General features: G+C 51.3%; 209 protein-coding genes and 2 tRNA genes (2 of these 211 cut by a window edge). 98 read left to right on the forward strand and 113 right to left on the reverse strand.

Annotation, left to right across the window (positions count from 1 at the left end):
• Window positions 1–330 carry the 5' end (the start) of an ISL3 family transposase gene (locus F608_RS0119705; protein ID WP_027362664.1) on the reverse strand. The gene continues 885 nt to the left of window position 1, outside the view, so 330 of the gene's 1,215 nt are visible here — the first part of the coding sequence; the start codon lies at window positions 328–330; the stop codon falls past the left edge of the window.
• Between the two features lie 142 nt (window positions 331–472).
• On the opposite strand from F608_RS0119705, the gene F608_RS32695 reads away from it, so the two are divergent.
• The gene (locus tag F608_RS32695) at window positions 473–979 is read left to right on the forward strand and encodes a LysE family translocator (RefSeq protein WP_022667407.1); all 507 of its coding nucleotides are present in this window, start codon (window positions 473–475) and stop codon (window positions 977–979) included.
• A gap of 257 nt (window positions 980–1,236) precedes the next feature.
• Window positions 1,237–2,127, forward strand: coding sequence for a metallophosphoesterase family protein (locus F608_RS0119715; protein WP_022667408.1), 891 nt, complete (start codon window positions 1,237–1,239; stop codon window positions 2,125–2,127).
• Here F608_RS0119715 and F608_RS36280 read toward each other — a convergent pair.
• On the reverse strand, window positions 2,084–2,308 hold the full coding sequence (locus F608_RS36280; RefSeq protein WP_153307552.1) for a hypothetical protein: 225 nt from the start codon (window positions 2,306–2,308) through the stop codon (window positions 2,084–2,086). The two genes, F608_RS0119715 and F608_RS36280, sit on opposite strands and share 44 nt — an antisense overlap.
• A gap of 176 nt (window positions 2,309–2,484) precedes the next feature.
• Here F608_RS36280 and F608_RS32700 point away from each other — a divergent pair, with 176 nt between their 5' ends.
• Window positions 2,485–3,396 carry an AraC family transcriptional regulator gene (locus F608_RS32700; RefSeq protein ID WP_022667409.1) on the forward strand — a complete coding sequence of 304 codons (912 nt, stop codon included), beginning with the start codon at window positions 2,485–2,487 and terminating at the stop codon, window positions 3,394–3,396.
• Between the two features lie 183 nt (window positions 3,397–3,579).
• On the opposite strand, the gene F608_RS0119725 is transcribed toward F608_RS32700, so the two are convergent.
• The 3 genes from F608_RS0119725 to F608_RS0119740 all read right to left on the reverse strand — a co-directional run bounded on the left by F608_RS0119725 (window position 3,580) and on the right by F608_RS0119740 (window position 7,232).
• Window positions 3,580–4,365: an alpha/beta hydrolase gene (locus F608_RS0119725; RefSeq protein ID WP_022667410.1), complete on the reverse strand. Its 786-nt coding sequence runs from the start codon at window positions 4,363–4,365 to the stop codon at window positions 3,580–3,582.
• 801 nt (window positions 4,366–5,166) lie between these two features.
• Window positions 5,167–6,666: a hypothetical protein gene (locus tag F608_RS0119735; RefSeq protein ID WP_022663626.1), complete on the reverse strand. Its 1,500-nt coding sequence runs from the start codon at window positions 6,664–6,666 to the stop codon at window positions 5,167–5,169.
• 74 nt (window positions 6,667–6,740) lie between these two features.
• The gene (locus tag F608_RS0119740; RefSeq protein WP_022667412.1) at window positions 6,741–7,232 is read right to left on the reverse strand and encodes a hypothetical protein; all 492 of its coding nucleotides are present in this window, start codon (window positions 7,230–7,232) and stop codon (window positions 6,741–6,743) included.
• A 154-nt stretch (window positions 7,233–7,386) separates the two neighbouring features.
• On the opposite strand from F608_RS0119740, the gene F608_RS35100 reads away from it, so the two are divergent.
• Entirely contained in the window at window positions 7,387–7,974 is a 588-nt protein-coding gene (locus tag F608_RS35100) for a LuxR C-terminal-related transcriptional regulator (RefSeq protein ID WP_022667413.1), read from the forward strand.
• A 267-nt stretch (window positions 7,975–8,241) separates the two neighbouring features.
• Here F608_RS35100 and F608_RS0119750 read toward each other — a convergent pair.
• Window positions 8,242–8,328 (reverse strand) — tRNA-Leu (locus tag F608_RS0119750).
• A gap of 97 nt (window positions 8,329–8,425) precedes the next feature.
• Here F608_RS0119750 and F608_RS36505 point away from each other — a divergent pair.
• Complete coding sequence (locus tag F608_RS36505) at window positions 8,426–8,650, forward strand: hypothetical protein (protein WP_161626879.1); 225 nt, start codon at window positions 8,426–8,428, stop codon at window positions 8,648–8,650.
• A 25-nt stretch (window positions 8,651–8,675) separates the two neighbouring features.
• Here F608_RS36505 and F608_RS0119760 read toward each other — a convergent pair whose 3' ends face one another.
• The 5 genes from F608_RS0119760 to F608_RS0119780 form a co-directional block, all read right to left on the reverse strand.
• A complete protein-coding gene (locus F608_RS0119760) occupies window positions 8,676–9,338 on the reverse strand; it encodes an L-threonylcarbamoyladenylate synthase (RefSeq protein WP_027362938.1) in 663 nt (220 codons plus the stop codon).
• Window positions 9,325–11,088 (reverse strand): phosphoribosylamine--glycine ligase, encoded by a 1,764-nt coding sequence (gene purD / locus F608_RS0119765; protein ID WP_022667416.1) that lies wholly within the window; start codon window positions 11,086–11,088, stop codon window positions 9,325–9,327. Before purD ends, F608_RS0119760 begins: the two co-directional genes overlap by 14 nt.
• A complete protein-coding gene (locus F608_RS0119770; RefSeq protein ID WP_022667417.1) occupies window positions 11,085–12,044 on the reverse strand; it encodes a D-alanine--D-alanine ligase family protein in 960 nt (319 codons plus the stop codon). Before F608_RS0119770 ends, purD begins: the two co-directional genes overlap by 4 nt.
• 85 nt (window positions 12,045–12,129) lie before the next feature.
• Window positions 12,130–12,618: a hypothetical protein gene (locus F608_RS0119775; protein ID WP_022667418.1), complete on the reverse strand. Its 489-nt coding sequence runs from the start codon at window positions 12,616–12,618 to the stop codon at window positions 12,130–12,132.
• Entirely contained in the window at window positions 12,615–12,986 is a 372-nt protein-coding gene (locus F608_RS0119780; protein ID WP_022667419.1) for a DnaJ family domain-containing protein, read from the reverse strand. The genes F608_RS0119775 and F608_RS0119780 overlap by 4 nt, the downstream gene beginning before the upstream one ends.
• Window positions 12,987–13,178: 192 nt before the next feature.
• Here F608_RS0119780 and F608_RS0119785 point away from each other — a divergent pair, with 192 nt between their 5' ends.
• Both F608_RS0119785 and fusA read left to right on the forward strand, forming a co-directional pair.
• Window positions 13,179–13,724, forward strand: coding sequence for a GerMN domain-containing protein (locus tag F608_RS0119785; RefSeq protein ID WP_022667420.1), 546 nt, complete (start codon window positions 13,179–13,181; stop codon window positions 13,722–13,724).
• Window positions 13,721–15,772, forward strand: a complete 2,052-nt coding sequence (gene fusA, locus F608_RS0119790; protein ID WP_022667421.1) for an elongation factor G — start codon at window positions 13,721–13,723, stop codon at window positions 15,770–15,772. The genes F608_RS0119785 and fusA overlap by 4 nt, the downstream gene beginning before the upstream one ends.
• A 39-nt stretch (window positions 15,773–15,811) precedes the next feature.
• Here fusA and F608_RS0119795 read toward each other — a convergent pair whose 3' ends face one another.
• The 6 genes from F608_RS0119795 to F608_RS0119825 form a co-directional block, all read right to left on the reverse strand.
• Window positions 15,812–17,212: a M48 family metallopeptidase gene (locus F608_RS0119795; protein ID WP_022667422.1), complete on the reverse strand. Its 1,401-nt coding sequence runs from the start codon at window positions 17,210–17,212 to the stop codon at window positions 15,812–15,814.
• A gap of 22 nt (window positions 17,213–17,234) precedes the next feature.
• Complete coding sequence (locus tag F608_RS0119800; protein WP_022667423.1) at window positions 17,235–17,801, reverse strand: DUF3334 family protein; 567 nt, start codon at window positions 17,799–17,801, stop codon at window positions 17,235–17,237.
• A 175-nt stretch (window positions 17,802–17,976) separates the two neighbouring features.
• The gene (locus tag F608_RS0119805; protein WP_022667424.1) at window positions 17,977–18,897 is read right to left on the reverse strand and encodes an ABC transporter permease; all 921 of its coding nucleotides are present in this window, start codon (window positions 18,895–18,897) and stop codon (window positions 17,977–17,979) included.
• A 10-nt stretch (window positions 18,898–18,907) separates the two neighbouring features.
• Window positions 18,908–19,987, reverse strand: a complete 1,080-nt coding sequence (locus F608_RS0119810) for an ABC transporter permease (RefSeq protein WP_022667425.1) — start codon at window positions 19,985–19,987, stop codon at window positions 18,908–18,910.
• Window positions 19,984–21,519, reverse strand: a complete 1,536-nt coding sequence (locus F608_RS0119815; RefSeq protein WP_022667426.1) for an ABC transporter ATP-binding protein — start codon at window positions 21,517–21,519, stop codon at window positions 19,984–19,986. Before F608_RS0119815 ends, F608_RS0119810 begins: the two co-directional genes overlap by 4 nt.
• Window positions 21,520–21,711: 192 nt before the next feature.
• Window positions 21,712–22,872 carry a BMP family ABC transporter substrate-binding protein gene (locus tag F608_RS0119825; RefSeq protein ID WP_027362941.1) on the reverse strand — a complete coding sequence of 387 codons (1,161 nt, stop codon included), beginning with the start codon at window positions 22,870–22,872 and terminating at the stop codon, window positions 21,712–21,714.
• Window positions 22,873–23,125: 253 nt separating this feature from the next.
• Here F608_RS0119825 and F608_RS32710 point away from each other — a divergent pair, with 253 nt between their 5' ends.
• From F608_RS32710 to F608_RS0119940, 19 genes are all read left to right on the forward strand, one after another.
• Window positions 23,126–23,575, forward strand: coding sequence for a cyclic nucleotide-binding domain-containing protein (locus tag F608_RS32710; protein WP_022667429.1), 450 nt, complete (start codon window positions 23,126–23,128; stop codon window positions 23,573–23,575).
• Window positions 23,576–23,593: 18 nt separating this feature from the next.
• The gene (locus F608_RS0119835) at window positions 23,594–24,034 is read left to right on the forward strand and encodes an OadG family protein (protein WP_022667430.1); all 441 of its coding nucleotides are present in this window, start codon (window positions 23,594–23,596) and stop codon (window positions 24,032–24,034) included.
• A 61-nt stretch (window positions 24,035–24,095) separates the two neighbouring features.
• Complete coding sequence (locus F608_RS0119840) at window positions 24,096–25,223, forward strand: sodium ion-translocating decarboxylase subunit beta (RefSeq protein ID WP_022667431.1); 1,128 nt, start codon at window positions 24,096–24,098, stop codon at window positions 25,221–25,223.
• Window positions 25,224–25,432: 209 nt separating this feature from the next.
• Window positions 25,433–26,302, forward strand: coding sequence for an AraC family transcriptional regulator (locus tag F608_RS0119845; RefSeq protein WP_022667432.1), 870 nt, complete (start codon window positions 25,433–25,435; stop codon window positions 26,300–26,302).
• Window positions 26,303–26,380: 78 nt separating this feature from the next.
• Complete coding sequence (locus F608_RS0119850; protein ID WP_022667433.1) at window positions 26,381–28,201, forward strand: thiamine pyrophosphate-dependent enzyme; 1,821 nt, start codon at window positions 26,381–26,383, stop codon at window positions 28,199–28,201.
• A complete protein-coding gene (locus F608_RS0119855) occupies window positions 28,194–28,748 on the forward strand; it encodes a 2-oxoacid:acceptor oxidoreductase family protein (protein WP_022667434.1) in 555 nt (184 codons plus the stop codon). The genes F608_RS0119850 and F608_RS0119855 overlap by 8 nt, the downstream gene beginning before the upstream one ends.
• The gene (locus F608_RS0119860; protein WP_027362943.1) at window positions 28,745–30,034 is read left to right on the forward strand and encodes a phenylacetate--CoA ligase family protein; all 1,290 of its coding nucleotides are present in this window, start codon (window positions 28,745–28,747) and stop codon (window positions 30,032–30,034) included. Before F608_RS0119855 ends, F608_RS0119860 begins: the two co-directional genes overlap by 4 nt.
• A 37-nt stretch (window positions 30,035–30,071) precedes the next feature.
• Window positions 30,072–31,094, forward strand: coding sequence for a TRAP transporter substrate-binding protein (locus F608_RS0119865; protein ID WP_022667435.1), 1,023 nt, complete (start codon window positions 30,072–30,074; stop codon window positions 31,092–31,094).
• A gap of 6 nt (window positions 31,095–31,100) precedes the next feature.
• Complete coding sequence (locus F608_RS0119870) at window positions 31,101–31,595, forward strand: TRAP transporter small permease (protein ID WP_022667436.1); 495 nt, start codon at window positions 31,101–31,103, stop codon at window positions 31,593–31,595.
• Window positions 31,592–32,893, forward strand: a complete 1,302-nt coding sequence (locus tag F608_RS0119875; protein WP_022667437.1) for a TRAP transporter large permease — start codon at window positions 31,592–31,594, stop codon at window positions 32,891–32,893. The genes F608_RS0119870 and F608_RS0119875 overlap by 4 nt, the downstream gene beginning before the upstream one ends.
• 344 nt (window positions 32,894–33,237) lie before the next feature.
• Window positions 33,238–34,506: a PAS domain-containing sensor histidine kinase gene (locus F608_RS35105; RefSeq protein WP_022667439.1), complete on the forward strand. Its 1,269-nt coding sequence runs from the start codon at window positions 33,238–33,240 to the stop codon at window positions 34,504–34,506.
• A gap of 92 nt (window positions 34,507–34,598) precedes the next feature.
• Window positions 34,599–35,723 carry a response regulator gene (locus F608_RS0119890; protein WP_084681202.1) on the forward strand — a complete coding sequence of 375 codons (1,125 nt, stop codon included), beginning with the start codon at window positions 34,599–34,601 and terminating at the stop codon, window positions 35,721–35,723.
• Between the two features lie 276 nt (window positions 35,724–35,999).
• On the forward strand, window positions 36,000–36,392 hold the full coding sequence (locus F608_RS32720; protein ID WP_022667441.1) for a hypothetical protein: 393 nt from the start codon (window positions 36,000–36,002) through the stop codon (window positions 36,390–36,392).
• Entirely contained in the window at window positions 36,393–36,734 is a 342-nt protein-coding gene (locus tag F608_RS0119905) for a hypothetical protein (RefSeq protein ID WP_022667442.1), read from the forward strand.
• A gap of 44 nt (window positions 36,735–36,778) precedes the next feature.
• Window positions 36,779–37,318: a type III secretion system chaperone family protein gene (locus tag F608_RS0119910; protein WP_022667443.1), complete on the forward strand. Its 540-nt coding sequence runs from the start codon at window positions 36,779–36,781 to the stop codon at window positions 37,316–37,318.
• A gap of 14 nt (window positions 37,319–37,332) precedes the next feature.
• The gene (locus F608_RS0119915) at window positions 37,333–38,064 is read left to right on the forward strand and encodes a hypothetical protein (protein ID WP_027362945.1); all 732 of its coding nucleotides are present in this window, start codon (window positions 37,333–37,335) and stop codon (window positions 38,062–38,064) included.
• Window positions 38,065–38,204: 140 nt separating this feature from the next.
• Window positions 38,205–39,332 carry a peptidoglycan-binding domain-containing protein gene (locus tag F608_RS0119925; protein ID WP_161626880.1) on the forward strand — a complete coding sequence of 376 codons (1,128 nt, stop codon included), beginning with the start codon at window positions 38,205–38,207 and terminating at the stop codon, window positions 39,330–39,332.
• Window positions 39,333–39,489: 157 nt separating this feature from the next.
• On the forward strand, window positions 39,490–41,520 hold the full coding sequence (locus tag F608_RS0119930; protein ID WP_022667448.1) for an autotransporter outer membrane beta-barrel domain-containing protein: 2,031 nt from the start codon (window positions 39,490–39,492) through the stop codon (window positions 41,518–41,520).
• Between the two features lie 406 nt (window positions 41,521–41,926).
• Complete coding sequence (locus F608_RS0119940; protein ID WP_022667450.1) at window positions 41,927–42,391, forward strand: PaaI family thioesterase; 465 nt, start codon at window positions 41,927–41,929, stop codon at window positions 42,389–42,391.
• An 83-nt stretch (window positions 42,392–42,474) separates the two neighbouring features.
• Here the strand turns inward: F608_RS0119940 and F608_RS0119945 are convergent, their stop codons facing one another.
• Window positions 42,475–43,599: an acyltransferase family protein gene (locus tag F608_RS0119945; protein WP_022667451.1), complete on the reverse strand. Its 1,125-nt coding sequence runs from the start codon at window positions 43,597–43,599 to the stop codon at window positions 42,475–42,477.
• A gap of 158 nt (window positions 43,600–43,757) precedes the next feature.
• The gene (locus F608_RS0119950; protein WP_022667452.1) at window positions 43,758–45,464 is read right to left on the reverse strand and encodes an FAD-dependent oxidoreductase; all 1,707 of its coding nucleotides are present in this window, start codon (window positions 45,462–45,464) and stop codon (window positions 43,758–43,760) included.
• A gap of 248 nt (window positions 45,465–45,712) precedes the next feature.
• Here F608_RS0119950 and F608_RS0119955 point away from each other — a divergent pair, with 248 nt between their 5' ends.
• Window positions 45,713–46,615 carry a DMT family transporter gene (locus F608_RS0119955; protein ID WP_033398887.1) on the forward strand — a complete coding sequence of 301 codons (903 nt, stop codon included), beginning with the start codon at window positions 45,713–45,715 and terminating at the stop codon, window positions 46,613–46,615.
• A 2-nt stretch (window positions 46,616–46,617) separates the two neighbouring features.
• Here F608_RS0119955 and F608_RS0119960 read toward each other — a convergent pair whose 3' ends face one another.
• From F608_RS0119960 to F608_RS36985, 4 genes are all read right to left on the reverse strand, one after another.
• Window positions 46,618–47,604 carry a J domain-containing protein gene (locus tag F608_RS0119960; RefSeq protein ID WP_022667454.1) on the reverse strand — a complete coding sequence of 329 codons (987 nt, stop codon included), beginning with the start codon at window positions 47,602–47,604 and terminating at the stop codon, window positions 46,618–46,620.
• A gap of 6 nt (window positions 47,605–47,610) precedes the next feature.
• Window positions 47,611–48,744 (reverse strand): DUF362 domain-containing protein, encoded by a 1,134-nt coding sequence (locus F608_RS0119965; protein WP_027362949.1) that lies wholly within the window; start codon window positions 48,742–48,744, stop codon window positions 47,611–47,613.
• 392 nt (window positions 48,745–49,136) lie between these two features.
• Window positions 49,137–51,623, reverse strand: a complete 2,487-nt coding sequence (locus tag F608_RS0119975; protein ID WP_022667457.1) for an SIR2 family protein — start codon at window positions 51,621–51,623, stop codon at window positions 49,137–49,139.
• Window positions 51,624–51,953: 330 nt separating this feature from the next.
• Window positions 51,954–52,301 carry a CBS domain-containing protein gene (locus tag F608_RS36985; protein ID WP_022667458.1) on the reverse strand — a complete coding sequence of 116 codons (348 nt, stop codon included), beginning with the start codon at window positions 52,299–52,301 and terminating at the stop codon, window positions 51,954–51,956.
• A 116-nt stretch (window positions 52,302–52,417) separates the two neighbouring features.
• On the opposite strand from F608_RS36985, the gene F608_RS0119985 reads away from it, so the two are divergent.
• The 3 genes from F608_RS0119985 (at window position 52,418) to F608_RS0119995 (ending at window position 55,193) form a co-directional block, all read left to right on the forward strand.
• Window positions 52,418–53,119 carry a YkgJ family cysteine cluster protein gene (locus F608_RS0119985; protein ID WP_033398889.1) on the forward strand — a complete coding sequence of 234 codons (702 nt, stop codon included), beginning with the start codon at window positions 52,418–52,420 and terminating at the stop codon, window positions 53,117–53,119.
• A 129-nt stretch (window positions 53,120–53,248) separates the two neighbouring features.
• Window positions 53,249–53,923 (forward strand): IMP cyclohydrolase, encoded by a 675-nt coding sequence (locus tag F608_RS0119990; RefSeq protein ID WP_022667460.1) that lies wholly within the window; start codon window positions 53,249–53,251, stop codon window positions 53,921–53,923.
• 19 nt (window positions 53,924–53,942) lie between these two features.
• Entirely contained in the window at window positions 53,943–55,193 is a 1,251-nt protein-coding gene (locus F608_RS0119995) for an AICARFT/IMPCHase bienzyme formylation region (RefSeq protein ID WP_022667461.1), read from the forward strand.
• Between the two features lie 247 nt (window positions 55,194–55,440).
• On the opposite strand, the gene F608_RS0120000 is transcribed toward F608_RS0119995, so the two are convergent.
• From F608_RS0120000 to F608_RS0120010, 3 genes are all read right to left on the reverse strand, one after another.
• Complete coding sequence (locus F608_RS0120000) at window positions 55,441–57,036, reverse strand: ABC transporter substrate-binding protein (RefSeq protein WP_022667462.1); 1,596 nt, start codon at window positions 57,034–57,036, stop codon at window positions 55,441–55,443.
• 64 nt (window positions 57,037–57,100) lie between these two features.
• The gene (locus F608_RS0120005; protein WP_022667463.1) at window positions 57,101–57,979 is read right to left on the reverse strand and encodes an alpha/beta fold hydrolase; all 879 of its coding nucleotides are present in this window, start codon (window positions 57,977–57,979) and stop codon (window positions 57,101–57,103) included.
• Between the two features lie 198 nt (window positions 57,980–58,177).
• The gene (locus F608_RS0120010; RefSeq protein WP_022667464.1) at window positions 58,178–60,157 is read right to left on the reverse strand and encodes a ribonuclease catalytic domain-containing protein; all 1,980 of its coding nucleotides are present in this window, start codon (window positions 60,155–60,157) and stop codon (window positions 58,178–58,180) included.
• A 116-nt stretch (window positions 60,158–60,273) separates the two neighbouring features.
• On the opposite strand from F608_RS0120010, the gene F608_RS0120015 reads away from it, so the two are divergent.
• Entirely contained in the window at window positions 60,274–60,876 is a 603-nt protein-coding gene (locus F608_RS0120015; RefSeq protein ID WP_022667465.1) for a Smr/MutS family protein, read from the forward strand.
• Between the two features lie 61 nt (window positions 60,877–60,937).
• On the opposite strand, the gene mltG is transcribed toward F608_RS0120015, so the two are convergent.
• The 10 genes from mltG to F608_RS0120065 form a co-directional block, all read right to left on the reverse strand.
• Window positions 60,938–61,966 (reverse strand): endolytic transglycosylase MltG, encoded by a 1,029-nt coding sequence (mltG, locus tag F608_RS0120020; protein WP_022667466.1) that lies wholly within the window; start codon window positions 61,964–61,966, stop codon window positions 60,938–60,940.
• A 99-nt stretch (window positions 61,967–62,065) separates the two neighbouring features.
• On the reverse strand, window positions 62,066–64,150 hold the full coding sequence (locus tag F608_RS0120025) for an RnfABCDGE type electron transport complex subunit B (RefSeq protein WP_022667467.1): 2,085 nt from the start codon (window positions 64,148–64,150) through the stop codon (window positions 62,066–62,068).
• Window positions 64,151–64,217: 67 nt separating this feature from the next.
• Complete coding sequence (rsxA, locus tag F608_RS0120030; RefSeq protein WP_022667468.1) at window positions 64,218–64,793, reverse strand: electron transport complex subunit RsxA; 576 nt, start codon at window positions 64,791–64,793, stop codon at window positions 64,218–64,220.
• Between the two features lie 15 nt (window positions 64,794–64,808).
• Window positions 64,809–65,417 carry an electron transport complex subunit RsxE gene (gene rsxE / locus F608_RS0120035; RefSeq protein ID WP_022667469.1) on the reverse strand — a complete coding sequence of 203 codons (609 nt, stop codon included), beginning with the start codon at window positions 65,415–65,417 and terminating at the stop codon, window positions 64,809–64,811.
• A 26-nt stretch (window positions 65,418–65,443) separates the two neighbouring features.
• The gene (gene rnfG / locus F608_RS0120040; protein WP_022667470.1) at window positions 65,444–66,025 is read right to left on the reverse strand and encodes an RnfABCDGE type electron transport complex subunit G; all 582 of its coding nucleotides are present in this window, start codon (window positions 66,023–66,025) and stop codon (window positions 65,444–65,446) included.
• Window positions 66,018–66,986, reverse strand: coding sequence for an RnfABCDGE type electron transport complex subunit D (locus F608_RS0120045; RefSeq protein WP_022667471.1), 969 nt, complete (start codon window positions 66,984–66,986; stop codon window positions 66,018–66,020). Before F608_RS0120045 ends, rnfG begins: the two co-directional genes overlap by 8 nt.
• 21 nt (window positions 66,987–67,007) lie before the next feature.
• Window positions 67,008–68,267: a 4Fe-4S dicluster domain-containing protein gene (locus F608_RS0120050; protein ID WP_022667472.1), complete on the reverse strand. Its 1,260-nt coding sequence runs from the start codon at window positions 68,265–68,267 to the stop codon at window positions 67,008–67,010.
• 75 nt (window positions 68,268–68,342) lie between these two features.
• Window positions 68,343–68,708, reverse strand: a complete 366-nt coding sequence (locus tag F608_RS0120055; RefSeq protein WP_022667473.1) for a cytochrome c3 family protein — start codon at window positions 68,706–68,708, stop codon at window positions 68,343–68,345.
• Between the two features lie 203 nt (window positions 68,709–68,911).
• Window positions 68,912–69,367 carry a SoxR reducing system RseC family protein gene (locus F608_RS0120060; RefSeq protein ID WP_022667474.1) on the reverse strand — a complete coding sequence of 152 codons (456 nt, stop codon included), beginning with the start codon at window positions 69,365–69,367 and terminating at the stop codon, window positions 68,912–68,914.
• A gap of 72 nt (window positions 69,368–69,439) precedes the next feature.
• A complete protein-coding gene (locus F608_RS0120065; protein WP_022667475.1) occupies window positions 69,440–69,778 on the reverse strand; it encodes a hypothetical protein in 339 nt (112 codons plus the stop codon).
• Window positions 69,779–69,935: 157 nt separating this feature from the next.
• Here F608_RS0120065 and F608_RS0120070 point away from each other — a divergent pair.
• Both F608_RS0120070 and F608_RS0120080 read left to right on the forward strand, forming a co-directional pair.
• Window positions 69,936–70,011, forward strand: a tRNA-Asn gene (locus tag F608_RS0120070).
• Window positions 70,012–70,276: 265 nt separating this feature from the next.
• Window positions 70,277–71,143, forward strand: coding sequence for a substrate-binding periplasmic protein (locus F608_RS0120080; RefSeq protein ID WP_022667476.1), 867 nt, complete (start codon window positions 70,277–70,279; stop codon window positions 71,141–71,143).
• Here F608_RS0120080 and F608_RS0120085 read toward each other — a convergent pair.
• From F608_RS0120085 to F608_RS0120105, 5 genes are all read right to left on the reverse strand, one after another.
• A complete protein-coding gene (locus F608_RS0120085) occupies window positions 71,070–72,239 on the reverse strand; it encodes a YgeY family selenium metabolism-linked hydrolase (RefSeq protein WP_022667477.1) in 1,170 nt (389 codons plus the stop codon). The genes F608_RS0120080 and F608_RS0120085 overlap by 74 nt on opposite strands.
• 47 nt (window positions 72,240–72,286) lie before the next feature.
• A complete protein-coding gene (locus tag F608_RS0120090) occupies window positions 72,287–73,747 on the reverse strand; it encodes a pyridoxal-phosphate dependent enzyme (RefSeq protein WP_022667478.1) in 1,461 nt (486 codons plus the stop codon).
• Window positions 73,740–74,204 carry a GntR family transcriptional regulator gene (locus F608_RS0120095; protein WP_022667479.1) on the reverse strand — a complete coding sequence of 155 codons (465 nt, stop codon included), beginning with the start codon at window positions 74,202–74,204 and terminating at the stop codon, window positions 73,740–73,742. The genes F608_RS0120090 and F608_RS0120095 overlap by 8 nt, the downstream gene beginning before the upstream one ends.
• Window positions 74,176–74,463 carry a GntR family transcriptional regulator gene (locus F608_RS0120100; protein WP_022667480.1) on the reverse strand — a complete coding sequence of 96 codons (288 nt, stop codon included), beginning with the start codon at window positions 74,461–74,463 and terminating at the stop codon, window positions 74,176–74,178. Before F608_RS0120100 ends, F608_RS0120095 begins: the two co-directional genes overlap by 29 nt.
• 154 nt (window positions 74,464–74,617) lie before the next feature.
• On the reverse strand, window positions 74,618–75,607 hold the full coding sequence (locus F608_RS0120105) for a DMT family transporter (protein WP_022667481.1): 990 nt from the start codon (window positions 75,605–75,607) through the stop codon (window positions 74,618–74,620).
• A 195-nt stretch (window positions 75,608–75,802) separates the two neighbouring features.
• On the opposite strand from F608_RS0120105, the gene F608_RS0120110 reads away from it, so the two are divergent.
• Both F608_RS0120110 and F608_RS32725 read left to right on the forward strand, forming a co-directional pair.
• Complete coding sequence (locus tag F608_RS0120110; RefSeq protein WP_022667482.1) at window positions 75,803–76,648, forward strand: bifunctional helix-turn-helix domain-containing protein/methylated-DNA--[protein]-cysteine S-methyltransferase; 846 nt, start codon at window positions 75,803–75,805, stop codon at window positions 76,646–76,648.
• 2 nt (window positions 76,649–76,650) lie between these two features.
• A complete protein-coding gene (locus F608_RS32725) occupies window positions 76,651–77,547 on the forward strand; it encodes a DNA-3-methyladenine glycosylase family protein (protein ID WP_022667483.1) in 897 nt (298 codons plus the stop codon).
• Between the two features lie 21 nt (window positions 77,548–77,568).
• On the opposite strand, the gene F608_RS0120120 is transcribed toward F608_RS32725, so the two are convergent.
• Window positions 77,569–78,123 carry a helix-turn-helix domain-containing protein gene (locus F608_RS0120120; RefSeq protein ID WP_022667484.1) on the reverse strand — a complete coding sequence of 185 codons (555 nt, stop codon included), beginning with the start codon at window positions 78,121–78,123 and terminating at the stop codon, window positions 77,569–77,571.
• A gap of 99 nt (window positions 78,124–78,222) precedes the next feature.
• On the opposite strand from F608_RS0120120, the gene F608_RS0120125 reads away from it, so the two are divergent.
• The 7 genes from F608_RS0120125 (at window position 78,223) to F608_RS0120160 (ending at window position 84,423) form a co-directional block, all read left to right on the forward strand.
• Entirely contained in the window at window positions 78,223–78,831 is a 609-nt protein-coding gene (locus F608_RS0120125; protein ID WP_022667485.1) for a LysE family translocator, read from the forward strand.
• A 19-nt stretch (window positions 78,832–78,850) separates the two neighbouring features.
• Window positions 78,851–79,189 (forward strand): tRNA-binding protein, encoded by a 339-nt coding sequence (locus tag F608_RS0120130; protein WP_022667486.1) that lies wholly within the window; start codon window positions 78,851–78,853, stop codon window positions 79,187–79,189.
• A gap of 278 nt (window positions 79,190–79,467) precedes the next feature.
• Entirely contained in the window at window positions 79,468–80,931 is a 1,464-nt protein-coding gene (locus F608_RS0120140) for a hypothetical protein (protein WP_022667488.1), read from the forward strand.
• 139 nt (window positions 80,932–81,070) lie between these two features.
• Window positions 81,071–81,445 carry a response regulator gene (locus F608_RS0120145; protein ID WP_027362955.1) on the forward strand — a complete coding sequence of 125 codons (375 nt, stop codon included), beginning with the start codon at window positions 81,071–81,073 and terminating at the stop codon, window positions 81,443–81,445.
• Between the two features lie 33 nt (window positions 81,446–81,478).
• Window positions 81,479–82,708, forward strand: a complete 1,230-nt coding sequence (locus F608_RS0120150; protein ID WP_022667490.1) for a response regulator — start codon at window positions 81,479–81,481, stop codon at window positions 82,706–82,708.
• A 3-nt stretch (window positions 82,709–82,711) separates the two neighbouring features.
• Window positions 82,712–83,728, forward strand: a complete 1,017-nt coding sequence (locus F608_RS0120155; RefSeq protein ID WP_022667491.1) for a sensor histidine kinase — start codon at window positions 82,712–82,714, stop codon at window positions 83,726–83,728.
• On the forward strand, window positions 83,692–84,423 hold the full coding sequence (locus tag F608_RS0120160) for a response regulator transcription factor (RefSeq protein WP_027363082.1): 732 nt from the start codon (window positions 83,692–83,694) through the stop codon (window positions 84,421–84,423). The genes F608_RS0120155 and F608_RS0120160 overlap by 37 nt, the downstream gene beginning before the upstream one ends.
• 79 nt (window positions 84,424–84,502) lie before the next feature.
• Here the strand turns inward: F608_RS0120160 and F608_RS0120165 are convergent, their stop codons facing one another.
• From F608_RS0120165 to F608_RS0120180, 4 genes are read right to left on the reverse strand one after another with little or no spacing between them, the layout of a single operon-like run.
• Window positions 84,503–85,306 carry an energy-coupling factor transporter transmembrane component T family protein gene (locus tag F608_RS0120165; RefSeq protein ID WP_022667492.1) on the reverse strand — a complete coding sequence of 268 codons (804 nt, stop codon included), beginning with the start codon at window positions 85,304–85,306 and terminating at the stop codon, window positions 84,503–84,505.
• Window positions 85,303–86,826, reverse strand: coding sequence for an ABC transporter ATP-binding protein (locus F608_RS0120170; RefSeq protein WP_022667493.1), 1,524 nt, complete (start codon window positions 86,824–86,826; stop codon window positions 85,303–85,305). The genes F608_RS0120165 and F608_RS0120170 overlap by 4 nt, the downstream gene beginning before the upstream one ends.
• An 8-nt stretch (window positions 86,827–86,834) precedes the next feature.
• A complete protein-coding gene (locus F608_RS32730) occupies window positions 86,835–87,350 on the reverse strand; it encodes an alpha-ribazole transporter (RefSeq protein ID WP_022667494.1) in 516 nt (171 codons plus the stop codon).
• Window positions 87,351–87,383: 33 nt separating this feature from the next.
• Window positions 87,384–88,118, reverse strand: a complete 735-nt coding sequence (locus F608_RS0120180) for an AIR synthase family protein (RefSeq protein ID WP_022667495.1) — start codon at window positions 88,116–88,118, stop codon at window positions 87,384–87,386.
• A gap of 908 nt (window positions 88,119–89,026) precedes the next feature.
• On the opposite strand from F608_RS0120180, the gene F608_RS0120190 reads away from it, so the two are divergent.
• From F608_RS0120190 to F608_RS35115, 6 genes are all read left to right on the forward strand, one after another.
• Window positions 89,027–89,341: an STAS domain-containing protein gene (locus F608_RS0120190; RefSeq protein ID WP_022667497.1), complete on the forward strand. Its 315-nt coding sequence runs from the start codon at window positions 89,027–89,029 to the stop codon at window positions 89,339–89,341.
• Between the two features lie 2 nt (window positions 89,342–89,343).
• On the forward strand, window positions 89,344–89,709 hold the full coding sequence (locus tag F608_RS0120195; protein WP_022667498.1) for a response regulator: 366 nt from the start codon (window positions 89,344–89,346) through the stop codon (window positions 89,707–89,709).
• A 53-nt stretch (window positions 89,710–89,762) separates the two neighbouring features.
• Window positions 89,763–91,865, forward strand: coding sequence for a chemotaxis protein CheA (locus tag F608_RS0120200; protein WP_022667499.1), 2,103 nt, complete (start codon window positions 89,763–89,765; stop codon window positions 91,863–91,865).
• A 67-nt stretch (window positions 91,866–91,932) separates the two neighbouring features.
• Window positions 91,933–92,484 carry a chemotaxis protein CheW gene (locus F608_RS0120205; protein ID WP_022667500.1) on the forward strand — a complete coding sequence of 184 codons (552 nt, stop codon included), beginning with the start codon at window positions 91,933–91,935 and terminating at the stop codon, window positions 92,482–92,484.
• A gap of 54 nt (window positions 92,485–92,538) precedes the next feature.
• Complete coding sequence (locus tag F608_RS35110) at window positions 92,539–95,253, forward strand: methyl-accepting chemotaxis protein (protein ID WP_022667501.1); 2,715 nt, start codon at window positions 92,539–92,541, stop codon at window positions 95,251–95,253.
• Window positions 95,254–95,275: 22 nt separating this feature from the next.
• Window positions 95,276–97,600 (forward strand): methyl-accepting chemotaxis protein, encoded by a 2,325-nt coding sequence (locus F608_RS35115; protein ID WP_022667502.1) that lies wholly within the window; start codon window positions 95,276–95,278, stop codon window positions 97,598–97,600.
• Between the two features lie 143 nt (window positions 97,601–97,743).
• Here F608_RS35115 and F608_RS0120220 read toward each other — a convergent pair whose 3' ends face one another.
• Both F608_RS0120220 and F608_RS0120225 read right to left on the reverse strand, forming a co-directional pair.
• On the reverse strand, window positions 97,744–99,678 hold the full coding sequence (locus F608_RS0120220; RefSeq protein WP_161626881.1) for an endonuclease/exonuclease/phosphatase family protein: 1,935 nt from the start codon (window positions 99,676–99,678) through the stop codon (window positions 97,744–97,746).
• Window positions 99,668–100,309: a cysteine hydrolase family protein gene (locus tag F608_RS0120225; protein WP_022667504.1), complete on the reverse strand. Its 642-nt coding sequence runs from the start codon at window positions 100,307–100,309 to the stop codon at window positions 99,668–99,670. Before F608_RS0120225 ends, F608_RS0120220 begins: the two co-directional genes overlap by 11 nt.
• Before the next feature lie 510 nt (window positions 100,310–100,819).
• On the opposite strand from F608_RS0120225, the gene F608_RS35120 reads away from it, so the two are divergent.
• Window positions 100,820–102,841, forward strand: coding sequence for a methyl-accepting chemotaxis protein (locus tag F608_RS35120; RefSeq protein ID WP_022667505.1), 2,022 nt, complete (start codon window positions 100,820–100,822; stop codon window positions 102,839–102,841).
• Between the two features lie 116 nt (window positions 102,842–102,957).
• Here F608_RS35120 and F608_RS0120240 read toward each other — a convergent pair whose 3' ends face one another.
• The 16 genes from F608_RS0120240 to F608_RS0120325 form a co-directional block, all read right to left on the reverse strand.
• Window positions 102,958–103,701 carry a hypothetical protein gene (locus tag F608_RS0120240; protein WP_022667506.1) on the reverse strand — a complete coding sequence of 248 codons (744 nt, stop codon included), beginning with the start codon at window positions 103,699–103,701 and terminating at the stop codon, window positions 102,958–102,960.
• A 621-nt stretch (window positions 103,702–104,322) separates the two neighbouring features.
• Window positions 104,323–105,663 carry a coproporphyrinogen-III oxidase family protein gene (locus F608_RS0120250; protein ID WP_022667508.1) on the reverse strand — a complete coding sequence of 447 codons (1,341 nt, stop codon included), beginning with the start codon at window positions 105,661–105,663 and terminating at the stop codon, window positions 104,323–104,325.
• 86 nt (window positions 105,664–105,749) lie between these two features.
• Window positions 105,750–106,142: a cupin domain-containing protein gene (locus tag F608_RS0120255; RefSeq protein ID WP_022667509.1), complete on the reverse strand. Its 393-nt coding sequence runs from the start codon at window positions 106,140–106,142 to the stop codon at window positions 105,750–105,752.
• A 69-nt stretch (window positions 106,143–106,211) separates the two neighbouring features.
• A complete protein-coding gene (locus F608_RS0120265; protein ID WP_022667510.1) occupies window positions 106,212–106,985 on the reverse strand; it encodes an ABC transporter ATP-binding protein in 774 nt (257 codons plus the stop codon).
• A complete protein-coding gene (locus tag F608_RS0120270; RefSeq protein ID WP_022667511.1) occupies window positions 106,982–108,046 on the reverse strand; it encodes a FecCD family ABC transporter permease in 1,065 nt (354 codons plus the stop codon). Before F608_RS0120270 ends, F608_RS0120265 begins: the two co-directional genes overlap by 4 nt.
• A gap of 2 nt (window positions 108,047–108,048) precedes the next feature.
• A complete protein-coding gene (locus tag F608_RS0120275; protein WP_022667512.1) occupies window positions 108,049–109,311 on the reverse strand; it encodes an ABC transporter substrate-binding protein in 1,263 nt (420 codons plus the stop codon).
• Between the two features lie 18 nt (window positions 109,312–109,329).
• Window positions 109,330–110,625: an ABC transporter substrate-binding protein gene (locus F608_RS0120280; RefSeq protein ID WP_022667513.1), complete on the reverse strand. Its 1,296-nt coding sequence runs from the start codon at window positions 110,623–110,625 to the stop codon at window positions 109,330–109,332.
• 1 nt (window position 110,626) lies between these two features.
• Window positions 110,627–111,328, reverse strand: coding sequence for a cohesin domain-containing protein (locus F608_RS0120285; protein ID WP_022667514.1), 702 nt, complete (start codon window positions 111,326–111,328; stop codon window positions 110,627–110,629).
• Window positions 111,325–112,179 carry a class I SAM-dependent methyltransferase gene (locus tag F608_RS0120290; protein WP_022667515.1) on the reverse strand — a complete coding sequence of 285 codons (855 nt, stop codon included), beginning with the start codon at window positions 112,177–112,179 and terminating at the stop codon, window positions 111,325–111,327. The genes F608_RS0120285 and F608_RS0120290 overlap by 4 nt, the downstream gene beginning before the upstream one ends.
• A gap of 14 nt (window positions 112,180–112,193) precedes the next feature.
• Entirely contained in the window at window positions 112,194–114,209 is a 2,016-nt protein-coding gene (locus F608_RS32750; protein ID WP_022667516.1) for a TonB-dependent receptor plug domain-containing protein, read from the reverse strand.
• A 224-nt stretch (window positions 114,210–114,433) separates the two neighbouring features.
• Window positions 114,434–115,774, reverse strand: a complete 1,341-nt coding sequence (locus tag F608_RS0120300) for a tetratricopeptide repeat protein (RefSeq protein WP_022667518.1) — start codon at window positions 115,772–115,774, stop codon at window positions 114,434–114,436.
• Between the two features lie 13 nt (window positions 115,775–115,787).
• Window positions 115,788–116,483 carry an energy transducer TonB gene (locus F608_RS32755; protein ID WP_022667519.1) on the reverse strand — a complete coding sequence of 232 codons (696 nt, stop codon included), beginning with the start codon at window positions 116,481–116,483 and terminating at the stop codon, window positions 115,788–115,790.
• On the reverse strand, window positions 116,480–116,899 hold the full coding sequence (locus tag F608_RS0120310; protein WP_022667520.1) for an ExbD/TolR family protein: 420 nt from the start codon (window positions 116,897–116,899) through the stop codon (window positions 116,480–116,482). Before F608_RS0120310 ends, F608_RS32755 begins: the two co-directional genes overlap by 4 nt.
• Window positions 116,900–116,922: 23 nt before the next feature.
• Window positions 116,923–117,534: a MotA/TolQ/ExbB proton channel family protein gene (locus F608_RS0120315; RefSeq protein WP_022667521.1), complete on the reverse strand. Its 612-nt coding sequence runs from the start codon at window positions 117,532–117,534 to the stop codon at window positions 116,923–116,925.
• A complete protein-coding gene (locus tag F608_RS0120320; protein ID WP_022667522.1) occupies window positions 117,534–118,979 on the reverse strand; it encodes a MotA/TolQ/ExbB proton channel family protein in 1,446 nt (481 codons plus the stop codon). Before F608_RS0120320 ends, F608_RS0120315 begins: the two co-directional genes overlap by 1 nt.
• Window positions 118,979–119,752, reverse strand: a complete 774-nt coding sequence (locus tag F608_RS0120325) for a DUF3450 domain-containing protein (RefSeq protein ID WP_022667523.1) — start codon at window positions 119,750–119,752, stop codon at window positions 118,979–118,981. Before F608_RS0120325 ends, F608_RS0120320 begins: the two co-directional genes overlap by 1 nt.
• 446 nt (window positions 119,753–120,198) lie before the next feature.
• On the opposite strand from F608_RS0120325, the gene F608_RS0120330 reads away from it, so the two are divergent.
• Window positions 120,199–120,711: a cache domain-containing protein gene (locus tag F608_RS0120330; RefSeq protein ID WP_022667524.1), complete on the forward strand. Its 513-nt coding sequence runs from the start codon at window positions 120,199–120,201 to the stop codon at window positions 120,709–120,711.
• Between the two features lie 33 nt (window positions 120,712–120,744).
• Here F608_RS0120330 and glpK read toward each other — a convergent pair whose 3' ends face one another.
• The 4 genes from glpK to F608_RS0120350 all read right to left on the reverse strand — a co-directional run bounded on the left by glpK (window position 120,745) and on the right by F608_RS0120350 (window position 126,040).
• Complete coding sequence (gene glpK, locus F608_RS0120335) at window positions 120,745–122,238, reverse strand: glycerol kinase GlpK (RefSeq protein WP_022667525.1); 1,494 nt, start codon at window positions 122,236–122,238, stop codon at window positions 120,745–120,747.
• A 32-nt stretch (window positions 122,239–122,270) separates the two neighbouring features.
• A complete protein-coding gene (glpB, locus tag F608_RS0120340; protein ID WP_022667526.1) occupies window positions 122,271–123,560 on the reverse strand; it encodes a glycerol-3-phosphate dehydrogenase subunit GlpB in 1,290 nt (429 codons plus the stop codon).
• Window positions 123,547–125,151: an anaerobic glycerol-3-phosphate dehydrogenase subunit GlpA gene (gene glpA, locus F608_RS32760; RefSeq protein WP_022667527.1), complete on the reverse strand. Its 1,605-nt coding sequence runs from the start codon at window positions 125,149–125,151 to the stop codon at window positions 123,547–123,549. Before glpA ends, glpB begins: the two co-directional genes overlap by 14 nt.
• A 172-nt stretch (window positions 125,152–125,323) precedes the next feature.
• Window positions 125,324–126,040, reverse strand: a complete 717-nt coding sequence (locus F608_RS0120350; protein ID WP_084681209.1) for a 4'-phosphopantetheinyl transferase family protein — start codon at window positions 126,038–126,040, stop codon at window positions 125,324–125,326.
• A 288-nt stretch (window positions 126,041–126,328) separates the two neighbouring features.
• Here F608_RS0120350 and F608_RS0120360 point away from each other — a divergent pair, with 288 nt between their 5' ends.
• Window positions 126,329–128,254, forward strand: coding sequence for a hybrid sensor histidine kinase/response regulator (locus tag F608_RS0120360; protein ID WP_022667530.1), 1,926 nt, complete (start codon window positions 126,329–126,331; stop codon window positions 128,252–128,254).
• Between the two features lie 2 nt (window positions 128,255–128,256).
• Here the strand turns inward: F608_RS0120360 and F608_RS0120365 are convergent, their stop codons facing one another.
• From F608_RS0120365 to F608_RS32765, 4 genes are read right to left on the reverse strand one after another with little or no spacing between them, the layout of a single operon-like run.
• Complete coding sequence (locus tag F608_RS0120365) at window positions 128,257–130,050, reverse strand: DUF6178 family protein (protein ID WP_022667531.1); 1,794 nt, start codon at window positions 130,048–130,050, stop codon at window positions 128,257–128,259.
• A gap of 4 nt (window positions 130,051–130,054) precedes the next feature.
• Window positions 130,055–131,761 (reverse strand): B12-binding domain-containing radical SAM protein, encoded by a 1,707-nt coding sequence (locus F608_RS0120370; RefSeq protein WP_022667532.1) that lies wholly within the window; start codon window positions 131,759–131,761, stop codon window positions 130,055–130,057.
• A 24-nt stretch (window positions 131,762–131,785) separates the two neighbouring features.
• Window positions 131,786–132,367 carry a nitroreductase family protein gene (locus tag F608_RS0120375; RefSeq protein WP_022667533.1) on the reverse strand — a complete coding sequence of 194 codons (582 nt, stop codon included), beginning with the start codon at window positions 132,365–132,367 and terminating at the stop codon, window positions 131,786–131,788.
• Window positions 132,368–132,369: 2 nt separating this feature from the next.
• Window positions 132,370–133,014, reverse strand: coding sequence for an XTP/dITP diphosphatase (locus tag F608_RS32765; RefSeq protein ID WP_022667534.1), 645 nt, complete (start codon window positions 133,012–133,014; stop codon window positions 132,370–132,372).
• 538 nt (window positions 133,015–133,552) lie between these two features.
• Between F608_RS32765 and F608_RS0120385 the strand changes: the two genes are divergently transcribed.
• The 6 genes from F608_RS0120385 to F608_RS0120415 all read left to right on the forward strand — a co-directional run bounded on the left by F608_RS0120385 (window position 133,553) and on the right by F608_RS0120415 (window position 138,182).
• Window positions 133,553–133,984 carry a hypothetical protein gene (locus F608_RS0120385; RefSeq protein ID WP_022667535.1) on the forward strand — a complete coding sequence of 144 codons (432 nt, stop codon included), beginning with the start codon at window positions 133,553–133,555 and terminating at the stop codon, window positions 133,982–133,984.
• A 189-nt stretch (window positions 133,985–134,173) separates the two neighbouring features.
• Window positions 134,174–134,428: an AbrB/MazE/SpoVT family DNA-binding domain-containing protein gene (locus tag F608_RS35880; RefSeq protein ID WP_022667536.1), complete on the forward strand. Its 255-nt coding sequence runs from the start codon at window positions 134,174–134,176 to the stop codon at window positions 134,426–134,428.
• Window positions 134,422–134,751 carry a type II toxin-antitoxin system PemK/MazF family toxin gene (locus F608_RS0120395; RefSeq protein ID WP_022667537.1) on the forward strand — a complete coding sequence of 110 codons (330 nt, stop codon included), beginning with the start codon at window positions 134,422–134,424 and terminating at the stop codon, window positions 134,749–134,751. Before F608_RS35880 ends, F608_RS0120395 begins: the two co-directional genes overlap by 7 nt.
• Before the next feature lie 15 nt (window positions 134,752–134,766).
• Window positions 134,767–135,675 (forward strand): LuxR C-terminal-related transcriptional regulator, encoded by a 909-nt coding sequence (locus F608_RS36990; protein ID WP_022667538.1) that lies wholly within the window; start codon window positions 134,767–134,769, stop codon window positions 135,673–135,675.
• 104 nt (window positions 135,676–135,779) lie between these two features.
• The gene (locus F608_RS0120410) at window positions 135,780–136,598 is read left to right on the forward strand and encodes a DUF3786 domain-containing protein (protein ID WP_022667540.1); all 819 of its coding nucleotides are present in this window, start codon (window positions 135,780–135,782) and stop codon (window positions 136,596–136,598) included.
• A 30-nt stretch (window positions 136,599–136,628) separates the two neighbouring features.
• Window positions 136,629–138,182, forward strand: coding sequence for an FGGY-family carbohydrate kinase (locus tag F608_RS0120415; RefSeq protein ID WP_022667541.1), 1,554 nt, complete (start codon window positions 136,629–136,631; stop codon window positions 138,180–138,182).
• An 85-nt stretch (window positions 138,183–138,267) separates the two neighbouring features.
• Here F608_RS0120415 and F608_RS0120420 read toward each other — a convergent pair whose 3' ends face one another.
• Window positions 138,268–138,696 (reverse strand): secondary thiamine-phosphate synthase enzyme YjbQ, encoded by a 429-nt coding sequence (locus F608_RS0120420; RefSeq protein ID WP_022667542.1) that lies wholly within the window; start codon window positions 138,694–138,696, stop codon window positions 138,268–138,270.
• A gap of 73 nt (window positions 138,697–138,769) precedes the next feature.
• Complete coding sequence (locus F608_RS0120425; RefSeq protein WP_153307553.1) at window positions 138,770–139,411, reverse strand: PAS domain S-box protein; 642 nt, start codon at window positions 139,409–139,411, stop codon at window positions 138,770–138,772.
• A gap of 356 nt (window positions 139,412–139,767) precedes the next feature.
• On the opposite strand from F608_RS0120425, the gene F608_RS0120435 reads away from it, so the two are divergent.
• The gene (locus F608_RS0120435) at window positions 139,768–140,535 is read left to right on the forward strand and encodes an MBL fold metallo-hydrolase (protein WP_027362961.1); all 768 of its coding nucleotides are present in this window, start codon (window positions 139,768–139,770) and stop codon (window positions 140,533–140,535) included.
• 46 nt (window positions 140,536–140,581) lie between these two features.
• Window positions 140,582–141,325: a DUF429 domain-containing protein gene (locus F608_RS0120440; RefSeq protein ID WP_022667546.1), complete on the forward strand. Its 744-nt coding sequence runs from the start codon at window positions 140,582–140,584 to the stop codon at window positions 141,323–141,325.
• Between the two features lie 127 nt (window positions 141,326–141,452).
• Here F608_RS0120440 and F608_RS0120445 read toward each other — a convergent pair whose 3' ends face one another.
• Window positions 141,453–141,764: an AzlD family protein gene (locus F608_RS0120445; protein ID WP_022667547.1), complete on the reverse strand. Its 312-nt coding sequence runs from the start codon at window positions 141,762–141,764 to the stop codon at window positions 141,453–141,455.
• Window positions 141,748–142,440, reverse strand: coding sequence for an AzlC family ABC transporter permease (locus F608_RS32770; RefSeq protein WP_022667548.1), 693 nt, complete (start codon window positions 142,438–142,440; stop codon window positions 141,748–141,750). Before F608_RS32770 ends, F608_RS0120445 begins: the two co-directional genes overlap by 17 nt.
• A gap of 233 nt (window positions 142,441–142,673) precedes the next feature.
• Between F608_RS32770 and F608_RS0120460 the strand changes: the two genes are divergently transcribed.
• On the forward strand, window positions 142,674–144,806 hold the full coding sequence (locus tag F608_RS0120460) for an LOG family protein (RefSeq protein ID WP_022667550.1): 2,133 nt from the start codon (window positions 142,674–142,676) through the stop codon (window positions 144,804–144,806).
• A gap of 61 nt (window positions 144,807–144,867) precedes the next feature.
• Here the strand turns inward: F608_RS0120460 and F608_RS36590 are convergent, their stop codons facing one another.
• On the reverse strand, window positions 144,868–145,038 hold the full coding sequence (locus F608_RS36590) for a ribbon-helix-helix domain-containing protein (RefSeq protein WP_022667551.1): 171 nt from the start codon (window positions 145,036–145,038) through the stop codon (window positions 144,868–144,870).
• Between the two features lie 197 nt (window positions 145,039–145,235).
• Here F608_RS36590 and F608_RS0120475 point away from each other — a divergent pair, with 197 nt between their 5' ends.
• Window positions 145,236–146,117 (forward strand): SAM-dependent methyltransferase, encoded by an 882-nt coding sequence (locus F608_RS0120475; protein WP_022667553.1) that lies wholly within the window; start codon window positions 145,236–145,238, stop codon window positions 146,115–146,117.
• A 63-nt stretch (window positions 146,118–146,180) separates the two neighbouring features.
• Here the strand turns inward: F608_RS0120475 and F608_RS35130 are convergent, their stop codons facing one another.
• The 3 genes from F608_RS35130 to F608_RS0120490 all read right to left on the reverse strand — a co-directional run bounded on the left by F608_RS35130 (window position 146,181) and on the right by F608_RS0120490 (window position 148,514).
• The gene (locus F608_RS35130; RefSeq protein WP_022667554.1) at window positions 146,181–146,756 is read right to left on the reverse strand and encodes a TetR/AcrR family transcriptional regulator; all 576 of its coding nucleotides are present in this window, start codon (window positions 146,754–146,756) and stop codon (window positions 146,181–146,183) included.
• Between the two features lie 101 nt (window positions 146,757–146,857).
• Window positions 146,858–147,946: a Coenzyme F420 hydrogenase/dehydrogenase, beta subunit C-terminal domain gene (locus F608_RS0120485; protein WP_022667555.1), complete on the reverse strand. Its 1,089-nt coding sequence runs from the start codon at window positions 147,944–147,946 to the stop codon at window positions 146,858–146,860.
• Between the two features lie 70 nt (window positions 147,947–148,016).
• Complete coding sequence (locus F608_RS0120490; RefSeq protein ID WP_022667556.1) at window positions 148,017–148,514, reverse strand: cyclic nucleotide-binding domain-containing protein; 498 nt, start codon at window positions 148,512–148,514, stop codon at window positions 148,017–148,019.
• 506 nt (window positions 148,515–149,020) lie between these two features.
• Between F608_RS0120490 and F608_RS0120500 the strand changes: the two genes are divergently transcribed.
• The 4 genes from F608_RS0120500 to F608_RS0120515 are packed head-to-tail and all read left to right on the forward strand — an operon-like array spanning window position 149,021 to window position 159,468.
• On the forward strand, window positions 149,021–153,355 hold the full coding sequence (locus F608_RS0120500; RefSeq protein ID WP_022667558.1) for an amylo-alpha-1,6-glucosidase: 4,335 nt from the start codon (window positions 149,021–149,023) through the stop codon (window positions 153,353–153,355).
• Window positions 153,356–153,360: 5 nt separating this feature from the next.
• Complete coding sequence (glgP, locus tag F608_RS0120505) at window positions 153,361–155,922, forward strand: alpha-glucan family phosphorylase (protein WP_022667559.1); 2,562 nt, start codon at window positions 153,361–153,363, stop codon at window positions 155,920–155,922.
• A gap of 44 nt (window positions 155,923–155,966) precedes the next feature.
• Window positions 155,967–157,466, forward strand: a complete 1,500-nt coding sequence (locus F608_RS0120510) for a glycogen synthase (protein WP_022667560.1) — start codon at window positions 155,967–155,969, stop codon at window positions 157,464–157,466.
• Complete coding sequence (locus tag F608_RS0120515; protein ID WP_022667561.1) at window positions 157,432–159,468, forward strand: alpha amylase C-terminal domain-containing protein; 2,037 nt, start codon at window positions 157,432–157,434, stop codon at window positions 159,466–159,468. Before F608_RS0120510 ends, F608_RS0120515 begins: the two co-directional genes overlap by 35 nt.
• Window positions 159,469–159,478: 10 nt before the next feature.
• Here the strand turns inward: F608_RS0120515 and F608_RS0120520 are convergent, their stop codons facing one another.
• The 7 genes from F608_RS0120520 to hyi all read right to left on the reverse strand — a co-directional run bounded on the left by F608_RS0120520 (window position 159,479) and on the right by hyi (window position 169,096).
• Window positions 159,479–161,935: a glycogen/starch/alpha-glucan phosphorylase gene (locus F608_RS0120520; RefSeq protein WP_022667562.1), complete on the reverse strand. Its 2,457-nt coding sequence runs from the start codon at window positions 161,933–161,935 to the stop codon at window positions 159,479–159,481.
• Window positions 161,936–162,145: 210 nt separating this feature from the next.
• Window positions 162,146–163,594, reverse strand: a complete 1,449-nt coding sequence (gtfA, locus tag F608_RS0120525; protein WP_022667563.1) for a sucrose phosphorylase — start codon at window positions 163,592–163,594, stop codon at window positions 162,146–162,148.
• Complete coding sequence (locus F608_RS0120530; RefSeq protein ID WP_022667565.1) at window positions 163,584–165,785, reverse strand: HAD-IIB family hydrolase; 2,202 nt, start codon at window positions 165,783–165,785, stop codon at window positions 163,584–163,586. The genes gtfA and F608_RS0120530 overlap by 11 nt, the downstream gene beginning before the upstream one ends.
• The gene (locus F608_RS32780) at window positions 165,782–166,678 is read right to left on the reverse strand and encodes a carbohydrate kinase family protein (protein ID WP_022667566.1); all 897 of its coding nucleotides are present in this window, start codon (window positions 166,676–166,678) and stop codon (window positions 165,782–165,784) included. Before F608_RS32780 ends, F608_RS0120530 begins: the two co-directional genes overlap by 4 nt.
• A gap of 156 nt (window positions 166,679–166,834) precedes the next feature.
• On the reverse strand, window positions 166,835–167,164 hold the full coding sequence (locus F608_RS0120545; RefSeq protein ID WP_022667567.1) for an antibiotic biosynthesis monooxygenase family protein: 330 nt from the start codon (window positions 167,162–167,164) through the stop codon (window positions 166,835–166,837).
• A gap of 260 nt (window positions 167,165–167,424) precedes the next feature.
• Window positions 167,425–168,306 (reverse strand): 2-hydroxy-3-oxopropionate reductase, encoded by an 882-nt coding sequence (locus tag F608_RS0120555; protein ID WP_022667569.1) that lies wholly within the window; start codon window positions 168,304–168,306, stop codon window positions 167,425–167,427.
• Window positions 168,307–168,319: 13 nt separating this feature from the next.
• Complete coding sequence (gene hyi / locus F608_RS36995) at window positions 168,320–169,096, reverse strand: hydroxypyruvate isomerase (RefSeq protein WP_027362965.1); 777 nt, start codon at window positions 169,094–169,096, stop codon at window positions 168,320–168,322.
• Between the two features lie 197 nt (window positions 169,097–169,293).
• On the opposite strand from hyi, the gene F608_RS0120565 reads away from it, so the two are divergent.
• Window positions 169,294–170,013 carry a FadR/GntR family transcriptional regulator gene (locus F608_RS0120565; RefSeq protein ID WP_022667571.1) on the forward strand — a complete coding sequence of 240 codons (720 nt, stop codon included), beginning with the start codon at window positions 169,294–169,296 and terminating at the stop codon, window positions 170,011–170,013.
• A gap of 26 nt (window positions 170,014–170,039) precedes the next feature.
• Here F608_RS0120565 and panP read toward each other — a convergent pair whose 3' ends face one another.
• Both panP and F608_RS0120575 read right to left on the reverse strand, forming a co-directional pair.
• A complete protein-coding gene (panP, locus tag F608_RS0120570; protein ID WP_022667572.1) occupies window positions 170,040–171,686 on the reverse strand; it encodes a pyridoxal-dependent aspartate 1-decarboxylase PanP in 1,647 nt (548 codons plus the stop codon).
• A 39-nt stretch (window positions 171,687–171,725) separates the two neighbouring features.
• Entirely contained in the window at window positions 171,726–172,916 is a 1,191-nt protein-coding gene (locus F608_RS0120575) for a cystathionine gamma-synthase family protein (RefSeq protein ID WP_027362967.1), read from the reverse strand.
• 253 nt (window positions 172,917–173,169) lie between these two features.
• Here F608_RS0120575 and F608_RS0120580 point away from each other — a divergent pair, with 253 nt between their 5' ends.
• Window positions 173,170–173,460 carry a hypothetical protein gene (locus tag F608_RS0120580; protein WP_022667574.1) on the forward strand — a complete coding sequence of 97 codons (291 nt, stop codon included), beginning with the start codon at window positions 173,170–173,172 and terminating at the stop codon, window positions 173,458–173,460.
• A gap of 71 nt (window positions 173,461–173,531) precedes the next feature.
• Window positions 173,532–174,044 (forward strand): hypothetical protein, encoded by a 513-nt coding sequence (locus tag F608_RS0120585; RefSeq protein ID WP_022667575.1) that lies wholly within the window; start codon window positions 173,532–173,534, stop codon window positions 174,042–174,044.
• 136 nt (window positions 174,045–174,180) lie between these two features.
• On the opposite strand, the gene F608_RS0120590 is transcribed toward F608_RS0120585, so the two are convergent.
• The 5 genes from F608_RS0120590 to F608_RS0120610 form a co-directional block, all read right to left on the reverse strand.
• A complete protein-coding gene (locus tag F608_RS0120590; protein WP_022667576.1) occupies window positions 174,181–174,717 on the reverse strand; it encodes a ferritin-like domain-containing protein in 537 nt (178 codons plus the stop codon).
• 148 nt (window positions 174,718–174,865) lie between these two features.
• On the reverse strand, window positions 174,866–175,405 hold the full coding sequence (locus F608_RS0120595) for a 2-oxoacid:acceptor oxidoreductase family protein (protein WP_022667578.1): 540 nt from the start codon (window positions 175,403–175,405) through the stop codon (window positions 174,866–174,868).
• Window positions 175,405–176,229, reverse strand: a complete 825-nt coding sequence (locus tag F608_RS0120600) for a 2-oxoacid:ferredoxin oxidoreductase subunit beta (protein WP_022667579.1) — start codon at window positions 176,227–176,229, stop codon at window positions 175,405–175,407. Before F608_RS0120600 ends, F608_RS0120595 begins: the two co-directional genes overlap by 1 nt.
• A 1-nt stretch (window position 176,230) precedes the next feature.
• Window positions 176,231–177,379, reverse strand: a complete 1,149-nt coding sequence (locus tag F608_RS0120605) for a 2-oxoacid:acceptor oxidoreductase subunit alpha (protein ID WP_022667580.1) — start codon at window positions 177,377–177,379, stop codon at window positions 176,231–176,233.
• Window positions 177,369–177,593, reverse strand: coding sequence for a 4Fe-4S dicluster domain-containing protein (locus tag F608_RS0120610; RefSeq protein WP_022667581.1), 225 nt, complete (start codon window positions 177,591–177,593; stop codon window positions 177,369–177,371). The genes F608_RS0120605 and F608_RS0120610 overlap by 11 nt, the downstream gene beginning before the upstream one ends.
• Window positions 177,594–177,883: 290 nt before the next feature.
• Between F608_RS0120610 and F608_RS32785 the strand changes: the two genes are divergently transcribed.
• A complete protein-coding gene (locus F608_RS32785; RefSeq protein ID WP_022667583.1) occupies window positions 177,884–178,795 on the forward strand; it encodes a glycosyltransferase in 912 nt (303 codons plus the stop codon).
• On the opposite strand, the gene F608_RS0120620 is transcribed toward F608_RS32785, so the two are convergent.
• Together F608_RS0120620 and F608_RS0120625 are read right to left on the reverse strand one after the other, a co-directional pair.
• Complete coding sequence (locus F608_RS0120620; RefSeq protein WP_022667584.1) at window positions 178,698–181,190, reverse strand: flagellar assembly protein A; 2,493 nt, start codon at window positions 181,188–181,190, stop codon at window positions 178,698–178,700. The two genes, F608_RS32785 and F608_RS0120620, sit on opposite strands and share 98 nt — an antisense overlap.
• Window positions 181,183–182,031 carry a response regulator gene (locus F608_RS0120625; protein WP_022667585.1) on the reverse strand — a complete coding sequence of 283 codons (849 nt, stop codon included), beginning with the start codon at window positions 182,029–182,031 and terminating at the stop codon, window positions 181,183–181,185. Before F608_RS0120625 ends, F608_RS0120620 begins: the two co-directional genes overlap by 8 nt.
• Before the next feature lie 382 nt (window positions 182,032–182,413).
• Here F608_RS0120625 and F608_RS0120630 point away from each other — a divergent pair, with 382 nt between their 5' ends.
• The 5 genes from F608_RS0120630 to F608_RS0120650 all read left to right on the forward strand — a co-directional run bounded on the left by F608_RS0120630 (window position 182,414) and on the right by F608_RS0120650 (window position 187,959).
• Window positions 182,414–183,151, forward strand: coding sequence for a DUF6125 family protein (locus F608_RS0120630; RefSeq protein WP_022667586.1), 738 nt, complete (start codon window positions 182,414–182,416; stop codon window positions 183,149–183,151).
• A 46-nt stretch (window positions 183,152–183,197) separates the two neighbouring features.
• The gene (locus F608_RS0120635; protein ID WP_022667587.1) at window positions 183,198–184,751 is read left to right on the forward strand and encodes an acyl-CoA carboxylase subunit beta; all 1,554 of its coding nucleotides are present in this window, start codon (window positions 183,198–183,200) and stop codon (window positions 184,749–184,751) included.
• A gap of 9 nt (window positions 184,752–184,760) precedes the next feature.
• A complete protein-coding gene (locus F608_RS0120640) occupies window positions 184,761–184,994 on the forward strand; it encodes a hypothetical protein (RefSeq protein ID WP_022667588.1) in 234 nt (77 codons plus the stop codon).
• Between the two features lie 23 nt (window positions 184,995–185,017).
• The gene (locus tag F608_RS0120645; RefSeq protein ID WP_022667589.1) at window positions 185,018–187,030 is read left to right on the forward strand and encodes a pyruvate carboxylase subunit B; all 2,013 of its coding nucleotides are present in this window, start codon (window positions 185,018–185,020) and stop codon (window positions 187,028–187,030) included.
• A 251-nt stretch (window positions 187,031–187,281) separates the two neighbouring features.
• The gene (locus F608_RS0120650; protein ID WP_022667590.1) at window positions 187,282–187,959 is read left to right on the forward strand and encodes a zinc ribbon domain-containing protein; all 678 of its coding nucleotides are present in this window, start codon (window positions 187,282–187,284) and stop codon (window positions 187,957–187,959) included.
• Window positions 187,960–188,152: 193 nt separating this feature from the next.
• Here the strand turns inward: F608_RS0120650 and F608_RS0120655 are convergent, their stop codons facing one another.
• Genes F608_RS0120655 through rplU form a run of 7 tightly spaced genes read right to left on the reverse strand, consistent with a single transcriptional unit; the run spans window position 188,153 to window position 192,819 of the window.
• Window positions 188,153–188,659 (reverse strand): type I restriction enzyme HsdR N-terminal domain-containing protein, encoded by a 507-nt coding sequence (locus tag F608_RS0120655; RefSeq protein WP_022667591.1) that lies wholly within the window; start codon window positions 188,657–188,659, stop codon window positions 188,153–188,155.
• Window positions 188,660–188,685: 26 nt separating this feature from the next.
• Window positions 188,686–190,224, reverse strand: a complete 1,539-nt coding sequence (gpmI, locus tag F608_RS0120660; RefSeq protein ID WP_022667592.1) for a 2,3-bisphosphoglycerate-independent phosphoglycerate mutase — start codon at window positions 190,222–190,224, stop codon at window positions 188,686–188,688.
• Between the two features lies 1 nt (window position 190,225).
• Window positions 190,226–190,612, reverse strand: coding sequence for a ribosome silencing factor (rsfS, locus tag F608_RS0120665; protein WP_022667593.1), 387 nt, complete (start codon window positions 190,610–190,612; stop codon window positions 190,226–190,228).
• Complete coding sequence (gene nadD / locus F608_RS0120670; RefSeq protein ID WP_022667595.1) at window positions 190,609–191,244, reverse strand: nicotinate-nucleotide adenylyltransferase; 636 nt, start codon at window positions 191,242–191,244, stop codon at window positions 190,609–190,611. Before nadD ends, rsfS begins: the two co-directional genes overlap by 4 nt.
• Before the next feature lie 3 nt (window positions 191,245–191,247).
• A complete protein-coding gene (gene obgE / locus F608_RS0120675) occupies window positions 191,248–192,243 on the reverse strand; it encodes a GTPase ObgE (protein WP_022667596.1) in 996 nt (331 codons plus the stop codon).
• A complete protein-coding gene (gene rpmA / locus F608_RS0120680; RefSeq protein WP_022667597.1) occupies window positions 192,240–192,494 on the reverse strand; it encodes a 50S ribosomal protein L27 in 255 nt (84 codons plus the stop codon). Before rpmA ends, obgE begins: the two co-directional genes overlap by 4 nt.
• A 13-nt stretch (window positions 192,495–192,507) precedes the next feature.
• Window positions 192,508–192,819, reverse strand: a complete 312-nt coding sequence (gene rplU, locus F608_RS0120685) for a 50S ribosomal protein L21 (protein WP_022667599.1) — start codon at window positions 192,817–192,819, stop codon at window positions 192,508–192,510.
• Window positions 192,820–193,164: 345 nt separating this feature from the next.
• Here rplU and F608_RS0120695 point away from each other — a divergent pair, with 345 nt between their 5' ends.
• The 3 genes from F608_RS0120695 (at window position 193,165) to F608_RS0120705 (ending at window position 195,051) form a co-directional block, all read left to right on the forward strand.
• Complete coding sequence (locus tag F608_RS0120695; protein ID WP_022667601.1) at window positions 193,165–193,758, forward strand: DUF3786 domain-containing protein; 594 nt, start codon at window positions 193,165–193,167, stop codon at window positions 193,756–193,758.
• Between the two features lie 2 nt (window positions 193,759–193,760).
• Entirely contained in the window at window positions 193,761–194,117 is a 357-nt protein-coding gene (locus F608_RS32790) for an enoyl-CoA hydratase/isomerase family protein (RefSeq protein ID WP_022667602.1), read from the forward strand.
• A gap of 61 nt (window positions 194,118–194,178) precedes the next feature.
• Window positions 194,179–195,051 (forward strand): chemotaxis protein CheX, encoded by an 873-nt coding sequence (locus F608_RS0120705; protein WP_022667604.1) that lies wholly within the window; start codon window positions 194,179–194,181, stop codon window positions 195,049–195,051.
• Between the two features lie 428 nt (window positions 195,052–195,479).
• On the opposite strand, the gene F608_RS0120715 is transcribed toward F608_RS0120705, so the two are convergent.
• Both F608_RS0120715 and F608_RS0120730 read right to left on the reverse strand, forming a co-directional pair.
• Window positions 195,480–196,615 (reverse strand): IS3 family transposase gene (locus tag F608_RS0120715; protein ID WP_208599521.1). Its coding sequence is split into 2 segments (ribosomal slippage): window positions 195,480–196,336 and window positions 196,336–196,615, totalling 1,137 coding nucleotides; the frame shifts between segments, so codons are not numbered across the junction.
• 1,023 nt (window positions 196,616–197,638) lie between these two features.
• Complete coding sequence (locus F608_RS0120730) at window positions 197,639–198,391, reverse strand: helix-turn-helix domain-containing protein (protein ID WP_027362968.1); 753 nt, start codon at window positions 198,389–198,391, stop codon at window positions 197,639–197,641.
• A gap of 317 nt (window positions 198,392–198,708) precedes the next feature.
• Here F608_RS0120730 and F608_RS0120735 point away from each other — a divergent pair, with 317 nt between their 5' ends.
• Window positions 198,709–198,954, forward strand: coding sequence for a hypothetical protein (locus F608_RS0120735; RefSeq protein WP_022667609.1), 246 nt, complete (start codon window positions 198,709–198,711; stop codon window positions 198,952–198,954).
• Window positions 198,955–199,283: 329 nt separating this feature from the next.
• Window positions 199,284–199,481: a hypothetical protein gene (locus tag F608_RS35135; protein ID WP_022667610.1), complete on the forward strand. Its 198-nt coding sequence runs from the start codon at window positions 199,284–199,286 to the stop codon at window positions 199,479–199,481.
• Between the two features lie 145 nt (window positions 199,482–199,626).
• On the opposite strand, the gene F608_RS0120750 is transcribed toward F608_RS35135, so the two are convergent.
• Window positions 199,627–199,848, reverse strand: coding sequence for a hypothetical protein (locus F608_RS0120750; RefSeq protein ID WP_022667613.1), 222 nt, complete (start codon window positions 199,846–199,848; stop codon window positions 199,627–199,629).
• A gap of 401 nt (window positions 199,849–200,249) precedes the next feature.
• Here F608_RS0120750 and F608_RS36595 point away from each other — a divergent pair, with 401 nt between their 5' ends.
• From F608_RS36595 to F608_RS0120780, 5 genes are all read left to right on the forward strand, one after another.
• A complete protein-coding gene (locus F608_RS36595) occupies window positions 200,250–200,393 on the forward strand; it encodes a hypothetical protein (protein WP_022667614.1) in 144 nt (47 codons plus the stop codon).
• A 602-nt stretch (window positions 200,394–200,995) separates the two neighbouring features.
• Window positions 200,996–201,298, forward strand: coding sequence for a hypothetical protein (locus tag F608_RS0120760; RefSeq protein ID WP_022667615.1), 303 nt, complete (start codon window positions 200,996–200,998; stop codon window positions 201,296–201,298).
• Window positions 201,299–201,497: 199 nt separating this feature from the next.
• Complete coding sequence (locus F608_RS0120765) at window positions 201,498–201,863, forward strand: pyridoxamine 5'-phosphate oxidase (protein WP_022667616.1); 366 nt, start codon at window positions 201,498–201,500, stop codon at window positions 201,861–201,863.
• Window positions 201,864–201,888: 25 nt separating this feature from the next.
• Complete coding sequence (locus F608_RS37185; protein WP_279615090.1) at window positions 201,889–202,434, forward strand: peroxiredoxin-like family protein; 546 nt, start codon at window positions 201,889–201,891, stop codon at window positions 202,432–202,434.
• Window positions 202,431–203,858 carry an SDR family NAD(P)-dependent oxidoreductase gene (locus tag F608_RS0120780; RefSeq protein WP_022667620.1) on the forward strand — a complete coding sequence of 476 codons (1,428 nt, stop codon included), beginning with the start codon at window positions 202,431–202,433 and terminating at the stop codon, window positions 203,856–203,858. The genes F608_RS37185 and F608_RS0120780 overlap by 4 nt, the downstream gene beginning before the upstream one ends.
• 13 nt (window positions 203,859–203,871) lie before the next feature.
• On the opposite strand, the gene F608_RS0120785 is transcribed toward F608_RS0120780, so the two are convergent.
• Window positions 203,872–205,833 (reverse strand): DUF1365 family protein, encoded by a 1,962-nt coding sequence (locus tag F608_RS0120785; RefSeq protein WP_022667621.1) that lies wholly within the window; start codon window positions 205,831–205,833, stop codon window positions 203,872–203,874.
• A complete protein-coding gene (locus tag F608_RS0120790) occupies window positions 205,830–207,110 on the reverse strand; it encodes an NAD(P)/FAD-dependent oxidoreductase (protein ID WP_022667622.1) in 1,281 nt (426 codons plus the stop codon). The genes F608_RS0120785 and F608_RS0120790 overlap by 4 nt, the downstream gene beginning before the upstream one ends.
• 325 nt (window positions 207,111–207,435) lie before the next feature.
• Here F608_RS0120790 and F608_RS0120795 point away from each other — a divergent pair, with 325 nt between their 5' ends.
• From F608_RS0120795 to F608_RS0120825, 5 genes are all read left to right on the forward strand, one after another.
• Window positions 207,436–208,179: a 4Fe-4S double cluster binding domain-containing protein gene (locus tag F608_RS0120795; protein WP_022667623.1), complete on the forward strand. Its 744-nt coding sequence runs from the start codon at window positions 207,436–207,438 to the stop codon at window positions 208,177–208,179.
• A gap of 111 nt (window positions 208,180–208,290) precedes the next feature.
• Window positions 208,291–209,310: an endonuclease/exonuclease/phosphatase family protein gene (locus tag F608_RS34200; protein ID WP_244154310.1), complete on the forward strand. Its 1,020-nt coding sequence runs from the start codon at window positions 208,291–208,293 to the stop codon at window positions 209,308–209,310.
• Between the two features lie 234 nt (window positions 209,311–209,544).
• Entirely contained in the window at window positions 209,545–210,672 is a 1,128-nt protein-coding gene (locus tag F608_RS0120815; protein WP_022667625.1) for an oxidoreductase, read from the forward strand.
• Between the two features lie 122 nt (window positions 210,673–210,794).
• Complete coding sequence (locus F608_RS37190; RefSeq protein ID WP_022667626.1) at window positions 210,795–210,923, forward strand: hypothetical protein; 129 nt, start codon at window positions 210,795–210,797, stop codon at window positions 210,921–210,923.
• On the forward strand, window positions 210,923–211,513 hold the full coding sequence (locus F608_RS0120825; protein ID WP_022667627.1) for a DJ-1/PfpI family protein: 591 nt from the start codon (window positions 210,923–210,925) through the stop codon (window positions 211,511–211,513). The genes F608_RS37190 and F608_RS0120825 overlap by 1 nt, the downstream gene beginning before the upstream one ends.
• 90 nt (window positions 211,514–211,603) lie before the next feature.
• On the opposite strand, the gene F608_RS0120830 is transcribed toward F608_RS0120825, so the two are convergent.
• Both F608_RS0120830 and F608_RS0120835 read right to left on the reverse strand, forming a co-directional pair.
• Window positions 211,604–213,583, reverse strand: coding sequence for a DUF342 domain-containing protein (locus F608_RS0120830; protein ID WP_022667628.1), 1,980 nt, complete (start codon window positions 213,581–213,583; stop codon window positions 211,604–211,606).
• 122 nt (window positions 213,584–213,705) lie between these two features.
• Entirely contained in the window at window positions 213,706–213,936 is a 231-nt protein-coding gene (locus F608_RS0120835) for a hypothetical protein (RefSeq protein ID WP_153307556.1), read from the reverse strand.
• Between the two features lie 443 nt (window positions 213,937–214,379).
• On the opposite strand from F608_RS0120835, the gene F608_RS0120845 reads away from it, so the two are divergent.
• From F608_RS0120845 to F608_RS0120890, 9 genes are all read left to right on the forward strand, one after another.
• Window positions 214,380–215,816, forward strand: coding sequence for a hypothetical protein (locus F608_RS0120845; RefSeq protein WP_027362971.1), 1,437 nt, complete (start codon window positions 214,380–214,382; stop codon window positions 215,814–215,816).
• Window positions 215,817–216,120: 304 nt separating this feature from the next.
• The gene (locus tag F608_RS35140; RefSeq protein WP_051148612.1) at window positions 216,121–218,070 is read left to right on the forward strand and encodes a sigma-54-dependent Fis family transcriptional regulator; all 1,950 of its coding nucleotides are present in this window, start codon (window positions 216,121–216,123) and stop codon (window positions 218,068–218,070) included.
• 403 nt (window positions 218,071–218,473) lie between these two features.
• The gene (gcvPA, locus tag F608_RS0120860; protein WP_022667634.1) at window positions 218,474–219,874 is read left to right on the forward strand and encodes an aminomethyl-transferring glycine dehydrogenase subunit GcvPA; all 1,401 of its coding nucleotides are present in this window, start codon (window positions 218,474–218,476) and stop codon (window positions 219,872–219,874) included.
• Window positions 219,875–219,924: 50 nt separating this feature from the next.
• A complete protein-coding gene (gene gcvPB / locus F608_RS0120865) occupies window positions 219,925–221,487 on the forward strand; it encodes an aminomethyl-transferring glycine dehydrogenase subunit GcvPB (RefSeq protein WP_022667635.1) in 1,563 nt (520 codons plus the stop codon).
• Between the two features lie 78 nt (window positions 221,488–221,565).
• Window positions 221,566–222,684 (forward strand): ATP-NAD kinase family protein, encoded by a 1,119-nt coding sequence (locus F608_RS0120870; RefSeq protein WP_022667636.1) that lies wholly within the window; start codon window positions 221,566–221,568, stop codon window positions 222,682–222,684.
• A gap of 46 nt (window positions 222,685–222,730) precedes the next feature.
• The gene (locus tag F608_RS0120875) at window positions 222,731–223,285 is read left to right on the forward strand and encodes a TIGR01440 family protein (RefSeq protein WP_033398537.1); all 555 of its coding nucleotides are present in this window, start codon (window positions 222,731–222,733) and stop codon (window positions 223,283–223,285) included.
• Between the two features lie 26 nt (window positions 223,286–223,311).
• Entirely contained in the window at window positions 223,312–224,748 is a 1,437-nt protein-coding gene (locus tag F608_RS0120880) for an APC family permease (protein WP_022667639.1), read from the forward strand.
• Window positions 224,749–224,929: 181 nt separating this feature from the next.
• On the forward strand, window positions 224,930–225,721 hold the full coding sequence (gene ucpA / locus F608_RS0120885) for an SDR family oxidoreductase UcpA (protein WP_022667640.1): 792 nt from the start codon (window positions 224,930–224,932) through the stop codon (window positions 225,719–225,721).
• A gap of 534 nt (window positions 225,722–226,255) precedes the next feature.
• A complete protein-coding gene (locus F608_RS0120890) occupies window positions 226,256–226,690 on the forward strand; it encodes an MOSC domain-containing protein (RefSeq protein ID WP_027362973.1) in 435 nt (144 codons plus the stop codon).
• 104 nt (window positions 226,691–226,794) lie between these two features.
• Here the strand turns inward: F608_RS0120890 and F608_RS0120895 are convergent, their stop codons facing one another.
• From F608_RS0120895 to F608_RS0120905, 3 genes are all read right to left on the reverse strand, one after another.
• A complete protein-coding gene (locus tag F608_RS0120895) occupies window positions 226,795–227,589 on the reverse strand; it encodes a YdcF family protein (protein ID WP_022667644.1) in 795 nt (264 codons plus the stop codon).
• An 89-nt stretch (window positions 227,590–227,678) separates the two neighbouring features.
• On the reverse strand, window positions 227,679–230,345 hold the full coding sequence (gcvT, locus tag F608_RS35145; protein WP_022667645.1) for a glycine cleavage system aminomethyltransferase GcvT: 2,667 nt from the start codon (window positions 230,343–230,345) through the stop codon (window positions 227,679–227,681).
• A 190-nt stretch (window positions 230,346–230,535) separates the two neighbouring features.
• On the reverse strand, window positions 230,536–230,686 hold the end of the coding sequence (locus F608_RS0120905; protein ID WP_022667646.1) for an MFS transporter. 1,034 nt of this gene lie beyond the right edge of the window; the window shows 151 of its 1,185 coding nt (coding positions 1,035–1,185); its start codon lies off the right edge, out of view — the gene reads right to left on this strand; the stop codon is at window positions 230,536–230,538.

Here is a 230,686-nt window from a genome sequence, read left to right on the forward strand (position 1 = left end):
TAATTCCAGGACATAACGTTCAAAGGCACGGGTATAACTCTTCCCCTCTTTGGAAAAAGACAGTTTGATTTGCCGGACAAATTTGCATATGGGGCACCAGACTCTCTGAATGGCCGTCTTGAGGATTACGGGTCTCGAACCTACGGGTATTGTTCTCAGAGTTCGTTTGATAACTCCTCTTTTCACGACAGATCTTGAGTTACATTCAGGACACTTTATTGCCTCGGGTTTAGGAAATATTTCAAAGGTGAGCACCCCGCCGATAAAGCGGGTTGTTTTATAAAAGTAGTCACGAAGACCAAAAGCGTGGTAAATAAGACTGGTGGACATGATTCTATTCTCCGGTTTTGTGCGGCTAACACAAAAAAATTGGAAAATGATCATGTCCACACCTTCATTTCAAGCATAAAATCATTTTTTGTTTCAGAATCCTATATCGGCCTGCTTCTCATTCCAAGTACGCGATTTTCTGATGAACCATATTCATGGACTATTTTCAATACTTGGGTTGTCCGCTTTGATTCTCAAAACATCTCAAGCGTTTTTTGCAGCAAAACTCCTGGGAGCTTTTTATCTTTCATACTTGGGTATTATGTCTCTTTGGCAGGCTTTTTTTGCAAAACAATCTTCTGAAAAAACAATAAAACGCGAAAATAATAAAAATGTGATTCGCAAAAGTAAGAGATTTTTTCTGGAAGGATTTCTCACCAATCTTTTGAACCCAAAGGCTTCTATGTTTTATCTTGCGGTCTTTCCACAATTTATTTGCTTGGAGGGAAGTCCCATTTTAGAATTCCTTATATTAGTAGTGATTAATTCTATTGTCGTTGTAATATGGTTTTCCTTTATAATTAATGCTCTTGGTAAGATAACACGGGCATTATCATCCATGAAATTTAAAAAAATAGTGCAAGGCGCAACTGGCTCGATAATGTTGTGGTTTGGGTATCGTTTGCTTACATATCAACAAAAAAGTTAATCTGATCAACATATAGCAGGACGGTTACACGATATCGCAGGTACTGAACCGGCTTAAAAATTTTTTAGCATGCATATGATCTTGGTGTTGAAAAGTCTTGTGGAAGCCCCCCGCGCCAGGTGAACCGAGATGTTAGCCAGGGGCACGACCCATGATATGTCATTCTTTGGAATCGTATGTTTTTTGGGCAAGTATGTCCATCGTTATAATGGTAAAGGAGAGAGAATGAGGAGGACACAAGACCGAAAGGACAAAAAATGAAAATTCTCTACGTAGTCGATTTGCATGGATATTCAAAGCGTTTCGAACGGGTATTTCAGTCAGCTATAGATCATGGTGTCGAAGCCGTCATTAGTGGCGGAGATAATTTCTCAGATTTATTTGTTGCACCTTGGGATAAAGCAATTGAATCTCAAAACAACTTATTTACAAAATTCCTTCCAAGCCACCTCAAAAAGTATGAAAATGCAAAAATCCATTGGGCCTGCATTCTTAGTATGCATGACTTAGAGATTTTTGATCAGCAGTTCATCTCATTGTGTAAGAAGAGTAACTATTTTCATAATTGTCAGAACCAAATCGCCAGAATCGGTGGATATGAGTTTGTTGGGACCGGAAACGTAGTCGATATCCCTTTCCCACCTAAGAATCGATGCCGACGTGACACCAAAAGATGCAAAATGGACAAGCAGTTTGGTCAACCCATTGGAATTACAAAACAAGGGTGGGTCCCAATCAAAGATTGGGAGAAACAGCTTAGGTCTTTCCCAACACTATTAGAAGATCTGCTTGCCCTCCCGGAAACCAAGGAACTACAGAAATCTGTGTACATTATCCACCATCCACCAAAGGGGTTGGGCCTCGGTTCGATTTTCTTAGACGCCGATAAGGCACCCATTATTGGAGATCTGCCAAAGAGCCCAGAAAAAGACATTGGATCAGAAGCAGTGTACTCATTTCTGGAAGACCGCCAACCGCTTCTGGCATTGCACGGGCATGTTCATGAAAGCCCCATGGTGACTGGCAAGTGGCGAGGGAAAATTGGGAATACGGTCTGTATTCAGCCAGGGCAAAATGAAAACAAAGATAAGACGCATTTTATGATTATAGATCTACCATCCTTAAAAATGGAACGCTTCCTTGAATAGAAGTCAGGATCTGACACAGAATTGATTTTAGGGATTTTAATTCATGGAATTCAGGGGGCACAGCACCGTTTTTTTCAAAAGAATCGAATTCCGCACGTAAGGCCGGATAGTAATACCACATCTGCTCCTTTGCTGCCTTATCTTTTAAACAATACCTTTTTATAATTTTTTTGGTTTCCATAAAAATGCTCCTCAAGTCTGATGTCAATTCGCACGCAATATAATACCCGATCTGCTTGTTTTGAATACATAATACTTTCAAGTTCATGCCTATTCCTACTTTTTTAGCAAGAAAGTCTTTGACTCATACAATAGGCCATGTTAGTATCCGCCATTAAAATGAAAGGTGTTTTTTTTATGAGTACGATTGCTGACTTGATGGGCCAAATTGCAGAAAAAGAAGGGCACAATAACACCAATATTCCAGGTGTTCGAATTTATAAAGCATCAGAATACCGTCCCAGGCATCCACTTTGTTATGGGAAAGGAATAATTATTGTTGGCCAAGGGAACAAGCGGGTTTTTCTCGGAGATAAGGTATACGAATACAACTCTGATAACTATCTTGTATTATCGGTGCCTTTACCAGCAGAATGTGAGACTGAAGCAACTGAATATGAGCCGCTGCTTTCTCTTATGGTGGACATTGATATGGGAATGCTTAACCGTATTGTTGAACAAATGGGCAATGACATTAACGCGTCACTGTGGGGACAAAAGGATAAATACCCCGGATTGTTTGTTGCTCATACAAACCAGGATATAAAGGATACAGTAGTACGGTTGTTACGTTCTCTTTTAAACCCTGTGGAGAGCAAGGTGATAGGTCCCGGTATTATTCATGAACTAATTTTCAGGATTATGAATGGTGAAAATGCTGCACCTTTGTATGCCCTTACCATGATACATACCAATTTGTCCAGAATTGACAAGGCCCTGAAACACATTCACGAAGAGTACCGTCATCCAATCGATATTGACAAGCTTTCAAATCTGGTCAACATGAGCCCATCCGCTTTTTTCCGAGCATTCAAAGAAGTAACTTCATCTTCTCCTATCCAATATTTGAAAAAGGTCAGGCTCAATATTGCAATGGGATTATTAATGGCAAATCAAGTTCGGGTAAATGAAGCTGCGACAGAAGTCGGGTATGAAAGTACAACTCAATTCAGCAGGGAATTTAAGCGGTACTTTGGCAATAGCCCGGTTAGTTTTATCCCTGCCGGTAAAATTAAATTGCCTTTAAAATTTCCTTTGTTTAAAGTCTGATTTCCATCTTCAAGAAAGTGAATTGGCCGCCTCTTGAATTGTGAATTAGGATTATTAAGAAATAAAATATATTTCAACAACCCAAATGCACTCGGGCAAGCCGGTGATTTGGAATTGTTCACTCGGACACACGTGGACGGGCCGTTGAACAAACCCGCTACATACGGCCAAAGGCCGGTGAACTCAATGTTGAAAACAATTCAAAGTTTTATGGATCACTTCTTCATTTTTTAAAATCCTTTTATGGCCAAGTCCTTTAACTATCATCAGTTCTATTTCCGGAAGCATTTTTATAATATGCTTTGAATCAGAAAACGGTATAACAGGATCGGATTGATCATGAATGATACAATAATTTTTTGCATTCCAGGAAATCAGATTGATCGGGTCATCCCCTGAAAAAGAATACTTATATTTATCTTCATATTCGCTAATTATTTTTAAGTAGATTTTTTTGGGGATCTGGTATTGGTTAAACGCATGATCAATCGTTTTGTTGAGTTGGATTGCAGGGGATATCAAAACAGCGGGTAGATTCAATTGCTCTTTTTCCAAACTGCATACAATGGCTGCAGCCCCAAAGGAATGTCCGATTAGCCCGGCAATATTATCGGAAAAATCAGAAGATATAAATGACCGTAAGATATCTGTCATCTGGAAATAGCTGCAGCTGTCGCCAGGGGATAATCCATGCCCGGGTCCATCAAAGATAAGGACAGAAAACCCTTTATTTAAGAAGGGTTTAATGAACGGGTAAAATTGAAGTCCGATTCCGTTCCAGCCATGAATGAAAATGATCATGGGACCCTCCCCCCATTTCCAGCATTTTATGGTGTCATCATTTACAGTCATCTCAAAGGCAAATCCTGTTTTGAGATATTCGAGCTGCTTTTGAGTATACTGATGGCGCTGGGGCGTAAAAAATTGTTTTTCATAAATGAGCCGAGAATGCCCGGAATCAGCTGCCATAGGATAATAATCAGCCTCTGGAGCAGGGTTTTTAATAAAAAGGTCCTTTTTAAAGTGTCTGGAGCTGTTTTTGTAAATCGATACGAGTGCGCCACGATACCCTCCCCCCTAAAATTATTTAAAAGACGGATTCAATTTTTTTCCAACAAAATATTCAGGAGCAATTGGGTTGGAATGATCATTGGGACCTGGGTCTGGTAACTGCCGTATTCATTGGGATATGCATTTAATATGTCCCTGTCTTCCAGCCAGGTTCCAACAATGATCCAGATGGACCAAAGAAGGTTGAATACAATCCGGTCAGGAGTAAAGCTGGTTGTGCTCCAGATAAAAATAAATGAAAACAGGTAAAGCGGGTGGCGGACCCATCTGTATGGTCCCTTTTGCTGGAAAAAGACTTTTTGGGGCTGCGGTTTTGGAGTCCTCAACCCAAAGGGATCAAATCCTCCCAGGGTTGTAACACTCCGGTACAGGCCATAGGCACATAAAACGGAGATTACGCCGAATATAATTTCCAACCAGCCCGGTGAATCAAAAACCGCCATGGTTTGCCCCTGCCAGAAAAAGATCACAATTAAGAAAGGGTGTTGAAACCGTTCAAATTTCTGTTTCGTTATAGGTGCCCCACGCGTTTGTAATTCTTTTTTCCAATGTCAGATTGTCCGGCTTTTACCGTAGCAATATCTGGTTTTGTTTTTTACCGCATAAAATCTATTTCAGACGGCGGCCTTTGTTGTATTCAGATATACCAATAGCGACCGATCAATCGGCTCAGAAAAAATCCCGCATTGAACGTTCAATTCATCCTGTGGCAGCAAACAACTCCTTTTGCCCATCTTCTTTTTTCATTGGTTTATGCCTTGTTCCGGCCATTTCAATCAACAATGTTACGATAGTCGTCAGAGTTGATCGGACAATCACACCATGCTGGCTTCTTACCCGTGTTTGTTCGAGGCCTTCTCTTTTTTTCATCAGATTAAAGGGCCTTTCACAGTTTTTCCGGATCTCGATTGCGTCTTGAGATCCGCTATGAAAAATCGGCATTGGTTGAAAATAGCCGCTGTCAAAATCAACGATCCTTGATTTTGAACAATTTGATTCAAACGCACACTCACCCGGAACGGCATCACATCCAAATTCGTGGCCTTCCGGTGTCGATCCCAAAAACTGCATTGGAATCTCACAAGAATCATTACAGGCAACCCTTAATGGCGATTCCAAAACGTTGTCAGGAAGTTTGGCTTTCTCCGATGCAGGGGTGACGACATAGACACCGGTTTCGTTGAGAACCGAACCATCACTATCGTGATAAGCCTGGTCGGCGGTTATCAATTTGATATCAATACCCAATGTTTGAGCAAGCTTGATCAACGGTTTTAAAAACAGGCTGTCATGATGATTTGCCGCCCCGATTAGGGATACCAATGGAAAACTATGGCCTGTCGATGGGTTGATGGCTGTTAGGGTGTGAAGCCGGTAGCCAATGACGTAATACGATTTATCCCTTTTATTCCGGCGTTTTCCACAATCACAGTCCGGATCGGAATACATTCGTATTTTTTTGCCTTTGACCTGAATTGTGCAAAGGGGGTAATTGATTTCAGACGGCAGTTCACTGGAATCAACACCATGGATAACGGCACTCTCCAGACAGCCTGATTTATAAAAATGATGGAGGAAATATACCAGGACATTCATCAATTGTTTGAAATTCAGGCCACGCCGGAAGTGACACAATTCAGTATGATCTGCCTGGTGTTTGGTATTTAAAGGCAGTCTCACAAAACGCCTGTTTTGCTTTCGTTCCCTGCCAAAATATTCATCGCTGCAAAATTTCCTGTAACTGATTTCAGGGTATTTGATTATTTTTAAAAGCTCCATCCGAAATAACTGGTAGGGTTGAATATCCCTGTGCACAGCGGAATATCCGTCAGGCGCAATCAAGCTGTTGATAATCTGGTTGTCTATAAGTTGGTCAACAAACTGCAATTCCGGGTCTACAATTTCAGGGTATGGCTTTTTCAGGGTGTCAAAATGAAACAGGTTGTCGGAATGAAAATTTTCAATGTAGGACGCCATCTCAGGAAGGCTACGAATCTCTGCTGAGGGGGCCTGATCTTCAACTCCTATGAGTTCTTCGATGGGGATGTCCAAGGTTTGAGAATAATCATAATTATCCAAAACTTCCATCATGATTTGCTTTGTCAGCTCTTTTTTGGACTTCCTTGTCATCTTTTTCCAGTTCGGAAAACTCTTTTTCAATTGCTTTGTGATGATTCGCCTGATATTTTTTGTATGCATAAAGCCTCTGTGGTGTTGTTTCCTTTTTGTTTAGGCGCTTGAAAGATACAACTAAACAGAGGCTTTTTCAATTACTAACATACTGAAAATTTGTCGGATAACGTTAAAATTGCGTCATCGATTTCAACACCCTTTAAGAGTGTGACACCTGACATAAAAGAGAACAGCAACGGATAGAAGAATTTTGGAATGACGGTATACAGGATTGATTTAAACCAGGGCCGGGTCATTAAGCTGTGCTGGAGAAAAAACAGCATACAAAGAAAAATATCAAACAGGATTTCAAACCCTGGACTTAGATTGAGCGGTATGGAAAACCGCGGGCCAATAACCATAAAAATTACAAACATAATGAGTGAAGAGATTGCAATGGCTGCAGATCCTATCTTTAATACAGGATGAGGATTTATTCGTGCTGAGGGTTGTGATGTTCGTAATTGGGGGCTATTGTTCATCTCAAACCGAATGAAATTATCCCTAAGACCGGGATATTTGAGAAACAGAGTAAGCCTTGATTGCCAGTCCGCAGATATATAAGTTTCCAGTGTTGTTAATTTCTTTTTCATATGCTCTCCTCCTCATATTTGTAACCTGTTAAGCGTTAATACTATGGAAGAAAACAAAAAACCTCACCCGATCGGGTGAGGGAGATCATTTTTTTGTTGATTGAATCAGGCTCTCGGAATAAAAGTGAGGGATAAATTTAAAAAAGGAATGAAGATGTTTATTCATGACACACCCTTTTTAAAAAGTATTCGCGATCCTTTGATCATTGTGGATTCAAACCGGATTATTCTTTATATCAATAAATCCGGTGCAGCTGTTTTTGGTAAAAACGATGGGAATGTAATTGGGCAAAAATGCCATAGAGCGTTTCATAAAACCGATTCCCCTTGTGTGATCTGTCCGATCGAACCGGTCCTGGTTAAGGAAAGAACCTATATCACCGAAAAATGGATGACCATGCCTGACGGCAGCAGAAAGTGCGGTGAAATACGGTCTTATCCGGTATTTGACGATCATAGGAAATTGATTGCAGTGACCACGATCGTTGTCGACATTACGCAGAATAAAAACAGGCAATCCAATACTGATAATGATTTTCATTCCATACAGTTTAAACTTTCAAAACGGGAAACACAGATCCTTGGACTGATCGCAGAAGGATATTCCAACCTTGAAATTGCTGAAAATTTAAATATTACGATTAATACAGTTAAGTCTCATATCGTTAGTATTTTTAACAAAATAGGCGTTTGTGACAGGACACAGGCTGCCATTATTGCGCTGAAATCCAATCTGATTTAGCAACAGCACAGAGTTTGTGATCGAACAGGCGAATCCATCACTCGACGGGACCGAGAGAAGTTCAGCCGTCTTTTTCAAATGCTGTGTCGGGCCCGTCAGTTCAACCATAATCAACTTTATAGAACCGAATTTAAATTTCAAAGATTCCGTGCTGAATTACAGCAGCCGTATCAGAATATCAAAAAAAGAGACTGCATGCAGGTCGCACGTGGAATAAAAAAGGGTTTTGGCTGAAGATAGCAGATCAGCCAAAACCCTTGAAATTTCTGGTACCGGAGGTCGGACTTGAACCGACAAGGCCCGAAGGCCGGAGGATTTTGAGTCCTCTGCGTCTACCAATTCCACCACTCCGGCGTGGGCATGATTATTAATGGAAAATCACGGATTTGTCAAATTATTTGTGAGCAGGGACAGTCGGTTACCGGCTCACACCTACCAGATTTTTAGGGCTGTGGCGACTGGTATATGGTTATTCTGTGCGGCAGGCAGGCGGTGGGGCGGGGTCTGGAGCGGGATATGCCGGCAGGGCGGCCCCATGGACGGGGGCCGGACGCCGGCATCCTCGGAACCCGGCCAGGACCGGCCGGAGAGAATGCAGCGGAAGACCCTGCCCGCTGCCTGCCGGGGAAACAGCCATCCATTTGGGGGATATCCCTTTCCCCGGAAAAAAGCATAAATATTGCTAAAAAGAGTCTGGAAAATCAGCCGGGCAAGGGCATTTTCAATGCATTAAAAATATCCCGGCCGGGCAGGGCGCCTTCCCGAAGAAGGGCAGGGGGATCCGCCGTGACATCCAGGACGGTGGAGCCGGAACCTCCCTGTAAGGGGCCGGCGTCCAGGGTAAGGTCTGCATCCCGGATCATGGATTCGGGAAGCCGGCCTGGATCGGTGCAGCCCGGTTCACCGGATGGGTTGGCGCTGGTGCCGGTGATGGGTCTTCCGGCTGCCTTGACCAGGGCTTGGGCCACGGGGCGGGCCGGGATACGGATGCCGATTTTGCCGGTGCCCGCAGTCAGGATCCGCGGCAGGGAAGGGGAGGCTTCAAAGACCAGGGTGAGGCTCCCGGGCCAGAACCGGTCCATGAGGATCTTGGCTGCCCGGGGAACGGATCTGACCAGGCCGGATATCTCCTCCTGGTTCCGGACCAGGATCAGGATGGGCTTGGAGGACGGCCGCTGCTTGAGATCAAAGATCTTCTGGATTGCTTCCGGGTTCAGGGCGTCAACGGCAAGGCCGTAAAGATACTGGGCCGGGAAGATCACCACCCCTTGGGAGTGGATGATCTTCCCGGCCGATTGGATGATTTTTGGGTCCGGATGATCCGGATCGACCCGGACCCATTTTCCCGGATCAGGCAAAGGCACGGGCCTTCTGGTTGACCTTGTCGGCCATGGACTTCTTAAAAGCGACCAGTTTTTGGGCCACATCGGGATCGGACAGACCGATGATCTGGGCTGCGGTAATGCCGGCATTGTGGGCTCCGGATTTTCCGATGGCCATGGTGGATACAGGGATGCCGGGGGGCATCTGCACGGTGGCCAGAAGCGCGTCCATTCCCTGGAGAGCCGAGGAATCAATGGGCACGCCGATCACCGGCAGGGTGGTGTGGGCGGCAATGACCCCGGCCAGATGGGCGGCATGGCCGGCTCCGCAGATCAGGACCTGGATTCCTTTTTCTTTGGCTTCCATGGCCAGGCCGGCGGCCCGGTCCGGGGTCCGGTGGGCCGAGGACACGGTGACGTAATAGGGGATGTCAAACTGCCTCAGGATGGCCAGGGCCTTTTCCATGACCGGAAAGTCTGAGTCGCTGCCCATGATCACTCCCACCCGGGGCGGGACAGCCATCCGCTTCAGGGCTTTGGCCCCGATATCCTTTCTCATGAAATGATCTTTAAAGGAGATCTTGGAGCAGGCCTCATAGGCCTTTTTGATGGCCGCATCCACAGTGTCCCCCAGGGCGGTAACCCCCAGGACCCGGCCGCCTGAGGTGACCACCTTGTCTTTGTCCATGGCCGTGCCTGCATGGAAGACCATGGTGTCCTTGACCTGGCCGGCCGGGTCAAGTCCCTTGATCTCGTGGCCCTTGTCATAGGATTGGGGATATCCTCCGGCGGAAATGACCACACAGACGGCCGCCCTGGGATCGATCTGGATGGAGTGATGGCTCAGGGTTCCGTCGCAGCAGGCTTCCATCAGGGGAACCAGATCATTTTCCAGGCGCATGAGAATGGGCTGGGTTTCCGGATCGCCCAGGCGGGTGTTGAACTCCAGGACCTTGATCTTGTCCTTGTCCACCATGAGTCCGGCATAGAGGACCCCTTTAAAGGGGGTGCCTTCCTTTGCCATACCCTGGATGGCCGGGATCATGACCTCCTTCATGGCCTTTTGTCTCATCATGTGATCCAGGACCGGTGCCGGGGAATAGGCGCCCATGCCCCCGGTGTTGGGGCCCTTGTCATCGTCGAAAATTCGCTTGTGATCCTGGGATTCGGGCAGGGGGAGCACGGTTTTGCCGTCGGTGAAGACGATAAAGGAGGCTTCTTCGCCCTGGAGGCATTCCTCCACCACCACGGTGAGTCCGGCTTCGCCGAATACCTTGTCCTCCAGCATGGTGTCAATGGCAAGATCAGCCTGCTCCAGGGTGCTGCAGACCACCACGCCCTTGCCGGCGGCCAGGCCGTCGGCCTTGACCACGCAGGGAGCGCCCAGGGCCCGGGCATAGGCCTTGGCCTTGTCAGGATCGGTAAAGGCGCGTCCCATGGCGCAGGGAATATTGTTCTTGATCATGTGGTTTTTGGAAAAGACCTTGGAGCCTTCCAGACGGGCGCCTGCCCGGTCCGGGCCGAATACCTTGAGGCCTTTTTCCTGGAACAGGTCGGTGATGCCCTTGACCAGGGGGACTTCCGGGCCCACGACGGTGAGGTCGATGCTGTTTTCCAGGGCAAAGGAGGCCAGGCCTTCTATATCATCTGCGTCAATGGGGACGGATTGGGCAAGGGATTGGGTTCCGGCGTTGCCGGGGGCGCAATAGATCTTTTCCACCAAAGGACTTTTTGAGATTTTCCAGGTCAGGGTGTGTTCACGGCCGCCGCCGCCAACAACGAGAATTTTCATCTTGTTCTCCTTAAATTGGTTCGTTTGTTTTCTTCAATGGCCAGATCGATGAGCCTGTCCAGAAGTTCCGGAAAAGAGTATCCTGCCTCCCGGGCCGACTGGGGATAGAGGCTGGTGGCCGTCATCCCGGGGATGGTATTGGTCTCCAGGACGGTGAGCTCCCCGTCCCTGAGGATCATGTCCGTTCGGGAATATCCCTTGAGGAACAGGGCCCTGTGGGCCATGACGGCCAGCTCCTGAACCCTTTGGGTGGTTTTTTCATCAATGCGGGCCGGACAGATTTCCTCGGTCTCTCCGGCCACGTATTTGGCCTCATAATCAAAAAATTCATGGTCGCTGCCGGGGATGATTTCAATGACCGGCAGGGCCTCCGGTTCTTCGTTGCCCAGAACCCCGCAGGTCAGTTCAATTCCCCTGACATAGGATTCCACGATGACGGTGTCATCATGCTCAAACCCGAGTTTGACGGCCGCATCCAGGCCGGATTTTTCCCTGACAAGGGTCATGCCCACGCTGGAACCGGCATTGGCCGGCTTCACCACCAGGGGCAGGCCCAGGGCCCCGGTCACGCTCTGGGAGTCCACTTTATCCCGGGCGGTAAAGGAAAGGTAGGAGGGGGTGGGAACCTTGGCCCCTTCATAGAGCCGCTTGGCCACAAGCTTGTTCATGGCCATGGACGAGCCCAGAACACCGGCGCCCTGGTAAGGGATGTCCAGAAGGTCCAAAAGCCCCTGGACCGTGCCGTCCTCTCCAAAGGGACCGTGGAGGATGATCAGGGCCGCATCTATCTTGCCGGCATCATTGACCAGTCTGCCGAGATCGGTTTTGGGGTCGTACCGGGTGATCTCGTATTTTTCCTTGTCCAGGGCCTCAAAAACCTGGGCTCCGCTGTTCAGGGAAACTTCCCGTTCAGAGGAGATCCCGCCGGATAAAAGGGCAAGTCTGATTTTTCCCATAATATTCTCCTTGTATCTTGGGTTTGCCTGGGGGGTTCGGGTCTGGTTTCATATGGGTTTGCCCCCCGGAAGGGGGCTTAAGGGCTCATCCCTGGATGAGGTTCTGTTTTGCCTTTTCAAACTCATGCCTGGATATGAGATTTTTTTCAAACAGGGTATTGAGTTCCAGCATTTTCCGCTCGGTCCGGGCCACGCCATCTTCAATCATCCGGGTATCGGGATGGACAGCACCATGGTCCGGGAGCAGGGGGCGCTCTTCCCTGGCCTTGACCGTAAAGGAGGCCAGGCCCCCCAAGAGTCTGACTTCAACGGTCCGGTCCCTGAATTCCGGGACCGAAAGAATGTCCCGAAGCTGGGAGGAGCTTTCCCGCATTCTCCGGTAGAATATCCAGGCAATGGAGAGGACCAGGATGCCGATGCCGGCCATGATCCAGGGCAGGTAATGGTATACGCCCTTGAAAAGCACCACGGTCAGTCCCACCCCGGCCAGGAGGAAAACATGGAGGAGCAGGATGAAATAGGCCGTAAAAATGCTCTTGAAAAGGCCGTCTTTATCTCTTCGTCTGAAATTCATGATATCTTTTTGATCAAATTATCCCTGTAGTCGTCCATGGCGGTCAAAGGGATGTTCCGGTCTCCCCTCAGGGTATTGAGCTTGGTTAAAAGAAAGTTGAGTTTTTTCTGGATCTTCAGCCCTTCCGGGGAATCCAGCCCGCAGTTTTCCAGCAGATCTTCGGCCTGGGTGATCTTCTTTCTCAATTCCAGTTCCGGCGGCAGAAAACCCGCGTTCTTCAGGATCTTATGGGCCAGGCGCCACTCTTCCGGCAGGTTCTGGTCTTCCAGGTCCAGGGGTTTGTTGGCCCCTTCCAGATTCTCAAACGCCCCTTCTCTCTGGGCTTTTTTGATTCTTTCTTCCACGATGGCTTCAAAACCGGGAATCATGTTCTGGCCTGTCTCCTGAAGGGAAAAGGGATTTATAAAAAACTCAAGATAATACAATGTTTCAGACTGTCAATTTTATTCGATCACAAAGGCTTTTGCAAGGGTTATTCTTGACAGTCTTCAGGCAATACTGTATCAAATATCATTTTAAATTAAAGAGGATATAACGGCTTGCGGCCCATGGCGCGCCCCTTGAAAAAATGGATGGTTATCCTCCTGGCGGCCTGTCTGTCTGGATTTTTTCCAGCCCATCCGGTCCGGGTCCTGGCAGAAGATCCCCCTGGGGCCGAAGATGACGGCCGGCAGTTATTTGAGGGGTTTTTATATTTCACCGACCGGGAAGGATCCCATTTAAAGGCCTGGCCCCGGCAGTTCCCGGCAGGCCTGGAATCCCACGACCTGGGGATGAAGATCCTCGGCTCTCTTATGGCAGGGCCCATGGATCCGGATTTGGAATCTGCCTGGCCCGAGGATACGGCCATAAGGGCTTTTTTCATTGCCGATGACGGCAGGGCCTGGGTGGACCTGGCCATGGAAGACCAAAGGTCAGGGAAAATGGAAAATACAGATACCCTGTCCGAGCTTCTGGCGGTTTATTCGGTGGTCAACTCCCTGACCCTGAATATCCCCCGGGTCCGGCAGGTCAAAATACTTGTGAACGGATCTGATGTGGCAAGCCTCGGCGGCCACGTCAGTCTTGAATATTTTTTTAAAACCAATATGCTGATAGTGAAATGAGTCAAAAAAAAGAAGCTCCTGTAAAGAAGAACATCTCCTCCTATAGAAATATCGGAATCATGGCCCATATTGATGCGGGCAAGACCACGGTCACCGAAAGGATCCTCTACTACACAGGCAAGTCCCACAAGATCGGGGAGGTCCATGACGGAGAGGCGGTCATGGACTGGATGCAGGATGAGCAGGACCGGGGCATCACAATTACCTCGGCCGTAACCACCTGCCAATGGAATCAGTCCGTCATCCAGATCATCGATACCCCGGGCCACGTGGATTTTACCGTGGAAGTGGAACGGGCATTGCGGGTCCTGGACGGGGCCATCGGCGTATTCTGCGCCGTGGGCGGGGTGGAACCCCAGTCGGAAACCGTATGGCGCCAGGCAGACCGGTATGCCGTCCCCAGGATGGCCTTTATCAATAAAATGGACCGGACCGGGGCCGACTTTTTCAAGGCCGTGGATTCCATCATCAAAAAGCTCGGGGCCAATCCCGTGATGATCCAGATCCCGGTGGGTGCCGAGGACAATTTCACCGGGGTCATTGATCTGATCAACATGATGCAGATCCGATGGGACGATGAATCCCTGGGGGCGGAGTACACCCGATCCGAAATTGATGAGACACTCCTGGACAAGGCGTTGGAGTTTCGGGAAAAACTTCTGGAGGCAGTCTCGGAACTGGATGACGAGATCATGGAAAAATACCTTTCCGAGGAGGAGATCAGTTCCCAGGAACTTACGGCCGCCATCAGAAAGGCCACCATTGCCCGGAAAATGGTTCCGGTACTCTGCGGATCCGCCTTGAAAAACAAGGGAATCCAGCCCCTTTTGGACGCCATCGGACTTTTTCTTCCCAGTCCCCTGGATGTCCCGCCGGTAAAGGGAATTCATCCTGAAACCGGTGAGGAGATGGAGTTTCTTCCCCGGAAAAACGATCCCCTGGCCGCCCTGATATTCAAGGTGTCCATGATTGAGGGCAGAAAGCTTTCCTTTGCCAGGATATATTCCGGGAAGCTTGTGGCCGGTTCCGAGGTATTCAATCCCCTTTTAAACAAAAAGGAAAAATTGTCCAGAATCCTGCTCATGCACGCCAATAAAAAGGAGAGGCTCCAGGAGGCTTCGGCCGGGGATATCATCGGCATTGTGGGGCTCAAGGAATCAGGTACGGGGGAGACCCTGTGCTCCCAGGAACATCCCGTGTTTCTGGAAAAAATGGATGTCCAGGATCCGGTGATCTCCATTGCCATTGAGCCCAAAACCCATGCCGACCAGGAAAAATTGGACGATGTCCTGGAAAAGTTCACCATAGAGGACCCCACCCTGCGGTTTTCCAAGGACGAGGAAACCGGCCAGACCATCCTCTCGGGCATGGGAGAGCTTCATCTGGAGATCATCATTTCAAGGATGCTCAAGGAATTCAAAACCAACGTCAACGTGGGCAATCCCCAGGTGGTCTACCGGGAGGTCATCACGGCCCCGGCCCGGGGACAGGCCGTGTTTGAAAGGGAGATTACGGGCAAATCCCATTTTGCCGAGGTCAGGATCCGGCTGGAGCCCCTTGACAGGGGGGCAGGGGTCAGTTTTATTTCCAAGGCCCCCGGGGAAGATATCCCGGAACAATATATTCCCGCCGTTGAACAGGGAATCCGGGAAAGCCTGGAAGGGGGATTCTTAAAAGGATATCCCCTGGTCGACCTGGGCATTGTCCTGGAGGGGGGGCGGTTCGAAGAGGGATCCGGTTCGGAGCTGGCCTTTTCCGTGTGCGGTGCCATGGCATGTAAGAATGCTCTGGAATCCGCATCCATTGCCCTTCTTGAACCCATCATGGATGTCGAGGTCTTTGTGCCGGACGCCTATATGGGGGAGGCCATTTCAGATCTGAATTCCAGGGGGGGCAAGGTGGAGTCCATCAGTCCCAATGCCGATATCCAGGTCATCAAGGCCGTGGTTCCCCTGGCAAAGATGTTCGGCTATTCCACGGCCCTGCGGTCAGCCACCCAGGGCAGGGGCACCTTTACCATGCAGTTTTCCGCCTTTGACAGAGTGTAGGGAGGGATATCTTCCGGGCTTGTCCGTTCGGGCAGGGGTTTATCTTTTCCGGGATTCCGATGTCTTTTCCAGACGTTTTTCCGCCTCTTTTTTCAGTTTGGGATCCTCCAGGGTTTCCAGGGCCTTTTTCAGGTGGCGGGAGGCGTTCCTGCCGTCCTTTTCTTCGGAGTAAAAGATCCCGAGATAGTAATGGGAGAGGCCGTCCAGTTTTTTGGCGGCCATGATCTTTGCCATGTAATAGTAGGCCCTGGGAAAGGTTTCAGGCAGTTCTGCAATCACCCTTTCCAGGTTTTTCTCAGCGCCGGCTAGGTTCCCCGATTCAAGCTGGGCAACGGAGTAATAATATTTTGCCTGGAGCCCGATGACCGGGTCTTCCTGGACATCGGTCAGCACATCCATGGCCAGGCTGAATTTTCCGTCAATGATGTGGACCCGTCCCAGTTCCAGGAGGATCATGGGATCAAACAACCTTTGGGACAATGCCTTTTCAAGGTATTCAACGGCCTTCTCCCGGCGGTGTTTTCTAAGATATAAAAGTCCCATCCCGTAATTCATGGCCGGATTTTCCGGATTTTTTTCCAGTTTCAGCCCTATTCGGGCAATGCTTTTATCCAGATCTTCGTACAGCCCGATGAGCCTGTACTTGACCATATCAAAATCATAGTCCGGGGTGCAGGCCTTGTGGGTCGGTGACGGCTTGTAATCGGCAAGAAGAGAGGAAACATGGGCGATTCTTTTACCGGTTCCCGGATGGGTTTTAAAATAATCGGGAATTCCTTCGATTCCCTGGTAATCGGATTCCCTGATTTTGATCAGGCTGGACAGCAGCCCCTTGGGGGAGTAGCAGGTTTTTTTCAGGAAAAGCAGGGCTTTCTGGTCTGCCTCGGTTTCATTTTCCCGGGTATAGGCCAGCATGGCGGACTGTCCGGCGGCCATGGAACCGATGGATAGGGCCTGGACCGCTTCTCCCCCCCCTCCGGTGGCACCGACAAGGGCGCCGGCCAGGACACCGGCCATGGTGCCGATACTGACCAGTTTGGACCGGTCAACGGACTGGGAAACATGGCGGCTGACCGCATGGGCGATTTCATGGCCCATGATGCCGGCAAGTTCGTCTGTGCTGGAAAGGGCGGTGATCAGTCCCCGGTTAAAAAAGATATTGGCTGCCGGGCTGGCAAAGGCATTGAACCTGTTATCGTTGAGGATATAAAAAGAGTAATGAAAGGGCTGGGGCGGCAGGGTGGAAATGATATTTCCGCCCACCTCATTGATCATGTGATTGGCCACCGGGTCCTTGAGGATGACATTGCGCTCTTCTATCATCTTCATGAACTTTTCGGCCAGTTTCATCTCGTCGGGGATGGAGATGGCCGAAGCAGCGGCCGGGGCAAGGATAAACAGGAATGCGAACAGGGTCAGAAAAAAACGTTGGGGCCTCATTGGATATCCTCGGGCGTTGAATCTAAATATGAATAAATTCCGTGTGTTCCATGGCAATCTCAATGCGGAAGCTGTAGTTGCCTATTTTCATGGAAAGCCGTCTGTTTTCTGCGTAGTGGGCGTCAATGACCAGGGTAATGGCCGAGTTAAGGGTCAGGGCCTTGGGCTGGCCGAAACTGGCATTTAGTTCGAATTTTTCTTCCACATCCTTGATGAGCTGGCCCATGAGCTGGTTGGAGATCTCGCCGATGGAGTCCGTGACTTCAGGGGAGGTAATGCTCGTCCCCAGCTCATCTTCGGGCATACCCATGGCGGTCATATAGCTTTTATAGATGGCAAAGGCGGCATCAGCGGAAAAATTGAGGATCACCAGTCCTGAGTAATCCCCCTCAAACTGAACAAAACAGGTCAGGTCAGGCCTCATGGCGACCTTGGGGATGGCCTGGATGGTGGATGAATATGTGATTTCCTGAAGGGTACTGGTTTCAAGGGTTTTCTGGGCGGTACGAAGAAATATCTTGGAAATTTCATCAATGGAGATGATTAAGGGTCTGTCTGAAGCGATATTGGATGACGGGGTGCTTGCCATGGAAACTCCTTAGGTGTTGACACGGAAAAGCTGACTTGGCAGGTCGACTGTTTTCCTTTATCGGTTGATTCATCTTTGCCTGTCTGCCGCTGTCGGTCAGGGCAGGTGGACTGGATATGATTTCCCCCTATTTATCAATGAATTCGGGCCAAAAGTCAAAGAAAAACTTCCCGGATCACCTTTCTCCCCGCTTATAGGGCGCCGCCAGCATGGCCGGAGCATTCAGTTTCCTGGGGTCCCTGAAGCTGATCACCAGAAGAATGAGCAGGGTGGCGATATAGGGGAGCATGGACAAAAAATTGGGAGATATCCCCAGGGGCTGCATGAGGTACTGGGCCACGAAGATGCCCCCGAACAGAAAGGAAGCCCAGATGGCCCGGCCCGGGTTCCAAAGGGCAAAAATGGTCAGGGCAATGGCGATCCATCCCCGGCCCGCAGTCATGCCCTCGATCCAGGATTTTGAATAGGAGATGGAGAGATGGGCCCCGGCAAGGGCTGAAAACCCCCCGCCGATGAGCACGGACAGATACCGGATGGCAAAGATATTGACACCCTGGGTTTCCGTGGCCCTGGGGTTTTCTCCCGTGGACCTGACCTGGATGCCCAGCCGGGTCCGTTCCAGGAAAAACCAGGAGACCAGGGCCAGTACAATGGCCAGGTAGAAAAACGGGCTCTGGCTGAACAGGATCTTTCCCGCATAGGGGATATCCGAGAGAAGAGGAATGGAAATATCGTTCATTTTAACGGTCAGGGGTTTTCCCACATAGGGCTTGCCCAGCATGCCGGACAGCCCCAGCCCCAGCATGGTCAGGGCCAGACCCGATACCACCTGGTTGGCCTGGAGGGTGATGGAGGCAAAGGCATGGATCACGGAGATGGCCATGCCCGCGGCAAGGGCTGCCAATACCCCCAGCCAAGGGCTTCCTGTGGTCATGGTGGTGACAAATGCAACAAGGGCTCCAATGGCCATGACGCCCTCCACCCCCAGGTTGAGGATGCCGCTTCGTTCACAGATCACCTCCCCTGTTGTGGCCAGAAGAAGGGGGGTTCCCGCAATCATGGTTCGCTGCAGGGTGGATATAATCATGTCTTCCATAGTCTGCTTCCTAATTTTTAGAAAAACGGATGCTGATCTTGTTGTTGAGAAAATACTCCCCCATGATCAGAAAAAACAGAATGATGCCGTTGACAATCTCCACGGTTGCCGCAGGCAGTCCCAGGGAGATCTGGATGGCGTCGCCCCCCACCAGGATGCCGGCAAAGAAGATCCCGGAACCAATGGCGTAAAGGGGGTTGAGCTTGGCCAGCCAGGCCACGATAATGGCCGTGAATCCGTACCCTGAAGAGACCGATGCCGGGTGTCCCAGGTATTGGTGGATCCCGGCCACCTCACCTGTGCCGGCAAACCCGGCCAGTCCCCCGGAAACGGCCATGAGAATGAGGCTGGTTTTCATGAAGTTGATTCCGGCATATTTGCCGGCATCTGGATTCTCTCCCACCACCCGGGCCTCGTAGCCGAACCGGGTTTTGTAGATGAGCACCCAGAGAACCAGGGCGGACAGGATGGCCAGGGCCAGGGTTGCATAGTGAATCCTGGATCCGGGGATCACCCCCAGAATGGCCGAATCGGGCAGGTTGTCGGTGCCCGGGAACCCGAACCGGGTCTTGCCCTTCCAGGGGCCCACGATGAGCATGGTCATGATTTCCGCACAGATATAGTTGAGCATCAGGGTGGAGATCACCTCATTGATGGCATACCGGATCTTTAAAAAAGCGGGAATGATTCCCCAGAGGGCTCCCCCGACAAACCCGGCCGCGAACATGAGAGGGATAATGGCGTAAGAGGGCAGGGCTTCTCCAAAGGTCAGCCCGGTCCAGGTGGAGAGCATGGCGCCGGCCAGGAGCTGGCCTTCGGCTCCGATGTTCCAGAATTTGGCCCGAAAGGCCAGGGTAAGCCCGGTGCCGATGAGGATCAGGGGGATGGCCTTGGTGATGGTCTCCTTGAACCCGTAGGCCGATCCAAAGGATCCCATGAAGATCTCCTTGATGGCGAAGACCGGGTTGACCCCGGCTGCCAGAAAGATCATGCTGATGACCAGGACCCCGGCCGTGAGACTTGCCACATTGGTCAGCAGGGACCTTATGCCCGTGATGTTGTACCGGTCGCTGGTATGGATTTTTATCATGATGCCCTGTCTTTTGGTTCAAGTCTTTTGGAACCGGCCATCATCAGGCCGATGTCACAGAGTCCCGGGTCATCGGAATTGAGGATGCCCATGAATTCCCCGTCAAAGATTACCGCCACCCGGTCGCACAGCTCAAATATCTCCTCAAGGTCCTCGGAAAACAAAAGCACGGTGGACCCTTTTTTCCTCAACTCCAGAAGATGCTGCCGTAAGAATTCCGTGGCCCCCACATCCAGGCCGTAGGTGGGGTGGGAGGCCACCAGGAGCTGGGGCTGTTCACTGATCTCCCGGCCCAGGATCAGTTTCTGGATATTGCCCCCTGAAAGATTCCGGATCTGATTGTCAATGGAGTGGGTGGATACCTTGAAATCACGGATAATGGTTTTGGCGTGATTTTTTACCTGGCCGTATTTCAGGAAGTAGCGTCGGGAAAATTTTTTGAGATGATGCTGTTTTAAAATGGCGTTGTCATAGAGAAACAGCCCCGGGGCGATACCGAACCGGATCCTTTCCTCGGGCACGTGGGAGACCCCGTTGTCATAGATCTTCCGGGGGGATAGATTGGTGATCTCCCTGCCCCGGACATGAACTTTTCCGGAATCGATCTTCCGGATTCCCGTGATGGCCTCGGCCAGTTCCCTCTGGCCGTTTCCGGCCACCCCGGCAATGCCGAAGATCTCATTTTCATATAGATCAAAACTCACCCCCCGGACCGCGGGCATTCCCTTGTCTCCGGTCACATGGATATTGTCCACATTAAGGACCTGACCTCCCGGAGCCAGCTTCTCCCGGGAGATGTTGAACACCACATCCCGGCCCACCATCATCCTTGCCAGGGATTTTTTATCCGTGTCCCGGGTATGGGCATGGCCCACGATCTCTCCCTTCCGGAGCACGGTCACCCGGTCACAGATGTCCATGATCTCATCCAGCTTGTGGGAGATGAAGATGATCATATGGCCCTGGGCCTTCATCTTCCTTAAAATATCTATCAGTTCTTTGATTTCCTGGGGGGTCAGGACCGAGGTGGGCTCGTCCAGGATGAGAAGATCGGCCCCGTTCAAAAGGGCCTTGATGATTTCTATGCGCTGCTGCTCCCCGGCGGAGAGCTGCCAGACCTTCTGGTTCAGATCCACCTTGAAATCAAATTGCCGGGAAAATTCCTTTACCCGCTCCCGGATCTTGATCTTTGGGAAAAAAAACGGGGTGTCCTTGTACCCCAGGGCAATGTTTTCAATGACCGAATGGTTCTGGATGAGCATAAAATGCTGGTGGACCATGCCGATGCCGTGGCGGATGGATTCCATGGGGCTTTTGATGTTGATGGGCCTGCCGTTGATTTCAATGGAGCCTGCCTCGGGCTGGTAAAGTCCGTATAGGATATTCATCAACGTGGTCTTTCCGGCCCCGTTTTCTCCCAAAAGCCCCAGGATCTCCCCGGACTCCACGTGGAGGTTGATGTCCCGGTTGGCATGAATGCCGTGAAATGACTTGGATATCCCCTTCATTTCAAGGCGTTGTATTTTTTTCATAAGGAAGCTGAAAGTCTAAAGTCGAAAGTCAAAAGCCGATACCGCCGGCAGAATAATTTAAAAAAAGCGGGATCCGCCTTCAAAGGAACCCCGTGATATGGGAAACCGCTTTTTTTTATGATTATATCCAAAAGCATAGGATTTCAGACATGGCCGGGAAAATTCCCGGCCATGTGATCGTGGCTCAAACATCTATTGGGGAATGGAGCCTTCTACGTTGTCCACGTAGTACATAATGCTCAAAAGATCGCCCTTGGAGGCCTTTTCCCCGGCCTTGATCTGAAGCTTTCCTTTGTTGTCCTTGATGGGGCCGGTATAAGGATCAAACACGTCTACCCCCTGCTTCATCTGCTCATACCGTTTCATGACCAGATCATAGGCGGAGATCTTGCCGAATTCCCGGGTATCCACCATGGCCTGTTTCAGCTCGGGAATAAACTTGGGATTGATCATGTCGGCGTGGCTGCCGCCCAGAAGAGCCGCCTTTTCCTTGGCCAGCCACCACATGTCCTCGTTGGTCCATTTGCCGTTGTGGATGTCTTCCAGGATCTTTACATACATGCCGCCCCAGTTCATGATCTGGCCTGAAACAACGGAATCCTTTCCATAGGACTGCATGGGGGAATAATGGCTGTAGGTATAGATCATGTCTCCTTTTTCCGCATGATCCTGGCCCACTTCGATAACGGCCGGGGTGTCTTCGGTAAAGGCAAGGTTGTCACACCCTTCGGAGATGAGGGCTTCGGCCGCTTCTTTGGCCTTGTCCGGACCGACCCATGCGTAGATCCATTTGACATGGACTTTGGCTTTCGGGTTGACCGCCTTGATTCCCAAGGCATAGGCATTGATATGGCGGATCAGCTCGGGAATGGGAAAAGCGGCCACATAACCGATCTTATCGGTCTTTGTCAGGGCTCCGGCCATGATTCCGTTGAGGTAGTACATCTGGTAAAGATCACCGAAATAGGTGCCCACGTTTTTTGATCTTTTAAACCCGGAGCAATGCATGAAGATCTTGTCCGGATACCTTTTTCCCGCCTTTACAGTGTCGTCCATATAGCCGAAGCTGGTGGTAAAGACCACATCGCATTTCTGCTGCTGGACCAGGCGGTCAATGATCCTGGCGCTGTCGGATTCTGCAACGGATTCAACGATAACGGTTTCAAGCCAGGGCAGCTGGCTTTCGGCATATTTCTTTCCCTGATCATGGGCATAGGTAAAACCGTAATCGCCCGCAGGTCCGACGTAAATAAAACCGGCTTTTAGTTTTTTATCCTCTTTTGCAACGGCATTTGCTGAGAAGCCCAGAAAAAATACCGAGCAGATTAAGACGAGAAGGGTCCATTTTTTCATCCCTTGTTTCTCCTTTTGATTTTCGGGGTTAAAATATCCGGGGATCATACGATATTTACCTGTTTCCAGTCAAGATTATCCTCGGCCCTGAACGGAAAATAAAAGGGGGGATTTCAGAAACAGGGGAGATAAAAGGTTGACCCGTTTGATAGGGCCCCATTCTCTGGACGGCTATTTTTTTATCGACAGATGAATTAAAATATGATTGTATTAAAAATTTCACCAAATGAGCTAAAGATTCTTCAGAGGACCCATGTCGAATTTAACAGATATTTTAAGACGTTCAGATGTTTTTAAGAGCCTGGACGACCCGGACATTGAAAGGCTGAGCCTGCTGTTTGACTCCCGGGAACTGCACACCGGGGACGTGCTGACCAGTGAGGGAGATCCGGCCCAGTATTTTTTCCTTCTGGAAAAGGGGACCCTTCTTCTGGCATATGAAGATGAAAAGGCGGTTGTCTTAAAGGATTGCGGGGATTTTGCCGGAATGGAGCTTTTATCTGCCAAGGGGATCTGCAAGGCCACGGCCACGGTTCTGGAACCGGGCCGGGCCCATGCCGTTTCCAGGGAAGAATTTCTGGCGTTTATCCAGGAAGACACGCCCGGGGCAGCTTCTGCCATGGCATCCTGGCAGGAGGTTCTGGACGGGATCGGTGATTTTGTCAAAAACCGGGAAAAGGATAATGTCCCCATCAGTTTCTAGCAGGGAGGAGATAGAGTCGTGTACGGATTAGAAGCCATCAACGCCAATAACGGATGGGCTATTTCAGTGGTGGGAATTACCATCGTGTTTTCCGGTCTTGTCATGCTTTCCCTGGTGATTTCCCAGCTTCACAAGCTTATTGCCCTTTATGAGCACCCTGAAAAATTAAAAAAGATCTTCACCCGGGCCGGGACCAAGGAAAAGGCCGCCCAGAGCCAAGAGGAGACCATCCCTCTCGATCTGACCCCGGGGCAAAAGGAGATCTTCAGGCAGTTTGCCCTCCTGGTCCGAACCATGGAGGATCATTTTTCCCTTTCCCGGCTTCTTTTTCTTGCCCAGATCAGCGGGTTGAAAGATCCCCATTCCAACCTGAATCTCCTGCTCAAGTCCGGGATCATTTTTGCGGATAAAAAAGGATTGTTCTGCTGGAACCAGGATCTGTTTGACCAGAGCCTTTAGATTCCGGCCCCAGGGCCGTTCAGACCAGACTGTTTAGATCAGACCTGAAAAGAGGAATACAATGGACGCACTATTTCTTGATTTTTTTCATAACACGGGGTTTTACCTGTGTGATTACCGGAACATCATCATGATCATCATCGGCATGGTGTTTATCTACCTGGGCATTGCCAAGGATTATGAACCCCTGCTGCTGGTGCCCATCGGATTCGGCATGCTCGTGGGCAATATCCCCATTTTCAAGGGCCTGGGCCTGGGGATCTATGAGAACAACTCCGTTCTCCATTATCTCTATTTCGGGGTGACCCAGGGCATCTATCCCCCCCTGATATTTCTGGGGATCGGGGCCATGACCGATTTTTCCACCCTGCTGGCCAGGCCGGTGCTCATGCTTCTGGGGGCTGCAGCCCAGGCCGGGATTTTCATCACCTTTCTGGGAGCCCTGGCCCTGGGGTTTGCTCCCAATGAGGCCTCTGCCATCGGGATTATCGGCGGGGCGGACGGCCCCACGGCCATCTTCCTGACAGCCAAGCTGGCGCCCAAACTCATCGGTCCCATTGCCGTGGCGGCCTACTCCTATATGGCCCTGGTCCCGGTGATCCAGCCGCCCATCATGAGACTGCTGACCACCCGTAAGGAAAGGCTTATCCGAATGGAAGAACCCAGGGTGGTCTCCAAACAGGAAAAGATGATTTTCCCCATTGTGGCCTTTCTGCTCTGCTGCTTTCTGGCCCCGGCGGCCCTTCCCCTGCTGGGCATGCTCTGCTTTGGGAACGTCATCAAAGAGGCCGTGGTCACCGAGCGCCTGGCTGTCACGGCAAGGAATGCCATCATCGATACGGCCACCATTCTTTTGGGGATCACCGTGGGGGCCTCCACCCAGGGAGATGTGTTTCTGACCTCAAAATCCGTGGGTATCTTTATCCTGGGGGCCACCTCCTTCTGCGTGGCCACTGCCTGCGGACTTCTGTTTGCCAAGTTCATGAACCTGTTTTTAAAGTCCAAGATCAATCCCCTGCTGGGTGCGGCCGGGGTTTCTGCGGTACCGGATTCCGCCCGGGTGGTCCAGGTCGTGGGACAGAAGGAAGACCCGACCAATTTTCTGCTCATGCATGCCATGGCCCCCAACGTGTCCGGGGTCATCGGATCGGCCATTGCCGCCGGGGTGCTGTGGAGCCTCATGGCATAACAATCAACAATTGAGGGTTGATAAGGCTTTGTACCCGTTTTTAATTATTCCGGAGCGCCGGATGAGGCCGGTGATGGGCAGGCGCAGATAAAAATTTTAAAAAGGGGTGGCCCCCGGGCCGTCCTTATTTTTTGCAAAGAGATTTTGGGCAAGGGCAATTTTGTCCAAGATTTGCTTTTAAGATCCAGGTATCTGATTTATGATAAATCATGGATACCGACTCAAGACAAAACCCCGGCAGCACTTCGGAGGATCAGACCCTGTTTTCCAGGTTTCCCGAACTGGGGAATCTTGAGATTCTCCACGCCTCCTACAGGAAACAGGAATTCCAGCCCCATTTCCATGAGGGCCACGTCATCGGAGTCATTGAAAAGGGATGCCTGGGATTTGACTATAGGGGAGAGAAGGTCGCGGCCGGACCCGGGGAGATCAACATTGCCGATCCCGGAGAGGTGCACAACGGGTTTGCCCTTTCAGACCGGGGCTGGCAGTACCGGATGTTTTACCTGGCCCCCGGGCAGCTCCATACCGCCTATGAAGAGATCTGTGAAAAATCCTGTTCCATGCCCTTTTTTAAAAAAGGGGTGATCCGGGACCCCGGGCTTGCCAGGGAGATCCACAGCCTTCACCGGGCGGTCCAGGATCCCAGGGTATCTATCCTGGAGAAGGAATCCAGGCTGATCACCCTTGTCCTGAACCTGGTCCGCCGCCATGCCCCGGAAAGCCCCGGTCCCATAAAACCGGGAAAGGAAAAACGATCCGTGGCCAGGCTGCGGTCCTATATCAACGACCGGTTTCATGCCGGTCTTACCCTGGATGATTTGGGCCGTGAAGCCGGGTTAAGCAAGTATTATCTGCTCAGGTCCTTTAAAGCCCACACCGGAATGACCCCCCATGCCTATCTCAGCTTTGTCCGGGCCGGAAAGGCCAGGGAGATGATGGACAGAGGGCTGGCCATCGCAGAAACCGCCCAGGAAGCCGGTTTCTTTGACCAGAGCCATCTGAACAGGATCTTTAAAAAAGTCTTTGGCATTACCCCGGGTCAGTATGCAGCCTCTGCCGGAAAACCCAAAAAATAAATTGATTTTTCCCTGATTCTCTGCGATGTTACTCCCCGCAGAAACAGATAACCCAATGAATGGATGCGGATAAGGATTATGACCGAACAAAGACTGATGCTGGGGAACGAGGCACTGGCATACGGACTGCTCAAAAGCGGCTGCCAGATGGCAATAGCATACCCCGGAACCCCGTCTTCGGAGATTCTCTCCTCTTTTGTCTCCCTGAAAAAAGAGATGGATATACCGGTCCATGCCCAATGGGCCGTGAATGAGAAGGTGGCCTTTGAAACCGCCTATGCCGGGGCCCAGGCCGGCCTGAGAACCGCCGTGGCCATGAAGCAGGTGGGACTGAATGTGGCGGCAGACCCTTTGATGAGTGCCGTCTACCTGGGGGTAAAAGGGGGATTCATCGTCATCAGTGCTGATGACCCCGGACCCCACTCCTCCCAGACCGAGCAGGATTCCAGGCTCATGGCCCTCATGGCAAAGATGCCGGTCCTGGATCCGGACTCTCCGGTCCAGGCCGGAGAAATGGCCGGCCTGGCCTATGAACTTTCCGAAACCTTTGAGATTCCGGTCATGGTCCGGCCCACCACCCGGGTCTGCCATTCCCGGCAGAGCCTGGACCTTCCCGGGATCCGGTTCGAGCCCAGGGAGGCGGCTTTTGAAAAGAATCCGGCCCGATGGGCGGCCACGCCCAAGTTCCGGCTCAAGCTCCACAAAGATCTGGAAGAGAAACTGGCCGGGATCGCAGAGTATGAGCCGACAGCCCCGGTTCTTGTGGCCGGGGATCCGGCCCGTTCCGGAAAAGCCATCGTGGTCTCTGGGGTGGCTGCGGCCAATGCCAGGGATGTAGTCAAGGATATGGGTCTTGATATCCCTGTCTTTCAGGTGATTCAGCCCTATCCCCTTCACACCAAATTTATCGAGAAAATGGAAGCCTACAAGCAGATCCTGATCCTGGAGGAAACCACCGGGGTCCTGGAAATGCAGTTCAGGGACCGGTCCCGGGTCCAGGGAAAAGAGTCCGGGTATGTCTCCCGCACCGGAGAACTGCTGCCCGAGGACATTGAAGACCTGATCTCCCGGTTTAGCGGGAAAGAATATACCCGGCCCCAACTGCCCGACATCCCGGGCAGAAGACCCACCCTCTGTGCCGGCTGTCCCCACAGGGCCAGTTTTTTTGCCATTAAAAAGGCGGCCCCGAAAGGGATCTATACCAGCGACATCGGCTGCTATACCCTGGGAATGAACCTGGGGGCCGTGGACACGGTGCTCTGCATGGGAGCCGGAATCAGCCAGGCCGCGGGTTTCACCCTGGCCTATGCCAACAATAAGAAGAAGCCGCCGGTGGTCTCCACCATCGGAGATTCCACCTTTTTCCATTCCGGTATCCCGGCACTTGTGGAAACCGTGGTCCGCAAGATCCCCTTTGTGCTGGTGATTCTGGACAACCGGACCACGGCCATGACCGGCCACCAGCCCACTCCGGCCTCCGGGTTTGATGCTTCAGGAGAGCCGGGCGCATCGGTGAGCATTGAAAAGATCGTTGAAGGCTGCGGGGTGGGGTTCTGTAAAGAGGGAAATCCCAATGATCTTCCCCGGTTTATCTCCCTTCTCAAAGAAGCTCTGGCCTTCTGCAAGGAGAAGGGGCCTGCCGTGGTCATCTCCCGGTATCCCTGTCTGCTCAACATGGACCGGGCCGCTCTCAAAGAAACCTATACAAAGGTGAGGGTGGACCCGGATTCCTGTGACGGGTGCGGCTATTGCGTCAACCACTTTGAATGCCCGGCCCTGTCCCTGGATCCGGAAGGGGAGAGGGTCATCCTCGACCCGGGACTGTGCAGCGGCTGCGGGGTCTGCAGCTTTGTCTGCCCCAAGGGATCACTGGTACGGGAGGAGCAGGAAGATGTCTAATAACCAGCAGATTATCATTTCGGGCCTGGGAGGACAGGGGGTCCTTTTTATTACCAAGCTTCTGGCCGGGGCTGCCATGGCCGGGAATTACCGGGTGATGACATCGGAAACCCACGGCATGGCCCAGAGGGGCGGAAACGTGATCTCCTATCTCAAGATCGGAGATTTTTCCGGTCCCCTGATCCGGCCGGGAAAGGCAGACGGTCTCATTGCCCTGAAAGAGGAGAGTTTTCACCACCATAGTTATTTCCTCAAACCCCGGGGAGTGGGTGTGGTGAACAGCCCGGCCATGCCAGAAGCACCGGGTTTCCAAGTCTATTCCGGGGATGCCGAGTCCCTGGCCTTGGAAGCCGGCAGCCCCCAGTCCGTGAACGTGGTCATGCTCGGATTTTTTACGGCAGCCATGGAAAAAAGAACAGATATCATCTCCATGGATTGCCTGGCCGAAGTCATCCAAGAGAAGTTCAGGGGAAAAGAGAAAATTACAACCGGGATTCTGGATTTGCTGGAATCCGGCTATAGATTGTACAAAAAGGGAAGATCATGAGTTTCATACCCTATGAAATGACCGGGGAAAAGATCAGACAGATCCAGTCCCAGGGGCTGAAGTGGACCGTGGCCCATGCCTTTGAGAACGCTTCCTATTATCGGAAAAAATTTAAGGATGCAGGGTGCGAGCCAGGGGATATCTCCGGTCTCGACGATCTTCAAAAGCTCCCCTTTACCGATAAACAGGATTTTGCCGAGGATTATCCCTTTCCTTTGCGGGCGGCGCCCATGGAAGATATCGTGAGGATCCACGGCTCCTCCGGAACCACGGGAAAACGAAAGATCCTCTGCTACACAGCCAAGGACATTGACAATTGGGCCAATATTTTTGCCCGGTGTTATGAGCTGGCCGGGGTGACCCGGGAAGACCGGGTCCAGATCGCCGTGGGGTACGGCCTGTGGACGGCCGGGGTGGGGTTCCAGAACGGGTGCGAGCGCCTGGGCGCCATGGCCCTTCCCCTGGGACCGGCCAATGTGGAGATGCACCTGGACATGTTCATGGATCTCCAGCCCACGGTGTTCTGCGCCACGGCATCCATGGCCCTGCTCATGGCCGAGGAGATCGAGAAGAGGAACCTGTCCTCAAAGATCAATTTAAAGACCATCATCCTGGGCGCGGAACGCCACAGCCTGTCCATGCGCCGGAGAATCCAGGAGATCACCGGGGTTGAGCATATCCACGACATCTACGGCATGACCGAGCTCTATGGTCCGGGCACGGGTCTGGACTGCGCCGAGCATACCGGAATTCATTACTGGGCCGATCATTTTATCTTTGAGATCGTGGATCCGGTGAGTCTCAAACCCCTTCCCATGGGAGAGGAGGGGGAGCTGGTGGTCACCACCCTGAAAAAAGAGGGCACCCCTTTGATCCGCTATCGGACCCATGATGTGACCCGGCTCATTTCCGAATCCTGTGAATGCGGGGTTCCTTTTCCCAAGCATGCCGGCATTTCCGGCCGGACAGACGACATGTTCATCTTCAGGGCCGTGAATATCTACCCCAGCCAGATCGACGATATCCTGGGCAAGGTAGATGAGGTGGGAAGCGAATACCAGATCCATCTGGCCCAGAACCAGGACGGCAGGGATTATATGACCGTCCGGGTGGAGAGAAAATCAGATGCATCCAACTGGGAGGACCAGGCGATCAGTGACCGAATTTCGAGAAACATCCGGGAAAAACTGATGGTCAGAAGCCGGGTGGACATCGTGGACTACGGCAGCCTGCCCCGCACGGAACGGAAAAGCCGGCGGGTATTTGATAAAAGAATCGAAAAATAAATCAGCGGCAAATCACAATCAAAGGGAGGACTTTGAAATGAAATTAAGAACCTTATCCATGGCCGTGATCAGTCTGGGTTTCACCCTGGCGATCTTTCTGGGCACAGCCATACCTTCGGCCTGGGCCAAGGGCGTCAGCCTCAACTATGCCAATTTCCCGCCGGCGCCAACCTTTCCCTGCGTACAGATGGAAAGATGGAAGACTGAAGTGGAAAAAAGAACCGATGGCGCAGTCAGTGTCAATACCTTTCCCGGCGGCACCCTGCTGGGGGCCAAGGATATGATGGACGGGGTCATCAACGGCCAGGCCGATATCGGATGTATCTGCATGGCTTACCAGCCCGGCCGCTTCATGGTCACCAATGCAACCAGCCTTCCCTTGAACATCCCCGATGCAAAGACGGGAAGCCTGGTTCTTTTGGATCTCTACAATCAGTATCAGCCTGAATCCTTTAAAAAGGTCAAGGTATTGACCATGTTCGTGTCTGCCCCGGCCAATATCATGTCCAAGGAGCCGGTAAAGAGCCTGGCCGATCTCAAGGGCCTGGATCTGAGGGCCTCGGGCGGAGCCGCCCAGATCCTAAAGTCCTGGGGTGCCAACCAGGTGGGCATGCCCATGTCTGCCACGCCCGAAGCCCTGCAGAAAGGTGTGGTCAAGGGGCTGTTCTCCTCCCTGGAAGTCATGAAAGACCTCAAGTTTGCCGAGATCTGCAAGAACGTCACCAATACCGATACCGTGATCTATCCCTTTGCCGTGATCATGAACAAGTCCAAATGGGATGGTCTTCCCGACAAGGTAAAAAAGGTCATGGACGATCTTTCTGTGGAACAGGCCGCATGGACAGGGGAGTACATGGACAATCATGTAAAGGAATCCATGGCCTGGTCAAAGGAAAAGCACCAGGTCAAGGTGATCACCCTGACCCCGGAGCAGAAAAAGGAATGGGACGATAAACTGGCCCCCATTACGGCCAAGTGGATCGAATCTGCCAAGGCAAAGAATCTGCCCGGCGAAAAAATAGTGGATGACATCAAGAGTCTCATTAAAAAGCATATGTAAAACCCAATGAAATATCTGGAAAAAATCAACGACCGCCTCAACCGGTGGGCAGCGGCCGGGGCCGGGGTGATCCTGGTTTCCATGATCCTGCTCACCTTTGCCAATATCGTTTTAAGAAAGGTCTGGATGCCGGTCCGGGGAACCTATGAGATCATGGGGTTTGCCGGGGCCGTGCTCACGGCCCTGGCCATGGGAATCACCCAGAAGAAGAAAGAGCATATCCATGTGGATATCCTGTTCAACCGGTTTCCCGGTCCGGTGAAACAGGCTCTCGGCGCTGTGAACACAGGGATCTGTGCCGCTTTTTTTTCCGTTGCCGGGTGGTTTGTGGCCAAAAAGGGCCATACCCTTTACGAGACCGGGGAGGTGTCCGAAACCCTGCGGATCGTCTATTACCCCTTTGCCTATGTGGTGGCGGCCGGCTGTTTTCTTCTGGCCGTCATCCTGTTTACCGATATGCTCCTTTGCTTTGGCAGGGACAAAAAGGATAAAACCGGATGAGTCTGACCCTGATCGGGATTCTGGGCATTGGAATCCTGCTGCTGCTGCTGTTCGTATTCGGGATGCCCGTAAGCTTTGCCATGGCCCTGGTGGGCTTCTGCGGATTCTCCTATATCCTCAATTTCAACGCCGGGGCCAACATGGTCTCCTCGGAGCTCTGGTCGGTTTTTTCCAAGTACGGGCTCACCGTGATTCCCATGTTCGTGTTCATGGGGCAGATCGCCTTTTATTCAGGGGTCAATGAAAAGCTCTACCAGGCCGCCTATAAATGGGTGGGCCATATAAGGGGCGGGATTGCCATGGCCACCATCCTGGCCTGCTCGGCCTTTGCCGCCATCTGCGGATCCAATACAGCCACCGCCGCCACCATGACCACGGTGGCCTTTCCCCAGATGTCAAAGTTCAAGTATAAACCTTTGCTTTCCACCGGAGCCATTGCCTGTGGCTCCACCCTGGGGGTGGTCATCCCCCCTTCGGTGGTGCTGATCATCATCGGGCTCTCCACGGAGCAGTCCATTGCCCGGCTTTTTTACGGGGGCATCGGTGCCGGAATTCTTCTCAGTCTTCTTCTGATGGCCACGGTCTATGTCCTTTGCCGGCTCAATCCTAGCTGGGGACCGGCCGGTCCGAAATCGAGTTTTGACGAGAAGATCCGTTCCCTTTCCGGGGCTGTGGAGATGATGATCCTGTTTTTCTTGATCATGACCGGGCTTTACGTGGGCTATTTCACCCCCAGCGAGGCGGGGGGAGCCGGGGCCTTTTTCGCCGTGGTCATCAGCCTGGTCCGGCGGTCCCTGTCCTGGGAAAATTTCCTTAAAGCGGTTCAGGATACCCTGCGGATCTCCTGCATGGTCATCCTGCTCATTGCCGGGGCCATGATCCTGGGCAAGTTCCTGACCCTGACCCGGATTCCCTTTAACATGGCCTCCTGGGTGGCCTCTCTGCCGGTGCCCGGCACCATGGTCCTGGGCGTGATCTTTTTGATGTACGCCGTGGGCGGGGCCATCATGGACGCCCTGGCCCTGCTGCTCATCACCATTCCCATCTTCTTTCCCGTGGCCAGTGAACTGGGATGCGATCCGGTCTGGTTTGCCGTTCTCATCACCGTGGTCACCACCCTGGGGGCAGTGACCCCGCCCGTGGGCGCCACCACCTATGTGGTGGCCGGCATGGCCAGGGAAACAGGACTCAAGGAAGTTTTCAAGGGGGTCTCTTTTTTCCTCCCCGCCTATGTGGTCTGTATTGTCCTGCTCATGGTTTTCCCCTGGATTATCACTTTTCTGCCCGGGCTCTTGTAAAATCGCAAAACCGTCCGGTTATGAAATAAAAAAAGGTATTGTTCCCGGATCTGAAGAAGGCCGGGCAGGGCATTGCCTTAGAATCCATCCTGTCCGGTTTGACGGTTTTGAAGAAAGTTTAAAGAATTTTCTTTAAATCCTTTGAAGTTTATTATAACAGAGATGGAGATATGCGGCCCGTAACCGGAAAAGGCCTGTTCATTTTAACCGGGAAGGGCTTGCCCCGGCTGAAAAAGGCAGCCTAACGCGGCTTTTGGCCTTTGGGGGAAGAATAGCTGAGAATCCTGATCCGCTCCACAGGATTTGGTTTTTGAAATATAAATGAATGAGGCGGGTGATCGGATATGAATTCTAAGAAGAGAACAAAAGACCAGCTTTTAGAGGAGGTGACCCGGTTAAGAACTGAAATTAAGGAATTAAAAAAAGCAGAGCTGGATTTTAAACAGACCAAAAAAGAATTGACGGAACAACGCCGATTATATCTGGATTTTACAAATTCATTGCCCGGCGGAATCTATCGCATACGGGTTTTCCCAAGCGGGAAATCAGATGAAACATGGCAGGATACAGAGGACGCACCCTATGAATTTGAATTTGTTAATGACGGGTTTTGTGAAATTCTCAAGGTGAGCCGGCAGGTGGCTGAAAACAATCCGGCACTCCTGGTCAGCCGGGTTGTTGACGAGGACAGGCCGGGATTTGCCAGAATGAACAGTAAGGCCAACCAGGAGATGTCTCCCTTCCTGTGGGAGGGGCGTTTATTGATTGAAGGGGAGATCACCTGGATCCATTTTGAATCCATACCCATGCCATTGGAAAACGGAGAGATCATCTGGACCGGTATGCTGTACGACATCACCGAGCATAAAAAAACAGAGCAGGCCCTGAAAATCAAAACCAAAGCCCTATCCAAGGCCAATGCCGAAAAAGATAAATTTTTCTCCATCGTTGCCCATGATTTGAGAAGCCCTTTAAGCTCCATCTCCGGCCTGAGCAGGATCCTTTGCCAAGAGATTCAAAATAAAAATTTTGAAAAAGTGGAAGCGTATTCCGAGATGATCCATCAGACATCCCAAAATTCGGTTGACCTGCTGATGAACCTTATGGAATGGTCGCAATCACAGACCGGCATGATGAAGTACAATCCCGGACATATGGAATTGAAAGATATCATGGAAGAAAATATCTTTATATTTACCGACATTGCAGAACAAAAATCCATCATTCTTACAAGCGATTTATCTTCTGAAATTCCAATTTATGCGGATAAAGACATGATGAGTACCATCGTGAGAAACCTGGTATCAAACGCCGTTAAATTTACCGAGCCCGGAGGAGAAATCAATATTTCAGCCCGGATCGATAAAGACAAGGTCATTGTTTCAATAAAGGATACAGGAATCGGAATGTCGGAATCCTTTATTGAAAAGATCTTCACTATCGGTGAAAACTGTTCCACTCCCGGAACCCAGAATGAAACAGGAACCGGTCTGGGACTGGTCCTCTGCAGGGAATTCATCGAAAAACACCAAGGGGAAATATGGGTTGAAAGCATGCCTGGAAAGGGCTCTGCTTTTTATTTTACCATCCCCGGTCATCCGGATATGGATTGAATCACAGCACATCACAGGTTTTCAGATTCCGGTTCAAAAAAAGAGTAAAAAATTGTATATACCCATAGCAGAATGTATAGATAGAGGGGAATATGGGTATAAGAGCGATATTGATTGATGATGATCAGCTTGCACTCAAGATATTGGCCCACGAGCTGGACAGATATCCTGATATTGAGGTGGAAGGGCTTTTTACAGACCCTTTGGAAGCCCTGGAAAGGATAAAAAAAATCAAGCCGGATGTGGTCTTCCTTGATATCAATATGCCGCAGTTAATCGGACTGGATGCAGCCTCCCAGATTAAGGACATAAACCCGAATACCGAGATTGTGTTTGTCACATCCCATAATCAATATGCGGTGGACGCGTTTGCGGTGGACGCCCTGGATTATCTTGTAAAACCGATATCAGAAAATCGCCTGGCAAAGACCATTCAGAAAATATCAGGTAAAACCCAGACATTGGACCGCCGCCGGAACCCGCTGTCTCAACCGGGAGAAATCCTTGAAATCAGATGTTTCGGCCATTTTCAGATACAATGGAAGGGAAAGCCGCCCATCACCTGGCGCTCGGCATTGACCCGGGAGCTGGCCGCCTTCCTGATACAGAACAGGGGCAAAAAGATGTCAAAGGAACGCATACTGGAAGAACTCTGGCCGGAAGACAATCCAAAGACATCCGTGGCAAGGCTCTACAGCGGGATGCACTATATCCGCAAGGCCCTTGAGAGCTATAATATAAAACGGGACATGGTTGAGCTCAGTGGAAAATATTTTATCAAACTGGGCCCCGGGATCAAACCGGATACTGCCTTATTCGAAGAAGCGGTTTCAAAGATCGACGATCATACAGACATCTTAACCCTTGAGGCCATGGAAAACCTTTATACCGGAGAGTACCTGGAAGAAGAGTCGTGGCTTTGGGCCTATCCGGAAAGGGAAAGAATCAACAATCTTTACACCCGGTTTGCCATCAGACTCGTTGAAAAATACCTGGATCTTTTGTCATATGAAAAAGCCGAGATCCTGTTATTAAAGGCCTTTGAAAAAAATCCCTATGAGGAGCAGATCACCTCTTTGCTCCTGCAGATTTACAAAAAGACGAACAAAAAAGCCAAAGCAGCCAAACATTTTGCAGCCTATGAAGATGTATTAAAAAATGAACTTGGCATCAATGCCGAGGAAAACATCCGGCGCCTCTATGCCAGCATAAATTAAGGCTGCGATTCTTCTCTTTCTCCCTTTTGTCCTCCCCTGTAAATATTTTTTAAAATTGTAAAATCCTTGCCCTGCAAGGGATCCGAGCATATTCAGCTTGATTTTGGAAGTTTTTTGGAAGATTCCTGGAAGCTTTCTGGAAAACCGGTCCAGTATGCTCCGGATGTAGACAAGCAATAGAAAGATGAAAAAGGAGATTTCTGATGTGTGACGGGTTGTCTATCCGTGCATCGGACGATCCACTCAAAAAAGGGAATAAAAAAACGGAGGTTGGGTATGAGAATTAAAAAGCTGGTTTGTGCGCTGGTTCTGACTTGTAGTGTTGTAACGACTGCGAATGCCGGGAATGGCAGGGATTTGGGTGATACGATTGTCGATGTTGCCAAGGTCTTGATGAAAACCCATGAACCGCCTGTGGTCGGAGGGAATGCCACGGCCAAGGCGACCATCAACGGTGTCGGCGGAATTGTAAATGTGGGTGTGAGCGTAGGCGGAGCTCTTGAATGCAAACAGACCGTGGCGGGAATTTTAAGCGGCAATATCTCCGGGAATGCCAAGGCTGAAGTTACGATAAATGGTGTTGGCGGTGTTGTGAATGTGGGTGTGGCCGTGGGCAGCGCAAATGTAACCTGCCAGTCCGTCGGAACCATCGGGGGATCCGGGTGCTGAATGTCATATCCTCTGTGGTTTAAAAAGATTCTGGTGGTTTCCGGCCTGCTCTTGTTTGCGGTTTCCGGTTTTGCCCAGGACGATGTCATGGATAATGATGTTCATGCGGTACTGATGCTGAACAAAGCCGCAAGCAAGCACCGCTTTCAATCCAGTTCCGTGGCCGGACCGGACACCCACACGGCAAAGCTTCGTTCATACCGCAACAGCAATATTGCCGCACACCATCAGACAGACGGCAGCGGTGTTTCCCTGGGAAATATATATCCGGCAAATGACATGAACCGGCCGCACAGCACAACAGTCATTGTTCAGGGGCATATCATCAATTCAGGAAAGTAAATCAGGTAAATTTTGTAAATAAGTTTTCGATAAGGGGCAGAAAAATGAAAGTATGGAATAAGAGTTGGGTGGTAAGCATCATGGCAGTCAGTCTGGCCAGTGTTTTTATTCTCAGTGCCCATGCGGGAGAACTGGTCATGGGCGGAGATTCCCCCCGTGTTTCAGTGACGGCAGAGGCCGTCAAGACAGCCGTTACAAGACTTGGGCACAAGGTAACGGAATTTAAGGATGCCAAAGGGAATCCCCATTTTGTATTTGATAAGACCGTGGAAAATGTAAAAGATATTGCCGTATTTATGGCGGACTGCGGTGATGCCGGCTGCTCGGATGTGGTTTTATACGCGGATTTCGGGGTGGTAAAAAAAATAAAACCCGAGCAGTTAAACAATTGGAACCATATCAGCAATATGCAGAGAAGCAAGGCATTTAGGTCCGGCAATGTTGATGGTGAGGGTCCGGTGGGATTATCCCTGGCCATCAGTTTCTTAGGCGACAGTGAACTGGACCAGGACAGACTTGCCATGCAGATCGGGCTCTTTCTGGTGGAGGTCGGAATTTTCAGCAGTGAAATCGATCACTTATAACAGGTAACCCCAGCATGAGTGTTTCACATCGTTCAAGTTTCCTGACAGCCATTCTTTTCTGCCTTCTGCTGGTACAGGCCGGATGTGTCCGTGTGGGCCCCCAGCCGGAGCACGCTATTGTTACTCCACACATCGGCGATCAGGGAATCTCCGGAATTCAAAGGGATTCAAGGAACAGTATCTTTGTTCCTGCGGGATTGTCAAAATCGGCGGTATCCCAGGGCAGTGTCTTTGTTTATGATAACCCTGCAGAGCGTTGGGAAGCAACCGCCCTGGACGATCAGAACATCACCTGGCGCAACAGCAAATCAGATACGAAGCTGACCAGCCTGTCCATGATTCTGCCGGCATTGCGGTGGGAGGGGGAACGAAAATCGGGCAGGCGGATGATAACCGCCATGTCCGGAAATCTTCATCCACTCAAAAAAGGCAACAAGATTCGTTTCCGCGAAGAGGTTTTCAATACCCGGCCGCCGGGGGAGTATTCCGGAGTCTGGGAGTGCGAGGTGCAGGGACGGGTTGAGGTGGTTGTACCGGCAGGGAAGTTCAATACCTGGCAGATTCTGTGCAAGCGGAACAGGCGGGAGCATATCTTACTCAACTATGCAGAAGAGCTTGGTAACAATGTTCGTACGATCCGGGTGCCTGAAAATAATAGCACACCGGTTGTTCGCCGGTTGATTGCGGTTTCGCCCATGCCTGCCGGTAGGAATCGGGCAGACGGGTCCGGGAAAAATAAAAAATAAGGTGGAAGGACCTCTATTCCATCCAATAGACAATGGGGTGTTGTTTTATCATGCCATCAATAAATTCTTTGAACCGGATGTTTTGTTTTCTTGTTTTACTTTTCATGTCCCTTGTTCTTGCCAGTTGTTCGGCAGTCAAAATGCCCATGGTGCCTGACGAAGTCAAGGCCCAGCATCCTTCAAACATGCCCAACCCGGTTGTCACGAATTTCAATGAAGCCTGTGCCTGCATGGATGATTTGATGCTGATCAATAAAGTGGCGCCCATATATATCGCCTCGGACGGACTTTTGAATTACACCTCCTCCCGCTCCATTTCTTCGGGCGGGAAAGAGATGCTGATTACGGCCCTGTCACGCATGGCGGTTCGCAGCAAAGGCGTGAAATTTGTGGCCTACGGGTCAGATATTCAGAATATCGTGAATCTGAACGGCGCCCACCCGGACAATAAAAGCTTTTATGTGCCTGACTACTTTATACGGGGAGGGGTAACCCAGCATATAAAAAACATCTGGTCCGGTCAGGAAGGGGACGGCACTTCCGTATCCATAGACAACGGAGACCTGATCAACCATAACACATTCTACTCCATCATCGGGGCCGAGGATGTAAGCGGCAGCAATTCAAACAGTGCATCTTACGGAACGGTGACATTGGATATGAGTGCGGGCTTTGTATCCAATTTACAGATTATTCCCGGGGCCAGTTCCGCCAATACCTTGGCCATGAGCGGCGGTGCGAGCAATTCACGCTCCATTGATTTAACCCTTGGCGATCTCGGCTATAGCTACCATCTGTCCAATCACCGCACCCTGGACTTTAACCAGGCTTTCCGTTCTTTGATTCAGGTGGGCGCCATTGAAATCATCGGTAAAATCCAAGGGGTTCCCTATTGGCGGTGTCTGGCCAATGCCGGTACGGTTGAGGCCAAAAACGAGCAGTTGCGCCGGCAATTTGTGGAACTGCACAAAACAGACAGTCAATCCATTGTCAGGTTTGCCCAGAAAGCACTCAGGGATCTTCACTATTACGACGGAGAGATAAACGGGAATCTTGATCTTTTGACCCGGGAGGGGCTGCAAAAATATCAGCAGCATATGGGGCTTATGGCCTCCGGCATCCTGGGGTATGATACATTTCGAATGATGAATATATTCACCCCGGCCAGGGATACGGCATATGTGCCCTGGTGGGAGAATCATACGCTTATTCCTTCTCCCGTTACCGCCGGTAAAGAGGGTAAAAATGCCGCCGCTAAGGCCAAATAGCCCTTTGGGGGTGAGACAGGCCTTGATGAAAGCAATGGGCTCCTGTTCATTGCAAAAGGGATTGGTTCTCTTTCTGTTCTGTTTTTCAGGTGTTATTGGGTATTGTGAACCCGTCTCAACAGTTACCGGAACAAATATCTCGGTAAAGGATGACCAGTTGATCCTGAATGTCGGGACAGCCGCGGCTGCCCTTGCCAAGGCGGCACAAAATATCGCGTCTGCATCCCATTCCCAGCTCCATATCGATCAACTGGATATTGACGCATCCCTGCACGGGGTGCTGAATGTGGCCGCCGGCCTCGCATCCTATGCCAAAGCCACCCAGGATCTCGGGGTGGCAGACAGCCGGGATCTTGCCCGGGATGTCTTATCCCTGGATTTGAAGCACCGGGTTACCAATGCGGCCGGTTCTTTGGCCGCCTCTGCCCGGGCGAGTCAGGACATCGGTGTGTTTACCGGGCAGACAACGGAAAACAGCAGGATCGAAATTTCCTCCGGCGGATCGCTGACCAATGTGGGGGCCGGCCTGGCCGCCCGTGCCCAGGCATCACAGACAATCGGAAAGACAGAGGCCAATGGCAAAACAGGGATCGCCTTTGGCAACGTCCTTGAACTGACCCTTGAGAAAGGAGGCGTCAATACGGGAGTCGGCATCCTTGGTGCCGGTTCAGCCACCCAGACCATCGGACAGATGGAGGGAAGCGATCTGATTTATAATTCAATCGCCATGGATGCAAAAGAAAAGATCACCAATGCGGGATCCGGAACCATTGGCTCGGGCAGGGCGGTTCAGGAGATCGGCGGGATTGAGGGAACCGGCAGGACATCGGGCAACCGGGTTGAACTGACCTTTGAAAAAGAGGTCAAAAATGCCGGGCACGGAATCATCGGGGTCGGTAAAGCCACCCAGGAAATCGGATGGCTGAAGGGAAATCTTTCCGGCAACAAGGTCTCTGTCGGTGCAAAAGGGGAGATCGCCAATGCAGGGTCCGGGAGCATTGGCTCGGGGAGAGCCGTCCAGAAAATCGGAGGGATTGACGGAACCGGTCAGACATCGGGCAACCGGATCGAACTGACCCTTGAAAAAGAGGTGAAAAATGCAGGGAAGGGAATCATTGGCTCCGGCAAGGCCACCCAGGAAATCGGATGGGAAAAAGGGGATGTCAGGGACAACTCCATCGCCGTTGATGCCAAGGGGCAGATCACCAATGTGGCCTCCGGAGACCTTGGTTTCGGCAAATCCACCCAGCTCATCGGTGAAATCGATGGATCAACAGAAACCGCCTCAAGGAACAGCATCAACCTCACAGTGGGAGAGGTCACCGGCGCCGGAAAAGGCCTGGCAGGCTCCGGCCGTGTCCAGCAGACCATCGGGGCCTTGACAAACGGAGGTCATGACAATTCAATCACCATCACCACGGGCAATATTACCGCTTCAGGTACCGGGGTTCTGGGACAGGGGAAGTCCATTGAGAACATAGGAAGGATCGATACCGACGATGCCGAGAATATCAACCTCAATATTACCACAGGAAACATCAGCACTTCGGCTGTCGGTTTGAACTCAACCGCCGAGATTGACATCGGATGGATCTCCGGCTCTCCGGAAGGCGGGGTCGACTCGAAGATAAAGGTGGGAAATATTGACAATAAAATTCTGGGGGCCAACTCTTCGGTTGCCATCAAAGTCGGCGATGTGACCGGCAAGATAGACGGATCCACCAAAATCAGAATCACCACGGGGGACCTGTCCGTGGATGTGGAGGCGGATTTCAATTCCAAGGACAATGATCTGGGAATGTGGATCGGAAACGTACAGGGTCCTGTTCACGGCAATGCCAATGTTTGCGTTGAGGCGGGGGATATCAAGCATTCTTCGGTTTACGCCGCCGGTTGTGTCGGCAGTGCCTGTCTCAGCAATCTGGTCGGATATTCAAAAATCAAGGTGGGAAATATTGGAATGGGGGATGATGAATATGTCGGGAATTATGCCCAAAAATTTGAAGAGTGTATTGAAAATCCCAGCCGGACCTGCCTGAAATATATAGAGTCGGATCTGGAGTCGGCAGCAAAAGCCATTTGTGACAATCTGTCCCTGTGCAAGGAAGCCAGGAGTGCCTGGAAAGAGTGTCCATTCTGTCCGGGGGAATTCGATCCACTGTATTGGCTGAAGAATATCTATTTATAAGACCGGCAGGGCGATGGCAGGTAAAAAGGATTGGTTTTGGCACCGGCCATTGGCAGGGCGGACCGGAAAACCAGAATCCTATTTACCATCTTAAAGATTTTCCCTTCCCCTATAGAGGCAGTTGAGGCTTCATCTCCGCAGCAGGAACAATTTTTACATGCTCTAAACGGCTTTCCACGAAAGGGTGACAACTCGTTTCACTCAAACAGGTCACCCTTTTGCCGCTTCAACCCGTTAAGAGCATGTACGAAATTACCCGGATGTCTCCGCTGAAGTCTCAACTGCCCGACCTGAATGTTTGAGTGTGTTCGTCCTGATAAGACCCGGCACAAAAGTTGAAATATATCCTGCCATATGGCATGATACCGGGCGGTTTGAATATTTTAAAGGATGAAAGATCAAAGGAATGAAATCCAAATCAGAAAAAACCGCCGAGTTCCCGTCTCTATCTACCGGTCCCCATGATGTGCGGCTGGAAAAGTGGATCAGTTGCTCCCCGTTTGAGCGGCTTCTGGGTATCGAGATCCTGGAGGCCCGGAACGGGCATTCCCTTCTGACCATGCCTTTTGTCCGCCGGCTGTCCCAGGGCGCAGGACTGGTCCATGGCGGCGCCATGGTTACCCTGGCAGATACGGCCGTGGCCATGGCTGTCAAGAGCCTGGTTTCTCCGGGGAGCCGGTTCGGGACCATTTCACTCACATCTGAATTTCTGGCCCCGGTAACCCAGGGGGTGCTCACGGCAAAGGCCGATGTTACCCTGGTGGACGACCGCCTGCTCCGGGGAGACTGCAGTCTAACGGATGCAGAGGACAGGGAGGTGATGAAGTTCACGTCCCGGTTCAAACTGGCAAGGGACGTGAAACTGCTGTAAGGTTTTTTTGAAGGGCAGATCTGGATTTTCTGGCCGGTTCTCATCCGGAGGCCGGGAGATCCAGAAAAATTCGGCAAGTTAGGTCAGGACCGGATCAGGGGGCCGAAAATGGGCCCCTTTTTTGCGGGCTTTCCCATGAACTGGGGCAGAAAGGTCGTGAGCAGGTAAACCAGGGGTACACAGAGAGCCAGGCTGATCAAGGTCATGGCCGATGAATAGGCGAAAACCGTTCCATGGGTCAAATCAAAGGTCCCGGCAAACCACTTGGCTGCCCCGGGATTGATGAAATGGTAAAACAGCCCGTTGAGGCAGAACAGGGACAGGGAATTCTTTCCCATATATAAAAGCCATGTCCATGCCGGGCCGGTGCGGGCGGCCAGGAGGATGAAGAGCGAGCCGGCAAAGGCCGTAAACGGGAAGAAGAAGAGATTGCCGTGGCCGGACAGAACAATTACCACCGCCTGGATGATCCGGAAAGGCCCCTGATTCAGGTCAAAGGTGAGGAAGACCAGGAGCAGGCAAAGGATCGAACCGATCCCGGTTTTCAGTTTTGAGAAATCGCGTCCCAGCCAGCCGAACCTCTGGATCAGGATACCTGCCGCGTAAAAACAATAGACCACCGGGACTTCATTGATGAACCAGAAGGCCTGGCCCTGGGCCACGAAATTATAGGCTTCATTGAGAACATACCCGCCGCAATAAAGGATGGCTGCGGAACATGCCAGCATCAACGGCCTGGTTACGATTTTTATAAGAAGATAATGAAAAATCTCCACACTGATGAGCAGGGCCATGAACCAGAGGGGAATGCAGAAGGCGGGAAAGCCGGTGAGGGTTTTGGCGATCCCCTTGAGGTAGGCCGCGGCGTCGGTCAGGGCTCCCAGGGGGAACCATCCCGGGATGAAGAAAGAGAGAACGCCCACAAGAATACTGAATAGCAGATAGGGAACCAGCCTTGCCCCCAGAATCAATTTGAGAAACCGGCCCAGGGGCAGGGCCAGTTTCCTGTCCGCAACAACAGTTCCGGACAGAAAAAAGAACAAAGGCATGTGAAAGGAATAGATAAACTTATACTGGACTGCAGCCGGGCCGCTGCCCAGGTACATGACCTGCTCCACAATATGGCCGTAATAGACCAGGACCATGGCATAGAACCTGGCAATATCAATTGCCGGAATCCGTTCCCGGGAGGTTTGGATGTGGTTCATCTTAGTATCCTTAAGATTTTTTCAACTCCTCCCGGCTGATATAGTACAATATGGAAAAGAAAAAAAGGCATGGGAACTTATTTGCGCCCCTAAAAATTTCAGGGCTTCAAAGATCACCATGCCTTTTGGCTGACTTTCTCAAGTAAGCGGATCAGGTCTTATACGAATTTTGGAGCCGTTGCCAACAGCATGGCATGTCCCCCCTGAACATTGCAGATATTGTCAAAGCCGTTTTGGGAGAGAAGAACCTGGCATTCATAGGATCTGGCCCCGGTACCGCAGACCAGGCAGACCGGCCGGTCCCCGGGCACTTCATCCAGCCGGTCCCTGAGCTCGGCCTGGGGAATGTTCATCCAGCGCTTTCCGTATTTTTTGATAAAGGGCTCAATCTCATTTTGATCCCTCACATCCAGGACCTGGATCTCGTTCTTTTCAAATGCCCGGATAAAGTCAACAGGATCCATGGTAATGTTTTTGCCTTCCAGGATATTGTCCAGGACATTGCCCGCATTGTTGATGATGTCCATGGCAGAGGCAAAGGGCGGGGCATATCCGGTTTCCAGGACGCAGACCTCATCCACGTCAATGCCGGCCTGGAGCAGGGGGGCAACCGAATCCACCCGGGACTTGACGGCATCCCCCTGGGAGCCGATGGCTTCAATTCCCAGGATCTTACGGGTCTTGCGGTCGGCAATGAGATGGATGTACATGAGCTTTGAAGCGGGATAAAAATGGGCCCTGTCCGGCTGGGCCACCAGGCTGTGGACCGGGTCGTATCCGATGTCCCGGGCCTGGGCAAAGGTCAGGCCTGCTTTGGCCGCGGCCATGTCAAAGACCTTGATGCAGAAGGTGCCCACGGTGCCCTTGAATTTGGATGCCCGTCCGTAAATGTTGTTGGCAATGATCCTGCCCTGGCGGTTGGCCAGGGATCCCAGGGGCATGGTCATGTTTTCCCCGTTGACCAGGTTTCGAAGCTCCACGCAGTCTCCACCGGCGTAAATATGGGGATCCGTGGTCCTCATGCCCCGGTCCACCAGCAGGGCACCTGACCTGCCGCAGGCAAGACCGGATTCCTTTGCAAACAAGGTGTTGGGCCTGACCCCGGCGGACATGACCACCATGTCGCAGTCCAGGGTTCCGGAGCCGGTCCGGACGGCGGTTACCCCGGATTCGGGGTCGCCAACGATCTCTTCCACCTTTTCGGAAAGCATGACTTTGACATCGTTCTTTTCCAGCTGGTTTTCAATGATCCGGGACATGTTTTTCCCCAGGGCCGCCGGCAGTACCTGGTCTGCCATTTCAACCACAGTGGTCTCGATTCCCCAGAGATCGGTCAGGGCCTCTGCCATTTCAATGCCGATGGCTCCGGCACCGATGACCACGGCTTTTTCCACCTGGCCCTTGGAGATCTTCTCCTTGATGTCCCGGGCCGAGTGAAGGTTGGACACGGTAAAGACCATGGGAAAATCCGCCCCCGGGATGGGCGGTTTGAACGGGGTGGCTCCGGTGGCAATGACCAGTTTATCATAGTCAAGGGATTCTTCTTTCCCGGTGTCCAGGTGACGGACCTGGAGTTTTTTTGCCTGACGGTCTATTCCCAGGGCCTCCACCCGGGGCAGGATATCCACCCCCTTGCTTCTCCGGAAGAACTCCGGATCCCTCAGGGCATGGGAAGAGGTGGAACAGAGTCCTTCTATATCCGGGATATCGCCTCCCACATAATAGGGGATTCCGCATCCCCCGTATGAGATGAGGGAGTCCCGGTCCACCACCGTAATTTCAGCTTCAGGGTCGAGCCTTCTCAGCCGGCAGGCCACCTTGGGCCCCAGGGCAACGGCTCCTACAATAACAATACGTTTTCCCATTTTATCTCCTCTGGCCGCGGGGGCTTTCGACCGCCCGTGTCCTGTTTTCTGGTTCTATAAAATCAGATCACCCAAAATAAGGGCAAAATGACCTCACACAATATAGCTATGGACAGGAGAATTTCAACCGGTAAAAAGGGAAAACTATTGCCGGGAAAGGCCGGAAAAGAATGGAAAGGGCAATTTCATCCAAGAAAATGAAAACCCGGGCGTGTAAGAATCTCCTCAAACCGACGGGGAGAAGAGAAGTGAAAACCAGACTCTATGCATATCTGAATTTGACATTGGCCATGGTCATCGTGGGCAGTTCAATGGTGTTCGGCAAGGTCATCACCCATGCCTTTCCTGTTTTCCTGGCATCGGGTCTGCGTTTCCTCATCGCCTTTGCCGTGATTATGCCCATCTTGATCTTCAAGGAAAGAGGTCTTTCCCGCATATCGGGAAGGGATGCACTCCGGCTCATCTTCATGGCATTCTGCGGCCAGTTCGTGTTTACGGTTTTCGTACTCTGGGGGCTTAGGTATACCTCTGCCATTGAAGGCGGAATCATCACCTCCACCTCACCGGCCATGATGGCGGTTGTGACCTTTCTGCTGTTCCGGGAAAGGCCCGGTCTGGTCCAGGGCCTGGCCATCGTTCTGGTGGTGGCCGGTGTTATCATGGTAAACGGGTTGTCCGGTTTTGCCGGGTTTGATATGGAGGCAGACCACCTGTTCGGGAACCTGCTCATGGTGGGGGCCGTGGCCGGGGAGGCCTTTTTCCTCCTCATGAGAAAACAGATTTCATCCAGGATTTCCAACCTGGCCCTGACCGGTTATCTCTGCCTGGCCGGAGGGGTCATGTTTTTCCCCTTTGCCCTTTTCCAGGCGATCTCATTTGATTTTTCCGGGGTGTCTCCCCTGGCCTGGGGGGCAATATTCTATTTTGGGGCGGTCTTTACCGTGCTGGCCTATCTATTCTGGTTCAACGGGGTGTCCAGGGTTACCGGAAGTACGGCAGGGGTGTTCACGGCAATCATGCCGGTGAGCGCCGTGGTCTTGTCCTGCATTTTTCTAGAAGAGAGACTCACCCTTTCCCAGGCCGGGGGCAGCCTCCTTGTTGTCATGGCCATCCTTATCCTGGCCCTGGCACCGGAAAGGAAGAATCCCTAAGATCACTTGAGTTTTGCCAGGAGGGCTTCAAAGGCGTTGTTCAGTTTGATGAAATCCTCATGGGAGCCCCCCCGGTCCGGATGGGCTTTCCCGGCCAGCTTTCTGTACCGCCGGGTCAGGCCCCGTTTGCTCAGGGTTTTCAACTCACTCTTATCCATTTCAAATATTGCACAGGCTTTTTGGGTCTGCATGGAGGGTTTGGGTGGGGCGGAAAAAGATCTGTGCCTGAATTTGAAATCCCGTTCCATCTCCTCCAGAAGGGTGGTGTGGGCATATTCATGGTCAAAGAACATGATCAGATACCGGATCATATAAGTGTCCAGGCGGGAGTCAAGGCCGAAGAGATCCTTGTTCAGCCGGCAGAGTTCCTTGAGAAAATGGGCCTCCACCTTATTCTGGTCCATGGCCTGGGGCATCTTTTTTGCCAGGAATCCGGAAAAAAAGCTCTGGATATCAAAGATCGCATATACATAGGATTTGACTTCCCTGGCCCTGAGCACGGCTTCCCGGGCCATGAAGCCCTGTTCGATTTCATCCCTGGACTTATGGATCAGGTCTTTAAACAGGGCCGGGGGCATGTTTTCCAGGGGACCCTGGTCCATGTTCCCAAACTTGAGGTAATGGGCCCGCCTCTTGTCAAAGGCATGGGTGGATTTGAGGAGGCCTTCTTTTTCAGAGTCGGTGAGCCTGGCCCGGCCGGAAAAGGACCGGTTCCTAAAGGTTTCCACGGCCCGGCGGATATCCGGCCTCACCCAGGGCCAGAACAGGTCTTCCAGCAGGTCCATGTCAAAGTTTTGGGCCAGATCCATGACAGAGTCCACCATGTCTTCATCCAGGTAAAAGGCGTTCCGGCCCGGATACCGGACCCATTGGCCGGGGCAGGGGCCCAGGTCAAAGAGATCCTGGAAGACAAAACCGGCATCCTTTTTCCTGGATTCCCTCAGGAAGAAGTTGAAGCCCCTGGGGTTTTTGATCCTGGCAATGTACATGGGTGTTTATCCCTTTTTATAGGACAGGGTCTTCATCTTTTTCAGACTATACTTCCGGGTGCCCAGGCCGATCTTTTCGGCATATTCCAGCTGATGTTCCCAGTCCACGTCAGGATAAAGTCCCCTGAATTTGTCCTGCCCCGGGCCTAAATTGTCTGTGAGAACCGTATGGGGAAGGCCCTGTTGCCCGTTGACCAGGTCGGCGCTGGCCTGATCAATGGCCACCGGGTCCCTGGAAATCACCACCCCGATATCATTGACAATGGGGGATTCGCTGTAGGGCAGGCAGTCGCATTTGGGAGCAACCCGGGTGATGAAGTTGATAAACAGGGTCTTGTCTGTCTTGTCTTTCAGCACCCCCAGGCTGTACTCCATCATCTTCTCCAGGAACACGGGCACGGTCTGGTTCCAGTTGATCTTTACGGATTCCGTGGGACAGCGCACAATGCATTCCCCGCATCCGATGCAGAGTTCCTTATTGATAAAGGCTTTTTTCTCTTCCAGATAGATGGCGGATCCCGGGCAGTGGGCCGCGCATTCCCCGCATCCGATACAGGTTTTGCGTTTTATTTTCGGGCTGACATTGGAGTGCTGGTCCAATTTTCCCCGCCGGGAGGCCGATCCCATGCCCACATTTTTCAGGGTCCCGCCGAATCCGGCCAGTTCATGTCCCTTGAAATGGGCCACGGAAATCAGGGCGTCGGCATCTACGATTTCAGATCCGATATAGACCTCTTTGCAGTTTTTCTGGTCCACCGGAACAGCGGTTTCGGATTTGCCCCGGATGCCGTCGGCAATGATCACCGGGGCCCCGTCCATGGATGAATAGGAAAACCCGTTTTCTATAGCGGTTTTAATATGGGAGAGGGCATCGGACCGGGTGCCCACGTAGAGGGTGTTGGCGTCGGTGAGAAAGGGGTTTGCCCCCAGATCCCGGGCAGACCGGATCACCTCCCGGATATAGATTGGCCGGATATAGGAGGTATTGCCCTGCTCACCGAAATGGATCTTGACTGCGGTAAGGTCTTTTTCGGATAAAACATCCTTGATCCCGGCCTTGATCATCAGTCTTGCAAGCTTTTGAATCAGGTTCTCCCTGGATGTGGCTGTCAGGTCCATGAAAAATACGTCTGCCGTCATGATGGTCCTCCCCAGAATAGGTAAATGAACCTTCATGATAGAGCATCCCGGGATAAAACTCAACCGCTGGGATGGGGTTTCAGGGGGAGTATATCAAAGTTTTTAAGTCCGGCTGTTGGGGATTCAGCTCCGCAGAGGGAAGGATTTTCACAGGTTCTAATCGGCTTTCCACGAAAGGGTGAAACTCGTTGCACTCAAACAGATCACCCTTTTTCCGTTCCAAGCCGTTAAAAGTCTGTAGAAAATCCCCCTCCATGTCTCCGCTGAAACCCCAACAGCCTCCATGCCCGTGCGGACAGCTACTATAACAGAGCCTTATAAATACTATTGTTCTGGTTTGAGTTGAAGATTCGCCGGTGGATTAATAGACATAGGTTGTGGTTTGAAATTCCTTATTTATTTCTTTGTTCAACTATTTGATTTATTATATTTTTAAATTCATAGAGATGTTTCCTATGATATGGTGGCACAGTACCATAATGATAAAGTTTCAACATGAAATCTTCATATTGTCTAATAATAAGTTTTAAAGAATGTTCAAATTTAACTCTATCCCCTATTGATAGATCATTATAACGAATTTCATAATAGTCAATGTATAATTTAGCTTGCCTAAATTTGTATTTATCACTTTCCTCATTTTTTAAAATACTATGAGCCTTTAAGAATAATTGAAAACTCTCATCGGGTACTTTTTCTTGAATAGCTTTCAAAAGATTTAACCGGGCAAATTGATTATCAATATAAGTAGTGTTATAGCCTGGGATATTTTCTGCTTTACTATATGCAAAAGTAAAAAGTCTTTCGGCATCTGATAGATGATCAGTGTGATCAGCGCTTAAAACAGCCATCCCGAATTGTAGCCAGAAGTGCGGATTCCCCATAACGTCAGGAACTTCTTGCTTCAATTTTTCATAAAATTCAATATATGAAGACGGTTTGTCAACATCAGGCAGTATTGCTGAAATAGTCGCAAATTTCATAATATTACTGCTTAGTGTTTTTTGTTCTTTTGTCTGAGATTTTCTGTTTCGTCTGATTTTTTCTACAATTCTAACTATTTGGTCAATTGAATACGATGAATTATAGAGATTTTTTAAAATAAAAACACCCAATATGGCTGAGCGTGTTATAATTTCATTACCACGAATTTCAAATACGCTTGATGCTTTTAGCCTTTCTTCGAATTCCTGGCTATAGATATGATTAGATTCCGAAATATCAGATATGAAACTTTTATTACATTCCGATGGATAAACAAGTTGCATAAGACAGATTGCATAGACTGTTTTTTTTGTATCAGGATACTCTATAATTGGGTATATTGCATCTTTGAACAAAGAAATTACATACGGTGCTTTGAGTATTTCTAACAAAATAAATGAAATTTGCGATTCACATTCATCGGATATATACAAGATTCTTTTTTCTGGATTTAGCGATGCAAGATTACCCCACAAACCAGCTTCATAGACCAATTTATCGATAGCTTTTATTTCTTCAGAATAAAGGTAATCAACGTTCAATGTATAAGGTTCTATTTCAAATTCTTGAAGAGCCTTAAGCGCTCGTCTATATCTCTGAGGGCGCTCTGTGAGAACCAACTTACCGTTATCACCTAAAGATGTTGAAAAGTACCTTATAATATCAAGATGATCATCGAAATTATCTACCACAAGATATACAGTTTCAGACATTTCTGCCAATTTCTCTATATCTTTTTCGAAATCGGCTTCTTTATCTTTTACCGTATATACTTGTTTCCCTTCAATAATTAGATTCGCCATTACCTGTTGAACAATGACACTTTTACCATTTGCAATGGCACCATGAAAAATAACTATATTTTGGGATTTAAGGATATTTAAGGCTTCTCCAACTTGCACTCGTTCTATAGCGTATGGCGATTTTTTTGATGTCAAAGAGGATGCAACATAGTTAATGTTACATTTACCCCTCAATAAAAAATCACGGATCTCAGTGTCTCTGTAATATTCTTCTAAATTTAAAGTTTCTTTTTTCAAAGCAGATAAATAACGCATGCTTTTGGGGTACTGTTTGGGTTTAGTTTTTTTCAAAAGCTCCCCAAAACTTTGAACTCCTATTGGAAACACCTCTCCAAATGCGGATAATCTATGATGCGATTTTATAGAAACATCTTCTCTTGTTATAAAAAAAGTTTTCCTTATAATGTCATCATTTTCGACTAATAAACGCTTTATTTCCATGTCGTAAAGAGAATAACCCACAAAAATTATTTGGCTACACAGTTCTAAATCTTTCTTAAATCTATACGCCCAAGGAGAATTGGCGAAGGCATCCGATTTAGTATACGATGATTCAGATAATTTAAATGAATTTTCTAAGGTTTCGTTGTCGAGGGTTTGAATTGCCCCATTTATATGAACGCAAATAGATCTATTTCCAAAATATAGTGTAGGACTCTCTTCGAGAGTAATGGGAATAATCGAGCGACCGACCTTTCCCGCCGCAACCTCATATGCATTATCATAATTAGTTGTATAAACTCGCCGCCAGTTTACACTTGCAATATTTTCATGAAATCCGGCAACTTTTTCTACGGCAAAGGATTTTTTTAGCAAACCTATTAATTTTGCAGGATCGTAATACTTAAGATAATAGTCAGCTGAAAATGTTAAATCATCATCTTCCTCAAATCCACCAAGCTGACAGATTTTACGAGACAATCGTTTTGCGAGTAACAATTCATTCCCGGACTTGTTGTAACAGCCTAAAGAGAAACCTGCTCCCAAGAATAGTATAGTATTTTTCGCATGTGCCTTTGATAAAGCGATATTTAAAGAGTCTTCGTTATAGCTTTCTTTGATATCTAATTTACTGAAATCAGGATTTACCATTTTAGCACTCCATAAAACTCTATAAAAAATGGAAGAATCATTTTTTATAATTAGAATTTGGCAGGAAAAATGAATACAATGATATTGAGCCTTATTCTAACTATTTGAATATGTAATACAAAATTGTTTATCAATTATCAAATAAATTGTAAAGTTAACATATGAAATTGAGTAATTTCAGTGCGAGCACTAATGGTATAAAAGTTCAGTATCCAATAAAAAACATCACTGAGCACTATAGTGTGCAAAGCTCACTCAAATCCTTTAAAATATCCCCGTCTCGTATCCGGAGGGGGGACAGGGTTGGAAGTTCAAGTTTTTTTTTATATTTTAGACCTCATGCTGATCCGCAGAAGGCCCAGATGAAAGCAGATAAAAATGGTGAAAATAATCTGTTCCATCTGCGGGTAAAGAGACGCCCTCTAATCCATGGTCTGCAGCAAACGGAAAAGGGTCTGCCGGGCCAAAATATCCCCGGAGATGCCCCCCCCCCAGTACCTTTTCGTCTTCCACCACGGGCATGGCCGAGATTTCATGGTTTTCCAGCATTCGGATGGAAACGATGATAAAGGCGTCCGGGCCGATGGTGACCACATCCGCAGTCATGACCCGGGTCAGGGGGGCGTCCATGGGCAGGCTGTCCGCATCCCGGCAAAGCTCGTCCACCAGGTCTTCCACTCTATTCCGGCCGGACAGGTTGATCAGACCGGAAGGGATTATATTTGACTCTTTGTCCCAGGAGGGGTAAGTGTTTATCCCGTATGGACAACCAAAGAGTCATCAGGGAAGATCGCATGGATTTCAGGTATGAGGGAAAGGAACTGGAAAGGCTGGAGGCCTTGTACCGGCTCTACTCCCGGATCATGGAGGAGACGGCCTGGGCGAAAAAAGCGGCCTGTTCAAAGGGATGTTCCCATTGCTGTACCTGCAACGTGACCCTGACCGGTCTGGAGACGGCCTTTCTCAATGACCGTCTGGGCAGGGAGGGGCAGGAGCGGGCGGCAAAGAATCTGTCGGAAAAATTTCCCCGGAAACGGTATATCCCTCTCCTGACAACCAATGGATTTGCCCGGGCCTGTATGTCCGGCCGGGAAGTCCCGGAAGAGGAAAACGATCCGGGATGGGGCAGATGCCCCCTGCTGGATAAAGATCTTTGCACGGTATACGAGTACCGGCCCTTTGGGTGCCGGGCCATGATCTCGGACATCTTGTGCGGAAAGGAGGGATTCGCCCAAATGCCTCCCCTGGTCCTTACCCTGAACAATATCTTCCTCCAATATATCGAACACCTGGATTCCAGGGGAGTCACGGGAAATCTTTCCGATATGATGGGACTGGTTCTGCTTTCCGGAAATCCGGAACAGGGTTCAGGTTCAGGTCATGAAAAATCAGAGGGGAAGGTTATTAGAAATTCCAGAATTCCGGCCCTCATGGTTCCCCCGGAACACCGGGAAATCATGGGGGCTGTTATCGAGAAGATTACGGCCTTGACCTGATCTGCAAATCATACTAACATTTAGCTTTTAACAAAAGGCGGAAGGGGGAAATCCCTCCATTGGATGTTCCCCCCTTCCGGCTTTTCTCTGTTTTTAACCTCTATCAAACCGATAATAAAAGGATAGATCATGGGAAAAAATGTGGTGAATCAAATCGATGACCAGGTTAGAATCGACACCATGCTGGTGAGCGTGTCGGACAAGACCGGTCTGGATGAGTTTATTCCCGGGGTTGTGGCTTTGAACCCGAAAATTCTGATTCTTTCCACGGGCGGAACATATGCCAGGATAAGCGAGATCCTGGATGAGCGTGCGGAGGATCATCTCCGGCAGGTCTCCGACTATACAGGTCAGCCCGAAACCCAGGGGGGGCTGGTCAAAACCCTTGATTTCAAGATTTACCTGGGCCTTCTCACGGAAACGTACAATGAAGCCCACCAGGGGGATCTGAAGCGGACCCGGGCCCGGGCCATTGACATGGTGGTGGTCAATCTCTATCCCTTCAGCCAGACCATCGCCAAAGTAGATGCCACCCCTGAAAATGCAAGGGGCAATATCGACATCGGTGGTCCCACCATGATCCGGGCATCGGCCAAGAACTTCATCCGGGTGGCCTCGGTGGTGGATCCGGGATCCTATCCCCGGCTTCTGGAAAAACTGGAAAAGGGTAAAGGAGCCCTCTCCCTTTCGGACCGGTTTGAACTGGCCCGGAAAGCCTTTGAACATACAGCCCAATACGACCGGGCCATAGCCGACTACCTGGCCGGCCAATCATTTGATAAAATACAATCCTGCTATGCCTGATTGTTAAGGAGAACACGCCATGTCCAAAGATCTCAAAGAGATGTACAAAACCATAATGGATGACAGTTTCACCCCTGGGATGGAGATTGCTTTTGTGGACGGGGACAAGAGGCAGACCCTTTTCTATGAAAAGGTTTCCTGGGTCATTGACGGGGTGAACAAGGGGCTGCGCTACGGTGAAAATCCCGGCCAGGAGGCGGCCTTGTACCGGCTGGTCAACGGAAACCTTGCCCTGGGGGATGCCCGGACCATTGCACCGGGAAAATATCTGGTTTCAGACATTGAACTGCTTCAGTCGGGAAAACACCCCGGGAAAACCAATCTCACCGATGCGGATAATTCCTTGAATATCCTGAGGTATTTTACGGACACCCCCTGTGCCGTGATCGTCAAGCATAACAATCCCTGCGGAGCGGCAAGGGCCAAAAGCCTTGAACAGGCCTACCACAAAGCCTATATGGCAGACCGGGTGGCGGCATTCGGCGGCTGTATCGCCTTAAACCGGGCCGTGGATAAGGTTACGGCAGAGGCCATTGCCGATCAGTACGCAGAAGTGGTGGTCGCCCCGGATTTTGAAGACGGGGTCATCGATATCCTGGGGCGGAGGAAAAATTTAAGGGTGATCCGCATCAACGCCATTGAGCGGCTCCAGGGGTTTATCGGGGATCGGGTGGTGGACTTTAAGAGCCTCATGGACGGCGGGCTTGTGGCCCAGTGGTCCTTTGTCCCTGAAACCCTCAAAAAAGAGGGGTTGATCCTCGCCTCCACCGAGTATAAGGGGGAAACCTTTACGGTGGACCGGGAGCCCACGGAACAGGAATATGAGGACATGCTTTTCGGCTGGCTGGTGGAGTCGGGCATCACCTCCAATTCCGTGATCTATGTAAAAGACAATTGCACGGTGGGCATCGGAACCGGGGAGCAGGACCGGGTGGGCGTGGCCGAGATCGCCGTGGACAAGGCCTATCGAAAACTGGCCGACAGATACTGCTTTGAGGAGAACCAGATCTCCTTTGCCGATCTGACCGATCCGGACAAGCGGGCAGACATCGAGTCAAGGGTGGCAGAGGTCAAGGGCGGCCTGATCGGTTCCGCCATGGTTTCCGACGCATTCTTTCCCTTTCGGGATGGTATAGATGTGGGACTTAGGCAGGGGGTCAAGGCCGTGATTCAGCCCGGAGGCTCTCTGAATGATTTTCAGTCTATCCAGGCCTGCAACGAGAACGGGGCCACCATGGTCTACACGGGGCAGAGAAGCTTCAAGCATTAATAAGGACACAAACAGCTCCAGAATATCGCCCTGCGGATACAAGGTCTTTGTATCCGCAGGGCGGTTTTTATGAAAAGGGAGCCATGTTTTTTTCAATCTTTCTTTAGTGTCAGACATCCTGTCTGAAAAGAGCCATCTCCCTGAACAGGTTCAAATTTACTTTTTTGGCACATGGAATCATTCCCATTCGGGGGAACCCATGAAAAGCCCCGCTGTCTTAGTGTCGGTTTGAACCGTCCGTGCTGTATCAGGATTTAAACCACCAGCGTTCCGGAGACTTCCAGCCGTCCAGGTCGCGATTTCCGGAAAGGGGGCCGTGGGCCAGTTTGTCTCTGGCAGCAAAAATGTATTGCGCAAAAACCGGGATAATGGTCCCGCCGTCCCGGCTGATGATTTCCTGCATCTCCCAGTACATGTCCCGCCGTTTGTCTGAGTTGAGTTCGGTGCGGGCCGTTGTCAGCAGTTCGTTAAACCGCTTGTTCTTCCAGTGGGTGTCATTCCAGGGGGAATCCGCTGAATAGGTGGTTGAGAACATCAGGTCTTCTGTGGGCCGTCCGCTCCAAAAACAGGCGCAGAACGGTTTTTTCATCCAGACATTTGACCAGTAGCCATCGTTGGGTTCGCGGACCACTTTCATCCTGATCCCGGCCTTGGAAGCGGTTTCTTTGAAAAGTACAGCAGAATCCACGGCTTTGGAAAATGCGGCATCTGCGGCATGCAGGGTTACGGACAGGCTGTCCAGTCCGGCTTTTTTCAGATAAAACCGGGCCTTGTCCGGATCATAGGGCCGGGGCTTGAGCTGGGTATTGAAATACCGGTTGGCCGGTGTGATGGGGCTGTCGTTGCCGGCCTGGCCGTACCCGCGCAGCAGAATTTTCACCAGCTGCTCCCGGTCAACCGCATATTTCAGGGCGAGACGCACATTGATATCGTCAAAGGGCGGGGTATCCGTGAACATGGGAAAGGTATAATGCTGGGTTCCGGTTACCGTATTAACATGGATGCCCGGTTTTTTTTTCAACAGGTGCAATGTATTGACATCCACCCCTGCAATGCAGTCGACTTCACCTGACACCAGCGCAGTTGTACGGGCCATTTGATCGTTGATCGGAATGAATTCAACCTGGTCGAAATGGGCGCGCCCTTTTTTAAAATAACCGGGATAACGCTCTGCCTTATATCGGGCTCCGGGTTCAAACTCCACCAGTTTATACCCGCCGGTGGCGATGCCGGACCGCCAGTCAGGACGACCGTCTTTTTCCGGGAAAATGATGAAAAAATATTCCGAGACCACATATGGAAAATCTGCATTTCCGCTTTCCAGCTCAAAGACCACAGTCTGGTTGTCAATTTTTCGTATATCTGTTACCGATTTTAAGAGCGGCTTGCCTGCGGATTTACTTTTTTCGCCCCTGTGATGGTTGATGGACGCAATTACATCGTCTGCTGTCAGGGTTTTACCGTTATGGAAGGTGACCCCACGGCGCAGCCGGAAGGTCCATTTCGTGGCCTTGGAATTGGGTTCAAACGACTCTGCCAGTTCCGGGATGATCTCTCCTTTTTCATTGATTTCCGTGAGACAGTTGCCCACCGCGCCGATCATAAAGGCATTGATCAGTCCTGTCCCGTATGTTGCCGGGTCAAGGGATTCCGATGTGCTGGCACCGGGCTGGCCGATTCGAAAATGACCGCCCCTGTTCGGAGTTGCCGCATGGGCGGTTGAACCCGGAAATCCGGGTATTGCAGCTGCCGTCAGCCCGAGTATGGAAAGCCGATACAGGAATTGACGCCGGGTCAGTTGACCGTTGAGAAATTGTTTTTCCAGTGATGATAGTTCCGGCATGTGTAAAACTCCTTTCAATATATGGGTTACAGGGTGTCCCCTGGTTAAAATTGTTTGAAACTAGTTAAAAGGCGGGATTTTGAATCGATGAGATGCCTGAGCAGACCATCCGGGCCAGCGGCCGGCCCAGGCGGGGGGGGATATCGTGGCCCATACCGTCCACAACCTGGAATTTGGAACCGGAAATCAGATCGGCCGTTTCTTTTCCCCTTTCCGGAGAGATGAGTCGATCCACAGCGCCGTGAATTACAAAAGTCGGAACGGAAATCTTTTTTACCTGCTCTTTCATGTTTTGCTTACAGATAATTGCCAATAGCTGACGATTGGCGCCTTCCGGAGAATAGCTGCGGTCAAAGGCTGCCGCCGCCATTTTCCGGGAATGATCGTCTCCTTCAAAATAACCGGGGCTGCCGTATTCTTGAACATGTGCCACCCAGTCTTCAATAAAGGACTCACGGGACTGGGGTTCAGACCACAGGTGATCCAGGGTCTTGATACCCAAACTGCTGCTGGCTGACATGATGGATGTCAGTGAAAGCACCCGGGAAGGATGTTCCGCCGCCAGCACCTGGCCGATGTAGCCGCCCATTGAAATTCCGACCAGGTGGGCGGCCTGGATATCCATCGCATCCATGAGTCCGAGGACATCCCCTGCCATATCATCCAGGGTATAGGGAGGATCGATCTGTTTACCGGCCGTAATCTGCTGCCTCATGATTTCCAGGGCCTGCCCCGGGATATGGTCAAGTTTTGTGGAAAATCCTGTGTCCCGGTTATCAAACCGTATGGTTCGGTATCCTTTGCCGGCAAAGGTTTCATAAAAGGATTCCGGCCAGTGGATGAGTTGTGTCCCCTGTCCCCGGATCAGAATCACCACTCCGTTTTCCTGAATTCCTGATTCTTCATACGCGATGTCAACGCTACCAGTATTTACAATGGGCATATTCCGCCTTTTTGTTCTCGGATGAATGTCACAACCAGACCAGACCCTATCAAAGACATCCGCAAAAGGCAAATGACGGGCGGTAAGGTTTCAGGCCCGCCACAAACCAGGGTTTGTGGTTCAACTACCCATGGCAAGACTCGTTTTTTTCCAGAGTCTGGTATAAGGGTTCGAAGGGGGCTGGGTTTTGTACCCGGATCAAGCCGGGAAAAGGGAGAGCTGATTGCGCCGGGCATCGGCGTGCTGGATGGCGACCTGGATAAGATCCCCGCTTTTGAGCTGATATCCGGATGCAGGCATCCTGGCCTCCAGCATGAACTCCTTGATCAGGATATTGTAATAATCCCTGTGGCGTTCCAGAACCAAGGCTTCAAAATCCTGGCCTTTTACAGACTCCAGATATTTGATCAGCCAGTACCGTTTCCTGGATCCCTGGATGCGGCCGGCATTGACCATGGGAATGGAAATGGTCTGGAGGATTTCGTCCAGTTCCTGTTTGGAGTAGGGCTGTCCAAAACCCAGGATGGCCTTGATCTGTCTCTGGGTGAGCAAATCGTGGTAGCGCCGGATCGGGGATGTGGCCGTGACATAGGCCTTGACCCCCAGCCCGGAATGGGATTCCGGCGTGGTGCCGATCACAGCCCGGCTCAGCTGTTTCCTCTGCATGAAATTGGGCATCAGGGCGAGTTCGATCCCGCTGAACAGCCTCTGTTTAGGGGGGGCCTGGGACCGGAATACAGCAGGGACCTCATTGTCGGCCAGGAATTTGGCCATGAGGGAGTTGGCAAAGATCATCATCTCCGATACCAGCATCCTGGAGGGGTTTTCCCGGTCCACCTTGGAATACCGGATTTCCCGGTTTTCTTCCAGCCATACGTTGACCTCGGGCAGGGTGATCTGGATGGCCCCGGCCTTGAGTCTCTTTTCCCTGAGCAGGGTGGCGATTTTATACAGACTGGTGATGGGGTCGTTTTTTCCGTTGAGAAGATTGGCCTCTGTATAGCTCATCTGCTGATGAACCTTGATAATGCTGGGGACGATCTTATAATCCCGGACCTCAAAAAACCGGTTCATCTGAATCAGGGTGGAAATCCCCGGCCTGAGTTCATCCTGTCTTAAACTGCAGAGATCTTCGGACAGGGAGGAGGGAATCATGGGCAGTTTGTCGTCGGGCATGTAAATGGAGCTGCCCCTCTGTCTGGCGGCCATGTCAATGGGATCCCCGGATTTGATATAGGCGCCCACGTCAATGATGTGGATACCCAGGCAGTATCCTCCTTCGGTGCTTTCCAGGCTGATGGCATCGTCGTAGTCCAAAGTGGACTGGCCGTCAATGGTGACCAGGGGCAGATGGGTCAGGTCTTTTCTGCAGGGATCCTTATAAACGGCTGCATGGGTCCTGGACAGTTTTTTGGCGGTCTGCATGACCGGGTCTGAGAATCGTGTGGGGACCTGGAGGGTCAAAAGATCCAGGTTTTCATCCGTGTCCCAGATTCCGCACCGGACAAAGTAGTTAAACAGAGGATCCGGGGTGGTCAGGCCGGACTTCTTGATCATCTGTCTGGCCATGGCAGATGTGTTTGAATCGCTGCCGAAGAGATAATAGGATTTTAGGATTTCAAGGACAGCGCCGTCCGGCCGGGCAGACTCATTCCCGGATTTGGACATGGCTGTCAGCCATTGGATCCCTTTCTGGATAATATGCTCTTTTTTTTCGGTTTCTTCGATCTGGCGTTTTTTTGCCTTGACCTGGTCCGGCGTATACGGGGCAAACAAAAGCTTATTGAATTTAAAGTAGAGCCGGTCCTTGAAAAAGGCCCGGATCACTGCGGCCTCATGGTCAGGGGTCAGGGGAGGATCAAAGCAGAACAAGGTCATGGCAGAAATATCAATGTCCCCGGATTCTTCATGGAGAATTTCCCAGAGTTCCCGGATGTCGATGGCTTCGGAGAGTTTTTTCCTGTTTTCGGTGATCTCTTTCAGCGAATTGACCAGGGTGGTTCTGGGCTGGGCCGTGTCCAGGCGCAGGGGGGCTATATGGGAGAGTCTGTTTTCCGAAAAATTGACTTCCCTGCTGTTTTCATTGAGTAATCTGAGCTTGCCTTTTTGCTGGCTTAATATTACTGCTGAAATAATTTTCTGTTGATCAATATATTCTACGACGGCCCCGATATTCATGAGTCAGACAATAACAGGAAGGGGGGTCAAAGTCAAACCCGGGAACTCACCGGATAAGGCCGTTTTGCCGGGGAATCGCCTTGAAAATTGGGCCTGGATGACATAGAATATTTTTCATGGGCAAGCGGGAAAAAAACAGAAAGAAAAAAAGAGTACCGGTTATTGAATCCGACCATGATCTTTACCGGGCATTCATCGGAAAAGAGAAACAGGGGGACGAAAAAACCTTTCCTGAACCGGATCAAAAGAGAACCGATCTCAACAAACACGGCCTGCCCGTCATCCGGGAACTTCCAGAGGAATTTTCACGGTTCGTTCCAGAGGAGGCGGAAGAGGATTTTCAGACCCTTTTGGATGAATCCTTGAAAACCCCTGTAAAAAAAGAGAAAAAATCTTCCCGGCCCATTCCCCTGAAAAAAAGGCTCAAGCGGTATCCCGGGCCTGAAAAGGAGCTGGACCTTCACGGATATACCGCATTGGGGGCCCAGGTCAGGGCAAGGTCTTTTATTCTCTCCTGCAAGCACCGGGGATTCTTTACCCTGAGGATCATCGTGGGAAAGGGGCTTCATTCGGACCTGGGACCGGTTCTCCCCGACGTTGTCGAGGATTTGCTCAAGGAGATGAAAAAAGAGGATATTGTCTTAAGCTTCCAATGGGACGGGAAAAAGAAATCCAGGAGCGGGGCCGTAATTATTTATTTAAAGCAGTTCAGGGATTAAGGCCAATTCTAATCATTGCCTTTGGGCCCGATTTCCTGCGCCTTGAACTCAAACCAAAATTCTAATGATTGGAGCTCCCCTTCAGCTGGTATTTCCGGACCGCCCGGTTGTGTTCGGCCAGGGTTTTTGAAAAATAATGGGTCCTATCGTTTTTGGATACAAAAAAGAAAAAGGAGCTCGGTTCAGGAAAAAGGGCGGCTTTCAGGGCCAGGGCACCGGGGTTGGCAATGGGGCCCAGGGGGAGGCCAAAGATCCTGTAGGTATTATAGGGGGTGCTCCTGCGCAGATGTTTTGTCCGGATCCTTCCCTTGAAATCCTTGTCCCCGTAGATCACGGTCGGATCGCTTTCCAGGCGCATCCGTTTTTTCAAGCGGTTGTGAAATACCGATGAGATCAAAGGACGTTCAGACGGATCTGCGGTTTCCTTTTCAATCATGGAGGCCAGGGTGACGATCTCCTGTACGGAAAAACCCATTTCTTTGGCCCTTGCCCTCCATTCCGGGGTAAATACGGAGTGAAAGGTGGCTGTCATTTTCCGGATGATCTTTTGGCAGCCGGTATGGTTGGGGAAAAAATAGGTGTCCGGGAACAGGTATCCTTCCAGGGTGTGGGACTCAATATCCAGGGATCGGATAAATTCGGGATCCCGGCAGAGCTTGAGAAAGTTCTCCCGGGTGCAGAATCCGGTCTCTGCAATCCGCTGGGCAATCTCATCCATGTTCAGCCCCTCGGGAATGGTGATGGGAAAGAGCCTCTCTTTTCCCTGGACAAAAATATCCAGGATCCGGGCCGGCGCCTGGGAAGCTGCGATCATGTATTCTCCGGCCTTGAGCCGGGAAGCGGCTTTTTTGTAGCGGGCATAGAGCTTGAAGCAGGTCTTGTGGGCGATCAGACCCCTGGCTTCAAGATGGGCCGCAATTGTATTGAGACCCTGGCCCGGAGAAATGGTAAACAGAATTTTTTCGGGATCCGGATCAAGGGGGGTGGTCATGCAGTGCGAAATCCGAAAAACAGTATACGCGGCAGCCAGGGCGACCATGATCAGGAGGATACAGGATCCCCATATAATCGGTTTGACTCTTTTCTTCACAACAGACTCAAATGTTTTTCATGTCCTGGTTCTGGGCCTGATATAAAAAGGGTATCTTTTCAGATACCCTTTTCAATCCTGTTTCTATTAAATCAGAGCCTATTTGGCAATGGGAAAATCAACATCCGGGTTATAACAGATCCGGCAGCAGTTCAGGCAGCGGCTCGCCTCTTCATGGGCCTTGTCTTCGGGAAGGACAAGATCCACCTCAACAAAGGAATCCAGCCTATCACCCACATGGAGCTCCGGCATCTTGGCCCGGGGGATGGGTGTGATCCCGTCCACCTTGGAGAAGATGGATTCATGGATCCTCTTCTGCTGTAATGAATCTTTTGGAGGCTCAACCGGTTCCCCTTTGAGGAACAGGTCGATGGACCGGGCCGCTCTTCGTCCGCCGCCGATGGCATCCACCACCAGGGAGGGACCGGTGGCTGCATCCCCTGCCGTAAAGATATAGGGGATAGAGGCCTGAAGTGTGGCCGGATCATTGTCAACCGTGTTCCACCGGGTCAGCTCCAGCTCTTTCATCCGGGGATGGGGATCCTGATCCCTGTAGGACCCGTCCGGGGACTGGCCGATGGCTGAAATGACCATGTCCACATCCAGCTGGGTTTCAGAGCCTTCAATGGGTTCGGGCCTGCGCCGGCCGGATGCATCGGGCTCACCCAGCTGCATTTTCAGGTATTCCAGGGCCTTGCATCGGCCTTCTTCATCGGGAACCACCCGGGTGGGGGCGGCCAGGAAGACAAACTCAATGCCCTCTTCTTCCGAGGCCACGATTTCCACCTCATTGGCCGGCATCTCCTTCCGGGTTCTTCTGTAAACCATATAGACTTTTTCCAGGCCGAGTCTCAGCAGGGTTCTGGCGCAGTCCACGGCAGTATTTCCCCCGCCGACCACGGCCGCGGTCCGGCCGAGGGGAATTTTTTCTCCCGAAGAAATCCTCTGCAGAAAATCAATCCCGGTAAAGCAGCCGGGCAAATCTTCGCCTTCGATCCCCAGGGAATAATCCTTCCAGGCACCCACCCCCAAGAATACGGCGTTATAGCCCGAGGCCATAAGAGAGCCCAGGCCGAAATCCACACCAAACTTGACATGGCAGAAATCTTTGATCCCGAGATCCAGGATGGTCTGGATTTCCCAGTCCAGGACCTTTTTGGGGAGCCGGTATTCCGGGATGCCGTACCTGAGCATACCGCCCAGTTTGGGCATGGCCTCGAATATGGTTACCTCGTGACCGATCCGCCTCAGGAAATAGGCACAGGACAATCCGGAAGGACCTCCACCGATCACGGCAATTTTCTTTCCCGTATCCGGTGCGCAGGGGATGGGGATTTTTGTGCCGGAATTCATCTCATAGTCTGCCACGAACCGCTTGAGCTGGTTGATGGAAACCGGATCATCCTCTATGCCCCGGCGGCATTCATCCTCACAGGGATGGGGGCAGACCCGGCCGCAGGCCAGGGGCAGGGGGTTTCTCATGCGGATGGTCTGGACGGCTTCGGCATATTTGCCCTCTCTGAGCTGGTTGATATACCTGGGAATATTGATCTCAGCCGGACAGGTCTGGGCACAAGGCGCCAGGGGGTCATGCTTCTGGTTGAACTTCATGAGTTTTTCAGACAGGGTCTTGACTTCGATGATATCCTTGGGACAGGCCTTTTGGCAGGCTCCGCAGCCCACGCATTTTTCCTCGTTCACCACGGGATGTCCGTCGGACCCGATCCTCACCGCATCGAACTTGCAGGCCCTGACACAGTCACCCAGGCCGATGCAGCCCACGGTGCAGACCCGCTTGCCGCCGAACACGACGGCCATGGCCTTGCAGGAGGAAATTCCCATATAATGGTACTTGTCCGCAGCCCGGTTTCCCCCTTCACACATATTGTAGGACATGGGACTTTCAGCTGCACCTGCGTCCACGCCCATGATCTTTGAAACGGCTTCCACGCCCTCCTTGGAGTTGATGACACATACGCTGGGAGGTTCTTTACCGGAGACAATGGCCTCGGCAGCCGCTGAACAGCCTGCATAACCGCAGCCTCCACAGTTGGCACCGGCCAGGTTCCCCTCCACCCGGGCGATCCTCGGATCTTCATATACATAGAAGATCTTGGAGGACAGACCTAAAATGATACCGCAAAGGGCGCCGATACCTAACATGAACAATAACGCTGAGATCATAAAATCACCTTACTTAAATTGTATCCTTTCTTTAAAGGAGTCATTTCCTTGAATCCTTGAATGTTTTTTAAACCATTCCTCTGAAAGACATGAATGTTAATGCAATGATCCCGGCGGTTACCAGACCGATGGAAGTATCCTGAAGGGGTTTGGGCACCCGGGCCAGGCTGATTCTCTCCCGGACACCGGCAAAGAGGATCAGGGCAAGACCAAAGCCGACGGCATAGGCAAAAGAAGAGACCGTGGCTTCGATAAAGGTGTATTCTTCCTTGATATTGATCAGGCAGACACCCATGACCGCGCAGTTGGTCGTAATCAAGGGAAGAAAGATGCCCAGTCCCGCGTACAGGGCGGGAATGCTTTTTTTCAGGAACATCTCCACGAACTGGACCAGTGATGCAATGACCAGGATAAAAGAGACCGTGCGCAGATATTCCAGGTTGAGGCCCTTGAGCAGATAGGCATCAACGACCCAGGTGATGATGCCGGCCATGACCAGTACGAAGACAACGGCCATTGACATGCCCACGGCAGTCTCCATTTTTTTGGAAGTCCCCAGAAAGGGGCAGTTGCCTAAGAATTGGGCAAGGAGGATATTGTTGATGAATATACAGCTGATAGCCAGGACGAATAGATCACCCATGTTGATATCTCCTTTTTATTTTTTCCCGATCAGATTCATCAGGCAAAGCATCAGTCCCAGTCCGACAAATGCACCCGGGGCTTCGATCATAAACTGGAAGGGCATGAATCCGGCTCCGATTTCAAAGGCCGGGGTTCCTCCCCATATGGTCAGGGTTCCTGCTCCCAGCAATTCCCTGACCGCACCCAGGGCCGCCAGGGACAGGGTAAAGCCGATACCGATGCCAAGGCCGTCGGCTGCCGAGGGAAGGACCGTGTTCTTGCCGGCAAAGGCCTCAGCCCGGCCCAGAACGATACAATTGACCACGATCAGGGGGATGAAGATACCCAGCTTGAGAAACAACTCGTAGGTATAGGCCTGCATGACCAGTTCCACGATGGTGACAAAGGTGGCGATAATAACAATATAACAAGCAATTCTGACCTTTGCCGGAATGATGTTTCGAAGCATGGAAATCAGAATGTTTGAAAAAACCAGAACAAAGGTTGTGGCAATGCCCATTCCAATACCGTTTTCAACGGTCTTGGTCACCGCAAGGGTGGGGCATAATCCCAATACCAGCCGGAACGGAGGTATCTCAGCCCATAGTCCTTTTGTAAATTCTTTTACCAGGGATTGTGCCATAATTTTATCTCCCGAATAGCTGTTGGCTATTTAATCTGCTTGATGATTTCAGGCTTCAGGGTTTCATATAGTTTCTGGGCCTGGGATGCTGCCTGGCTCACGCCCCCGGAGGTAACCGTTGCGCCGGACATGGCATCAATGGCGCCCCCACTGCCTTTAAGGGCAAAGTTGCTGGACATGCCCATGCCGGCAAATTGGCTGACAAAGGAGAGGTCGTCCTTGGCCCGGGCCCCGATACCGGGGGTTTCCGAATGGGTGGTTACCCGGACGCCCACAATTTCATCCGTATCCAGGTTGATGCCCACCATGAGACCCACAGGGCCGCCGAATCCGGTGCCTTTGGCCTCAAAGGCCACGGCTTTGGAACCGTCGGACAGAGTTCCCGGGAAAATCTGGAGTTCCATATCACCCTTGGTCACGTTGAATCGTTCACTTAGAGGATCGTTGGTTGCCTCGGGAAAGATCTCCGCGATGGCCGGGGCTTTCTGGAATTTGAGCACCTGGTTTTCAATCTGGACTTCGGTTCCGGATTTAACGGCTGCCAGAAGTCCGCCTGACAGGGCTGTCAAAACCGTTAAAACCACGATCATATTTATCATTTCACGCATTGCTTACCCCCTTTCCCAGGGCTTTGGGTCGAATCGCATCCACCAGGGGATTGATGAGATTGAGCAGCAGGACGGCAAGGATGGTCCCGTCATGGTATACGCCGATATTCCGCATGAGGATGATCATTATTCCTGCCCCTGCTCCGTAGATCAGCATGGGGATGGTATAGACCGGTGATGAAGAGTTTTCCGTGGCCAGGAAAAAAGCTCCCAGCAGGGTATATCCTGTGAAGAGATGGAAAAACGGTCCTCCGTAGACCTCTGGATTTGCCATGTTGAAACAAAAGGCGGTAACCAGGATGCCTGCGATGAATGAAACCGGGATTTCCCACCGGATGTATCCCCTCAGAATCAGGTAGATCCCGCCCAGGATCAGTCCCAGGCCAAAGGTGGAACCGATTCCTCCCACCTGCTTGCCCATGATCAGGTCCCCCAGGGGGAAAAGACCGGAAATCTCGGCAGCACCCTTGGTCTTTAGAGCAGCCAGGGGGGCCAGGGCCGTGAAGTCAAAGTCGTAGCTGACATAGGCAGAGTCAAAATCAAACATGACTTTCCAGGAAAGCATGAGGAAGGCCATTCCGATCAGGGCCGGATTAAAGGGGTTTCCCCCGGCCCCGCCGAAGATGACTTTCCCGAGGACTACAGCCACAAAGGTGCCGGTAACCACCAGCCACCAGGGGGCTGTCGCCGGCAGCATCAATCCGAAGAGCAATCCGATGAGGGCGGATTCCAGATCCCCGATGGATGGCTTCTGTTTTGAGAGTATGTTCATGACCAGTTCCCAGACCATGGCGCTGCCCATGGAGAGGGTCACCACGCCAAGGGCCACGGCGCCGAACTGAACAATCCCGAACAGGGCTGCGGGCAGCAGGGCCAGGATAATATTCAGGTTCATTTGAAACATGCTGTCTCCGTCATGCCAGAACGGGGCATGGGAAACGATGAGTTTATTGTCGTTCATTTGCAGCCTCCATATTAAGCTTTATGCCCTAAGGCTCATCAGTTCATGTTTCCCCAGGCGGATATACTGATACAAGGGGATCCGCGCCGTACAGACATAGGCGCATAAGCCGCATTCAATGCAGGACTCAAGATCATATTTGTCGGCTGCCTCCTCATACTGATCGGCTTCCAGATACCGGACCAGTATGTTGACAGGCACATTGGCCGGGCAGATCCGGACACACTTTCCGCAGTTGATGCAGGGGTAGTCGGAAAGTTCCGGAACAATATCCCTGTCCTGGACGATCACCATGTCCATGTCTCCTACAACGGGATGGTGGGGGGTGAAGGTGGCAAACCCCGTCATAGGACCGCCGATGATGATCCTGTCCATTTCATTGACGTGGATATTGAAGGTATTGAGGATCTTGCTTAAAGGGGTGCCGATCACGGCTTTTACCCGGCGCTGACTCCCGGTTTTGTCCATGACAGTGATGATTTTTTCAAAAACCGGTTTCCGGGATTCATAGACCCGGGACAGGGAGACCAGAGCTTCGGGCCGGATAAAACAGACCCCCTGTTCCTCCGGCGTCTTCCCGGGAACAGGTACCATGTTCAGATGGTCTTTCATGACCATGGCCGGCAAGGCTGAAGGATAGTCCGGAGAGGTTTTGAACACCAGAAAATTAGTAAACTCCGATTCCAGGTCCAGGTTTTCAGGGAGGGTCAAACAGAGCTTGGTTACCCCCGTTATTTTTTTAAGGAGCAAGGCCCCTTTTTTAATTTCCTCTGCGTATTTGCAGGCGATGAACTGATTGGAAGTTGAGAGAATATCCGTATCCGAACAGGTAACCACGATGGTATCGATTTTGAGATCCTTCCGGGCCAGGGTTTCAAAGGGAAGGTCTCCTGGGAGGGTCCGTAAAAAATCATCGGCGAATTCCAGGGTCTCTTCCGGTGTGAAAGAAGAAGGTTCCGTAGGCTTGGCCGGATCGTGGGTGATGATGACATAGGTGGCGGTATTGCCGAAATCATCGGAATAGGTGTCGAATAGCTTTATGGTTCCTGAAACCGGAGAAATGGCATAAACCGTACTGTCCTCGTACAGCTTTATCTTTTCTCCCTGCTGAACCGGGTCTCCTTTTTGGATGAGGGCCTGCTTCCCGCTGTCGATCTCCTCGTGGATCAACAAGGTCAGGCTGGCCGGGACAGGTATGGATTCCGGCTCTTTTGGATCAGGTTCAAGCAGATCATAGTGAAGCCTGGGCTGGCTTAGAGCAAAAAAAGATCGTTTAATCATAATAAGTCCTTGTTGTGTAAAAAACTAGAAATCATGAATTATGTCTGGAAAATATAAGGATCGGGAAACCAGAACCTATAATGCATGACATGAATTACATTCTACCGGACCTGCGCCAGAATCTTCATGGCATCCCTTGCATTGGGCGTGAAAAGCGTCCGCCCTGGACGGCATGTCTTCATCACCGGTTTCCTCGTGGCACTCACTGCAGTTGTAGGTCTCATCATCTTCAATGTTATGATGGCAGTCCAGACATTCCAAAGAATAATCGTCTGTGTGAGAAAGGTGGGTGAAAAGAACTTTTCCGGCCTTGTTTTGAAACATCAGTCTGAGCGGATGTTCAGGAACAGGGGATGTAAAAGATGCATAGCAGACAATTCCCGTGATCAAAAGAACGATCATGATGCAGACAGCTGCTTTAAGGTTGCGTTGTGATGTCATATTTTCTCTCTCAATTTTAAGGTTTGGAGTTAAGCGACAAACCCACAACTGGCAGCGTATATATTATATTATGGTTAGATTGGCAAGGGAAAAATCTTCCTCTTGGGCAGGGATTCGGGAAGGGGCCGGAGTCCGTTTGTTTACAGGGAAGCATGGCCGAAACCGGAGCGGTCCGGTGCTTTTTGGGGCGGGTGCTTAGACCCTTAGGGGATCTGGCAGGGCTGTGAAAGGGCAGGGGCCTTTTTTACTAGAAATGGCTTGTATTCATCGTTGTTGTTTAACCTTGAATGATTTGCTCTGATAATGAGAAAGGCTGCGGCAAATCCGGTGCCTCCCAGGATCAGAGCTCCCAGGGAAGCATCCATGGAGATAAGGGGGGCAAGGGCGTCCCCTGCTAGGGCGCCGATGAGAAGGCAGATGATGGGAAAGACATAGAGCAGAAAAGCCAGAAAAAGCATGGGTTTGGTTTCAAGACCGATGACCACCTGGTCCCCCTGTTCAACACCCAGGGTATTTTTCACCTTCAGGGTCATCTCCTTTCCGCCGTGTCCTCCGCAGCTTTCCCTGGAGGAGCATCCCTCACAGGCCGTGGATCGGGTGGTTTTGATCCATGCCGAGGATTGATCTGCCTGGGTAACGATTCCATATTCTTTGATCATGATTCTGTTCCGTCCGGTCTCTGCTCCACACTGACGCTCAACGTAATATTCGGATGTCCAGGGTGCCTAAAATCAGGCAACAATATTCATTATTCGGCTGGCCTCGGGGCCGGATGTCCCGTATCGGCCTGCCTGGGCGGCTTGATCTGTCTGGGCTGCCTGGGCCGATTGCTGGGAGGCCTGGGTCTCAAGGGTCGACGTCTCTGTTTCCCCTGCCGCTTCAACCGCCTGCATGTCCCTGGCTTCCTGGGTGATATTCACTTCAAACGCTTCCCTGGCCGCCCTGGCGTCTTCCTGGTTCAGCCGGGCTCTGGCCGCCTCCTGGTTCTGGGCCTGCAGCTGGGTGTTGTCGGTGGGAGCTGCCTGGTTCGCAGCATATGGGTTTTGGCTCTGTACACTGTTGATGTCCATGGAAAAATCCCTCCTTATACCATTGGATCCTTAGGTTTGAGGATAACCATATATATAAATGATGTCAAATTTTTTATTCTTTTTGCTTGACAAAAAAAAGGACCTGATATATAAACTCCAGGTCTTGATTCGGGGGGATCTCAATTCAAGACACTGCTCCCCAGTAGCTCAGTTGGCAGAGCAATTGGCTGTTAACCAATGGGTCCGCGGTTCAAGTCCGTGCTGGGGAGCCACTTTAAATTTAGACTTTCATTGATTTAGGTGAAGGTCTTTTTTTATTTTTGCCTGCCTTCCAAAAGCACCCGCCTGCCCGGAATTTTTTGAACATCTGCCCAAAGGGGAATTGGATTTTGGATTTGAACTTTGTCTACAAGCCTGCGGCTTTATCCGGTTAAGCTATTTGACACCAAGGTTCTTTCCGTATAATCTGAAATTATACAGGAGACATCCACAGACAGACGTCTTTTCTTAAAATGGATGGCCTGGAGGGTCTGAAGTGTGAAAAAAATCGTTTTATATTCTGTTCTCATTTTCTTCAGTTCGGGATTGCCGGTTCGGAATTCCAGGGCAGAAATCATCAGAATTGCCTATTTTGAAGTTGCTCCGCACATGTATTATTCCAAAGAAGAGGGCAGGCCCAGGGGGGCGACCATAGCCTATTTTGAAAAGGTGGTGGAAGAAATGGGAAAAAGGGTTGAGTGGGTGGGGCCGCTCCCCTTCAGCAGGATGGTTTCTTTATTGAAAGAGGGGAAAGAGGTAGACGGCACCCCTTTGATGTCCAAAACTTCTGAGCGGCGACAGTTTTTATACTATCCTCAATATTTTTATTATCTTGCCCGGCCCAATTTTGTTGTCAGAAAAAACAACCCACTCAACGCCGTTCATTCCATTGAGGATGTAAAGGGATTTGTCATCAGCCAGTTTAACAAGGCTGCCAATTCCAGATTTGTTACGGAACACCTTCCATACTTCCGCTTCGATAAGCTATCAACCGGAGATAAGCTTTTTGAGCAGCAGTTGAAAAAATTGATACTGGGAAGGGTGGATGCCATTCATACCCTGGATGAGTATACGATTCTGTTTGAGGCAGAGCGCCTGAAACTTGAGGGGGAGGTCAAACTTTTGGTTCTGCCCGAATCCCCCTGGCCTTTTTATTCTGTTTTTGTCAGGAACGAGAGAGGCAAAAGATTAACTAAAGAGTTTGATGCCGCCTTTGAAAAAAGCGGATATAGACCTGGGCACTACCGCGATATGGTTCAACTGGAGTTTGACAGGATATCTAAAAAAGAGATCACAGGCGCTCCATCACCGCGGAATAGAATTTACAGGCATCCGAAATCTGGCGGGTCTCGCAGTTCTCATTGACCATGTGGGCCAGTTTGTACTCCCCGGGACCAAAGCCGATGGTGGGAATGCCCATGGCCACCGGGGTCACCGCGTTGGTGCTGAAGTCCCAGTAATCCGGTTCAGGGTCTTTCCGGAAAATCGTCTGAAATGTTTTGATACAGGCTTTTGTCAGGTCGTGGCCGGGATCAATCTCCCAGGCTGTGTGAAAGGGCTCATAGGTGACGTCCATTCCGGTCCAGGATTTCCGTTTAAGGGTGCCGATCTTCCAGGATGCGTTCCTGCCTCGGACAATGGCATCCATCTCTTTTTCCAGGGTTTCCAGGGTTTCCCCGGTGACCATTCTCCGGTCCAGGTAGATTTCACATTCAAAGGGGACGGCGTTGAGTGATTCGCTCAGGCTGGATATCCTGGAGGCCACCAGGGTCCCTCTGGGTTCCCGGGATTTCATGAGCCGGTTCCCGGTCTGTTCAATCCGGGTGATGATTTCAGCCATTTCATAGATGGCGTTCAGTCCTTTTTCCGGGGCAGACCCGTGGGCGGAAATGCCCCGGGTCTTGACAGCGACCTGGGCCTTTCCCTTGTGGCCGGTCACCAGTTGATTCCCCGAAGGTTCACAGATGATCATATAGTCGGGAAGAATACAACACTCCTGAAACAGGTGTTTGAGATTCTCCCCGTCGCAGTCCTCTTCCATGACCGTGCAGGATACATAAAGGGTTTTATCCTCTAACAGGTATAGCTTTTTGGCTAGGGCCCCGGCATAGACCGAGGCGGCTGCCGCGGATTTCATATCCACGGATCCCCTGCCGCAAAGCCTGCCGTCCTCAATCACCCCGGAAAAAGGATCATGGATCCATTGGGTCAGATCTTCGGCCTGGACAGTATCGATGTGGGAGTCGAACATGATGATCTTTTCTCCCTTACCCATCCTCCCCACCAGGTTTCCCATGGCATCAATGATGACCTCGTCATAGGCCAGTTCCTTCATCTTCCCTTCAATGAACCGGATGATCTCTTCCTCATCCCCGGAATAGCTCTTGATTCTCACCAGATCCCGGGCAAATTCGATGAGTTCCGACTGGATTTCCATTACGGCCGATTGAATATCCTTCATGTGTTTTTCCCTCTATTTTCAATTATCCATTTTTAAAGGCAAGGTCCTTATAAAATTCCGACCCGGTGGTTGAAGTCCATAATTAAATCATCGATATCCTTTTCACGTTCAAAAATGCTTCCCCAGTATTGATCGTGGTCGATCCATTGCCGGTCAAGCTCATGGACATCCCGGCCCTGCTGTTCGACCCAGGTATAGTATTTTAAATTGTGGATGGCCTTTTTATCGTAATAGGACAGCTCTTTCATCTGGTCCATGGCCACGGAATCCAGCAACTGCATATCCTGGTGGGCATGGATTTCTAAGTAGGGCCCTTTTTCTTTGGCAAGTTCCAGAAGGCGGGACCCGTAAAGTGCCATGGAATCGGTGGCAATGCTTATGATGAGGTCATCTTCTGTCAGCTCGTTGTACTTGGCGAATTTGACGGCCCCTACCATGTTGGCAATACCGGATATCCCGAGCAGCCCCAGGTCACTGATCAGATCCGGATCAACCCCCCGGTCGACCAGAATCTTTTTTCCCGTTTCCTCATTGAACAGCCGGATCAGTCTCATGGGAAGTTCATCATCCACGGCAATGATGAAATCCGTGTCCTTGCAGTCATGGATCCATGGGACATGCTTGTCTCCGATTCCTTCGATCCGATGGCCGCCGAAACCGTTGTTCAGAAGTGTGGGGCATTGAAGGGCCTCGGCAACGGCCAGTTTTGAGCCGGGATATTTTTTTTTAAGATAATAGCCTGCGCCCAGGGTTCCGCCGGAGCCTGAGGCGGCGATAAAACCGGCAAAGCGTTTCCCCGGCGTTAGACAGGTGTCCAGGATCTCCCGGGCGGCACTGCCGGTGACAGAATAATGCCAGAGGGGGTTGCCCGGTTCATCAAACTGGTTGAAGATCTTGAGATCCTGACCTGAATCCTTCAGTTCCCGGCATTTGTCAAAGATCTCTTTGACATTGGATTCACACCCGGGCGTGGCAATGACCTCCCCGGCCACCCGGCTGAGCCATTCAAATCTTTCCCTGGACATCTCCTCCGGGAGGATGGCAATGGCCCTGCAGGCCAGGAGGGCTGAGATATAGGCGCCTCCCCGGCAGTAATTTCCCGTGGACGGCCAGACCGCCCGGGTGCTGCCGGGATCAAACTGCCCGGTCACCAGGCCCGGGGCCAGACAGCTGTATGCAGCCCCCACCTTATGGGCCCCCGTGGGAAACCACTTCCCGCACATCATGATGATCCCGGCCCGGCACCCGGTCAGCTCCGGGGGAAGGAGAATATAATTGGGGGAATCGAAAAGACCGCCCGATTCCCTGGGTTCATTTTTCCAGGTGATCCGGAACAGGTTGGCCGGATCCAGGTCCCAGAGACCTATGGTTTCCAGCCGTTTTTTCATGGATCCCGGTATGGTTTGCGGATCTTTCATCATGGAAAAAGTGGGCAGGACAATCCCTTTGTCCCGGCAAAAGGCAATATTCTTTTCCTGTGCTTCAGGATGGACCGTTAAATCAATCATTGGAATTCCTTTTTTTTTCTGAGTCATTGTCGGGACTTTTGGCAGTGGCCCTGAATCGTTTCAGGCTCTTTTCCCAGTTGGAATGGAGGATCTGTTTTGCCTGGGGAAGGTCATGGGTTTTGAGTGCCGAGACCAAGGAAATATGCTCCTCAATTGAAGATCGGGCCGGAGAAAACAGGTTGCCGTCCTCTTCCTTGAAATAACAGACCTCCAGGCGCCGGCTTCTGATTTTCAGGCTGTCCAGGATATGAATCAGATGAATATTTTCGGACCGCCGGATAAACACGTCGTGAAATTCATCATCTGCTCTGGATGCCTCCAGGGGATCATGATTCTCCAGGGCTTTTTTAAACCGGTCATTGGCCCGGGTCATCTGATTGAAATCCTGTTCAATAAGGAAAGGTGCGGCACTGGACAGGGCTACTATCTCAAGGGCCTGAATAACCGGATAAATCATTTCCGGCTCCCGGGGGGGGGATTTTGGATATCCGGGTCCACCGGTTGGCTGCAGATTCAACCAGATCCTGGTCTTCCAGGCGTCGGATGGCCTCTCTCACCGGGGTTCGGCTCACGCCCATGTGGAGGGCCAGTTCCTTGTCGACTATTTTTTCCCCGGGCTTGAGAACGCCTTCCATGATCCAGGTCAAAAGCTTTTTGTAGACTTCTTCCCGGATCGAAGGCCTTTCTATGGGATTGTTATTCGCTGGCAGGGGCATGGTGGTTCTCTTTGGTAAAAAGTTTGAATATTGGATGTGATATATCAGTTATGATAAGAAGTCAATGGATGAGAAAAAAGTGAGGACATGGCTCAGCGGAACAGCAATGGGCGCAATTGAGAATTCAGGATTGAGGGTGCCCGGCGCCGATTATTTATGAATCTTTTTTGCGGGGAACCTGAAATGAGGATCCTTTAATTTTATGTAAAACTCTCCCGTCCATGGCCAGGAGACCGGTGAAGATCAGCCCCATGCCTGCAAAGGCTCCCCAGGAAAGACGTTCACCCAGGAACACGCTCCCCAGGGTGATGGCGCTGACCGGGATCAGAAAGGTCACCAGCAGGATATTGGTGGGGCCGGATGTGGCCAGAACTTTGAAATAGATAATATAGGCCAGGGCCGTGGACAGGGCGGCCAGGGCGAAAACAGCGGACAGGGTTACCGGGCCGGCCGATAAATTCCATGGCCGTTCCAGGATCAGGGCCGGGGGGAGCATCATGATTGTTGAAGAGCAGACCATGCCCGTGGCCACCACAAGGGGACTGATGTCCTTGAAGCGGCGTCCGTAAATAGCAGCACAGGCATAGGAGAATGCCGCTCCCAGCACGGCTATCTGCCCCAGAATCTCAATGCCGAATCCCCGGAGGGACTCAATTCCGATCAGGGTTGTGACTCCGATCCAGCCCAGGAGAACGCCTGTGACCCTATTGGACGTCAGCCGCTCTTCCCGGGTCAGAAAATGGGTGAGTACAACACTGAAGATGGGTGTGGTCGCATTTAAGATACTGGCCAGCCCGCTTTCGATATGGGTCTGGCCCCAGACGATGAGACAGAAGGGAATTGAATTGTTCAGCGCTCCCACGGTGAAAAAGGCCCCCCACATCCGTGGGGATGCGGGAAAATTCTCTCCTTTTAACCAACAGACCGCCAGGAGGATAATTGAGGCCAGCCCGACCCTTGACATCACAATGGTCAGGGGTGGCAGCTGTTTCAGGGCCACCTCGATAAAGAAAAATGATCCTCCCCAGATGATGGATAAAAAAAGAATCAACCCCCAGTTCTTCAGCCCCATAACCCGGTTGACCGGGGACTCTTTTGCCTGATTTTTTAGGGTGTTTCCCTTAAGCGCCGCTTGTTTTTTCATAATCCCTTTCCATATCATCTGTTTTGACTTTTTAAAATAAATCTGTACGCTCGGCTTTCCTGATGTAAAGATAAAGCATGATAAATTGAATATGCGACCCGAATCTTGCTCAAATAATTGAGCAAGATTCGGGTCGCCGGATCAGGGGTGTCCGGCTATACTGGTTCCATGAAAAATTTATGGAGGATAAATCATATGAACAATTGTTCACGACAGGCAGAGGATTATGAGCGCATTGAAAAGGCCATTCAATTTATCGAGGCCAATTTCAGATCCCAGCCCGGCCTGGAGGAAATTGCCGCCAGTGTTTATATGAGCAAGTACCATTTTGAGCGGATCTTTAAAAAATGGGCCGGAATCAGTCCCATTCAGTTTAAACAATTTCTTACCCTGGACTATACCAAACAAAAATTGTCCGAATCGAGAAGCCTGCTTGAAACCTCCCTGGAAGCGGGGCTGTCGGGTCCTGCGCGGCTCCATGATCTTTTCGTTACTTTTGAAGCCTTCACACCGGGGGAGTTCAAGCGTCAGGGCAGGGGGATAAAAATCGATTACGGATTTTGTCCGTCTCCTTTTGGAGAGTGTCTCCTGGCCATGACCGCCCGGGGGATCTGTCACCTGGGGTTTGTACAGGACAGCCGGGAACAAAGTCTGAAACGGTTTTTTGACGCCTGGCCCGGGGCTCATTTTTCAGAGGACTCCGGTCTGGTTTTTCCGGTGGCGGAAAAGATATTCACCCCCGGACCGGAGGGTTCGGGCCCCTTTAATCTGGTTCTCAAAGGAACCAATTTCCAGATCAATGTATGGAAGGCCCTCTTGGCTATTCCGGCAGGATGGGTGACAAGCTACCAGGACATCGCGGGCCTGATCGGCCGGGCCATGGCTTCCCGGGCAGTGGCCGGCGCCATAGCCGTCAACCCGGTGGCATATCTGATTCCCTGTCACCGGGTGATTGCCAAATCCGGAAAAATTCACGGGTTTAGGTGGGGGGTGACAAGAAAAAAGGCCATGATCGGGTGGGAAGCTGCCAGGAGGGCTTAATCTTGAAAGGGCATGATCATTCAAAAGACCAATCCGAAGAAACGACATTTTTTCTGAAATATGACGGGTCCTTTGACTTCAACCAGATCCTTTCCTTTATGGAACCCAGAATATTGACAGGCCTGGAAATCGTAAGGGACAACAGCTATGTTAGAACCTTCAGAATTTCCGGTGCCAAAGGGTTTCTCAAGGTGAGGGACAATCCGGAAATCTCTGCCCTGGAACTTCAGATCCGTTCCACCGGGGAATCATCCGGTATGGAGATTCAGAAGAGGGTACGGAAGATGTTTGACCTGGACAGGGATTTTACCCGGATAAACCAAAAATTTTCCTCGGACGGACTTTTATCCGGGGGAATGGTAAACGGGCATGTCCCCCGCCTGCCCGTTGCCTTTGATCCCTTTGAATTTATGATTCGGGCGGTCCTGGGCCAGCAGATCTCTGTTAAAGCTGCGACCACCCTGGCTGCCAGGCTCGCCCAGAAGGCGGGAGTCAGAACCGGCAGAGGGTTCCCCCGGGGCCTGGATTATTTTTTCCCCCTTCCCCGGGAACTGGTTAAACTGGAGATTGACGGCCTCGGCATCACCCAAACCCGCCAGGCCACCATTAAAGCCGTCTGTGAGGGACTGCTCAGGGGGCAGTTTGAACTCAAGGCCGGCCAGGATTTGGAACGGTTTCAAAGGCAGTTTTCCGCATTAAAGGGAATCGGGGATTGGACGGTGAACTACGTTGCCATGAGGGGGCTGGGCCTGGCAGACGCTTTCCCCGGTTCTGACCTGGGCATTATCAAGTCACTGGCAAAAGACGGGGTCCGTCCTTCAAAGAGAGATATCATGGAATTGTCTGAAAAATGGAGGCCTTACAGGGCCTATGCTGCGTTGTGTCTGTGGAACTCCTGACCCGGGTCTTTGGGGAGTGTATCACCCCAGATAACTGATCTGCATGATGGCCCGGGCCGTACTCTCTCCCAGGCATCTGTATTTATGGGGGCGGTCCGCCCGGAATTGAAGAAATTCATTTTCTTTGATCTTGAAGGCTTTTTCGTCCACCAGGATCTCCATCCGGCCTTTCACTACAAATACATACTCGTAAACATTTCCTTCATGGGGTTCTCCAAAGAAAATCGTGCCGGGATCAATCTCAATATAATAGGTTTCAAAAGATTGTTCCGGCTCAAAGGGAATCAAGGGAAAGAGTCGATAATGCGCGGATTCAGAGGTCAGGGGAGTACCGCCTGTAAATGAGCTCACCTTTGCCTCTACCGCAGGTCTTCTGAGCAGACTAGTGAAGGAGACTTTTAAACCATTGGCAATTTTCCATATGGTGGCAATGGTCGGGTTTGATTTTCCGGTTTCGATCTGGCGGAGCATGCTTTTGCTGACCCCGCTCAGCTCGGAAAGGCCTTCCAGGCTGAGGTTCCTTGCCTCTCTGATGCGTTTCAGGTTGTTGGAAATCGAATCTATGGGTTGTTCCATATCGCAAATTCCTTGACAATATATTGCACGGTAATTAATATAACAATCATTTAGACGTTATATTGTATATCCTTTGCAGAACAGAATCAAGAAGTGAATATGGATATAGAAATTATACCGCTGGTTTCCTTTGTTTTCGCAACCACCTTTTCTCCCGGGCCGAATAATATTTCCAGTGCGTCCATGGGCGTTACCTATGGATACCGGAAAACCGTCAGCTATCTCATTGGAGTGGCTTCCGGCTTTTTTCTGGTGATGATGGCCTGTGCCTTTCTTTCCAGCAGCCTTCTGACCCTTCTCCCGGCTTCGGAAAAATACCTGCGAGGGGTGGGTGCCGCCTATATTGTCTGGCTTGCCCTGGGAACCTTGAGATCTAAAAGTTCTTTCAGCGAAACCAGGGGAGCACCCAAAGCGTTTACAAAGGGATTTGTACTCCAATTGTTTAATCCCAAGGTGGCGGTGTACGGACTGACCCTGTTCTCCACCTTTCTGTCTTCGATTTCCGGGGATCTGTATGGCCTGTCTCTGTTTGCTCTTTGTTTTGCCCTGACGGCATTTATATCGATATCCACCTGGGCATTGTGCGGTGCGATGATAAAAAACAAACTTAAGAATGAACGATTCAGAAGGGGAGTGAATCTTTTTTTATTTTTACTGCTCCTGTATACTGCTGCGGATCTTTCGGGGATACTGAATATCGGATCTTAACGACTAGAGGAGATAAAAAGTGGAAACCATAGATTTTAAAGATTTTTTAAAAGTGGAATTGAGGGTGGGAAAAATCATCTCGGCCGAAGACTTTCCCCAGGCCAGAAAACCCGCCTATATCCTGAAAGTTGATTTCGGCCCGGACCTGGGAATTAAAAAATCAAGCGCCCAGATTACAGACCTTTATCAGCCCTCGGACCTGGTCGGCCGGCTGGTGGTCGCTGTGGTGAACTTTCCAAAGAAACAGATCGGCCCCATCATGTCGGAGTGCCTGGTGACCGGATTCAACAACGATAACAATGAAATCGTCCTGTGCGCTCCGGACCGGGATGTGCCCCTGGGGTCCAAGCTGATCTGAAAAGGAGGTCGGGTTGAAGAAGGAGACCCGATAATGATAAACCGATCAATAGATATCTGCGTAATCTGCTGAAAAATAAGGGGTATAACCGGATTCCATGCCCTGTCCCGGAATCCGTTTGTTTTGAATCACTATATAATGTATGGTTATCGTTCAGGTATAAAAGATATCAGTGCCGGAGCCGTCTTCATTGAGTATGTACAGAACCATATTCCCGCAATACGCTTTTGAGAAAGGAATGAAGCTCAATCCCTTTTCCTTTTCCCGGGATCATAAAAATGGCTGAGGAGAGAAAACAGGAGTACAATCCCGTTATCCTTGGGTTTTCAGACCTGAAGGGCCCCATTGACATTCCCCTGAAAGAGGCCAGGGAAAAATACGGCCGGCTGCCCAGCTCCTACGGGTTTGTCCCCCTGAAAAAAGGGAGAGAACCCAAAAAAGGGCTCAACCTTGAACTGGGTAAATTTATCCGGGAAATTCTGGAAAACAGACAGTATAATTTTAAAGGAGAGGTCCTCCAATACTTTAAATCCTGGCACAGGGAGTACGGGTCTGAGTTCGGGTTTGACGTGAATCCCTTTTTAAATATGAATGATCCCGGGACCCTGGTGAAAATCGTCCAGGATAATCAGCCCCTGTTCCAGGATCTTCTAGACATGGATCTGAAGGCCTATCTCATTGAGAATCTCCTGATCCGCAAGGAGATCGTCAATTCAATCAAAAAAAAGGACCTGTACCCATCCGTTCAAAGGATTCTCAGGAAAAAAACAGCAAAATTTGAAAGGGGCGCAAAAAGAAAACAGGCAGAGACGGCAGTGAACCGGATCTCCGCTATCCGGATTCTCAGGAAGATCGAAACCCTGATCTCCTCCTCCATTATTTCACCGGATCGGGACAAGCTGACCGTCTATGCAGACGAGGTTGCCGGCCTGCTTCTGGGGCTGCCCCGGGAGATTGAACTGAGGGGTAGACAGGACCTTCAGGGGATCCGGGGAAAGGGGATCGAGTTTGAATATGCCGCCCGGGACGGGTCTTACCTGAGTCTTGGGAAAAGCACAGGGGACTGCACGGCCGATAAAAGGAATTTCCAGGCCGATACCAGCATAGAAAATATATTCTGGACCATTTTTTCCTGGATCCTGGATCAGAATTATCAGATTCTCAAGGTCTATTACAACGGAGAGTTCATCATGAAGGTCCACATGCTCCCCCTTTATGTCAGTGACATGGGCACCTCTTCTTCAGGAGCAAGCAATTTCCGCCTCCAAAAAGGCGGTCACACCATCCTGGCCCTGGATGCCGTTGAAACCATCCGGGCTTTTAGGGACGATCTGCCCGAATTTAGCAAAGCCCCTCTTCTGGAAAAAAGGGAGAAGATCTTTAGCTCGACCATGAAAAAGATCCTGGAACTCGCCGGAAAAATGGGAATAGAGAGAATATACGCAGAAAAGTTTTCCAATACGGCCTGGGTCAGGGAGATGTATGAGAATTATCCCGAGATCTTTCTCCATGTGGACCATATTCAGAAAATCGACCAGCTTGAGGATGTCTTTTCTCTGGCCCGGACGCTCTGTGAGGACAGAGGCCAGAAGCTTCCCGGGGAGGTGTTTATGGAAATTCAGATGAAAAACATCTACCTGTCTTCCCAAACCGGATCCCGGGCCCCGGGAGTGAAGTCCTTTGCTGTGATAAAGGGGGATCCGGGCCAGGGAATTCCCATGAACAAGGTCATCGGAGTGTGAATCCGCGGGTTTTCTCCCTGGTTTATTCGAATATCCCTTGACATATGCGGGTTTAGAAGAATAATGTTCTGCAAAAGAGCAAAAATGTGCGTGAATGCAGAAAAGGGCCTGGCAGCCCCGGTTTAAAAAAAGGAACCCCATGTCCCAAAATCCCAAACAATTTTTGATTCTTGACGATGAAGAAACCATCCGTCAGAGCATTGCCGCTTTTATGGAGGATGAGGGATATCAGGTATTCCAGGCGGAGAGTACCGAGCAGGCCCTGGGGATTCTCAGGGCCCATCAGATTGGCGAGGCCGTGGTGGACATCCGGCTGCCCGGGGAAGACGGGAACACATTCATGCTGGAAGCCAGAAAAATAAATCCAAATATCAAATTTGTAATTCACACAGGCTCGGCAGATTATATTCTGCCGGATTCCATACGCAGGCTCGGAGTGACGGATGAAATGGTATTGATCAAGCCGGCCGCGGACCTGAGTGTCCTGTGCGACCTGTTAAACCGGCAGAAATAACGGCGTTTCGATCAGGGGGACAGTGGGGAAACCATGGATGGGAATACCAGGAAAATTCTTGTCATAGATGACGAGGTCTATGTCCGGGACAGCATCATCGGCTTTCTGGAAGACTCTGATTTTGAAGTGATTGAGGCAGAAAACGGCAGGGACGGGCTGGAAAAATTTAAAGCCCATGACCCTGATCTGATTCTCTGCGATCTTCGCATGCCGGAGATGGACGGTCTTGAAGTCCTTGCCCATGTCACTGAGAAAAAGAGTGAAACGCCCATTATCATCGTTTCCGGAGCCGGGAACATCTCCGACACGGTGGAGGCCCTCCGGCTGGGGGCCTGGGACTATATCATCAAACCCATCCATGATATGAACGTCCTTGACATCGCCGTGAACCGGGCTCTGGAGCGGAAAAGGCTGATCCAGGAAAAGGCAAAATACCAGCAGGACCTGGAAAAGGCCAACCGGGAACTCAATGAATCCCTTGAAACCCTTGAGCAGACCCGGGACCAGCTGGTCCAGTCTGAGAAAATGGCCGCCCTGGGAGAGCTGGTGGCCGGGGTGGCCCATGAGATCAATACCCCGGTGGGGGTGGGCGTGACCGCCGCCTCTTTTCTGGATGTTAAGACCCGGGAGTTCAGTGAACTCTATGAATCCGGCCAGTTGAAACGAAGTGAGCTGGAAGAGTATCTTACAGTCGTGGGAGAGGTGTCCAACTCCATTCTCATCAACATGGAGCGGGCTGCGGAGCTGATCTCCGGATTCAAGCAGGTGGCTGTGGATCAGTCCAGTGAGAGCCGGCGGGTATTCAACCTTGAAGAGTACATCAATGAAACCCTTTTAAGCCTCAGACCCCGGTATAAGAAAACCGGCCACTCCATCCATGTGGAGTGCGACCCGGCCATTGAACTCAACTCTTTTCCCGGGGCCGTGTCCCAGATTCTGAACAATCTGATCATGAACTCCCTGATCCACGGCTTTCAGGACATGGAGCGCGGCCGGGTGGATATCCATATCAAGGCAGAAGAGGGAAATGTGATTTTCATCTACCGGGACAACGGGTGCGGGATGGATGCCCGGCAAAGGGAAAAGGCCTTTGATCCTTTTTTCACCACCATGAGGGGAAAAGGGGGAACCGGCCTGGGCATGTCCATTGTGTTCAATCTGGTGACCCAGACCCTTCAGGGGGGGATCGTTCTGGAAACCGAGCCCGGACAGGGGGTATGCATCACCATGAGGTTTCCGGAAAGTATTCCTGAAGACGAATGATTCATGCAGATCCTCAACCCTTCCAGATGGTATCTTCACCCTGTGTTTATCTTTGCCTGTTCCATCTTTGCCCTGGCCACCTTTCTGGTTCTCACGGTCAGCCTCTACATGGAGATCACCTCCGCCCTTGAAGTCATTATCTTAAAGTTCAATATCGATCCCAAGATGATTTTCCCCTCCAAGACCGGGATGACCATCATGGTGCTCAGCCTCTTGATCACCGTGGTCCTGGCCGGGATCCTGCTGGCCTTTATCTACTATCAGAAAACCATGAACCTGTTCCGGCTCCAGCACAATTTCATCTATAATTTCACCCATGAACTGAAGACCCCGGTGACCTCCCTGAGGATCTATCTGGAGACCTTTATCCGCCATCCCCTGGAGCCCGAAGATATCAAAAAATACAGTGAAAACATGCTGGAGGACATCAACCGGCTTACCGAGAACATCAACCGGATCCTCAACCTGGCCCGGATCGAGAGCCAGAATTTCGGTTCAGATGTGACCCGGGACAGCCTGGTCAGTCTGGTTGAGAATTTCTGCGCCGGGAACGCATCCCTTTTCAGGGGCTGCCGGATCAGAATTTTAAATCCTTCAAAGGCTTTGTTTGAATATCCGGTCAATTTGTTTTTGTTTGAGATGCTGCTCATGAATATCATATCCAATGCCATCAAGTATAATGAAAGTGAAGAGCCTGAACTCAAAATCGTGTTTAAAAGCTATCTCCAGAAGGTCACCATTGATTTTATCGACAACGGAATCGGGGTGGACCGCCAGGAGGCCAGAAAGATTTTCCGCAAATTTTACCAGTCCGGAGCGGAAGGACGCAAGACCGGTTCAGGCCTGGGTCTTTACCTGGTCTCCAGCATCGCCATGATTCACGGATGGCGGGTCTCCGTATCCAGTGACGGCAGGGGCAAAGGCTCCAGGTTCACCGTCACCATACCCCGGGCAAGCATTGCCAACGTCAGGGAGAAAAAATTATGGAAGCGTCTGAAAAAAAGCGTATTCTGGTCATAGAAGACGAAACCCATATTGCCGAAGGGATTAAACTCAACCTCACCCTGGCCGGATATGATGCCGTGGTGGCCGCCGACGGAATCGAGGGTCTGGACCAGTGGCGCAAATGGAAACCCGACCTCATTGTCCTGGATATCATGCTGCCCATGATCGACGGGTTCTCCATCCTCAAAACCATCCGGAAGGAAGACGAAAAAATACCGGTGCTGATCCTGTCTGCCCGGGGGGACACCAAAGACAAGGTAAAGGGGTTGCAATACGGAGTGGACGATTATCTGTCCAAACCCTTTGACCTGGAAGAGTTCCTGCTCCGGGTGGAACGGCTGATCAAAAAAAAGGGCTGGTATGAAAAGCCGGAGCCGGCAGACCGGACCGGGGTGTTTTCCGGGGATGTTTACCGGTTCGGCAGCAACCAGATCGATTTTGTGACATTTGAGGCAAACTGCCAGGCAGGTCTGATCATCCTCACCGAACAGGAGGCCACCCTGCTCAAGATCTTTATCGCCAACAAGGGCAAGCCCCTTTCCAGGGAGGTCCTGCTCAACGCCGGATGGGGGTATTCCACCGGCACCACCACCCGGACCGTGGATAATTTTATTGTCAGGTTCCGCAAGTATTTTGAGACAAATCCCAAAAAACCTGAATTTTTCAAAAGCCGGCGCTCTGTGGGCTATATCTTTGATCCCGGAGAGTGATCCCGGTTCTTACACCGGAAAATCCGACCTGTCAGATTCCGATCCGGGAAGAGGTGAAAAGATCTTCAACAGCCAGGCCTCATATCATTCCCCAGTTTCCATGAAATTTGATGAAAATTCCTGACGCCAGGCCGGCAGCACACACGGTCAGGATCAGATAATCTTTTTTTGTAAAACAGAGCCGGGAAAGAATCGTCCATTGGTTCCGGTATCCGAACCCCCGGTTCATCAGGGCCATGGTCAATTGGTCGGCAATGAGGATGGCATTGACGATTAAAGGGATCATGATGGCGATATGGGCTTTGAATCGCCAAAGCCAGCCTCCCTGGTCCGGGTCGATGCCCCGGGCCCGCTGGGCCGTGATGATGAGAGCCCGTTTTTTGTCCAGGGCCGGCACAAACCTCAGGGCCGTGGTGATCATGAAGGAGAGACTGGGGGGGAACCTGAGCTTTACAAAGAGGTTGATGAAATCATCCAGTGGAGTGGATGCCAGGATGAGAAGGGTAAAGACCACCATATTGACCAGGCGCAGCAAAAAGGTGATCCCCAGAAGAATTCCCCCCCGGGTCAGGCAAAGGGTTTTCCAGACAACCAGGAGGGGAGCCCGGTTCTCCGGGTGGATAAATCCGCTGGTGCTGCTGAATCCGGTAAAGATTGCAATCAGGAGGAAAAGGGGGAACAAGGGGATCAGCCGGGAAAACATTCTCTGGAAAGTCAGGCCCATGCCAAGGCCTGCACCCACAATCCCTAAGGTCATGATCCCGTGCCAGGCAGGGTGGTTGAACATAAGGGTCAGGACCATGAGCAGGATAAACAGGAGGAGTTTGCTTCGGATGTCCAGGCTTCCGAATCCGGCGGAGTGAATCTCCGGCAGGGAATTCATGACTTCCTCCCCCGGTCATGGGAATTGTCTTTTGGGACCAGACCGGCATGGGCCAGAATATCCTGGTTTTCAAGGGCAAACTCCATGGGTTCATCCAGGACGATTTCTCCCCTGTCCACCACCGTGAGACGCCGGGCATACCGGGCCGCCAGATTCAGGTCATGGGTGATGAGGACAATGGCCGTTCCCCGGCTGTGGAGTTTTGTGATGAGATCCATGACCTGGGCGCTGCCCCCGGGATCCAGGCCGGTAAAGGGCTCGTCCATCACCAGGACCCTTGGCCTGAGAATGAGAATGGAGGCCATGGCAATCATCTGCCGGGTTCCTTTGCCCAGGGTAAAGGGATGAAGGGATCGGACCGGTCCAAGCCCTGTAAGATCAAGGGTTTCATCCACCTGCCGGGCAATGTCCTGCCCGGACAATTTCCTGCCGGACAGGCCGAAGCCGATTTCTTTTTCCACGGTGGTTTCAAAGATCTGATGGTCGGGATTCTGAAAGACAAAGCCCACGGACCGGGCAAGATCTCTGGATTCCATCGTGGTGATGTCCCTGCCCTGGAAGAAAATAACTCCGGGATCACAGGGAATAAGACCGTTTAGATGCTTTGCCAGGCTGGTTTTTCCGGCACCGTTATGTCCCATCAAAGCCAAAAATTCATTCTGGGGGAGGGTCAGATGAACATCTTTCAGTATCGGTTTTTGGGGATCATAGGCAAAGTTCAAATCTTTGATCTCCAGGACCGGGGGACTTGCCCCGGCTCCGGCACGGCCGTCCACTTTTTGCAAGGGCGCCGGGAAGAAGGGATCTTTTTCCCGGCCGGCGGCAATTTTTTCGGGCCGTCCCTGCTCTTTGATCCTTCCCTTTTCCATGACCAGGACCCAGTCCACCATGGACCGGATATCGGTCATGTTCTGCTCCACAATGACCAGGGTGGTTCCCCGGGACCGGCACAGGGTGTTCAGGTGGTGATAAATCTCTGCCCGGCCTGCAGGGTCCAGTTCCGATGCCGGTTCGTCAAGGATCAGGACCGAAGGCTCCATGATCAGGATGCCGGCGATGGCCAGGCGCTGCTTTTCCCCGCCGGACAGGGCAGCGCAGGAACGGTTTTCATATCCTTCCAGGCCGACACGGGCCAGGGCTTTGGAAATTTTGGGGGCGATTTCTTTGGCCGGAACCAGAAAGTTTCTCGGGCCAAAGGCCAGATCTTCAAACACGGTCCGTCCCACGATCTGGACTTCAGGGTCCTGCATGACAAAGCCGATGTCCCGGGCCAGGGTCTGGACCCTGAAACGGGTAACATCCTTTCCTGCCACAAGGATATCTCCGGAAAGTTCTCCCTCCAGGGCCTGGGGAATGAGTCCGTTCAGGCAGCGGCACAGGGTGGTTTTTCCCGATCCGGAGGGTCCCCGGATCAGGGCGCATTTCCCCGGGTTCAGGGAAAAGGAGATATCCTCAAGGGCAGGGGTCTGGGAGGCCTTGTACCGGAATGAGACATGGGTAAGCTCAATGGCCTTGTCCATGGAAGGGTTCAGACCAGCCCGCCCCGGTGGACAATCCGGTGGGAGATCACGGCAATGATCACGTTGACCAGGGAGCCTGCAATCAAAAAGGGCATGGTCCCCAGGACGGCTCCCATTCCGCCGATGAAGATCATGCTGAAGGCTGAAATGATTCCGTTTAAAAAGATGGCGGCAATGGAGCCGGCCACCGGCCCCAGTCTTTGGCTGATCCAGCGGAAGGCAACTACCCATGCTGCAAGCTGCAGCCCGATAAAGAGGTGGAGGGGAATTCCCAGGGGAAATCCCACAATGCCCGCCGTGATCAGATGGCCGATGAAAATCACCCAGATCCCCTCCATATATCCAAAGGCCAGGCCGCAGAAATACCCGGGTGCCGAATCCAGGCCGATGGTGCCCACGGGACTGGGGATTTTGATCATGGCCCCCACACCACTCAGGGCGATGAATACGGCCATATAGGCCACCCGTTTCACGGGAATGGTCCGGGTATTTAAATCAGTGCCGGGTTCCGGGGGTGTGGTCATGGGGCTTTCCTTTTGTTTTAAAATGGTTAAGGGTCAGACCAGACGTCCCACAAGGGAGAGGGGAGTATCCCCCATGGACGGAAGGGTCATTGGCTTGTCACTGGTAAAGATGACACAGGTGGAAGGCCCGGCGGATTTGGTCAGATCCGGAACAGGATCAGACTCCGGTTCAAACCGGGTATGGGCATGGCCCGCCAGTTGACTGGCTTCGGCCAGGATTCCCCGGGAGCCCACGGGCAGAATTTCATGGACCCCGGGCTGTGCCATGAGGCCCCTGATATAGTCCACCCCGATGATCAGAGTTTCGTGGGCAGATGCCACTTCTTCTCCCACCCGGGGCAGGCCCAGGCAATAGACCCGGTCCCCGGGCCGGGACAGGCCGATGCGCAATTCATGTTTCCTGCAGGTTCCGGTCAGTCCGATGCCAAGCCCGGTCTGGCTGGGGATGAAATTTTTTTCCGTGCTGATGGCAAGGGAAAGATCTGCAAAACCGGCGGCTTTAAGTTCACCCCGGATTCCCTCCAGAATGAGTCTTCCCGTGGGATCGGGCTCCGATGAAATGGCCACGGTCATGATCCTGGGTATGGCGCCGGTGCAGAGGATCTCCATGAGGGAAACCCGGGACGTGAGCCGGCCCACCAACTGGGGGGGGACCTTTAACAGGTCCAGCTCCTTGTCCCCGATGGCCCCGCATGAATCACAGGCCGTAACCAGGCAGAGCCCGTCCTCCATGATGATGACTTCAACATCCCGTCCCTGATATCCCATTTCCCTCTCCGTCCGGATAAACGATTCAAACCGATGGTTACGATTGGCCGGAACCTTTGGTTTTACTTTGTGCTTTATCCCGGCCTTTACCCGGGAATTTGCCCCAGAAAATTATAAAAATCAGAGAATAATGTCAATATGCGTGGCTCCTGATTGCCGGGGGATTGTCTTGGAACGAGTTGATTCTGCGGTATGCCAGACACCTTTTTTACTATAATTCTCTATTTTATTTACGGGGTTAGTACATGCGGCGTTACCTTCACCCGGATAAATCCATTTTTTTGCTCACCAGATCAATCGGCAATTTATGTCTTTTTCAGGAATTTTTAGTTATAAATAAACAATTAATGCTCTTGACAATAATTACTGATATGAATAAAAAAGCGATTAGTAATTATGTTTATACCTTATAACAGCTGAGAGGTTTATTGAATAGATTAGATTTTATTGCTCAAATCACAACGGGATTCAGTCATCTTAATCTGGAAAATCAATTGGGTAGTATCATCAAAAGCATAACAAATTCCGAAGTTAATTTTCTAGTATTAAACCGGTGTTTCCAAGTTATATATTCATATCCGGAGACCTGATCAAATGGATAACAGGCACGGCAGAAATGCTCACTAAAAAAGCCGATAACAATATGATCCAAGTCGTTGAAATGTCAATTGACGATGTCCTATGCGATTTATCCGAGTATTTTTTAAGATTGATTCCTGTACGGACTATATCGAAGAGGGCAGTCGATATTTTAATGATTTGATCAATCTTTGCCAAAAGCTCGGAAGCATATTCCGTTTTCTGCCGGTCTGGATTGAAAATATAGATCGGGAGGGTGGAATCATAGGTGTCAGTCAAAAAAGCAGAAGAGTTCGATGATAATATTAAACCCTTCAAAAGGAGAATCAATGATTAAAACAGTCGGTGAAAACGGGATCATCGAGTTAGTCCATCAAGGACCCTTGACGGGAGTGCAGGTGTCGGCACTCAAAGAGAAACTGACGGGCCATTTCAGTCAGAATAAAGGAGTGCTGCTTGCTTTCAGTCAAACCAAAGTGTGTGATTCCTTGGGAATTCAGTTGCTGTGTGCGTGTAGCAAAACAGCAGCGGCCCAAGACAAATCGTTCATTTTAAAAGGCGATCTGGATTGCATCCTTGATATGGCGGAACGGACAGGTCTGACGCCTGAAGATTATTTTATACTGGATAAAAAGGAGACGTGAGAATGGCGCAATTGATTATGACAGTTGATGATTCCGGCAGTATCAGGCAGATGGTGAGCTTTACCCTGAAACAGGCCGGGTATGAGGTTGTCGAAGCCATTGACGGAGAGGATGCCGTCAATAAGCTTTCCTCCCATCAGATTCATATGCTGATTACAGATCTGAACATGCCCCGGCTGGACGGTATTGGATTGATAAAAAAGGTGAGGGCGGATTCGCAGTATAAGTTTATTCCCATCATCATGCTGACAACGGAATCCCAGTCTGAAATGAAGATAAAGGGAAAGGAAGCCGGAGCCACGGGGTGGATTGTCAAACCCTTTAAACCCGAACAACTCCTGGCTGTCGTAAAAAAGGTGCTCCGGTAATCCGGTGGTAACGGTTTGTAAAAAAAATAATAAGCCACAAAAGGAAGCCGGTTATGTCTGAAGAAAACAAATTCAGTGAAGGATATCGTCAGGAGGCTCTGGAGCTTTTGGTTGTTGTGGAAGAATCCATTCTTGATATTGAAGAAAATCCGGAAAACTTTGATGCAATCAACAGTCTGTTCCGGGCCATGCACACCATCAAGGGTTCAGGGGCCATGTTCGGGTTTGACGATATTGCAGCTTTTACCCACCATGTTGAGACTGCGATGGATAAAGTCAGGGAAGGGCTGGTGCCGATCACGGGGGAGTTGATCAATCTGGTTCTTTCTTCAAGTGACCATATTAAAAAAATGCTGGATACAAGTGAGGGTATCGAGCCCGAAGAAAAGAAAAAAGGTGAGGCGATTATTGCGGCTCTGATGGAGTTGATTCCAGACAGCCTGTCATCTGAAAAAGAAGAATCGAAATCTATTCCGCCTCACCATTCGGCAGAAACTGAATCAAAACAGATCAATACAAGTTACAGGATCAGGTTCAAACCGGATATGTGTGTGTTTGCAACCGGCATGGATCCCGTGCTTCTTCTTGATGAGTTGAACGATCTGGGAGACTGCCGAATTTTAGCCATGACTGACCATCTGCCGCTGCTGGATGATTTTAACCCGGAAAGCTTTTATCTTGCCTGGGATATCACATTGACGTCAACCTGTGGTTTAAATGCCGTCAAGGATGTATTTATATTTGTAGAAGATGACAGTGAGATCTCCATATCCGTCATCCAGGAGCATGGGATTGCCGAATTTGAGGAGGATCTTCCCAAACTCGGGGATATTCTGGTGGACAGAGGAGAGCTTTCCAAGCAGGAAATTACCAAAGCCCTTGATCAGCAGAAGAGAATCGGAGAGGTGCTGGTTGAGGAAGGGGTGGTCTCAAAGGAAAAAATCAATTCCGCACTCAAAGAGCAGCAGGCTTTGAAAAATGTTCAGCAAAATTCGGCATCCAGCTCGGTGCGGGTGCCTTCCGGCCGCCTGGATAAGCTTATCAACCTTGTGGGGGAGCTTGTGATTACCCAGGCGAGCTTAACCCAGGTGGCGTCGGATATCGATCATACCGGTCTGGCAGGCCCTGTGGAAGACATTGAAAGGCTGACCGGGGAGCTTCGGGACAATGTCCTGAATATAAGGATGATGCCCATTGGTACGACGTTCAGCAAACTCAGGCGGCTGGTCCGGGACCTGTCTTCCGAGCTTGGAAAACAAATCCAATTGACCACAAGCGGGGCAGAAACCGAGATGGACAAAACAATCCTGGAGCGGCTGGAGGATCCCCTGGTCCATTTGATTCGCAACAGTATTGATCACGGTATTGAAACGAAAGAGATCAGGGAAAAGAACGGCAAGCCTTCTGCCGGAACCATTTCCCTTTCAGCCGCCCATATCGGAACCAATGTCATAATCACCATTCAGGATGATGGCGCCGGCCTGAATGTGGAAAATATTCTTAAAAAAGCCAGGGAAAAAAGCCTGGTTTCAGAGAATGACACGCCATCTGAAAAACAGATCTTTAACCTGATTTTTGCACCCGGCTTTTCAACAGCCCAGACCGTCACCAGTGTTTCCGGACGGGGCGTCGGCATGGACGTGGTTAAAAAGACCATTGACACGTTGCGGGGAACCATTGAAGTGGACAGCCAGCCTGGGAAAGGCACTATCATCACGTTAAAGCTACCCTTGACCCTGGCCATTATCAACGGTCTTCTGGTGACCATCGACAAAGACTTTTTTGTGCTGCCGCTGATGAGTGTTGAAGAATGTGTTGAAATGGGCAGGATGGAAAAAGAAAAAACCAGGGGACGGGATATTCTCAATGTCAGGGGGGAGATGGTTCCCTATATCCGGTTGAGAGACCATTTCGGCCTCAAGGAAGATCTTTCAAACCTGGAGCACGTGGTGATTGCGGATGTCAATTCCAAACGCATCGGGTTTGTCGTGGATCATGTGATCGGCGGACACCAGACCGTCATCAAGACATTGGGTCCGATTTTCAGGAATGTTAATGATATTTCAGGTGCCACCATACTCGGAGACGGGACCGTAGCACTGATTCTCGATACCAATGTGCTGCTGGAAAAAGTCGACAGAAACATCAATTATTAAATGTCGGATCATTTGGGAAGCAACCCTGTGAAAAGGTCTCCCGTATATGACCAAAAGGAGAAAAAAAATGAGTGTTCCCGGTATCACCCAGACCAGTCAGTATCTAACTTTTGTCCTGGACCAGGAGATCTATGCCATGGACATCAACCAGGTGCGTGAAGTGCTCGATTTTACAAAAATAACCAAAGTCCCCCGGATGCCGGATTTTATCAAGGGCGTGATCAATCTCAGGGGCGGCGTGGTCCCGGTGGTGGATCTTCGGCTGAAATTCGGCCTGTCCCAGGCAGAAAAAACCGTTGATACCTGCATCATCATCATTGAAATTACCGTCCAAGAGACACGGACTCTTCTCGGCATCATGGCGGATTCAGTCCAGGAAGTCATGGGCATGGGACCAGACCAGATTGAGCCGGCGCCAAAGATCGGCACCCGGTTAAAGACGGAATTCATCAAAGGCATGGGCAAAAAAAATGAAGACTTCATCATCATCCTGGACAGTGACGAAGTTTTTTCAGCAGACGAACTGGTAGTTTTCCAGGCCAATGATGATTCGCCAGAAATTAATGAGGAAGCCTCATTAAATGGAAACGTCAATGGTGTACATGAGATAAGTGCATAGTTCCAAAAATATCCGACACATACGCTTTGATACGAAAATAGAGGGAATTGAATTATGAGATATAGAGATCTGAAGATTGCGTGGAAACTGGCAATAGGTTTTGGAGGTCTGATTTTTTTGTTGATACTGACAGGATATTTTGGATTCAATGGCATCAGCAAAGTGAGCCATTCCCTTTTTGTCGTAGGTGATGAAGAAGCTCCGGTGGTGGATATGGCCATGGAAATGCAACTTGCCCTTTCAGCTGCCAGAACGTCAATGGACGAGTTCAAAAGTGCCACCGCTGTTTTGGCAACGGATGATGAAAAGAGCCTGGGTAGGATTGAAAGGAATTATGAGAAGGCGATTAAGGATTTTGATACCTTTGCCGGGGCCATTCTTCAAGGGGCTATACTGGAGAGCGGAATAAAGGTTATTAAAACCGACAATAATGAACTTGCCGATTTGATCAAAAACGCCGGGGAAGTCCATGATAAAAAATTCCAGGCTGCCGCCGATGAAATGATGCTGGATGGTAGAGAATTGTTAAAGGCCAAAACCAAATTGAACCGGGCCATGGTTGAGGCGGAAGATGTTTATGAAGAAGTCTTTAATGACGCCTCCGCAGTTGAAGAGATGATCTCATCGGAAATCAAGACTCGTTCGGTTTCTTCGGATATCGGTTCAAAGGCCAAAGCTATCCTTGATGAAGAAGTCCCCCTGGCCGATCTGGCCAATGAATTAAAAATCAGCATAGCACAGACACGCCTTGTTATGGAAGAGTATGTGCAGACCCAGGACATTTCAAAACTCGCCGTCTTGGACAAGGAGTACAAGGCTTTTTTAAAACAGTTTGATGAGAATGTTATAGCTATTCTCAACGGAGGCACCCTAGAAGGCAGAACGATTATCGCTACAGATAATCGTTCAATAAAGGCCGCAGTAACTGAACTTGATGAAAATCACGCTCAGTTTCAAAAAAAGGCTGAGACTCTTATGTCCTCCCATCGAAACGCCATTTATCAGAGCATAAAAGCCAAAGAATCCATGGAGCGCCTTGTCACTTCCGGTGAAGAGGCTAACCACATGCTCGTTGACGTTGAAAAACTGGCCGGCGAAATAATGGCAACCGCTATAAATGAAGGCCGAACAGCAAAACGGACCGCCCTGATCATGATTATCTCGATTACGGTTATTTCTCTTATCATCGGTGTCTTTTCTGGGATGATCATATCCCGGAGTATTACCAAACCAATAAGTAAAATAGTCGGGATCGCCGAAGATATCGCTGAAGGTGATCTTGAGAAAGATATTGATATTGATCAAAAAGATGAAATCGGCGATCTGGCAAATGCCTTTCGAAGTATGAAAGATCGGATAAACAACGTTTCAAAAGAGACCACAACCCTGATTCAAAAGATCCGTGACGGAAAGCTTGATAAACGGGGTAATGCGGATGAGTATAATGGAGGATGGAAGGATCTGGTAAATGGGGTAAATGAACTGGTTGAGGCATTTGTTGCGCCGATAAATGTCACGGAGGAATATATTAGAAATATTTCCGTTGGAGACATGCCGGATAAAATTACAGATGACTACAAGGGAGATTTTAACCAGATCAAAAAGAATCTCAATATGCTGATAGATGCCACGAATGAGGTTACATCTGTTGCCGAAAAAATGGCTGAAGGAGACCTTGAGGTTGAAGTCAAGGAAAGATCGAAAAAAGACAGCCTCATGAAAGCATTGAACAGGATGATAAAAAATTTAAACGCGACCGTGAAAATCGCAGAAACGATGGCCGATGGTGACCTGACAGTCCAGGTGGACCTCCTTTCGGATAGAGATACCCTTGGACTCGCCCTGAATTCCATGGTGAATAAACTGGAAAGCGTTGTGGCGGATGTTAAGTTAAGCGCAGACAACGTGGCATCGGGAAGCCAGGAACTGAGCAGCACATCCGAGCAGATGTCCCAGGGAGCCACTGAACAGGCCGCTTCAGCAGAAGAGGCTTCATCCTCCATGGAAGAGATGGCTGCCAATATCAGACAAAACAGTGACAATGCCCAGGAGACCGAAAGCATTTCCACGAAGGCTGCAGAAGATGCTGAAAAAGGTGGCGACTCCGTGGGAAAAACAGTCGAAGCCATGAAACAGATTGCCGAGAAGATATCCATCATCGAAGAGATCGCCCGGCAGACAAATATGCTGGCCTTAAATGCGGCAATTGAGGCGGCCAGAGCCGGAGAACACGGAAAGGGCTTTGCTGTTGTGGCGGATGCGGTCAGAAAGTTGGCAGAACGAAGTCAGACAGCGGCAGGGGAAATAAGCATATTGTCTACATCCAGTGTCGAGACAGCAGAAACCGCCGGGGAAATGCTCAACAAGATAGTTCCGGATATTCGAAAAACAGCCGAGCTAGTACAGGAAATAAATGCGGCATCTTCTGAGCAAAATTCAGGGGCTGATCAAATCAACCAGGCTCTTATACAGCTTGATCAGGTCATTCAACAGAACGCTTCGGCATCTGAAGAGATGTCTTCCACATCAGAGGAACTTGCAGCCCAGGCAGAACAGCTAAAAGATAGCATATCCTTTTTCAAGACCAGTCTAAAGGAAGATAAATCCACCTCTATGATAAAAAACGAAAGCGATGATAATTTTGAGGTAGCCGGTAAAGTTCCACCGGTCCAAAAACAAGGAAAGCGTGACGCAACCGGAGTAATCCTTCAAATGGAAGAAGTCTCTTCTGAGGCAGATAAGCTCGATGTTGAATTTGAGAGATATTAAATAAAAAAAGGAAAATCAATAAATGAAGTTTAAAAATTTGAAAATTGGGAAAAAACTGGCGATCGGTTTTGGAAGCCTTGTGTCTTTACTTGCTCTGACGGGATTTTTTGGTTTTAACGGCATCCGTACCGTGAGTCACTCGCTTTTTGTTGTTGGCGATGAAGAGGCTCCCCTGGCAGATATGGCAATGGAGATGAAGATATCTCTATGGGCTGCAAGGAACGCCATGGAGGAATACAAAAGCGCCACAGCCGTATTATCAACTGAGGATGAAGAGAGCCTGGGCCGAATTGAAAAGAACTACCAGCAATCCGTAAAAGACTACGATACATTCACGGAGGCTATTCTTAATGGTGCTACTATAGAGGGCGGCATAAAGGTAATTAAAACCAATAATGAAAAACTGGCCGGACTCATCAGGCAGGCCGGGGAAATCCATGACACGAAATTCCAGGCGGCTGCCGATGAGATGATGGAAGAAGGAAGAGAACTGCTGAGAGAAAAGGCTGAATTGAATCAGGCCATGGAAGATTTGGAAGGCATCTATGGTGAAGTTTATCAAAATTCATCAGGTATTGAAGAGATGATCTCAAAAGAGATCGGCAGGCGTGCGTCCACCTCAAACATAAGCATGGAAGCAAAGAAAATACTCGACGAAGAAGTCCCCCTGGCCGATCTGGCGAATGAGTTGAAAATCAGCATGGCCCAGACCCGGCTCAGTTTGGAAGAGTATGTGCAAACAAAGGATTTTTCAAAACTTGACACCCTTGAAAAGGAATACAAACTACACTTGAAACAGTTTGACGATAATGTTTCGGCTATTCTCAACGGCGGCATCATCGACGGCAGAAGAATAATTGCATCGGACAATCCGTCAATCCGAGATGCGATAAAGGGCATTGACAAGGATCATACTGACTTTCAAAAACAGGCGGGCATTCTTATGAAAGCCCACCAGAAAACTTTGAGTCAGGCGGCTCGAGCCAAGGAATCCATGGAAAAGCTGGATCATTTTGGTGAGGAAATGAGCGGGATGTTGGAAAAAGTTGAAGCTTTCACAGGTGAAGCGATGAACGCTGCCAAGGCTGAAGGCCGCAAGGCTAAAAATACGGCCACTACAGTAATCATCATAATTACCTTGGCCTCTCTTATTATCGGTATTATTATCGGAAATATCACATCACGAAGTATTACCAAACCGATCTCTGAGGGTGTAAATGTGGCTCAGCAACTCTCAAAGGGGATCCTGGTCGATGATATTAACACAAGCGGAGAAGATGAGACAGGTCAATTGCTTAAGGCGATGAATAAGATGATTGAATCCCTTAAGGATACGGTCAAAGTTGCTGAAAAGATGGCCAAAGGAGACCTGAATGCCAAGGTGAACCTTCTTTCGGATCAGGATGTTCTTGGGAAAAGCCTTAACAGTATGATCGAAAAACTCAACAGTGTGGTATTGGATGTTAAATCCGCCGCAGACAACGTGGCATCAGGAAGCCAGGAACTCAGCTCCACCGCCGAGCAGATGTCTCAAGGGGCTACCGAGCAGGCTTCTTCAGCAGAGGAAGCCTCATCCTCCATGGAAGAGATGGCTGCCAATATCAGACAAAACGCTGACAACTCTCAGCAGACTGAAAAAATTTCCACCCAGGCGGCAGAAGATGCTGAAAAAGGTGGCAAGACTGTGAAAGAAACAGTGGAAGCCATGAAGCAGATTGCCGAGAAGATATCCATTATCGAAGAAATCGCCCGGCAGACTAACATGCTTGCGTTAAATGCGGCAATTGAGGCAGCCAGAGCCGGGGAACACGGAAAGGGTTTTGCTGTTGTGGCGGATGCAGTAAGAAAGCTGGCAGAACGCAGTCAGACAGCGGCAGGGGAAATCAGCCTGCTATCGATATCCAGTGTCGAGACAGCAGAAAACGCCGGAGAAATGCTCGACAAGATCGTCCCGGATATTCGGAAAACAGCCGAGCTTGTCCAGGAAATCAATGCTGCCTCCTCTGAGCAGAACACCGGGGCTGATCAAATCAATCAGGCACTTGTACAACTCGATCAGGTCATTCAGCAGAACGCCTCGGCATCTGAAGAGATGTCTTCCACATCCGAGGAACTTGCTGCCCAGGCAGAACAGCTAAAAGATAGCATCTCCTTTTTCAAAACCAATACAAAAGAAGATAAATCCTCCTCTATGATAAAAAGCGTACGTGAGGACAATCCTGAGGTATCAGGCAAAGTTCCACCGGGTAAGGAACAAGGAACGCGTGATTCAAACGGAGTAACCATCCAGATGGAAGAAATCTCTTCTGAAGCAGATAGGCTCGATGTTGAATTTGAGAAATATTAAATAAAAATGGAGGCCCATTAATATCCGGTTAGATATTTAGTGATATTATAGAAATTTATAACCCGTTGCTGCACCCGGGCATGACGTGATGTCAGGGCCCGGGATGCCGCCAATTTTAAGTTGTTTTCTTTTCGATCCCCGGGTCAGGGCAGCACAAGATCCATGACCAGGGGCAGGTGATCCGAGGTCATCTGTGTATCCTCTTTTTTTAACCCGGTTTTTTCCAGTTCTTCTCTGGACAGGGTGAGGGTGTTCAGGACCCGGCCTTTGGCTCCTACCACGACAGCGTCGGTATAAAAGATGCGGTCGTACCGGATATGGGGCTTCCCGGTGCTGGAAGGCCAGGTGTGAATATTGCCGGAGACCCTGTCGCCAGGAGCCAGGTCGGTCAGGTTGGAGCCGTCCCAGTCCGGTCTGATCGAGGGACCGAACAGATCTTCATCGGATATCTTTCCCGATTGAATGGTAAGCTCCGGTCCGGGGCTGCCCGTAAAATTAAAATCCCCCAGGATGACCACAGGGGTATTGACGGGAAGGTCGATATGGCCTCCGGCGGTTTTGATGTCCCGTATCCGGGAGATGAGGGCATCGGCGGACCGCTGGCGCTCCTTATTAAACTCCGGGGAATCGCAGCACTGCAGATGGATCCCCATCAGGTAAATGTCTTTTGTGAATCTGGAATCGGGCAGGTCGATCAGGGCCGTGGTAACCCCCCGGATACCGGACGGGGGAAGGGTGTCTTCAGCGGTCATGCTCAGGGGATACCGGGAGGCGATCATATTCTGATAGATTCCGCTTTTCATTCCCCCGAAGAGATGCCAGGTGCGGCCCAGGATCTTTTCAAGCCTCTGGGCCAGCTTATTCCCCATTGGGGCGGTGAACTCCTGGAAGACCATGACATCCGGGGAAAGGTGGGAGAGAATCCTTTCAAAGGCCTTGTCCAGACCGGCATTGGATATGAAATTGCCGCTGAGGTTCCAGGTCAGGATCCTCAGGGTCCGGCCCGGGTTGTCCGGTGAATTTCCAGGTTTCCGGGTCCGGTCCTGCTTGTCCGGTAAGTCCCCGGTGGCGCGGGGCTCGATCAGGCCCTTTTTCTGCCCAGGGCGGTAAACATAAGCCGTGGATCCGGTCCAGAGAATCAATTCCCGGGTCAGGGGGTTGGCAATTAAGCGGTATTCGCTGACTGCATTCTGCGTGTCCGGATCCATTCGGAACAGAGCTTCAGGGTCATGGATTTCCACCGGGATCCCCTCTTTTACGGCTCTTTCCAGGGCTGATTTCCGGATCAGGGCGGCAAAGTTGACATCCAGGCCTTCTCCGAATTTGTCACTGCCGCCCACGTGGAGGTTTCCAGAGGCGTCAAAGCCCAGGAAGCCTGCGGAAAGAATATCAACGATGAATGTTCCCTCCTTTTCAAAATTTAAAGGGGTGGCGTTTTTCCATGCCCGGTGCCATGCAGTGGAGGAAAATCGCTTGATGGTTCCCGTATGGCTGGGTCCCAGGCTCTCAAAGCCGTTTCCGGTATAGAGATTCCCTTTGCCGTCAAAGGCAATGCCTGCGGAGGCGCCGCCGATGCCGGAGATAAGAGTGGAGATTTCAGGGGCTTGGATGGAAGAATTCACGTTCAGAAGATATACTTGTGCATATCCTCCGAATTTCCCCGCGGTGACGGCCAGCAGGGAGTTGCCGGCCCAGGCAGCATCAAAATGGGGGAGAGAAAACCATCTGCCCTCCAGGCTCTTAAAATTAAAAATACCGATCCTTCCCTTGTTATTTCCTATAGCAAAATACCGGCCATCCGGGGAAATACGGAAAAAGGCCGGACCATAGGAACCGGTTTCAAGCCCCTTGACCGATCCCACGGCCTTGAATTCACAGGTTCCCGGGGCGGATTCGCTGAAAAGGTCATTTCCGGCCAGAACCAGAATCCGGCCATCGGGCAGTATATCCAACCCATTGGCTTTCCCGGGCAGGGTACAATCGGTTTCAAAGGTATAGGGGATAAAGTCTTCTGCTGAAACCGGGGCGGTCATGAGCCAGAGAATCAATAATGGCGTCAGACAGAATCTATTTCCCATGGAGAACCGCGTCCCGGACTTTTTCTGCTTTTGTGATCCGAACACCGATATTCTCCATTTCTTGTTTGCCCCTGGAGTAAAGGCCGGAAAGGGCATCCTCGACCAACACGATCTTAAAATCCCTTTCAGAGGCCTCATAGATGGATGCTCTCGGACAGTTGGGATAATTGCATCCGGTGAAGACAAGGGTATTGATGCCGTGTCCCTTCAGATACGGGTGAAGGGGGGTGTTGTAGAAGGCACCCCACCTGGGTTTATAGATGATGACCTCGTTGGGGCCGACATTTTGAACACCCCCTGCCAGAAGCAGTTCCGGCTCCAGGGCGATCCTGTTGTTAAACATCTCCGGAGCGGGCTCACAGCCCGGAGTTCCCTGGAGAAGAATTTCAGCCCCGTTTTCCACACCCTTTTTCCGGCAGAGTTCAACATTGCTTCCGTCTTTTTTATATATCCGGACAATGTGAATGATGGGCAGCTCTTTTTGGCGGTAGGCATCTAAAATCATTTTAATCTTGGGCAGGGCCAAAGAGGTCCCCGGAATCTCCAGGGGCTGGCCGTCCAGGGTGTCTTTCTGGGTGTCAATGGTGATCACTGCCGAAGAAATGAAATCAGGTTCAATATATTTATCCATGGGTTTCCTTTCATGTGTCATGAACGGCAAAAAAACAGCCGTCTGCGGATTAAGACCTATTCAGTAAAATAGTTGCCTCTCTTCCGGTCTGGGACCCAGGCTCAGGATGCAGGAGTTTGAAACCATAATCAAGTCAAATTTTCCGTTGAGGGGAAGAATTGAAGATGGAAGTTTTCCAAAAAAACGAGCGGACAGGCCCAGGGCTATTTCTTTTATTGAAATATTTGGAGCTGCTTTTTAGGACAACCTCTCCGGGAGTGCCGGCAATCCGAAAATGAAGAGGGGGCGGGCAAAATCAAACGGGTGATATGTATCATGCTGTCTCATTATTTATGTTCAAAATGATACACTTTTTTCTCAAAAACAGTGTTTATTGGGTAAAAAATACCCTGGCCCATGTTTTGCAGAACTCATTGCGTCGGGTCTTGACGGGTACTGTCCATCCTTTGTCTGAATGGGCGAACAGGGCAGCCGTGGAGACGGGTTTTAACTTTTTGAAAGGATTCTGATATGGGATGGAAAGATCTTGGCCTGAGGAACAAATTGTTTTTTGGATTCGGAGCGGTACTGGTGCTGCTGGTCGCCATGGGTGTCTTTAGTTATAACCGGGTGGGCTCGGTGGCCAATGACGCCGAAGCCGTGATCCTGGGAAACCAGCTGGACAGTCTGCTGGCCCAGAAGGAGATTGATCATCTCAACTGGATCAGCCGGGTGAATCTGTTGTGGACAGATTCCCAAGTCAGCAGAATCAATGTTGAGACCGATGACCATGAATGCGGGTTTGGTCAGTGGCTTTACGGCCAGGGCCGCAAGGACCTGGAAGCGGCCTACCCGGACATGGCAGATTTGGTCGGGGAAATTGAAATCCCCCACCGCCGGCTCCATGCATCCATTGTTGAGATCAACCAGCTCATGTCAGACCATCCTGAGAGGGCTGCAGGGCTGGCGGAAGCCGGCAGGGTCCTGCACCGGAAAACCCTGCCCGCACTGACCCGGGTCCAGGAATTATTGAATCTTATCCGTGAATCAGCCCGTGACAGGATCATAACCAATGAAGCCATGATCGAAAACGCAAAGGACACCCGTTCCAGTGTTATTATGATGACCACGGGAGCCATAATCATTGGTGTAATCCTGGCCGTTCTGATTGCAGGCTCTGTCCAGAAGCCCATGGCCCGGGCAGCTGAATTTGCCGAGCAATTGGCCGGTGGGGACTTTACCCAGACCCTGCCCGTGAACCGGAAAGATGAAATCGGCCGGCTGGCCCAATCATTGAACCGTCTGGTATCCAACCTGGGCAGATTGTTCCGGGAGGTCAATAACGGCATTGTCACCCTGGATGCTTCTTCCACCGGGCTGGGTGCCATTTCAAGCCAGATGAACCAGGGCGCGGAGCAGACCTCAGGCAAGGCCCATACCGTGGCGGCCGCTGCCGAGGAGATGAGTGCCAATATGAACAATGTGGCGGCGGCTAGTGAGCAGGCTGCCACCAATGTCGGTGTTTTGGCCGCTGCTGCAGAAGAGATGAACACCACGGTTCAGGAAATCGCCCATAATTCGGAAAAGTCCCGCAGCATAACAGATGAAGCCGTTTCCCAGACAAAAAGCGCTACGATCAAAATGGATGAACTGGGAAAAGCCGCCGGAGATATCAGCCGGGTGGTGGAGGTGATTTCCGAAATATCGGATCAGACCAATCTGCTGGCGTTAAATGCCACCATCGAGGCTGCCAGGGCCGGTGAAGCCGGAAGGGGATTTGCCGTGGTGGCCAATGAAATCAAGGAACTGGCCCGGCAGACCGCCAATGCCACCGTTGAAATAAAGCAGAAAATCACCGGCATCCAGTCCTCAACCATGGATACGGTCGGCCAGATACAAAAGGTTGCCGACATTATTCACCAGGTCAATGAACTCAGCACCATGATTGCAACGGCAGTGGAGGAACAGTCCATTACCACCCGGGAGATCGCCGGCAATGTCTCCCAGGCTGCCCAGGGGATACAGGAGGTCAATACCAATGTGGCGGGATGTTCCACAGTGGCCGGGGATATTTCAGAAGAGATCTCCCAGGTAAATCAGTCTGCCGATGAAATGGCTGCCAGCAGTTCCCAGGTCAATGTCAGTGCCCTGGACCTGCAGAAACTGGCCGGCCGGCTGACCCAGATTACCGGCCGGTTCAGGATAACGCCTGCTTCCTTTGATATCGGCTCCGTCAAGAGCGCCCATCTCCAATGGCGTTCCCGGCTGGAAGGGCTGCTCCACGGCCGGCAGGCTTTAAAGCCCGAAGAGGTGGCCAGCCACCATGAATGTGAATTCGGCAAATGGTATGACGGGCCCGGGGGACAGGCCATCAAGGACACTCCCGCCTTTTCCGTGGTGGGGCAACACCATGAAAACGTCCACAGGCATGCCCGCCGGATCGTTGATTTATACCATGGAGGAGACAGCAGGAAAGCCGCCGGATTGATGGAATCCTTTGAAGCAGAACGGGAAAAGATGTTCCTGGCCCTGGATGAACTCTATCTGGCCTGATACAGATTGCCTGGCCCCGGACCTTTGCCGGGCAGCTGGCGAACCTCCCGGTAAAGCAGGGGCAGAAGGAAAAAGATCTTTTGTGGAAAAATGAAAGCGCTTTTATGCCGGAATCATCAATGGTCCTGCGCGTCTGAACAAAGGTCCGGGCCGGACTGAACCTCATAGTACTTGTTTACGGACATGCCCGCAAAAAGAGTTGCCCCGGGGCAGGGAACCACATATTTTATCGGGAAATCAGCACCGATGATGTTGAAAAACTGAAGACAGGCGGAACAGATCCGGTTGGTTTTCCCGATGGAATAGGGAACAATCTCGTCCCCTGAATTCAGATAGTACTTCGGCCGGATGAAATTGGCATGATTGGCGCATTGTTCTTTAAACAATTCATCATAGGTGATTCCCCGGATCCCCATTATCTTTAACCAGCGGTCCTGGAGATCGCTGTCCGTATGGCTGATATCCAGGAACTCCCTCGGGCATTGCTCATGAAAGGCCTTGGTGTGATAAAGCTCTTCTATTTGTTTTTTATCCTTTCCCGGCAGATTTTCAGGCTTGAATTTGATCTTTTTTATAATCGTTTCCGGCTTCAACTCAATCCCGTTTTCCAGAAGGGGTTCATTGCTGACCACAAGAAATTTCCCGGCAAATTTTGAAGAGCCATACCAGGACAACTGGCGCCGGCACAGGCTGAATTTGGCCCATGCCCCGGGCTCCACAAATCCATAGTCGATTTTGGAGGATAGGGGAAGGCAGACCGCTTTTTTGGCCCCTGCCAGGCAGATATTCTTTTCTTCAAGTTTGGTTTTGATTCTGTTAAAGGTTTCATGATCCATCCAGTATGTGAATTTGATGTACATGTTCAGCTCCTTATGCCTTTCCGTTCAGATCCATTTCAGTATCTGCCATCTTAGTTCAGGATGGTACGGATGTACAGCTTAGATCCAATAATCCCTATGGCCAAGGCAGGTAAAATATTCAAGGCCGGCAGTTGTGACTTCACCTCCGCAACGGGAACAATTTCAACCTGCTCTAAACGGCTTTCCACGAAAGGTTGAAAACTCGTTTCACCCAAACAGTTCAACCTTTTGCCGTTCCAAACCGTTAAGAGCAGGTATAAAATTGCCCGGATGTCTCCACTGAAGCCCCAACTGCCTCCTTATCGGAACGAAAAATCTGTAAGATGTTGAAATTGATGATAGGTTCCTGGTTTGCCGGGTCGTGAGGTCATTGTTATGGGGCCGGAGCGGGATATGCCGGTGAAGCTGGCCCCACGGACGGGGCCAGCCGCCGGCATCTTCGGAGCCGGCCAGGACAGGCCGGCGAGAATGCAGCAGCGCAGCGGAAGATCCATACCAATGACCGGCGCAAAAGCAATCATTTTTATCTGCGGTCGTCCTGCTATAGTCCCATTTTCCAAAGGATTTTGATCATTATATCCTCATGGGTCTTTCAGGCGGATAATTCCATGTGGAGGATTATTATACGGTCCTTTCCTGGGGAATCAGCTTTTCCTTCCACTGCTTTGAGCAGAATTCAACACAGACGTTTTGTCCCCAGATTTCTCCGGCAGGTGTCAGACGTATCTCCTGGTCGTTAATCTCGATAAGACCCTGACGCAGCAGAAAAGAAATTTCTTCGGGGAACGCCTGTTCAGGGGATATGGAAAATTGTTTTTCGAATTCGATTTTGTCCATTTTGAGAAAAGAAAAGGCCCGGCACATATATCGGCGGATCTCTTCCTCTGTGGAGATTTTTTGACCGCAACCCATGGGATAACTGCTTTGCTGGATAAGCGCCAGATAGTCTTGCAGGGAACTGACATTTCGATAGACATAATTCCCAAGGTTTCCGTTACCTGAGGGCCCCAGGGCCAGACAATCATAGGGACCCATCCGGTGCTTTTCAGCCAGGCAGACCTTTCCGGGCAGCATCCATTTTGAAAGAATGGATTGCTGCTCATATCCGGCCTTTTTTGCAGCCTCTGCCGCTTTCAGGTACATCCTGACTTCAAGTTCCAGGTTTCCCAGAGGAATTTTTCCGGCCTGGATTCTGCTGTATAGCCTGGTCCCTTTGTCCACGTGCAGGGGGTAAAAGCTGATATTTTCCAGCCCGAGATCCGCTGCAATTTGAAAGTCCGTTTCAATATCAGCCAGGGTCTGGCCGGGAAGGTTGTACATCAGATCAATGTCTATATCCTCAAACCCCGCTTTCCTGGCGGATTTAAGGGCGGAGATCGCCTGCCCCTTATCGTCCTGAAGGTCAAGGATTTTCCTTATGGGATCGTTGAAGCTTTGGATACCGAAGCTGACCCTGTTGGCTCCCTTTTCCAGCACCATGGCGAGCTTTTCCTCACTGAAATTGTGGGTGCTACCCTCAACGGTGATCTCCGCATCCTTTTCAATGGGAAGGGTCTCAAAGCAATAATCCAGCAGCCATTCCAACTGGTCCAAGGAGAGGACGCTGGGGGTGCCGCCCCCCACGTACAGGCTGCGGATTCTGCAGGACCGGACATAGGGAGTCTGCGCAAACCTGTTGATTTCCTTTTTCAGGGCTCCAAGAAAATCAACAACGATATCGGGTTTTGCAATTCGTTTGGGTATGGCGCAAAACGAACAAAAGGAGTCGCAAAACGGGATATGAATATAGACATGGGTATAGTCATCGGAGGGCTTGGGCCTCGCCAGAACGGTTTGAAAATGGTCCAGGTCCTTGATATCTCCGGCATCCCTGTTTTCCGACGGCCACAGGGGATAGAGGGAGTAAAATACGCCCCTATTCCTTGTCTCATATATGTTGAGCATTTGTTCGGTGATTTCCACGACAGCCCCTCCTTTACGGGAAAATTAAAACGGGCAGCCGGCCGGTACCTGAATGGATTCGGCCCGGCTGCCGCATCCTTTTTTGATCAGTCTTCCTTTTTGAACCTTGCGATGAATTCTTCTCTTTCCATTTTTTTGGGTGCCACAACCACCACCAGTTCACAGGGATCAGGGCCGTGCATTTCATGGCCCACCTCTTCATCAGCCGGAATTAATGCCACGCTCATGGGCCCCATTTTTTCCCTTACCTTACCGTCTCCCTGAAAAATATCGCAGTGGCCCTTTAGGCAAATCAAAAGCAGTTCCATGGGATGGGCATGGGCCGCATAAAAGCCTGGCGGAATGCTCATGGCATGGCTGGTCAGGTTGTCGCCGAACAGCAGGGGGGCAATATCCCCCTCCACGCCGGTGGGGTAGTATGTGAGGTCCTTGATGTTTTCAATGAGGCTGATGGTACCGATTTTTTTGATGTCAGACATAGGTTTTCCTTTCTTTGTTATAGATCATCCGCCGACAGTTGAGCCGGCGGGATTTCACGGAAGAATTGATCATGATGCCACCGGTTTCTGGGGGATGATGAAAAGAGAACCGTTTTTCTTTTCCACTATGGATTCAACCCCGTACACACTGGCAATGTTGGATGGAGTGAAGACCTGAGCCGGATCTCCGGCGGCAAAGACCTTTCCCTCTTTCATCATCACCACCCTGTCCGCATACCTTGAGGCAAGATTCAGGTCATGGATGGCGATGACGGCAGAGAGGTCCTTTTCTGCAACCAGCTGCCTCATAATCTCCATCACCTCCAGTTGATGACGGATATCCAGGTTGCTTGTGGGTTCATCCAGAAGAAGGACATCCGCCTCCTGGGCCAGGGCTCTGGCAATAAGGACCCGCTGCTGTTCCCCGCCGCTGAGTTCATTAAAGTCCCTGAGGGCCAGGTGTTCAATGGAGAGCCTCTTCAATGCCTCAACCACACGGCTTCTGTCCTTTTCTCCCGAACGCCAGCTCAGGTGGGGACGTCGGCCCATTAGCACGGCATCAAACACGGTGACCGGAAAGGTTTTGGGCGCATTCTGGGGCACATAACCCAGGTTCCTGGCCACCTCCAGTTGAGGCATTTTCGCCAGGTCCTTTCCATTGAGAATGATACTTCCCCTGCCGGGTTTGAGAATGCCGTCAATGCATCGGATCAGTGTGGATTTCCCGGACCCGTTGGGGCCCACAACCCCCAGAAGTTCAGATCGGTTAAGATCCATGCCGATGGCCTTGAGAACAGGCTGCTTCCCGTAGCTGAAGTCCAGATCCTTAATGTGCAGCTTCAAAAGTACTCCCTCCTTTTCCTCATGATCAAATAGAGAAACAGGGGAACGCCTAAGAACGCGGTCAGTGTCCCCACCGGCAGGATGATCGGGGCGATGATCCTGCGGGCCACCGTATCCGATACCACGAGAAGTACGGCCCCCAAAAGCCCGGATGCCGGCACCAGGAACCGGTTGTCCCCGCCGATGATCATGCGGACGATGTGCGGGGCCACAAGGCCGATGAATCCGATGGTCCCCGTAAAGCAGACCACACTGGCCACCATGAGGGTGGAAACGATCATCAGAAAAATCCGGGTTTTCTTGACGTTGATGCCAAGGCTGTGGGCCGATTCGTCCCCCCCGCCGATGACATTGAGGTCCCAGGATTTCCAGAAAAGCAGGGGCAGGCAGACCGTCAGCACCACGGAGACAATGGACAGCTTTTTCCATGAGGCCCGCCCAAGATCTCCTACCATCCAGAACACCGCCTCTTTGACGGCCTCGGCATCGCCGAAATACTGGAGTATGGTGGTTGCTGAGCCGAACAGGCAGGTCATGGCAATCCCCGCCAGGATCATGGTTTCAGGGGCGGCCCCCCTCCGGCTTGCCAGGCCGATGATGATAAAGGAGCTGATCAGGGCAAAAATGAAAGCGCTGCTGATGACCAGGTACTGCCCGCCGGCAAGGCCGCTGCCGGCCAGTATGGCCAGGGATGCGCCGAATCCAGCCCCTGAAGAAATCCCCAGGGTGTAGGGGGATGCCAGAGGGTTTCTCAAAACCCCCTGGATGATACAGCCGGCAACGCCAAGGCCCGTCCCCGCCAGGATACCCATGAGGATGCGCGGCAGGCGCAGGTCCCAGACACAGGTTTCCGCCAGCCAGTTGGAGGCAAAGTAATTGGGGAAAAACCGGTGCAAAAAGGCGGTATAGGCCTCCCCGACGGAGATGTTTGCCGATCCCAGAGAGGCGGCCACTCCGGCGGTAAAAAGGATCAGCGGCAATAAAAAGAGGATGAGGGTGATCTTTCTTTCGGTAAAGGCCAGGTACTTTTCATTCACCCCGCCCATGTCGGTCTCTGCCATGGTTAGTTCTCCAGGGGCGGGTATAGAAACACGCCATGCTGTTTTACGTTGAAGTCCAGGGGGGAAAATGTATCCAGGTATTCCTGATGAACCTCCATGGGGTCCAGGTCGGCGAAAATATCGGGATGGAGCCATTTGGCGATATAGGAAAGGGTGATGATGTCATTAGGGAACATACCGCTGGTATACATATGCCACAGATGGACCCGTTTGCTTTTCACGGCATCCACCCCTGAAAGCTCGGGCCGGTTCAGGATTTGTTCCCGCTCCTCTTTCATTCCGGAGGGATCATCCGTATCATATCCGGTTGAGGAAAAGCTCTGTTTGAGAATGACCTGGGGGTTCTGCCGGATCACCCACTCCGGATCCACGGTGACATAGGTGGGGCCGAGACCCGCACAAATATTTCTGCCGCCGGCAATGTCGGCGAGCTGGAAGTTGGCAATGCTGTTGTAAAGGTCCCATCCCGGGGCCGGGTAGACCTTGGGCCGCTTTTTCTCGGGTAAGTCCGCCACCCGCTGTTTGATCATGTTCAGATATCCGTTGTACCAGGCGATATAGGCTTCCGCCTGCTCCCTTTCGTCAAGGATATATCCCAGCAGTCTCATATCCATGGTGAGGTTTTCCGGGTTGTAAGGGGTGTAATATCCCGTTTCGACCACGGTGACGCCGGGGAGCTTTTCCTGGAGCGCCGCCTTGTTCCCTGGACCGTAAAAGGAGCGGTAGGACAGGTAGAGATCCGGCTGCAGGCTGAGGACCGCCTCGTAGTCCGGGCCGGAAAAACTGCCGATGAGGGGCAGGGTGTCCAGTTCCCTTAAAAATATTTTGCCCATGTGCTTTTTCACGGCCGTATCAATGCCGACAACCCGGTCCTCCCCATTGAGGATCCGTACGGCATTCAAACAGGTCAGGTGGTCGGGGATAATCCGTCTCACCGGTTTTCGGATGTCAACAGCATCACCATCATGGTCCAGGATGGTAAGGCGGGCTTCCCGTTCGCCGATGATATCTTCGATCTGCCGGATATCCTCTATATCGGTCTTTTCGTTATGATCCGCATCAGCCAGCCGATTGCCGGGGGTCAACCCCTCTGTTACACGCTCGGCAAAGGTCACATCCCGCATATCGATGACCCCGTCTTCATTGGCGTTTCCAAAGATGCCCAGGGTCTGTTTTTTCATTGCCGCAGTTGCATTGGTCAGCGGTATCAGCAGAAGTATGACCAGGGCCGCAAGGACGGCCTGCCCTAGGATATGTGTTTTCATGATTGTTTCCCTTTGCTGTTATTCATTTTTACCGGGTAAGGCCGATACATGGCCCGTCCTTGGCGGGGGACAGACAAATACACCGTGCCGGTCCACCCGGAAGTTGATCCTCTGGAATTTATCCAGGTATTCCTGGTGAACGGCCTGGGGGTCCAGATCTTCAAAAAGATGGGGATGCAGCCATTTTGCATAGTAGGCAATGGATAAAATAAAATTGGGAAAAAGCCCCAGGGCATAGTTGTTCTGAAAATAGACCCGGTTTTGCGCCACCGCCGTAACATGGGCCAGCTCCGGCCGGGCCATGATGTCGTTGCGCTGTGCGGTGAGCTGGGATGCATCACCGGTGTCATAGGCCCCCCTGTCCGGAATGGTGGCCCCGATAATCACATCCGGGTTCTGCCGGATGACCCATTCGGGATCGACGGCAACGGCGAACTCCGGCCCTAGATCCCGGCCGATGCTGATGCCCCCGGCCAGTTCCACCGGCGGATAGGTTCCCCGGCACATATAAAAACCCAGGAGCGGGTAAAAGGTGTAGACCCGAGGTTTTTCTCCTTTCGAGAGCGTTGAGATTCGTTCCGTGATCATGTTCAGGTATGTGTTATGCCAGTCGATATAGCGCTCTGCCTCATCCCTCCGGTCAAATAGAATCCCCAGTTTTCTCATATCGCAGGGCAGGTTTCCCGGCGGGTAGGGTTCCCCATACCCGGCATAAAAAACCGTTACCCCGGGGAGCTTTTCCTGAAGGGTGCCGCAGCGGTAGGCAATAAGGACGTCCGGATTCAGGTGCAGTATGGCCTCGTAATCCGGCTGACCGTATGCGCCTATGGTGGGCAGGTCAAAAAGATCCAGCAGAAAGGCCGGCCCCATACACTCCTTGACGGCGGTAGATCCGGCACTGATCATGAGATCCTCCCCATGGATGATCCGCATGGCCGCAAGAGAGGTGATATGCTCCGGAATAACCCGTCGGATAGGCTGGTCAAAGGTCACCGCCTTTTTCTGCTCATCCTCGAATGTGATCTTTGTCTGTTGCCGGCCGATAATTAGTTCGGTCTGGGAGATATCCTGTACATCCAGTTTACCGTCATGCCGGGCATCTGCCAGGGGGGTGGCAGGCAGCAGGCCGAGAATGATCCGTTCGGTTAAGGTCACATCCCTCATGTCGATCACATCGTCTCCGTTGGCATTGCCGAAGATGCCAAGGGGCGGGTTAGGTCGGGCCGGCGCTGACAATGCCGGGGCTGTTGCCGCTGCCGTCAGGGCAGACAAAAGCAAAATGAGTACAATCCGGATCGGGATATGGGTTTTCATTTTAACTTTTTCTTTTCTTTTGTCTCGATAAAACCAGGAGCAGGCCCGGGATACATGCCAGCACTGCAAGCCCGGCTATAGCCATGGGCGTGGAGATGGTCATGCCCCGGGATCTTGTATCATGCTCCGGGGCGTCTCCGGTACCTGTGGCGTCAGCCGTTCCGGTCCGGGCAATATAGTTCTCAACATCAACTTTGCCGTCAAGCCAGCGAGCCGGGATGCTTTGTGCCTCTTTGTCAACCAGCAGCCCTTTTTGAAAGGCAAACTTCACCGGCCGGTCTGTTTTGCCTACGGCTTTGGCCCGGATTTTTGCAAGATGCCCGGTCCCGCTGATGCCCCGGACCCCAGGGAAGTTGAACAGCACCCGGATTCTGCCCGGATTCAGGGTGTTCCAGAGATCCACCGGAACCACAGTTTCCCCAATGGCCCCATTGTTGACCGCCTGGATCTGAATGGTATCCGGGTCAAACACAAGGTCAAACTGACCGGAGTCCAGGTTAAAGGCCTTGTCTATGTCGATGAGAATTTCAAATTGCCCGGATACACTTTGGGGGGCCTGGACACGTACAACGGTTAGTTGTTCGGCGAACAAGTCCGTTGACACCACCAGGAAGACGAAAAAACAAAGAATTGGCCAGGCCGATCTGAAACGCTTCTCCCAGGGCCTTTGCCGTGAGGGCAAGTTGACGTGTCGTTCTTTCATAGTTCACGGTCTCCTGTTGATTTTTTCCACGAGATCATGGCAGTTTTGGACGTTCTCCGGGTCATTACCTTATCGTCTTCCGTCACCAGGTTTTTTTTAAGATATTCCCGGATGACTGCTTTGGCGGAGGGCAGGGGGGAGTCAAAATATTCAACTCGCTCCCTTACAGCGTCCTCCAGGCTCTGTATCTGTTTGGGACCATGGTGCTCCCAGACCTCCACATTGGCGGTTATCCCCATTTGATAAAGGATATTGACGATAAAAATATAATTGGGGCCGTGGACAAAGACTTCCCCGTAAAGCTTGGGCCAGAGGTCTAAATAATCCCATTGGGGTTTGCCCGCAAAGTCAAAAATACAGACCCGCTGAGTTGCGGCCTGGTCTATTTTGAAAAGGGCCTCTTTAATATCCGCCATGGCGAGGGAATGGGAGGCAATGACGACATCATGGGGCTTGATATCCTTTCCGATGACGACATCTTCCCATCTTTTGTTTATGGTGGTGATGTTGTTGATACCGGCTTTGCCGGCATTTTCATGAAGGTGGTTCAGCATTTCCCCTGACGGCTCAACCGCTGTGATTTTCCCGGCGGTTCTAGCCAAGGGGATGGCCAGGGTGCCCGGCCCTGAACCGATATCAAGTACCGAGCAGCCATGATCGATAGCGAGTCTGGAAAGCATTTGGTCAATGGTATCCGTCCGCTTCAATACCGTCCGGTTGTACCAGTTTGCTTTTTTGTCAAAAAAACGGACCGGGTCTGTTTCCCTCTTTCGCCATGAGGCGGCCAGCAGGGCCTTTTTCCATAGCTCTTCCCAGTTAACGCCTTCGATCATGCCTGCTTCGATACCCATTGTTTCAATTCCTGTTAAAAGGTGTAGGAATATCCGAAAATAAAGCTTCGGGACATGCCGTGCTTCTTGTAAACAATATTTTGGGAGGCACTGTTTTGGGCCATTGAGTACCCATTGGCATAGTCTTTATCAAAGATATTTTCCACGCGCAGGGTCACCTTGTGCCGTCGCTCTTTTCCAAAACTGACAAAGGCGGATGCATCGGTAACAAAGTATTCCCCGTAATTGACATCCTCAACGCCAAGACCCCTTTCATAAATATTGCCGGTGTACTGGGTCATTAGGTCCACACCGAACCGGTTTATGTCATACCGGTATTTCAGATTGATCGTGCCGTTGAACTCCGGGATCTGTTCCAGCTGCTTCCCTGTGTCACCGTCTTCAGCGTCAGTCCAAGCCGCGCCGAGATCAAGGGAAACGTCATAAAAGGGCCCGATGCCTGCGGACAGCTCGACCCCCTTGATTTTGCTCTTGCCTGCCACGTTCTTATAGGTGGATGTGTTGGTTGCGGCATCAATGAGCACGGTTTGGATCAGGTTGTCCACCTCACTGTAAAAATAGCCGGCATAGCAGTTGAAATACTCCCAGTCACCGCCAACGCCGCCCTGGACGCTAAAGCTTTCCTCCGGCTCCAGATCCGGATTGCCGAGAGTACTTTCTCCGACCCCCACGACATCACCGGATAGCTGACCCAGCTTGGGCAGGGTAAAACCCGTGTTCACACTTCCTTTGAGATAGGTGGGGCCGAGGATGGGGGTTTTGGCGCTGACATCCCATACAAAGGAGGATGCATCATCGCTGGTCACCGTATACCGGCCGCTAAAGGATAATTTTGTGTCCGGAGCAAAGAAAAGATATGGCCTGTAGCTGGCAAAGGCTGCGTACTCCTGCACCCTGTCAAAGTCGTGCCCGTAGGCCCACATAAAGCTTCCCCAATAATTACGGTAATCAAGGCCTGAGACAATTTCATGGCCCTCTCCCCAGCGGGTGCTGGTCTTGAGATTCATCCCCAGGTCATCGCATTCCACAGGCGCGTGGTTCTGGAAGTAGGCACCGGATATCAGCTGCTGGGTGAGTTCTGCCCACCATCGGTGCAGATAGGTAGTGATATTGTAAGAAAAGTTGTTGTTGACGTCATGATCCCAGGTGAGAGTGGAGATATCCTGGTTCCAGTCAAACTTGGACTCCCTTTGATTGGGATTGGGATAGTCAAAATAACCGGTGTGCCGTCGGTATTGGGCGTTTAAAACACTCGTGCCGGCCAGGTCAAATTCCTTGCGGTATTTGACCCCTACGGTGCTGCGGTCATATCCGATGCTTTTATTGCCGTAGGTGTTGCCGAAATCGGCATAGGCCCTGTCATCGGCCACATGGTAGCCTTCATATTCCTCGTAGCTCCCAAAGGCCATAAAGCCGTGTCCGTTAACGGTTTCCGAGACATTGCCGTAGGCTTCCCGGTAATTGTCCTGCCCAAAGGATGTGCCGAACTGACCACTTGTCTCCTCGGTGATCCCTTTGGTGACAATGTTGATGACCCCGCCCCGACCGCCGGTTCCGTAGAACAGACTTTCTCCGCCCTGTAGAATCTCTATGCGCTCTATCATATGGACGCTTAGGGTGTAGTCCCAGTTCCAGTTCATTGTTCCATGAATGGCACCCACCTTTACGCCGTCCAGAAGCCATAAAATCTCACTGCTGCCGTGGATCAGGGTGCTGTTATACCCGCCCCTGCCCTGTCCGGTGGATGTATAGACACCCGGAACAAAGGCGGCAAGGGCTTTGGAAAGCTCTACAAAGCCTGCGGCTTCCAGCTCCTCTCCTGTGATGATTTTAACTTTGTGACCGAATTTTTCTAAAGAGGATGCTGAAAAACTGTTTCCAGCAATACCAGGTTCCGGCTTCTGGTCTCGGACAACAATATCTTCCAGCTCTTCATTTGCGACCTGCCCGGACTTGGTTTCCTGGGCAAGCAGAGGGTGGAACATCAGTAAAAGTAAAAGTATGGTTAAAACAAGGGTGAACTGTCTCATTCGCGTACTCCCGATTTCATAAAGTTATAAGGTTATATGGATGAATGGCCCGGCCCTCTTCTGACAGCCTCTATTGACCCGGGGGAGACGCGGTGATAGACTTTCACCGTGCCTTCCGGAGTCATTCCGGGGCATATCCAGGGGCAGCCGCAGGATCCTTGCCGGGAAAGCGGCTGCCCCCTTTTCATGTCAAAGGGGCCGGGCTTGCTGCCAATGGTGTTTCTTTACATCTGTTTGGTCCTTTCCAGCTGGGCCATGGCTGCCTGGGCGTCCTTGCGGCAGGTCTTGAATTGGGCCGCTTTTTCAAAGGCGCTGCGGCTGGCTGCAAGGTCGTTCTGCTGCCAGGAGGCATATCCGGCCATGAGCCAGGCCAGTCCTTCCCTGGCGTTTCGGGCCCGGGCTGCTTTGCGGAAAGCGGCATCAGCCTCCTTGAACTGTTTGGCCCCGTAGAGCAGGTTTCCTTTGAGCATGATCAGCTCGGGATCTTTTTCCCCTTGATCAAAGCTGATTAAGATGGCGACGGCTTTTTCTGCCATGCCAAGGCTGCGGTAGGCGTTGACCAGGTGTTTGATGATCTGTTTACCCTCTTTCAGGTCCGGGGTGTCTTTGAGCAGGGTCTCATACATCTCGGCGGCCCTGACCGGAATTTCAAGCTGCAGGCACAGATCCGCGCAGAGTTTTTGTTCTTTTTCCGACAGCGGGGTCAGAAATCCGTAAATGAGAAGATTTTCAAGGGCGTCCTGATACTTGCCCCGGGAGAGCTGGATATGGACCAGGGCCTTCCACCATTTGGACACAATGGGAGCGGTCCTGGACAGATGGGTGGCATAGGAAAAGGCCCGGTCCATATCATCTGCCTGAAGATAAATCTGCAAAAGGGTTTCCTGCCATTTGATCTGTTTTTCTCCTTTGGTTTCGGCTGCCAGGGAACGGACCGGGGGAATCGCCCTTTGCCAGTATCCGGCGGTCATCAGGGCATTGGCGTAATTTTCCCGCCACGGGATGGTCACAGCATCCGGGTGGGCGGCAAACAGGCGTTCAAACAGGTCTATGGCCTGATCCTCCTTGTGGGCCATCAGATTCATGACAGCAGCGTAGTAAAGATAGTCTGGTTTTTTGGGATCAGATATCCCGTAGGCTTTGACAAACCGTTCTCCGGCCGGCCCGTAGCGCCGGGTGTCGCTGTATACCTTGGCCAGGTTGAGCTGTGCATCCAGAAGATCCGGCGCGGTTTCCAGGGCCTTCAGGTAGGCGGATTCGGCTTTGGCATAGTCCTGGGTGAGCAGGCAGCAGTTGGCCAGAGTCAGGCAGACCATGGGGTGTCGGCAGACAGAATCTTCTGCTTTGGGTCCGATTTCGGTGCAGGATTCACAAATGATCTGAATGGCCTCATTGTACTTTTCCTGGTCCAGGGATGCTTTGGTTTTCTGGAGGAGACGGGCAACGGCAAAGGGCAGGGGCCGGTCCGGAGACCATGCTGCCCGGGCAGGAGAGATCAGGATACAAATCATGGTTGCCCACACCGGCAGAAAAATAATCGGGGGCTGATAAAAAATGGATCTCATGGGGCTGCCTCCGTCAATTGAGTTCAAACCGGATACGTGTCCGGGCAAGGGTTTTAACGGGAACTCCCTGGATTTTTCCCGGGGAAAACCGCCAGGAGGACACACATTGAAGTACACTGGCGTCAAATACCTTTTTGGGTTCCGCAGAGAGAATCTGAATATTTTCCACACTGCCCAGCTCCGTGACAACAAACTGAACCTCCACCCATCCTTGGAGACCCCGGTTTTTGGCCCCTATGGGATAGAGAGGCGGAATCCGGTTCAGTACGGTTAAGGGCTGATCCAGATCACCGGGGGAAAAGAGTCCATCGGGATCAAAGGTATTTAAGTTGAGGTGCTTCAGGGTAGTGAAGACTGCCGGCATCTCCAGGGTATGAGCCCCGCCGGGCAGCCGGGGATTGATCTCAAAGGGCAGGGTCAGGGGCTGCCTGACCGGGCGGTTCAGCCTGGGTTTGACCGGCTTGGGTTTTTGCTCCACCGGTTTGGGTTTGGGGGCGGGTCTTTTTTTCTCCGGAGGGATTTCCTCCCTTTTGATCCGGGTCAGCTGGATCTGGGGAATTATTTCGCCAAATTCCCTGGGAACGTCCTGGGGCTGCATGAGATTGGGGATTACCGCAAACAGAACCAGGTTGAGTGCCATGGTGCCGATCACGGCTCCCATCCAGCTTCCCATGCCGGCTTCAAGGCCGGCTTCACGGACCGGGTTCATTGCCCCTCCGGAAGACCCGCTGCCAGGGATACATTGGCGGCTCCGGCCAGGCGGCAGCCGTCCATGACCTGGATGGCCGTGCCGGTGCTGGAGTCCGTATCCGCCACCACAACCACCGCACCCTCCGGGTTTTCAGAAAGAGCCCTTTCCGTATTGGCCCGGACCGCCCGGATATCGATTTCCCGGTGATCCATGAACACCCGGTTCTGGTTGTCCACGGCAATGAGAATGGTGGCCTTGGGCTTGGGGCTGGCCGTGGAAGCCGTGGGCCGGCTCACATCAATGCCGGTCTCTTTGACAAAACTGGTGGTGACCAGAAAAAAAATCAAAAGAATAAAGACCATATCGATAAGGGGGGCGATATTCAGCTCCAAAAGCCCTTTTTTATTCCGCCGGTTTGCCGTTACATTCAACATCCGCTAGCCATCCTATTCAAAAATTATAAGTGCCGCCGCAGGTAAAGTCCCACCCGGGAGATCCGCTGCTGGAGGTTGGTGGCCCGCCGTTCCAGAAATCCTTTCATGTAGAGTCCCGGAATGGCCACGATCAGTCCGGTCTGGGTGGTGATCAGGGCCTCTGATATCCCTCCTGCCATGGCCTTTGCATTCCCTGTTCCGAAGGTTGCCAGCACGTCAAAGGTGGTGATCATCCCGGTGACCGTTCCCAAAAGTCCCAGGAGCGGGGCCATGGCCGCCAACACACTGATCAGGGCCAGGAATTTTGTCATTCGCCGGTTTATCCTTGATACCGAGGCATCCAGCAGATGCCGGTCCAGTTTTGGATTGCCCGTGCGGGTCCGGATAAATTCCGTGACCAGAAGGGAGACTGCCCCGCGGTATTGACCGGGATCGGGGATGCGTCCGTCCCTGATATGGGTTATGGCCATGCGGCTGCCCATGTTTTTCCGGTAGAGTCGTCTAAAAAACAGGGTCCGCTCAAGAATGAGCAGCCACATGACCAGGCTTAAGGCAATCAGGGGCCCCATGACCATGCCGCCGGAATGGATGATATTGGCCAGGCCCAGGGTTTGGTTCTGGATCCAGACCGCCATCAGGCCACCTGGTGTTTCTGGACAAGATTGATCAGGGCCACGGCCTTTTCCTCCATCTGTCCGATGGTGTTTTCCACGCTCCGGCTCAAAAGGGTGTGGGCCAGCATGATGGGGATGGCCACGGAAAGGCCCAGCATGGTTGTCACCAGGGCCTCGGAAATCCCGCCGGACATCATGCGCGGATCACCGGTGCCGTGCATGGTAATGACATGGAAGGTGTCGATCATTCCGGTGACCGTGCCCAGAAGACCGAGCAGGGGGGCAATGGCCGCAAGCATGCCCATGGTGGATAAAAACCGCTCCATGGGAGGAATCTCCTTGAGGATTGCCTCCTGCAGGGCATTTTCCATCTCCTCCCGGGGCAGGTGGCGGTGGGTAAGCCCTGCCTGGATGACCCGGATAACCGGATTTCTGGAATATCGTTCACAGGTCTGCCGGCAGGTTTCCCATTTCTTTTTTTCCGCTGAATTTTCTATCTTATTGAAAATCCGGTCCAGTTTGATCCTTCTGAACAAAAGGAAGATGATCCTTTCCGCTGCAATGAGCCCTCCCAGGACCAGGATGGCCAGGATGGGCCAGACAATGGGGCCTCCCTTGGGAATCTGCTCCCATAAACTCAGCTCATGGGTGAGCTGGCGCAGGGCGCCGCCCCGGGAGATATCCATGGGCACGGCCTCTGTCTTGCCGTCCATATATAGCTTGATTTTTTTCTGCATGCCCTTTGGGGGCAACCTGGGCAGGGCGTACAGCTTGCGTTCCCCCGGGGTGAAGTTTAAAAATCCTGTTTCCGCTTCCAGACAATAGGCAGCGGTAAAACAGCCGATCAAAAGGATCCTGGATTCCACCTGCCTGCCCGCGCGATTGACCATGGATGCGGTTTCAATGGAAACCGAACCTGCCCGTTTGATCTGATCAAAGAGAAGCTCCGTCATCTTCCGGATGTCCTCCATTCCCGGGAACAGGGATTGAGAGGCTATGGCCGCTAGAAAATCGGTTTTGGGATGGAATACGGCGGCCAGCAGGTTATCATCCACCAGGGAGCGGATATCCTTGGCATTCATACGGATGACCCCGGACAATTCCTTTATCATGCTGCCGGAATCTGCAAGTTTTTTGGACAAGTCGGCTTCCAGACCGGTGAGATCCTCATTCTCGGCGGACAGGGAATCGATTTCCCGGCCCAGGGTCTGGGCCTGTTTTTTTAATTTGTTGATTGCCTCATTCAGTGCGGCCCTGTCCTTAAGGATTCTATTCCGGCTTTTGGCTGCGGCTTCCCGGGCCGCCCGGAGTTCAGCCGCGGCTTTTTCTTTCAAGGAATCTTCAATTTCCCGGGTCTGGACCTGGATGTACCGGATATCATCGCCGGATGCAGGAAAGACGAAAAAGCAGATTGAGCCCAAAGTCAGCAGGAGAAGAGAGCAGAAGATCTTTTTCACAGTCACCATTATTTCACCACGATCCTTCCCAGGGGTAAGTTTAACATTTCAACAGGTTTTCGTTTGGCTCCCATGTCGATTGCGGCCTGGATATCCCTGAGAAAGGTATCTGCAAGGGGGATCCACGCCTTTTGGGCGGTATGAAAGAAACCGCAGCCCTGTTTATCCAGTGTCTGGTAAAAAAGATTCAGACGTCCCAGTCTGAAGATGTTGACCAGGGTCGGCTCTCCTTCCAGGTCAACGGTTTGCTGGTATGCTTCAACGGTCTGGCCGTATTCTGTTTCCACCAATAGCCCTTCCGTGATTTTTCTGAATTTTTCACTGACCGGAACCTCGGGGTCGGCCATCATGGATTCAAGGGCCTGTATTCGGTTTTGCCGTTCCTTGTCTAAAAAAGGAATGTCCCCGGCTTTAACCTGCCGGATTCTGTCCAGAACCTGGTCCAAAAAGGGCAGGATCTGTGCGGATATCTGCTCCATGTCCGACAATTGCTTTTTCTTTGCGTCAATGCGGCTGTGAAGGCCGAGATTGATTTTGATTAGTCCGGCCTTTTCGGCTTCCAGGGCCTCTATCTGTTTTTCCAGGGATTCGAACAAAGCGATTTTTTTTTCCTTGTCATTGCGCCATTTGGATTCGGACTTCTGGGTTTCCTGCTGGATCCGGATCGCTTTTTCCACCGGTTTTTCGATCCGGGTTTCCACATCGGTTTGTGATGGTCCGTTGGAAGGATTTCCAAGAAGAAAAAACACGGACAGGGCGAGATATGTGAACAGGTATTTCATGAATCATCCGCTTTCAGAGCAACGTTGCCCTACAAATAAAAAAGGCCAAGAATCTCAGCTCCGGAAGAATTCATCTCCGGGCCTGACCTTCTTGGCCTTGTAAATGTTTTATTATTTCTTTTTTTACTGCAAGATGCATCTTCTTGACGCATCAAATATAGATGCCCTTTAAGCATACCTGCTGCGATGTGTCAAGAGATAAATAAGTGATTGTCAGGGGGGCATGCATGAAGAACACATAAATATCTTAGTACTGAAAATCTCTTAAAGCGGCGCTGTGTTCCGTTACTTTCTGTTTGTCCTTTTTCATTTTTTTATGATAGAGTATACCCAAACATTCCCACCTTTTGCACACACGAAAATTTTCTCCGGATCAAGGGAACTATGGTTTCATGTGCTTACCTGTACATGAATTAACGATTTTACGATTTTTTGGAGGTGTCGTGATGAGATGTTTAATTGCCGGTTTGGTTTGTCTGGGCCTTGTCTTTGGGAGCGCAGGATGGGGGGGTGCCGAAGAAAAAGCCACGCCTGCGGAAGTGTATGAGATGGTTCTAAAGGCGGCAGCCGTGGTTGGGCAGCTCGGTCAAGGGGGGCTTGATGCTCTTTCCAACACCAAAGAGTTCGTATGGAAGGACAGTTACGTCTGGGCAACCAATTGCGATAAAAAAATACTGGTCGCACACCCGAACAAAAAGCTCATCGGATTGGATTTAACAAAGGTCTATGACAAGAATCCGGACGCGTCCAAACGAAAACTCCATAACCTGGAGATGTGCAAGGGCGCATCCAATCCCAATGGGGTCTGGGTCGAATACTGGTGGGAGAAACTGGGAGAAACGCAGCCTTCACGGAAGATCAGCTTCATGGTTCAGGTCCCGGGGCAGCCCTATCAGGTGACAGCCGGGATCTACGATGATACGACCACCATCGAAGAACTGAACAAAGGTTTCCAGTAAACAAAAAAACAGGCCGTTTTGGCCTCCCTCGGCTTATTTAAAGGCCATGGAGGCCTTCACAGCCTTTTGCCATCCCGCGTAAAGCGCTTCGGCATCCCGGGCATCCATTTCCGGGCTGAAGACCCGGTCACTGGCCCAGCTGGAGGCGGCCTCGTTCTTGTCCTTCCAGAAGCCCGTGGCAATGCCGGCCAGGAAAGCGGCTCCCAGGGCGGTGGTCTCTATGGTTTCGGGCCGTTCCACCTGGGTGGGAATGATATCGCTCTGGAACTGGAGCAGGAAGTTGTTTGACACGGCGCCCCCGTCCACCCGGAGTTTGGTGATGCCGATTTTTGAATCGGCTTCCATGGCACGGATCAGGTCCTTGCTCTGAAAGGCCAGGGATTCCAGGGTGGCCCGGACAAAATGCTCCTTGGTGGTCCCCCGGGTCAGTCCGAACACACATCCTCTGACATCGGAGTCCCAATAGGGGGTTCCCAGGCCTACAAAGGCGGGAACCACGTATACCCCGTCCGTATCCTTGACCCTGACGGCGTACTGCTCTGAATCCCGGGCGTCCCTGAACATCCTCAGGCCGTCCCTGAGCCATTGGATGGCAGATCCCGCCACAAAAACAGATCCTTCCAGGGCATATTCCACACCACCATCCATGCCCCAGGCAATGGTGGTGAGCAGGCCGTTGTCCGACCTCACCGCCTTTTTACCCGTATTCATGAGCAGAAAACAACCCGTTCCGTAAGTATTCTTGGCCATGCCCTTTTCATAGCAGGCCTGTCCGAACAGGGCGGCCTGCTGGTCCCCGGCAATTCCGGCCACGGGGATCTCAAGGCCGGCAAAGGCCTTGGGAGAGGTCTGGGCGTAGACCTGGGAGGAAGGCCTGACATCCGGCAGCATGGCCCGGGGGACATTAAGATGGGAAAGCAGGGTTTCATCCCATTTCAGGTCATGGATATTGTACATCAGGGTCCGGGAGGCATTGGTATAATCCGTAACGTGGACCCTTCCCTGGGTCAGTTTCCACAGGAGCCAGGAATCCACGGTACCGAAGAGCAGATCTCCTTTCTCCGCCTTTTTCCTGGCCCCGTCCACATGGTCGAGGATCCACTTGACCTTGGTGCCGGAAAAATAGGCGTCTATGAGCAGGCCGGTGCGGTTTCTGAATTCGTCGTTGAGTCCCTTTTCCCTCAGATCCCGGCAGATATCAGCGGTCTGGCGGGACTGCCATACAATGGCGTTGTACACGGGAAGGCCCGTGGTCTTATCCCATACCACGGCGGTTTCCCGCTGGTTGGTGATGCCCACGGCCTCAATGTCCTTCTCTGTGATTTCTTTATGGGCCAGGGCTTCGGCCACCACGGACTGTACAGAAGACCAGATCTCCATGGGATCATGTTCCACCCATCCGGGCTTTGGGAAATGCTGGGTAAACTCTTTCTGGGTGACCAGGACGATTTTGCCCTGTTTGTCAAAGATAATTACCCTTGAGCTTGTGGTTCCCTGGTCAATGGCCATGACATATTTTTTCGGCATATTCCCCCCTTGTGATAACTTTGATATATGGTTCAGTCCTTTCCAAGTGCCCGGGCAATTTCAGATACGGCCTTGTGGGCGCCGGCAATGGATATGCCGGCCCCTGATTTTTCCCGTTTCCAGTCCTGGTGGGCCAGGATGCTGCCGGCCGCGTAAAGTCTTGGATGAAAAAGCCTGGCCCCGCTTTGCAGGGGTCTGAACCCTTCGTCCGTTTCAATGCCGGTCCGGTTCACCCCGTGTCCCCGGGAATCGAAAAAATCCCTGTGAAACCACTGGGACCTGTCCCCGGCCTGGGTTACGGGCAGGTCAAAGAGGTTCTCCTTTATTCTGCCCTTTTCCACCCCAAGTCCCCTTCCCATGAACCGGCCCGTGGCCATGAGCAGGAAAGAGGCCCGGATCTCAACCTGGTCTTGTCCCTGGGATACCTTAAACACAAAGTTTTTGTCTTTGTCCATATCAATTTTTTTTACGGCCGTGGAAAAATGGGGGACGCTAAGGTCGGTAAGCTTGCCCAGGAAGGCCTCCTTGAGTCGCATCCCCGTTACCGAGGGGGCGAGAGTGGGAATTTCAAACACCTTTGCGCCGATGATTTTTTCGATCTTGTGCCTGAGTTCGTCAAACCGGTAAATTCCCAGGATGGCCGGGAGCCCCACGGCATCCATTCCTTTGGTATGGGGAAGGATCCTCCGGGCAAATTCGGAAAGGATGCCGGGATTTTCAAGATCCCAGGTCAATCGTTCACACATGAGGTCCCCGGCATCTTCCCTGCCCGGGAATTCAACGGTGGCGCTTTTGATCCCCGGAACCTGTCCCTGAAGCCCCAGGGCCATCTGCCTGGCGCCGAATCCCTTGAGCCCCCGGATGTCTGCGATGAGAATCTTCTGCCTTTCCTTAACGGCCCGGGATCCGGCCAGCATGGACAGGGGAACCGCATAGGTGGGTTTCAGGGTGCCGGCCGGGGTGATGATATACTGGTTGTTTTCAGGATCCATGTGATATTGAATCCCGATGGTTTTCATGAATGAGGTGAACTCTTCAAACCCCTGCCGGATGTGGTCTTTGCCTGCCAGGCCATAGGGATGGCCCGGATATTCAGCCACCAGGTCGGGGATCCCGTCAAAGGGTCTGGTGTAATGCCTGGGGGTCTTGCCGGGAAGGATGGAGAAAAGGTCGAGGCAGCCGCTGGAAAAACTCAGCTCCGAGGTCTGGCCGGCTTGTATAAAGGAGATTTCCCGGTTCAGGGCAAAGGCGGCCGCACTGATGCCGGCCATGCCTGAGCCGATGATGGCCAAATCGATTTTTCGGATTTCAGGTCGGTCCATCTTCTTTTTCCAGTCCCAAAATCGGTTGGGCTCCATTTTCAGGGCCCGGATTAGAAGTTTCGATTCCGAACAGGCCGCATAAAAAGGATTCCTGGAGTTCCACCCGCATCAGTTCTTTGTCCCTTACCAGGGGCTGGAAACCCTTCCATCGTTCATTGACGAACTCCCTGACCTGGCCCAGGCCCTGACCGCTTTGAAGTTCTCCTTTCCGGTAAAGATAGGCTGCCAGCCTGAAGGAGCAGAAGGTCCCCTGGCAGGGTCCCTTGCCGATCCGGCTCCTGTTGCCCACCTCTTCCAGGGTGGCCGGGGCGCCTTCTTCCTTGAGGGACCGGACAATATCATCCACCATCCGTTCGGATACCATTTCGCATTCACAGATCAGGGTGTCTCCCAGCTTTGGGCTGGCCGCCCAGACTTTGGGCGCTTTTTTGGGTTCGGTCCACTGCCCCTTTGCGCTTTCCGGCAGTTTGCGGGTGGCGGTGAGGCAGGGCTGATTATTTTTCAGGCGGCCGGCCGCCAGGTCGGATGTTTTTTCGGCCATGAGCCTGTAGGTGGTCAGTTTCCCTCCGGTAATGGTGATGAAATTTTCAAGTCCGTCGGAAAGATGATCCCTGAGGGCGTAGTTGCGGCTGATGCTCCGTCCGCTTCCGTTTCCGGTTTTGACCAGGGGCCTGACTCCGGCATAGGCCCGGATGTAGCGGGTGGACGCAAGTTCGGGGATCATGATTGCCCCTTCCCGGATAATGGCATCCACCTCTTCCATGGTGGGCCGGATGTCATCCAGGGAATCAATCTCCAGTGAGGTGGTGCCGATGATGGAGACCGTGCCCCCGGGAACAAGAATGTCTGCGTCTGAAGCCGGTCTCAGCCGGTTGATGACCTGCTGGTTGATCCGGCTCTGGGTGATGAGCAGGGAGCCTTTGGAGTAGAGCATGGGCAGGGCTGCGCCGGCCATGGCAGCCACCTGGTCTGCCCAGGCACCCGTGGCGTTGATATATTGGAGAGCCGATATGGTAAACTCTTTGCCGGTCCGGATGTTCATGACCCTGGCCGCCTGAATCTTTCCTTTCTCCCTGGTAAACCCCATCAGCTGGGTGTTTCTCAGAATTTGGGTTCCATGGGCCTGGGCATCGGCGGCATTATCCAGGGAAAGTTTGAACGGATCCACCACGGCATCTTCGACTCTGAAAACCGCTTTCAGATTCGATGCCAGGCAGGGTTCTTCCTCCCTGGCCTGGGCAATGTCAACGACTTGGCAGGGAATGCCCAGTTTCGTGCACAGCCCTGAAAAATCGGCAATATAATTGTCGTCGTCCCGGTCAACCGCCACAAAAAGGCCGCCGGTGTCTTCCATGCACTGGGAGGCCAGTTTTTTTAGAATCGCACCTTCGCTCCGGCACTCCATTGCCGCCTCGGCGTCTTTGAACACGTATCTGGCCCCGGAGTGGAGAAGGCCGTGATTGGCCCCGGAGGCTCCTGAGTTGATGTCCTCCTGTTCGATGAGAACACAGTCAATGCCTCTCAGGGAAAGGTCCCTGGCGATCCCGGTGCCGGTCGATCCCCCCCCTATGATCAATACTTGAGTTTCCACGGAAAATCCTGTTAAAGTCCTGGGCTTTACTATTGGCACTTAAATTATCACAAAAGAACATATAAATAAAACCAGGCAGGTTCCCATTAGGGGAAACAGTTTCGTTTTTTTCGCTTTTTTTTCGCTTTTTTTTCGTTTTCCGTTCGATTCTTTGTTTTTGACGGGACGAAATCTATTTCCAGACCAGGCTGAGTACGTATTCTTTTTCGATGACCCTGGACCAGGTCCGGACGTCCTTGGTCTTTCCCCGGTGAAAAACCCGGCCGTTGATGATCTCCACCTGGTGGAGGCTTTCGTTAAACCCCATCTTGATGTATTTTAAAAAAGCTTCCTTCAGGGTCCAATGAGTGAAGACGGTCCGGGCCCGGATTTCCATGGCTTTTATTTCCCTTTGGGTAAAGGCGGTTTTGAGAAAACCCGTGTCCGGGCAGGGACCGATTTTTTCCAGGTCAATGCCCAGGGTCAGGCCGGGATTCTCTGACAGGGTCACGGCTGTGAAGTCTCCGCTGTGGGACAGGGAAACCGGAACAAGGGGAAGGTGGGTGATAAAGGGAGCCCCTTTTTCCTCATAGCCGATGTTGAGGTTTTCCATGTCCAGGTCGGGCTCAAGGACATTTTGGACAAGTGTCTTGAGGGCAACCCTGCCGCTGACCCACTCCACCTGTTTTTTCAGCGCCCTGAACCGGTTTAGAAGGGCAAGCTCCTCTTTTGATAAAAAGGCCCGGGCAAAATCTTCTTTTTTGAATCTTTGGCTGGGCTTTCCCTGGTAGTCCGGGGAAACAGCCCCCGGCAGAACCTGCCCCAGGATATCTGAAATCTTCATCACAAGGATGTGAATAACGGGATCCGGGGTAAATCGATATTCAGGGAGTATTTCTGGGCAGCTCATGGAAAATTAATACATGAAAATGGAGCGAATGGCAATTGGAGAGAAAGTCCGGATGGCTTTCGTTTCTGTAAACATGGGCAACGAAGCGGACCGGTTCCCGGTGTCTGATCCAAGAAAAAAAAAAGGACCCATAAATTGACTTTTGGGGTTTTAAAATATATGGTGTGCCGATAATCGTACTGCCCGTTTTATGAATGTAATTTCGTTGGGGCCAAGAGGCCCCTATCAATTCTTTATTCGTTGTACAGCGTTTCCTGTTATCGGCGCCGCACCCCCTGGAGATGAGGTTTGGACAAGAACAAAAATATATTGATTGTCGATGATGAACCCCGGTTTGCCGAGTCGTTGAAATCCCTGTTCCGGAAAAGGGGATTCAATGCTCAGATATCTACGAACGGGCTTGATGCCCTGGAAGCATTTAAAACATTTCCCGCCAAGGTCGTTGTCACGGATATTGAAATGCCGGGAAAAAACGGGCTGGACCTCATGGCGGAACTGATCCGGAAGGATAAGTTTGTCCAGATCATTTTTCTCACCGGCCATGCCAATGTTGAAAATACGAAAAAGGCCTTTAAGCAGAACCCCAATACCTTTGAATTTTTCAAAAAACCTGTGGATGACCTGGACCTGCTCTTCCATGCGGTTGGGTCTGCAGAATCAAGGTATGATCAATGTAAAGAGAGGATGGAAAAAAGGACCCGGGCTGAAAAGACCATGGCCGTCACCGGTCATATCTTCGACTCCCTGGAGGCCCTTATCTTTGTTTCGGATATCGATACCTGCGAAATCATTTACAGCAATAGGAAGTTCAACCTTGAACTGGGTTATGAGCCCTATGAGAATCTGGACGGCAGGAAATGCTGGCAGCTCATCCATGAAGATCAGAAGAAGCAGTGCGAATTCTGCACCAACAGAAGAATCCTCGATGACCGGGGCCGGCCCTCCGGGCCCTATGAGTGGGAATTCAAAAGCAGCAAGACCTCCCGGCGGTACTCCGTCCTTGACAAGGCCATTCAATGGCATGATCAAAGGATCGTAAAGCTCTCCACCCTTTACGATATTACTGAGAAAAGAAGATATGAAGAACTCTTCAAGGCATATGAGAAAAAACATCAAAGCCTGAAAAGCCTTGAAAGCATCGGGACCCTGGCAGGAGGGATTGCCCACCAGTTCAATAACTCTCTATCCGTGATTGCAGGCAACCTGGAACTCATTGAAATGGAGTTCCCCCATGAAAGAAAGTTAAATCACTATATCCGGACCATGCAGAAGTCTGCAGAAAAAATGGCCGGGCTGACCACATCCCTGCTGGCCTATGCCCGGGGAGGAAGGTATAAGACCCAGACCTTTGTTTTTTCGGAACTGCTCAATGAAATACTTAAAAACATGAAGCCCCTGCTGTCGGACAATGCCCGGACCATAACAGAGATCACCCGGAAAAAATACATGGTCAAGGCAGATAAACTCCAGTTCCAGATGCTCTTGACCGCGGTCCTGGAAAATGCTTTGGAGGCGGGCTCCGAGACCATTACCATCTCCTGTGAAAGGGAGATCCTGGACCCGGCAGAGGCAGAGGCGAACCGGGAAGAGGATTATCTTTGCCTCAAAATCCAGGATGACGGCCTTGGCATGGACAGGGAAACCCTGGCCACCATCTATGAGCCTTTCTTTACCACCAAGTTCCAGGGCAGGGGGCTTGGCATGTCTGCGGTATACGGCATCGTGAAAAGTCATCGCGGGTTTATTTGGGTGGATTCCACTCCGGGCGAGGGAACCTGCGTCAGGATCTATTTGCCGATTTCCGGCATAAAACAAGACCGGAGGGCATCGGACATCTGCATGGAACAGCAGCTCAGCATCCTTCTCGTGGAAGACAAGGATGATGTGAGAAGCAGCACCAAGCTCATGCTGGAAAGAATGGGACATCATATCTTCGAGGCCGGTACCGGCAAAGAGGCCATTAAATTTGCCAAGTCTTACAAGAAGAGCATTCACCTGACCCTGCTGGATTATCTGCTTCCCGATGTCAACGGAGACATTGTCTATCCCCTGGTCATGGAAAACCACCCGGAAACCGAAGTGGTCATCCTCAATGAGTACGCCATGACCGATCCCATCCGCAGAATACTGGAGACCGGATCCGGTTCTTTTATGCAGAAACCCGTGACCATGGACGAGCTGTCTGAAAAAATTGGTGAAATCCAGGGCTGCTGAACCTAAGCGTTTTCCCGGCGGATCAGAAAATGGGGTGTAAACCTTGGATCGAGCTGATCCGGATTCACCCGGCCGTATTCCTCTTCAATTTCCAGGACCAGTTTACTCAAAAGATTCTTAAAGTCCGGATCCGGTTCGGATCCGGCAGCATCTGCAGCCCATAAGATCAAATCGTTGAGAACGAGATCCTTATTTTCTTTTGGGGCCGCATCCTCATCCCCGGGACCTGAAAACATCTCCTTGAAAAAGGGCTTGAACTTTTCCAGGGGAATGGGGTCAAGGCCGGCAGCTTCCGGTTCCCTGTCCAGACCGATCCTGTTTCTGGCCCAGAGGGTGAGCAGCATGCTCTTATAGGTCAGGACCCCCTGCCGAAAGGAGGTCAGATCTGGCTTGATTTTTCCTAGGGTTTTATCCAGGGATATGATCTGGTCCAGGGATGTTTTTGTTTCTTCTATGTCCCCCAGGGTTTTAAAGTTCCGGTAGAGCTTCCCGGTCTGGTAATTGTCAAAATAGAGGGGCCGGTCAAGGAAAAGCCCGCCGATCACCCCGAGAAAATTTTCGGACAAAAAGCTTAAAGGCAGGCTGTTCTCCATTAAAAAACTGTCTTTGTACCAGTTCTGGGCCCGGGTTTTCAATCGGATGCCGGCCCTGGACCCGGTCCTGAAGATGTCTTCCAGAAAATAGGTCTCAATGATTTTTCCGGCAGCCGTTCCGGTGATCTTGGCGGGTTTCTCAGATGAACTGAGAATGACTTCCAGTCCCAGACTCAGAAAGGCAGATGCCTTTTCAACGGTTTCCCGGATGGCGTCTTTTTCCCGGATTCTGATCCGGTCCGCAGATATGATCTTGTTGGTCAGGGCCGCCATTTCCGATTCCAGAGAGAAAAAAAGCTCCTGGGGGATCCGGGCAAGGGCCCGGACAAAGAGGTCGTCCCCCTGGATGTGAAGGGAGAAAAACTGGGGAGGCAGGGGGATATCCGGATGATAACCGTTCTGAATATCTGTTTTCGATCTTTTCCTCAGGGATTTGAAGTCCGTGGGCTGGTAAATGCCAATGGCTTCATGGGCCGGAAGAAAGCCTTTTTCTGCCAGACGCAGGTTCCTGAGCCGGAACTGCTCCTCCTCGGTTTCCGCAGGCAGCAGGCTCAAGACCTCCAAAAGCAGTCCGTGAAATACGGAAAGATCCATGTCTGCCAGTTTTTTCATCATCTTTTCAATGAGTTCAGGGGTTTCGTCTGCCTGGGATTTTTCCGGGTCAGGTTCATCAAGGTCGATACCCTCTTCGTTTTTTTGTTCGGGACTCTTTTGTTCAGGGAATCGGAAATAAAATTTGTCATCCAGGGTGATATAGGCGTCGGAATCTTCCGGCGGCGGCTCGTCATGCTCCCGGATGTGGATGATCATGTTTTTAAGGAGAAAAAATTCAAAGTAGTCGGGTTTCTCCGTGATGATCCATCTCAGGAACCGTTCCGGGTCGGCCTGGAAAAGAAAGTCAAAGGCCTTTGCCATGATATCGGTGTTGAGGCGGTCATCATCCCAGACCTCCACGTCCAGGACATGCTCCCACTGGTCTGATCTGGCCAGGGCCAGTACCGGAATAAAGTCATGGGGTCCGATTTTATGCATGAGATAGTAGAGGTCCTGGTCCGGAAAAGACTGAACCAGGGTGGCCGGACTGGGGGCTTCCAGGATCATGTCCAGGGCGGTTTCCGAATCCTTGGAAAGGATGTCCCGGCGAAGGGCCCTAAGCTTGAGTTCCCTCTGTTGAAGATTGGCGATCTTGTGATTTTGGGTCATGGATCTATCCTGATATTTTTTGTTGGCAGATGTCAATATAGGGGCGCACGGCTTCATCTTCTCCCAGGGGAGTGAAATGGTCCAGGGCCTGTTCAAATTTTCCCAGGTTCATGAAACTGATCCCCAGGCCGATACAAAGGTCCCTGGATCCCGGGTAATGGGTCAGACCCCGGGTCATAACCCGGATCCCATCCTCAAATTTTTTCTGCTTCTGGAAGAGCATGCCCAGTCCCATGAAGGCCCTGAAATCCGGGTGAGAATCCAGGGCTCTTTTAAACAGGTGCTCGGCGGTCCGGGCCGGGGCCTGGATCCGGGGATCTTTGGCATAGTCCCCTGAGAAAAAGGTCATGGCCAGCCTGGACAGAAAATCGGCATGAAACGGGGCAAGGCTTGGATCCTCATCCAGTTCAAGGGTCTGGGCGAAATTTTCAAGTCCCTGGTAAAAGGCCTGTCTCAATTGATTACCATAGGCTTTTACCCGGGCAAAGTCCAGGGTTTCATCCAGCTCAAACCAGGGCAGGTCCTCGATTTTTTCGTTCCAGATCTTGTCAAAGACAAGTCCTTTTTGCCGGGCATGATCATAAAGATGGGTGCCGGGAAAGAGGACCAGCATGTAGAAGACCGCTCCCAGGGGACGCAGCCGGTGTAAAAGATCAATGCTCTCCCGGATGGTTTTCCGGGTTTCTCCCGGGGATCCGTAAATAAAATAAGCCCGGGGCATGATGCCTGCGGCAGTGGTCAGGGAAAATGCCCGGACCGCCTTTTCATTGGACAGGGGTTTGCCCAGGATCTTTTTTATCTTGTCTGACCCGGACTCCACCCCGAAACTGATCTGGATGCACCCGGCCTTTCTCATCTGGATCAGAAGTTCCCGGTCGATGAAATCCACCCGGGAAATGGCGTTCCAGGTGATGGAAAGATCGGATATGAGGCGGCAGAACTCCATGACCCGGTCCCGGTCCATGGTAAAGGTGTCGTCGGAGATAAAAAAATGGGACACCCCTTTTTCGGCCAGGGCCCTGACCTCATCGGCAAACCATTGGGCCGAGTGAAACCTGACCCCGGATTTTCCCCAGAACCTGGGAGATCCGCAAAAGGTGCATTTGCCCGGGCATCCCCTGGACATGGCCAGATGGTGGTATCTAAAGTATCTGGAGGGGTGGGGCAGGCTGTCCAGATCATCGATCCCCCGGCCTGGCCCGGTATCTCTGATCCCGCTGCCGTCCCTGAACACCAGGCCCTTGATCCGGCTCAAGCGTTCTTTTGCAGGCAGATCCTTTTCATCCAGGGCCCTCACCAGTTCAAGGCAGGCGGTTTCCCCTTCCCCCCGGACAATGAAATCGAGGTCGGGGCAGGCCCCCATGAAAAATTCTGCCATAAAGGTGGGGGCTGGGCCGCCAAAGAGGATAGAAACCGGGTCCAGGATCTTTTTGGCCCTTTCTGCGCATTCCATGGCCTGGTGGCGGTTGGGATTGGTTACGGAAAATCCGATGATGTCCGGTTTTTCCTTTTCCAGGACCGATTCAAAAAGGGTCAATGCCTCCCCGGCCTCTTTGGTTTTGCACTGGGCCAGGTTGAGGATCCGGGTCTCAAACCCGTTCTCCATCATCAGCGCGGCAAGATAAAACAGGCCGATGGGTACCATGGTGGCATCCTCATCGGTGACCCGCCGGTCCAGGCAGGCCGGATTGACAAATAGAATTTTTTTCATGGAATTTAAAACCGGGGTCCGGCCTTACCAGGCAGAGAGGATCAGGTCCTCCAGGGAGCGCTTGGGAACATGGTGAACCTGGTTCTCATCCCTGAAGTACCGGATATCCCCGTCCTCCCCCAGGTCGTCGATCCGGGCGACTTCCACGGGTTTGCCCAGGGCAATGACCAGTTTGACTTCCAGGTGGTCCTCAATATTTAAAAATTCCTTGAGTTTTTTGATGTTGATGGCAGCGAACATACAGCCGGCAAGTCCCATGTCCCTGGCCCCCAGGAGAATGGTCTGGGCTGCAATGCCGTGGTCGCACCAGAATCTATCGGAGATGTTGTGGTCTCCCAGGATGACGATATAGGCAGCGGGCCGTTCTTTTTCCTCCGGACCTTTCCAGTCCTTAAGATAGGCAGCCCATCCCAGGCAGGAGAAGATCTCCTTGTTCTTGGCCTCATCCGTGGAGATGATATACTTCAGGGGCTGATTATTGGCTCCCGAGGCACAGTACCGGGCCAGACCCACCAGTTCTTTCACGGTCTTCACATCAATCCTATGGGAGTTGTCAAACCTCCGGCAGGACCGGTTGGCCCGGACCAGGTCTTTAAAAGATTTCATTTTTATTTTCCTTTACACGGAACCCGCTCGAACTGGGGCATGTTGATATCGATCCAGTCAAGGATCTTGTCCATTTCCCGGGCCATTTCCTGCAACGCCTTTCCCCGGTGACTGACCTTTCCTTTCTCTTCCAGGGAAAGCTGGGCAAAGGTCTTGTTGAACTCCGGAAAAAAGAACAGGGGATCATACCCGAATCCGTTTTCCCCCTGGGCTTCCCGGGTCAGGATTCCCTCGCACCGGCCTTCATAGGTCAGGGCCGCCCCCGTGGGCACGGCAATGGAGATGACGCATTGGAAATGGGCCTTCCGGTTTTCCTCATTTTTGAGGGCGTCCAAAAGCTTTTCCACGTTCTGGGCATCCGTGGCCTCTTCCCCGGCATACCGGGCCGAGTAGACCCCCGGTGCATTGTCCAGGGCCTCCACACAGAGTCCTGAATCATCGGCCATGACCGGATACCCAAGAATCCTGGCCGTAAAAGAGGCTTTCTTATAAGCGTTCTCGTCAAAGGTTTCCCCATCCTCAATAACCTCGGGGATGGGGCCGAAATCATCCAGGGTTCTGATCTCAACGGGAAAGCCTTTCAGCAGTTCCGTAATCTCCCTTTTCTTTCCCTTGTTTGTGGTGGCCAGCACCAATACCTGTTTCAATTTTTACTCCTTAGATGTTTAATGATTTTCGGATAATATAAGTCGGGGGAGCCTCTTTGTAAAGTGGGGTGGAGCCGGCATGGGTGCAGCCGCATTTTGATTTTAACCTGAAAACCTATATCAGGGAAAATCTTTTACAAAGTTGGAAACATCATCGCCAGTTCGGATATTGAGAAGGCTGGCGGGCTGTGGAGAAAACATCGGATGGAATTCTAAAATAATTCTGAGAAATTTTCATTCTGCGGAGCCTCAGTCTGCCCGGCCGGATTTTCGGCGAAAACAGAAAAGTCATTCTTTAGAGCTTGTATCACGCCAATTTTATTGATAATTCGTAAAAAGGCTGTTCGGAGATGATTGAGTAGTCGACTTATTAAAAAATTTGTTCTAACAATCATTGGATAATAATTTTCGGTCAATGGAACCGGCTAATTATTAAAATGTTTTTTTATAGTGCCATTCCGGCAGTAGGCCTCTGATAGCGAACGTCAGTATTCCATGGATCTCACACATTAACTTTAATCATTAAAGAAGGAGTCAAATGAAAGAAACTACAATAAAAAGATACGGGGAAAGAGTGGGATACACGGAATCGGAAGTTGAAAGATTCCATGAAGGAGGTCACAGAGTCCGCCAGGTAAGTCATCTATCCCGAGTGGCATCAAAGTATTCAATTCAAGCAGAGGTGATAGAGGCGAAGAACTGCAATTCCGGCCACACGGTTGGACAGATACTCACCCTTGATGTCGATGGTAATTTCATCACAAAATTATGCCCCGGTCGGATGTGCGTATATCTGTTATCACAACTTGCGATCCCCGTAGCCCTGATTAATGAAAGGTTCAGCGAGGGCCTTGAGCCCAATGACTTTCACTTTATGAGACAGGTACGCTGCCCTGATGCCGGAGTTAATTGTTTGGGGTATGGCCAGGTCATGCTCAAAATTCAGGTTGTTCCAAGAATTGGAAAATAAAGAAGAGCTGAAAATCTTCTCAAGATGCAGCTCGGCTGCTAGAAAATATCCTGTTCTATTCGAAGCCAACGCCCGTTCCATTGGCCAAGGACTGTCTTATGAGTAAATATATATCATGCTTTGTATAAAATTGACTTTTCGGATGGATATAATTATATTGTAATTACATCCATCCAAAAGGAGACACAAATGGCAACCTTAATAAAAATTGGGAATTCCCAGGGGATTCGGATCCCCAAGGCCGTGATAGAGCAGGCAGATCTGAATGACAAAGAGTTGTTATTCAAGGTAATGGATGACGGGCTTTTGATTCAGCCTGTGCGTAAAATCCGGCAGGGCTGGAAAGAAAAGTTTGACAGGGGAATCGATTCTGGTCATGGAGAGGAAACGGACCGGGAATGGCTGGAATCCCCATTGACGGATGATGAGGACCGGGAATGGTAAAGCAGGAGATCTCCAGATTTGAGATCTGGCTCATCCAGCTTGATCCGGCACAGGGATTTGAAATCAGAGAAACCAGACCCTGTGTTGTGATTTCCCCGGATGAAATGTCTTCATTAAAAACCGCAATTGTTGCCCCAATGACATCAAAGGGATTTAATTTCCCCACAAGAATTCCATGTACATTCAAGGGAAAAAAGGGGTGGATCCTCCTGGATCAGATAAGGGCGGTTGATAAATCCAGACTGGTTAAGAGGCTGGGGATCCTATCAAAAAGTGCACAGATAAAAACAATCAATTGCCTTCAGGAATTGTTTGCCCTATAGAGGATCGATAACATTATGGAAAGAATCGGATTCTACAATTTGAGTTCCTGTTCCGACGGGCACATGGGGAGACCCGGTTCCGGGAAGCCCGGAACGGTCATGGCCTGTTTCTGGTTTGAGCAGGACATCCGTTTTTTATTCCCCTATATCAATGCCGTGGCACAAAATTGCGAATTCCATGAAAACCTAGGACTGCTCAGATTTGAATTTGAAGGTTCCTGTTGCGTATTGTATCCGGATAAATGCATCATCTCTCCTTTGGAAGACCATGAGCATGCCAAGGCCTTTGTGGAAAAATTGATGGGGTTTTTAAATGCCGTCCTGGAGAAAAAGAAAGAGATCCCGCCCAAATTCAGGCCGTTTGAGCAGACGCCCGTCACAAAGATCATAAAAATCCTGCCCGGGACCAATTGCGGGGAGTGCGGATTGAAAACCTGCATGGCCTTTGCGGCCATGTTGTCAAAACAGAAGATCCGGCCTTCGGAATGCCCCCATATGGTCCGGCCGGTCCGGGAGCAGATCACCTATCCGGTCATGGATGAACAGGGGCGGCAGCTTTCCCAGGTGACATTCCAGGTGGATACGGCTGATCCGTCTTTTTCCCTGGACGAAACGATTCAGAACAAAAAAGAACTTGAATCCGGGGGGACGGCTCCCTTGCGGGAAGCTTCTGTTCAAGAACAGAAAATCGATTCGGACAGACCGGAATACAGGATAAACGGGATTCTTCCCGAACCCTTAAGTGCAAGGGAGATTGAGGTGCTTCGCCATATGGGCCATGGGCTGACCAACCGGGAGATATCGGATCTGCTCTTCATCAGTCCCCATACAGTGAAAACCCATGTGGCTCATATCTTCAATAAACTGGGCGTCAACCACAGAGTCCAGGCCGTGGTCTGGGCGGCCCGCCAGGGGCTGGTATGATTGTCCCGGCAAAATCCCCCTTTTGGGGGATGCGATTTGTCCTTATCTGTGAAAGGATCCGGAAACACCTTAACCCGGATTCGAAGAGAAAAGGAGGATAAAATATGTTTGCCAATGCCATGGAAGTGTTTAAGCTGCTGGATCAATCCAATTGCAGGAAATGCAATGAAACCACCTGCCTGGCCTTTGCCTCCAAGGTTTTTCTGGGACAGAAAACCCTGGATCTCTGCCCGGCCGTTGATCCGGAAATCCTGAAGCGATACGGCGGACAGGTAAATAAAAACAATTCCAGTGATGCGGAAATGGAAAAGGCCCTGGCCGAACTGAAAGAGGAGCTGGGCCGATGTGATCTGGAAGAAGCAGCCCGCCGGACCGGAGGAAAATTTCAAAACAACCGGCTGACCCTGAAAATTTTCGGGAGGCTGTTTTCCCTGGAAAATGGAGGAAGAATTATAACCGATATCCATACCACCCCCTGGCTGGTGCTCCCGGTGATTTCCTATGTGCTGGATTGCAAGGGAGTTCCTCTCACCGGCAAGTGGACGTCTTTCCGGGAGATTGAAAATGCAAGGGAAAAATACGGACTTTTTGCCCAGCGGGCTGAAAAACCCCTCCAGAAGATCGCAGACACCCATACAGCGCTGTTTGAAGATCTCACCCTGATCTTTAATGGCCGGGAAGTTGAAAATGTATATGAATCAGACATCGCCCTGGTCCTGGAGCCTCTGCCCATGGTGCCCATGCTGATCTGCTATTGGAAACCTGAAGAGGGAATGGAATCGGATCTCCGTATCTTCTATGATTCCAGCGCTTCGGCCAATGCCGGGGCAGATATCGCTTTTGGTCTGGGCACCGGTTTCGTCAGGATGCTCGAGAGGCTGACCCTCACCCATGGCTGGCAAGAGGCTTCCGCCCATGGGTAAGGAGGAATTATAAAATGATCGGAAGGTCCGGTGGAGCATAAAACCATTCTGGCAGTTGACTGCGGGACCCAGAGTCTGAGGGCGATTCTTTTTTCCCCCAAGGGCGATCTCCTGGCACGGGTTCAGCAAGGGTATTTTCCTTACACCAGTCCGGGGCCGGGCCTGGCGGAACAGGACCCTCAAATCTACTGGGACAGCCTGGTAACCGCTTTAAAAGAGTTAAAAGAAAAATATCAGGACCTCTTTGCCTCCATTTCCGGGGTGGGGGTGACCACCCAGCGGAATACCATGATCAATGTGGACAGGGAGGGGAAAGTGCTCCGGCCGGCCATTACCTGGCTTGACCAGAGAAGGGCCAAACCCTGTTTCGGAGAGTCCGGGGTCTTGTCCATGGGGCTTAAACTCCTGGGATTGGAAAGAAAAGTGCTGGATGTCCAGGCCCAGGGAAAATGCAATTGGATCATGCAGAACCAGCCCGGGATCTGGGAGAACACCCATAAGTACCTCCAGGTATCCGGATTTTTAAACCAGAGGCTCACCGGCGTGTTCAAGGATTCCAGCGCCTCCCAGATCGGTCATCTCCCCTTTGACTTCAAGGCCGGGACCTGGGCCACGGGGTTTTCCCTGGCCAGAAAACTTTTTCCCGTTCCTGCTGAAAAACTGCCCGAACTGGTGGCGCCCGGTGAGATCATCGGTGAGATCAGTAGGGAGGCATCTGAAAAGACCGGCCTGAAACAGGGGCTCCCGGTAATCGCCTGCGGATCGGACAAAGGGTGCGAAACTCTGGGCGCCGGGGTGACGGATGAAACCATGGCCGCCTTGAGTTTCGGCACCAGTGCAACGGTCCAGACCACTACGCCCGCCTATTATGAAACCCTTGCCCTGATGCCTCCCTATCCCTCTCCGGTTCCCGGGAGATATAACCCGGAGATTGAAATTTTCAGGGGATTCTGGATGATTGCCTGGTTCAAGCAGGAGTTTGCCTATGAAGAGGTGGAAGAGGCCGAAAAACTGGGGGTGCCGGTGGAAGAGATCCTGAACCGATGCCTGGAACGGACAGAACCCGGCGCCATGGGGCTTCTGGTCCAGCCCTATTGGGGACCGGGCCTGGATCTTCCCGATGCCAAGGGCGCCATGATCGGATTCGGGGATGTCCACACCAAGGATCATATTTACCGGGCTGTCATCGAAGGTTTAGGCTTTGCCATGCTGGAGGGCCTGGAGAAGATCCAGGCCAAGGGCGGGGTTGTCAAGACAAGTGCTGCGGTTTCAGGCGGGGCGTCCCAGAGCGATGAGATCTGCCAGATCATGGCGGATATATTCAATCTTCCCATGGTCAGGGGGCAGACCCATGAAACCTCGGGCCTGGGGGCCGCCATTGTCACGGCCAGGGGGCTGGGGATTTATAAAACCATTGGAGAGGCGGTTGGGAATATGGTCCATGCCAGTCGGGTGTTTCAACCCGAGGCCGGGAATGTAAGGATCTACAGGCGGCTCTACCGGGAGGTGTATAAACATCTTTACCCGACTCTGTCCCCTTTGTACGCCCGGATCCGGGAGATTACGGGATATCCGGAAAGTTAAAGGCCACCTCCAATAACGGCCTTTGGGGCGGATCTCCGCGTTGCATGCAAAATTTAATGATTAGAGCTCCCCTGAAATCTTTGGATTAGATTCCCGTGAGGGTCAGTTCGACCTTCCGGATCCGGGACCCATTGTCATGGTTGACAACCACCACCTGCTGCCAGGTCCCCAGTCTGGGGGCGGCCTCCCGGACTGGAATACTCATGGAAGGGCCCAGCAGGGCGGCCTGGACATGGCTGTGGCCGTTTCCGTCGTGCCAGGCCTGTTCATGGTCGTAAACCCGGTCCGGCGGTGCCAGGGCGGTTATTGCCCGCTTCAGATCCGATATTACGCCGGGTTCATATTCAATGGCCGTGACGGAACCGGTGGAACCCGGAACAAATACATGAATGATGCCGGTGGTGATGTTCGAGTCCCGGATAAATCCTTTTATCTCCGGGGTGATGTCCCGGATGTCAGGGCCTGTTTTCATGTCCAGGGAAAAATTTCGGGTAAACATGCATATCTGGTTCATGGATCTGGCTTCCGTTTTACGGGTTGACTTGAAAAAGAGGGAAAGACCGGCTCAAATGAAAGATGGCAATTGCTTAGACATGATCTTTACAATCATTGCACAATGTTCCATTTGAATTTTTTTTCTTTCTTTTCTTTAAATACAATTCAAAGGCGGATAAGGTCCATCCACTTCCGTTCTCATCACAGAATTTATTGCATTTGCTGCATTTGGGTATAAACTGCTTAAGGATTTCATTCTCCTTGAGCAGTTTGTCATTTTTGGAGGTCAGATCTTTCATCTCTTTGATGAGCTTTTCTTTTTGACGTTTTAACAGCCTCAGGTCTGATATTTCGCGGGTTACACCGATGATTTTCAGTTTTCCGCCCGGCTCTTTAAAAAGTTTGGCTTTAATCAAAGCCCAGTATTTCTGTCCGTTTTTATGGATCAGCTGAACTTCGATGGCCCGGGTCTTTTTTATCCCCTTTTCAAATTTGGGCAGTTCCTGTGCCAAAATTTTGGTTATTTTCTGAAAGGACTGGGGGGTTAATCTTTCCGAGGCGGATCTGTTGATATATTCATCAGGGCCGTATCCGCTCATTTTTTTAATGGATTCGGTCATGTATTCATATTTCAGGGTTTCCGCATCCAGGGTCCAGATCGCATCAATGCTGCTTTCGGAAAGCAGTTTTTGGTTGCTTTCGAATTTCTTGACCTGCTCAATATGTGTGGACATGATACTCTTAAAAATTGAAATTATTTCAAAAGAATTTTTGCGTATCAGGATAACTTTAAAATGAAAAGATTTCAAGCCCTGTCTGGACCCTGTGCGTGGGAGAAAAGGGGGGCAAAGGGGCGCCGGTCCCGGTATCAATGGCGGATGTCAAAGTTATAGAAAGGGAAGGGTTGGGCAGGTCATGTATAGGAATTTTTGATTTCGCCTTAAAGGAGTTTGTGGCCGATCGTGCCGTGACAAAATCAAAGGATTTGTTTGATTTTGTCCACAAAAGGAAATTACAATAGCATATACCCGCTGTTTTGACGGGAAAAAGGGAAGAGGATTATTTAATTTTTAATAAACAGGAGCCAGAAATGAGATCAAATCAGAGGAGCCGGGTCAATATCCTGGGATCGGGGACCTGTGTTCCCTCCCTGGAAAGATATCCCTGTTCCATACTGGTCAGGAGGGATGAAATGCAGATTCTTGTGGATGCCGGGCCCGGAACCATGGGGCAGCTTCTCAAACTCGGGGTCCATATCGATGACATCGACATGATCCTGCTCAGTCATTTCCACCTGGACCATTGCGCCGAGGTGGCTCCCATTATCTTTGCCACGAAATATCCCCGGTTTGATCGGGAAAAGCCCCTTACCCTTGCCGGGGGAAGTGGAATCAGGGATCTGTTTGAGGGGCTGAACCAGGTCTTTGGCCGGAGCCTGGATATGGAGGATTCTGATTTCCGGATTATTGAATTCCCGGAAAAAGGACGCCTTGATTTCAAGGAAATGGGCATCGGATATACCCGGGTGATCCATAAGCCCGAGAGCCGGGCATATCGCTTCACCGACCCGTCAGGGTTTTGCATTGTCTACTCCGGGGACACGGACTTTTCCGAAGATCTCATAGAATTTTCAGAAGATGCCGATGTCCTGATCTGTGAATCTGCCCTGCCGGACGCCCTGAAGATTGACAAACACCTCACCCCTTCTCTCGCAGGAGAAATCGCCTCCAGGGCCGGTGTGAAAAAACTGGTTCTGACCCATTTTTATCCGGAGTGTGATGACGCCGACATGGAGGGGGAATGCCGGAACACCTATGGGGGAGACCTGGTTCTGGCCAGGGATCTGATGGAAGTCTAATCCCCTTGATTAAGGATGACAAGAATGGAGAATCTTTAGGAAGCTCATGAACTGCGGAAAAAGGCAAATGCAGGAACGGTTTATCGGAATAGACGGATGCCGGGAGGGATGGTTCTACGTGTCCCTGGACCGGGATAGGCACTACGGTTTCGGCATGCTTTCGTCCATCTTTGAAATTGAAGAGATCGCAGATGAAAAAAGCCGGATACTGATCGACATTCCCATCGGCCTGCGGGAAAAAGAATCTGAGGAACGCCTGTGCGACAAAGCGGCGCGCAAGGTCCTGGGGAAAAAGAGCTCCACTATATTTCCGGCACCTTCCAGGCTCTCCCTGGATGAAAACGATTATGCCGCGGCCAGCCTGGCCAATCAAAATCATACCGGCAGGAAATTGTCCAAACAGTCCTTTTACATCATGTCCAAGATCAGAGAGGTGGATGATTTTGTCCGGCATTCCCAATCCGGGATTCATTTCCATGAGTATCACCCGGAATTGGGATTCCTGGCCCTTAACCGATTCAAGCCCCTGGCCTTTTCCAAAAAAAAGGAAGCCGGCCAGAGGGAACGATTGGAGATCCTTGCCCCCTGCCTGGCCTCTGCTGGAGATCTCTTTGAAAAAGCGGCAGAAAGCTTTCTGCGCAGGCAGGTGGCCCTGGATGATATCCTGGATGCCATTTCCGGAGCGGTCAGCGCCACGATGTACGATCAATGGTGTTTTTTGCCGGCTCATCCTGAAATGGATTCCCGGGGGATCCCAATGAAAATTGTTTATCCCTGTGGGGATCGATAATTCATCGGTATGCCAAAACCATCCTCAACGCGATTTCCGCCCATGTGGCCGTGATTGATACCGGGGGCAACTCTATTGCTGTTCTTAAAAAAAAATATTCCGATTCCTGTGGGGTGGAGCAATATCCCTAAATGAATTGCCGGCTAAGAGCCACGATACCGACGCCGATGATCATGGATAAGAAGACATTCCCGGTTTTATAGGTGCATCCGGCCGTGCACAGGGCGGCAATTCCTCCCCAGATGCCCGAGGCGGCGATGCCGGGAGCGATGAGGGAGAGGAGCAGGGTGCCGGGGAGGGCATCCATAAAGATCTTGAACCTTCCCGTTGAGGGGAGGCGTTCCGAAAGAAGGAGACCGCCGATCCTGAGGCCGTAGGTAACCAGGGCCGCGCAGATGATGGTAAAGAGTACGGTGAAGTTGTCAGTGATCAGGAGCATGGTTTTCCTTACTTGAGAAAAAGGTCTGGATCAGGGCCCCGCCCACCCCGCCGATGAGGATATACCATTTGCCGGGCAAAAGCTTTTCCGCGATAACGGCCAGCAGAGCTGCGGCCAGCCAGGGAAGAATATTCTGCTTTCCCTTCCACATGTTGAAGGCCAGGGCCGTGAACACGGCGATGAATGCAAAGTCCAGGGCATAGGTTTCCGGGTTGGAGATGACCGCTCCCAGGCGGTGCCCCAGAAGGGTGCCGGCGCACCAGGCCGTGCAGACGCAGATGCCGCCGCCCAGAAGGTACAGGGTGTTTGTCCCGCCCCGTTGATGGGCTGCCATGGTCACGGCCCAGTTTTCATCGGCCACCAGGTGCATCACGGATAGTTTATGCCACAGGCTTTTCCCCTGGAACACGGGCCGCAGGGATGCGCCGATCAGCAGATACCTCAGGTTGATGACCAGCACGGCCAGGGTGATCTCCAGAACGGGCAGGGGAGGGGACCACATGTCCACCATGACAAACTGGGCAGACCCGGCAAAAATGGAGAGATTCATAAAGAGAAGTTCGGTCCACAACAATGATTTTTGTGCGGCAAGGACCCCTAAAACACTTCCATAGGCGGCTACACTGGCGGCCACGGGCAGGTTGGCGGCAAATCCCGAAGTGAAATTATGGTTCATTCTCTATATCCCCTGTCACTTGTATTCAGCAAAATTTTATTTTAAAGGCTGTACCATAAAAAAACAGATACAAAAATATAAAATTTTAATCATCACAGATTCTGGAAAAAAGGGTTTCTTTGACTTTTTTTTATGATAATCTAGGCCGAGCCGGACAGGAGAATTGAGTCTGTTCCGGGGATAACCGGTTTTCAGATTTTGACCTTAGACCTTTGGCTTTTTAAGATTTGACCATGGACATATCAAAGATCATCAGCCCGGACGGGTACATCAAGACGATCCACCACAGAAAAAAAGACCTGCTCTCGGCAGACTTCTGCTTTCCCTTTGTTTCCGATTATATCTGCGGAGCCATAAAAGAGAACAAGCCCTTTTTCCTTTCCGGCCGGAGCGGAAATGCCCAGATGGGAATCAAAATCCAGGAGAAACCGGGTAAAACCGGCCCGGTAATTGAAGGATCCTCTGTATTTTTTGAGGGGCAGCTCAGGAATTTGAACCCGCTTCTGGACAATATTTTGGAACTGTTTAAGCCCGGGGATGAAATCGGCCGGCTGGTGGTGGCAGATCCGGAACTCAGGATCGCCGATGTCCGCCATTATCTTCACAAACGGCTTTTTGTGGGAAAGAGGGCCGGGAAAGGCTATTACGAAGGTTTTCAGATTCTCCAGGAGACCGACCCCGATACCGGGAAAGCCTGCGACTACATCAGCGTGGATCTGGAGCCTTACCAGTACGCCTTTGAGGCCCAGGCCATGAATTCCTCCTCCATCAATGCGGTGATGAAAAAGGGGCGCAGCGCCCTGGGCACCATCCGGTCCAGGATCCCCCTGGATCTGGAAAAGGGCCGTCTCAATCCCGGAGAGCTCTTTATCGGCGCCATCAAGATCTCCCTGGGGGATATCTACGGCATCATCGATTCAAAGGCAGAACCCGGGGAGGAAAGAATAGAGCATCTGCCGGCCCGGGTCCTGGACCCCTTCCGGACCTTCAGGGACCGTCAGGTGGAACTCTTCCATTTCGGTTCAAATCCCGTGCCCCTGGAAAGGATCCGGATCCGGATCCGGTTTTACAGGGCCGACAATCCTTTGACCGTGCCCCTGGAAAAGATCAAGGTCCAGGAAGGGTACCGGCTCTGCGATCTTCTGACCAATGCCGAGGTGGCCAATCTTTTTTCCTCCATTGAGCCGGACAACCTGGGGCTGATTCTCAACAAGGGCAATTTCGTCCAGATTCCGAAAGCCCTGGATCCTAGGGGAGAAGCACAGCTTGAGATCATCAAAAACGCCATCCTGGCCTCCACTTTCCGAAAGACAAGGCCTGTTCCCTTTACCGAGGAAAACGGAAAATTTGTGAAAACCCTGGAAAAGCTTTCCGTCCTGGGCGGGGTCAACAGCCGGGTGTTCATCGCCGGGGAATTCCCGGCCCCTGAAGTCATTGATGCATTGAAAAGGAGCGGGCTGAGGACCTTTCTCGTGAATGTCAACAATCCCTCTTTTGAGGATGATTACATCAAAAAGATGATCAAGCTCACCCATTCCGACCATTGGTCCGGATATATCGGATGCGAGTTCCTGCGGTATGATTCGGAAACGGACAAGCTTTACTCTTTTTACCACGGCTGCTTTATGGAACCCGACGACAGGGAACGGTTTGATAAGGTCAGGTACTGGTTCGCCTTTTATGGATCCCATACAAAGGAGGCCGACAACCGGCTGACCATCGACCTGATCAACCGCCTGGCTTTAAGGCTGGGATACGAGATGGGCATTGTCCACGGAGGGGGGCCGGGACTCATGAAAGAGGCCAATGACCTGGCCCGGCAGCACAATATCATGAGCGTGGGCATTGCCATTGACCTGGAAGGAGAACACCAGGCGTCGCTCACCACCTGCGACGGCCTGATCAAGTACCGGGAAGGACTGCGTCTGGCCCGTCAGGACCATATCCAGAAACTGAGCAATATTCCCATTATCAATACCGGGGGATACGGCAGCGCAGAAGAGCTGGCCATCACCATCACCTCCATGAAACTCCATGAGAATCCCCTGGTGCCTATTATCCTCCTGGACCCGGACAACCTCTGGGAAAACGCCCGGAAACAGACCTTCATCATCGCCGAGAAAAAATACGGGCCTGCATTTACCCCGAGGCTGGTAAAGTCCTGCGCCAGCGCAGAAGAGGCGGTCCGGATACTGATCGGTTTTCTGAAGAATCCCCAGGACTGGTATAAGAAAAACAAGATTCCCATGGAGAATGTTGAAAAGGCCCGGGAAAAATCCATGCGGATCCGGAAATCAGCCCTCTGCCAGAAGCGGGTGGAAGTGTTTGACAAACCCAATTACAGAATCGGGGAAAACACGGAATAGGGCCTGTTGTCCGGCCGGGGCACGGAAGTCAGGAATAGGGTTCCATGGCTTCTGATTTGAATCACCCGGCGTTTCGTAAAAAATTATCCAGGGCCTCTACCAGAACACCGGATATGGGCGTTCCGCTTTCCCTGGCATATCGTTCAATCCTCTCTGCCAGCTGACAGGGCAGTTCAACGGTGAAGGTCTGGGTCGGGTCGGAACATTCCTTGCTAATATTTTCCTCTTTCATCGTAATCCTTTGCTAAGTGTTGTACCTGATCTTTTCATGATCCCCGGGTTTTTGCAATGAAAGAATCAGGGACTCCGGTAAAAAAACCGGCCCGGATCCCTCTCCTTTTTTTTGTTGACATTCGGAGAGTTTATGATATACATCAGCTGTTGCATAAACTATGATGCATATTCTAACTTCTTGAAAAAGGAGGAAAAATGGCAACAACCGATCCGAGGAAAATGGCCTTGGAAATCGCAGGGGTAAGGGCTGCCGAATCAAGTCTGCCGGAGGATGAACAGGTGTTTCAGGACCCTTATGCCGCCTGTTTTTTCAGCCCAAAGGAACGGAAAAATATTGAGACTCCGGAGCAGGTCAGGGCACAGATAGAGTCCTACAACCAGATCATGCCCGGAGTGAACGGAGCCATCGTGGCAAGGATACGCTTCATTGATGAATATGTGAAGACCTGCATTGAAAAGGGATTCAAACAGATGGTCGTCATCGGGGCCGGATATGATACCCGGGCCCATCGTATTGACGGGGCAAAGGAAAACCTGTCGGTTTTTGAGGTGGATCATCCCCTTACCCAGGAAACCAAAATAAAAACAATCAAGACCATCTTCGGAAGCCTGCCCGGCCATGTCACCTATGTGCCAATGGTCTTTGGCCGGGAGCAGCTGGATGAGAAATTGTCCGGGGCAGGCTATAAACGGGGCCTGAAAACTCTTTTCATCGTTGAGGGGCTTCTCATGTATATCCCGCCGGCTGCTGTGGAGGCCCTTTTACGGGTCATCACCGGGATATCCTCTGCCGGAAGCGCCTTGGTTGCCGATTATTTCCACACAGATGTCATTGAAGGGACAAGCGGGCTTAGGGAAGCCAAGGCATTGAAACAATTCGTAGAAAAGGCGGGTTCCCGTCTCATGTTCGGCCTGGACCCCGGTTCGGTTTCTGATTTTTTTACCCGGCAGGGATTTCACAATCTTGAGCAGGTCTCTGCCCCATCCTGCAAGGCCCTTTACTTTAAGGGGGAAAGTAGGAAAAGGACCGTCTCTTCCATGTTTAATTTTATCACGGCGGTTGTGGCACCTTCCTAACCTCCCTGCCGGCAGATCAGGAAGATCCGGCAGGGGGGCGAAGAAAGGCCCCCGGGATGATTCTTACTGGGAATTGAATTGCTTTTTCAGGCCGTCAAGGATGGCCTTGCTCCCTTTCTGCATCACCCGGATCACTTTGTTGTCATCCCACACATCCGGAGGCGGATTGCTCACCTGGAAGGCCAGACCGTGGGCCATGAGCCAGCGCGTATACTGGACTTCATCAATCTGCTCCCGGGTCAGTTCCCGAAAGGGCGGGTAATCTGAAAGAGCCCGGGTGCATCTGTCCCAGATGATATCTCCGTGGGCCTTAAACCGCTTGATGTTCTTCTCATTATTGCAGCCCCGGAAAAGATATTTTTCCTCCTGGGCAAACATCACATACCCGATCCCATGATCGATCCAGGGATCCCCGGTCCTTTTACGGATCATATGGGTATAGAGCAGGTCAAGGGACATTTTAACCAATTCTTCTTCCAGCTCATCCATGGATTTGAAAAAAGAGTAAATGGGCCTGGCAGAGGAGCCCAGCTCATCAGCCAGGGTTCTCGTGGTCAGGCTTCCCCATCCTTTTTTCCTGACCAGTGTGAAAGCGGACTTAAGGATCTCATCTTTTGTGAATTTGAATTTTGGCGGCATCTTGAATTGTCCCGGGTTCTGGTAAACTTCAATTGATGAATATGCATCATATGATGTCTATCAGATCAGGAGCCACCCTGTCAATCGTCAAGGTCACCGGTCTATCCGGACCGGTACTCTTTTGCCCGTTCCTTTTTCTGTCCGGACATGCGAAATATCTTTTCTTCCGCCTGGGTGATGAACTTGGGATTATCCTGGAATCCATAGGATTCCAGGACTTTTTCCCGGGCTTGGTCAAAGAGGTCTTTTCCCGTGGATGAACGCGCAATGGAAGTTGTCCATCCGTTTTCCGCCCCAAGCCCTCCAAAGGAGATATCTGCATATTCGGCTGAAAAATCGTCACAGAAGTTGCAGGCATGCCGCCTGACAGGGGTAAGTTCATCAATGGGAATATGGAGGGTCTTTCCGGAAAAAAGGGAGAAGATAAAATCATCCTTGATGTTGATCTTTTCGATATTCTCCCTGCTGAATCCGTATTTTTTTTCCAATGCCCGGAACAGGGACCCGGTAAAGGAGAAATTCCCCGAGCAGAAAAGTCCCAGACAATACTTGATGGAGTCTGCGGGAAGAATGGAAAGGGCCTGCATTTTCCGTATGGTATTGATCTGACAGGGGGTCCCGACAAAGGCAATCCGGTCCAGGGGGGCCTGGCGAAGCCCGGCCAGGGCTTCTATGGAAGGGGAAAACGTCCCATATTCCCTTGCGAATTGAACCATGCCCTGGGAACTGCTGAAATGGGATCCGGCCGATGCCAGAATCCCCTCCCTCGTGGTTGTCAGGCAGGGAACCCTGCCCTGTTCCGTATTCCGGGAAACAATGGCCCCGTCTATTCTCCCGGTATCCATGAGATAGGTCAGGATGGCCGTGACCACACCACCGTCTGTTCCGTTTTTCCGGATATCGATCTCTTTTGCCCGGGTAACGGCAATGCCGATGATATTTCCCAGGGGTTCTTTCCATTTTGAATTTTGCCGGATCTCCCGGTCGAGTTCCGATGTCTGGGGGCATATGGAATAGCATAATCCGCATTCAAGGCATTTCTCTCTATCCCTGTAAACGGGACTGCCTTCCGGATCCATTTTAAGGGCACCGTAGTTGACGGCGGAACAAAAGGTAACGCATCCGCCGCAATGGCTGCATTTCCCCTCTTCCTGGACTTCCCGGATTAAATCTGAAAATGTCTTTCCCATATCTCCCTCCTTTTGCCGGCAGGGCCGTTCCTAAAATTGCCTGCCGGAGGAAAATCCCTGTGCCTGGGGCTTACCAGGAATTCATCATGTTTACCCCCATGAACCTTCCCACCTGATCCTGCATCTGCTTGAAACGGAAGCCGAGTACCAGAACCAGATAGTGCATGATCTTGAAACCGATCTCCCTGTTCTGGGTCATGATGTGATTGAGACGGGCCGTATTGATTTTAAGGACCTGGCAGCGTCTGGATACGCAATAGGCAGACAGTCTCATCTTAAAGGGAGGGATAAAACAGGACCAGCCGAATACCTGGGATTCCGGAATTTCTTTCTGATGGGAGGACAGGGTGCTCTCGTTGGTGCTGGGTCTCATGTCCGGCATCTCGAAGCGCAGTTCAACATTGCCGTCTATGACAATCCACATCTCTTTGGCCGGGTCTCCCTCTTTGAACAGGCATTCACCTGACTGGTAGATTTTCGAAGAAGAAATGTCCAGAATCTGTTCTAACTCCTCCGGGCGGAACTCTTTAAAAATCGGAAGATCTTCCATGATTTCGACTAATTTCATGATGCACCCCCTTTGTTTGACGTGTTTATGGTCATGGAAAAAGGGATTGACTTGTTCATCCCTTTTTGTATGCCTGCCGTATCGTCGCTGTCAGGGTCGGGCAGTTTGTCGCTGAAGTTCGGAGGAATCACAGAATCCGAATGGAATACTGCTATTGTAGGAAAAAATCAGAACTTTGTAAACCTTGAAAAACCGGTTTTATACCGGGATTTACCCTTCCGGTCCCATTTGATAATCTGATTACAGGGCAGATCCCGGTGAAAGAAAGTTCGTGAACCATTGAAGGATTTTTCGCAGGGCCTGTGAAAGAAAATATTTCGTCGGTTTTCTGCCGGGTCCTGCATGACAAAGGACCCTGTCTGCCCGTTCCATGGCTGAAATCATTAAAGGTTTGGGTAAATTGGTACAAATGGTTCCGACAATTCAATTAGACGGCTCATAAAGGGTGTGCTATAATTTGTCCCGTATGATTCCATAAACCATTCCAGGCAAAGGGCTCCACCGGTATGAACGATTCCAGGAAAAATCCGTTTGGTGTCATCCAGTCTCCTCTTCCCGGGGAATCCATGGTCCTGTACTGCGGGGACTCGGTTACCTTTTGCCTCACCCTTTCCGAACCGGCCGCTGGAAAGGCCTGGGTGAGAACCAATCTGGGCACGGCCAATATCGCAAGAAGAGAAATTATCGCCCGGGTGGAGAAAGAAGAGATCCGGTTCAATGAAGCCTGGCATGATATTGAGATGGCTCCGGAGGGTGATGCAAGGTTTGCCCTTGTGCTGCCCCTGGTGGAAAGCGGTTTTTTCCAGGCCAAATGTTTTTTCCTTCCCGGGAACAGCACCACCCCGGTCTGGCCGGAGGGGGAAAACAGCATTCTCAATGTGGAGCCTGCCGGCACCTGCTGTGCCAATATTATCTACAATGCCTTTGTAAGGCAGTTCGGCAGGTCAAAATCCGGCCCGACTGAAGACCCGTCCCTGGCATCCAGGGCAAAAATCCTGGATGCCGAAGGGTACACCGTCATACCCGAATCCGGAAAGTTCCGGGATCTTAAAAAGGAAGTCGAGTTTATCTTTTCCCGGCTGGGATGCCGGGCCCTTCATCTGCTGCCCGTTCATCCCACGCCCACCACCTATGCGCGCATGGGACGTTTCGGAAGCCCCTATGCCGCATTGAATTTCACGGATGTGGATCCGGCCATGGCCGAATTTGATCCTTCGGCAACCCCCCTGGAACAGTTCATGGAACTGGTGGATGAGGTTCATTGCCACGGAGGGTATCTGATCCTGGATATTGCCATTAATCACACGGGATGGGCCGCTGCCATCCATGAGACCCATCCGGAATGGCTGGTCAGGGAGGAAGACGGCAGGATCAGGGAACCCGGGGCCTGGGGAGTGGTCTGGGCGGATCTGACCAAACTCGATTTTACCCATAAAGACCTGTGGCAGTACATGGCCGAGATTTTTCTGCTCTGGTGCCACCGGGGAGTGGACGGGTTCCGGTGTGATGCCGGATATATGGTCCCGGTGGATGCGTGGGAGTATATGGTGGCTAAGGTCAGGGAAGAGTATCCGGATACTCTTTTTTTCCTGGAAGGTCTTGGGGGACCTCTTGAAACCACCCGGGAGATCCTGGGCCGCGGCAATTTCAACTGGGCCTATTCCGAACTCTTCCAGAACTATACCGCCGAAGAGATCACGGCTTACCTGCCCTTTGCATGGGAGCTTTCCAGGACCTGCGGTCATTTGATTCATTTTGCCGAAACCCACGACAACAACCGCCTGGCATCGGTCTCAAAGGAATATGCAAGGATGCGGACCGCTTTGAGCGCCCTTTTCTCCGTATGCGGGGGATTTGGATTTGCCAACGGGGTGGAATGGTTTGCCACGGAAAAAATCAATGTCCATGAATCTTTGAGCCTCAACTGGGGCGCAGAGGAAAACCAGGTGGAGACCATCGCCCGGATCAACCGGATTCTGAAGGTCCATCCCGCCTTTTTCAACGGGACCCGGCTAGAATTGATTCAGAAAAGTCAATCCCAGACCCTTGCCCTGCTTCGTTATAATAAGGCCTTTGACAAACGGCTGCTCATCCTGGTGAACCTGGACTGGCAGGCGGCAGGGGATGTCGCCTGGGAAGCCGGGGATCTTGGGATCGCCGGCGGCCAATGGATTGACCTGATATCCGGGGATGTGATTGTTGTGAAGCAGACCCATGAAAAATTCAGTTTCCGCCTGGCTCCGGCCCAGGTCCTGGCCCTGACCCCGGATCCCGGGGATCTGGAAATTCTGGGTCCGGATTTGGATGCCGATGACCCTGTCCAAAAACAGATCCCCCAAAAGGTCCTGTCCCAGAAATATAAGGCCAAGGTCTTGTCCGCCTACACTGCCGTGAACGGGTATTCCGATATCAGCGGTCTGGACCTGGACAGGGCAGGGAATCAATTGGCGGCCGATCCTGTGGAACTTATCCGTTCTTTGAATCCGGATTCCGAAGAAAGCCGGGTCATTCCCTATGATGTGGATAAAGACCTGAACCGCCAGGTCATGGTTCCTCCGGGCTTTTTTCTGCTCATCCGGTGTCGATACGGCTTCAGGGCTGAAATCCTGGACCGGTCCCCAACCGCCAAGACCTCCCTGGGGTATGAAGAGGGGCTGCCCGTGGCAGGAAAAGATCTTTGTTTCGCCCTTTTTCTCCCCATTCCAATAAAAAAACGGCATAGAGAATACGTTTTGACACTGAGGATTTTCAAACCCGGCTCCACCCGGGTAGAGGAGGCTTCCATTCTCTATCTGGCCCCCCTGGATTCTCTGTTGATGCGGTCGACCTTCAGCCGCAGGGAGATTCTGGATCATCCCCGGCTGATGCTCCTGGGCACCACCCGGCTCGGGGGGATGATGCGGGCGGCGGCCAGCTGGGGAGAACTCTACAGCCGGTATGACGGACTGCTGGGAGCCAACCTGGATCCGGCCGTGCCTGAAAACCGGTGGATGGTCTTTGCCCGGTGCCGGATCTGGGCCATATTCCAGGGATATTCCCGGGAACTTGCCCTGGACTGCCTGGAAACCTTTACTTTTTCCTATAAAGGTGTCGGCCGCTGGTTATTCCACATTCCCACCTCCGAAGGCAAATATTATAACCTGGAACTCTGCCTGGGGATTGCAAAGGATGATAATCGTATTTTTCTTTCCATAACAAGGAAAGAGACAGAGGCCCGTCAGGAAAGGTTTTTAGAGAATGATAAGCCCATTTCCCTGGTCTTTCGTCCGGATATCGAAGACAGAAGTTTTCACGAGACGATAAAAGCCTTTCAGGGGCCTGAACAGGAATGGCCCCGGTCGGTGAGCCCCTTTGAAGCCGGGTTTGACTTTTCCCTTTCCCGGAATAAAGTCCTCCAGGTCTGTCTGCCCGGGTCCCGGTTCGTCCCGGAGCCGGAATGGCAGTATATGGTCCACAGACCCCTGGAGACGGAAAGAGGCCTGGATGACGCCTCTGACCTGTTCAGCCCCGGGTATTTCACCCTGGAGTGTCTTGGCGGGGACCGGGTCTGCCTGGAAGCCGTTGTTCTGGACGATCCGGAAAGTAAAACCCGCCCGGAAGCCGGAAAAAATCCGGAGCCACCCTCTGATTTTGAAGCGGAGATCTCTGTTTTCCAGGCCGTGTCCAGAGGATTGGATGCCTTTCTGGTGGAGCGAAACAAGGAGAAAAGCGTAATCGCCGGATATCCCTGGTTTCTGGACTGGGGGCGGGACAGTCTGATCTTCTGCAGAAGTCTCATTGAGCTTGGCCGGATTCCAGATGCCCAGGCCGTACTCCGGCTGTTCGGCCGGTTCGAGGACCAGGGCACCTTGCCCAACATGATCTGCGGTCATCAGGCAGGGAATATCGAAACCTCGGATGCCCCCCTGTGGTTCCTGGCCTGCTGCAGGGACCTCATGGAAAAAACCGGGAACAGGTCTTTCCTGGACCAGGATCTGGGGGGAAGGACCCTGGAACAGGTGGTGATCTCCCTGGCCGAATCCCTGGTCAAGGGGACAAAAACCGGTGTCAGGGCCGATCCTGAAACCCTTTTGCTTTACAGTCCCTCCCATTATACCTGGATGGACACCAATTTCCCGGCCGGTTCCCCCCGCCAGGGATACCCGATTGAGATCCAGGCGCTCTGGTATAATGCCTTGGGCTTTCTGGCAGAGATGGCTCCTTTTGAAGAGTGGGGGAAAAAAGCCCAAACGGTCCGGGAGTCCATTATCGAACTCTTCTGGAATGGGACTCTGGGGTATTTTTCCGACTGCCGCCATTCAAAGGGGCCGGTACCGGCAAAGGATGCAGAGGCCGACGATGCTCTCCGCCCCAACCAGCTATTGCTCTTTTCTCTGGGAGTCATTGATCAAAAAAACATGGCCCGAAGAGCCGTGGAAGCCTGTCTGGGCCTGCTGGTTCCCGGCGGTATCCGCAGCCTTGCCGATCAGAGAATTGAGGTGCCGCTTCAAATTTTTCATCGGGGCCGGTTGTTGAAAGATCCCCATTTCCCGTACTCCGGCCGATACCTGGGAGATGAGGACACCCAAAGAAAACCGGCCTATCACAACGGTACGGCCTGGACCTGGCCCTTTCCGGTCTTTTGCGAGGCCTGGGCCCAAATTTTCGGTAAGAAGAGTCATCCCACCTGTCTGGCCTGGCTGGGCAGCGTGATCCAGATCATGAGGACCGGAGCCGCGGGATATATCCCTGAAATTCTGGACGGGGATTTTCCCCACAGCCCAAGGGGATGTGATGCCCAGGCCTGGGGTGTCAGTGAGACGGCCAGGGTCATACATAAATTATCTGTAAGGAGTGGATAAGATCAATGGAAGAACTGCAGATTTACAAGGTGTACCCCTCTATCCCGGAACCTTTGGCCTTTCTGAACTGTCTGGCCCGGAACCTCTGGTGGTGCTGGAATCATGAGGCCGTTGAACTCTTTCATAGGATCAATCCGGTTCAATGGAAAGCCGTGGGAAAAAATCCCGTGACTTTTTTGTCCCGGATCTCCCAGAGGCGGTTTGAGGTCCTGTCCAAAGATGAAAGCTTTCTGGGCCATCTTGCCAGGGTAAAAGACAAGTATGAATTCATGTTTGCCGACGAGCCCAAAATCAAAGAATTTGACTTTCAACCCGGGGAGACCGTGGCCTATTTTTCCATGGAGTTCGGCATCCATGAATCCCTGCCCTTTTTTGCCGGGGGACTGGGAGTTTTGGCCGGGGATCACCTCAAGGCCTCTTCTTCTTTGGGCATTCCCCTGACCGGTATCGGGATCCTGTTCCGGGAAGGGTATTTCAGGCAGTTTCTCGATCATAACGGCTGGCAGCAGGAAAATTATCCCATTATCGATGTGTTTGATCTTCCCGTCCAAAAGGTGGTTGATGCCGAAAACCGGGATCTGATGGTGGAAATTCCCGGGCCTGACGGGATCATCCGGGCATGTATCTGGAAGATCATGGTGGGGAAAACCGGTTTGCTGCTTTTGGATACCAATGTTCCTGATAATCCGGAACCCATTCGTAAAATTACTTCCAGGCTCTATGCCAGCCAGGGAGAGATGCGCCTGGCCCAGGAGATCCTGCTGGGAATCGGCGGAATCAAGGCATTAAAGGCCCTGGGGCTCTTTCCCGCAGTTTGTCACATGAACGAAGGACATAGCGCTTTTGCCCGGCTGGAGAGGGTTTCCCTCATCATGGACCAATGGGACCTTGACCTGGAGAGTGCATCCCAGGTCTGCAAGAGAGGGACTCTGTTCACCACCCATACCTCTGTAAAGGCGGGCCATGATGAATTTGATAAAGAGTTGATCCGGCCCTATATCCGGCCCTATGCAAAAAAATTTAATATTTCGGAAGAGGCTCTGCTCTCCTGGGGGGAAGCCCCGGGCGCCCATGCCAGGGGCAAGTTTTCCATGTTTGTATTCGGTGCCGCCTCTGCCGGCCATATCAACGGGGTGAGCCGGCTTCACGGCCAGGTGGCCAGACGCATGTGGAAACACCTCTGGCCCAAGCGGAAAGTCGAGGAGATCCCCATCTCCCATGTGACAAACGGTGTCCATATCAACTCCTATATTTCCCGTCACAAAAATTCCCTGCTGGAACGCTATCTGGCTCTGGACTGGGCCGGGCGGCAGTCGGACCCGGATCTGGTTTCCCGCATCGATAATGTTGAGGATGCAGACCTGTGGCACGTCCATGAACTGGATCGCTCCAACCTGATCCAGAAATGCCGTCAGCATCTTCTCTCCCAGTATGAAGCCAGGAATGCCTCCAGGAACGTCCTGGATGAGGTGATGGAGATCCTGGATCACAGGGTTTTGACCATCTGCTTTGCCAGGCGGTTTGCCACCTACAAGCGGGCAGCCCTTCTGCTCAAGGACATCCCCCGCCTGACCCGACTGATCACGGATGAGGAAAGACCCATCCAGTTTGTTTTTGCCGGGAAAGCCCATCCCAATGACAACGACGGCAAGGCCATTATCAAAGAGATCGTAGAATTTGCCCGGCTTCACAAGATAAGGCATCGGGTGGCTTTTCTCGAGAATTACGATATCAATATTGCCCGCCATATGGTCCAGGGATGCGACGTATGGCTGAATACCCCGAGAAGACCCAAGGAAGCCTGCGGCACCTCCGGAATGAAAGCGGCGGCCAACGGAGGTCTCAATCTTTCCATTCTGGACGGATGGTGGTGCGAGGGCTTTCATGAGAACAGGGGCTGGAGTATCGGCAACGGAGAAACTTCCGAAGATCAGGAATACCAGGATGAGGTGGAAAGCCAGGCCCTGTTCAATATCCTGGAAAATGACGTCATTCCGGTCTTTTATGACCGGAAACCCGGAGCCCCTCCCATAAAATGGATCCAAATGATGAAAGAGTCCATGAAGATGGCCATATCCAGTTTCTCAAGTGACCGGATGCTCCGGGAGTATTCTTCCCGGTTCTATATTCCGGCGGCAAGGCAGCTCAAGGAGCTGACCCGGGATTCCGCGTCCAGGGCCAGGGAACTGGCCCGGGTCCAATCCCGGCTGACACGGCTCTGGAGCCAGATCCGTCTGTCAAAGCCAATGATCCAGTCTTTATCTGATTTTATAGTGGGCGATGATTTTATCATTTCAGTAGAAGTTTACCTGGGGGAGCTGGCACCCGAAGAGGTGGAAGTCCAGATCTACCACGGGAGACTCCGGGGCATGGAACGACTGGAGGGAAGCCGGATCGAAACCATGGAGTTTAAGGAAACCATTGATCCGGGCACCCATATCTATGAATGCCGTATCTCCTGCTCGGATTCGGGCCGGTTCGGATACACGGCCCGGGTGGTTCCCAATGGAGACAATGTATTGCGCGAGACACCCGGTCTGATCACCTGGGTTGAAAACCTTGAATGACAAAGGATCGACACGATTCATCCATCGGCCAAAGGGGATAAAAAATGGAAGAAAAACCAAGGATTCTGATTGTTACGCCCGAGGTGACCTACCTGCCCGAAGACATGGGAAACCGGGTGAATTATTCAGCCAAGGCCGGGGGTCTGGCCGATGTTTCCGCGGCCCTGATCTCGGCTCTCTTTGATCTGGGATGTGATGTCCATGTGGCCCTGCCCAATTACCGCTCCATATTCAACGGGCAGTCCACCGGAGCCCACAACCGGGAACTGGCCAAGATCCGGAGACGGCTGGACGATGAACGGATTCACCTGGCCTCGGACCGGGCCTTCTACTACCTGCACAATGTCTATTCCGGGTATTCTGACAAAGACCTGAAAGCCTCTCTGGCATTTCAGCGGGAGGTCATGAACAATATCATCCCCCGGGTGGAGCCGGATATTATTCACTGCAACGACTGGATGACCGGGTTGATTCCGGCCATGGCCCGGCAGGTGGAAATTCCCTGCCTGTTTACCATTCACAATATCCATACCATGACTTCCACCATGGAGGAAATCGAGGACCGGGGAATTGACGCGGCTTCCTTCTGGCAATGGCTGTTCTTCAAACGTCCGCCTCTGAACTATGAAGAAAGCTGGGAGCAGAACCGGATTGATTTTCTCTGTTCGGGCGTGTTTGCCGCCCATTATGTGAATACGGTCAGCTACACCTTTCTAAGGGAGATCGTGGAAGACCGGCATGCTTTTGTGGAGTCCCGGCTGAAAAACGAATTGGTCCATAAATTTCATGCCGGGTGCGCCACCGGTATTCTCAATGCACCGGAACCCGAATTCAATCCCACCGTGGACACAAAGATCCGTTACAATTACGGTCCAAAGAATCACAGGGAGTTCAAGGCCAAAAACAAACGGTTTCTGCAGAAAAATCTCGACCTTGAACTGGATGAAAACGCGCCCCTGTTTTTCTGGCCCTCCAGACTGGATCCGGTCCAGAAGGGGTGCCAGCTCCTGGCCGAGATTCTCTATGACATTGTGAGCCGGTACTGGGAAAACAATTTCCAGGTGGTCTTTGTGGCCTCCGGTTCATATGAAAGGCATTTCCATAATATTGTCCGGTTTCACAACCTTTCCAGCCGGGTGGCCGTATGCGGTTTCAGTGAGGCCCTTTCCCACCAGGCCTTTGCCGGCAGCGATTTTCTGTTCATGCCTTCTTCGTTTGAACCCTGCGGCCTTCCCCAGATGATCGGTGGAATCTACGGGACCCTGCCCATTGTATTTGATACCGGGGGGCTCCACGATACGGTCCGGCAGATGGACACGGAACAGAACATGGGCAATGGGTTTCTGTTCAATGTCCATGACAGCGCCGGGCTGGGATGGGCCGTGGACCGGGCCATGGATTTTTATAAAATGGCGCCTGGGATCCGGGAACAACAGATCCAGAGGATCATGGTCGAGAGCGTACTTGAATTTAACCACACCCGCTGTGCAGAGGAGTATATCAACCTGTATGGGAAAATGCTTAAAAGACCCTTTCTTGTCTGATTCCGGCATCTTCAATGATCCGTTTCTGCTCCCCTACAAAGGGGTGATCCGGTCACGGGCAGAGGCTGCCAGAACAACGGAAGAAAAAATACTCCATGAGAACCGGGGTTCTCTGCAATCCTTTGCTGATTATCATCTTTTTTTCGGCCTTCACCCTGGGGACGGGAAATGGGTGTTCCGGGAATGGGCGCCCAATGCCCAAGAGATGTTCATTCTCTGTCCAAAAAACGGCTGGGAAAAAAATTCTGATTATCGGGTTCCCAAAAGGGACGGAGCGGTTTTTGAAGCCTGGTTCCCGGAAGACCGGTTTGCCCACGGAGACCTCTACCGGCTGAAGATCGTCTGGCCCGGCGGGGAAGGGGACCGGATTCCCACGGCCGCAACCCGGGTGGTCCAGGATCCCCGGACCCTGATATTCAATGCCCAGGTCTGGGAGCCGGATTCATCCTTTCAATGGAAAGCCAAAGATCTCCCGGGACTTTCGGAAACGGGTCAGCCCCTGCTGATCTACGAGACCCATGCCGGCATGGCCCTGGAGGAATCCCGCATCGGCACCTGGACGGAATTCAGGCGCCACATCCTGCCCAAGATCGTCCACAGCGGATACAACGCCATTCAATTGATGGCCGTCCAGGAACACCCCTATTACGGGTCATTCGGATACCATGTTTCTTCTTTTTTTGCGCCTTCTTCCCGTTTCGGCACTCCCGAGGAATTGAAACGGCTCATCGATACCGCCCATGAAAACGGGATCCGGGTGTTCATGGATATGATCCATTCCCACAGTGTGAAAAATGAGGTGGAGGGCCTGTCCCGGTTCGACGGCACCCTTGATCAGTTTTTCCACAGCGGTCCCAGGGGATTTCACATGCTCTGGGATTCCCGCTGTTTTGACTATGCCAAACCCATGGTCATCCGCTTCCTTTTGTCCAATCTCAGATACTGGATGGAAGAGTTTAGAATGGACGGGTTCCGTTTTGACGGCATCACCTCCATGCTCTACCATGACCACGGTCTTGGACGTTCATTTACCTCCTATGAGGATTATTTCGGTCCGGATGTGGATACGGACGCACTCTCTTATCTTTTCCTGGCCAACCGGCTTGTCCATGATATCCGTTCCTCCGGTGTCACCATTGCCGAAGATGTGAGCGGCTACCCCGGCCTGGCTGCCGATTGTGAAAAGGGGGGAACCGGATTTGATTTCAGGTTTTCCATGGGCATTGCGGATTTCTGGATCCGGCTGCTCAAGGAGGTAAGGGATGAAGACTGGCCCCTGGGAAGCCTCTGGCATGAATTGACCACCCGGAGAAAGGAGGAGGCCACCATCAGTTATTCCGAGTGTCATGATCAGGCCCTTGTGGGGGATAAGACCCTGATGATGCATCTCATGGGCGGCCATATCTATACGGGCATGGAAAAAAGCAATAAAAGCATTGAAACGGTCCGGGCTGTTGCCCTGCATAAGATGATCCGTCTGATCACCCTGGCAACGGCCAATGCCGGGTACCTCAATTTTATGGGCAATGAGTTCGGTCACCCGGAATGGGTTGATTTCCCGTCACAGCTCAACAATTTTTCCTATGTTTATGCCCGCCGCCAATGGTCCTTAAAATATCATCCCGATCTTTACTATGGAGACCTGTTTGAATTTGACCGGCAGATGATCGACCTGGCAAAGAGCCGGAATCTTTTTTCCGGTTCCGGCCCTGACCTGCTTTACCTGCACGAAGCCGACAAGATCCTCGCCTTCCGGCGCAGCGGCCTGATCTTTGTCTTTAATTTCAATCCGGACAGATCTTTTTTTGACCATCCCCTTGATTCTTCGCCCGGCAAGTATCGATCCATCCTGGACACGGATGAGCCCAGGTTCGGCGGCCAGAACCGTTTGAAAAAAGACCAGACCCATTTTACCCTTCACCGGTCCGGAGAAGCCGGCTCCGGACGGCTCAGCCTTTATCTTCCCAGCCGGGCCGCCCTGGTACTGGAACCGGCCGGGTAAAACAAGGGGCTTACCAGCGGTCCTGTTCCTCAATCTGGGGCCGGATATCCCAGATGTCTTCAGCGTACTCCTTGATGGTCCTGTCGCTGGAAAACATTCCGGTCCGGGATGTGTTCATCAGGGCCTTTCTTGTCCATACCTCGGGTTTTGAAAAATCGGATGCAATGGCCCTATGGGCGGAGGCATAACTGTCAAAATCGGCAAAGTGAAGGTAATAATCCCCCTGGGCCAGCAATAGGTTGTAAATGGGGCGGAACAATCCCGGTTCCCCGGGACTGAACCGGTCCGACCGGAGCGCATAGAGGATTTGTTTCAAACGGCTGTCCTTTTCCAGGTACTCGTTGGGCCGGTACCCGGCACGGATCGCCTCCACCTGGGGAACGGTCAGGCCGAAAATATAGATATTCTCCTTGCCCACCTGCTCTGAGATTTCAATGTTGGCCCCGTCCAGGGTTCCAACGGTCAGGGCACCGTTCATGGCGAATTTCATATTGCCGGTGCCCGAAGCCTCGGTGCCGGCGGTGGATATCTGCTCACTGACATCCGCTGCCGGGATCAGTCGTTCTGCCAGGGTCACCCGGTAGTCGGGCAGGAAAACGACCTTGAGGACCTGATTGACGTCGGGATCCTTGTTAAGGACCTCGGCAACGCTATGAATGAGCTTGATGATCAGCTTGGCGATATAGTATCCCGGTGCGGCCTTGCCCGCAAAGATAAAGGTCCGGGGCGGGCCGATGTCCTGGCCATGCTCTTTGACGGAGAGATAAAGATGAATGATGTGGAGCAGGTTCAGCAACTGTCTTTTATACTCGTGAATCCGTTTGGCATGGACATCGAAAATAGAGGAGGGATCTACTTTCTGGGAGAGCCTGTCCTTTATGTATGCGGTCAGTTTTATCTTGTTCTGCAGTTTAACATCCCGGAAACGGTCCAGGAATCCGGGATCATCCTGGAAGGCTTCCAGCTCCCAGATCAGGTTGAGGTCGGTCAGCCACCGGTCGCCGATGGTGTCCGTGATGAGCCTTGCCAGATCCGGGTTGCAGCCGGCCAGCCACCGTCTTGGTGTGACCCCGTTTGTCTTGTTGTTGAATTTTTCAGGCCACAGGGAGTAGAAATCAGGTACCAGCCGGGTCTTGACCAGGTCGGAGTGAACCTTTGCCACCCCGTTTACCGAGTGGCTGCCGATAATGGCCAGATTGGCCATCATCACCTTCTGTCCCGGCCCGTCTCCCTGGATGATGGACATCCTGGAGATCATATCATTGCCGGTCTCACCGAATTTTTTTTGTACCGAGTCCGTGAACCGCTGATTGATTTCAAAGATGATCTGAAGATGCCGGGGCACCACCTTCCGGACAATGGAGACAGGCCAGGTTTCCAGGGCTTCCGGCAGCAGGGTATGGTTGGTATATCCAAGGGTGTTGACGGTGATCTTCCAGGCCTTTTCCCACTCCAGGCCTTTTTCGTCCACCAGGATCCGCATCAGTTCGGCCACGGTCATGGCCGGATGGGTGTCGTTGAGCTGGATGGCCACCTTTTTATGGAATTGATCGAAACCATTGTGACTGAGCTCATAATGGCGGATGATGTCCCGGACGGAGCAGGCCACCAGAAAATACTCCTGTACCAGGCGCAACTCTTTGCCCACATCTTTGGAATCGGATGGATAGAGAATCTTGGTTACGGTCTCAGATCTCATTTTCCGTTCCACAGCCTTGATATAGTCCCCGTCGTTGAAGATCTGGATGTCAAAGTCCTCCGAGGCCCATGCGGAAAAAAGTCTCAGACAATTTACGGTCCGGCCCCCGTATCCGGAGATCAGAATATCATGGGGCCTGCCGATAAAAAGTTTCCAGTCCGTCCACATGGGATTGTACTCCCCGTTCCGGTCCATGGTGTCTTCAATTTTCCCGTAAATCGGGAGCAGGTACCTTTCACCGGACCGCCGGATCAGCCAGGGGGAGGACCGGTTGGGCCAGTAATCGGGCTTTTCCCTCTGGTATCCGTTTTCGATCACCTGGCGGAAGAGCCCGTAGTCATAATTGATCCCGTATCCGAATCCCGGCATGTCCTGGCTGGCCAGGGAATCAAGGAAACAGGCGGCCAGACGGCCGAGCCCACCGTTTCCCAGGGCAGGGTCACGCTCCTCCTCTTCCAGGTCCGCCAGATCCAGGCCCAGTTTTTTTAAGAACCGGGTACAGGCGTCATAGATACCCAGGTTGATCAGGTTGTTGGTCAGGAGACGGCCCACGAGAAATTCCAGGGACAGATAGTAGAGGTGCTTGGGATCATTCTTTTCGTACCGTTCCCGGGTCTCGAAGGCGATGTCCATCAGGTATTCCCCCACGGCGGAGGAGACACCATTGAGGAGGTCCAGCCGGTCGGCCTGGGCCGGATCCTTGCCAAGCACATATTTGATATAGTGGTGAAACGAATTTTCAAAACGGGTGAAATCAAAATAGGGCATGACGATCTCCTGTTTACATCCTTTAACGGCAGAAGAAGAGCCTGGGCTGGAAAATATTTCAGGTTGTCTCTGATAATTGTTTTATGCCCGGTTTCCCGCACCTTGAACTCAAACCGGAATTCCAATCATCAGAGGACCCTTTTATGTATAATAGGTTGGGCAGGCTCTTCTTGTCAATTGGTTTTGATTGAAGCTTCCAGGCAGAGTTAATCAGACATTGAAATCAACGGTCCGGGCCGCCACAGGATCGGTATATACAATTTTTGTCTTAAAGGTCTTGACGTTGATATGGGCCGTGGCCACGTGCTTTTTATGGCTCCATTCCAGGATCAGCTCATGTTTTTTGGATTTGAAAAGGTTGAATTCCCCGTTGAACGCCGGGTAGGCGTTGCGGAATTCCATGAGTTTGAGCAGGCGCTGGACAACCGGTCTCTGGGTCTCCTCGGCCACTTCTTCCAGGGTGTAGTTATGGCGGTTGATGTTCCGTCCCAACCGGGTGGATTCCACCAGTGGGATATCGTTTTTTCCGGCCAGGAGCCCCACATAGTAAACCTGGGGAATGCCCGGGGTAAAAAACTGGATGGCCCGGGCCGTAAGATAGGCGTCATCGTCACATCCCAGGGCCGAGTAATAGGTGCAGTTGACCTGGTAGACATCCAGGTTCTGGTATTCAGGCCCGGAATAGGTCTGTTTGATGTTGGATCCTTTTTTGTAGAGATGCTCGATGGTCTGGTCGATCTCCTCCTGGTTTAAGAGATCCATGACATCCACCACACCGATGCCGTCATGGGTGTCCAGGGTAGTGATCTGTTTTCTGGGGCATTTTCTCAGCCAGGATTTGAGCCGCCTGGAAGTCCCTGTGTACAATGCATGGAGAACCAGCATGGGCAGGGAGAAATCATAACACCAATATCCCCTTTCGGCCAGCTTGAGCTGGTATGAATAATGTTCATGCACCTCGGGCAGGATCTCGGTTTCAAAGGCCGAGGCATAGTCGTTGAACCAGTCCAGAAGTTCCCAGATCTTGGGTTCAAGGAAGAAGCAGGAAGTTCCCAGTTCAATGGTGGTATAGGCAATGGCATCCAGCCGGATCATCTTTGGCCGGTTCCGGGCCAGGCGGATGAGGAATTTGCGCATGACCTCCCGGGTCTTGGGGGAATCATAGTCCAGGTCGATCTGTTCATAGTCAAAGGTGCACCAGATCTTTTCCAGGGTTCCGTTGGGCCGCTCCAGCATCTGATAAGGGGGGCGGGGCTTCCGGGTATACACGGATTTTAAATCCTCATCCTCTATCCAGCCGTTGGGAGCCAGTTTGTCAAAGCTCAGGAACATGTCTGCATATTCGCTGGCGTTCCCCTTTTCAATATAATCCTGGAAATATTCGGACTGGCGGGAAATATGGTTGACCATGAAGTCAATGATCAGGTCAAAATCATGGCCGATCTTTTCCACATCATCCCAGGTGCCGAAAACAGGGTCCACCTCATCGTAGGTTTTGGGGGCAAATCCCCGGTCCGAGGAAGAGGGGTAAAAGGGCAGAATGTGAACCCCCCGGACCGCCTTGAAAAAATACTTGCGCAGGGCATAGTGAAGTTCGGGCAGGTTGGTGCCCAGACTGTCGGGATAGGTGATGAGCTGGATTTTGTTTTTAAGTGTCATTGATCAAAGACCCCTTTGCTTTGCGGATGAAACCATAATGATCCATGCCTTCCATCATGCCTCCGGCATAGGTTTTTTTTGCAAAATAGATCCTTCTTCTGGTTTTGAGTTCTTCAAGCTCCGGGCTGTAATTGCCCACCACCACACCCCGGGGCTCCCCTTTGAGCATCTCGGCATCATTGCCGGAATCACCGCAGACCATGAAATTTCCCAGGGGAATCTGCCATTTATAGCTTAGATACCGGACGGCTTTTCCCTTGGATGCCCTATAGGGCAGGATGTCCAGGTAGCGGTCATGGGAGTAGATCAGGGTGTATTGGAAACGGTTCTTGGTCAATACATGGTGGACACGTTCCAGGCGGTCCTTTCCCGGTTTCATGAAACAGCTCAGCTTGTGGGGGGTCTGGACCTCCTGTTCCTGGAAGGTGATAAAATCAATTTCCTTTAGCCGTTCCCGGATCAGGCCGGGTTTCCAGTTTTTTGAAATATGGGTTTCCCAGCCCTTGTCAAGGTAAAAGTCTTTCCCGTAGTGGATCTGGCTGCCCACGGAAGAGATGATGATGTCAGGGGTGATCCCGTGGGATGAAAGGATATCCCGGGCCGATTCAAACAACCGGCCCGTGGCCACGCCGAACCCAATGCAATGGGAGTTTTTCTCGATGATTTCCATGAGTCCGGCCAGTTCCTTGGGATCTCCCCCCAGAAGCGTGTTGTCAATGTCGGTGATGAGCAGATAATTGAGTCCGGCCAGGCGCTTGCCGATGCTGTGCCTGGGCACCCGGATCTGAATATCCAGGGTCTGGTGGGCCCGGCAGAGGTTTTTCATCTCATCGGCATAGGTCTGAACATGGCTGCTCCAGGTATAGGTTTTCCGGATGTTCATGATCCCGTTTTTTGAAAATTTCCGCCATTTGTCCTCATGGACGATAATCTCCTTGATGGCCGAGGCAATTGCCGTCGTGTCTCTGGGATCCACCAGTGTGCCGCTTTTGCAGTTCCTGATAATATCCGGAGGGCCTCCGTTGTTGGTGGCAACGATGGGCAGGCCGCAGGCCAGGGCTTCCAGAAGGGTCAGGCCGAAGGGCTCGGTCAGGGAGGGGTTGACAAATACCCCTTTTTTTTCCGCTGCGATCCTGTACAGTTCAGGCACCTCATGCTCAAAATCATGCCGCTTGGGAATGGCCATTTTTCCGTAAAGATTATACTTGTCCATCAAAAGCAGCATCCGGGTCAGGACATCCCGCTCACTGTCCCCTTTCTGGGCGATATCTTTGCGGATGCCCGCAAATACGGCCAGGTTGGCAATAGCCTGGAGATCGTAATCCTCTCCGTAGGCCTTGATCAGTCCTTCGATGTTTTTCCTTTTGTCCGGCCGGCAGAGAACCAGGATCATGGGCTTGTCCGGATGCTGAAAGAACCGGTTCAGTTCGCTGGTCAGGGATTCCTTGGCAAAAAGGGCAATCTCTTTTTCATCCGTGTCGGTGTGGTCCCGGTAATAGGGGTAAAACCTGTCTATATCAATACCGGGGGGAATGACCTTGTACCTGGGAAGGGTTCTGTTCCTGTACATGCCGTACTGGCCTTCGATTTCCTGCTGGGTGGATGTGATGACCATGTCCGCATATTTCAGGATATTTTCCTCCACGGCAATCCTGTGTTCTATTTTCAGATCCTTGTCCATCTCCCCGGGGTCTGCTCCCTGGCTGAGGAGCCTGGCTTTTTTGGGCCTTCCCAGGGAATGGCCTGTATATACAAAGGGGACCCCGAAGAAGCGCGCCAGTTCCTTGGCCACATATCCGGCATCGGGATAGTGGCCGTGGATCAGGTCCGGGATCTCCCTGCCGGTCTGGATGAATTTAATGGTCTTGTCCACAAATTCATCCAGATAGGGCCAGAGAAGTTCCTTGCGGATATATTTTCTGCCTCCGCACTGGATCCGGATGATCCTGAACTTGTCATTGATCCGGTCTTCGGCCACGCTGTAGTCTTCTGAATAGGATTTGTCCTGGATCAGCCGGGTGAACAGATCAATTTTTTTGATGTTGGGATTGGCAGACAGGGAAGAGCACAACTCGACCAGGTACTTGATCTGGCCCCCTGTGTCTGCATCATATCCCAGCTCCATGTTTTCTGCGCGCAGGAGTCCGTGAACACTGAACATCTGGATATAAAGTCCGTCTTGGCTGGTCATGTTTTTTCCAATCTCTTAATGAATTCAAGGTAAAGTGCCGGGTCTTGGGGCAGGGCCCCGCGGATGGTGCAGATTCGGGAGGCGAATTCATGGGCAAGACCGGCAGTCCTGTCCATGGGCAGCCCCTTCAGGAGCCCGGCCGCCGACATGGCAGCATAGGCATCGCCAGCCCCCACCGTATCCAGGATATCCCGGGAGGATTCAGAGCCGATCCTGGGGGAATGATTTTTTGTAAACCATTGGCTGCCCCGGCTGCCCAGGGTAAGAATGATAAGCCCTATTTCATGGGCGGCCATAAATTCTTCCATCCGGGTTCGGATGTCAGGGGAGAAGGGGTCAATGCCGGAGACCTCTTTTAATTCTTGGTCATTGAGTTTTAAGATATCCGAGGCCCTGAGACAGGCCAGGATAGTTTCCCGGGAATAGGCAGAGGATCTCAGGTTGATATCGCAGAATACCCGGGTGGAGACGGGTTTGCGCTCCAGGGCCTGTTGGATCAGTTTTTGGCCCTTTTCTTCCCGCTGGATCAGGCTGCCGAAGTATAGCAGTTCCGGGGATTGATCCAGGAGACGGGCCAGGCGGTCTTCAAAGGCAAGATGGTCCCAGGCGGCATCGGGAAGAATGGTAAATTCATGGGTTTTGTTTTTCCCCATGGAAATTTCCACCCTGCCCGTGTCATGATCCGGATCTGTCTGGATATCTTCATGGGGAAAATCATGTTTTTCCAGGAAGGCCAGGATTTCCCTGCCAAGGGAATCCTTACCCACCCTGGATACAAACCGGACCGGGAATCCCAGTTTTTTCAAATGAAAGGCAAAGTTGAACGGGGCTCCGCCCATCCTTTTATCATCGGGGAACAGGTCAAACAGAATTTCGCCTAAAACTAGGATCATGGTGCCAAATTTGTGTAAGAATGCAGAAAACAGGCATGCATTCTACGCCTTAAAGAGTAACGGACAGGGTTCTTATTTTTCAAAAAGTATAGACCAGAGGAACAATCTGCGTCAAGGCCTGGTTTTGGGCATCCATGAAACCTTGTTCTGAAAAGCTTAGTCTGACTTTACACCGAACTGGGGGATGATTCCTCCCACAACAGGCTCGTAGTAGCGGTAACGGGTTTTCTCTCCCAGGAGTTCGTCCACCCGGTTTTGAATGGACTTTCTCTCTTCACTGTGCATCCACCGGTTCCAGTCTTCCAGACGGTTCCAGGTGGAGATAACCAGGTATTCTCCCTGGCAGTCCAGGCAGGAAAAGGTCTGGCCCGTGAGGAATCCGGCCTGGCCCATGGCCCTGGACCTGAGTTGGACAATCAGGGGGCCCAGTTCTTTTGCAACGGTTTCATCCCTTACCGTTCTCTGGATGATAATGGAAACAGCCATAATACCTCCCCTCTTGATTTATGGTTAAAAGAAACAGGGGAACAGGAATCTGTGAAACCGGTTGGAGGCTGATTCAGGAATGTTTTCTGGGCGTGGGTTCAAATCCCGGCGGAGTTCCAAAGGATGGATAAATGTACCATCTTTTGGCGGTATTTTCAAATTCTATCGGCAGAAGATTGATGGTCCGGCCTGAAAACAGGATCCCCGGGAACAGGATTCGTTTCCGGGGACCCGTGTTTGAAACCTGTTGCTTGCAGGAACTAGTCGTTCACCGGATGGGAGGCCAGCTTCTCCAGGGCCAGGACCATGGCTGAATGGTCAAGGCCGCTGTCCCCCTGGGCGGCAACTGCGTTGAAAAGCTCCTGGGCCGTGGCCGTGTTGGGAAGGGAAATCTGCAGGGCCCGGGCATTGGACAGGGCCAGGTTCAGGTCTTTCTGGTGAAGGTTGATCCGGAATCCGGGATCAAAGGTCCGATTGATCATCCGCTCACCGTGGACTTCAAGAATCTTGGAAGATGCAAATCCTCCCATGAGGGCCTGGCGGACCTTGGCCGGGTCTGCCCCTGCCTTGGAGGCAAAGACCAGGGCTTCTCCCACAGCTTCGATGGTCAGGGCCACGATGATCTGGTTGGCCACTTTGCAGGTCTGGCCGTCCCCGTTCCCGCCCACCCGGGTGATGTTCTGCCCCATGAGCTGGAACACGGGCAGAACCTTGTCAAAGGCATTCGGGTCTCCGCCCACCATGATGGTGAGACTGGCGTTTTCGGCGCCGATCTGACCGCCCGAGACCGGGGCATCCAGGTATGAGCATCCCAGGTCATTGATCCTGGCGGCAAAAACCTTGGTTTCCACCGGGGATATGGAACTCATGTCCACCACGATGGAACCCTTTTGTATCCCCTCGGCCACCCCGTTCTTTCCAAAAAGCACCTCTTCCACATGGGGGGTGTCCGGGACCATGATGATGACCAGCTCAGCCTTTTCGGCCGCCTCTTTGCAGGAGCTGACCACGGAGATTCCTTTCTTTTTGAGGGAGTCGGGAACCGAAGATCTGTTATACGCGTATACTTCATGTCCCTTGTCTGCCAGGTGGCCTGCCATGGGGGTTCCCATGATGCCGGTTCCGATAAATCCGATTTTCATATTTTTCTCCTCCTTATCTGTATGAATCCAGCCAGCCCAGTCCGGCTTCCGTTCCTGCGGCCGGGTTGTATTCGCATCCGATCCAGCCCGGGTACCCGGCCTCGTCAATGGCCCGGAACAGGTTGGCAAAGTGGATCTCACCGGTGCCCGGTTCATGTCTTCCCGGATTGTCGGCCAGCTGGATATGCCCGATCCGGTCCATGAGAGCCCGGAGGGTATTCACAAGATCGCCTTCCATCCGCTGCATGTGATAGATGTCGTACTGGAAAAAGAGATTGGAGTGGCCCACTTCATGGATCAGGTCGATGACATCCTTTGACCCGACCAGGTGGAATCCCGGGATATCCTTGCTGTTAAGGGCCTCCACCATGAGTTTGACCCCTTCTTTTTCCAGGGTGCGGGCCGCAAATTCAAGGTTGTTCTTCAGGGTTTCCATGACCTGCTCCCGGGGCAGGTTCGGCGGGGTGAGACCGGCCAGGCAGTTGAGCGCCGGGCAGCGGAGAGCTTTGGCATATTCAAGGGCCAGAAGCACGCCTTCCCTGAACTCCTGTTCCCGGCCGGGGAGGCAGGCAATTCCCCGTTCACCGGCCTCCCAGTCTCCGGCCGGGAGGTTGTAAAGGACCTGCTTCAATCCGTTTTCTTCTAGCTTTTCGGCAAGTTCGGCAGCCGGCCATGAATAGGGAAACATGTACTCCACGGCCTTGAAACCCGCTTTTGCCGCTTTTTCAAAACGATCCGGGAAATCCACCTCGGTGAACAACAGGGTCAGGTTTGCAGAGAATTTTGGCATCTGGTTTTCCTTTCTGCAGCCATCCCCGGGGGAGGCTTGCATCTGGTTGAAAAAGGGTCTATATTTAAAATTCATCAGAACAACATAACATCTGATGTTTAATTTTTTAAGGTGTTTTCCCCGGGATGTCAATAGAAAAGCCGAGGATCTGTTGACCGGGCAGGGAGGATCACCCTTTCAGGAGAAAAAGATAAGATATGGAAGATTTTCAACTGGACCGCAAGCGCCTGGCAGATCAGATCGCCGATGCCCTCATGGCCATGATTGCCAGGGGAAGCCTCAAACCCGGGGACCGGCTGCCCCCGGAACCTGAATTGATGAAACAGTTCAAGGTGGGCAGAAGCTCCATCCGGGAGGCGGTCGGTGCCTTGTCCCTGGTGGGCCTGCTCACGGTAAGACCGGGCCAGGGAACCCATGTGGCCTCTTTTTCAGCCGAGGGTGCCCAAAAGCCCGTGGGCCTGCTGGGGCTCGGGCCGGAAAAGGTCTGGGAACTGGTGGAGGCCCGGATTGAGCTTGAAGGGGTGATTGCAGGGCTTGCAGCAGAGCGGGCCACCCAGGAGGATCTGGAGAGGATCCGGGAGAAACACCGGGACCTCAAGAAGGCCATGGCCGGGGACGAAGATCCCATTAATCCGGATCTGGAATTCCACGGGGCAGTGGCCAGGGCCTGCCATAACAGCGTTCTGGTCAAGTTCTTCCATGAAATGCGCCAGCCCACCCGGCACTGGATGGAGCAGAAGGCCAGGCATGACTGGGGGTACGAGAATGTGGTGGAACAGCACCGGGCCATTGTCCGGGCCGTTGAGGCCCGGGATCCGGCCCTGGCCCAAGAGGCCCTCAGATCCCATTTGGAATCCACCGGGGAAAGGCTGGTCGCGGCCATCATGGGAAAGGGGGATAGCCGGGCCGAAGGGTGATTTTTATTTCAATATTGGCAACAGACTCAGAAATTTCCAAGATCTTTGAGAATGGCTTCCTGCTCGTCCAGGATTTGGTCCAGGATATCCGGAGTGGTATAGGGATTCATGATCACCGATCGTAAGACAACCACGTTATGATTGTCCCGGGGGCTGGCCTTGAGCCGGGTCCTGGAGACAAAGCTTTTGCCGGCCTCCCTCTGGATCCGCTGGATATGGATGTTGATCTCGTCCAGCCGGGCGTCTATGGGGATCCTTTCTTCTTCATCGGTGGCGGATTCTAATTTTCTGCGGAATTCCAGGGGGACCACCCGGTAGGTGAGAATATTGAGCCGGGGCCGGGTGATGAGCTGGAACAGGGGTCGGGACTCGATTTTTTGTGCAAATTTGCGGGCTGTTTCAATGCCGTGGTCGATCATGAGTCCGAATCCCCTTGATCCCATGATTTTCAGGGCAGAATCCAGGATCAGGGAATTGGCCTCCCTGGATCCTTCCAGGGTCTTGATGCCCAGGTCCACCGAGCCCCTTCTGTTTACGTACCGGGCATGGTAGGAGATCTTATCCATGGCCTTGGGATCCTTGAAATAGACCATGCCGGCGGTCATGGGCATGTAAAACTGCTTGTGGCAGTCTATGGTCACCGAGTCTGCCCTTTCGATTCCCCGGACAAGACCGGCATATTTTTCAGACAAAAGGACCGGGCCTCCCCAGGCCGCATCCACATGGAAATGGATCTTGTGTTCCTCACAGATCTCTGCCAGCCGGGGCAGGGGGTCGATGACTCCCGTCTCTGTGGCCCCGGCAATCCCCACAATGGCCATGATCTTTGTTTTACCGGTTTTTTTCAGGTCATGGATCAGGGTCTCAAGTTTTTCCAGATCAATGCCCCGGTCTCCATCCACATCCACGGGGATGACGTTCCTGTTGCCGATCCCCAGGATACCCCCTGCTTTTTTCAGGGAAAAATGGCCCCGCTTGGATACCAGGATCACCATCCGTTCAAGATCATGGGCCCGAAGTGCCGCGGCCATGCCGTCTTCCTCAATCCCTGAAAAATCGTTTTTCGGAGGAAGGCTTAGGTTCCGGGCCACCCAAAGGGCCGTGATATTGGCCGTGGTGCCCCCGGTGGTAAATCCCCCCAGGGAGGTTTCAATGTTCTGGACATGGGCGTCGTAAAAGGCCTCTTCCCTTTGATAGATCATCCGGTGGATTTTGGCCAGAACCTGTTTTTCCAGTACCGAGAGCACCTTGGAGGTTTCCAGCTTGATCACATTCTGGTTCAGGGCCGCGGTAATGGCCTTGAGATGGACCATGAAAAAGGGAATGGCCGAAGTCATGTGGCCCACAAAATAGGGAGAGGCCACATTGACGGCCCGGGGCGCGATATCATTGATGATGTCTTCAATTACATCGGCCAGTCTTTTTAAGGGCTCCTTGTTGATCCGGGTGTCGGTAAACCCCTGGGCCAGCTGGGCCAGGCTGATCTCTTCGGTCACCCCCACATGCCGGTTCAGAAAATCATGAAGTCCGAACAGGATCTGCTCCATATATTTCACCAGGGTTTTCCGGCTGTTTTCATCTTCGGGCCGGATAAAAACCCGGTGCAGGGAGTTCCAGTCCGCAATCAGTTCTTTGGAAGTTTCACCTGGAGGGGTATGGAGTGGGGGAACCATGATATCTATGCTTTCTAGGGTAAAAGTTCTGTATGATGATTAACCGAGTGTTGACAGCGCCAAATCCAAATCTCCGATCAGGTCTTCCACGTCTTCAATGCCCGTGGAATAGCGGATCAGGCTTTCGGGGATTCCCATGGCCTTGCGTTCTTCTCTGGTGCACTCCACATGGCTGGTGGTGGCCGGGGGGCCTGCAATGGTCTCCACGGAGCCCAGGTTGGCGGCGCAGTGGGCATAGGTGAGATGGGCCAGCACTTGGCCCACGGCCTTGAAGCTGTCCTGTTTGAGGGTGAAGCTGAGCATCCCGCCGAATCCCTTCATCTGCTTTTTGGCGATTTCATGGCCCGGATGGGAAGAAAGTCCGGGGTAAAATACCTTTTCGATCTTGGGATGGGATTCAAGAAACCGGGCGATTTGAAGGGCGTTCTGATTCTGACGCTCAATCCGCAGGGCAAGGGTCTTCATCCCCCGGAGCAGAAGATAGGCGGACATGGGATCCAGGGTGGCCCCGTTGATTTCCCGGTAATGGTAGACCTGTTTGACCAGGTCTTCCCTGCCGCAGACCACCCCGCCCAGGGCATCGGCGTGTCCGCCCAGGAACTTTGTGGCGGAATGGAGGACCAGGTCCGCCCCCAGGGCCAGGGGACTCTGGTTGATGGGGGTGGCAAAGGTGTTGTCCACCACCACCACTCCACCTGCCTTTTTTCCGGCCCTGGCCAGCCGGGCCAGGTCAAGGATCTTTATGGTGGGGTTTGTGGGAGTTTCCAGGTAAACCAGGTCACAGCCCTTTTCGATCTCCGTTTCAATGGCCTCATGGTCCGTGGTATCGCAGAGAACCGTCTCCACATGGATCCGGGGCAAAAATTCCGTGAAAATCTTATTGGTGCCTCCATAGGTATCTTTAACCGAAACCACTCTCTGACCGGGCTTTAACAGGCCGAACAGGATGGAGCTGATGATTCCCATGCCGGTTGAAGCGCTGGTGGCTGCCTGACCCTTTTCAAGCCGGCAGATTTTGTTTTCAAATACTTCAACCGTGGGGTTGGTGTTCCGGCCGTAAATATGTCCTTTTTGTTTTCCCAGGGCCACATCAAGCCACTGGTCCACATCCTTATATCCAAAGGAGACGCTGTGCACCACCGGTACCTGGGTGGCGTTCTGGATCAGGGATTTTTCCTCTCCGGCCCATACCGAGGATGTCCCCATGCCGGGAGTTGGACGTTGCTTCATTATGGATAACCTCCTTGGGTTGCTCTCTTTTTTGTGTTCAGGGTTAAAATTTACAGGAGACTATAGATGTCATCCATATTTGTCAATCCTTTCCAATAACCGGTTTAATATTGACAAATATGGAGTATCTCGCTAAACGATAGGCAAAATAAAAATATGGCCGGCGTGAATACAGGTAAAGAGGGTTTAATGTATTTCTCGTGCGGTTCCCGCTGATAATCGCCCCTGCTTTTTTTACAAGGAGACAAGAAAATTGGACCTTCACGTCAACGACATCCTGACCCGGGTGAGCCGGTATAACCTGATCCGCAACGGCCGGATGATCTATATCGATGTTCATCAGAAAATCCAGGGCAAGCTGGCCGGGAACTTCATTGCCGTCCCCAACCTGGTCAATATCGTGGCCAAACCCGAGCACCAGGGGGCAGGGGATAATGAGCCCATGGCCCTGGAAGACTGTTTAAAGAAGATCAAGGGCCTCAACCTTGAGGACCTTTTCCCGGCTGCGGTTTCCAGCCCCGGACAGAAACCCGAAAAAGAGTGATTCCTTGCATGAATGCCGTTTTTTCGCCAAAGCATTGGCATCTGTTTTAACCTAATAAAAAGGAGAAAATTGTGAAATCATCATCCAGAATTTCTTTTATCCCGCTGTTTTCAATTCTTTTGGTTGTTTTTCTGAGTCCTCCCCTGTTTGCCGATGACTCCCTGAAGCCGTTCCTGATAAACCTCAAAGGTTGGCAGGGGGAAGCCCCCCAGGCCATGAACATGGACATGAACGGCGTTAAGATGATCAATGCGGTGCGGTCCTACGAAAAAGGGGACAAAACCATTGCCGCCACCGTGATGATTACCAGTCTCCAGATGGGAATGGCCTCTTTCCAGCAGATGAACATGTCCCAGGGCGGCATCAAGGTGGAAACCATACAGATGGACGGGTTCAAGGTCGTGCGTACCCACGACGGGAACGAAAATTCAGGGAATATCATGATTTTGCTGGGGGAAACAAAAGAAAGTTCCGCCCTGTTTTCCATGGGATATGAAGGCCTTTCAGACAAGGAGAGTCTTGCCCTGGCCAAAGGATTTGACTGGAAAGGAATGAAGAAAGCCGCAAAAAAATTGATGAAATAAAACCGGAATCAAATCATCAGTAAAATCCCCCGGATCCGGTCCCCTATCCGGAATCGGGGGAGATCTTTTGCTCCCGGGATATCATCAGAAGTTTTGCCGCTTTCTTTGCGTTTCCGGGAAACGGGTATAAATCCCCTTATTCCCCTTCACTGACCGTGAAACCGCTGGGCGTCAGACCGGTGGATGAGGGAGTCCCGGCGATATTGGCAAGATAAGCCGCTCCGAGTTTTTCAATGTGGCCGTTGATATTGTCAAAGTAATTATAGTGGATCTGTTCCTCGTCAATGATGGTTTCAAAGAGCTTCATGCTCACACTGTCCCCGTTTTCCCGGCAGACCAGGAGAAATTGATTGTATACATCAATGGTATCGTCTTCCAGCTCGGCGTCAAAGCTGAATACCGTATCTACGGGCTGCCCCTTTTCAATGGTCCCGTCATACCCGGTTACCGGCTCTCCTCCCAGTTCCTTGATCCGTTCGGCAAAGGCTTCTGCGTGGCGCATTTCATCAATGGCGATGAGTTTGATTTTTCCGGCCAGTTCGCCGTAATCCATGTCATCGATGTTATAGTGCTGATTCATGTACTGGGTGATGGCCAGAAGTTCCATGCCCCTGGCCTTGTTCAAAGCGTCAATCACCTTGTTCCTTCTTTCTTCCTTTGATTTTTTTTCCATGTTTCCTCCAGATCGTTTTCAGAGTTTTCGTTCCTTCAGACCCAATTTTATTTCTTCAAACACAAAACGCCTGGTGCAGATTTCCTGCACCAGGCGTTCGATTTTACTAGCCGGATGGAATTTTGTCCATACCCTTTTCCCGGGGAGATTACGCAGCCTCTCCCAAGTTTAATCCAAGGTCCAGGGCTTTTTTATTCATGTCCATGAAATCTTCGGGAATCGTGGTTTCCAGCACCTTGAGAATGGATTCGGGCCGGATGAGTTTGGTCAGTCCGATGAGGGCACCCAGCATGCAGATATTGAACACGATGGGTTTCTTGATCTCTTCCATGACCCTTTCATACATGGGCAGGGCCACATGCTTGGCATCCACTTTTGTCCCGATGGTCACGTACCGGGGATCCACCAGGAGCAGACCGCCGGGCCGGATGATGGGCGAAAAAGTATTATAGCTTTCCTGGGTCAGGCTGACCAGGATATTGGGCTGGATGACCTTGGGAAAGTGGATCTCGGAGTCAGCGATCAGGATGTCGCTTCGTGTGGCTCCGCCCCGGGCAGCCGCTCCGTAGCTCTGGGACTGGATGGCGTTTTTCCCTTCATAGATGACGGCCGCTTTGGCAAGGATAATGGCCGCAGTGATGACGCCCTGTCCGCCTGAGCCTGAAAAAACAATTCTTGAACGGTCCATTATGCTTTTCCTTTCATTGCGGTTTCAATGATTGAATCGTATGCCTCACAGTACTCGGGTTTTTCCGTGTCGTGAACAAAGATGCCCCTCTGGATGAGATTGGGGTTTTTTTCAAGTTTCTTGGAACCGATTTTCACTGTGTTGGTCCGATACCCTTCCATCATCTGGGCGGCGTCTCCTTCCTTGTTTTTCCGGCCGTAATAGGTGGGGCACTGGGTAAGGAGCTCAACAACGGAGAATCCCTTGTGGGAGATGGCCTGCTTCAGGTAGTCCTTGGCTTCAACGGCGTGAAACACAGTGGATCTTGCCACAAAGGTCGCACCGGCACTTTTGGCCAGTTCCACAATATCGAAATTGTTGTCAATGGTGGTATAGGGTGCGGTGGTGGCTTTTTTGCCCTGGCCGGACAGGGGAGAGAATTGTCCCCCGGTCATGCCGTAGATCCTGTTGTTCATGACGATGGCCGTGATATCGATATTTCTTCTGGCTGCATGGATGAAATGGTTGCCGCCGATGGCCAGTGCATCTCCGTCGCCCATGGGTACGATGGCCTTGAGGCGGGGCTGGGACAGCTTGACCCCGGTGGCAAAGGACAGGGCCCTGCCGTGGATGGTGTGGAGGGAATGGAAATCCACATACCCGGAGATCCTAGAGGAACATCCGATCCCCGAGGTGATGACGATTTCGTTTTTATCCAGTCCCAGTTCGTGGACGGCCCTGAGAAGGGAGCCGAGAACAATACCATGGCCGCATCCGGGACACCACATATGGGGGAAGAATCTGGCCCGCACATAGTCTTTAAAGTTAAACTCGCTGGTGTTCATGTTAAACCCCCTTTCCCTGGATCATCCTCAGGACGGTTTTGATGTCCGTAGGTGATATGAGCTGGCCGTCGGTTCGGTTGGCAAGAAATACGTTGTCCGGATTGTCCACGGCGTTTTTGACCTGGGTCACGACCTGGCCCATGTTCATCTCAACCACGAGTACGGCCTTGGCATTGGCGCATTTTTCCCGGACGATGTCCACGGGAAAGGGCCAGATGGTCTGGAGTTCAAGTACCCCGATCTTCACGCCCCTGGCCCGCCGGTTCTTGGCGATGTGGATGGCCGATCTGGCCGAGGATCCGTAGGAGACCAGGACATACTCGGCATCGTCCAGCCAGTATTCCTTGTACATGGCAATGTCGTTGACATTGTTTTCGATCTTGTCCACCAGATGGCGGAGCAGACCGCTGACCACCGTAGGATTGTTGTTGGGAAATCCCCACATGTCATGGAAGAGCCCGGTCACATTGTACCGGTGTTCCCCGCCGAAATCGGACATGGGGAGCCGCCCGTCTTCCCGGGGAAGATAGGGATGGTAGTCCACACCCTTGGGCAGCGAGGTCCTGAGCCGGTCCACCACCGGGATCTCTCCTTTTTCCGGAAGAGTCAGCTTTTCCCTCATATGGCCCACCACCTCGTCAAGGAGGATAATCACAGGGGTTCGATAGGTTTCCGCCAGGTTAAAGGCCTCAACGGTGATCTTAAATACATCCTGGTGGTTGGAAGCGGTCATGGCGATGATGGAGTGGTCTCCGTGGGTTCCCCATCTGGCCTGGTTCACGTCCCCCTGGCTGACATGGGTGGGGTTTCCCGTGGACGGGCCGCCCCGCTGGACATTGGCGATGACACAGGGAATTTCAGCCATGCAGGCATAGCCCAGGGCTTCCTGCTTCAGGGAAAATCCCGGACCGGATGTGGCGGTCATGACTTTGTTTCCGGTAAGGGAGGCGCCGATAATGGCACCCATGGAGGCGATTTCATCTTCCATCTGGATGAACTTCCCGCCCCCCTGGGGGAGCCTTGCGGCCAGATGCTCTGCGATTTCAGTGGATGGGGTAATGGGGTAGCCCGCAAAAAAATTCAACCCCGCGTAAAGCGCACCCTCGACACAGGCTTCGTTCCCCTGGACAAACCTGATATTATTCTTCATTTTCCCCTTCCTGAATTTCTTTGATTTGTATTGCCAGATCAGGGCATCGGAGTTCGCAGAGCATGCACGCTATGCAATCTTCCGGACGGACAGCTTCGGCTTTTCCCCTTTTGTCCAGTTCCAAGACCTGTTTCGGACAGAAGTGAACGCAGATACCGCACCCCTTACACCACTCTTTGTCAATGATATGTTTGACTGATTTGCCTTTTCCCATGTTCTCCTCTTATCTAGTGTAAACTAGTCCACAAAAAACAAGGCCCTTCATTATGCGATTTAAATTCGGTTGTCAAGGATTTCCAATATAAAGATGAATGGAATTCATTGTTTTTCATTTTTTAAAAAAAAGCAAGGAAAAAAATAAGTTATGGGGAAAACCGGCATGAAAATAAATCATATTTATCCATGAATCAAGGACATGGGATGGGCATTTTCAGAATTGAGAATTGACTTTTCCATGGGGCAGGGATATTTTAAAAATTTTGGCCGACGATAAAAGAATTGTCAATGAAAACAGATAAAGAAACCAGGGTCAGTGTCATCATCCCCACCTTTAACCGGGCCTGGACCCTTAAGGCAGCCATTGACTCTGTCCTTGCCCAGGACTACGGGAATAAAGAAATCCTTGTGGTTGACGACGGCTCCAGCGACGATACCCCCATGCTTTTGCAATCCTACAAAGACCGGATCCGGGTCTTCACCCAGGCCAATAAAGGGGTAAGCGCCGCAAGGAACCTGGGGATAGAAAAGAGCCGTGGAGAGTTGATCGCACTGCTGGATTCCGACGACAGATGGGAACCGGGAAAACTTACCTGCCAGGTGGATTTTTTCAATGCCCACCCAAAAGCATCCGTCTGCCAGACCGAAGAGATCTGGATCAGAAAGGGGAGACGGGTCAATCCAAAAATAAAACATAAAAAACCGTCGGGCATGATCTTTGAGCCTTCCCTGGACCTCTGCCTGGTCAGCCCCTCCGCCGTGATGATGAGAAGGGAAATTTTTGAACAAAAAGGGAAGTTTAACGAATCCTTTCCGGTCTGCGAGGATTACGACCTCTGGCTGCGCATCGCCCTGGATACGCCCATATACCTGATCGATAAACCCCTTACCCTTAAAACCGGGGGGCATCCGGACCAGCTTTCCGGCTCCCATTCCCAGGACAGGTACAGGATAAAATCCATTTTGGGTTTGATCGAATCCGGTCTTCTCTCCCCGGTCCAGGAACAGGCCGCCCGGAAAGTCCTGAAAAAGAAATGCAGGATCTTCGGAAACGGCTGTATCAAAAGAGGGAGGAAAGAAGAGGGGGAATACTACCTCAAGTTTACAGGTCCAGAATATTCATCTCATAGTACTGCTGACCCTCTTCCTGGGTCAAGGTCTCCTCAATCCGGCATCGCGACTGATCGTTTCTCAGGGTAAGGGAGGCATTGGGTCCCTGGATAATGGTATCCTGGCTGATGGTCTTCTGAACCGTCACCCTGGCCAGGGAGGTGGTCTCTGAAGAGAATTCCCGGATGCGCTTTTTTTTCTTGACCATGTTTTTGTTGGCCAGTTCCAGGCGTTCCACACCCTGCTTCAGGTTCTCTATCTGCTTTGCATACCCATCCTGGAGGGTGAATATCCTGTCCAGTTCCTTTTCTGCCTTTTCGACAATGTCAGCCAGTTTTTTGATCCTGGTCTTGGCCGTGCTCAGCCCGGAGATGTCAGAGGCTTTTTTCATCTCCACCATGGCCTCGCCAAGGGTCTTTATCTCGTTGTTGGCCTTTTCCTGTTCCTGGGCCTTCTGGCTAACGATGCCGTATAATTCCTGGTCCTGTTCCTCTATGGATTGGATGTTTTCCTTTAAATCCTTGAGCCGGGCCATGGAGGTCTCAAGGACCTTATCAATTTCCCGGGTCAGCATGTCGGCATGCTCGTCCACGCCGATTTTGATAACCGCCGGTTTGGAAGTGTCGGTTCCGATTCTTCCGGCCTCGATTCCGGCCTTGGCTGCGATTTTTGAGGCGATGATGAGCCCGGTGGAATTCTGACATTCTCCGCTGGTGGCAATGGAGGAATCAATGATCTCCTTTTGGATGACCAGGTCTCCGAAACAGGCAATTTTGGAATTGTTGATGAATTTTGCATGGATGTTTCCCTGGACGGAAATATTGGCGTCTGTGATCCCCGAGGAGATGCAGAGGTCGCCGGTGATGTCGACCTGGGAACCCTCTATCTCCTGGGCGGTGAGGTTGACGCCTTTTATGGTGAACCCCTCCTTAATCATTCCCTTTACATTGATATTGCCTTTGAAATCAATGTTGCCGGTCTGGAAATCCACATCCCCTTCAATGACAAGTTCCGGGTTGACCGTGATGCTGCCCAAGGCGTCCACGTGGGGCTGTCCGTCCAGGGCCGCATATATGGACAGGCCGTCTTCGGACAGGGTGGTGTTGGCCTCTGCGTTGAAAACAGGGTCCAGGACCTCGTCCACGGGAATGGGGTTGCCGGAAATGGTCACCCCTGTCTTTCCTTCCCGGGGAGGTGTTTTTACTGCCAGAAGGTCACCCTCGCTGACATAGGGGATCCCCCCCCTTTCCCTGAAGTCAATGGAGCCGTCTTCAAGGATCTTTCCGGGGTTGGTGTAATCGGTTCTGAAATGATAGAGGATGCTGCCGTCCTGACCCTTATCCGGAGGGGTGCCTGCGGCCACTTGGATTTTTTCATCCTGGGGAAGGGATTCAAGGATCCAGGATTCCAGCCGGCTGCTGCCGATGAGTCCATAGGTCACGTTTTTTTCCCTGAGCAGGTCGAGAAGGGAGGAAAGGGTGAGTTTTGACGGCGGATCCGGGATTTTGAGCTTTTTGATAAATGCCTGGGTCTGATCTTCGGAGATGGTGATCTCGACGATTTCCTCCAGGGAATTTGCAGGGTCTATGGGGTCGGTTCCATTGTCCTCGGTGTCCATCTCCCCGGAACCCTCCTCCTGGGAAAGGGGAGCTATTTTTTCGGGTACTTTTTCCAGGGATGAGAAAGCGGTTTCCAGAATTTTTTTGATCCCGTCGGTTCCGGTGGTATGGGATTCCGGGTCTGATGCCGGTTCCTGTTCCGATTCGATCTGGATGTTCAGGGACCCTTCCTTGACCGGATCAAGCCCGGCTTTTGATGCCGCCTTGTTAAAACCGTCCCGGATATGATCCTTAAGACGGACAAATTCAGCTTCGAAAGATTCACAGGTCATGGGGATATCGTGCTGTTCCAGCCTTGCAGACAGGGTTCGGATCCCCTTGGGAAGGTCTGTTTGAAGCAGCCTTTTCTTTGCCTTTTTCTCATTGATGAGGTTTTTTAAAAGACCGTCTTTTTTCCGCAGCTTTTGGGCGATTTGAAACATCTGCTTGTTCTGGTGGACCGTGACCCGTTTTAATTGTTTTCGTTTCATGGATCCCAGAAACTGCTGGAGGCAGGTTCTGGCCTGGTCCACAAGATCCGTGTCCATGAAAGGATATGTGATGCAGGCGTGGATGCCTGCCTTGTTAATAGCGCTGATCAGGATATCGGTCTGGTCCGCCGGCACCATGAGCATCCGCTGGGTCATGGGGGAGATTGCCTTGGCCTTCTGCATGATATCGTCTCCCTCCATGAGCGGGAGTTTGTAACTGGAAATGAAGAGGGCAAAGGGGGAGGCCTTGGATTTTTTCAACTCGATCAGGGCCTCTTTGGACACATCCTTACACAGGACGTCCCAGCCGGCCTGTTCCAAAATATCCCGGGCATGGGTGCGGATTTGCTCATCCTTTTCAAGGATGAGCAATCTTGGCTTTTTCTTTTCACTCATCCTGTTTCAGTCCTTCCGGTTCGGTGTCGTCATGGGATGCCTTTTCCGGTTCATCTGTCCCGTCATCCTCTTGCTCTTCTGCGTCTTCGGGGCCGGGTTCCGGCATTTCAAAACCGTTTCTCTGGGCCAGGTCGTTGAAATCCCGGAACAACGTCTCCAGGGTATGCAAAAACAGAAGGTCAAAGCGGTCCTGGTCCGGTGTTTGTCCAAGGGCGTTGAGAATATCTTCGGCCATGAGGTCCGGGCCTGAAGAGTTGCCTTCGCCCTTTTCCTCTTCCTGTTTCTTCTCCCGGGTTTCGCTGATATTCTTTTTTAAAACTTCGATTTCAGCGTCCAGGGCCTTCAGCTTTTTATTATGATCCGTGGTGAGTTCCATGAGTTCGCAGTTCAGATCGTAGAGCTGCTTGTTCTGTTTTTTGGCCAGGACCAATAATCTTTCGTTTTCCTGGGATTGCTCATAGAAGCGGAGACCGGACTGGATTGCGGCCAAAAGTTCATCATGCTCCCATGGTTTGGCAATATACTTTTGAACCGATCCCTTATTCACCGCGTGGAGAATGGTCTGCATTTCAGAATAACCGGTAATGAGGAAACGGACTGTGTCAGGGGAGATGCTCTTGGCCTGCTCAAGGAATTGGGTGCCTTTCATGCCCGGCATCCGCTGGTCCGCAATGATCAGAGAAAAGGGCTTGTCAGCGCTTTTTATCTTCTTAAGACCCTCGTTCCCGCTGTCAACCGTGACCGTCTCGATTTTTTCCATTTCCAGGATGCGGCTGATGGCCTTTGCTACCCGGGCCTCGTCATCCACAATCAATACCCTGTGGTTAAACTCTGCTTCCATGGCCACCCTTTCTTGTCTTCACTTCTCTCTGGTATACCGGGTAAGTGAAGTACTCTTGTTCTCTCAGTCAAAGAACCTTCCTAACAATTTCTTAACTATATCTGCAAATTGGACCAAAAGCAATACCTAGTCCCATTCAATTTTTTACTAGTTGTTGCCGGCATTTTCAGAATAAAGGGTCCCGGGATTTTATCAAGTGAGATATTCCCCCGGGAGGGTGGAGATCTCCATTAATTTCCCAATGGCTTTAAAACCTTTCTTGACAATCTGCGTCTCTATCCATTAGTGTTTATTTGAAATTTGGTCCAATGCCTCTTGATTAAATATTTGATTAGATTTTGTGGCCGGTCAGGCTGAATTCGAAAAGAACGGAGCCCTTATCATGAACGATTTTCCCGAAGATCTGGACAAGAGAGACAAGGCAGAACTGGTGGTGGATATGATGACCCGGATTGTGGTCCATTACGGACTATGGTTTACCGAAATCCGGCATCAGATGGGAATGGAAGAGGCCTTGACGGTGTTGGACAAGGCCACCAGGCACTCCGTGGGCATCGGGCTTTCACGGATGTCGAAACTTTTCGGGTTTAAACTGGAAGACGGGATGCCCAGGCCATTGCTGACCATGGAAGATCATGACCTTAAGGAATTGATGGCCGCGGTTTCCAAGAACTGGCTGGCCAACGACGGGGTCTGGTTTCAGGCCGTTGAGTTCAGTCACGGCATGAATGAGGCAAAGCGGTGCAATGATTCCTGCTGGGCCCAGTTTTCTCCCTACGAGGCCCACGCCATAAGCAAGTTCCTCGGTCTGGATGACCGGCCCGGGCTTGAAGGATTGAAAAAAGCCCTCAATTTCAGGATGTATGCCTTTATAAATAAACAATCAATGGTTGACGAGGGGCCTGAAAGTTTTATATTCCAGATGAATGAATGCCGTGTCCAGATGGCCAGGAAAAGAAAGAATCTGGATGACTATCCCTGTAAATCCGCCGGGCAGGTTGAATATGCCTATTTTGCAAGGGCAATTGATCCGAGAATTGAAACGGAATGTATCGGCTGTCCGCCGGACAAACATCCGGATCAATGGTTCTGTGCATGGCGGTTCACTATTCGAAATTAAATTAACAGCTGTCGGTTTGGCGTAAACATAAGGAAAGGTTGAGACTATGGGTGTCATATATGACAAGATCCAGGAGCTGAAGAAAAAAGAACAGGAAATTTTACAGATGGGGGGAGAGGCGGCCCTTGCCAAGAGAAGGGAAAAGGGAAAGCTCAATGCCAGGGAGCGGCTTGAACTCCTTTTTGACAAAGGCAGCTTCAGGGAGTTGGATATGTTTGTCACCCACCGGTGCACCAATTTCGGCATGGAAAAAAAGCAGATTCCCGCCGACGGAGTGGTCACGGGCCATGGCCGGGTGGACGGTAGAATTGTTTTTTCCTATGCCCAGGATTTTACGGCCCGGGCCGGTTCCCTGGGGGAGATGCAGGCCAAGAAGATCTGCAAGGTCATGGACATGGCCATGAAGGCCGGCGCTCCCATCATCGGCATGAACGACTCCGGAGGTGCCCGGATTCAGGAGGGGATAGATGCCCTGTCCGGGTATGGAGAGATCTTTTTCAGAAACTCCGCCGCCTCGGGTGTGATCCCCCAGATATCGGCCATCATGGGTCCCACAGCCGGCGGTGCCGTCTATTCTCCTGCCATGACCGATTTTATCTTCATGGTCAAGGAATCCTCCTATATGTTCATCACCGGACCCAATGTGATCAAGGCGGTCACCGGAGAAGAGATCACTTTTGAGGACCTGGGAGGGGCCATGGCCCACAATGAAAAATCCGGAGTGGCTCAGTTTGCCTGTGACTCCGACGAGGACTGCATCCTTCAGATAAAAAAGCTGCTCTCCTTTCTCCCGTCCAACAACATGGAAGATCCTCCTTTGGCGGTTCCTTCCGATGACCCCGGCCGCATGGATCAGAGCCTGGACGCCATCATTCCCGACAACCCCAACCAGTCCTATGATATCAAGGATGTGATCTCCTCCATTGTGGATGACGGGGACTATTTCGAACCCCACCAGTACTTTGCCAAGAATATCGTGATCTGTTTTGCCCGGCTCAACGGGCGGCCCATCGGCATCATTGCCAACCAGCCCAATAACATGGCCGGGTGCCTGGACATCAACGCATCTGATAAGGCCACCCGGTTCATCCGGTTCTGCGACGGGTTTAATATTCCCATGCTCACCATTGCCGATGTCCCGGGATACCTGCCCGGCAGCGACCAGGAGTGGGGGGGGATCATCCGCCATGGGGCCAAACTGCTCTGGTGCTACTCCGAAGCCACGGTTCCCAAACTCCTGCTCATTACCCGGAAGGATTACGGGGGCTCTTATATTGCCATGTGCTCCAGGCATCTGGGGGCGGACATGGCCTTTGCCTGGCCCAGTGCCGAGATCGCCGTCATGGGTGCCGAAGGCGCAGCCAATATCATCCATGCCAGGGAGATCAAGGGGGCGGAAGACCCCGTGTCCATGCGAAAGGAAAAAATTGACGAGTACAATGAGCAGTTTTCAAATCCCTATTGCGCTGCTGCCCGGGGATATGTGGATGCCGTGATCCGGCCGGCCGAGACAAGGCCCAGACTCATTGACGCCCTTGAGGCCCTGGCCACCAAACGGGAAATCCGGCCGGCCAAAAAACACGGCAATATTCCGGTGTAAGGGGGGAACATGCAAAAACAGGGAAAAACAGATAAAAAAAAACTGGCCGCTGCCATGGCAGCCGTATTCGCCTATATGAAGACCAATGAAGAGGCCGCTGCCATGCAGGCTGCCCAGGACGGGCAGGCCCGGGAACCGGAACCGCTGCAGGGACCGCCGGCTGCGCCCAATGTCTGGGGCATGGCCGGAAGACAGTCCATGATGCAGGCCAATACCATGATGCAGTTAAGACTATTTAAATAAACATAGATTTCAGGAGAATTTAGATGAGTGAACATACCCAAGTCAAAACGGTTGAGATGAATTACGACAAGGACAGGCCTGGGGCGGAAAATCCCTTAAAGATAGAGGATCTCTCCCTGCGGGACGGACACCAGTCATTGTTTGCCACCCGGGGCCGCACCGAAGATATGATCCCTGTGGCCGAAAGAATGGATGAGGTGGGATTCTGGGCCGTGGAGGTCTGGGGCGGGGCTACCTTTGATACCATGCACAGGTTTTTGGGAGAAGACCCCTGGGAACGGCTGCGGACCCTGAAGCGGTATATGAAAAAAACCCCTTTTGCCATGCTGCTCAGGGGGCAGAATCTGGTGGGGTACCGAAACTATGCCGACGACGTGGCCAAGCTCTTTGTTAAAAAGACCGTGGACAACGGACTTGAGGTGTTCCGGACCTTTGACGCCCTCAACGATTACCGGAACTTTGAAACCGTTGTTCCGGTGATCAAGGAATGCGGAGCCCATTTCCAGGGCTGCATGTGTTATACCCTGACCGAGCCCCGTCTCGGGGGTGATGTCTATAACCTGGACTACTACGTGAAAAAGGCAAAGGAACTGGAAGACATGGGGGCCGACTCCATCTGCATCAAGGACATGGCCGGGCTCTTGTCTCCCTATGATGCCTATGACCTGGTCAAGGCCCTGAAGGAAAATGTAAAACCCCTGATTCACCTGCACAGCCATTTTACCTCGGGCATGTCTCCCATGACCCATATGAAGGCCGTGGAAGCCGGGGTGGACATCATTGACACCTGCCTGACCCCCTATGCCTATAGGACCTCCCATGCGGCCCTGGAACCCCTGGTCATGTCTCTTCTGGGCACAAGCCGGGACACCGGGTTTGACATCAAGGGGCTGGCCGAGATCAACGAGATTCTTGAAAAAGAGGTCATGCCCAAGTACAAGCATCTGCTGGACGATACCAAGGTCTCCATCATCGATATCAATGTGCTCCTTCACCAGACCCCGGGCGGCATGCTCTCCAACCTGGTGAATCAGCTTCGGGAAATGGATGCCATTGACAAGATCGGTGAGGTGTACAAGGAGCTGCCCAGGGTCAGGAAAGAACTGGGCCAGATTCCTCTGGTCACCCCCACCAGCCAGATCGTGGGAATTCAGACCGTGAACAATGTGCTCTTTGATACGGATGAGGAGAGGTACAAGATGGTCACGGCCCAGGTCAAAGACCTGTGCTACGGACTCTACGGGAAAACCTCGGTTCCCATTGATCCTGAAGTCCAGAAAAAAGCCCTGAAAGGATATGAAAGGGGGGAAAAGCCCATCTCCTGCCGCCCGGCCGAGGTCCTGGAGCCGGAACTGGCGGCTGCCAGAGAACAGATCGGAGATCTGGCCGTGGATGATGAGGACCTGGTCCTTTACACCTTGTTTCCGGTAACCGGAAAGAAATTTCTCATGCAAAAATACGGCAAGGAACAGATGCCGGACAGCCTGAAACCCATCACCCTGGAAGACGTGAAGAAACAGGACGAGATGATCAGAAAGGCAAAGGCCGGCGAACTGGTGGAAAAGGCCAGCCTTGAAAAGGGTGAATTTGCCCGGACCTTCAACGTATTTGTGGAAGGGGAATCCTTTGAGGTGGGAGTGGAAGAGATCGGCGGATCCCCGGTGATCACCTACGCAGCTCCCGCCGCTGCAACTCCGGCGTCTGCACCGGCGTCTGCCGTGCCTGTTCCTGCCGCTCCGGCGGCCCCGGCCCCGGCGGCACCGCCTGCTCCGGCCGCCCCGGCTGCCGCGCCCAAACCGGCTCCGGCTGCCGCATCCGCATCCGGAACCCCGGTCAAGGCCCCCATGCCCGGCATGGTCATAAAATATGAAAAGAATGTCGGGGATTCAGTCAATGAAGGGGATACCGTTGTGGTCATCGAGGCCATGAAGATGGAAAATGCCCTGCCGTCTCCGGTGAGCGGTGTGATCCAGGCCGTTAACTTTAACAGTGGGGATTCTGTGGCCAAGGATGCCATTCTGGCAATTATTGAATAAGGCTGAAGGATGAAGTAAGTTTTCGTCCAATCACAGGTTAGGATCAATCTAAAAAAAGACCGACTATAAAAATGAAACAAGTTGTTGGTCGATATTTGATTGCTTCAGGCTTTTGACTTAATGTTTTAACATTCGGTTTCTTTGTAGCATGCAGTTTGACAAGTCAAACTGCATGCTTATTTTTGGAGGGATTTATCCGGAAAATTTTATGAAACAGCCGGGACGAACCGCTTTCAAAGGAGATAAAATCAATGGCGTTTGAAACAAGAGAAGAACTTCTTGAAAAATATATAGAAATGGATAAACCCCACTGCCCCCATTGCGATCAGGAAATGATCCTGTGGGAGGTCCCTCCCATCAATTTCTCGGACGGGCTGGGCTGGGGCACCCCTTTCCTTTTTGTCTGCTTCAACGATGAGTGTCCCTCCTATAAAAAGGGCTGGGAACATCTTCAGGAGACCATGGAGGCCCCTGCTTCATACAGGTGCATCAATGAACCCGGCCAGAAGAATTTCGAGTACATGCCCGTGTTCAGCCCCCTGGGGGCCACCGGCGGCAAACTGGACGATGAAATTCTGGTCAAGCAGAAGGCCGAAAAAGAGCTGCTCAAGCAGACCTTTTTCGTGCTGACCGATTATTATATGGCCAAAGACTGGGATGAGATTCTAAAGATCGCTCTGGATCCCAAAATTCCGGTACGGGCCCGGCTCAAGGCCGTTGAAATGGTCGGGGAACTGGCAGATGTGGAGGCCATCGAACATCTCATTAACCATAAATTCCCCACCCCGGTTTTCCAGGAGAGTGTGGACAAGGTCATTGAACAGCTCCATGAGCGCCATTTTACCCGGGAATGCCCCTTTTGTGCCGAGATCATCAAGAAGCGGGCCACGGTTTGCAAGCACTGTCAAAAAGAAGTCCCCCGGGGCTAGCATTTGGATGAATATTCACCCATCTGCGGCGTTGCTGGAAAAATTTACCAGATTGTTTAGGATTGGCCTCACGTCCTTCAGTACGCTCCGGTTTTAAATTTTTTTGCGCCTTGCATATGGGCAAATCTTTGTCCAGCCATGGGACAGGGATACTAGAGAAAAAGCGGGAAAGAGTTTTCCCGCTTTTTTTTATTCAGCGGTTGATTTTTTCCAGGTTAAAGGATCGATAGATGATCATTTCCCGCTCTGTTCTCTCTTTATCCAGGGGTTTGTCCTCCAGGTTTTGTAAGGTTGTTTCGGCCTCTTTTCGGGAGGGGACGGCCGAAAGGCCCTGGCCAAGGGTCTTGCCGGTCAGGGTGTCCATAACCACGGCATCTTGTCCGTCTGTGGAAACGGCCATGGGGACCTGGAATTCATAGACCAGACGGGCCCCGGCCAGGATTTCCCTTTCATAGGATCCAATGGATCCGGCTACGCAGGTCACGGCCATGAAGGGTCTGCTTTTGCAGCTTACGATCAGGTCTATGGAGGAAGGGTAGTCCTCTCCCTTGAACTGAACCGTAATGGGGACATCCACCCGGATCTCGGATCGGTCATACCCCCTGTCTTCCACTAAAAATTTTTCAAAGTCCTGCCGGCTCTTTTCCGGGCCGATGATATCGATCTCTTTGCCTGTGATATAGTCTCTTATCTGTTCCATATGGTTCCGTTTTCTATTTTCATCCTTTAAAAAAGCGGTGTACCGGTCATCTCGCCGGGCTGCTCAAGGCCCAGGGCCTTGAGGATGGTGGGGGCGATATCCCCCAGGATTCCGTCCCTGGGCTTCACCTCTTCAAAGGGCTTGCCCGAGATGACAAAATACACCGGATTGGTGGTATGGGCCGTGTGGGGAGATCCGTCCTCTGCCTTCATTTTTTCCGAATTTCCGTGGTCTGCCGTGATAAAGGCCGTTCCCCCGGTTTTCCAGATGGCCCGGACCACTTTTTCCACGCTTTGGTCCACGGCTTCACATCCCTGGATGGCTGCCTCAAGAATTCCGGTGTGGCCCACCATGTCCATGTTGGCGAAGTTGAGGACGATAAAGGGAAATTTCCCGGATTCTATCTGTTCACAGGCCGTGTCCGCGATTTCAAAGGCACTCATGGAGGGTTTTTCATCATAGGTGGCCACTTCCCGGTTGGAGGGGATGAGGATGCGTTCCTCCCCTTCAAACACAGCTTCTTCCCCACCGTTGAAAAAATAAGTGACATGGGCGTATTTTTCGGTTTCCGCTATCCTGAGCTGGGCAATATGATTTTTACTCAGGACCTCTCCGAGGATGGCAAAGAGCTTCTGGGGGCCAAAGGCCACGGGCAGGTTAAAAAGGTCGTCGTATTTTGTCATGCAGACAAAAGCGGAAAGCTCGGGGAGGGTTTTTCTCTGGAATTCAGCAAAACCTTTCTGGGTAAAGGCCCGGGTAATCTCCTTGGCCCGGTCTGCCCGGTAGTTGAAAAAGATGACTCCGTCCCTGTCCCGGATCAAGCCGTTTTCAGACCCAGGCGAATCCTCAATGAAAACCGGGGGAATAAATTCATCGGTCTTGCCACGGTCATAGGCGGCCTGGAGGGCCTTTTCCGGATCTTTAGCCCGTTCTCCCAGACCGGAGGTGTAAAGGTCATAGGCCTTCTGGACCCGGTCCCAGCGGGTATCCCGGTCCATGGCCCAGTACCGGCCGATGATGCCGGCCACCCTGCCGAAATTGTGCTTGTTCATATGGGCTGTCAGTTGGGCCATATAGTCGATGCCGCTGGTGGGGGAGGTGTCCCGTCCGTCCAGGATGGGATGGACATAGAGTCTTTTTACTCCCTTTTTTCTGGCCATGTCCATGAGGGCGAAGACATGGGAAATATGGCTGTGGACCCCTCCGTCGGAGAGCAGTCCCATGAGGTGGAGGCCGGATCCGTTTTGGGCCGCTTTTTCCATGACTTCCGTCAGCACCGCGTTTTCAAAAAAACTGCCCTCCTCAATGGCCGTGTTGATCCTGACCAGGTCCTGGAGGACCCGTCTTCCGGCGCCGATGTTCATGTGGCCGACCTCTGAGTTGCCCATGGTGCCCTCGGGCAGGCCCACGGCCAGACCCGAGCACTCCAGCCTGCAATGGGGGGCCGTTGCCAGAAGGCTGTCCAGAAAGGGGGTTCGGGCCAGTGAAAATGCGTTTCCCTGGGATTCAGGGCTGATGCCCCAGCCGTCAAGGATCATGAGGATATTGATGGGTGTAGATCCCATTTTAATTCTTCTCCTGGCCTTCCAGGGGGGCGAATTCAGACAGATCGAGTCTGGAGGCATCGCTCCAAAGGCCTTCCAGGTCATAGAAATCCCTGGCACTGGTTTCAAATACGTGAATGATGATATGTCCGAAATCCAGCAGGGCCCACTCGCCTTCCTTGATGCCTTCCGTGCCCAGGGCCTGGATTTTTTTCTCCTTGAGTTTTTTAATGATATGCTCGGCCATGGTGGTAACCTGGCGGCCTGACCCGGCTTCAACAATGATCAGGATGTCGGTATAGGAGGTGAGTTCCCTGACATCAAGGGCGGTTACGGATCTGGCCTTTCTGTCAAAAATGGGGGTCAGATAGGGGGTGACCTCTTGGGGCACTCCAACAAAAGGTGTCATATATATAAATTCCTTTTCATGATGATCTCTTTGACCGGGGCAGGGACAAGCCCCTGAACGGAAAGATTTTTTCTTATCCGGTCCCGGATCAGGGTGGAAGAGATATCGATTTTGGGTACATTGCAGATGATGATGTCCTGCATTTTGTCGTGGATAAACTTATTCTTTTCTTTTCTGTATCCTTTTGAGATATTTTCGTCAATAAAGGATGTAAAGGAGGGGGAAGAGACAGACGATTGCCTGACCATGACGATGATGGGGATGGTCCTAAAGATCCGGTCCTTGTTTTTCCAGGTATTGATATCAAAAAAAGCGTCAGACCCCATGAGCAGGAAAAAGCGGTCCCCCGAGGTCTGCCTGAAGGCCTGGATCGTGTCAATGGTAAAGGAGGGTCCTTTTCTTTTCAGCTCTATGTCCGAAGCCTCAAATCCTTCCATGTCCCGGACGGATGCCCGGATCATCTCCAGCCTGTCCCTGGCCGGTGCCAGGTTGCCTGCCGGTTTGTGGGGCGGGGAAGCAGAGGGAAACAGGATGATCTGCCCGAGGCGGAACTCCTCTTTTACATGCTGGATAATTCCCAGGTGGCCATTGTGAAGCGGATTAAAGGTCCCTCCAAAAAGTCCGGTATCCATGGCCTATTCCTGTTGAAGTCTGGTCGCCAGTATCTTGATCAGTTCTTTTACGCCTTCTCCAGTGGCCGCTGAAATCTTGAGGATCTCAAGGTGGGGAAGGGCTTTTTCAAAGGCCTGAACCCGGTTGGCAGTACCGGTGAGGTCGATTTTGTTCAGGACCAGGATCTGGGTTTTTTGGGCCAGGGTTTCACTGTACTGGGAGAGTTCCCGGTTGATGAGCTCAAAGGCGCCAAGGGGGGAATCCGGATCAATGCCGCCGGAATCAATCAGATGGAGAAGGATGCCGGTCCGTTCAATATGCTTCAGGAATTTGATGCCCAGACCGGTTCCCAGATGGGCCCCTTCGATGAGACCGGGGATGTCTGCCACGGCAAAGGGCTCTCCAAAGGGCGGTTCCACCATGCCCAGGGTCGGGGTCAGGGTGGTGAAGGGATAGTCGGCCACCTTGGGCCGGGCAGCGGACATGGCCGAAACCAGGGTGGACTTGCCGGCATTGGGCAGCCCTACGATGCCGATGTCGGCCAAAAGTTTGAGTTCCAGTTTCAGCTTGAGTTCCAGGCCCGGAATGCCTGGCTGGGAGTGCCGGGGGGCCCGGTTGGTGGCCGTGGCGAATCTCTTGTTTCCCCGGCCGCCTTTGCCTCCTCTGGCAATGGTGAATTCCGAATCGGGTTCGGTCAGATCTGTGATGGGTTCAAGGGAGTCGGCATGGGAAACCAAGGTACCGCAGGGAAGGTTGATATAGCAGTGACTGCCGTTCTTCCCGTGTTTTTGTTTGCCCAGTCCGGGAGCCCCGTTTTGGGCCCTGAGCAGTTTCTGGCGGCGGTAATCGTACAGGGTGCGTTTGGAGGGGTCCGCCCTCAGGATGACGTGGCCGCCGTCCCCGCCGTCCCCACCATCAGGCCCGCCCCGTTCAATAAACCGTTCCCTTCGGAAACTGGTGCATCCGGGGCCGCCGTCTCCCGACCTGATGGTGATAATTGCTTCATCTACAAATTTCACGCGGCATAAACGCTGACTCTTTTCCTGTCCCGGCCTTTTCTTTCAAAGGTCACGACGCCGTCTATTTTGGAAAAAAGAGTATAATCCTTGCCCATTCCCACGTTGTTCCCGGGATGGATTTTGGTGCCTACCTGTCTGACGATGATATTACCGGCCAAAACTTTCTCGCCGCCGAATTTTTTAACGCCCCGCCGCTGAGCATTTGAGTCGCGGCCGTTTTTACTGGAGCCTGCTGCTTTCTTATGAGACATTTTTCATTTCTCCTTACGCTGAAATGGAATCAATCTTTATCTGAGTATAAAACTGCCTGTGGCCTCTCATTTTACGATAGCCCTTGCGGCGTTTATACTTGAATACCAATGTTTTCTTCCCTTTGCCCTGTTCAAGAATGCGTGCCTTAACGCTTGCGTTTTCAACATTGGGGCTGCCAAGGGTGACGGTCTCACCGTCGGAATACATGAGAACATCTTCAAATTCAATTTCCGAACCTTCGGTACCTTCCAGTTTTTCAACGTTCAGGATCTGTTCTTCATGAACCTTGTACTGCTTTCCTCCGGTCCTGATCACTGCGTACATGTTAAACTCTCCTTATCAATTCAATACTTTTTGCAAGTTTAAAAAACTCTTAATTCTATAATTGTTTAAAGGCGTTGTCAATCTTTATTTGATTTCGGCCGAAAGATTTTCTCCATTGAATCGGATGGATAACCATACTCTATTTCCGGGAAAATGTCCATGGAATTAAGGTAAGGCCCGGACATTCCTGCTGTCCGGGAAACATTTCCGGCGGCATCGGTCTGCAAGGGATTTTCCAAAACTTGTTTTTTTAGGCCAAGTCATAGTAAGAAAAGAAACGGTCCTGCCGATCTGAATTTCGGCAGGCAGTGTAAAACAGCATAGAATATAACACCGGGGAATTTCATGACAGACATCATCGATAAAGTACTGTTCAAGGATCTGGAAGCCTGTGATCCAGAAGAGGTGATCTCCAGAATTGGATGCACCTTTGATAAAAACACCGGGTCCTACGGGGTCCGGATCTGGGGAAAGACCTATGAGGTGAATCCGTCCCGGGCCGGGGTCCGTGTTCCTCAAGGAAATTCCCATGGGGAGTATATGGAGCTGTTTCTTCTCCACTACCTTATGAAAGCCCGGAGCATTCCCCTGTCAGGAGTCTGGGTATCGGAAAAAGACATTCCCTCGGGTGCGGCCTTTTTCCGGGGACCCCACACCCTTCCCACCCATCTCATCGTCCAAGTCTTTGGTTCTGATCCGGATGGATTTGCGGCCCGGTGTGAAACCCTGGGCGGCACTTCCCTGGACATGGCCGATCAGGCGTATGGCTTCGAGATTACCCCCAGGATCCCCGTGGCGGTCCTGTTCTGGCAGGGGGACGAGGATTTTGGGGCGGAATCTAGGCTGTTGTTCGATAAAACCATTGCTCAACATCTGCCCCTGGACATTGTCTATGCCCTGGCCGTCCAGGTCTGCCGGACCGTTTCAGGAGAACGGTAAAAGTGTTTTCCATTCTGCCCCGGATCATCGGATCGGGCCGGGCCAATGAATTCCTTTTGACCGGTAATTGGATGAACGCCCGGGAAGCTCTGGATCTGGGATTTGCCAGCCGGATGGTGGAAAAGGAGAAGATGATGGAGACCGCACTCGAGCTTGCCCTGGCCATGGCCGGCAAAAATCCTCCGGGCCTGCGCATGACCAAGGGGGCCATTAATATCAACATCGACGCCGGAGGCCTTGAGGCCTGCCTCCACATGGAGGACCGGAACCAGATGATGCTGGCTTTCGGCATACATGTGAAGCCTGGGGGGAAAGAAAGTTTGCCTCACATTCAGGGGCTTGAAATGAGGGCCACCTGATTTATATTGTCCCCAGTTCGAGTGTAAACTATCTTTATTTTTTAGCAAAGAAACTACAGGTATGGATGTAAAATATATTAACCCGTTTATCTCTGCCTCCATGGAAGTGTTTTTGACTTTTGCCGGAGTCGAATCCCATCCCGGGGCCCCGGTTGTGAGCAAAAAGCCATTGGCGGACAAAGAAATTAACGGGTTCATCGGCCTGAACGGCCACGGCATCTCCGGTTACTTCATCATCAATTTCAGCTCGTCTTTTTTGACGGCTATCTATGCCGAGATCTTCGATCATTCAAAGGCAAAGAAGGAAGAGCTGTACGACCTTGCCGGGGAACTCACCAATATGATCACCGGTATGGCCAAAGCGGAACTGTCCAAACAGGGCTTTTTCTTTGACGTGGCCGTGCCGAAAATCAGCCAGGCTCCACTCCTGATGATCCCCCAGGACCTTGTCACCAACCCCGTCATTGTGGTGCCCTTTGACACAAGGGCCGGAAAATTTTATATTGAGGCTTCCATCCAGACCATTGACGAGGATTTCCAGCAGGACAGCATGCCTGAGGTTACGCCCCCTGACGGCTATATTTCGGTGGACGAATTTGCACAAATAACCCGTATGGTCCCGGTTAAGGTACGGCGCCTTTTAAAGACCGGATTTATCCAGGGTAAAAAAATTTCGGCCAAACAGTGGCACATTCCCTGGGAAGAAATCGACAAAATACAGGGAAATCGGATTTCCAGACCCAAGCCGGCCAAAGAAATTCCCAAAAGTCTTTTGGATGAAACCGTCAGTGTTCAGGAGTTTGCCGGGCAGACCGGTCTGAGTCCGACCAAGGTAAAAAGTTTTCTGCGCTCAGGTTTTTTGGCAGGGGTACTCAACGGTAAGGAATGGCGGGTCAAAAAAGGCCAGATTTCAAAGTTCAACAAGAAGGGTTAGCATGAAATATCCGGGCTAACTGTCACATACAGGTTTGACACCCAATGCCTGGCTCCGGGGACAACGGAGCCATCAGGGGGAATTTCAAAGATGCTTTGATACCCTTCCCGGTGCAGATGGAAAGCTCAGCCAGCAGTGTTTTGTCAAAGAGAAAATAAATCCTCAGCCGTTTGGGAATACGGAATACCTATTTTTTGACCATCAGGTTGCCGCTTGGCGCATCCTTGCGCATGTTGGAAAGCAACCGTTCACCGTATTCGAAGTCCCTTCTCTGGTGGCCTTGCGCTGGACCCTAATGAATGAACAGCCTGGGGCCTGAGATAAGCTCTGAATCTGTTTTTTAAAAAAATTAAAAAATAGAAAAACATCGCACGGGTGACTGGTTTTTATGCGCCCGGAGGGCGTGTAAAAAACAGGCAGCAGTAACCCTATGCGACCGCCTTTCGTTCTTGGTTTTTATAGTAAATTTCATCTGGTGTCCAGTTGTCCAGTGACTGATGAAAGCGTTCCCCGTTGTAGTACAGGAACCATTGTGTCAGTCCTTGGCGGAGCTTCAAACCTCCTTCAAACGCCCTTAAATACAAATAGTGATACTTCAGAGTCCACCATAGCCGTTCAATGAAAATATTATCACGAAAACGGCCACGGCCATCCATGCTGATACGGATGGCGTTCTCCTTCAAGACTCCAGTGAAGGCCTCACTGGTGAACTGGCTCCCCTGGTCTGAATTGAATATTTCGGGACAACCATATTGATGTATCGCATCTTCAAGAGTGTCAATACAGAATGCCGTTTCAAGGGTATTGGAAAGCCGCCAGGATAATACTTTCCGACTATACCAGTCCATAATTGCCACAAGATACATAAAACCTTTGGCAAGAGGAATGTATGTGATATCCGCACACCAAACCTGATTGGGACGGTTTATTGTCAGTTTACGAAGCAAATAGGGATAGACCTTGTGCCTCGGGTGCTTCTTACTTGTTTTCGGCTTTGGATATATGGCCCGTAATCCCATTATGCTCATCAGTCTCCGGACACGCTTACGACTTATTTTATAGCCCAACCTTTGCAGAAAAGTACGCATTGATCGGCTTCCATAATTCGGGGTTTTTAAATATTGCTCATCAATCAGTCTCATCTGCTCAAGATCCAGACGACGAACTTTTTTGGGGCGGTAATATACCGAGGTTCGGCTTACCTTAAGCAGCTTACATTGTTGAACAATGCTGATCCGAGGATTATTGAAATCGACCATTTTTTTACGTTCTGTTCGACTTAAAAGTTGAGCTTTTTCGACAAAAAATCGTTTTCCACCTTTAATTTGCCAATTTGGCGGTAAAGCTCATCTACTTTGGTATCCATATGTTTTTTTTGATTCCGATTTTTATCGAACACATCTGCGGCGCCGTTAAGCAGATTCCGTTTCCAGGTGTTGATCATTGTCGGGTGGATTTCATACCGCGCTGCCAACTCGGCTACTGTTTGCCCATTTTTCAGGGCAGCCAACGCAACCTTCGCTTTGAACTCAGGTGAATACTGTTTCCGTTTCCTGGTGGTCATTGCCAACTCCTTTCATGTTAGTGAATCAGAGCTTAGCACATTGTTCGGATTCTGGGGACCACCGCACCTATCCCTGCGGAAAAAAGCCAAGGATTGCAGGACGGAGAGTGAAGGTTGAAGATGATTTAGATTCAAAGTCCGGCTGCCGGGGACTGGGGTTCCGCAGAGGGACGGATTCTTACAGGCTCTGCACTCCGCTCCACGAAAAGGTGAAAACTTAGCTTACGCTCAAACAGTTCACCCTTTTGCCGTTCCGCTCCGTAAGACCCTGTACACAATCCCCCTCAATGTCTCCACCCCAGCCTCCGGCAGCCTCCATGCCGGAGCGGTATGATCATTCAATAGCTTAGCATCATTTGAAGGTTACCGATAAGGGGCCTGCCAGAAGTCAGGTTCTGATCCTGCCCCGAAATATTGGAGATATGGTTAAGCCACATTTTTCAGGTTCTAATCTTCTTCTTCATGATGAACGGGTGACTTCCAGGTTATCCCTGTCCCGGTTAAAATATCCCCGCGCCGTTCATGAGGCCAGGCTTTCCCCGGATCGGAGCAGGGGGATCCAAGCCGCTGGATGAGATAGATGAATACCGGCAGGGTGCTTCTGGTTTTGATCTCATAAAAACAGAGCAAACGCCCCCTTTTTTGGGGCTGTCCTTTAGCGGTGAAGGATAAACCGTACCTTTGATTTTCCCCTTCACATCAGCCCCGTTCAGGAGTGTTCCCAGGGATTGTCCAACGCATTCCAGAGCACCTGTCCTGTTATGATATCGGAACAAGGACCAGGTCCTGCTCATCAGAGATGCTGCGGATAAAGTTCCTTTAAAAACAAAATCTGGCTGTTTTTTGTCCAACTTGATCGCTTTCTTAAGATGGAACCTGTTTTGTAAAAGCCGATCTGATGCTCGATTGAAAGGGCTCTTGATGTCAAAAAACTTTGGATTTCAATCTGTTTCGGACAGTAATGGGATCCTTGTATAGAACCTGCCGGAACAAGCGTCTGACATAAAGTCGCTGCCCGTCGCCTTATGGATCCCGTCGTTTTATCCTTCGAAGCCCCGAAATCAACGAAAATACCCAGGGCCTGAAGGCGATAAAAAGGCCTGTGCTTCGCCTGTCCTTAAGGGGAAGACCAGCGTCCTCTTCAGCCAGCCGGTTAAAGGTTTTGATAAAGTCGTCCAGTTTTTTCTCGATGATGTCCAGGGATTTCCTAGTGAACTGTCCCGTGGTGAACAAAAGCCTCTCATTGGCGTGTCTAAAGTCATGTTCCATAAAATCTTCCGTAACTTTTTCCAGGTATGTGTTCCAGATCGGCCCCTTTTTATGCCAGAGTACATTTTTGGAAATCAGAAGACGGAATTTGTTTTCCGGATGCAATTCTATAATGCCGAGTCGGTCTAGCTGAACGAGCATCCTGGTGGCTTCGGACGCTGAAATGTCATACTCTTCGATAATATATGGCAATGGCCATCCGTGTATAATGAAGTATAGAAAAACCATCAGCTTATGATCTTGGGCAAGAATGCACTCCTGCTCAAAGGATAATGCCCTTGACGGCTTTTCACTGTTCCGCTTTGCCAGGGTTGCAAGCTCATAAAAGTCCAAATCCACGATATTGCAGATCTCTTCCAGCCGTGCCAGAGAAACAGTATGCTTTGAAAAGAGCCGTTTGACACTTGCCTCGCTGATCTGCATTCTTTCCGCAAGATCCCTGTAGGTAATCCCTCTTATTTTGAGTACCTGCTTGATTGAATTGAGTAGAAGTTTTGTCTGTTGCATGGGGTTTCCTAAGAAATTTTCAGGTGCCGACGTTAACAGATAAAACTTATGGCCCAAAAATTCGGCCAACCGCTTGAATCTACACATGGACCATATCAACCATGGCATCATGATTCAAGAGGATTATACCAGGCCGCAAAAAAGTCCCCTGCGGCCTTGGACAGGTGCCTGGTCTGTTCTGCCGGCTGTGGATGCTACTCTTCGTATTAATATCTTAGACTTCACAAAGAGCGCTTGATCGCAACCAATTTAGTTTATTAGATACGTTTTGGGGATGCCCGCGCAAAAAATTGCAATCCGAGAAAGGAGGAATGTCTATGAAAAACAAACAAGACATCATGAACAGCTATCGAAAAGGGGACCCGTACCAACGGCTGGATATTTTTTTCATGTACAGGTACTTTCGGAACGAGTTCACGGAAATCGAACATCGGGAAATTGCCGGCAGAAAATTCCGATGGAAGGCACCTGAACCGGACAAATTACAGCACCGCTTTGAGAGCATGGATAACAATTCAAGGAGGCGTAGCGATGCATTCACAGCCGGGCGTTTATCTGGATGAGGAAAATGAACGACTGACTGGTAAGAACTTTCTTTTTGCCAGGCAAGGTATAAAGCTTATCATGGGAACTGGGGTCACACCTTGATTATATTGCATTAAAGTTTCAATAGGCCAAATCAAGCGGATGATACCGTCTGTTTGATGTGTTAAAATGAATTATTATCATAACAAAATATATAGATGGGAATATGGCTCCTTGAATAGATAAGAAAAAATTCACAGAGACTCTGCAGAGCTGGGGCGCAGGTATTGTCCGCATTGCAGATACGGCAAATCTGGCAGGTATTGAAACTGAACCCGGAGATTTTCTGGATGGTTTTCCAAGGGCGGTGAGCATTGCGGTTCGCCTGTCAGACCCCATTATGGATGGGATCGACAATCAGCCGACCCCTCTTTATTCCTCCCACTACAGCCGGGTCAATGCTCTGCTGGATGATATCGCCCTGCGGACCACCAATCTCATCCAGGAAGCTAGAGACAGAGCCGTTCCGATTCCGGCCAGCCTGATCCTTGACTCGGAAAAATGAACTTCATTTATATCCCACAAAGCGGTTGCCCTAGCCGCCGGTATCGGCTGGCATGGGAATGAAATACTCGGCCGCGGCTGCTGTCACAAACGGGGGCGCGCCCTGGCCGCCCATGTCCGGGGCCACCACCAGGCATCCCCATTCCCTAAATCAGCAGGGCATGGGGCCGCTTAAAACAGTCCGGCATCCGCACTGTTCCGCTTTCATACCTGACCCCGGCCTTGTCGCCCTCGGACAGGGTGGGCAGCATCTCTCTGACGGCCGGTTTCCTGGCCTCATTGATGATCATGGTGCAGGCCTTTTTATTGAACCCGTCAAGCACGGGTGAATCCAGGAACTGCTCCGTCTCAAACTGTTCCCAGATCACAAAGTCAAGGTCCCGCCGGGCCGCTATTTCCTGGGTGGTTTCAGCCGTCCTCCTTTTTTTAACTGTGCCTGTTGATCGTGCCGCAGGGATTAAAGGGTTGAGTGCTGCTCAATATTTGGCGTTTAACCAGCCATGATTTAAATACATTTTGATGTTAATTTTTATTCCGGGGCAGGGGCGCAAACGACCCAAAAAATACTTCCGGCGTCGGTTTCGGCGCCATGTATCGGATCGGTTCAATCAGGTTATATAATAATAGGTTTTACCTATTATTAAACACTCTTTAATCAGTTATTGAAATCACTGGATCAGGAATTAAATTATGTTCATAGAAAATAAGGGTTCTTTGTGGAACCCGGAATGCAGCGAATAACTGAGACTTGAAAAGATGAGGTGATGATATGACAGATAAAAGATTAGAAGACTATGTTGAAAGTGAAACAGAAAGAGAGGAAGGCCATGCAGACACCCGGTACAGGAACTTTGAGTGCGACTCCCCTGACAAGAGCCTTGGATGCGATCCTGGCATTGACGTGGCCGGGTAATGAAAAACGGCAGAGCCTTAGTAGAGCAAACATTTATGGAAGTAACGGAGGTGAACTATGATATCAGCTATAATCGCATTTTTTGTGATCGCATATCACTTGGACAAATGTTGGGGTTCCAGAACCGGGACCTGTGAATTATAAGACTTTAACCTGCGAAATCCCTCTGGACCCAGGGGGATTTCGCGTTACACTAACAAACAGGCGGGATGGCGCTGAAAGGGATCAGGTCAATGAAAGATAAAGATGAACGGTTACTTACGGAGTCGTCTCAGATGTCGATGGAACAGATTACCTGTGCCCGGCTGACTTTCTGAACGAAGATTACAAAAAAGGCGTGGACTCCAACGTCTGGTTTGAAAAAGATGTTCCCGGCAGATACGCAGCTAGAAGATCAAATTAAGTGGTTACAGATGGCCTGAGATACGGTATGATAAGCAGGTATATGATCTTATCTGTTCTCAGTTACACTTTCCAAATGCGTTGTTGATTCTTTCAAGTGATTGGTCCGGTTTTCTGTTTCATCTGTCCAAGGCGGCTTACGATAAAACTATATTCCGCTATTTGATGTTTCATTAACTTTAAGATCAAAAGGAAATGTCATGGAAGTAAAGGATTATTGCAAGGCAATGCTGGCAGAGGTTACGGCTTGGAAAGAAAAGCTTGAGGCGATGAAAAAAGTAGCAGACTCTTACGGATCAACTGACAGAGAAAAAATTCTGCCCTTGATCGGTCAGCTGGATCAGGAAGTGGCGACGGCCCAGGTCCGTGTGGATCAGCTTAGAAATGAATGCCCGTCAGACTGGTCGCCTGTGAAAAATGAGCTTGATGACTTGTTTGGCACAATCGGAAGCCGTGTAGACAGGGCCTGGAGAGATCTTGAACCCGGAAATGTCGGCGGCTGAGCATTCCCGTCCCCGAATTGAGATCGCATTGCAGATCTGAAAGGCCCCCAAAATTTATTTGCGGGGTCTTTTCTATTCCGTCCGGCGATGATGCCTGAAAAACCACGATGGTGGATAATCTCCATTAGGTAGATTTCACGGGCCGGCTCGAGTTTGAATATGCGATTATGAGAGAAGTAAAATTGAAAGGGAAAAGGAAATGGAATTGAAAAATTACTTTGAAACCACGACCGGAACAGGGGTTTTATCAACAGCCGACAGCACTGGACGGGTTGATGCCGCCATCTATTCCCCTCCTCATTTTATAGACGGCAAGCTTGCGTTTATCATGCGAGACCGGTTGTCGCGCAAGAATTTTGAATCCAACCCCCAAGCGGTTTATCTGTTTATTGAAAACGGTACGGGATACAAGGGAAAACGGCTTTACCTCACCCGGACAGATGAAGAGAAAAACACGGAGCGGATCCATTCCCTGAAACGACGGGAAAAGGAGACCAGTCCCGGTGAGGATCTTTTTCTGGTGTTTTTTGAAGTGAATCATGAGCGGCCGCTTGTCGGCAGGTAAACAGCGTCCTGCAAAGGAGTGAGCAATGGTTTCCACACTGGTTTCAACAAAAAATTTTGGTGAAATCGCTGTTTTAGATGAGCAGGGAAGGCAGGTGGCATTATCGTCCTTATGGCGGGAAAAAACGGCGGTTCTGGTTTTTGTCAGGCATTTCGGGTGAGTCTTCTGCCGTCAGCAGGTCGCTGACCTTACCCGGAATTCCCGCCGCTTCAGCGACGAAAATGCCGATCTTGTTGTCATCGGTTCCGGTGATCCGGGGCACTTTGCCGAATTTCGCGAAAAAACCGGGTATGACGGGCTGCTTTTTTCCGACCCGTCACTGAAGGTGTTTTCCGCTTTGGGGTTTTCAAACAGCCTGACGGGATTGATTCGCATAAGATCCCTGACCAGAGCAGTCTCCGCCCTCAAGCAGGGGCATCGGCAGGGATCGGTCCAGGGAAGCGCCCTCCAGCTTGGTGGAGCGGTTGTCGTGGATACCTCAGGATCGGTACACTATTTCTTTGCCGGGTCAGCAGCCGGCGATCATCCTGATATCGATGAGCTGGTACAGGCTGTTGAGGCAGCATCATGATACGACTCAGGGAATCCATCCGTGTACGGAAAGAGATCAGGCAGGTGTTCACCTATCTGAGCGATTTCAGCCATATCCAGGAATGGGACCCGGCTGTTGTGTCATCCCGGATGACCCGCCCCGGAGAAATCAGTATCGGATCTGGCTTTGACCTGACCTTGAAATTCGGCCCCTTCCGTCCGAAGATGACGTATGAAATCGTCGAATATGAGCAGTTTTCAAAGGTTGTGCTGAAAGGCCGGGGAAGCTCTTTCAGTGCCGTGGATACGATTTTATTCCAGAAGACGGCAGTCGGTACCCAGATCGATTACCAGGCGGACATCCGGTTTTATGGCACCGGCTGCTATATCGAAGGTGTCCTGTCTCCCGCCATGAAGCAAATGGGCAGAAAGGCCATGGCGGGACTTGAAAGGACGCTTGGTGACGCGGGCGTGTTTGCAGACCGGAAAAGCTGGTTTCAGTCCGGTTCCGGTTTGCCGGACTACCTGGCAGACCATGCCGTTTTACCGGGGATGCTCATGTTCAGCCGGTACGGATACAGATTGAGCAGAAGATTCTGGAAAGCCCCCTCAGGAACTCTCTACGGCAAAAAAGTGGTATTGACCGGCGGGACATCTGGAATCGGAAAGGCTGCGGCATTCAAACTGGCAGAAAAAAAGGCCTTTTTGACGATTATCGCCAGGAACCCTGAAAAGGCCGAACAGGTAAAGCGGGAAATTGTTCAAAAGACAGGCAATCCCCATGTTGACGTTTTGATTGCCGACCTGAGCCTGATGCAGGACATCAGGGACGCCGCAGCAAGGCTCAAGGCTTCTAAAAAGGTCATCGATATTCTCATTAACAATGCAGGTGCTTTGTTCAATGAACGAAAATTGACCTCGGAAGGATTGGAGCAGACATTTGCGACAGATCTTCTGGGGGTGTTTTATCTGACCGAGTTGTTGAAAAAGAGGCTTGCCGGATCAAGCGGTTCACGAATCATCAATGTGTCCTCCGGCGGCATGTATACCCAGAAAATTGATGTTGAAGATCTTCAGAATGCCCAGAAAACGTACAGCGGTGCAAAGGCCTATGCCAGGGCCAAAAGAGGGGTTGTCATATTGACCCGGCTCTGGGCTGATGAACTCAAACCGCATGGAACAGCGGTGCATGCCATGCATCCCGGCTGGGTGGACACACCGGGCATCGAAAAATCCCTGCCCGCATTTCATCAACGGGTCAACCGGATGCTGCGGACAAGCCAGCAAGGTGCGGACACCATTGTCTGGCTGGCCAACTCAAGAGAGGCCGGCCGATGTACCGGTCTGTTCTGGCTCGACCGCCGGCCCCATGAAACCGTGGTCTTTCCCGGAACCGGAGAATCCCGGCGGGAACGGCAGGTGTTGTGGGAAAAATTAAACAGCCTGACAGCCACATACGAATAACGAAAATGACAGATCAACGCGTCAGCGTCACCTGAATATCGTCAATGCCGCCGGCGGTAAACCCGGCTTCGCATATTGAAAAATAATACTGCCATTTCCTGCAGAATATTTCATCAAATCCCATCCCGGAGATTTCTCTTCTGGCGTCCATGAAGCGGTGCCGCCAGTGCATGAGTGTTGTGGCATAATGGGCGCCCATATGGTGGACATCTGAAATGTTAAAATCCGTATGGGCATGGATGGTGTCTTTGAGAATTTTCAGGCAGGGCAGATGCCCGCCCGGGAAAATATGTTTCTGAATCCAGTCCCGTTCCCTGCAGTACTGTTGATATCGGTGGTCGTCTATGATGATCGCCTGAAATACCATCCTGCCGCCGGGCCTTAACAGGCCCTGGCTCTGTTTGAAATATGCGGCAAAAAACTGCGGGCCTACTGCCTCGATCATTTCGATAGATACGATCCGGTCGAATCTGCCTTTGATGTGACGGTAGTCCTGGAGTTGGATGGTGATCCTGTCTTTAAGCCCCTCGTCTTTTACCCGCCGGCATGCCCGTTCATACTGGGCCCTGGATACGGTAATCCCGGTTACCCGGCAGCCGGTCTTTTGGGCGGCAAAAACGGCAAATCCGCCCCATCCGCAGCCGATTTCAAGGATGTGGTGATGTTCCCGGATATCCGCCTGGTCCAGGATTCGCACCATTTTTCTTTCCTGGGCGGTTTCCAGGGTGTCGTCTTTATTTTTGAAAATTCCGCATGAATAAATCATCTCCCGGTCGAGGAAACGCTCATAAAAGGCATTGCTCAGATCATAGTGGGCCCTGATGTTTCCGGGCGTGTTTTTGATGGTGTTCCAGCGCCTGTCATGGGCGGTTTTTTCCTTTATCCGGGTGATAAGGGAAAGCAGCAGATTGCCGTCTGAAAAGCGGTCCCGGTTTTGAATCAAAAGCGTCAGCAGCGCAGCCAGATCCGGTGTGTCCCATTCTGAATGCATATATGCTTCACCAAACCCGATCTCGCCGTCAAAGATAATCCTGGGGAAAAAATGGTAATCTCTTATCTTCATGGCCGCAGCCGGCTGACTTCCGGAATTGCCGAAACGAACGGCTTTCCCGCTGGGCATCTCGACCTTGAGGCAGCCGGAGGTGATCCGTTTCAAGGCCATGAACACAAATCGTCTGCAGATGGATTCAACCAGGCCGGGGGTTTGTTTTTTCAAGGTCATGGGGCTCTGGGGAATTGGTTTGTCATGGAAGGGCAGCTTTTTCCGGAAATAAAGCTTGAATGCATGAGCATATATTCTGGGAACACTCAAGTGAGGTGCAAACGGGTATTTCAAAATCGTTTTCAGATGATTTGCGGGGGTCATGGCACGTGCGTCCCCTTTGAAAACGGCTGCCAGTATTTTTTTGTTGTCATTGACCAGTTCGATTTTGATTTCCAGATGATTTTCTGGTGCTGAAAAGTAAAAATGATAAGTGCCTTCAACCCTGTTGAATGGCGAAACATGGAATACCTTGGGTGTTTGAAAGGCCGCAATCCATCTGTCTGACCCTGGTGTGCCGGGTTTCAGTACATAGGGATGGCGCTCCCCGTATGTATTGTTGACTTCAGTAATGATCGCCGCCAGTTCATGATCCCCGGCAAAGCAATAGTAAAAACTGGCCGGGTTGAACACATAGTTGAAATACCGGGCGGATGTGATCATGATGATATTGGAAACCGGCTGATCTATCCGGTGCCGGTCAAGCAGTTCGGATATTTTTTCCCTGATCGGAATGTCACCGGGCTGAAGGTAATCCCTGTCATGGATGGCTGCGACAGCGGGGCGGTTGTATCCAAAAAGGGGGTATCTTTTGTTGAGGTCATCAAGGTCATCAAGGTCAATGGCATACATATATACCGGGTATGACAGATCATGGGTGACGGGCCGGAACCGTTGATGCTCGATTGTGCCGTGGAAGATTTGAGATTTCACAATGTCACCCCGAATTTTTCTCCCACGGCCAACGCCGAGTTGACGCCGTCTTCATGAAATCCAAATCCGAAATAAGCCCCGCAGAAAAAGGTGCGCTGATATCCGTTTAAGCGGGGCAGTCCTTTTTGGGACCGGAATGCGTCAAAAGAATACTGGGGGTGGGTATAGTTGATTTCTTCGATCACATGGGCTTCGGGGATCGGTTTTTGGGGGTTCAGTGTCACAAAATAGAGCTGCTGTGTCTCAAGTTTTTGAAGGCGGGTCATGTCATAGCTGACCGTAACCGGAGAGTCTGTATCTGACTGGGCGTGGCGTGTATAGTTCCAGCTGGCCCAGGCCCGCCTGCTGGGCGGCATGACACTCGTGTCGGTATGCAGAAAGGTCTTGTTTTTGGAATAGATCCATGCCCCGAGCAGCTCTTTTTCCCGCTGACTTGGGGTGTCAAGCAGATTCAATGCCTGGTCTGCATGGGCGGCAATCACTACGGCATCAAACACCTGAGGGGGGGCATTTTCAAAATGCAGGGTGACGCGGTCCGCCTCACGGGATATGTGGGTGACAGGGCTGTTTTTCACAGCGCGGCCGCGGAAGGATTTTAAGAAGGCATTGACGTAGGTGTGGCTGCCGCCTTTGACAAAATACCACGGGGGATGACCGGTGACGCCGAGAAGGCCGTGGTTTTCATAAAATTGGGCAAAGGTCCGGATGGGGAAGCGGCTCATCTGAAAATCTGAGCCCGACCATATGGCAGCCGCCATGGGGAGGATGAACTGGTCAGTGACTTCACGATGAAGGCCTTTCCGGCGGGCATATTCAGCAAGCGTGATGTCTGCCAGGCGGCCGGAAAGATATTCTTTTCTCAGAACTTTGAGATAACGGGTCATCTCAAAGACGAACCTCAGGAATTTCGGCCTGAAGATGTTGGCACGCTGGGCAAACAATGAGTCAAGGCTGCGACTGGCATAACAGAGGCCGGTCCGTTCGCAATAGTATGAAAATGACATGTCGGTTCTGCATGTTTCAACCCCCAGCCGGGACAGCAGGTGTATGAAATTGGGGTAGGTCCTTTCATTGAGGACGATAAACCCGGTGTCCACCGGTGTGTCTTTATCCGGACCCTCGGGGAGCATCACCGTATGGGTGTGGCCGCCGAAATAATTATTCTTCTCAAACAGGGTAACCTGGTGCCGGTTCTGGAGGAGGAATGCTGAGCAGATGCCGGAAATGCCTGATCCAACAACGGCAATGTTTAAATTTTTTCTCGTTTTGTAGTACATGACCGCCGCCTTTGTGGTTCAGAAGTTGAGAAAAAGAAAACCATCGCCTTCAAGTTATATCGAAGCCTGTGGAAAATCTCAATTTAATCTTTAGATTTATCGCTGATCCCTTATTGCAGGGCTTGCTCTGGCATCAAGGTTAAGAAAGTCCCACCAGATCAAAGCCTTAGCCGGCAGATTTGAAAAAATATGGTTACATCTTGATTAAAAATATGGTCACAGCTTGATTATTGCATTATAAGTTTCAATAGGCCAAATCAAGTGAATGATACCGTCTTTTTGGTGTGTTAAAAAAAATTATTACCAGAACAGAATAGAAGGGAATATGGCTCCTTTAATAGATAAGAAAAAATTCACAGAGACCCTACAGAGTTGGGGAGCAGGCATTGTCCGCATTGCAGATACGGCAAATCTGGCAGGTATTGAAACTGAACCCGGAGATCTCCTGGATGGTTTTCCAAGGGCGGTGAGCATTGCGGTTCGCCTGTCAGACCCCATTATGGATGGGATCGACAATCAGCCGACCCCTCTTTATTCCTCCCACTACAGCCGGGTCAATGCTCTCCTGGATGATATAGCCGTACGGACCACCAATCTCATCCAGGAAGCAGGAGGCAGAGCCGTTCCGATTCCGGCCAGCCTGATCCTTGACTCGGAAAAATGGACTTCATTTATATCCCACAAAGCGGTTGCCCTATCCGCCGGTATCGGCTGGCAGGGGAAAAGCCTCCTGCTGGTTACTCCGGAATTCGGTCCCAGGGTCAGATTGGTCACCATTCTGACCGATGCCGACCTGGATCCGGATTTTCCGGTAAAAAACAGATGCGGAAAATGCAATCAATGTAAAGATCATTGTCCTGCCGGGGCAATTCTCGGCAAAAATACGGTCAGCCACTATACAACCCGGAGTGAGGCGGTTGATCTCAATCGTTGTGTCCATCAGGTGCGGGATGTATTTGGCAAGCTTCCCAATACCACCCCGCTCATCTGCGGTGTATGCATAAAGGTCTGCCCATGGGGATCCAAAACAGGGAAAAATCTGCCCAAGACCGCTTTGTCCGCCGGGTAAGGTCGCTTTATCCGTTAAAAGGAGATAAACATGAAGATTCTCAACGCTGCCCACAGGGCATGGCTGTTTATGCAAAATCCCAGGCGAAACGCCAATTCAAGGAAAATTTAATTGTTTTTACCCCTCTGCCTGGCTACACTGGCTCTTCTTGCCGTCACTCTATTGCCCCTGTGGCGGAACCCGCATTGGCTGATCCGTGGAATGGACTTTCCCCGCCTGCAGTTTTCCGTTTCAGCGATACTATTGTTATTTGTTCATCTGATCTTTCTTGATCTTGGAGATGCAAATACCTGGATACTCATTTTACTTACACTGGCCTGCCTGGTCTGGCAGTTGTGGTGGATTGCACCATATACTCTTTTCTGGCCCGTGGAGGTGGAAAAGGCCAAGGATAAAGGTCCTGACCGGCGTCTCACTATTATTACCGCCAACGTTCTTGCATCCAATCAGGATGCAGAGTCCCTGCTTACCCTGGTTAAGAAGCACAGCCCCGATGTTCTTGTCACGCTGGAGTCTGATCAATGGTGGCAGGATCAACTCGATATTTTGGAATCTGAAATGCCTTATACCATAAAGTGTCCGTTGGACAATCTTTATGGAATGCATGTCTATTCACGCCTGCCCCTTGATCAATCTGAGATCAGCTTTCTGGTGGAGGAAGACGTCCCTTCCATGCATTCTCTGCTGAAGCTGCCTACCGGGGAGAGGGTAAGAATGCATTTCTTACATCCTGCACCGCCGAGTCCCACCGAGAATCCGGAATCTGCCGAGCGGGATGCCGAGTTAATGATTGTTGCACGCAGCATCAATGACAGCGGACAACCTGTCATCGTTACAGGTGATCTTAACGATGTGGCCTGGTCGCCCACAACCCGGCTGTTCCGAAAGATTACCGGTTTGCTGGATCCCCGGGTGGGCCGGGGGATGTTCAATACCTTTCATGCAGGATATCCCTTTGTGCGCTGGCCGTTGGATCACATATTTCACAGCCGGCACTTCACATTGCACTCGATTCACCGTCTTCCTCCCATAGGGTCGGATCATTTTGCTCTTTTCACGGAACTCTCCTATACCCCGGAACAGGGATCCGGTCAAAAGGGGTTGGAAGCTGATCGTTCCGATCTTTCCTGATCAAAATCCATGGCTGATGAAAAAGGAGTGGGTAAAGCGGATGTCCCCACTCCTGGAGAATGAGTAAGCGTTCTTTTGTTTCCATGAGCCCCCGGGTTCTTCACTCCTCTGTTTTTACGGAAAATGAAAAAATATCCCCCAAACGGGGGATGTTTTTTTCTACTGCCTTTTTTACTATCCTGTTAATTCCGAATTTGGCCGGGAGAGGTTGGGAACTCTATAAAGGAGACAGCAATGATCCAAAATTTGTTTGAACCGGTAGAAATTAAAGGGATTCAGCTGAAAAACAGATTCGTCCGTTCGGCCACCATGGAGGGAATGGGAACCCCTGACGGATATCCGACACAAAAGCTGAAAGAGTATTATTGCAGGCTTGCCCAAGGAGAGGTCGGATTGATATTTACCCATGGAACCATGATTGAGGCGTGGAAGAATCTTCCGGAAACTTTGGGCATTCAATCCCCTTTTTCCATTCACTCGGACCGCTATATCAATGCCTGGCAGGATGTGGTCCATGCCGTCCATGCCGGGGGCGCAAAAATCGCCATGCAGATCAGCCATCTGGGAAGGCAGGATATTCCCGAACTGAGGGGTTCGGCACCGATTGCCCCATCTGCGGTACCCATAGAGGAAAGCGGCGTAACCCCCCGGCAGATGGGTGTGGATGATATCGAAAATGTCATTGAGAGCTTTGCCCAGGCCTGCCGCCGGGTAAAGGAGGCGGGATTCGACGCGGTCCAGTTTCATGGGGCCCATGGAAACCTGATCAATAATTTCATGTCCCCTTTTACCAATATCCGGACTGACCATTACGGAGGACCCCTTGAAAACCGGGCCCGTTTTATGACGGATATCCTGAAAAGAACCCGTCAAGTCATCGGACCGGAGTATCCGTTGATGATTAAAATGAACTTCAATGATTTTGTGGATGGAGGCCTTGAAACAAATGAGGCCGTAAATATTGCAGGAATCATTGCAGAAGCCGGGATCGACTGCATTGAAGTATCCGGGGGAACGCTTTCCGAAAGCAGGAGCCACATTGCCGTTAAGGGGATAAAAAAGAAAGAGCAGGAGGCTTATTTCCGTGAATATGCCAAAGCTTTAAAGGAGCAGGTTTCCATACCGGTCATCCTGGTCGGCGGCCATCGAAGTCCGGATTTAATGGCCCGGATCGTGGAAGAGGGGACTGCTGATTTTATCTCCATGTCCCGGCCTTTTATCCGGGAACCCGGACTGATTCAAAGATGGAAAAAAGGGGATCTGGAAAAGGCAAAATGTATTTCCTGCAACCAATGCTTTGAAAATTGGATTTCCCGTCCCCTGAGGTGTTATGTGGATAATCCTGTGAGAGAAAAACAATAGATGGGTTTAAAAATCGCAGAACAGGGCGGATTCAGGCGACCTCAAAACCTTGGGACTGATCTGAGATCGAATACCATGGATTTTGATGGATACGAGTATTTCATTTTAAAGGAGTATGGATCATGGGTATGGAAACTTTATTGAAAATCCGGGAAATGGGAAGAGAAGTGAAGAGGAAAGATAGAGACCCAGAATCCTGTTACAGAAGACCAAAGCAAATACAAAAGGGAATTTTAAAAAAGAGGGAATGATGAATATCGGTATTTATATCTATGATCAGGCGGAAGTATTGGATTTTTCAGGGCCCTTTGAAGTGTTTACCACGGCTTCACGGGTCTGTCCGGACTCCACCCCCTTTGAGGTGTTTTTAATCGGTGAAACCGGCAAAACCGTATCTGCCCGGGCGGGTTTCCGTATCCATCCGGCCTATGGATTTCATAATCATCCGGCCATGGATCTTTTGATTGTGGTCGGCGGATATCATTATGATGAGATGAAGAAACCCCATGTCCTTGACTGGATTGCAGAACAGGCCGGTCGGGCCCGGTATGTCGCCTCCATCTGCTCCGGGGCATGGCTGCTGGCCCAATCCGGGGTTCTGACCGATCAAAATGTAACCACCCACTGGGAGGATATTGAATCCCTGCAGAGGAGTTATCCTTGTCTCAAGGTCCATAAAAACCAGCGTTGGATTGATGAGGGAGAGTATATCACTTCAGCGGGAATTTCAGCGGGAATCGACATGAGTCTATACCTGGTCGGCAAATATCATAGTCTGGATCTGGCCAGGAAAACAGCCAGGCAGATGGAGTATGAGTGGAGGGAGAACCGGGAATCCTAAAATCACAGGGAAAGGGCTGATTTATGAATATAACCATCCTTCCGGGGGCTTGAAAAGCCTGACCGATAAACCTCAGGCCCCAGGCCACAGTTAGAGCCGGGTGGTGGCCATCTCCCAGAGCGTTCCTTTTTTGGCCCTATTCCCTTCTGTGGACATCTCCAGTATCCGGACCCGGGCAAGATCTTGTGTAATTGTGGTACTGGAGTGCAGGCCCTTTACCGTGGTTCCGGCCAGGATTTTTCCCCGGACGTCCAGAATGGGCCGGGGGGGGATGACGGGAAATTTTTGGTCAAGGGAAGATTTCCTTTTCATATGGGTGTCCATTTCTTCCTGCAATTTTTCCAGATCCCTTTCTATGCGCCGCTCCTGTCTTTCCAGGCTCAGCTTCTCAGAGGTAAGCTCAATGATTTTATTTCTGATCACTCCAAGGGGAAGGCCATGGCTCTTTGTCCCGGAGCCAGTCTCCTCTTCCATCCGGGCAAGTTCCCGGCAAATCCCTTTTTTATTCTCCTGGATGGCCTCTTTCTCCAGGGTCGCATTGTCAATGGTAATTTGAGACTGCTCTATTTTTTTGTTCAGCGTTTTTAACGATCCTTTCAGATAAGGAGAAGGACCAACCGTAATTGTTGAAGAAAGGGCCTTGACAGATCCGATGCGGTAGATCCTTGCTCCGCCCCTTGCCGAAATTTTTGAGGCAAGCATTTTCCCCCGGGACATTTCAAAGGTTCCCTCAAGGGATATCCGGCTTTCCACCACCTCTGTGCCGATTTCCACATCCCCGATGGCCTCAATGGAGGACTTGTAGACAAAGCCTGCAGAAACAGAGCCTTCTGCATTGACACGGGAATTGGTGATTCCGTTGGCCACGGTCACATCCCCTTTTGCATGGATGATACCGCCGTCCACGGATTTGGCCACCACATCTTTGGCCTCGACCCTGAATCCGTTTTTAATGGTCCCGGTAATAATGACGTTTTTTGAAAATGTAATATGGCCCGTGGTAAAATCCACATCCCCCTGGATCACATGGGCATCGTTTACGGAAAGAATGCCGTCCTTGCTCAGCTTTGGATATCCGTCTGTTTCAGCGCGGGCAGAAAGCTCGTCCCCGGACAGATAGACTCCTTTGCCCGGTTGAATCTCCGTATCAAAGGGCGGTTCCGCTTCCATTACCTTCCCGAAAACGCTCAACCCGCTGTTTCCGAGTTTGCCCGGGACCTTTTCCGCCAGGACATCTCCGGCCTTGACAAAGGGGACCTTCCCCCTGGCCTTGTAATCAATGGATCCGTCTTCAGCCGTTTTCCCCGGGGAGAGGTAGTCCTGCTCAAACATGTAAAATATCTGGGTATCGGTCCCCTGCACCGGCTCTAAGCCCCTGGCCAGTTCAAACCAGGTTTCAGTATACTGGTCATCGGAAAGAAATTCTTCCAGGGCCGAATCCTTGGCAATTCCGTATATGATGCCCTTTTCATCCAGAAAATCTTTGAGCCCGGAGAGATTCAGAAAGGGGTTTGTCTTGTCCTCCCGGATAGCATATACCCTTAGTTCATTTTCAGGGATAAAAAGGACAATCCCCTTTTCCCGTATCTCCCTTGTCTGATTGTCCGGGCTGCTCCCCCTGGATCCCTGATCCATTTTCTGCTTCTGGAGAATCAGTTTCTGCTGCTGTTCGGAGATCATGCCCGCATCTACAAGCAGGTTCCCTATGAAAACGGTCCTGCCCTCCTGGTTGAGCTCTTTCTGTTCTTCCAAAGCCAGTTTCAGGTTGCTTTGGTTTAAAAATCCGAATTCAATACAAAGGGAGCCGAATCTTGTATCTTTTTGCGCTTTTGCAAAATTAAGGCAGGTTTTTTTCAGATTGGGGGCTGCCTTGGGGCTGATATACCCCTTGGCAACCATGAGTTTGAGCAATTGCCCCTCGGAGGAAAGGGGCCGGCCCGCAGCATCTCTCATCAGTCTCTGGAAGTTTTCCTTGGACAGAATTTTCAAGAACAGGGCAATCCGGGTGACCAATGCGGTCTGACACTGGATGATTCTACCGGCGGGTATGGGTTTTCCTGATTTGACCATGGGATCTTTCCTCATTGATATGCGTATTTACTATTCGGGTTAAACAGATATTCAGAAGAATAAAGAGAAAACAGATGGACAGCAAAAGAACAAAACCATGGGTTCTTTATGGGCCGGGTCCTTTAGATCCCGGCCTGAAACACCTCACGGCCCAGGTTCTTAGGGCTGTCTGCTTTTGGATTGATCTTTCTGTTTTGGGTTAGGGTATCTTTTCTGGGAAGGGCGTTCGACCTGCTGTTTTTCCCACCTGTTCCGGCAGTTGAACAAATCATAATTTTTTGCTCCAAGTCCTTGGTTGAATTCACAATAGCAAAGAAGCCCAACATTACTCTTTCCGTTGCATGTACCGTCAACTCGTACTTTCCTGCCCCGTGGGGGACGTAAACATGAACACGGTACCATGGGTAGAAATTCTTGTCAAAATCGAAGTTGGTTTAAGTAACCTGCTGAAATTATATTCGATTGTGTTTTTCTCCCTGTGGATGGCCTTTTCTGTTTTGTTATTGAACCCTTTGCCGGACAAGGGCTTGGGGATTATCTTCGTCCAGTATAAAAATTTTTCAAAAAATAAAAATTTTCTGGTCTTTACTAATAGGGTGTTGAAATCGATAGCATCTGCATGACGAAATACAGCAAATTTTCGGTTAGTTAAAGATTGAAAAAGCCTCTGTTTCGTTGTAACTTTTTAAGCAGCAAACAAAAAATGAAACAACAACGCAGAGGCCTTATGTATACAAAAAATATCAGGTGAATCATCACAAAGCAATTGAAAAAGAGTTTTTCGAACTGGAAAAAGATGACAAGGAAGTCCAAAAAAGAGCTGATAAAGCAAATCGTGATGGAGGTTGTGGATAATTATGATTATTCCCATACCTTGGCCTTGGACATTCCCATCGAAGAACTCATAGGAATAGAAGATCAAAGACCATCTGAAGGTATCCTCGATCTTCAGGAGATGGCTGCCTATATTGAGAATTTTCATTCCGATAATTTGTTTGACTTTGACAACCGGAAAAAACCATACTCTGAAATTGTAGATAAAGAATTACAATTTATTGATCAGCTTTTAGACAACAAGATTATCAATGATTTGATCGCACCTGACGGTTATTCCGCTGTGCATAGGGATATTCAACCCTATCAATTGTTCCGGATGGAGCTTTTAAAAATTATCAAATACCCTGAAATCAGTTACAGGAAGTTTTGTAGCGATGAATATTTTGGCAGGGAACGAAAGCAAAACAGGCGTTTTGTGCGGTTGCCTTTAAATACCAAACTCCAGGTAGATCATACTGAGTTGTGTCACTTCCGGCGTGGCCTGAATTTCAAACAATTGATGAATGTCCTGGTATATTTTCTCCATCATTTTTATAAATCAAGCTGTCTTGAGAGTGCCGTTATCCATGGTGTTGATTCCAGTGAGCTGCCGTCTGAAATCAATTACCCCCTTTGTACAATTCAGGTCAAAGGCAAGAAAATACGAATTTATTCCGATCCGGACTGTGACTGTGGAAAACGCCGGAATAAAAGGGATAAATCGTATTACGTTATTGGGTACCGGATTCATACACTAACCGCCATCAACCCATCGACAGGCCATAGTTTTCCGTTGATATCTATAGTAGGGGCAGCAAATCATCATGACAGCCTGTTTTTAAAACCGTTGATCAAGCTTGCTCAGGCATTGGGTATTGATATCAAATTGATAACCGCCGACCAGGCTTATCACGATAGTGATGGTTCGGTTCTCAATGAAACCGGAGTCTATGTCGTAGCCCCTGCATCGGAGAAAGCCAAACTTCCTGACAACGTTTTGGAATCGCCATTAAGGGTTGCCTGTAATGATTCTTGTGAGATTCCGATGCAGTTTTTAGGATCGACACCGGAAGGCCGCGAATTTGGATGTGATGCCGCTCCGGGTGAGTGTGCATTTGAATCAAATTGTCCAAAATTAAGGATCGTTGATTTTGACAATGGCTATTTTCAACCAATGCCGACTTTTCATAGCGGATCTCAAGACGCAATCGAGATTCGGAAAAATTGTGAAAGGCCCTTTAATCTGATGAAAAAAAGAGAAGGCCTCGAACAAACACGGGTAAGAAGCCAGGATGGTGTAATTGTCCGATCAACTTTGACAACTATCGTAACATTGTTGATTGAAATGGCCGGAACAAGGCATAAACCAATAAAAAAATATGATGGACAAAAGGAGCTGTTTGCTACCACAGGATGAATTGAACGTTCAATGCAGGATTTTTTCTGAGCCGATTGATCGGTCGCTGCCGGTATATCTGAATACAACAAAGGCCGCTGTCTGAAATAGACTTTATGCGGTAAAAAACAAAACCAGATATTGCTACGGTAAAAACCGAGCAATTTGACATTGGAAAAAAGAATTCCAAACACGTGGGGTACCTATAACGAAACAGAAAATTTGAATGATTTCAACACCCTTTAATATTCTTTTCCGTGTTTTGTTTTATTCCTTGGAATATCTGGGGTGGCAATGATCACTGTTTGAAAGCGGAGGGGATCACATGATAACTGATCGGAAACCATTACAGGACGGCACAACCTGGAATTCCGTAGTCTCGATTGATGACTGGGATCGGCCGATTTTGCGGATTCAGAAAAATCAGAAGCTGTGGGAAAGTGAACACTTCATGGAGCTTTACTTTGCCCAGTGCGTTGAAGGCATCTGGTTCATGGAAGCTGAGGAACCATTTTTGTGGGATGATACCGTGGACAAGGATAAGGCCCTTGACTATGCCTTTTCCCACCAGCACATTGTCCGGATCAATGACGCCATGCTTCAGCAGTATAAGGCCAGCAGGGAGCAGTTCATGGGGTTGACCCTGAATGACTTTTTCCGGCATGACCTTGAAAATGCTAGGAATATGTGGAGACAGATTTTTGACCACGGCAAGCTTACCTGTGAGACCAGTGAGAGAAGATTCCGGGGACCCACCAAATTTGCCGGTGATACGGTATGGTTTCTTGGAGATTACTTCTGCATTTATAACCAGGAAGGAAAAATGGTAGGCCATTTCGGCTCCCAAAGAGATATTACTTCACGGAAACTGGCTGAAAAAGCATTGACCGAAAGCGAGAAACGGTACCGGTTCCTGACAAAGAACGTGGCCGACGGCATCATGGTGGTCCTTAACTGGAAACTGGTTTTTGTCAACGATGCGCTGCTCAGCATGTTTGGCCACAATGACGCTGGTCGAATTGTGGGACAGGACGTGTTGCGACTCATTGCTCCTGAATCCAGGGAGCGGTTCAAAAAGGAACTGGGTACCCTGCAGGCAGACAATGGCAGGAGCAATATTTTTCAGACCCGCTGTATGACCCTGAACGGGGAAATTTTTTGGGCAGAGGTCAACAATGCCGTAATCAATTGGAACGACGAACCTGCCCTACTGTGTACCATAAGAAATATCAATGAGAAAAAGATCAAGGAACTCAGGGTCAGAGAGCGGGCAGAAAATCTTCACCAACAAAACCAACGGCTTCGGGCCAGCATAAAAGAGCGATTTAAGTTCTGCAATATTATCGGCAAAAGCCAGGCCATGCAGCAGGTGTATGAATTGATCATCCGGGCGGCTGATTCAGATGCCAACGTGGTAATATACGGGGAATCTGGAACCGGCAAGGAATTGGTGGCCCGGGCTATCCATGAGGTGAGCAATCGGAGTGACAAGGCAATTGTGCCGGTGAACTGCTATGCCATTCCGGATTCGCTTCTGGAAAGTGAGTTTTTTGGCTATCGAAAAGGGGCGTTTACAGGGGCATTCATTGACAAATCCGGTTACCTGGACCAGGCTGATGGAGGCACATTGTTTCTCGATGAGGTCGGGGACCTGGATTTGGTCATGCAGGGAAAACTGCTTCGGGCCATAGAAGGCGGCGGATATACGCCGATCGGCAGTCAGAAGATTTGCCACTCGGATTTCAGAATCATTGCAGCCACAAATAAGGATATGAGCCGGGCCGTGAGAAAAGGTGTTGTCCGGGAGGATTTCTTTTACAGAATTCATGTCCTGTCCATTATCCTGCCTCCCCTGAGGGAACGAAAAGAGGATATTCAACTTCTGGTGGAACATTTCCTGTCCCTGTTCAAAGGGTCGGGAAAGAATTGGAATATTCCGGGACATGTCAATGATGAATTGATGAATTACGACTGGCCCGGTAATGTCCGGGAACTGCAGAATGTGCTTCACCGATATAAGACGGTGGGGAAGTTGGGCCTTGGGGGAAATCGCACTGAGTGGGAGGGCAATGACACCATGGGCACGATCCTCCCTTCGGACGAGTTAGAATCCTCCCTTAGTTACAGGGAAACACTTGACAGGTTTGAAAAAAAAGTAATTTTCAATGCCCTGGAGAAATCCCGGTGGAACCGGAGCCAAGTCTCCCGGGTACTTGGAATCCCCAGGCGAACCCTGTATCAGAAAATGAAACGATTTGGCCTGAATCCAACTTAAACCCAGGGGTAAGATGCCTCTTATCTGAACTGCAGGCAAATCCGGTGGGAAAACACGGCCGGATTTGCCCGGTATGGGCATATCTTGCCCGAAATTGACTGATCCCCCGGCCATTCATGGTTTTTCATGTTAGAAGGCTTCTATATGTGGGCAAGTCCTGCTCATATCCAGTTTTTGCTCTTATCTTGTCGAACACACCCAATAAACTATAAGAATCTTTAAATTTCAGATGGTTAAAAAAAGCAAACCGGCCCGGCACATTCGTTGCTCCTGTTAATATTCGGAAGATTAATAAATCCAGATGGTTGACAGTTGCGTTACAAACAACCTGTTTGGCATCTCCGGGCGACCGATCGGCACCGGCTTCCAATTGTTTTTAACCCTATCATTGAGGAGACTTTTGATGAGTCAAAACAAAACCGTATACCCATACATCCCCAATTCAGTACCTGAGATACAGTCTCAAATGCTCAAAGAGATCAATGTTAACGATATCATGGAGCTCTATGAAGAGATTCCGGACCACCTTAAATTTAAGGGCACCATGAACCTGCCGGAACCGATTCACGATGAATACGGAATCCGCAGGCATGTGGAAGGACTGCTGAAGAAAAATAAGAACTGCAGTGAGTATTTAAATTTTCTGGGAGCAGGTTGTGCCCAGCATTTCATTCCCGCAGTATGTGATGAGGTCAGCGGCAGGGGGGAGTTCCTCACCGCTTATGTAGGGGACTCCTATGCTGATCACGGGAAATGGCAGGCCCTGTTCGAATATGCCAGCAACATGGGCGAACTTTTGGATATGGATGTGTTGAGTTGTCCGGTCTATGACGGCCACCATGCTGCTGCACGGGCTTTGAGAATGGCATCCAGAGCCTGCAAGAGAAAAGAGATTCTCATGCCCTCGTCCGTATCTCCGGACGGCCTGCTGGTCATAAAGAATTATCTGAATGGGGTGGGGGGACCTGATTTGCCCATTACCTTTGTAGATTTTGATTCTGCCACGGGGCTGATGAATCTTTCCGACTTAGAGTCCAAAATTTCGAATAAAACAGCCGCGGTTTTCATTGAAAATCCCTGCTACCTGGGCATGCTTGAGACCCAGGCTGAAAAAATTGGAAAGATTGCAAAAGAAGCTGGTGCAGAATTCGTGGTTAAAGTAGATCCGATTTCCTGCGGTGTGATTGCTCCTCCAGCGCATTACGGCGCTACCCTGGCTTGCGGCGATTCCCAAAGCCTCGGAATTCATATGCAGTGCGGCGGGGGGCAGACCGGCTTCATTGCCAGCCGCGATGACATGAAATACATCAGTGAATTTACCGAGCTTATGTTCGGCATTACAGAAACGGTAAAGAAAGGGGAATACGGATTCGGTGAAGTCCTGTACGATCGGACCTCGTACGGGTCCCGTGAAAAAGGAAAAGAATTCACCGGGACCACCACGGGGTTATGGGCCATTACCACCGGGGCTTATCTGGCCCTTATGGGCCCCAAGGGAATGGAGCAAGTCGGCCGGACCATTATGCAGAACGCGGCTTATGCCGCTAAAAAAATAGAGGAGATTCCTGGCGTTGAAATCCATTTCCCCACTCCGTTTTTCAAAGAATTTGTAGTGAATTTCAATCAAACCGGCAAAAGTGTTGCCCAGATCAACCAGAAGTTGATGGCCTTCAGCATTTTTGGAGGGAAAGATCTTTCTTTCGAATTCCCGGATTTGGGCCAGAGCGCTTTATACTGCGTCACGGAAATCATGAACAGCCAGGACATCGATAAGCTGGTTTATGCTTTGAAAGCTGTTGTTTAAGCCAAAGAAAAAATTTTGAATCAGTCAATCAGATACAAGGAGTAAATATTATGGGCAGAGATGCAAAAACATTGTTGCGAAAATTTCATCAGGCAAGATGGGACGAACAGATTATATACGAGATGAGTGTTCCTGGCGAACGGGGGGTTTTGGTGCCCAAAGCCGATGCTGTGGTTGAAAGGGTAATTGGAAACGGCATCGGCCTGGTGCCGGAAGGGATGGCCCGGAAAACTCCGGCAGCCCTTCCGGAGGTCAGTCAGATGCGGGTTAATCGCCATTATCTTCACCTGTCCCAGGAAACCCTTGGCACAGACGTTAACATTGATATCAGCCAGGGAACCTGCACGATGAAGTACAGTCCCAAGGTCCAGGAACATATCGCAGCCCGGAATCCGAATATTACGGAGGTCCATCCCCTTCAGGACACTGACACCCTTCAGGGCATTCTGGAAATCTATTATAAACTGGCCCAGTTTCTCAGGGAAATTTCAGGCCTGGATGAGTTCAGCCTCCAGCCTGGCGGAGGTGCCCACGGAGTGTTCACCAATGCCTCTATTGTCAGGGCCTATCACAACGCAAGAGGAGATCATCAACGGGATGAAATCATTACGACCATGTTCTCTCATCCCTGCGATGCTGCCACGCCTGCCACGGCCGGTTATAAGGTCATCACCCTGATGCCTGATGAAAAGGGGTATCCTGATCTTGAAGCCATGAAGGCGGCATTAAGTGAAAGGACGGCCGGTATTTTCATTACAAATCCGGAAGATACAGGCATTTACAACCCACGGATCGAAGAATACGTGAACGCGGCCCATGCTGTAGGCGCCCTTTGTTCCTACGATCAGGCCAATGCCAATGGGATGCTGGGTATTGCCAGGGCCAGGGAAGCCGGCTTTGACCTGTGCCATTTTAATGTCCACAAAACCTTTTCCACTCCTCACGGGTGCATGGGCCCTGCCATGGGCGCCATCGGCGTCAGGGAGATCCTCAAACCTTTTCTTCCGGTTCCCCGGGTGGAATTTGACGGGAGAAAATATTTTTTGAATTCCAACTATCCAGACAGCATCGGTAAAGTCCGCGCATTTTTCGGCAATGCCACGGTTGCCCTTAAAGCTTATGCCTGGATCATGCAGCACGGTGCAGAGGGCTTAAAGGAAGTGGCCAGATGTTCGGTCCTCAATTCCAACTATATGGAAAAGAAACTGCGGCAGATCCGCGGCGTCAAGGTCTGGTATGCTGAAGGCAAAACCCGGTTGGAACAGGTCCGGTACTGCTGGGAAACCCTTAAAGAGGAGACCGGCGTGGGCACGGATGATGTCATGCGCCGCATGGGCGATTACGGGCTCCAGCATTACTGGACCAGCCACCACCCCTGGGTGGTGCCCGAGCCCTTTACCCTGGAACCCTGCGAATCTTATTCCAAAGATGACATTGACGAGTATGTGGCGATTTTAAAAAAGATTTCCGATGAAGCCTATGAAAATCCGGAAATGGTTAAAAATGCCCCATACAATATGCCGGTTCATAAGGTTCCGGCTCCAAATATCGATGAGCCTGAACGGATTGCCGTCACTTGGCGCCAATACCTGAAGAAAAAAGGTTTAAAATAATTTGCCTTTGGGCGGAGCCCTTTTCAAGGTGTTTAACCAGAGGGCCCGCCTCCATTTTGCATCAGGAGCAGGTGATCTATGAAAAAACTAGGTGTAATTGTTAATCCCGTTGCCGGCATTGGCGGCAGGGTCGGACTCAAGGGCAGCGACGGCGAAGATATACTTGAAAAGGCGATTGCCCTTGGTGCCCGGCCGGAGTCTCCGGGCCGGGCAATGACCGCCTTAAAGGAGGTAGCCGGCATGAAAATCCCGGTGGAAATCCTGACCTATCCTGGTGTGATGGGTGAGGAAGAATGCCTGAATGCCGGGCTTTCCCCCATAGTCATCGGATCCATTGACCAGGGCCGGACCACTCCTTCGGATACCATTCGAGCGGCCATGGAAATGGCCGATGCCGGAGTGGATCTTCTTCTGTTTGCCGGCGGTGACGGCACTGCCCGGAATATATACAACGCCGTAGGTGAAAATGTATCAGTTCTGGGAATTCCGGCCGGGGTGAAAATTCATTCTGCGGTTTATGCCGTGAATCCTAAACGTGCCGGCCAGGTGGCTGCCATGTTCCTGGAACGAAAAAAGATGACGATCCGGTCCTCGGAGGTCATGGACATTGATGAAGATGCATTTCGGGAGGGCCGGGTTAAGGCCAAGCTATTCGGTTATATGAAGGTGCCTGAGGAACCCCGGTTCGTCCAGAGTGTCAAATCCGGGGGAGCAAGGGCAGAAAAAGAAATTCTGGCCGGTATTGCCGAAGATATCGCGGATGAGATGGAGAATTCAGATTGTTATTTTATCATTGGGCCGGGCACGACCACCCGGTCTGTCATGGAATACCTGAATCTTGAAAATACTCTTTTGGGAGTGGATGTTGTTAAAAATCGTAAAATCGTGGCCTCGGATGTTGATGAACAGCAGCTCTGGGACCTGATAGCCGGGGAACAAACCAAAATCGTGCTCACTGTCATCGGTGGTCAGGGCCATCTTTTCGGCAGGGGGAATCAGCAGATCAGTCCCCGGATTATCCGAAACGTCGGGCGGGAGAACATCCGTGTGATTGCCACCAAAGAAAAACTCATTGCACTGAACGGCCGTCCACTTCTGGTGGATACAGGAGATGAAACACTGAATGCCGAACTGGCCGGATATTTAAAGGTCACCACAGGGTATGAGGACTATACCATGTGCCGGGTGGGATACTAGATCCCCCGGATAAAGCAGTCGGAAAAGGTCAGAAAGGACGTATGATATGGATCAAACAATGTTAAACCGGATTTTGACGGACTCACGGACCGTTATGGCCGAACTTCTTGAAGTGGCTGGGCTTAAACCGGGCAAGCTTTTGGTGGTGGGCTGTTCCACCAGCGAAATCGTGGGTAAGCGGATCGGAACCGCATCGGTCAAGGAAATCGCCCAGGCTGTTATCCAGGGTATTTGCCCGGTAATAGAAGAAAAGGGGTTGTTCCTTGCCGCGCAATGCTGCGAACACCTGAACCGGGCACTGATCATGGAGTCTGCCGTGGCCGAACTCAGAGGGTATGAACCGGTTTGCGTGGTTCCTAGGATCAAAGCCGGGGGGGCCTTTGCCGCAGAGGCATATCAGGGTTTCAATGAGCCTGTGGCGGTGGAATCCATTGTGGCAGATGCGGGGGTAGACATTGGGGACACATTTATCGGAATGCACCTTCATCCCGTTGCTGTTCCGGTAAGAACCAGAATCATACAGATCGGATATGCACACGTGACAGTGGCCAGGTGTCGGCCCAAATTCATCGGCGGAAAACGCAGTGAATATGAAAACTAAATCATAAGCTATTTAGGAGATTAAATATGGAAACGACTAAGACCGAAAAAGCATTATCTGACAAGTGGAAAGGTTCCGGAACGCTGAAACGCTCGCTCAAGTGGGTTTACGTCTATTCTCTCGCCACAGGGGCCATTTTCACATTCATGGGATACTGGGACGGCGTATTCCTTTCATCGTGCGGTCCCGCCACCTGGTTGGCCTTTCTTATGATGACGTTTATGATCATGCCCATCGCCTATGTTTATTGTGAACTGGCGGCGGTGATGCCCTTTACTGGAGCCGAACTGCGATACGCAACCGTTGGTTTGAACAAACACGCCGGTTTCTGGTCCTGTTGGTTGATCATGCTCGCCTGGATCGCTGTGCCACCGGCCGGGGTCATGGGCGTACTGGATTGGTTGAATTTTACGACCAATGCTGGGATCAGTGACCAGACAATCACTTTAATTGGTTGCGGATGTCTGGTTGCATTTTGTTTCATGAGTATGTACAAAATAGAGATTGCTGGGAGTGTACAGACTTTCATGCTGTTTGCGGCCATGATCGGTTGCATTATCACCGTGGTTGTTCTGTTTTTAGGCGACCGTCTGGATTTTGCGAATTTGACGCCTCATTTCAGGTCTGGATTCGAGAGTAAGTACGGTCCTTTTTGGGGTTGGATGGTTGGTTTGTCCATCATTATTACTCCTTATTTCGGGTTTGAAGTTGTGCCAAACCTGGTTGAAGAAGGTAATTTTCCTATTAAAAGCCTGTCCAAGGCCATTTGGGGATCGGCGGTATCGGCCGGTGTCATCTATATCTTCTTCTATTTTTTTACCTCCAATGTCGCCCCTTGGGAAACCTTGACCAACAATGGAGATTTTTCCGGTTTTGTAATCTTGAAACAAATGGTGACTTGGAGCACAGGCTGGAAGCGTTACGCTTTATTTTTCGGCATCACCTGTATTCTTTTTCCCATTGCTACAAGCGTCTTGGGCTTTTGGATATCCTCGGTCAGGCTTTTATACGCCATGGGACGGCATAATTTCCTACCAAAAGCGTTTGCCAAGACCAATCGGCATTCCGAACCGATTCTGCCCAATCTTTTAGTATTGGCAATTGGCATCGCCTTCCTGTTGAATAAGAACAGCACTTTTGTGGCCGATTTTTTCATCCTGATGGCGCTCGGCTGTGCCACAACGTATCTGATTATAATGGTTTCAGCCATTCGACTGGCTCTAAATTACCCTGAATGGGAGCGTCCCTTCAAAATTCCCGGGGGTATGGGCATGCGCGTGCTTGCACTGATCATAGCCGGCATCATCACCTTTGGCTGTACATTCAGCTTGAACTGGGGGGCCATGCGAGTATTGACCATCTATCTTGGTTTGGGTGCCATCATATGGCTTTGGGCCATATTTGTCATCTGGCCGAAAAATAAAGTTTGGATGCAAACTCCTGATGGTGAAAAAGATTTTTAACAAGATAAGATAAATAGCCATTGAGACAAGCATATCCATACGACGCTTCGAAACTCTGGAGGAAAGGTGGCAATGTCCGGATAGTTGTTAATGTGTAAAATCAAAGGACCTATACTTCCGGCACGGAATGTCGCAAAAACGGAAACTCAAGACATTAACGAAGAATAACAAGGAGTTTAATATGAAAAAACTTGATGGAAAAGTCGCCGTAGTCACTGGCGCGGCAATGGGAAACGGCGAGGGAATAGCCAGAGTACTGTCGGCGCATGGCGCCTCAGTTGCCTTGTGGGATATATCGGACCGCGTCTTTGAAACCGCTGAATCACTCTCGGCTGAAGGCGGGAAGAGCAGCTCCTACAAGGTGGATGTCACCAAATTTGAAGAATGTCGGCAGGCTGCGGCGAAAATATTGTCCGACAAAGGCAAAATAGACATCCTTGTCAACAATGCGGGTGTTGTCCGGTTGGCCAATTTCCTGGAGATGAGCGATGAAATCCGTGATTTTCACTTTAACGTAAATATTAAGGGTACCTGGAATGTTACCAAAGCGGTCCTGCCCAATATGATATACAACAATTATGGCCGCATTGTGATCTTGTCTTCAGTGACAGGTCCGATTGTGGCCGACGAGGGCGAGACTGCTTACGCGACCACTAAGGCTGCACTTTGGGGTTTCGGCAAGGCCCTAGCCCGTGAAGTCGCAAAAAATGGAATCACTGTCAACTCGATCTGCCCCGGGTACATCATGACTCCGATGGCCGACCAGATCGCCCGTGAATCAGATCCTGGCAATCCAGATTCGGTCATTAAAGGAATCGCCTCCGGTGTCCCGCTGGGCCGCCTCGGCAACATCAAGGAGGTCGGTGATTTGGTTGCGTTTCTATCATCTGACGAATCCAGCTATATCACCGGAACCCAGGTTGTTATCGACGGAGGGAGCACGCTCCCCGAAACAGTGTCTGTTGGTGTATGACCTTTTGCCCGAGTCTTAAAGAACTGCCGCTTGATAACTGAGGTGGTAGGGTAATTGTGGACACTTCTCTAAGGGTGGGTTAATAACCCACCCACACGGAGGTGTCAAATAAAGAAAGACAGAAAGAAATATGCACCTGAATTGAGAGAAGAGGCAGTTAAACTGATAGAGGTTTTATTTTGACCACAGGCCTTAAGGATCGCAGATGAAATAAAATGAACCGAAAGTACGCCGAACTTTGGCTCATATACAAGGCACGCCAACGGTTAGCAGGTCCATTGGGGCTTTGGTGCAACGCAGTAGATGAACCAAGGGGCGGGTCATTTCGTTCATTTCATGAGATTTGCGGTCCTAATTCAACGGAATAAACCACTGGCATGCCAGTGGTTTATTCCGTTGAATTAGTAGCCATTTTGAACCTCTTCTTTTGCTTACATCGGATGCCCAATTGAAGTTTTATGCCACATTGTGATATTATTATGGCTTAGATATTTAACCATCCCCAAAATGGGGCAGAAATACCGGGAAGACAAAATGAAAATCGTATCCATTGCGGTGAGCCGGGAAAAGGGAACCATCAAAACCTGCGTGGATCAGGCTCAGCTCATCGAAAATTACGGGATAGAAGGGGACGCCCATGCAGGCGACTGGCACAGGCAGGTCAGTTTTCTGGCATCTGAAAGCATAGAAAAGGCCGAAACCGAAGCCCTGAAACTTAACTTCGGAGATTTTGCCGAAAATATTGCCACAACAGGCATTGACTGGGCTTCACAGCCGGTGGGCCGGAAGTTCAGGCTGGGCAGGGAAGCACTCGTGGAAATTACCCAGATCGGCAAAAAGTGTCATAAAAAATGTACCATTTTTTACCGGACAGGGGACTGCATTATGCCCAGAGAGGGAGTCTTTGCAAGGGTACTCAAGGGCGGTGCAATAGAAAAAGGTGACCCTGTTGAACCGGTGACGGATTAACCTGGCGATATCAATTTGAGGCACCCGGCCCAATGCCCGGAAACGTCAATACTTCGGGCAGGGTTCTCCACGCTTGGTTTTTCCGGGATGGTGTATGAATCGATTCAGGCCCTGCCCGGTAGAATAGAAGATGTTCTTCCTGTGATATAGTAGGCAATCAGCCCCACCCATTCCCTCATTGCCATCTTCAGGATAGTCAGGTGGCCTGAAAAGTCCGGACCCAGGCTGGGGGGCTTGTCCGGATGGGTGAGATGATCCACCGGATAGGGAATCACCTTCCATCCGATCTTTTCAAATACACCCACGGCCCGGGGCAGATGCCATGAGGTTGTGACCAGTATCCAGTTCTGGTTGGGCCTGGGATTCACCGCAGCCTTTGAAAAGACTCCATTCTCATGGGTATTTCTGGACCTGGATTCAAATAGGATGCCTGCGGGATCGACTCCAAGGTCATCAAACACCATCCGGGCCACATCTGCATCCTTGTATTCCCCATGACTCAAGCTTCCCGATCCGCCGGCAAAGAGATGAATTGCGTCCGGATATTGCCGGATCAGGCGGATGAATCCCAGATACCGCTCCGCTGCCCTGCTCAACTCTGCCTGGTTCCGGAAATGGGCAAGATAGGCTTTCTCCGATCCGCCCAGCATGATGATTCCGTCTACCCTTTCCGGGAGATCCGGATGGGTCTTGAACCGGTTCTCCAGGGGGGCCAGTATAAATTCCCCGACCGGAACAAAGGTAATGATGAGCATGGCCGACACTCCAAGGGTGAGGATCAGTTTTGCCTTTTTCACGGCCCCGGCCAGGAGCAGCAAAAATCCCGTGGAGATCATGAGCACCAGGAGGATATCCGGTGAGATGACCATCCAGATCAGCTTTGACAACCAGAAAAACAAGATCCTTCTCCTATCTCAGGGGTGTGGGTTCATTGAAAAAGCCCTGGAACACGGGCTTCTCATGCACAGTTTTCCTAGGAAAACCCGGGTTATTTCAAAGAGTCGAACAGATTTTCCGCCACCCCTGGAAAATCTTCCGGTGCAAAGCAGTACTTCATGTCCAGGAAGTCTTTTCTGAACTCAGCCACCTTGTCCTTGACAAAAGCTCCGTTCTTGATCAGGTCGGCCATGAGGGAGGCCAGGGTCCCAAAATCATCAGGTCCCATGCCGAACCGGGTCATTTCTGATACCCCCATTCTCAAAGCGCCTGAGGCGGTAAATCCTTCTTCCCTAGGGGTGGCCTGGTAGTTGACAATGATATTGTTCTCCTCCAGGGCCCTGGCAATGGCAGCTCCCCTGGCATAGCCCACGTTGAGGATGACCTGGTGGGTTTCGGTAAAGGAGATGTCAGGGTCCCCGGCCACATCCAGGCCCTGGTCTTTGAGGGCTTTTGCAAAGGCCTTGGCGTTTTTGATGACCGCGGCCTGGTACCCGTCCCTAAAGGCGTTCATCTCATAGGCGGAAAAGAGCAAACCGGTCATGGTGCCCAGGTGGTGGTTGGAGACGCTCCCGGGAAAGGTTCTTCTCTGGACTGCCTCCCAGAGCTCGTAAAGGGGATCTTCTTCTTTAAAGTCTGCGGCAATCACCCCCCGCTGGGTTCCGAAATAGGTTTTGTGGGTGGAGCCGGTGACCACATGGGCGCCCTGGCCCAGGGGTTCCTGGAAATGGGGACCATACAGTCCCAGGACATGGGCCATGTCGTACATGACAATACAGTCCGGGGCCAGCGCATCCGTGAGTTTCCGGATTTCAGCCACAGGCTCCTTGTGGAGGATCATGCTCTTTCCCAGGATGACCAGCTCCGGCTTGTGTTCGGCAATGATCTCTTCACAGGCCTGGATATCGATCTTGTATGGGTTGTCCTCCAGCACGGGAAAATTGACCACCCCCGGCCGCTCTGTCTTGGGGTCCCGGGCCACGAAATCCCGCAGGGCTCCCATGGGCTGGGCGCTTAAATGGCCTCCCCGGATAATGTGGTTGTTCATGATCTTGGAGATCCTGCGCTGTTCGCTTTTCCGGTCGGCCCGGTTCAGATAGTCCACCAGGGCGCTGAACAGGGCGGTGTTGGCCATCTGGCCCGAGATCACCCTGGATTCCACCCGGCAGCAGCCAAAGAAATCCATGAACTCCTGATTCAGCTTCTGCTCGATATCCCGGATAAATTCCGTTCCCTGGTAATAGAATACGTCCTCCCCGGAAAAAGCCTTGATTTCCTTGTGCTCGGCATACCGGTTCACAGGATCGGAGATGGACAGGAGCCGGGACAGATAGGACTGGCTCATCTCCGAGGGGATGAGGTTGATGCATTGATTCCGGCGCCAGGCATGGTTGGCCAGGGCCCGGGAGACCAGGTTTCCGGCCCGGGTTTTCCTCTCTTTTTTGTTCCCGGCCTTTTCTTGTTGTTCAAGCCGGAAGAGCTTAATCTGGTCCGGGGGAATGGACCGGACATGGGGCGGGGCTTCGGAACTCATGTGATAGGGGACCACCACGGCCTCACACCTTTTTTTCCGGATTTCGATTTCCAGGATATCCCCCTCAACCAGATTGCTGTCAATCAGGGCCAGGGCCACGGCCCGGCGTTTGGGAGTCTCTTCAAAATCTCCGTCAAGGCCGGATCCTTTGGCCACCTGAAAGGGCACCATGGTGCCCGAGGTGATAAATCCCACGTGGCGGTCCCCTGAAAATACCCGATATCCTTCCCGGGCTATCCCCTTGCCGGTTACAGCCAGGGGTGTGACCCTCCGGGGCAGGGCGGATATGTCGGAAAAATTTCTGTCAATGATCCGGCCTAGGGCCTCAAATTGGGCGGCCAGGGCTTGCTTTCCAATGAAATCCCCCTTGAGGGGGGAGAAACTGACGGCAAATTTGGACAGCCTGGAGGCAAAGATGGGGATCTCTTTTTTTTCATGGTCTATTCCCAGTTCATGACCGTACAGAGGCAGGGCCGCCTCCAGGCGGAGGGTATCCCGGGCTCCCAGTCCGATGGGGGCGGCCCCCAGTTCAATGAGTCTGTCCCAGAGTTCCAGGGCAGGTTCGTTGTCCACAAAGAGTTCAAATCCCAGGGGCTCCCCTGTGTACCCGGTCCGGGCGATCTGGACCCGGGTTTCCCCGATCCGGGCGATGCTCAGGTTGTTCCGGGCCGGCTCGGGCAGATGACCCCCGGTGATCAGTTTTTCCATGATGGTCCGGGATTCAGGCCCCTGGAGAGAGATCATGGCCTGGTCAAAGGTTCGGTCCTCCATCTCCACCCCGGCAAAGGCCGGCAGATGGGTTCTGAAATGGGCCAGATCTTTTTCCCGGTTGGAGGCGTTCACCACCAGCAGAAACCGGTCCGGCTCAAACCGGTAAAGATAGGCGTCGTCAATGGCCCCTCCCGCTTCATTCTGGATCAGCGTATACTGGCTTTCTCCGACGTCCAGAGCGGCCGCGTTGTTGGTCAGGACATGCTGGAGAAAGGCCAGGGCTTTTTCCCCGCTGAAGTATACCCGGCCCATATGGGATACATCAAAGATACCTGCGCTCCGGCGGCAGGCCATGTGCTCGGCAATGATGCCTTCCGGGTACTGGATGGGCATTTCCCACCCCCCGAATTCGACGATTTTGGCGTTCAGGTTCTGATGGCGTTCCAGGAAGATGGTCTTTAATAATTGGGTCATTTTCTCTCTCCGTATGTTAAAAAGCGAGAACAGCGGGAACAGCCATCAGCAAGATCAGCAGTCTGTCCCCACGTTTTCCAGTATTTGTTTTGCCCGCCTGTGTGCCGCTTTTTTTGTTTCTTTGATCACAGGTGTTTGGAAAGCGTAGTCCAATCCCGGGAAGATGTCAACGCTGAGATTTGGCAGGCTTTCAGGATGAATTGCCCGACCTTGCCCCGGCGGTCAGGCAGGCCAGGGCAAGAAGGGTGCAGACCCCGGAAATGAGGCTGATGCTCAGGATATCGGATCTGGACCAGACCAGGCCCCCGCAAAAGGCCCCGGATACCCTTCCCAGGCCGGCC

The sequence above is a fragment of the Desulfospira joergensenii DSM 10085 genome, assembly GCF_000420085.1.
Classification (GTDB): Bacteria; Desulfobacterota; Desulfobacteria; order Desulfobacterales; family Desulfobacteraceae; genus Desulfospira; species Desulfospira joergensenii.

Coding starts and splice junctions, on each gene's coding strand:
- hyi (WP_027362965.1), bottom strand. CDS start 169,096: ATGCCAAAATTCTCTGCAAACCTGACCCTGTTGTTCACCGAGGTGGAT.
- F608_RS32770 (WP_022667548.1), bottom strand. CDS start 142,440: ATGAACCATAATTTCACTTCGGGATTTGCCGCCAACCTGCCCGTGGCC.
- F608_RS0120240 (WP_022667506.1), bottom strand. CDS start 103,701: ATGTACATCAAATTCACATACTGGATGGATCATGAAACCTTTAACAGA.
- rsxE (WP_022667469.1), bottom strand. CDS start 65,417: ATGGCACAATCCCTGGTAAAAGAATTTACAAAAGGACTATGGGCTGAG.
- gcvPA (WP_022667634.1), top strand. CDS start 218,474: ATGAGTCAAAACAAAACCGTATACCCATACATCCCCAATTCAGTACCT.
- F608_RS0119890 (WP_084681202.1), top strand. CDS start 34,599: ATGGGTATAAGAGCGATATTGATTGATGATGATCAGCTTGCACTCAAG.
- F608_RS0120045 (WP_022667471.1), bottom strand. CDS start 66,986: ATGAACGACAATAAACTCATCGTTTCCCATGCCCCGTTCTGGCATGAC.
- F608_RS0120735 (WP_022667609.1), top strand. CDS start 198,709: ATGAAAAACAAACAAGACATCATGAACAGCTATCGAAAAGGGGACCCG.
- F608_RS35130 (WP_022667554.1), bottom strand. CDS start 146,756: ATGCCGCCAAAATTCAAATTCACAAAAGATGAGATCCTTAAGTCCGCT.
- F608_RS0120435 (WP_027362961.1), top strand. CDS start 139,768: ATGAGATCAAATCAGAGGAGCCGGGTCAATATCCTGGGATCGGGGACC.
- F608_RS0119965 (WP_027362949.1), bottom strand. CDS start 48,744: ATGACGGCAGACGTATTTTTCATGGACCTGACAGCCACATCCAGGGAG.
- F608_RS0120440 (WP_022667546.1), top strand. CDS start 140,582: ATGAACTGCGGAAAAAGGCAAATGCAGGAACGGTTTATCGGAATAGAC.
- F608_RS0119770 (WP_022667417.1), bottom strand. CDS start 12,044: ATGGGAAAAATCAGACTTGCCCTTTTATCCGGCGGGATCTCCTCTGAA.
- F608_RS0120445 (WP_022667547.1), bottom strand. CDS start 141,764: ATGCTCCTGATCACTGACAACTTCACCGTACTCTTTACCATCATCTGC.
- F608_RS0120325 (WP_022667523.1), bottom strand. CDS start 119,752: ATGAAATACCTGTTCACATATCTCGCCCTGTCCGTGTTTTTTCTTCTT.
- F608_RS32695 (WP_022667407.1), top strand. CDS start 473: ATGAACCATATTCATGGACTATTTTCAATACTTGGGTTGTCCGCTTTG.
- F608_RS0119910 (WP_022667443.1), top strand. CDS start 36,779: ATGAAAGTATGGAATAAGAGTTGGGTGGTAAGCATCATGGCAGTCAGT.
- F608_RS32700 (WP_022667409.1), top strand. CDS start 2,485: ATGAGTACGATTGCTGACTTGATGGGCCAAATTGCAGAAAAAGAAGGG.
- F608_RS0120610 (WP_022667581.1), bottom strand. CDS start 177,593: ATGGGAAAAGGCAAATCAGTCAAACATATCATTGACAAAGAGTGGTGT.
- gpmI (WP_022667592.1), bottom strand. CDS start 190,224: ATGGGATCTACACCCATCAATATCCTCATGATCCTTGACGGCTGGGGC.
- F608_RS0120630 (WP_022667586.1), top strand. CDS start 182,414: ATGAACGATTTTCCCGAAGATCTGGACAAGAGAGACAAGGCAGAACTG.
- F608_RS0119800 (WP_022667423.1), bottom strand. CDS start 17,801: ATGGCAAGCACCCCGTCATCCAATATCGCTTCAGACAGACCCTTAATC.
- F608_RS0120055 (WP_022667473.1), bottom strand. CDS start 68,708: ATGACATCACAACGCAACCTTAAAGCAGCTGTCTGCATCATGATCGTT.
- F608_RS0120145 (WP_027362955.1), top strand. CDS start 81,071: ATGTCCCAAAATCCCAAACAATTTTTGATTCTTGACGATGAAGAAACC.
- F608_RS32720 (WP_022667441.1), top strand. CDS start 36,000: ATGAGAATTAAAAAGCTGGTTTGTGCGCTGGTTCTGACTTGTAGTGTT.
- F608_RS0119815 (WP_022667426.1), bottom strand. CDS start 21,519: ATGAAAAAAATACAACGCCTTGAAATGAAGGGGATATCCAAGTCATTT.
- F608_RS0120795 (WP_022667623.1), top strand. CDS start 207,436: ATGGCTCCTTTAATAGATAAGAAAAAATTCACAGAGACCCTACAGAGT.
- F608_RS0120270 (WP_022667511.1), bottom strand. CDS start 108,046: ATGGCAGAGACCGACATGGGCGGGGTGAATGAAAAGTACCTGGCCTTT.
- F608_RS0119865 (WP_022667435.1), top strand. CDS start 30,072: ATGAAATTAAGAACCTTATCCATGGCCGTGATCAGTCTGGGTTTCACC.
- F608_RS36280 (WP_153307552.1), bottom strand. CDS start 2,308: ATGGAAACCAAAAAAATTATAAAAAGGTATTGTTTAAAAGATAAGGCA.
- F608_RS0120025 (WP_022667467.1), bottom strand. CDS start 64,150: ATGATCTCAGCGTTATTGTTCATGTTAGGTATCGGCGCCCTTTGCGGT.
- F608_RS35880 (WP_022667536.1), top strand. CDS start 134,174: ATGGCAACCTTAATAAAAATTGGGAATTCCCAGGGGATTCGGATCCCC.
- F608_RS0120830 (WP_022667628.1), bottom strand. CDS start 213,583: ATGGTCAAATCAGGAAAACCCATACCCGCCGGTAGAATCATCCAGTGT.
- F608_RS0120520 (WP_022667562.1), bottom strand. CDS start 161,935: ATGCCCTATTTTGATTTCACCCGTTTTGAAAATTCGTTTCACCACTAT.
- F608_RS0119975 (WP_022667457.1), bottom strand. CDS start 51,623: ATGGTAAATCCTGATTTCAGTAAATTAGATATCAAAGAAAGCTATAAC.
- F608_RS0119850 (WP_022667433.1), top strand. CDS start 26,381: ATGACCGAACAAAGACTGATGCTGGGGAACGAGGCACTGGCATACGGA.
- F608_RS35110 (WP_022667501.1), top strand. CDS start 92,539: ATGAGATATAGAGATCTGAAGATTGCGTGGAAACTGGCAATAGGTTTT.
- F608_RS0120300 (WP_022667518.1), bottom strand. CDS start 115,774: ATGAGATCCATTTTTTATCAGCCCCCGATTATTTTTCTGCCGGTGTGG.
- F608_RS0120760 (WP_022667615.1), top strand. CDS start 200,996: ATGGAAGTAAAGGATTATTGCAAGGCAATGCTGGCAGAGGTTACGGCT.
- F608_RS0119735 (WP_022663626.1), bottom strand. CDS start 6,666: ATGCATACAAAAAATATCAGGCGAATCATCACAAAGCAATTGAAAAAG.
- F608_RS0120200 (WP_022667499.1), top strand. CDS start 89,763: ATGTCTGAAGAAAACAAATTCAGTGAAGGATATCGTCAGGAGGCTCTG.
- F608_RS0120290 (WP_022667515.1), bottom strand. CDS start 112,179: ATGGGTATCGAAGCAGGCATGATCGAAGGCGTTAACTGGGAAGAGCTA.
- F608_RS0120475 (WP_022667553.1), top strand. CDS start 145,236: ATGGCAACAACCGATCCGAGGAAAATGGCCTTGGAAATCGCAGGGGTA.
- F608_RS0120140 (WP_022667488.1), top strand. CDS start 79,468: ATGGCTGAGGAGAGAAAACAGGAGTACAATCCCGTTATCCTTGGGTTT.
- F608_RS0120870 (WP_022667636.1), top strand. CDS start 221,566: ATGAAAAAACTAGGTGTAATTGTTAATCCCGTTGCCGGCATTGGCGGC.
- F608_RS0120695 (WP_022667601.1), top strand. CDS start 193,165: ATGACAGACATCATCGATAAAGTACTGTTCAAGGATCTGGAAGCCTGT.
- F608_RS32780 (WP_022667566.1), bottom strand. CDS start 166,678: ATGATCCTAGTTTTAGGCGAAATTCTGTTTGACCTGTTCCCCGATGAT.
- ucpA (WP_022667640.1), top strand. CDS start 224,930: ATGAAAAAACTTGATGGAAAAGTCGCCGTAGTCACTGGCGCGGCAATG.
- F608_RS0120845 (WP_027362971.1), top strand. CDS start 214,380: ATGACAAGGAAGTCCAAAAAAGAGCTGATAAAGCAAATCGTGATGGAG.
- F608_RS0120825 (WP_022667627.1), top strand. CDS start 210,923: ATGAATATCGGTATTTATATCTATGATCAGGCGGAAGTATTGGATTTT.
- F608_RS0120105 (WP_022667481.1), bottom strand. CDS start 75,607: ATGAAAAAACAAGCGGCGCTTAAGGGAAACACCCTAAAAAATCAGGCA.
- F608_RS0120575 (WP_027362967.1), bottom strand. CDS start 172,916: ATGAAGCAACGTCCAACTCCCGGCATGGGGACATCCTCGGTATGGGCC.
- F608_RS0120420 (WP_022667542.1), bottom strand. CDS start 138,696: ATGAACCAGATATGCATGTTTACCCGAAATTTTTCCCTGGACATGAAA.
- F608_RS0119985 (WP_033398889.1), top strand. CDS start 52,418: ATGGATTTCAGGTATGAGGGAAAGGAACTGGAAAGGCTGGAGGCCTTG.
- rnfG (WP_022667470.1), bottom strand. CDS start 66,025: ATGCGTGAAATGATAAATATGATCGTGGTTTTAACGGTTTTGACAGCC.
- panP (WP_022667572.1), bottom strand. CDS start 171,686: ATGGTTCCCCCACTCCATACCCCTCCAGGTGAAACTTCCAAAGAACTG.
- F608_RS0119940 (WP_022667450.1), top strand. CDS start 41,927: ATGAAATCCAAATCAGAAAAAACCGCCGAGTTCCCGTCTCTATCTACC.
- rpmA (WP_022667597.1), bottom strand. CDS start 192,494: ATGTCTCATAAGAAAGCAGCAGGCTCCAGTAAAAACGGCCGCGACTCA.
- F608_RS35105 (WP_022667439.1), top strand. CDS start 33,238: ATGAATTCTAAGAAGAGAACAAAAGACCAGCTTTTAGAGGAGGTGACC.
- F608_RS0119950 (WP_022667452.1), bottom strand. CDS start 45,464: ATGGGAAAACGTATTGTTATTGTAGGAGCCGTTGCCCTGGGGCCCAAG.
- F608_RS0120515 (WP_022667561.1), top strand. CDS start 157,432: ATGGGAAAATGCTTAAAAGACCCTTTCTTGTCTGATTCCGGCATCTTC.
- F608_RS0120110 (WP_022667482.1), top strand. CDS start 75,803: ATGAACAATTGTTCACGACAGGCAGAGGATTATGAGCGCATTGAAAAG.
- F608_RS0119775 (WP_022667418.1), bottom strand. CDS start 12,618: ATGAATTTCAGACGAAGAGATAAAGACGGCCTTTTCAAGAGCATTTTT.
- rsxA (WP_022667468.1), bottom strand. CDS start 64,793: ATGGGTGATCTATTCGTCCTGGCTATCAGCTGTATATTCATCAACAAT.
- F608_RS0119875 (WP_022667437.1), top strand. CDS start 31,592: ATGAGTCTGACCCTGATCGGGATTCTGGGCATTGGAATCCTGCTGCTG.
- F608_RS0120350 (WP_084681209.1), bottom strand. CDS start 126,040: ATGAGCTGCCCAGAAATACTCCCTGAATATCGATTTACCCCGGATCCC.
- F608_RS0120605 (WP_022667580.1), bottom strand. CDS start 177,379: ATGAAGAATAATATCAGGTTTGTCCAGGGGAACGAAGCCTGTGTCGAG.
- F608_RS0120005 (WP_022667463.1), bottom strand. CDS start 57,979: ATGCCCATTGTAAATACTGGTAGCGTTGACATCGCGTATGAAGAATCA.
- F608_RS0119925 (WP_161626880.1), top strand. CDS start 38,205: ATGCCCATGGTGCCTGACGAAGTCAAGGCCCAGCATCCTTCAAACATG.
- F608_RS36590 (WP_022667551.1), bottom strand. CDS start 145,038: ATGAAAGAGGAAAATATTAGCAAGGAATGTTCCGACCCGACCCAGACC.
- F608_RS0120765 (WP_022667616.1), top strand. CDS start 201,498: ATGGAATTGAAAAATTACTTTGAAACCACGACCGGAACAGGGGTTTTA.
- F608_RS0120050 (WP_022667472.1), bottom strand. CDS start 68,267: ATGATTAAACGATCTTTTTTTGCTCTAAGCCAGCCCAGGCTTCACTAT.
- F608_RS0120410 (WP_022667540.1), top strand. CDS start 135,780: ATGTTTGCCAATGCCATGGAAGTGTTTAAGCTGCTGGATCAATCCAAT.
- F608_RS0120225 (WP_022667504.1), bottom strand. CDS start 100,309: ATGGATAAATATATTGAACCTGATTTCATTTCTTCGGCAGTGATCACC.
- F608_RS32730 (WP_022667494.1), bottom strand. CDS start 87,350: ATGACCACACCCCCGGAACCCGGCACTGATTTAAATACCCGGACCATT.
- F608_RS32785 (WP_022667583.1), top strand. CDS start 177,884: ATGAAAACAGATAAAGAAACCAGGGTCAGTGTCATCATCCCCACCTTT.
- F608_RS0119990 (WP_022667460.1), top strand. CDS start 53,249: ATGGGAAAAAATGTGGTGAATCAAATCGATGACCAGGTTAGAATCGAC.
- F608_RS0120395 (WP_022667537.1), top strand. CDS start 134,422: ATGGTAAAGCAGGAGATCTCCAGATTTGAGATCTGGCTCATCCAGCTT.
- F608_RS0119960 (WP_022667454.1), bottom strand. CDS start 47,604: ATGTACATTGCCAGGATCAAAAACCCCAGGGGCTTCAACTTCTTCCTG.
- F608_RS0120285 (WP_022667514.1), bottom strand. CDS start 111,328: ATGAAAGAACGACACGTCAACTTGCCCTCACGGCAAAGGCCCTGGGAG.
- F608_RS0119845 (WP_022667432.1), top strand. CDS start 25,433: ATGGATACCGACTCAAGACAAAACCCCGGCAGCACTTCGGAGGATCAG.
- F608_RS0119825 (WP_027362941.1), bottom strand. CDS start 22,872: ATGAAAAAATGGACCCTTCTCGTCTTAATCTGCTCGGTATTTTTTCTG.
- F608_RS0119795 (WP_022667422.1), bottom strand. CDS start 17,212: ATGAGGCCCCAACGTTTTTTTCTGACCCTGTTCGCATTCCTGTTTATC.
- F608_RS0119810 (WP_022667425.1), bottom strand. CDS start 19,987: ATGATAAAAATCCATACCAGCGACCGGTACAACATCACGGGCATAAGG.
- F608_RS0119995 (WP_022667461.1), top strand. CDS start 53,943: ATGTCCAAAGATCTCAAAGAGATGTACAAAACCATAATGGATGACAGT.
- F608_RS0119945 (WP_022667451.1), bottom strand. CDS start 43,599: ATGAACCACATCCAAACCTCCCGGGAACGGATTCCGGCAATTGATATT.
- F608_RS0120600 (WP_022667579.1), bottom strand. CDS start 176,229: ATGAACACCAGCGAGTTTAACTTTAAAGACTATGTGCGGGCCAGATTC.
- F608_RS0120385 (WP_022667535.1), top strand. CDS start 133,553: ATGAAAGAAACTACAATAAAAAGATACGGGGAAAGAGTGGGATACACG.
- F608_RS0119870 (WP_022667436.1), top strand. CDS start 31,101: ATGAAATATCTGGAAAAAATCAACGACCGCCTCAACCGGTGGGCAGCG.
- F608_RS0120280 (WP_022667513.1), bottom strand. CDS start 110,625: ATGAAAACCCATATCCCGATCCGGATTGTACTCATTTTGCTTTTGTCT.
- F608_RS35115 (WP_022667502.1), top strand. CDS start 95,276: ATGAAGTTTAAAAATTTGAAAATTGGGAAAAAACTGGCGATCGGTTTT.
- F608_RS0120220 (WP_161626881.1), bottom strand. CDS start 99,678: ATGGGAAATAGATTCTGTCTGACGCCATTATTGATTCTCTGGCTCATG.
- F608_RS0119740 (WP_022667412.1), bottom strand. CDS start 7,232: ATGAAAAAGAAATTAACAACACTGGAAACTTATATATCTGCGGACTGG.
- F608_RS0120310 (WP_022667520.1), bottom strand. CDS start 116,899: ATGTTGAATGTAACGGCAAACCGGCGGAATAAAAAAGGGCTTTTGGAG.
- F608_RS0120085 (WP_022667477.1), bottom strand. CDS start 72,239: ATGAAGGATATTCAATCGGCCGTAATGGAAATCCAGTCGGAACTCATC.
- fusA (WP_022667421.1), top strand. CDS start 13,721: ATGAGTCAAAAAAAAGAAGCTCCTGTAAAGAAGAACATCTCCTCCTAT.
- F608_RS0120065 (WP_022667475.1), bottom strand. CDS start 69,778: ATGGACATCAACAGTGTACAGAGCCAAAACCCATATGCTGCGAACCAG.
- F608_RS0120315 (WP_022667521.1), bottom strand. CDS start 117,534: ATGGCGGTCTGGATCCAGAACCAAACCCTGGGCCTGGCCAATATCATC.
- F608_RS32710 (WP_022667429.1), top strand. CDS start 23,126: ATGTCGAATTTAACAGATATTTTAAGACGTTCAGATGTTTTTAAGAGC.
- F608_RS35100 (WP_022667413.1), top strand. CDS start 7,387: ATGTTTATTCATGACACACCCTTTTTAAAAAGTATTCGCGATCCTTTG.
- F608_RS0120645 (WP_022667589.1), top strand. CDS start 185,018: ATGAGTGAACATACCCAAGTCAAAACGGTTGAGATGAATTACGACAAG.
- F608_RS0120730 (WP_027362968.1), bottom strand. CDS start 198,391: ATGCAACAGACAAAACTTCTACTCAATTCAATCAAGCAGGTACTCAAA.
- rplU (WP_022667599.1), bottom strand. CDS start 192,819: ATGTACGCAGTGATCAGGACCGGAGGAAAGCAGTACAAGGTTCATGAA.
- gcvPB (WP_022667635.1), top strand. CDS start 219,925: ATGGGCAGAGATGCAAAAACATTGTTGCGAAAATTTCATCAGGCAAGA.
- F608_RS0120500 (WP_022667558.1), top strand. CDS start 149,021: ATGAACGATTCCAGGAAAAATCCGTTTGGTGTCATCCAGTCTCCTCTT.
- F608_RS0120460 (WP_022667550.1), top strand. CDS start 142,674: ATGGACATATCAAAGATCATCAGCCCGGACGGGTACATCAAGACGATC.
- F608_RS0120120 (WP_022667484.1), bottom strand. CDS start 78,123: ATGGAACAACCCATAGATTCGATTTCCAACAACCTGAAACGCATCAGA.
- purD (WP_022667416.1), bottom strand. CDS start 11,088: ATGAAAATTCTCGTTGTTGGCGGCGGCGGCCGTGAACACACCCTGACC.
- F608_RS0119715 (WP_022667408.1), top strand. CDS start 1,237: ATGAAAATTCTCTACGTAGTCGATTTGCATGGATATTCAAAGCGTTTC.
- F608_RS0120060 (WP_022667474.1), bottom strand. CDS start 69,367: ATGATCAAAGAATATGGAATCGTTACCCAGGCAGATCAATCCTCGGCA.
- F608_RS0120790 (WP_022667622.1), bottom strand. CDS start 207,110: ATGTACTACAAAACGAGAAAAAATTTAAACATTGCCGTTGTTGGATCA.
- F608_RS0120565 (WP_022667571.1), top strand. CDS start 169,294: ATGGAAGATTTTCAACTGGACCGCAAGCGCCTGGCAGATCAGATCGCC.
- F608_RS0120545 (WP_022667567.1), bottom strand. CDS start 167,164: ATGGCTGTTTCCATTATCATCCAGAGAACGGTAAGGGATGAAACCGTT.
- F608_RS0119855 (WP_022667434.1), top strand. CDS start 28,194: ATGTCTAATAACCAGCAGATTATCATTTCGGGCCTGGGAGGACAGGGG.
- F608_RS35120 (WP_022667505.1), top strand. CDS start 100,820: ATGGGATGGAAAGATCTTGGCCTGAGGAACAAATTGTTTTTTGGATTC.
- F608_RS0120205 (WP_022667500.1), top strand. CDS start 91,933: ATGAGTGTTCCCGGTATCACCCAGACCAGTCAGTATCTAACTTTTGTC.
- F608_RS0120625 (WP_022667585.1), bottom strand. CDS start 182,031: ATGGAAGCAGAGTTTAACCACAGGGTATTGATTGTGGATGACGAGGCC.
- F608_RS0120425 (WP_153307553.1), bottom strand. CDS start 139,411: ATGTCCACACATATTGAGCAGGTCAAGAAATTCGAAAGCAACCAAAAA.
- F608_RS0120490 (WP_022667556.1), bottom strand. CDS start 148,514: ATGAAATTAGTCGAAATCATGGAAGATCTTCCGATTTTTAAAGAGTTC.
- F608_RS0119780 (WP_022667419.1), bottom strand. CDS start 12,986: ATGATTCCCGGTTTTGAAGCCATCGTGGAAGAAAGAATCAAAAAAGCC.
- glpB (WP_022667526.1), bottom strand. CDS start 123,560: ATGGACCGACCTGAAATCCGAAAAATCGATTTGGCCATCATCGGCTCA.
- F608_RS0120160 (WP_027363082.1), top strand. CDS start 83,692: ATGGAAGCGTCTGAAAAAAAGCGTATTCTGGTCATAGAAGACGAAACC.
- F608_RS0120155 (WP_022667491.1), top strand. CDS start 82,712: ATGCAGATCCTCAACCCTTCCAGATGGTATCTTCACCCTGTGTTTATC.
- F608_RS0120170 (WP_022667493.1), bottom strand. CDS start 86,826: ATGGACAAGGCCATTGAGCTTACCCATGTCTCATTCCGGTACAAGGCC.
- glgP (WP_022667559.1), top strand. CDS start 153,361: ATGGAAGAACTGCAGATTTACAAGGTGTACCCCTCTATCCCGGAACCT.
- F608_RS0120125 (WP_022667485.1), top strand. CDS start 78,223: ATGGATATAGAAATTATACCGCTGGTTTCCTTTGTTTTCGCAACCACC.
- gcvT (WP_022667645.1), bottom strand. CDS start 230,345: ATGACCCAATTATTAAAGACCATCTTCCTGGAACGCCATCAGAACCTG.
- F608_RS0120100 (WP_022667480.1), bottom strand. CDS start 74,463: ATGCCCCTGCCAGCGAATAACAATCCCATAGAAAGGCCTTCGATCCGG.
- F608_RS0120595 (WP_022667578.1), bottom strand. CDS start 175,405: ATGGACCGTTCAAGAATTGTTTTTTCAGGCTCAGGCGGACAGGGCGTC.
- F608_RS0119860 (WP_027362943.1), top strand. CDS start 28,745: ATGAGTTTCATACCCTATGAAATGACCGGGGAAAAGATCAGACAGATC.
- gtfA (WP_022667563.1), bottom strand. CDS start 163,594: ATGACACTTAAAAACAAAATCCAGCTCATCACCTATCCCGACAGTCTG.
- F608_RS0120880 (WP_022667639.1), top strand. CDS start 223,312: ATGGAAACGACTAAGACCGAAAAAGCATTATCTGACAAGTGGAAAGGT.
- F608_RS36990 (WP_022667538.1), top strand. CDS start 134,767: ATGGAAAGAATCGGATTCTACAATTTGAGTTCCTGTTCCGACGGGCAC.
- F608_RS0120655 (WP_022667591.1), bottom strand. CDS start 188,659: ATGGAACAGATAAGAGACTATATCACAGGCAAAGAGATCGATATCATC.
- F608_RS0120370 (WP_022667532.1), bottom strand. CDS start 131,761: ATGAAAAAAATTCTATTTGTCAATCCGGCCTGCCTGGACCGGCGGGTC.
- F608_RS32755 (WP_022667519.1), bottom strand. CDS start 116,483: ATGAACCCGGTCCGTGAAGCCGGCCTTGAAGCCGGCATGGGAAGCTGG.
- F608_RS0120485 (WP_022667555.1), bottom strand. CDS start 147,946: ATGGGAAAGACATTTTCAGATTTAATCCGGGAAGTCCAGGAAGAGGGG.
- F608_RS0120190 (WP_022667497.1), top strand. CDS start 89,027: ATGATTAAAACAGTCGGTGAAAACGGGATCATCGAGTTAGTCCATCAA.
- F608_RS0120180 (WP_022667495.1), bottom strand. CDS start 88,118: ATGGGATATCAGGGACGGGATGTTGAAGTCATCATCATGGAGGACGGG.
- F608_RS0120640 (WP_022667588.1), top strand. CDS start 184,761: ATGCAAAAACAGGGAAAAACAGATAAAAAAAAACTGGCCGCTGCCATG.
- F608_RS0119840 (WP_022667431.1), top strand. CDS start 24,096: ATGGACGCACTATTTCTTGATTTTTTTCATAACACGGGGTTTTACCTG.
- F608_RS36595 (WP_022667614.1), top strand. CDS start 200,250: ATGACAGATAAAAGATTAGAAGACTATGTTGAAAGTGAAACAGAAAGA.
- F608_RS0120650 (WP_022667590.1), top strand. CDS start 187,282: ATGGCGTTTGAAACAAGAGAAGAACTTCTTGAAAAATATATAGAAATG.
- rsfS (WP_022667593.1), bottom strand. CDS start 190,612: ATGACACCTTTTGTTGGAGTGCCCCAAGAGGTCACCCCCTATCTGACC.
- F608_RS0120780 (WP_022667620.1), top strand. CDS start 202,431: ATGATACGACTCAGGGAATCCATCCGTGTACGGAAAGAGATCAGGCAG.
- F608_RS37190 (WP_022667626.1), top strand. CDS start 210,795: ATGGGTATGGAAACTTTATTGAAAATCCGGGAAATGGGAAGAGAAGTG.
- glpK (WP_022667525.1), bottom strand. CDS start 122,238: ATGCCGAAAAAATATGTCATGGCCATTGACCAGGGAACCACAAGCTCA.
- F608_RS0120195 (WP_022667498.1), top strand. CDS start 89,344: ATGGCGCAATTGATTATGACAGTTGATGATTCCGGCAGTATCAGGCAG.
- F608_RS0120555 (WP_022667569.1), bottom strand. CDS start 168,306: ATGAAAATCGGATTTATCGGAACCGGCATCATGGGAACCCCCATGGCA.
- F608_RS0120010 (WP_022667464.1), bottom strand. CDS start 60,157: ATGAATATCGGGGCCGTCGTAGAATATATTGATCAACAGAAAATTATT.
- F608_RS0120375 (WP_022667533.1), bottom strand. CDS start 132,367: ATGAAATCTTTTAAAGACCTGGTCCGGGCCAACCGGTCCTGCCGGAGG.
- F608_RS0120330 (WP_022667524.1), top strand. CDS start 120,199: ATGAGATGTTTAATTGCCGGTTTGGTTTGTCTGGGCCTTGTCTTTGGG.
- F608_RS0120015 (WP_022667465.1), top strand. CDS start 60,274: ATGGGCAAGCGGGAAAAAAACAGAAAGAAAAAAAGAGTACCGGTTATT.
- F608_RS0120705 (WP_022667604.1), top strand. CDS start 194,179: ATGGATGTAAAATATATTAACCCGTTTATCTCTGCCTCCATGGAAGTG.
- F608_RS0120275 (WP_022667512.1), bottom strand. CDS start 109,311: ATGAAAACACATATCCTAGGGCAGGCCGTCCTTGCGGCCCTGGTCATA.
- F608_RS0120890 (WP_027362973.1), top strand. CDS start 226,256: ATGAAAATCGTATCCATTGCGGTGAGCCGGGAAAAGGGAACCATCAAA.
- F608_RS0119905 (WP_022667442.1), top strand. CDS start 36,393: ATGTCATATCCTCTGTGGTTTAAAAAGATTCTGGTGGTTTCCGGCCTG.
- F608_RS0120620 (WP_022667584.1), bottom strand. CDS start 181,190: ATGAGTGAAAAGAAAAAGCCAAGATTGCTCATCCTTGAAAAGGATGAG.
- F608_RS32750 (WP_022667516.1), bottom strand. CDS start 114,209: ATGAGACAGTTCACCCTTGTTTTAACCATACTTTTACTTTTACTGATG.
- F608_RS0120510 (WP_022667560.1), top strand. CDS start 155,967: ATGGAAGAAAAACCAAGGATTCTGATTGTTACGCCCGAGGTGACCTAC.
- F608_RS0120875 (WP_033398537.1), top strand. CDS start 222,731: ATGGATCAAACAATGTTAAACCGGATTTTGACGGACTCACGGACCGTT.
- F608_RS0120090 (WP_022667478.1), bottom strand. CDS start 73,747: ATGATTGATTTAACGGTCCATCCTGAAGCACAGGAAAAGAATATTGCC.
- F608_RS0120150 (WP_022667490.1), top strand. CDS start 81,479: ATGGATGGGAATACCAGGAAAATTCTTGTCATAGATGACGAGGTCTAT.
- F608_RS0120320 (WP_022667522.1), bottom strand. CDS start 118,979: ATGGTGACTGTGAAAAAGATCTTCTGCTCTCTTCTCCTGCTGACTTTG.
- F608_RS0119725 (WP_022667410.1), bottom strand. CDS start 4,365: ATGGCAGCTGATTCCGGGCATTCTCGGCTCATTTATGAAAAACAATTT.
- F608_RS0120590 (WP_022667576.1), bottom strand. CDS start 174,717: ATGGAAAAAAAATCAAAGGAAGAAAGAAGGAACAAGGTGATTGACGCT.
- F608_RS0120095 (WP_022667479.1), bottom strand. CDS start 74,204: ATGATTTATCCGGTTATTCAGGCCCTTGAGATAGTAGCCCTGTCCAGT.
- F608_RS0120000 (WP_022667462.1), bottom strand. CDS start 57,036: ATGCCGGAACTATCATCACTGGAAAAACAATTTCTCAACGGTCAACTG.
- nadD (WP_022667595.1), bottom strand. CDS start 191,244: ATGGATACCGGACTTTTTGGAGGGACCTTTAATCCGCTTCACAATGGC.
- F608_RS0119805 (WP_022667424.1), bottom strand. CDS start 18,897: ATGGAAGACATGATTATATCCACCCTGCAGCGAACCATGATTGCGGGA.
- F608_RS35140 (WP_051148612.1), top strand. CDS start 216,121: ATGATAACTGATCGGAAACCATTACAGGACGGCACAACCTGGAATTCC.
- F608_RS0119915 (WP_027362945.1), top strand. CDS start 37,333: ATGAGTGTTTCACATCGTTCAAGTTTCCTGACAGCCATTCTTTTCTGC.
- F608_RS0120530 (WP_022667565.1), bottom strand. CDS start 165,785: ATGACCAGCCAAGACGGACTTTATATCCAGATGTTCAGTGTTCACGGA.
- F608_RS0120165 (WP_022667492.1), bottom strand. CDS start 85,306: ATGAATTCCCTGCCGGAGATTCACTCCGCCGGATTCGGAAGCCTGGAC.
- F608_RS0120365 (WP_022667531.1), bottom strand. CDS start 130,050: ATGACCCAAAATCACAAGATCGCCAATCTTCAACAGAGGGAACTCAAG.
- F608_RS0120635 (WP_022667587.1), top strand. CDS start 183,198: ATGGGTGTCATATATGACAAGATCCAGGAGCTGAAGAAAAAAGAACAG.
- F608_RS0120815 (WP_022667625.1), top strand. CDS start 209,545: ATGATCCAAAATTTGTTTGAACCGGTAGAAATTAAAGGGATTCAGCTG.
- F608_RS0120255 (WP_022667509.1), bottom strand. CDS start 106,142: ATGTCTGACATCAAAAAAATCGGTACCATCAGCCTCATTGAAAACATC.